General features: G+C 45.6%; 217 protein-coding genes, 1 pseudogene and 1 riboswitch (2 of these 219 only partly in view). Of the genes and pseudogenes, 173 read left to right on the forward strand and 45 right to left on the reverse strand.

Annotation, left to right across the window (positions count from 1 at the left end):
* The 12 genes from AC58QO_RS12980 to AC58QO_RS13035 all read left to right on the forward strand — a co-directional run.
* Nucleotides 1-257 carry the 3' end of a hypothetical protein gene (locus AC58QO_RS12980; RefSeq protein WP_497266003.1) on the forward strand. The gene continues 871 nt to the left of window position 1, outside the view, so 257 of the gene's 1,128 nt are visible here — the last part of the coding sequence; the start codon falls outside the window, past its left edge; it ends in the stop codon at nucleotides 255-257.
* 20 nt (nucleotides 258-277) lie between these two features.
* A complete protein-coding gene (gene wsfD, locus AC58QO_RS12985; protein WP_497266005.1) occupies nucleotides 278-1,786 on the forward strand; it encodes a glycan biosynthesis hexose transferase WsfD in 1,509 nt (502 codons plus the stop codon).
* Nucleotides 1,779-3,347: a hypothetical protein gene (locus AC58QO_RS12990; protein ID WP_497266007.1), complete on the forward strand. Its 1,569-nt coding sequence runs from the start codon at nucleotides 1,779-1,781 to the stop codon at nucleotides 3,345-3,347. The genes wsfD and AC58QO_RS12990 overlap by 8 nt, the downstream gene beginning before the upstream one ends.
* A complete protein-coding gene (locus AC58QO_RS12995; protein ID WP_497266008.1) occupies nucleotides 3,344-4,594 on the forward strand; it encodes a glycosyltransferase family 2 protein in 1,251 nt (416 codons plus the stop codon). The genes AC58QO_RS12990 and AC58QO_RS12995 overlap by 4 nt, the downstream gene beginning before the upstream one ends.
* 12 nt (nucleotides 4,595-4,606) lie before the next feature.
* The gene (locus AC58QO_RS13000) at nucleotides 4,607-6,700 is read left to right on the forward strand and encodes a cellulose biosynthesis cyclic di-GMP-binding regulatory protein BcsB (RefSeq protein ID WP_497266010.1); all 2,094 of its coding nucleotides are present in this window, start codon (nucleotides 4,607-4,609) and stop codon (nucleotides 6,698-6,700) included.
* Nucleotides 6,697-7,551: a diguanylate cyclase domain-containing protein gene (locus tag AC58QO_RS13005; RefSeq protein ID WP_497266012.1), complete on the forward strand. Its 855-nt coding sequence runs from the start codon at nucleotides 6,697-6,699 to the stop codon at nucleotides 7,549-7,551. The genes AC58QO_RS13000 and AC58QO_RS13005 overlap by 4 nt, the downstream gene beginning before the upstream one ends.
* A 186-nt stretch (nucleotides 7,552-7,737) precedes the next feature.
* On the forward strand, nucleotides 7,738-9,051 hold the full coding sequence (locus AC58QO_RS13010; RefSeq protein WP_497267474.1) for a spore germination protein: 1,314 nt from the start codon (nucleotides 7,738-7,740) through the stop codon (nucleotides 9,049-9,051).
* A gap of 1 nt (nucleotide 9,052) precedes the next feature.
* A complete protein-coding gene (locus AC58QO_RS13015; RefSeq protein ID WP_497266014.1) occupies nucleotides 9,053-10,150 on the forward strand; it encodes a GerAB/ArcD/ProY family transporter in 1,098 nt (365 codons plus the stop codon).
* Between the two features lies 1 nt (nucleotide 10,151).
* Nucleotides 10,152-11,198: a Ger(x)C family spore germination protein gene (locus AC58QO_RS13020; protein ID WP_497266016.1), complete on the forward strand. Its 1,047-nt coding sequence runs from the start codon at nucleotides 10,152-10,154 to the stop codon at nucleotides 11,196-11,198.
* A gap of 49 nt (nucleotides 11,199-11,247) precedes the next feature.
* Nucleotides 11,248-12,357, forward strand: a complete 1,110-nt coding sequence (locus AC58QO_RS13025) for an ABC transporter ATP-binding protein (RefSeq protein WP_497266018.1) — start codon at nucleotides 11,248-11,250, stop codon at nucleotides 12,355-12,357.
* Between the two features lie 13 nt (nucleotides 12,358-12,370).
* Nucleotides 12,371-13,930: a glycine betaine ABC transporter substrate-binding protein gene (locus AC58QO_RS13030; protein WP_497266020.1), complete on the forward strand. Its 1,560-nt coding sequence runs from the start codon at nucleotides 12,371-12,373 to the stop codon at nucleotides 13,928-13,930.
* A gap of 173 nt (nucleotides 13,931-14,103) precedes the next feature.
* Nucleotides 14,104-14,427 carry a DUF5713 family protein gene (locus AC58QO_RS13035; RefSeq protein WP_497266021.1) on the forward strand — a complete coding sequence of 108 codons (324 nt, stop codon included), beginning with the start codon at nucleotides 14,104-14,106 and terminating at the stop codon, nucleotides 14,425-14,427.
* A 97-nt stretch (nucleotides 14,428-14,524) separates the two neighbouring features.
* On the opposite strand, the gene corA is transcribed toward AC58QO_RS13035, so the two are convergent.
* A complete protein-coding gene (corA, locus tag AC58QO_RS13040) occupies nucleotides 14,525-15,475 on the reverse strand; it encodes a magnesium/cobalt transporter CorA (RefSeq protein ID WP_497266023.1) in 951 nt (316 codons plus the stop codon).
* A gap of 532 nt (nucleotides 15,476-16,007) precedes the next feature.
* A riboswitch (cyclic di-AMP (ydaO/yuaA leader) is annotated at nucleotides 16,008-16,177 on the forward strand.
* Between the two features lie 113 nt (nucleotides 16,178-16,290).
* Here corA and AC58QO_RS13045 point away from each other — a divergent pair.
* From AC58QO_RS13045 to AC58QO_RS13055, 3 genes are read left to right on the forward strand one after another with little or no spacing between them, the layout of a single operon-like run.
* Nucleotides 16,291-16,509 (forward strand): hypothetical protein, encoded by a 219-nt coding sequence (locus tag AC58QO_RS13045; protein WP_497266025.1) that lies wholly within the window; start codon nucleotides 16,291-16,293, stop codon nucleotides 16,507-16,509.
* A gap of 39 nt (nucleotides 16,510-16,548) precedes the next feature.
* Nucleotides 16,549-18,585: a potassium-transporting ATPase subunit KdpB gene (gene kdpB / locus AC58QO_RS13050; protein WP_497266027.1), complete on the forward strand. Its 2,037-nt coding sequence runs from the start codon at nucleotides 16,549-16,551 to the stop codon at nucleotides 18,583-18,585.
* A 16-nt stretch (nucleotides 18,586-18,601) separates the two neighbouring features.
* Nucleotides 18,602-20,884 carry a sensor domain-containing protein gene (locus AC58QO_RS13055; protein ID WP_497266029.1) on the forward strand — a complete coding sequence of 761 codons (2,283 nt, stop codon included), beginning with the start codon at nucleotides 18,602-18,604 and terminating at the stop codon, nucleotides 20,882-20,884.
* A 110-nt stretch (nucleotides 20,885-20,994) separates the two neighbouring features.
* On the opposite strand, the gene AC58QO_RS13060 is transcribed toward AC58QO_RS13055, so the two are convergent.
* A complete protein-coding gene (locus AC58QO_RS13060; protein WP_497266031.1) occupies nucleotides 20,995-21,831 on the reverse strand; it encodes a M15 family metallopeptidase in 837 nt (278 codons plus the stop codon).
* Between the two features lie 272 nt (nucleotides 21,832-22,103).
* Complete coding sequence (locus AC58QO_RS13065; protein ID WP_497266033.1) at nucleotides 22,104-22,553, reverse strand: MarR family winged helix-turn-helix transcriptional regulator; 450 nt, start codon at nucleotides 22,551-22,553, stop codon at nucleotides 22,104-22,106.
* A 280-nt stretch (nucleotides 22,554-22,833) separates the two neighbouring features.
* Here AC58QO_RS13065 and AC58QO_RS13070 point away from each other — a divergent pair, with 280 nt between their 5' ends.
* From AC58QO_RS13070 to AC58QO_RS13085, 4 genes are all read left to right on the forward strand, one after another.
* Nucleotides 22,834-23,388 (forward strand): NADPH-dependent FMN reductase, encoded by a 555-nt coding sequence (locus AC58QO_RS13070; RefSeq protein ID WP_497266035.1) that lies wholly within the window; start codon nucleotides 22,834-22,836, stop codon nucleotides 23,386-23,388.
* 209 nt (nucleotides 23,389-23,597) lie between these two features.
* Nucleotides 23,598-25,004, forward strand: coding sequence for an MFS transporter (locus AC58QO_RS13075; RefSeq protein ID WP_497267476.1), 1,407 nt, complete (start codon nucleotides 23,598-23,600; stop codon nucleotides 25,002-25,004).
* 58 nt (nucleotides 25,005-25,062) lie between these two features.
* Nucleotides 25,063-25,554, forward strand: a complete 492-nt coding sequence (locus AC58QO_RS13080) for a DinB family protein (protein WP_497266037.1) — start codon at nucleotides 25,063-25,065, stop codon at nucleotides 25,552-25,554.
* A gap of 141 nt (nucleotides 25,555-25,695) precedes the next feature.
* Nucleotides 25,696-26,067, forward strand: a complete 372-nt coding sequence (locus tag AC58QO_RS13085; protein ID WP_497266039.1) for a DoxX family protein — start codon at nucleotides 25,696-25,698, stop codon at nucleotides 26,065-26,067.
* A gap of 386 nt (nucleotides 26,068-26,453) precedes the next feature.
* Here AC58QO_RS13085 and AC58QO_RS13090 read toward each other — a convergent pair whose 3' ends face one another.
* Nucleotides 26,454-27,341: a TetR/AcrR family transcriptional regulator gene (locus tag AC58QO_RS13090; protein WP_497266040.1), complete on the reverse strand. Its 888-nt coding sequence runs from the start codon at nucleotides 27,339-27,341 to the stop codon at nucleotides 26,454-26,456.
* A 150-nt stretch (nucleotides 27,342-27,491) separates the two neighbouring features.
* Here AC58QO_RS13090 and AC58QO_RS13095 point away from each other — a divergent pair, with 150 nt between their 5' ends.
* Nucleotides 27,492-28,925, forward strand: a complete 1,434-nt coding sequence (locus AC58QO_RS13095; protein ID WP_497266041.1) for a DHA2 family efflux MFS transporter permease subunit — start codon at nucleotides 27,492-27,494, stop codon at nucleotides 28,923-28,925.
* Between the two features lie 106 nt (nucleotides 28,926-29,031).
* Nucleotides 29,032-29,892 (forward strand): SDR family oxidoreductase, encoded by an 861-nt coding sequence (locus tag AC58QO_RS13100; RefSeq protein WP_497266043.1) that lies wholly within the window; start codon nucleotides 29,032-29,034, stop codon nucleotides 29,890-29,892.
* A gap of 201 nt (nucleotides 29,893-30,093) precedes the next feature.
* Here the strand turns inward: AC58QO_RS13100 and AC58QO_RS13105 are convergent, their stop codons facing one another.
* The 7 genes from AC58QO_RS13105 to AC58QO_RS13135 all read right to left on the reverse strand — a co-directional run bounded on the left by AC58QO_RS13105 (nucleotide 30,094) and on the right by AC58QO_RS13135 (nucleotide 38,159).
* Complete coding sequence (locus tag AC58QO_RS13105) at nucleotides 30,094-30,930, reverse strand: enoyl-CoA hydratase/isomerase family protein (RefSeq protein WP_497266045.1); 837 nt, start codon at nucleotides 30,928-30,930, stop codon at nucleotides 30,094-30,096.
* 146 nt (nucleotides 30,931-31,076) lie between these two features.
* The gene (locus AC58QO_RS13110) at nucleotides 31,077-32,180 is read right to left on the reverse strand and encodes a GerAB/ArcD/ProY family transporter (RefSeq protein ID WP_497266047.1); all 1,104 of its coding nucleotides are present in this window, start codon (nucleotides 32,178-32,180) and stop codon (nucleotides 31,077-31,079) included.
* 17 nt (nucleotides 32,181-32,197) lie between these two features.
* Nucleotides 32,198-33,349 (reverse strand): Ger(x)C family spore germination protein, encoded by a 1,152-nt coding sequence (locus tag AC58QO_RS13115; RefSeq protein WP_497266049.1) that lies wholly within the window; start codon nucleotides 33,347-33,349, stop codon nucleotides 32,198-32,200.
* A 1-nt stretch (nucleotide 33,350) separates the two neighbouring features.
* Nucleotides 33,351-34,841 (reverse strand): spore germination protein, encoded by a 1,491-nt coding sequence (locus AC58QO_RS13120; RefSeq protein WP_497266050.1) that lies wholly within the window; start codon nucleotides 34,839-34,841, stop codon nucleotides 33,351-33,353.
* Nucleotides 34,842-35,166: 325 nt separating this feature from the next.
* On the reverse strand, nucleotides 35,167-36,342 hold the full coding sequence (locus tag AC58QO_RS13125; RefSeq protein WP_497266052.1) for an MFS transporter: 1,176 nt from the start codon (nucleotides 36,340-36,342) through the stop codon (nucleotides 35,167-35,169).
* Nucleotides 36,343-36,375: 33 nt separating this feature from the next.
* Nucleotides 36,376-37,209 (reverse strand): carbohydrate ABC transporter permease, encoded by an 834-nt coding sequence (locus tag AC58QO_RS13130; RefSeq protein WP_497266054.1) that lies wholly within the window; start codon nucleotides 37,207-37,209, stop codon nucleotides 36,376-36,378.
* The gene (locus AC58QO_RS13135; protein WP_497266056.1) at nucleotides 37,206-38,159 is read right to left on the reverse strand and encodes a carbohydrate ABC transporter permease; all 954 of its coding nucleotides are present in this window, start codon (nucleotides 38,157-38,159) and stop codon (nucleotides 37,206-37,208) included. The genes AC58QO_RS13130 and AC58QO_RS13135 overlap by 4 nt, the downstream gene beginning before the upstream one ends.
* A 296-nt stretch (nucleotides 38,160-38,455) precedes the next feature.
* On the opposite strand from AC58QO_RS13135, the gene AC58QO_RS13140 reads away from it, so the two are divergent.
* The 6 genes from AC58QO_RS13140 to AC58QO_RS13165 all read left to right on the forward strand — a co-directional run bounded on the left by AC58QO_RS13140 (nucleotide 38,456) and on the right by AC58QO_RS13165 (nucleotide 45,537).
* Complete coding sequence (locus AC58QO_RS13140; RefSeq protein ID WP_497266058.1) at nucleotides 38,456-39,496, forward strand: LacI family DNA-binding transcriptional regulator; 1,041 nt, start codon at nucleotides 38,456-38,458, stop codon at nucleotides 39,494-39,496.
* A gap of 164 nt (nucleotides 39,497-39,660) precedes the next feature.
* The gene (locus tag AC58QO_RS13145) at nucleotides 39,661-40,548 is read left to right on the forward strand and encodes a sugar phosphate isomerase/epimerase family protein (protein ID WP_497266060.1); all 888 of its coding nucleotides are present in this window, start codon (nucleotides 39,661-39,663) and stop codon (nucleotides 40,546-40,548) included.
* Nucleotides 40,549-40,596: 48 nt separating this feature from the next.
* Nucleotides 40,597-42,009 carry an ABC transporter substrate-binding protein gene (locus AC58QO_RS13150; protein ID WP_497266062.1) on the forward strand — a complete coding sequence of 471 codons (1,413 nt, stop codon included), beginning with the start codon at nucleotides 40,597-40,599 and terminating at the stop codon, nucleotides 42,007-42,009.
* 89 nt (nucleotides 42,010-42,098) lie between these two features.
* The gene (locus AC58QO_RS13155; protein WP_497266063.1) at nucleotides 42,099-43,514 is read left to right on the forward strand and encodes an MBL fold metallo-hydrolase; all 1,416 of its coding nucleotides are present in this window, start codon (nucleotides 42,099-42,101) and stop codon (nucleotides 43,512-43,514) included.
* Nucleotides 43,515-43,594: 80 nt separating this feature from the next.
* Nucleotides 43,595-44,176 (forward strand): histidine phosphatase family protein, encoded by a 582-nt coding sequence (locus AC58QO_RS13160; protein ID WP_497266065.1) that lies wholly within the window; start codon nucleotides 43,595-43,597, stop codon nucleotides 44,174-44,176.
* 122 nt (nucleotides 44,177-44,298) lie between these two features.
* On the forward strand, nucleotides 44,299-45,537 hold the full coding sequence (locus tag AC58QO_RS13165) for a ComEC/Rec2 family competence protein (protein ID WP_497266067.1): 1,239 nt from the start codon (nucleotides 44,299-44,301) through the stop codon (nucleotides 45,535-45,537).
* Between the two features lie 280 nt (nucleotides 45,538-45,817).
* On the opposite strand, the gene AC58QO_RS13170 is transcribed toward AC58QO_RS13165, so the two are convergent.
* Nucleotides 45,818-45,976 carry a DUF1540 domain-containing protein gene (locus AC58QO_RS13170; RefSeq protein WP_497266069.1) on the reverse strand — a complete coding sequence of 53 codons (159 nt, stop codon included), beginning with the start codon at nucleotides 45,974-45,976 and terminating at the stop codon, nucleotides 45,818-45,820.
* Nucleotides 45,977-46,171: 195 nt separating this feature from the next.
* Here AC58QO_RS13170 and AC58QO_RS13175 point away from each other — a divergent pair, with 195 nt between their 5' ends.
* Entirely contained in the window at nucleotides 46,172-46,390 is a 219-nt protein-coding gene (locus AC58QO_RS13175) for a hypothetical protein (RefSeq protein WP_497266071.1), read from the forward strand.
* Between the two features lie 184 nt (nucleotides 46,391-46,574).
* On the opposite strand, the gene AC58QO_RS13180 is transcribed toward AC58QO_RS13175, so the two are convergent.
* Nucleotides 46,575-48,497: a glycosyl hydrolase family 18 protein gene (locus AC58QO_RS13180; RefSeq protein WP_497266072.1), complete on the reverse strand. Its 1,923-nt coding sequence runs from the start codon at nucleotides 48,495-48,497 to the stop codon at nucleotides 46,575-46,577.
* A 176-nt stretch (nucleotides 48,498-48,673) separates the two neighbouring features.
* Between AC58QO_RS13180 and AC58QO_RS13185 the strand changes: the two genes are divergently transcribed.
* From AC58QO_RS13185 to AC58QO_RS13220, 8 genes are all read left to right on the forward strand, one after another.
* The gene (locus tag AC58QO_RS13185; protein WP_497266074.1) at nucleotides 48,674-49,207 is read left to right on the forward strand and encodes a DUF309 domain-containing protein; all 534 of its coding nucleotides are present in this window, start codon (nucleotides 48,674-48,676) and stop codon (nucleotides 49,205-49,207) included.
* On the forward strand, nucleotides 49,204-49,932 hold the full coding sequence (locus AC58QO_RS13190; RefSeq protein WP_497266076.1) for a response regulator transcription factor: 729 nt from the start codon (nucleotides 49,204-49,206) through the stop codon (nucleotides 49,930-49,932). Before AC58QO_RS13185 ends, AC58QO_RS13190 begins: the two co-directional genes overlap by 4 nt.
* The gene (locus AC58QO_RS13195) at nucleotides 49,925-51,376 is read left to right on the forward strand and encodes a sensor histidine kinase (RefSeq protein WP_497266077.1); all 1,452 of its coding nucleotides are present in this window, start codon (nucleotides 49,925-49,927) and stop codon (nucleotides 51,374-51,376) included. Before AC58QO_RS13190 ends, AC58QO_RS13195 begins: the two co-directional genes overlap by 8 nt.
* A gap of 98 nt (nucleotides 51,377-51,474) precedes the next feature.
* Nucleotides 51,475-52,083: a hypothetical protein gene (locus AC58QO_RS13200; RefSeq protein ID WP_497266079.1), complete on the forward strand. Its 609-nt coding sequence runs from the start codon at nucleotides 51,475-51,477 to the stop codon at nucleotides 52,081-52,083.
* A gap of 34 nt (nucleotides 52,084-52,117) precedes the next feature.
* Complete coding sequence (locus tag AC58QO_RS13205; RefSeq protein ID WP_497266081.1) at nucleotides 52,118-53,872, forward strand: efflux RND transporter periplasmic adaptor subunit; 1,755 nt, start codon at nucleotides 52,118-52,120, stop codon at nucleotides 53,870-53,872.
* 27 nt (nucleotides 53,873-53,899) lie between these two features.
* Nucleotides 53,900-54,619, forward strand: coding sequence for an ABC transporter ATP-binding protein (locus AC58QO_RS13210; protein ID WP_497266083.1), 720 nt, complete (start codon nucleotides 53,900-53,902; stop codon nucleotides 54,617-54,619).
* Nucleotides 54,616-55,794, forward strand: coding sequence for an ABC transporter permease (locus AC58QO_RS13215; protein WP_497266085.1), 1,179 nt, complete (start codon nucleotides 54,616-54,618; stop codon nucleotides 55,792-55,794). The genes AC58QO_RS13210 and AC58QO_RS13215 overlap by 4 nt, the downstream gene beginning before the upstream one ends.
* A 24-nt stretch (nucleotides 55,795-55,818) precedes the next feature.
* Entirely contained in the window at nucleotides 55,819-57,963 is a 2,145-nt protein-coding gene (locus AC58QO_RS13220; RefSeq protein WP_497266087.1) for a hypothetical protein, read from the forward strand.
* An 81-nt stretch (nucleotides 57,964-58,044) separates the two neighbouring features.
* Here the strand turns inward: AC58QO_RS13220 and AC58QO_RS13225 are convergent, their stop codons facing one another.
* Nucleotides 58,045-58,623, reverse strand: coding sequence for a beta-class carbonic anhydrase (locus AC58QO_RS13225; RefSeq protein WP_497266089.1), 579 nt, complete (start codon nucleotides 58,621-58,623; stop codon nucleotides 58,045-58,047).
* Between the two features lie 51 nt (nucleotides 58,624-58,674).
* Nucleotides 58,675-58,998, reverse strand: a complete 324-nt coding sequence (locus AC58QO_RS13230; protein WP_497266090.1) for an iron-sulfur cluster biosynthesis family protein — start codon at nucleotides 58,996-58,998, stop codon at nucleotides 58,675-58,677.
* Between the two features lie 135 nt (nucleotides 58,999-59,133).
* Between AC58QO_RS13230 and AC58QO_RS13235 the strand changes: the two genes are divergently transcribed.
* The 17 genes from AC58QO_RS13235 (at nucleotide 59,134) to AC58QO_RS13315 (ending at nucleotide 81,153) form a co-directional block, all read left to right on the forward strand.
* Nucleotides 59,134-60,654, forward strand: a complete 1,521-nt coding sequence (locus AC58QO_RS13235) for a carboxypeptidase M32 (protein ID WP_497266092.1) — start codon at nucleotides 59,134-59,136, stop codon at nucleotides 60,652-60,654.
* Nucleotides 60,655-61,437: 783 nt separating this feature from the next.
* On the forward strand, nucleotides 61,438-62,451 hold the full coding sequence (locus tag AC58QO_RS13240; RefSeq protein WP_497266093.1) for an ABC transporter substrate-binding protein: 1,014 nt from the start codon (nucleotides 61,438-61,440) through the stop codon (nucleotides 62,449-62,451).
* A gap of 51 nt (nucleotides 62,452-62,502) precedes the next feature.
* Nucleotides 62,503-63,276, forward strand: coding sequence for an ABC transporter ATP-binding protein (locus AC58QO_RS13245; RefSeq protein WP_497266095.1), 774 nt, complete (start codon nucleotides 62,503-62,505; stop codon nucleotides 63,274-63,276).
* Entirely contained in the window at nucleotides 63,269-64,111 is an 843-nt protein-coding gene (locus tag AC58QO_RS13250) for an ABC transporter permease (RefSeq protein WP_497266097.1), read from the forward strand. The genes AC58QO_RS13245 and AC58QO_RS13250 overlap by 8 nt, the downstream gene beginning before the upstream one ends.
* Before the next feature lie 84 nt (nucleotides 64,112-64,195).
* Nucleotides 64,196-65,155 (forward strand): aromatic acid exporter family protein, encoded by a 960-nt coding sequence (locus AC58QO_RS13255; protein ID WP_497266099.1) that lies wholly within the window; start codon nucleotides 64,196-64,198, stop codon nucleotides 65,153-65,155.
* A 114-nt stretch (nucleotides 65,156-65,269) separates the two neighbouring features.
* The gene (locus AC58QO_RS13260) at nucleotides 65,270-65,839 is read left to right on the forward strand and encodes an outer spore coat protein CotE (RefSeq protein WP_497266101.1); all 570 of its coding nucleotides are present in this window, start codon (nucleotides 65,270-65,272) and stop codon (nucleotides 65,837-65,839) included.
* Nucleotides 65,840-65,974: 135 nt separating this feature from the next.
* Nucleotides 65,975-67,444, forward strand: a complete 1,470-nt coding sequence (locus AC58QO_RS13265; RefSeq protein ID WP_497266103.1) for a putative amidoligase domain-containing protein — start codon at nucleotides 65,975-65,977, stop codon at nucleotides 67,442-67,444.
* 354 nt (nucleotides 67,445-67,798) lie between these two features.
* Entirely contained in the window at nucleotides 67,799-70,462 is a 2,664-nt protein-coding gene (mutS, locus tag AC58QO_RS13270; RefSeq protein ID WP_497266105.1) for a DNA mismatch repair protein MutS, read from the forward strand.
* Nucleotides 70,463-70,546: 84 nt separating this feature from the next.
* Nucleotides 70,547-71,986, forward strand: coding sequence for a S41 family peptidase (locus AC58QO_RS13275; RefSeq protein ID WP_497266107.1), 1,440 nt, complete (start codon nucleotides 70,547-70,549; stop codon nucleotides 71,984-71,986).
* A 4-nt stretch (nucleotides 71,987-71,990) separates the two neighbouring features.
* Nucleotides 71,991-74,081 carry a DNA mismatch repair endonuclease MutL gene (gene mutL, locus AC58QO_RS13280; protein ID WP_497266109.1) on the forward strand — a complete coding sequence of 697 codons (2,091 nt, stop codon included), beginning with the start codon at nucleotides 71,991-71,993 and terminating at the stop codon, nucleotides 74,079-74,081.
* A 4-nt stretch (nucleotides 74,082-74,085) separates the two neighbouring features.
* Nucleotides 74,086-74,862: a class I SAM-dependent methyltransferase gene (locus AC58QO_RS13285; protein WP_497266111.1), complete on the forward strand. Its 777-nt coding sequence runs from the start codon at nucleotides 74,086-74,088 to the stop codon at nucleotides 74,860-74,862.
* Entirely contained in the window at nucleotides 74,853-75,824 is a 972-nt protein-coding gene (miaA, locus tag AC58QO_RS13290; protein ID WP_497267478.1) for a tRNA (adenosine(37)-N6)-dimethylallyltransferase MiaA, read from the forward strand. The genes AC58QO_RS13285 and miaA overlap by 10 nt, the downstream gene beginning before the upstream one ends.
* A 66-nt stretch (nucleotides 75,825-75,890) precedes the next feature.
* Entirely contained in the window at nucleotides 75,891-76,130 is a 240-nt protein-coding gene (gene hfq / locus AC58QO_RS13295; RefSeq protein ID WP_497266113.1) for an RNA chaperone Hfq, read from the forward strand.
* A 147-nt stretch (nucleotides 76,131-76,277) separates the two neighbouring features.
* Nucleotides 76,278-78,830: a transglycosylase domain-containing protein gene (locus tag AC58QO_RS13300; protein ID WP_497266115.1), complete on the forward strand. Its 2,553-nt coding sequence runs from the start codon at nucleotides 76,278-76,280 to the stop codon at nucleotides 78,828-78,830.
* A gap of 163 nt (nucleotides 78,831-78,993) precedes the next feature.
* Nucleotides 78,994-79,734 (forward strand): peptidylprolyl isomerase, encoded by a 741-nt coding sequence (locus AC58QO_RS13305; RefSeq protein WP_497266117.1) that lies wholly within the window; start codon nucleotides 78,994-78,996, stop codon nucleotides 79,732-79,734.
* Between the two features lie 43 nt (nucleotides 79,735-79,777).
* Complete coding sequence (locus tag AC58QO_RS13310; protein ID WP_497266119.1) at nucleotides 79,778-80,437, forward strand: alpha/beta hydrolase; 660 nt, start codon at nucleotides 79,778-79,780, stop codon at nucleotides 80,435-80,437.
* A gap of 5 nt (nucleotides 80,438-80,442) precedes the next feature.
* Nucleotides 80,443-81,153, forward strand: a complete 711-nt coding sequence (locus tag AC58QO_RS13315) for a YdcF family protein (RefSeq protein ID WP_497266121.1) — start codon at nucleotides 80,443-80,445, stop codon at nucleotides 81,151-81,153.
* Nucleotides 81,154-81,380: 227 nt separating this feature from the next.
* On the opposite strand, the gene AC58QO_RS13320 is transcribed toward AC58QO_RS13315, so the two are convergent.
* Together AC58QO_RS13320 and AC58QO_RS13325 are read right to left on the reverse strand one after the other, a co-directional pair.
* Entirely contained in the window at nucleotides 81,381-82,247 is an 867-nt protein-coding gene (locus tag AC58QO_RS13320) for an SDR family oxidoreductase (protein WP_497266123.1), read from the reverse strand.
* A 35-nt stretch (nucleotides 82,248-82,282) separates the two neighbouring features.
* Nucleotides 82,283-83,089 carry a GNAT family N-acetyltransferase gene (locus AC58QO_RS13325; RefSeq protein ID WP_497266125.1) on the reverse strand — a complete coding sequence of 269 codons (807 nt, stop codon included), beginning with the start codon at nucleotides 83,087-83,089 and terminating at the stop codon, nucleotides 82,283-82,285.
* A 127-nt stretch (nucleotides 83,090-83,216) separates the two neighbouring features.
* Between AC58QO_RS13325 and AC58QO_RS13330 the strand changes: the two genes are divergently transcribed.
* From AC58QO_RS13330 to AC58QO_RS13365, 8 genes are all read left to right on the forward strand, one after another.
* Complete coding sequence (locus AC58QO_RS13330; RefSeq protein WP_497266127.1) at nucleotides 83,217-83,696, forward strand: GNAT family N-acetyltransferase; 480 nt, start codon at nucleotides 83,217-83,219, stop codon at nucleotides 83,694-83,696.
* Nucleotides 83,697-83,715: 19 nt separating this feature from the next.
* Nucleotides 83,716-84,720: a lipoate--protein ligase gene (gene lplA, locus AC58QO_RS13335; RefSeq protein WP_497266129.1), complete on the forward strand. Its 1,005-nt coding sequence runs from the start codon at nucleotides 83,716-83,718 to the stop codon at nucleotides 84,718-84,720.
* Between the two features lie 124 nt (nucleotides 84,721-84,844).
* Entirely contained in the window at nucleotides 84,845-85,819 is a 975-nt protein-coding gene (locus AC58QO_RS13340) for an AAA family ATPase (RefSeq protein ID WP_497266131.1), read from the forward strand.
* A gap of 237 nt (nucleotides 85,820-86,056) precedes the next feature.
* Entirely contained in the window at nucleotides 86,057-87,385 is a 1,329-nt protein-coding gene (gene hflX / locus AC58QO_RS13345; RefSeq protein ID WP_497266133.1) for a GTPase HflX, read from the forward strand.
* On the forward strand, nucleotides 87,366-88,637 hold the full coding sequence (locus tag AC58QO_RS13350) for a methionine gamma-lyase family protein (protein WP_497266135.1): 1,272 nt from the start codon (nucleotides 87,366-87,368) through the stop codon (nucleotides 88,635-88,637). Before hflX ends, AC58QO_RS13350 begins: the two co-directional genes overlap by 20 nt.
* A gap of 95 nt (nucleotides 88,638-88,732) precedes the next feature.
* Nucleotides 88,733-89,143, forward strand: coding sequence for a MerR family transcriptional regulator (locus AC58QO_RS13355; RefSeq protein WP_047676992.1), 411 nt, complete (start codon nucleotides 88,733-88,735; stop codon nucleotides 89,141-89,143).
* 55 nt (nucleotides 89,144-89,198) lie between these two features.
* Nucleotides 89,199-90,527 (forward strand): type I glutamate--ammonia ligase, encoded by a 1,329-nt coding sequence (gene glnA / locus AC58QO_RS13360; RefSeq protein WP_497267480.1) that lies wholly within the window; start codon nucleotides 89,199-89,201, stop codon nucleotides 90,525-90,527.
* A 198-nt stretch (nucleotides 90,528-90,725) separates the two neighbouring features.
* The gene (locus tag AC58QO_RS13365; RefSeq protein ID WP_497266136.1) at nucleotides 90,726-91,964 is read left to right on the forward strand and encodes an aminopeptidase; all 1,239 of its coding nucleotides are present in this window, start codon (nucleotides 90,726-90,728) and stop codon (nucleotides 91,962-91,964) included.
* A 395-nt stretch (nucleotides 91,965-92,359) separates the two neighbouring features.
* Here the strand turns inward: AC58QO_RS13365 and lexA are convergent, their stop codons facing one another.
* Entirely contained in the window at nucleotides 92,360-92,977 is a 618-nt protein-coding gene (lexA, locus tag AC58QO_RS13370; RefSeq protein WP_056620907.1) for a transcriptional repressor LexA, read from the reverse strand.
* Between the two features lie 144 nt (nucleotides 92,978-93,121).
* Here lexA and AC58QO_RS13375 point away from each other — a divergent pair, with 144 nt between their 5' ends.
* From AC58QO_RS13375 to AC58QO_RS13385, 3 genes are all read left to right on the forward strand, one after another.
* Nucleotides 93,122-93,523, forward strand: coding sequence for a LysM peptidoglycan-binding domain-containing protein (locus AC58QO_RS13375; RefSeq protein ID WP_497266138.1), 402 nt, complete (start codon nucleotides 93,122-93,124; stop codon nucleotides 93,521-93,523).
* Nucleotides 93,524-93,667: 144 nt separating this feature from the next.
* On the forward strand, nucleotides 93,668-93,853 hold the full coding sequence (locus AC58QO_RS13380; protein ID WP_497266140.1) for a DUF896 domain-containing protein: 186 nt from the start codon (nucleotides 93,668-93,670) through the stop codon (nucleotides 93,851-93,853).
* A gap of 39 nt (nucleotides 93,854-93,892) precedes the next feature.
* Complete coding sequence (locus AC58QO_RS13385) at nucleotides 93,893-94,684, forward strand: HAD family hydrolase (protein WP_497267482.1); 792 nt, start codon at nucleotides 93,893-93,895, stop codon at nucleotides 94,682-94,684.
* A gap of 84 nt (nucleotides 94,685-94,768) precedes the next feature.
* Here the strand turns inward: AC58QO_RS13385 and AC58QO_RS13390 are convergent, their stop codons facing one another.
* Nucleotides 94,769-95,308, reverse strand: a complete 540-nt coding sequence (locus tag AC58QO_RS13390) for a 1,2-dihydroxy-3-keto-5-methylthiopentene dioxygenase (protein WP_497266142.1) — start codon at nucleotides 95,306-95,308, stop codon at nucleotides 94,769-94,771.
* 217 nt (nucleotides 95,309-95,525) lie between these two features.
* Between AC58QO_RS13390 and metH the strand changes: the two genes are divergently transcribed.
* From metH to AC58QO_RS13420, 6 genes are all read left to right on the forward strand, one after another.
* Nucleotides 95,526-98,963: a methionine synthase gene (gene metH / locus AC58QO_RS13395; protein ID WP_497266144.1), complete on the forward strand. Its 3,438-nt coding sequence runs from the start codon at nucleotides 95,526-95,528 to the stop codon at nucleotides 98,961-98,963.
* Nucleotides 98,964-99,063: 100 nt separating this feature from the next.
* On the forward strand, nucleotides 99,064-99,993 hold the full coding sequence (gene rnz / locus AC58QO_RS13400; RefSeq protein WP_497266146.1) for a ribonuclease Z: 930 nt from the start codon (nucleotides 99,064-99,066) through the stop codon (nucleotides 99,991-99,993).
* Between the two features lie 306 nt (nucleotides 99,994-100,299).
* On the forward strand, nucleotides 100,300-103,545 hold the full coding sequence (locus AC58QO_RS13405) for an S-layer homology domain-containing protein (protein WP_497266148.1): 3,246 nt from the start codon (nucleotides 100,300-100,302) through the stop codon (nucleotides 103,543-103,545).
* A gap of 163 nt (nucleotides 103,546-103,708) precedes the next feature.
* On the forward strand, nucleotides 103,709-104,482 hold the full coding sequence (locus AC58QO_RS13410) for a GNAT family N-acetyltransferase (RefSeq protein ID WP_497266150.1): 774 nt from the start codon (nucleotides 103,709-103,711) through the stop codon (nucleotides 104,480-104,482).
* 17 nt (nucleotides 104,483-104,499) lie between these two features.
* Entirely contained in the window at nucleotides 104,500-105,408 is a 909-nt protein-coding gene (locus AC58QO_RS13415) for a lysophospholipid acyltransferase family protein (protein ID WP_497266152.1), read from the forward strand.
* A 33-nt stretch (nucleotides 105,409-105,441) separates the two neighbouring features.
* On the forward strand, nucleotides 105,442-106,437 hold the full coding sequence (locus tag AC58QO_RS13420) for a metal-dependent hydrolase (protein ID WP_497266154.1): 996 nt from the start codon (nucleotides 105,442-105,444) through the stop codon (nucleotides 106,435-106,437).
* 90 nt (nucleotides 106,438-106,527) lie between these two features.
* On the opposite strand, the gene AC58QO_RS13425 is transcribed toward AC58QO_RS13420, so the two are convergent.
* Complete coding sequence (locus AC58QO_RS13425; protein WP_497266156.1) at nucleotides 106,528-107,121, reverse strand: nitroreductase family protein; 594 nt, start codon at nucleotides 107,119-107,121, stop codon at nucleotides 106,528-106,530.
* A gap of 210 nt (nucleotides 107,122-107,331) precedes the next feature.
* Here AC58QO_RS13425 and AC58QO_RS13430 point away from each other — a divergent pair, with 210 nt between their 5' ends.
* From AC58QO_RS13430 to AC58QO_RS13550, 25 genes are all read left to right on the forward strand, one after another.
* Nucleotides 107,332-107,493 carry a hypothetical protein gene (locus AC58QO_RS13430; protein ID WP_497266158.1) on the forward strand — a complete coding sequence of 54 codons (162 nt, stop codon included), beginning with the start codon at nucleotides 107,332-107,334 and terminating at the stop codon, nucleotides 107,491-107,493.
* Between the two features lie 59 nt (nucleotides 107,494-107,552).
* Nucleotides 107,553-109,841, forward strand: a complete 2,289-nt coding sequence (locus tag AC58QO_RS13435) for a DEAD/DEAH box helicase (RefSeq protein ID WP_497266160.1) — start codon at nucleotides 107,553-107,555, stop codon at nucleotides 109,839-109,841.
* Entirely contained in the window at nucleotides 109,838-111,322 is a 1,485-nt protein-coding gene (locus tag AC58QO_RS13440) for a ribonuclease H-like domain-containing protein (RefSeq protein ID WP_497266162.1), read from the forward strand. Before AC58QO_RS13435 ends, AC58QO_RS13440 begins: the two co-directional genes overlap by 4 nt.
* A 102-nt stretch (nucleotides 111,323-111,424) precedes the next feature.
* On the forward strand, nucleotides 111,425-112,228 hold the full coding sequence (locus tag AC58QO_RS13445; protein WP_497266164.1) for an Fpg/Nei family DNA glycosylase: 804 nt from the start codon (nucleotides 111,425-111,427) through the stop codon (nucleotides 112,226-112,228).
* Between the two features lie 15 nt (nucleotides 112,229-112,243).
* Nucleotides 112,244-113,104, forward strand: coding sequence for a deoxyribonuclease IV (locus tag AC58QO_RS13450; protein WP_497266165.1), 861 nt, complete (start codon nucleotides 112,244-112,246; stop codon nucleotides 113,102-113,104).
* Nucleotides 113,082-113,435 carry a cyclic-phosphate processing receiver domain-containing protein gene (locus AC58QO_RS13455; RefSeq protein WP_497266167.1) on the forward strand — a complete coding sequence of 118 codons (354 nt, stop codon included), beginning with the start codon at nucleotides 113,082-113,084 and terminating at the stop codon, nucleotides 113,433-113,435. The genes AC58QO_RS13450 and AC58QO_RS13455 overlap by 23 nt, the downstream gene beginning before the upstream one ends.
* 19 nt (nucleotides 113,436-113,454) lie before the next feature.
* Nucleotides 113,455-114,228, forward strand: coding sequence for an ABC transporter ATP-binding protein (locus AC58QO_RS13460; RefSeq protein WP_497266169.1), 774 nt, complete (start codon nucleotides 113,455-113,457; stop codon nucleotides 114,226-114,228).
* Between the two features lie 54 nt (nucleotides 114,229-114,282).
* Entirely contained in the window at nucleotides 114,283-115,320 is a 1,038-nt protein-coding gene (locus AC58QO_RS13465; protein ID WP_497266171.1) for an SAM-dependent methyltransferase, read from the forward strand.
* Nucleotides 115,321-115,409: 89 nt separating this feature from the next.
* A complete protein-coding gene (locus AC58QO_RS13470) occupies nucleotides 115,410-117,053 on the forward strand; it encodes a serine/threonine protein kinase (protein WP_497266173.1) in 1,644 nt (547 codons plus the stop codon).
* A gap of 131 nt (nucleotides 117,054-117,184) precedes the next feature.
* Nucleotides 117,185-117,697, forward strand: coding sequence for an acyl-CoA thioesterase (locus tag AC58QO_RS13475; RefSeq protein WP_497266175.1), 513 nt, complete (start codon nucleotides 117,185-117,187; stop codon nucleotides 117,695-117,697).
* 264 nt (nucleotides 117,698-117,961) lie between these two features.
* Nucleotides 117,962-119,092, forward strand: coding sequence for a P-loop NTPase family protein (locus AC58QO_RS13480; RefSeq protein ID WP_497266177.1), 1,131 nt, complete (start codon nucleotides 117,962-117,964; stop codon nucleotides 119,090-119,092).
* The gene (locus AC58QO_RS13485) at nucleotides 119,073-120,335 is read left to right on the forward strand and encodes a TadA family conjugal transfer-associated ATPase (RefSeq protein ID WP_497266179.1); all 1,263 of its coding nucleotides are present in this window, start codon (nucleotides 119,073-119,075) and stop codon (nucleotides 120,333-120,335) included. The genes AC58QO_RS13480 and AC58QO_RS13485 overlap by 20 nt, the downstream gene beginning before the upstream one ends.
* Nucleotides 120,332-121,213, forward strand: a complete 882-nt coding sequence (locus AC58QO_RS13490; RefSeq protein ID WP_497266181.1) for a type II secretion system F family protein — start codon at nucleotides 120,332-120,334, stop codon at nucleotides 121,211-121,213. The genes AC58QO_RS13485 and AC58QO_RS13490 overlap by 4 nt, the downstream gene beginning before the upstream one ends.
* 7 nt (nucleotides 121,214-121,220) lie before the next feature.
* Nucleotides 121,221-122,084, forward strand: coding sequence for a type II secretion system F family protein (locus AC58QO_RS13495; RefSeq protein WP_497266183.1), 864 nt, complete (start codon nucleotides 121,221-121,223; stop codon nucleotides 122,082-122,084).
* Nucleotides 122,085-122,099: 15 nt separating this feature from the next.
* Complete coding sequence (locus AC58QO_RS13500; RefSeq protein WP_497266184.1) at nucleotides 122,100-122,327, forward strand: Flp1 family type IVb pilin; 228 nt, start codon at nucleotides 122,100-122,102, stop codon at nucleotides 122,325-122,327.
* Between the two features lie 94 nt (nucleotides 122,328-122,421).
* Nucleotides 122,422-123,321 (forward strand): TadE/TadG family type IV pilus assembly protein, encoded by a 900-nt coding sequence (locus tag AC58QO_RS13505; protein WP_497266186.1) that lies wholly within the window; start codon nucleotides 122,422-122,424, stop codon nucleotides 123,319-123,321.
* Nucleotides 123,322-123,335: 14 nt separating this feature from the next.
* The gene (locus tag AC58QO_RS13510; protein ID WP_497266188.1) at nucleotides 123,336-125,594 is read left to right on the forward strand and encodes a hypothetical protein; all 2,259 of its coding nucleotides are present in this window, start codon (nucleotides 123,336-123,338) and stop codon (nucleotides 125,592-125,594) included.
* Nucleotides 125,595-125,610: 16 nt separating this feature from the next.
* Complete coding sequence (locus tag AC58QO_RS13515; protein WP_497266190.1) at nucleotides 125,611-126,276, forward strand: TadE/TadG family type IV pilus assembly protein; 666 nt, start codon at nucleotides 125,611-125,613, stop codon at nucleotides 126,274-126,276.
* A complete protein-coding gene (locus tag AC58QO_RS13520) occupies nucleotides 126,261-126,812 on the forward strand; it encodes an A24 family peptidase (protein WP_497266192.1) in 552 nt (183 codons plus the stop codon). Before AC58QO_RS13515 ends, AC58QO_RS13520 begins: the two co-directional genes overlap by 16 nt.
* 14 nt (nucleotides 126,813-126,826) lie before the next feature.
* Nucleotides 126,827-128,311: a DUF6382 domain-containing protein gene (locus AC58QO_RS13525; RefSeq protein ID WP_497266194.1), complete on the forward strand. Its 1,485-nt coding sequence runs from the start codon at nucleotides 126,827-126,829 to the stop codon at nucleotides 128,309-128,311.
* A 105-nt stretch (nucleotides 128,312-128,416) separates the two neighbouring features.
* Nucleotides 128,417-129,973, forward strand: coding sequence for an ABC-F family ATP-binding cassette domain-containing protein (locus tag AC58QO_RS13530; RefSeq protein WP_056621022.1), 1,557 nt, complete (start codon nucleotides 128,417-128,419; stop codon nucleotides 129,971-129,973).
* A 41-nt stretch (nucleotides 129,974-130,014) separates the two neighbouring features.
* Nucleotides 130,015-130,305 carry a Dabb family protein gene (locus AC58QO_RS13535; RefSeq protein ID WP_497240083.1) on the forward strand — a complete coding sequence of 97 codons (291 nt, stop codon included), beginning with the start codon at nucleotides 130,015-130,017 and terminating at the stop codon, nucleotides 130,303-130,305.
* Between the two features lie 153 nt (nucleotides 130,306-130,458).
* Complete coding sequence (locus AC58QO_RS13540) at nucleotides 130,459-131,508, forward strand: M42 family metallopeptidase (protein ID WP_497266196.1); 1,050 nt, start codon at nucleotides 130,459-130,461, stop codon at nucleotides 131,506-131,508.
* Nucleotides 131,505-133,454, forward strand: a complete 1,950-nt coding sequence (locus tag AC58QO_RS13545) for an ABC-F family ATP-binding cassette domain-containing protein (protein WP_497266198.1) — start codon at nucleotides 131,505-131,507, stop codon at nucleotides 133,452-133,454. The genes AC58QO_RS13540 and AC58QO_RS13545 overlap by 4 nt, the downstream gene beginning before the upstream one ends.
* Nucleotides 133,455-133,676: 222 nt before the next feature.
* Complete coding sequence (locus AC58QO_RS13550) at nucleotides 133,677-135,290, forward strand: ABC-F family ATP-binding cassette domain-containing protein (protein WP_497266200.1); 1,614 nt, start codon at nucleotides 133,677-133,679, stop codon at nucleotides 135,288-135,290.
* A gap of 63 nt (nucleotides 135,291-135,353) precedes the next feature.
* Here the strand turns inward: AC58QO_RS13550 and AC58QO_RS13555 are convergent, their stop codons facing one another.
* Nucleotides 135,354-135,575 (reverse strand): hypothetical protein, encoded by a 222-nt coding sequence (locus AC58QO_RS13555; protein ID WP_497266202.1) that lies wholly within the window; start codon nucleotides 135,573-135,575, stop codon nucleotides 135,354-135,356.
* Nucleotides 135,576-135,648: 73 nt separating this feature from the next.
* Here AC58QO_RS13555 and AC58QO_RS13560 point away from each other — a divergent pair, with 73 nt between their 5' ends.
* The 3 genes from AC58QO_RS13560 to kapB are packed head-to-tail and all read left to right on the forward strand — an operon-like array spanning nucleotide 135,649 to nucleotide 136,898.
* Nucleotides 135,649-136,170 (forward strand): hypothetical protein, encoded by a 522-nt coding sequence (locus tag AC58QO_RS13560; protein WP_497266204.1) that lies wholly within the window; start codon nucleotides 135,649-135,651, stop codon nucleotides 136,168-136,170.
* Between the two features lie 3 nt (nucleotides 136,171-136,173).
* The gene (locus tag AC58QO_RS13565) at nucleotides 136,174-136,497 is read left to right on the forward strand and encodes a thioredoxin family protein (RefSeq protein WP_497266206.1); all 324 of its coding nucleotides are present in this window, start codon (nucleotides 136,174-136,176) and stop codon (nucleotides 136,495-136,497) included.
* Between the two features lie 14 nt (nucleotides 136,498-136,511).
* Nucleotides 136,512-136,898, forward strand: a complete 387-nt coding sequence (kapB, locus tag AC58QO_RS13570; protein ID WP_497266208.1) for a kinase-associated lipoprotein KapB — start codon at nucleotides 136,512-136,514, stop codon at nucleotides 136,896-136,898.
* On the opposite strand, the gene AC58QO_RS13575 is transcribed toward kapB, so the two are convergent.
* Nucleotides 136,895-137,116 carry a hypothetical protein gene (locus tag AC58QO_RS13575; RefSeq protein ID WP_497254660.1) on the reverse strand — a complete coding sequence of 74 codons (222 nt, stop codon included), beginning with the start codon at nucleotides 137,114-137,116 and terminating at the stop codon, nucleotides 136,895-136,897. The genes kapB and AC58QO_RS13575 overlap by 4 nt on opposite strands.
* Before the next feature lie 255 nt (nucleotides 137,117-137,371).
* Here AC58QO_RS13575 and AC58QO_RS13580 point away from each other — a divergent pair, with 255 nt between their 5' ends.
* The 12 genes from AC58QO_RS13580 (at nucleotide 137,372) to AC58QO_RS13635 (ending at nucleotide 147,802) form a co-directional block, all read left to right on the forward strand.
* Nucleotides 137,372-138,448, forward strand: coding sequence for a Gfo/Idh/MocA family protein (locus tag AC58QO_RS13580; RefSeq protein ID WP_497266210.1), 1,077 nt, complete (start codon nucleotides 137,372-137,374; stop codon nucleotides 138,446-138,448).
* Between the two features lie 16 nt (nucleotides 138,449-138,464).
* On the forward strand, nucleotides 138,465-139,100 hold the full coding sequence (locus AC58QO_RS13585) for a trimeric intracellular cation channel family protein (protein ID WP_497266212.1): 636 nt from the start codon (nucleotides 138,465-138,467) through the stop codon (nucleotides 139,098-139,100).
* A 47-nt stretch (nucleotides 139,101-139,147) separates the two neighbouring features.
* Nucleotides 139,148-139,627, forward strand: a complete 480-nt coding sequence (locus AC58QO_RS13590) for a hypothetical protein (protein ID WP_497266214.1) — start codon at nucleotides 139,148-139,150, stop codon at nucleotides 139,625-139,627.
* A 361-nt stretch (nucleotides 139,628-139,988) separates the two neighbouring features.
* Nucleotides 139,989-140,144, forward strand: a complete 156-nt coding sequence (locus tag AC58QO_RS13595) for a hypothetical protein (protein WP_497266216.1) — start codon at nucleotides 139,989-139,991, stop codon at nucleotides 140,142-140,144.
* A gap of 42 nt (nucleotides 140,145-140,186) precedes the next feature.
* A complete protein-coding gene (locus AC58QO_RS13600) occupies nucleotides 140,187-140,864 on the forward strand; it encodes a hypothetical protein (protein ID WP_497266218.1) in 678 nt (225 codons plus the stop codon).
* Nucleotides 140,865-140,914: 50 nt separating this feature from the next.
* A complete protein-coding gene (locus AC58QO_RS13605; protein WP_497266220.1) occupies nucleotides 140,915-141,073 on the forward strand; it encodes a hypothetical protein in 159 nt (52 codons plus the stop codon).
* 73 nt (nucleotides 141,074-141,146) lie between these two features.
* The gene (locus tag AC58QO_RS13610; RefSeq protein ID WP_497267484.1) at nucleotides 141,147-142,037 is read left to right on the forward strand and encodes an ATP-binding protein; all 891 of its coding nucleotides are present in this window, start codon (nucleotides 141,147-141,149) and stop codon (nucleotides 142,035-142,037) included.
* A gap of 28 nt (nucleotides 142,038-142,065) precedes the next feature.
* Nucleotides 142,066-143,970: a nitric oxide reductase activation protein NorD gene (locus tag AC58QO_RS13615; RefSeq protein WP_497266222.1), complete on the forward strand. Its 1,905-nt coding sequence runs from the start codon at nucleotides 142,066-142,068 to the stop codon at nucleotides 143,968-143,970.
* A gap of 327 nt (nucleotides 143,971-144,297) precedes the next feature.
* Nucleotides 144,298-145,476: a formate-dependent phosphoribosylglycinamide formyltransferase gene (gene purT, locus AC58QO_RS13620; protein ID WP_497266224.1), complete on the forward strand. Its 1,179-nt coding sequence runs from the start codon at nucleotides 144,298-144,300 to the stop codon at nucleotides 145,474-145,476.
* A 59-nt stretch (nucleotides 145,477-145,535) separates the two neighbouring features.
* The gene (locus tag AC58QO_RS13625) at nucleotides 145,536-146,009 is read left to right on the forward strand and encodes an acyl-CoA thioesterase (protein WP_497266225.1); all 474 of its coding nucleotides are present in this window, start codon (nucleotides 145,536-145,538) and stop codon (nucleotides 146,007-146,009) included.
* A 180-nt stretch (nucleotides 146,010-146,189) separates the two neighbouring features.
* On the forward strand, nucleotides 146,190-147,020 hold the full coding sequence (locus AC58QO_RS13630) for a VanW family protein (RefSeq protein ID WP_497266227.1): 831 nt from the start codon (nucleotides 146,190-146,192) through the stop codon (nucleotides 147,018-147,020).
* Nucleotides 147,017-147,802, forward strand: coding sequence for a DUF817 domain-containing protein (locus AC58QO_RS13635; protein ID WP_497266229.1), 786 nt, complete (start codon nucleotides 147,017-147,019; stop codon nucleotides 147,800-147,802). The genes AC58QO_RS13630 and AC58QO_RS13635 overlap by 4 nt, the downstream gene beginning before the upstream one ends.
* A 339-nt stretch (nucleotides 147,803-148,141) precedes the next feature.
* Here the strand turns inward: AC58QO_RS13635 and AC58QO_RS13640 are convergent, their stop codons facing one another.
* The 4 genes from AC58QO_RS13640 to cysT are packed head-to-tail and all read right to left on the reverse strand — an operon-like array spanning nucleotide 148,142 to nucleotide 151,999.
* The gene (locus AC58QO_RS13640; protein ID WP_497266231.1) at nucleotides 148,142-149,248 is read right to left on the reverse strand and encodes a sulfate ABC transporter substrate-binding protein; all 1,107 of its coding nucleotides are present in this window, start codon (nucleotides 149,246-149,248) and stop codon (nucleotides 148,142-148,144) included.
* Nucleotides 149,249-149,290: 42 nt separating this feature from the next.
* Complete coding sequence (locus AC58QO_RS13645; protein ID WP_497266233.1) at nucleotides 149,291-150,376, reverse strand: ABC transporter ATP-binding protein; 1,086 nt, start codon at nucleotides 150,374-150,376, stop codon at nucleotides 149,291-149,293.
* A complete protein-coding gene (locus AC58QO_RS13650) occupies nucleotides 150,366-151,196 on the reverse strand; it encodes a sulfate ABC transporter permease subunit (protein ID WP_497266235.1) in 831 nt (276 codons plus the stop codon). Before AC58QO_RS13650 ends, AC58QO_RS13645 begins: the two co-directional genes overlap by 11 nt.
* Nucleotides 151,193-151,999, reverse strand: coding sequence for a sulfate ABC transporter permease subunit CysT (cysT, locus tag AC58QO_RS13655; RefSeq protein WP_497266237.1), 807 nt, complete (start codon nucleotides 151,997-151,999; stop codon nucleotides 151,193-151,195). The genes AC58QO_RS13650 and cysT overlap by 4 nt, the downstream gene beginning before the upstream one ends.
* 522 nt (nucleotides 152,000-152,521) lie before the next feature.
* On the opposite strand from cysT, the gene AC58QO_RS13660 reads away from it, so the two are divergent.
* From AC58QO_RS13660 to AC58QO_RS13670, 3 genes are all read left to right on the forward strand, one after another.
* Complete coding sequence (locus tag AC58QO_RS13660) at nucleotides 152,522-153,352, forward strand: alpha/beta hydrolase family protein (RefSeq protein WP_497266239.1); 831 nt, start codon at nucleotides 152,522-152,524, stop codon at nucleotides 153,350-153,352.
* Nucleotides 153,353-153,372: 20 nt separating this feature from the next.
* A complete protein-coding gene (locus AC58QO_RS13665; protein ID WP_497266240.1) occupies nucleotides 153,373-153,588 on the forward strand; it encodes a YezD family protein in 216 nt (71 codons plus the stop codon).
* 115 nt (nucleotides 153,589-153,703) lie between these two features.
* A complete protein-coding gene (locus AC58QO_RS13670) occupies nucleotides 153,704-154,711 on the forward strand; it encodes an alpha/beta fold hydrolase (RefSeq protein ID WP_497266242.1) in 1,008 nt (335 codons plus the stop codon).
* A gap of 90 nt (nucleotides 154,712-154,801) precedes the next feature.
* Here the strand turns inward: AC58QO_RS13670 and AC58QO_RS13675 are convergent, their stop codons facing one another.
* From AC58QO_RS13675 to fadR, 4 genes are all read right to left on the reverse strand, one after another.
* On the reverse strand, nucleotides 154,802-155,224 hold the full coding sequence (locus tag AC58QO_RS13675) for an ester cyclase (RefSeq protein ID WP_497266244.1): 423 nt from the start codon (nucleotides 155,222-155,224) through the stop codon (nucleotides 154,802-154,804).
* Between the two features lie 397 nt (nucleotides 155,225-155,621).
* Nucleotides 155,622-156,605, reverse strand: a complete 984-nt coding sequence (locus tag AC58QO_RS13680; protein WP_497266246.1) for an electron transfer flavoprotein subunit alpha/FixB family protein — start codon at nucleotides 156,603-156,605, stop codon at nucleotides 155,622-155,624.
* Between the two features lie 35 nt (nucleotides 156,606-156,640).
* Nucleotides 156,641-157,405 carry an electron transfer flavoprotein subunit beta/FixA family protein gene (locus AC58QO_RS13685; RefSeq protein ID WP_497266248.1) on the reverse strand — a complete coding sequence of 255 codons (765 nt, stop codon included), beginning with the start codon at nucleotides 157,403-157,405 and terminating at the stop codon, nucleotides 156,641-156,643.
* 64 nt (nucleotides 157,406-157,469) lie between these two features.
* On the reverse strand, nucleotides 157,470-158,057 hold the full coding sequence (gene fadR, locus AC58QO_RS13690) for a fatty acid metabolism transcriptional regulator FadR (RefSeq protein WP_497266250.1): 588 nt from the start codon (nucleotides 158,055-158,057) through the stop codon (nucleotides 157,470-157,472).
* 360 nt (nucleotides 158,058-158,417) lie between these two features.
* Between fadR and AC58QO_RS13695 the strand changes: the two genes are divergently transcribed.
* From AC58QO_RS13695 to AC58QO_RS13740, 10 genes are all read left to right on the forward strand, one after another.
* Nucleotides 158,418-160,454: a (Fe-S)-binding protein gene (locus tag AC58QO_RS13695; protein WP_497266252.1), complete on the forward strand. Its 2,037-nt coding sequence runs from the start codon at nucleotides 158,418-158,420 to the stop codon at nucleotides 160,452-160,454.
* Between the two features lie 79 nt (nucleotides 160,455-160,533).
* Entirely contained in the window at nucleotides 160,534-162,927 is a 2,394-nt protein-coding gene (locus AC58QO_RS13700; protein ID WP_497266254.1) for a 3-hydroxyacyl-CoA dehydrogenase/enoyl-CoA hydratase family protein, read from the forward strand.
* 105 nt (nucleotides 162,928-163,032) lie between these two features.
* Nucleotides 163,033-164,220, forward strand: a complete 1,188-nt coding sequence (locus AC58QO_RS13705; protein ID WP_497266256.1) for an acetyl-CoA C-acyltransferase — start codon at nucleotides 163,033-163,035, stop codon at nucleotides 164,218-164,220.
* A gap of 83 nt (nucleotides 164,221-164,303) precedes the next feature.
* Nucleotides 164,304-166,076 (forward strand): acyl-CoA dehydrogenase FadE, encoded by a 1,773-nt coding sequence (locus AC58QO_RS13710; RefSeq protein WP_497266258.1) that lies wholly within the window; start codon nucleotides 164,304-164,306, stop codon nucleotides 166,074-166,076.
* A gap of 37 nt (nucleotides 166,077-166,113) precedes the next feature.
* On the forward strand, nucleotides 166,114-167,784 hold the full coding sequence (locus tag AC58QO_RS13715; RefSeq protein ID WP_497266260.1) for a long-chain-fatty-acid--CoA ligase: 1,671 nt from the start codon (nucleotides 166,114-166,116) through the stop codon (nucleotides 167,782-167,784).
* Between the two features lie 53 nt (nucleotides 167,785-167,837).
* Nucleotides 167,838-168,254, forward strand: coding sequence for a PaaI family thioesterase (locus AC58QO_RS13720; protein WP_497266262.1), 417 nt, complete (start codon nucleotides 167,838-167,840; stop codon nucleotides 168,252-168,254).
* A gap of 216 nt (nucleotides 168,255-168,470) precedes the next feature.
* Nucleotides 168,471-170,072: a PucR family transcriptional regulator gene (locus tag AC58QO_RS13725; protein ID WP_497266264.1), complete on the forward strand. Its 1,602-nt coding sequence runs from the start codon at nucleotides 168,471-168,473 to the stop codon at nucleotides 170,070-170,072.
* 410 nt (nucleotides 170,073-170,482) lie between these two features.
* A complete protein-coding gene (ytxJ, locus tag AC58QO_RS13730) occupies nucleotides 170,483-170,824 on the forward strand; it encodes a bacillithiol system redox-active protein YtxJ (RefSeq protein WP_497266266.1) in 342 nt (113 codons plus the stop codon).
* A 167-nt stretch (nucleotides 170,825-170,991) separates the two neighbouring features.
* Nucleotides 170,992-171,873: a DMT family transporter gene (locus tag AC58QO_RS13735; protein WP_497266268.1), complete on the forward strand. Its 882-nt coding sequence runs from the start codon at nucleotides 170,992-170,994 to the stop codon at nucleotides 171,871-171,873.
* Nucleotides 171,874-171,955: 82 nt separating this feature from the next.
* Nucleotides 171,956-173,272 carry an MDR family MFS transporter gene (locus AC58QO_RS13740; protein WP_497266270.1) on the forward strand — a complete coding sequence of 439 codons (1,317 nt, stop codon included), beginning with the start codon at nucleotides 171,956-171,958 and terminating at the stop codon, nucleotides 173,270-173,272.
* Here the strand turns inward: AC58QO_RS13740 and AC58QO_RS13745 are convergent.
* A complete protein-coding gene (locus AC58QO_RS13745) occupies nucleotides 173,206-174,369 on the reverse strand; it encodes a M20 family metallopeptidase (RefSeq protein WP_497266272.1) in 1,164 nt (387 codons plus the stop codon). The genes AC58QO_RS13740 and AC58QO_RS13745 overlap by 67 nt on opposite strands.
* Before the next feature lie 128 nt (nucleotides 174,370-174,497).
* Here AC58QO_RS13745 and AC58QO_RS13750 point away from each other — a divergent pair, with 128 nt between their 5' ends.
* Both AC58QO_RS13750 and AC58QO_RS13755 read left to right on the forward strand, forming a co-directional pair.
* Entirely contained in the window at nucleotides 174,498-174,806 is a 309-nt protein-coding gene (locus AC58QO_RS13750) for a hypothetical protein (RefSeq protein WP_497266274.1), read from the forward strand.
* A gap of 68 nt (nucleotides 174,807-174,874) precedes the next feature.
* Entirely contained in the window at nucleotides 174,875-175,528 is a 654-nt protein-coding gene (locus AC58QO_RS13755) for a GDSL-type esterase/lipase family protein (protein ID WP_497266276.1), read from the forward strand.
* Between the two features lie 7 nt (nucleotides 175,529-175,535).
* On the opposite strand, the gene trhA is transcribed toward AC58QO_RS13755, so the two are convergent.
* Entirely contained in the window at nucleotides 175,536-176,162 is a 627-nt protein-coding gene (gene trhA, locus AC58QO_RS13760) for a PAQR family membrane homeostasis protein TrhA (protein WP_497266278.1), read from the reverse strand.
* Between the two features lie 60 nt (nucleotides 176,163-176,222).
* On the opposite strand from trhA, the gene AC58QO_RS13765 reads away from it, so the two are divergent.
* From AC58QO_RS13765 to AC58QO_RS13775, 3 genes are all read left to right on the forward strand, one after another.
* Nucleotides 176,223-176,993, forward strand: a complete 771-nt coding sequence (locus tag AC58QO_RS13765) for an SDR family NAD(P)-dependent oxidoreductase (protein ID WP_497267486.1) — start codon at nucleotides 176,223-176,225, stop codon at nucleotides 176,991-176,993.
* A gap of 123 nt (nucleotides 176,994-177,116) precedes the next feature.
* Nucleotides 177,117-177,965 carry a DegV family protein gene (locus tag AC58QO_RS13770; protein ID WP_497266279.1) on the forward strand — a complete coding sequence of 283 codons (849 nt, stop codon included), beginning with the start codon at nucleotides 177,117-177,119 and terminating at the stop codon, nucleotides 177,963-177,965.
* 17 nt (nucleotides 177,966-177,982) lie between these two features.
* Nucleotides 177,983-178,825 (forward strand): DegV family protein, encoded by an 843-nt coding sequence (locus AC58QO_RS13775; protein ID WP_497266280.1) that lies wholly within the window; start codon nucleotides 177,983-177,985, stop codon nucleotides 178,823-178,825.
* A gap of 449 nt (nucleotides 178,826-179,274) precedes the next feature.
* Here AC58QO_RS13775 and AC58QO_RS13780 read toward each other — a convergent pair whose 3' ends face one another.
* Nucleotides 179,275-181,440: a HelD family protein gene (locus AC58QO_RS13780; RefSeq protein WP_497266282.1), complete on the reverse strand. Its 2,166-nt coding sequence runs from the start codon at nucleotides 181,438-181,440 to the stop codon at nucleotides 179,275-179,277.
* Nucleotides 181,441-181,625: 185 nt separating this feature from the next.
* Between AC58QO_RS13780 and AC58QO_RS13785 the strand changes: the two genes are divergently transcribed.
* The 6 genes from AC58QO_RS13785 (at nucleotide 181,626) to ung (ending at nucleotide 187,218) form a co-directional block, all read left to right on the forward strand.
* A complete protein-coding gene (locus AC58QO_RS13785) occupies nucleotides 181,626-182,105 on the forward strand; it encodes a glutathione peroxidase (protein WP_497266284.1) in 480 nt (159 codons plus the stop codon).
* Nucleotides 182,106-182,128: 23 nt separating this feature from the next.
* Nucleotides 182,129-182,812: a PIG-L deacetylase family protein gene (locus tag AC58QO_RS13790; RefSeq protein WP_497266286.1), complete on the forward strand. Its 684-nt coding sequence runs from the start codon at nucleotides 182,129-182,131 to the stop codon at nucleotides 182,810-182,812.
* Between the two features lie 27 nt (nucleotides 182,813-182,839).
* Nucleotides 182,840-183,376 carry an MOSC domain-containing protein gene (locus AC58QO_RS13795; protein WP_497266288.1) on the forward strand — a complete coding sequence of 179 codons (537 nt, stop codon included), beginning with the start codon at nucleotides 182,840-182,842 and terminating at the stop codon, nucleotides 183,374-183,376.
* 323 nt (nucleotides 183,377-183,699) lie between these two features.
* Nucleotides 183,700-184,026, forward strand: a complete 327-nt coding sequence (locus AC58QO_RS13800; RefSeq protein WP_497266290.1) for a DUF1904 family protein — start codon at nucleotides 183,700-183,702, stop codon at nucleotides 184,024-184,026.
* A 217-nt stretch (nucleotides 184,027-184,243) separates the two neighbouring features.
* The gene (locus AC58QO_RS13805) at nucleotides 184,244-186,502 is read left to right on the forward strand and encodes a type IA DNA topoisomerase (RefSeq protein WP_497266292.1); all 2,259 of its coding nucleotides are present in this window, start codon (nucleotides 184,244-184,246) and stop codon (nucleotides 186,500-186,502) included.
* Between the two features lie 20 nt (nucleotides 186,503-186,522).
* A complete protein-coding gene (gene ung, locus AC58QO_RS13810) occupies nucleotides 186,523-187,218 on the forward strand; it encodes a uracil-DNA glycosylase (protein WP_497266294.1) in 696 nt (231 codons plus the stop codon).
* Nucleotides 187,219-187,334: 116 nt separating this feature from the next.
* Here the strand turns inward: ung and AC58QO_RS13815 are convergent, their stop codons facing one another.
* Complete coding sequence (locus AC58QO_RS13815) at nucleotides 187,335-188,267, reverse strand: zinc dependent phospholipase C family protein (RefSeq protein ID WP_497266296.1); 933 nt, start codon at nucleotides 188,265-188,267, stop codon at nucleotides 187,335-187,337.
* A 195-nt stretch (nucleotides 188,268-188,462) separates the two neighbouring features.
* On the opposite strand from AC58QO_RS13815, the gene AC58QO_RS13820 reads away from it, so the two are divergent.
* On the forward strand, nucleotides 188,463-190,646 hold the full coding sequence (locus AC58QO_RS13820) for a PAS domain S-box protein (RefSeq protein ID WP_497266298.1): 2,184 nt from the start codon (nucleotides 188,463-188,465) through the stop codon (nucleotides 190,644-190,646).
* A 69-nt stretch (nucleotides 190,647-190,715) separates the two neighbouring features.
* On the opposite strand, the gene AC58QO_RS13825 is transcribed toward AC58QO_RS13820, so the two are convergent.
* Complete coding sequence (locus tag AC58QO_RS13825) at nucleotides 190,716-190,946, reverse strand: hypothetical protein (RefSeq protein WP_497266300.1); 231 nt, start codon at nucleotides 190,944-190,946, stop codon at nucleotides 190,716-190,718.
* 122 nt (nucleotides 190,947-191,068) lie between these two features.
* Here AC58QO_RS13825 and AC58QO_RS13830 point away from each other — a divergent pair.
* From AC58QO_RS13830 to AC58QO_RS13885, 12 genes and pseudogenes are all read left to right on the forward strand, one after another.
* Nucleotides 191,069-191,167: pseudogene (locus AC58QO_RS13830) on the forward strand (DUF3900 domain-containing protein); the annotation flags it as partial.
* 157 nt (nucleotides 191,168-191,324) lie between these two features.
* Nucleotides 191,325-191,981 carry a deoxynucleoside kinase gene (locus AC58QO_RS13835; protein WP_497266302.1) on the forward strand — a complete coding sequence of 219 codons (657 nt, stop codon included), beginning with the start codon at nucleotides 191,325-191,327 and terminating at the stop codon, nucleotides 191,979-191,981.
* A 121-nt stretch (nucleotides 191,982-192,102) separates the two neighbouring features.
* Entirely contained in the window at nucleotides 192,103-192,264 is a 162-nt protein-coding gene (locus tag AC58QO_RS13840) for a hypothetical protein (protein ID WP_497266304.1), read from the forward strand.
* 130 nt (nucleotides 192,265-192,394) lie between these two features.
* Nucleotides 192,395-193,084 (forward strand): copper homeostasis protein CutC, encoded by a 690-nt coding sequence (locus AC58QO_RS13845; RefSeq protein WP_497266305.1) that lies wholly within the window; start codon nucleotides 192,395-192,397, stop codon nucleotides 193,082-193,084.
* A gap of 23 nt (nucleotides 193,085-193,107) precedes the next feature.
* The gene (locus AC58QO_RS13850; protein ID WP_497266307.1) at nucleotides 193,108-194,082 is read left to right on the forward strand and encodes an NAD-dependent epimerase/dehydratase family protein; all 975 of its coding nucleotides are present in this window, start codon (nucleotides 193,108-193,110) and stop codon (nucleotides 194,080-194,082) included.
* 86 nt (nucleotides 194,083-194,168) lie between these two features.
* Nucleotides 194,169-194,477 (forward strand): DUF4870 domain-containing protein, encoded by a 309-nt coding sequence (locus AC58QO_RS13855; protein ID WP_497266309.1) that lies wholly within the window; start codon nucleotides 194,169-194,171, stop codon nucleotides 194,475-194,477.
* A gap of 357 nt (nucleotides 194,478-194,834) precedes the next feature.
* On the forward strand, nucleotides 194,835-195,095 hold the full coding sequence (locus tag AC58QO_RS13860; protein ID WP_497266311.1) for a hypothetical protein: 261 nt from the start codon (nucleotides 194,835-194,837) through the stop codon (nucleotides 195,093-195,095).
* A 230-nt stretch (nucleotides 195,096-195,325) separates the two neighbouring features.
* The gene (cyoA, locus tag AC58QO_RS13865; RefSeq protein WP_497266313.1) at nucleotides 195,326-196,288 is read left to right on the forward strand and encodes a ubiquinol oxidase subunit II; all 963 of its coding nucleotides are present in this window, start codon (nucleotides 195,326-195,328) and stop codon (nucleotides 196,286-196,288) included.
* 40 nt (nucleotides 196,289-196,328) lie between these two features.
* Nucleotides 196,329-198,296 carry a cbb3-type cytochrome c oxidase subunit I gene (locus AC58QO_RS13870; protein ID WP_497266315.1) on the forward strand — a complete coding sequence of 656 codons (1,968 nt, stop codon included), beginning with the start codon at nucleotides 196,329-196,331 and terminating at the stop codon, nucleotides 198,294-198,296.
* Entirely contained in the window at nucleotides 198,297-198,911 is a 615-nt protein-coding gene (gene cyoC / locus AC58QO_RS13875) for a cytochrome o ubiquinol oxidase subunit III (protein WP_497266317.1), read from the forward strand.
* On the forward strand, nucleotides 198,912-199,241 hold the full coding sequence (gene cyoD / locus AC58QO_RS13880; RefSeq protein WP_497266319.1) for a cytochrome o ubiquinol oxidase subunit IV: 330 nt from the start codon (nucleotides 198,912-198,914) through the stop codon (nucleotides 199,239-199,241). It begins immediately after the preceding gene.
* A gap of 205 nt (nucleotides 199,242-199,446) precedes the next feature.
* Nucleotides 199,447-200,928 (forward strand): L,D-transpeptidase family protein, encoded by a 1,482-nt coding sequence (locus tag AC58QO_RS13885; protein WP_497266321.1) that lies wholly within the window; start codon nucleotides 199,447-199,449, stop codon nucleotides 200,926-200,928.
* 80 nt (nucleotides 200,929-201,008) lie between these two features.
* Here AC58QO_RS13885 and AC58QO_RS13890 read toward each other — a convergent pair whose 3' ends face one another.
* A complete protein-coding gene (locus AC58QO_RS13890; RefSeq protein ID WP_497266323.1) occupies nucleotides 201,009-202,124 on the reverse strand; it encodes an aminopeptidase in 1,116 nt (371 codons plus the stop codon).
* A gap of 167 nt (nucleotides 202,125-202,291) precedes the next feature.
* Between AC58QO_RS13890 and AC58QO_RS13895 the strand changes: the two genes are divergently transcribed.
* A complete protein-coding gene (locus AC58QO_RS13895) occupies nucleotides 202,292-202,834 on the forward strand; it encodes a hypothetical protein (RefSeq protein ID WP_497266325.1) in 543 nt (180 codons plus the stop codon).
* The gene (locus AC58QO_RS13900) at nucleotides 202,824-203,981 is read left to right on the forward strand and encodes an MFS transporter (RefSeq protein WP_497266327.1); all 1,158 of its coding nucleotides are present in this window, start codon (nucleotides 202,824-202,826) and stop codon (nucleotides 203,979-203,981) included. Before AC58QO_RS13895 ends, AC58QO_RS13900 begins: the two co-directional genes overlap by 11 nt.
* Before the next feature lie 54 nt (nucleotides 203,982-204,035).
* Here AC58QO_RS13900 and udk read toward each other — a convergent pair whose 3' ends face one another.
* Together udk and AC58QO_RS13910 are read right to left on the reverse strand one after the other, a co-directional pair.
* Entirely contained in the window at nucleotides 204,036-204,671 is a 636-nt protein-coding gene (gene udk, locus AC58QO_RS13905; protein ID WP_497266329.1) for a uridine kinase, read from the reverse strand.
* Nucleotides 204,672-204,783: 112 nt separating this feature from the next.
* A complete protein-coding gene (locus AC58QO_RS13910; protein ID WP_497266331.1) occupies nucleotides 204,784-205,101 on the reverse strand; it encodes a hypothetical protein in 318 nt (105 codons plus the stop codon).
* A 322-nt stretch (nucleotides 205,102-205,423) separates the two neighbouring features.
* Between AC58QO_RS13910 and AC58QO_RS13915 the strand changes: the two genes are divergently transcribed.
* From AC58QO_RS13915 to AC58QO_RS13970, 12 genes are all read left to right on the forward strand, one after another.
* Entirely contained in the window at nucleotides 205,424-205,804 is a 381-nt protein-coding gene (locus AC58QO_RS13915; RefSeq protein ID WP_497266333.1) for a hypothetical protein, read from the forward strand.
* 8 nt (nucleotides 205,805-205,812) lie between these two features.
* Nucleotides 205,813-207,348 (forward strand): sensor histidine kinase, encoded by a 1,536-nt coding sequence (locus tag AC58QO_RS13920; RefSeq protein ID WP_497266335.1) that lies wholly within the window; start codon nucleotides 205,813-205,815, stop codon nucleotides 207,346-207,348.
* Nucleotides 207,345-208,910, forward strand: coding sequence for a DUF3369 domain-containing protein (locus AC58QO_RS13925; protein ID WP_497266337.1), 1,566 nt, complete (start codon nucleotides 207,345-207,347; stop codon nucleotides 208,908-208,910). Before AC58QO_RS13920 ends, AC58QO_RS13925 begins: the two co-directional genes overlap by 4 nt.
* Before the next feature lie 77 nt (nucleotides 208,911-208,987).
* Nucleotides 208,988-209,128 (forward strand): hypothetical protein, encoded by a 141-nt coding sequence (locus AC58QO_RS13930; RefSeq protein ID WP_164483575.1) that lies wholly within the window; start codon nucleotides 208,988-208,990, stop codon nucleotides 209,126-209,128.
* Between the two features lie 274 nt (nucleotides 209,129-209,402).
* The gene (locus AC58QO_RS13935; protein ID WP_497266339.1) at nucleotides 209,403-210,260 is read left to right on the forward strand and encodes a patatin-like phospholipase family protein; all 858 of its coding nucleotides are present in this window, start codon (nucleotides 209,403-209,405) and stop codon (nucleotides 210,258-210,260) included.
* Nucleotides 210,261-210,273: 13 nt separating this feature from the next.
* Nucleotides 210,274-210,681, forward strand: coding sequence for a VOC family protein (locus AC58QO_RS13940; protein ID WP_497266341.1), 408 nt, complete (start codon nucleotides 210,274-210,276; stop codon nucleotides 210,679-210,681).
* Nucleotides 210,682-210,944: 263 nt separating this feature from the next.
* Nucleotides 210,945-211,961: an ABC transporter substrate-binding protein gene (locus AC58QO_RS13945; RefSeq protein ID WP_497266343.1), complete on the forward strand. Its 1,017-nt coding sequence runs from the start codon at nucleotides 210,945-210,947 to the stop codon at nucleotides 211,959-211,961.
* Nucleotides 211,962-211,990: 29 nt separating this feature from the next.
* Nucleotides 211,991-212,281: a thiamine-binding protein gene (locus AC58QO_RS13950; protein ID WP_173109389.1), complete on the forward strand. Its 291-nt coding sequence runs from the start codon at nucleotides 211,991-211,993 to the stop codon at nucleotides 212,279-212,281.
* A complete protein-coding gene (locus AC58QO_RS13955; protein WP_497266346.1) occupies nucleotides 212,281-213,048 on the forward strand; it encodes an ABC transporter permease in 768 nt (255 codons plus the stop codon). The genes AC58QO_RS13950 and AC58QO_RS13955 overlap by 1 nt, the downstream gene beginning before the upstream one ends.
* A gap of 19 nt (nucleotides 213,049-213,067) precedes the next feature.
* Nucleotides 213,068-213,844 (forward strand): ABC transporter ATP-binding protein, encoded by a 777-nt coding sequence (locus AC58QO_RS13960; protein ID WP_497266348.1) that lies wholly within the window; start codon nucleotides 213,068-213,070, stop codon nucleotides 213,842-213,844.
* Complete coding sequence (locus AC58QO_RS13965; RefSeq protein WP_497266350.1) at nucleotides 213,828-214,619, forward strand: TatD family hydrolase; 792 nt, start codon at nucleotides 213,828-213,830, stop codon at nucleotides 214,617-214,619. Before AC58QO_RS13960 ends, AC58QO_RS13965 begins: the two co-directional genes overlap by 17 nt.
* 96 nt (nucleotides 214,620-214,715) lie before the next feature.
* On the forward strand, nucleotides 214,716-215,276 hold the full coding sequence (locus AC58QO_RS13970; RefSeq protein WP_497266352.1) for a DNA-3-methyladenine glycosylase I: 561 nt from the start codon (nucleotides 214,716-214,718) through the stop codon (nucleotides 215,274-215,276).
* A 65-nt stretch (nucleotides 215,277-215,341) separates the two neighbouring features.
* Here the strand turns inward: AC58QO_RS13970 and AC58QO_RS13975 are convergent, their stop codons facing one another.
* From AC58QO_RS13975 to AC58QO_RS13985, 3 genes are all read right to left on the reverse strand, one after another.
* Nucleotides 215,342-215,647, reverse strand: a complete 306-nt coding sequence (locus tag AC58QO_RS13975; RefSeq protein ID WP_497266354.1) for a hypothetical protein — start codon at nucleotides 215,645-215,647, stop codon at nucleotides 215,342-215,344.
* Between the two features lie 134 nt (nucleotides 215,648-215,781).
* Nucleotides 215,782-216,768, reverse strand: a complete 987-nt coding sequence (locus AC58QO_RS13980) for a YpdA family putative bacillithiol disulfide reductase (RefSeq protein WP_497266356.1) — start codon at nucleotides 216,766-216,768, stop codon at nucleotides 215,782-215,784.
* Nucleotides 216,769-216,930: 162 nt separating this feature from the next.
* The gene (locus tag AC58QO_RS13985) at nucleotides 216,931-217,107 is read right to left on the reverse strand and encodes a hypothetical protein (protein ID WP_497266358.1); all 177 of its coding nucleotides are present in this window, start codon (nucleotides 217,105-217,107) and stop codon (nucleotides 216,931-216,933) included.
* Nucleotides 217,108-217,277: 170 nt separating this feature from the next.
* Between AC58QO_RS13985 and AC58QO_RS13990 the strand changes: the two genes are divergently transcribed.
* Genes AC58QO_RS13990 through AC58QO_RS14000 form a run of 3 tightly spaced genes read left to right on the forward strand, consistent with a single transcriptional unit; the run spans nucleotide 217,278 to nucleotide 218,538 of the window.
* Nucleotides 217,278-217,586, forward strand: a complete 309-nt coding sequence (locus AC58QO_RS13990; protein ID WP_497266360.1) for a Dabb family protein — start codon at nucleotides 217,278-217,280, stop codon at nucleotides 217,584-217,586.
* 16 nt (nucleotides 217,587-217,602) lie between these two features.
* Nucleotides 217,603-217,857 (forward strand): DUF2164 domain-containing protein, encoded by a 255-nt coding sequence (locus AC58QO_RS13995; protein ID WP_497266362.1) that lies wholly within the window; start codon nucleotides 217,603-217,605, stop codon nucleotides 217,855-217,857.
* Nucleotides 217,858-217,884: 27 nt separating this feature from the next.
* The gene (locus AC58QO_RS14000) at nucleotides 217,885-218,538 is read left to right on the forward strand and encodes an NUDIX hydrolase (protein ID WP_497266364.1); all 654 of its coding nucleotides are present in this window, start codon (nucleotides 217,885-217,887) and stop codon (nucleotides 218,536-218,538) included.
* Between the two features lie 59 nt (nucleotides 218,539-218,597).
* Here AC58QO_RS14000 and AC58QO_RS14005 read toward each other — a convergent pair whose 3' ends face one another.
* The gene (locus AC58QO_RS14005) at nucleotides 218,598-218,762 is read right to left on the reverse strand and encodes a hypothetical protein (protein ID WP_497266366.1); all 165 of its coding nucleotides are present in this window, start codon (nucleotides 218,760-218,762) and stop codon (nucleotides 218,598-218,600) included.
* Nucleotides 218,763-218,776: 14 nt separating this feature from the next.
* On the reverse strand, nucleotides 218,777-219,031 hold the full coding sequence (locus AC58QO_RS14010; protein WP_310224083.1) for a YpbS family protein: 255 nt from the start codon (nucleotides 219,029-219,031) through the stop codon (nucleotides 218,777-218,779).
* Between the two features lie 162 nt (nucleotides 219,032-219,193).
* Here AC58QO_RS14010 and hrpB point away from each other — a divergent pair, with 162 nt between their 5' ends.
* From hrpB to AC58QO_RS14025, 3 genes are read left to right on the forward strand one after another with little or no spacing between them, the layout of a single operon-like run.
* On the forward strand, nucleotides 219,194-221,677 hold the full coding sequence (hrpB, locus tag AC58QO_RS14015; protein ID WP_497266368.1) for an ATP-dependent helicase HrpB: 2,484 nt from the start codon (nucleotides 219,194-219,196) through the stop codon (nucleotides 221,675-221,677).
* Between the two features lie 33 nt (nucleotides 221,678-221,710).
* Complete coding sequence (locus AC58QO_RS14020) at nucleotides 221,711-222,430, forward strand: lipase family protein (protein ID WP_497266370.1); 720 nt, start codon at nucleotides 221,711-221,713, stop codon at nucleotides 222,428-222,430.
* Nucleotides 222,423-222,686, forward strand: coding sequence for a hypothetical protein (locus tag AC58QO_RS14025; protein ID WP_497266372.1), 264 nt, complete (start codon nucleotides 222,423-222,425; stop codon nucleotides 222,684-222,686). The genes AC58QO_RS14020 and AC58QO_RS14025 overlap by 8 nt, the downstream gene beginning before the upstream one ends.
* 41 nt (nucleotides 222,687-222,727) lie before the next feature.
* Here AC58QO_RS14025 and AC58QO_RS14030 read toward each other — a convergent pair whose 3' ends face one another.
* Nucleotides 222,728-223,630: a LysR family transcriptional regulator gene (locus tag AC58QO_RS14030; protein ID WP_497266374.1), complete on the reverse strand. Its 903-nt coding sequence runs from the start codon at nucleotides 223,628-223,630 to the stop codon at nucleotides 222,728-222,730.
* Between the two features lie 161 nt (nucleotides 223,631-223,791).
* Here AC58QO_RS14030 and AC58QO_RS14035 point away from each other — a divergent pair, with 161 nt between their 5' ends.
* Genes AC58QO_RS14035 through AC58QO_RS14045 form a run of 3 tightly spaced genes read left to right on the forward strand, consistent with a single transcriptional unit; the run spans nucleotide 223,792 to nucleotide 225,825 of the window.
* Complete coding sequence (locus AC58QO_RS14035; protein ID WP_497266376.1) at nucleotides 223,792-224,541, forward strand: SDR family NAD(P)-dependent oxidoreductase; 750 nt, start codon at nucleotides 223,792-223,794, stop codon at nucleotides 224,539-224,541.
* Nucleotides 224,542-224,582: 41 nt separating this feature from the next.
* Nucleotides 224,583-225,335 carry an SDR family NAD(P)-dependent oxidoreductase gene (locus tag AC58QO_RS14040; RefSeq protein WP_497266378.1) on the forward strand — a complete coding sequence of 251 codons (753 nt, stop codon included), beginning with the start codon at nucleotides 224,583-224,585 and terminating at the stop codon, nucleotides 225,333-225,335.
* Nucleotides 225,310-225,825: a CBS domain-containing protein gene (locus tag AC58QO_RS14045; protein ID WP_497266380.1), complete on the forward strand. Its 516-nt coding sequence runs from the start codon at nucleotides 225,310-225,312 to the stop codon at nucleotides 225,823-225,825. Before AC58QO_RS14040 ends, AC58QO_RS14045 begins: the two co-directional genes overlap by 26 nt.
* Before the next feature lie 171 nt (nucleotides 225,826-225,996).
* On the opposite strand, the gene fabF is transcribed toward AC58QO_RS14045, so the two are convergent.
* The gene (gene fabF / locus AC58QO_RS14050) at nucleotides 225,997-227,232 is read right to left on the reverse strand and encodes a beta-ketoacyl-ACP synthase II (RefSeq protein WP_497266382.1); all 1,236 of its coding nucleotides are present in this window, start codon (nucleotides 227,230-227,232) and stop codon (nucleotides 225,997-225,999) included.
* Between the two features lie 112 nt (nucleotides 227,233-227,344).
* On the opposite strand from fabF, the gene AC58QO_RS14055 reads away from it, so the two are divergent.
* From AC58QO_RS14055 to AC58QO_RS14065, 3 genes are all read left to right on the forward strand, one after another.
* Nucleotides 227,345-228,187 carry a helix-turn-helix transcriptional regulator gene (locus AC58QO_RS14055; protein ID WP_497266384.1) on the forward strand — a complete coding sequence of 281 codons (843 nt, stop codon included), beginning with the start codon at nucleotides 227,345-227,347 and terminating at the stop codon, nucleotides 228,185-228,187.
* Between the two features lie 97 nt (nucleotides 228,188-228,284).
* Entirely contained in the window at nucleotides 228,285-229,388 is a 1,104-nt protein-coding gene (locus tag AC58QO_RS14060) for a GntR family transcriptional regulator (protein ID WP_497266386.1), read from the forward strand.
* 84 nt (nucleotides 229,389-229,472) lie between these two features.
* Nucleotides 229,473-230,686, forward strand: partial view of a ribulokinase gene (locus AC58QO_RS14065; protein ID WP_497266388.1) — the 5' portion only. It continues 469 nt past the right edge of the window; only the first 1,214 of its 1,683 coding nucleotides appear in the window; the start codon lies at nucleotides 229,473-229,475; its stop codon lies off the right edge, out of view.

Here is a 230,686-nt window from a genome sequence, read left to right on the forward strand (position 1 = left end):
CAGGGACCTTGTTCGGTCAATATGATAGAGCGGGTAAACCATTAAATGATGTCAGGTCAACAGCCATTTATGCCATTTCAGCCATGATCGGGTCGGTCATCAAGGATCAAGAGCTGTATACAGATAGCATGCTCAAAATGAACGAGTTTCAGATACATGATCCTCAGAGTCCTTTGAATGGCGGATTTGGGGATCTCAATGCGCAGCAGGCATATTCTTTTGATAATTTGATGGCTCTATTAGCTTACATGTACTGATCAGAAAGGAGTGCGATCACATGATGAACAGTCGAGTTGTGCAAATGATACTTCGTTATGTGTCTCCAGCTGCTTTCGCTGCCCTAGTTGTCTTCCTGATAACCGTGATCGCGCTGCTTACGCCTCCCTATATCGGAATGGCCGATAATGGCGATTACTTCCGTATATTGTACAGCAATGGCTTATATTTCAATGACCCGAATTATAACAATCACTATCTTGGCTATTTTGTGAAGGACTACGGTGTCTATCAATATTTTAATGAGAATGGTGCGACGCTATTTTCTTCACAATCCTTGTTTATTAAAGCTTCCCTCGCGTTTTATCTTCTTTTTCATAATTCTCACATTTTCGATATTCGTTTACAAGCGGGGATATACATTGTTTTATACACGGCAGCAGTATACTTACTAGTCGAGGCGCTCACTTGGAAAATGTCAAAGAAACGAGGATATCTTGTTGCAATCCTAGCCATTTTTGTTTTAGGGGATACAGGATATACCGCCTATTTCAATTCATTTTATAGTGAGAGTGTTGTACTCATTATGACGCTTTTCATGGTTGCCGCGGGCATCTTGATGTATCGGAAACGATATAATGATTATTTGATGCTTGCATTATTTGTGCTGAGCGCCATCTTTTTGACGACGAGTAAGCAACAAAACGCCCCTGTAGGTATGATTATTGCTTTGTTTGGTGTCTTTTTCATCTATATTCGAAAACAGAGGTCGTTTCGCGTTATTACCGCGACATTGCTAGTTGCCATATTTGGTATTGGGATCGGCAGCTATGTGCTTATTCCGCAGGAATTTGTCAATATCAATAAATATCATGCGATGACTCGCGGCGTCATAATGGGCGCAGTGAACCCGGAGAAGACCCTGGAGAGCTTTGGCATCGACAAGCAGTTTGCCGTTCTAGATGAGACATTATATTACAATCCCTACACGTCAGCAGCGGTGGACTCAGAGCTAATGCAGGACCAGTTTTACAGTAAATACAGTGTTGTATCCATTTTGGCCTATTATGCAGCTCATCCTGATCAAGCAGGCAAGATGCTCAATCTGGCTGCACAAGATGGCTTTACCATCAGACCGCATGCATTGGGCAATTACGAGGCATCGACGGGAAAACCATTTGGCTCGCAAACGATCTTTTTTTCAGGCTACAGTTTGCTGAAGGATAAGCTTGCTCCAAAAACATTTGGTTTTGTAGTCCTGTGGACACTGATTATTATTGGCTTATATATGCCTTCATTTGTTACTGCCATACGTACACAACAATGGCGGAATGCAGTCAGATTGCCGATGATCGTGATGATGATCGCGATTGGACTTTCTGGCATTTTCGTTTCCATTGTAGGCGCGGGGGATGCTGACCTTGCCAAGCATGAATTTCTATTTACGTTGGCCTTCGATCTCGTTTCTTTGATTACGATTGGTGATTTAGTAGCAAAGCGGTTGTGGATCCAAGAAGCAGATAGTGACCGAAAGTTAGCATCGGGGCTAGGAGGGGTTCAACATGTGTAGTCAGCGATGGATACGTACTAGCATCCTTCTCCTCTTGGGCTGCCTATTGCTCACGCAGCTGTCCCCCAGACCAGCTTCAGCTAGCCAAACAGAGAAGACGTCGGTTCTCCTCATGTATGATAGCTTAGCAATGGGCACACCAAAAGAGGGAAATATAGAGGCAATTCAGCGGTTACTTGCTTCTTTTGGCGTCCAAGTAACAATGACCTCTTTTGACAAGTATGTTAAGGGCAACATGCTTAAATACAATCATGTCATGACCCTTGTCAATATGGAAGATGTTATGCAAATACCAGAATCATTCAAGCAGGATACGAATGAGTACGATGGGGAATATATGCATATAGGGAATGGGCTTCCAGCGAATATTCGTCAGGCGATGAACATAGAAGATCAACTGCAAGATCAAGATACCATTCAACTTGAGATTGGACAGTTCAGCCAAAGATCGATAACCGCTAGCAGTATTACCTATATAACCAAATTCGCGGGGAAATCGTTTGGTCAAATTACCTCGGAAAAAAGGAGGACAAGTTCTCCTTATGGTGTTATTCAAGGTAAGTTTGCTTATATTCCATATATGGTGAAAGGGAACTTAAGCGAACACGCGGCTTCCTATGTGTTAAAAGATTGGCTGTCTATTCAGACACCTAGCCACAATTATGTATTGTTGAATGAGATTTATCCTTTCTCGGATCTCGATTTACTGAATGAGATGGCGGATCGCATGTATAGTGGAGGTATACCATTTATTGTGAGCGTGCAGCCGGTTCTGAACAATCTGGATTTTCCCGCGACGAAACGTTACCTGGAAGCACTTAAGCATGTACAGTCACGAAATGGTAGTCTGATTGTAAATGCGCCGGTAGTTAACTCGACGATTAGTCAAGACATCACGATATTAAAATCGCAAATGAGCACATTTCTAGATGCGCTGGCAGGGTATGGCATTGTGCCCATCGGAATCGGCACCGAGCTCTATTGGACATATGACCAGCACTATACTGGAAATGGTTTAACTTTCTTTGATTCAGGCATTTTATTCCCAAATAAACGGATTATGTATCGATCATTGACGCCGACATCAAGTGTTTTTGAATCTTCGACATATACCATACCTGCGGAGGAAATAAGTAAATACACAACTACGAAAAAAATGTTAGATCCCTTACCGATGAATACTGCGTTCGTCTATCCATTTCCTGAAGATCGTAAGGAGTTGGAAGCCACAATGGATGAGTTATTATCGAGCTGGACGACATTCGCAGATTACAAAAATGAAGAGCACACTGTTCGAACAGAAAGGAATGAATTGACGTCTAGAAGCGGTCATCTACAATTGAATGGACAAGCTATCTTTCTGAACAACAATATTGTAGAGATTGACGCTGATCACGCATACGTGCAAGAAGTTAAGAAAAGCTTTACAACGTTATTTTCCGTACAAAATAACATCTTTATTGTTCTTATTATAGGGACACTGCTAATTTTTATGGTATTCCTTATTATTGGGTATCGTATGTATAAACGAAAATTCATGCATCAAGGGAGATCCTTATGACAGTTGCAGATGTTTTGATGCTAATTTCCGTCTTTTGTATCTGGTCGCTTCTCTTGGTCAATGTAGTACTGATTGTTGCTGGTTACTTGTACTATATTCAAATTGAAAATAAAGCAGTTGCACCTCTGGAAGGTGAGTACCCGTTCGTCAGTATTATGGTGCCTGCCCACAATGAGGCAAAAGTCATCACAAAGACAGTCGAGTCCTTGCTGGCGTTGTCGTATCCTCATGATCGTTATGAGATTATCGTCATTAATGATAACTCCTCAGATAATAGCAGCGTTTTATTAGGGAATCTGCAACAGAAGTATCCTGAGCGCAACTTAATCATTTTGAATACGGATAACATTATAGGTGGAAAAGGGAAGTCCAATGCTTTGAATTTGGGGTTTAAGCTAAGCAAGGGTGAGCTTATTGCCATCTATGATGCAGACAATACGCCAGAGAAAACGGCACTGCTTTACCTTGTCTCGGAAATTACGCATGACGCGACCTTAGGGGCTGTCATAGGGAAATTTCGTACACGAAACCGAGATGCGAGCTTGTTGACACGTTTTATTAATATCGAAACCTTATCTTTTCAATGGATGGCGCAAGCAGGTAGATGGAAGCTATTCAAGCTCTGCACGATTCCCGGCACGAATTTCATCGTTCGTCGAAGTATTATCGAGCATATGGGTGGATGGGATGTAAAGGCGATAGCGGAGGATACAGAAATCAGTTTCCGGATCTATTTGATGGGATACAAGATTAAATTCCAACCCAAGTCCGTCACATGGGAGCAGGAACCTCAGACCGTGAAGGTATGGTTTAAGCAGCGAACCCGATGGGCAAAGGGAAATATATATGTCATCGTCAAAAATATCCCTTTACTATTTAATCGATCAGCACGCAACATCCATTTTGACATTTTCTATTATCTTTCCATTTATGTGCTTCTGCTCACTTCGTTAGTCATGTCTGATTTACTACTTGTCCTGCATGCTTTGGGATATGTACGAACAACCATCGCAAGCTTTAGTTCTTTCTTATGGGGATTAGCCATTATCTTATTCATTGTAGGTACGTTTATTACGCTAGTGACTGAAAAAGGGGAAATGAAACTTTCTAACGTATGGATTATTATGCTGATGTATGTGTCGTACTGTCAGATGTGGATGGTTGTAGCGGCCTATGGCATGTATGCATATTTAAAAGATTTGGTGTACAAGAGAGAAGCCAAATGGTATAAAACCGAAAGGTATTAGGTAGGAGAGATTATGATGAAGATACGATGGCTGTTGATTACGACCGTTTGTCTGCTTTCCTTGCTTACTTCTTATAGCTCTTCGGCTTGGGCTGAGGAGCTTTCTACATCAGGGAATAGACAAGTCCAAACTAATTTTGCGGATACGTCGTTAATTGGTGGCATAACCTATACACAACAATATTTCCAGGTCGAAAACTATTGGAATGTGGCAAGTGTCGAAGTTCATCTTGACTATGAGATTTCACGACTCCTCCAGAATGAGCGTTCAAGTATAACGCTGTCCATGAATGGTAAACCATTTCATTCGTTTCGCCCGGTCTTGCAAGAAACAAAGCAACAGCAGTTGACAGTCCTTGTTCCCGTGTCGTTTATTGTGAAGGGCGTGAATACGCTAACCGTCCAAGGACATTTCGAAACAACTTCACCTCTTGCCGTAATGGCATGTTTGCCGACAGATACGCGAGATAATTGGCTGCAAATCGCCAAAACCTCCCGTATTTCCGTTAATTACTCTAATGCTGCTATTCAAAAGAGTATCCGCGATTTTAATGAGCATTTTATCGGGTTGGATACAATCAAAGAGGGCCAGAATGCCATTGCCGTCACGGCAGGGGAAAACAATTTGGCTGTGCTTGAAGCGGCAACCTATGCGTTATCTGGATTTGCTAAGGCCAATCCCGTTTCAGACAAAGGGATACCGCTTGTAACTTACAACAGTGAGAACTTGAAAATGAAGCAGGCTATTATTCTCATTTCTTTATACAGCGATCTTCCTGAAGAGGTAAAGTCGGCCATACGTGCAGATGACCTTGAGAACAAAGCCTTGATTCAATTGGTCACCCTTGCAGGACGTCCAACACTCGTTGTCACCTCCTCCGACACAGCGCAACTAGTCAAAGCAGGACGGTTATTAGGTAATCAATCGTTGCTAAGTCAAATGGATTCAGAATTTAAAGAAGTGGATGTATCAACAGAGGTGGATACACCTACGGTAAGTGTAAGCCGAAATATGACGTTAACGGAAACAGGAGATAAGCTTGTTGGTGACCGTCATCGGGAAAAGGCTTACTTCATTTCCCTGCCTGGTAACCGGTCGATTGCGGATGCGAGTAAGCTGAGCATTAAGTATCGATATGCCAAAAATCTTGATTTCGATCGATCTATGGTCACTATTTTAATCAATGATACGCCAATCGGCAGCAAGAGACTGTCTACTGAGCTTGCTGATAACGATCATATTGATATTCCCATTCCTAAAACACTGAACATTAGCGGTAATTTCACCGTGAAAGTGGCATTCGACTTGGAACTTAAGAATGCAGGTTGTATAGAGAATCAGGAGCAAATGCCATGGGCGTTCATTGATAAGGACTCCATGATGCAGCTCAACACCAAAGATAGAGCGGACATGCTGTTTAATAATTACCCTTATCCATTTCTAAGAGATGGCAGTTACAATCAAGTGGCTGTCGTTCTACCCAAAGAGCACGATACATACGTATTTCAAACCATTTCGAATATTTTTAATCTACTAGGTCGATATGCACAGACCAATACGGGTGAAGTGCTTTTTTATCAAGACAATGTCGCGGCTTCACAGCTCAAAGGGCGAGAAATTATCGCTATCGGCAGTTATCAGAATAACCAAGTTATCCGTACTAATAACGACAAGCTGTATTTTCAATATAATAAGAGTGGTACAGGCTTCGTCTCCAATGAAAAGATGAGTATCGAGGCCAATTACGGCACTCGTATTGGAACGCTGCAATTAATCGATTCGCCTTATGCAAGCGGCTTTGGGCTTCTTGCAGTTACTGGGAGCAGCTCGGAGTACGCCTATCTTGCTTCGAAGCTCATCGGATCGGAAGGAACGTTGTGGAAGGTATTCGGTGATGGGGCAGTAGCGGATATCGACGGCAACATCCAAGCTTTCCGATTTAAAAAAGAAACGACGACAGAACCATCTACGGTGCTGAGCGATGTCATGGAACGCAAGGATGTTCTAGGATTTATGACCGCAGTCGTACTTGTTGCCCTATTGGTTCTTCTCTCGCTGATCCTACTGATTCGTAAGTACAGAAAGAAGCGGAGGGATCGCAGATGAGACGTTTACAAAGCAGTATGATTTCGGACGGCGCATTCATTTTGTTGATCGTTGTCTGTTTCATATGTATCGTATTTACGGCGGGTAATCCGAACCTCTATATTCAAAATATTATATTCCTGAATCTCGCCTTATTAATCGCGATTGTGACTTACTTTACAAATGTAACGACGGGATTAATATTGAACATCCTATTCATCTTTGGTTACGGTACCTTCACGCTTTACCAAACGGTGGTTGTGGGCGGAGTGATCGGTTCACAGAACTACTTCTGGCTCATCATGACCCCTTTATTTACAATCTCAACTTGGTTGCTCACCTACGGGACACGTCAACTTCAGCTGGACAATGATCAACTGCGGAAGGCCAACGAATCCCTAGCCACCGTAGATGCCAAAACGAGCTTGAAGAATACCTTCTCGTTCCAATCCGATGCGACCATCTTCATGGCGTTGTCTGTTCGCTATAACATTCCGTTAACCCTCATGGTTTTCAGTGTGAAATACTGGGATGAGATCCGACGCATTATTGGTGAAGAGCAGCTGATAGAAGCTGTACTTGATCTGTCCAAAATGAGTCAGACCAGCATCCGTACGAATGATTCGCTTTATTTGCTCAATAAGGAAAATCCAATGTGGGGAATGTTGTTGTTCACAGACCGACCGGGAGCTTCTATCGTCATTGATCGATTAAGAAATAGCGTCGAAGAGCGGAACAGGGATGAGTACAGGGAGAAATTCCGCGTAGAGCTTATCCTGAAAATGGGCGCTATCGAGTACGATGCGAAGCAGGTTCCGAATCCGTTGGAGTTTATAACGCTAGCGAAAAAGCAGTTGGAGTTTGATGTTTAGGTAGGGAAAAGAATATCCTAGCCATGAAAAAGGTACAGATCTCTCTTAGAGGGATCTGTACCTTTTTTTGATTGTTCCATTTTTTAAAGTAAATTGAAATGATTAACAAAACAGAAGGAAGCGAATACTACCTGAGATATGGTTTGAAACAATAGGAAGCGGGACGGAGGATACGCATTGTCAATTGTGGCCAGCCTGAAATATCATTTTGAACAAGACAAGGAATATATTTCTCGCAAACTATGGGTAGGCAATGATCCAATAACCCTTCTAGGATTAAGGACGCTTATTAGTTTCCCGAGATCTCTTACCATGGTGCGCGAACAGCTAGTAACGGTAGATGGTTTAGATCACACAGCTCAAGATAGGCTGAGAGGGCTTGGTCACGATGTATCCGATTGCACATTGGACGAGATCATCAGAGAAATATTAGATGGCATGCTCATTGCCATTCATGAGCCATCTGGCACTTATATTAGCATCATCCCGGTTACACAATCACTCAATCGTTCAGTAGCAGTACCTTTAACTGAAAATGTAGTTAGGGGGGCAAGCAGCGCTTTTAACGAGGATATTGAGATTAATGTCGGTTTGCTTAGAAAGCATCTGAATTCGAGAGAAATGCAGATTGCAACGTATACATTTGGGGAAGAATCCCAAAATTGCGTGGTTTTATCCTATATGAATTCGAAGATTCATCCTACACTTCTAAATTCTATCACCAAAGCGATTGAATCGAATTTGCATTTGGATGTTAGCAATGTCCAAGAACTATCGAAAATCTTTGGATTTTCAAACTTTACACTGGTAACCCGTTACAATACTACGGAACTGCCACAAAGCGCAGCACGAGCTTTGAAAAACGGTAAAGCCGTTCTTTTCATCGAGCGATTGCCTTTCGCATTGGTATTACCCAGTCTTGTTTCGGATTTGTTCGTGACAGCAGATGATGCCAATCACCCGCATGTGTTTGCTGCGGCCCTTAGTTTCATTCGTATTATAGGTGCGCTGATAACCCTAATTATACCTGGATTATATGTGGCATTAGTCTCCGTGAATCCGGATGTGTTGAGGTTTGAGTTGGCACACTCCATCGCGAAGAGTAGAATGGATGTTCCCTACCCAGCAATCGTAGAGACTTTATTGTTGTTGTTTGTCCTGGAATTGACATTAGAAGCCATCGTCCGACTTCCTCCGAGTATAGGACCTACAATAACTATGGTAGGGGGAATTGTACTAGGACAGGCCGTCGTATCGGCGAAATTAGTGAGTAGTTTACTCATCATTGTATTGGCTGCGACAACCATTTCAAGTGCGACTGTCGTCGGTTATCAAAATGCGCTCACGATACGATTATTTAAATATGTCTTATTGGTCCTTTCCGCAATCTTTGGCGTCCTTGGTCTTTTATTCGGGATCGTCCTTATCTGCTCCTATTTGGCAGGCGTCAAATCACTTGGAGTTCCGTATTTGCAATTGAAAAATCCAGAAGGTGAATGACATGATTAGAAACGTACAAGTTGCAGTCATCTACATCATAACCCATCTAGGGTTGATCTTCTTTATGTATCCGACGGATATCTTAGCGAGTACACGTGAAGCTTATTGGATACCTGTTGGCTTAGGTTATTTAATCCATATTATCGTCATTTTTACTTATCTGAAGGGGCTTAGTTATTTTGGGAATCAGAATGTCCTTCAAGTACTGATCAACAAGAATAAAGTAATTGTCTGGTTAACGTTACTTCCGGTTTTTCTTTACCTTTCTCTGATAATCGTAATTACGGTCAGGGCGTATGCTGAAATCATTTCGATTGTTTTTCTGGCTGACACCCCCATCTGGATTCTTATGTGTATGTTGCTAGGGATTCCCGTATTTATGGTTATCCATGGCGGAGTAAGAGCACTATTAAGAGTGGGACTTTTATTAGCTGTCCTATTTCTTCCTCCCATGCTTTTTGTCATGTTCGCAACTTCTCAAAGCTTCGATTTCAACTATGCACTCCCGCTGATCCCCAAGGATCGTTCCAGACTATTCTCATTTCTCACCGACTTTTCCTATTATAAAAGCTTGTTTGCATTCGCGGGAGGCTTTTTGTTTCTGGGCTTTATTCCGTCTTTTATCACGTATAAACCGAAAGCCATCTACATGAGCAGCATTATCCTCTTCATTTTTTTCCTGCTTTCGGTGTATATTCCTCTTCTGACATTAGGGGAAGAAACAGCCCGGCAGCTTGCATTCCCCTTTATTTTCACGATTGATACGATAGAAATCAACTGGCTCATGTTTGACCGGATTACGATTTTTTTTCTACTGAGTCAAATCGCGTTTATCCTTCTTTTTATCGCAATGACCCTATGGCAAATCGCATGCTTAATCCGGTGTCGAGTGAAAAAAATGAAAAATCAGTATCTTATTTCTGCCATTGCAGTTGTCGTGTTCCTGGTATGTTTATTCATCCCTGACTGGGGGCATGTTGATTTGCTGCTGCAGTGGAATTCATTTCTTCGGTTGTATGTTGCAATTGTTGTTCCGACTGTCATTTTCATAGCAGGGTATCAACATAAAAAACAAGTCAGAGAGAGTGGAATTGGATAATATGCTGAAATGGATGGTTGCAACACTCTTACTTTTTATTCTCAGCGGTTGTTGGGACAACAAAGATATTAATCATCGCTCTTTACCGATTGCTATGGGTGTTACTTACAATCAAGGGAAATATACGGTGTTTCTCGATATTCCAAAAGTTAGTGAAACAGATACGATACAGGTCGTTTCGGATAGCGGCAACACGATCAACGATATTATAGATCGAATTAGTATGAATATGGAGAGCGAAATCGATTTGCTCCATTTGAAAATCATTATTGTCGATAAAGAGTTTGCCAAACACGGGTTAAATGACGGTGTATCAAGTCTTATTCGTTCTAGGCATGTCTCCCCGAAAACACTATTCGTTATTTGTGATGAGTCTCCAGAAAGCTTTTTTCGAAAAATGGATAGAAATTCATATGATGGGACTTTGATTTACGACTTTTTTCAGCGAAATAGTGGGTTAAGTCCTGAGATTGCTTATACGCAAACATGGAAAATTTTTAGGAGCATCCATTCCTTTACCAACGATGTAGTCATACCCATTATTAAATCAGGAAGTTCAACGGTGATAGAAAGCACAGGCTCGGCCATTATGAAAAATGGCAAAATGGTGGGGCGGCTCGATAATGAAGAAACCTTACTAATCAATGTGTTTAATGGGAAGAAAACGCAGGGGAAAATCGAAGTGATGGGGAAGGGGACAATTCAAATTGTAAGTAATCATCTAATGCATAGGAGTTCCTTCGTAAACAATCAAGCCATATTGAAAAGTAAGCTAAGCTTGAAAGTAATCTTACTGGATACGAAAGGTAATCCTTCGCTAGATTCCATCAAAACAGATCTGAACAAGCTGGTTCTAGAACGATTCGAACATTTATTTGAAAAAATTAAGCTAGGTGAAGCAGATGTCCTTGGAGTAGGACAACATTTTCGGAATGAATTGACACGATCACAATTGGAAAGATGGCATAGCGAATATTTTAAAAATTTGGAAATCGATTTGCAAGTATCAACGACGATTCGAAATACGGGGAATTTGAAATCTACGTAAAAATAGTAGGAGCTCGCATATTTTATTCTGACTAAATTGAGGTGCCGTATTGATACAGTTCATAAATGTGACAAAGCAATACAGTGATGGATCGACTGCGCTTAAGGGAATCGATTTGGAGATCAAGGCGGGGGAACTCATTACCCTAATTGGGCCGAGCGGCTGCGGAAAGACAACAACGATGAAAATGATTAATCGTCTGGTTGAACCGACATCCGGTCAAATCCTGATCGAAGGGAAAGACATTTCCCTCATCAATCCAGTCGAATTGCGCAGAAATATCGGTTACGTCATTCAGCATATTGGTTTGTTCCCGCACATGACGATCAAAGAGAATGTAGCTGTCGTACCTAGACTAAAGGGAATTAGCAGAAGCTCTTATGAGCAGAGAATCGATGAGTTGATGGATATGGTGGGGCTCGACCCGAGCCAATACCGTGACCGTTACCCCGCGGAATTGAGCGGAGGTCAGCAACAGAGAATCGGAGTTATTCGTGCGCTTGCCGCGGAGCCATCGATCATTCTGATGGATGAGCCATTCAGTGCTCTAGATCCGATCAGTCGAGAGCAGTTGCAGGATGAATTAATACGATTACAAGAGGAAGTAAAGAAAACGATCGTCTTCGTTTCGCACGATATGGATGAAGCGTTAAAAATCGCAGATCGTATCGTGTTGATGAAAGGTGGGGAGATCTTGCAGGCAGATACTCCAGATCGCATCCTGCGCTACCCCAAAAACGATTTCGTCCGCACGTTTATCGGAGGCAACCGGTTAAACGAATCGGAGCATTTGACGGTGGATGATGTAATGGTTCACAATCCAGTGACAGTCTCGTTAACACGCGGTCTGGCTCACGGGGCGAAGATCATGAAGCAGTTCCGTGTAACCAGCTTGCTTGTTACGGATAAGAACCGTGTTCTGAAAGGCATTGTGACGAAAGAGATGCTGGAGGAGAAGTTCCGTCATGAAAATTTATCTCTACAGGATATAATGAAATCCGACATTCTGACCGTCCTCACCGGAACGGAAATTGTGGAAGCCGTAGAACTTATGAGAAAACATGGCTTGTATAGCCTGCCCGTGGTTCATTCGAACGGCTTATTGGCCGGACTTGTCACCAATTCAAGTCTAATTGATGCTCTGCTTAAGCAGATTTAACAGGGAGGTAGCCATGAATTTCTGGAATGTGATTCTGAGCCGGCAAGAGGATATTTTGCGTGCGACCATAGAACATATTCAGCTTTCGTTTATCGCTCTTCTGATCGCGATCGTAATTTCAATTCCTACAGGGCTCATTCTGACCCGTTTCCCTAGGCTGGCCGGCCCGGTAATCGGTGTAGCATCCTTGTTTCAGACAATCCCGAGCTTAGCCTTACTCGGATTTATGATTCCGATACTCGGGATTGGGATGTTTCCGGCCATCGTTGCCTTAACTGTTTATGCTCTTCTGCCCATTCTAAGAAACACTTATACAGGAATCATGAACGTGGAGAAACCCATCAAAGAAGCTGGGATCGGTATGGGCATGACGAGTTTGCAAGTGATGTTGAAAGTAGAGTTGCCGCTCGCTTTAAGCGTGATTATGGCGGGTATTCGCACGGCAACTGTTATGTTAATTGGTGTTGCTACGCTCGCTTCTCTTGTAGGAGCGGGTGGGCTGGGCGATTTAATTTTCCGGGGTATCTCAACCGTCAACACTGAATTGATTTTGGCAGGTACGATCCCATCGGCGTTATTAGCCCTTCTTTTCGACTACTTGTTAGGACTAATGGAGAGGGCAGTTACCCCAAAGGGCTTGCGGACTGGCAGCAAAAGAAATTCCAAGCTTGTTAAAGGATTGAAAATAGGAATAGTTTCGGCCCTGATTGTGGCTTTATTGGCAGGTATTGTGGCGAGGGGCAATCCATTCGGTTCAGACTCGATTGTAGTTGGTGGAAAGAATTTCACCGAGCAAGATATTTTGACGCATATGATGGCCTCTTTGATCGAAGCAAAAACAGACTTAAAGGTCGTTCGAAAACCTTTTCTCGGAGGATCCCAGGTTACCCATAATGCTCTGGTGAACGGAAATATTGATATTTACCCGGAATATACCGGAACAGGTTGGACATCCGTCCTAAAGGAGCCGCCGATCGGCGGAGATCCGGAGGAATTGTACCGAAGAGTGAAGGCTGCCTATGAGCAAAAATTCAATGTCACTTGGCTGAAGCCAATCGGCTTTAACAATACATATACACTGGCTATGAAAAGAGAGCACGCTGAGCAAGAGGGAATCGATACTTTTACGGATTTGGCACGGAAATCTCCTAATTTCGTACTTGGCGCTACGCATGAGTTCTTGGAGCGTCCGGATGGATACCGAGGTTTACAACAGGCCTATGGAATGAAGTTCAAGGAAGTGAAAGGACTGGATCCTGGGCTAACCTATAGCGCAGTTAAAGATGGAACGACGGATGCGAATGACGCCTTTTCCACAGACGGCCGTATTGAAGCCTTCGACCTCAAGGTAATCAAAGACGATAAGCAGTATTTTCCTCCCTACTACGCAGTGCCCATAGTCCGTATGGACACCCTCAAGTCACATCCCGAATTGGAGGAAGTGCTTAATCTGCTAGCAGGCAAAATCGATGATCGTGCGATGTCTGTGTTGAATGGCAAAGTGGATCTGGAAGGACAACAAGCACGTGTCGTTGCCGAGCAGTGGTTGAAGGATAAGGGGCTAATCAAGTAATACAGTAAACGGAAAACTCACTAAACATTAGCAAAGAAATGGAATCCTTTAGCGAGTATTTAAGTGAAAAGCGATTTCTTATAGAGGGAGTTTAATTCAATACTTACTACCATCTATCCTCGGATTGTGTTACTATAAGTCAACAAAACTGCATTTTTTTGGGAGAGTGCGAAATGGCAAAATTTAATGAAAAACTATATTTAGTTGATATGTATAATGACCCCTATTTCCCAAATTCTTTAGTAGACAAAGTCAAAGTACAATTGGTAGAAGTCGTTGAATATTTAGAAACGGGGAACCGTAGTATTAACGAAATCCAATTGAAATTTGATGATATGACAGATGCAATAAATGAGTTGCAAGCGGATTTTTATGAGGACGACAGCGAGATTGAGACGGCTGCAAGGGATTCTATAGGACAAACCGTTGAAGAAATTTTGAAACATTTTAATATTCGGTTAGACGCAGAAGAAGCCATTCGAAACAGAGATTGGTAAGCACAAACTATTCTTTTTTTATCTACTCAAACAAAAACGGGTACCCCTCTTTTATGGGAGTATCCGTTTTTGTATTACTGGGAAAATTCAGCTTTGTTTATTTAAACCATCCTTTGTTTCTAAACGACATAAACATGCCAATACCAATTCCGAACATGACCGCTAACGCGATAAAGTAACCCCATTGCCACTTCAACTCGGGCATGTAATCAAAGTTCATTCCGTAGATTCCGGCTATGAAAGTTAAAGGCATGAAGATCGTCGTGATGACTGTTAAAGTTTTCATGATCGTGTTCATTCTATTGGAATTAAGAGAAATGTAGCTGTCTCGTAAATCAGCTGTCATCTCTCTGTTAGAATCGATCATTTCAGATAGTTTCAACAAATGATCATACACGTCTGTATAGTAGTGTGACAGTTTATGAATACCCTGAATTCGTTCTGAATTTAGTATTCGATACAGAAGATCTCTCATTGGCACGACAGTTCTTCGCAGCTTTAAGAGCCTTGACCGTATTTCAAATATGTCTTCCATGAGTGCTTGGGTAGATTCAGAGCCAACGTTATTTTCGATTTCGTTTAATTGATCTTCGATTTGATAGACACTCGGAAAATACTGATCTACTAACTCGTCCATAACCACATAGCAAGCATACAGAGGACCTTTATCAACGCCTTTTTTCTGCAGGGCTATTCGACACCAGGCATCTTCGATCTCCTTTGAATATTTGGAATGAAAGGTAACGATGAAATTCTCTCCTAAAAATAAGTCCACTTCTTCAGCCGCAAGATTTTGTTGATTGATGGCATGCATTACGAAAAAGTGTACATCTTCATAGTGATCTAATTTAGGTCGTTGCAGATAATGAAAACAATCTTCAATTGCAAGTGGATGAAAGTTGAAATGTTCTTCTAATAAATTGGATTCTTCTTCACTTGGCTGGTTAAAATCAACCCAATACCATTTTATATTTGAACTCGAAAGCTGAGTTAGTTGAACATCTTTTAAAACTTCCAAATCGTTTGTTATAGCTAATGCACGAATCATTTTAATTGCACTCCTTAATGAAGTTGAACAATGATCTTCATGTTATTCTATCCAAGAAATCTTATCAGAACAACCATACATGTCATTCATGATTTTAAACGAAAAGTGGGTAGCCCTTACTTCGCAGTAGGGCTACCTTTTTCATTAAGATTTCCATCTGATGTTCTTCATACTCACGCTGCATAAATACATGAAAAGGGTATGTGTCCCGCGATTTGATGATACAAGCCTGGAGATGTGATAATTATAACTTTGAATCGTATAAAAATGGGCTAAATAATAGTTGCAGACTTATAAAAATTGAATAAAAAAGTAAATCATTATAATTTCTCAAAGTCGTTTGGTCATGACCTAATTACTGCGAAATGGCCAAAACGGAAGTATGCCGAAGCATTTCTATTGAAAATGCATGCGATTTCTAATTGGACGCGCTTTCATAAACACTAAATGTCACAAATTGCGAAATAAGTGTCTCAAGCGCATTTTACATTCAGTAGCAATCGGCGTAACATTCGTTTCAGCAACAATACATAGATGCAAAACGCTGAGTTCCCGCAAGGGAATCGGGGGAACCAACCGGAGCCGATCGGATATAGAATCGGTTTCTCGGGGTGAATCTAAAGCAAGCGCAGCTTGCCAAAGTAGGGCACTTCCAAGCCCGAATCCGACAGCTAACCTCGTAAGCGAATTGGGAGAGAACCACTTTCTTTTCGAGCTTTCCATAGCGCACATATGCGTTTTCTTTGAAGCCCGAGAGTAGAGATTCTCTGCTCTTTGGCTTTTTTTGTTGTTCCCAATTTGAGGAGAGTGAATCTATGATGTACCCCGAACCCCTGACGCTAGTAAGTGAATCAGATGAATGTACACAAACATGTAAATTTACCCGTATTGAATGTTTTCGATTTGATTGTGAATTATCCGATAAGCTGCAGCCAGGACATGGTAATGATTGTCATTGCGGATTATTGACGATTTCAACGAATCTTGGTACATGTGGTTTAGGGCAATTCGTGATTCCGCAATTATTTATTTGAGCATTCTGGGGCGTATATCTCTTTCTAGGGTGGTTTTTCATGAATCAAAGATGGAAGCAATCATTTCATTCCAAAGTGTTTATTAGAGCCCTGTTGGATAGCGTACTGAAATTAAATCCAAGATTAATGATAAGAAATCCAGTGCTTTTCGTGTTGGAAACGGCGACCTTTGTCATTGGTTTATTGCTGCTCTTTCCGCATTATTTTCATACCGAGACACAGATGACTTATAACCTCACTGTATTTTTCATTCTATTGTTTACGATATTATTTGCGAACTTGGCAGAAGCGTTAGCTGAAGGAAGAGGTAAGGCACACGCGGACAGCTTGATCAAAACCAGAAAGGAATTAAAGGCGAAGCTGTTATCGAAAGATGGCAGCATAAAGGTCGTTGCCGGAAATGAATTACGCAAAGGTGACCGTATATTGGTAGAAATGGGGGATTTGATTCCCGGCGATGGCAAAATAGTGGAAGGCATTGCAGCCATTGATGAGTCCTCCGTTAATGGAGAATCGGCTTTCGTCATTAAAGAGGCGAACAGTGATAACAACTCCGTCATTGGCGGAACCCTCGTAACCAGCGATTGGATTCAGGTTGAGATTACCGTTAACCCTGGGTATTCCTTTTTGGATCGGATGGTTCAAATGGTGGAAGGGGCAAGACGGCAGAAATCACCGAACGAAATCGCGCTGACGACCCTCCTTACAGTCTTAACCCTCATCTTTTTAATTGTCGTCGTAACGTTGTATCCATTGGCCAAATTTGCTGGCGTTCAATTGGAGGTGTCAACGTTAATTGTGCTGCTCGTGTGCTTAATACCCACGACGATTGGGGGACTTTTATCAGCCATAGGCATTTCAGGGATTGACCGCGTTACGAGAATTAACATTTTGGCGAAATCAGGGAAGGCTGTTGAGGCAGCTGGGGATATACATACAGTCATATTGGATAAAACAGGCACGATCACGTTCGGTAACCGAATGGCATCAGCATTCTATCCTGCAACGGGTGTATCCCAAGAGGAACTCATGGAAGCAGCCGTTCTCACTTCGTTGTTTGATGACACCCAGGAAGGGCGGTCCATCGTAGAACTCGCTAAGCAGAATCACATGACAAGTAATCTCAGAGCTTATCAAGGCGAAGTCATTACGTTTACAGCAGAAGAGCGGATGAGTGGGTTAAACCTGAATGGCTGCTTTTATCGAAAAGGGGCAGTTAGCGCCATCGGCAGTTATATCTCAGTGCGAGGCGGATCTATTCCTGAGGAGATGATGGAGAAAAGCGATTTTATTGCCAGAGAAGGGGGGACTCCCCTTGCTGTGAGCAAGGATAATCAGATTCTTGGGCTTATTTACTTGAAAGATACGATTAAGCCGGGAATACGAGAACGATTGGAATCTCTGCATCAAATGGGGATTAGAACCATTATGTGTACTGGAGATAACCCACTAACTGCCGCGACGATCGCGAATGAAGTTGGCGTGGATGCTTATTATGCAGAGAGTAAACCAGAGGATAAATTGCGGATTGTTCGTGCAGAGCAAAGCGAAGGTAAGCTCGTTGCTATGACGGGGGATGGGGTTAACGATGCTCCTGCATTAGCTCAGGCGGATGTGGGCATTGCCATGAGCAGCGGAACTTCAGTTGCTAAAGAAGCGGCCAATATGGTTGATTTTGATTCGGATCCCACGAAAATTCTGGATGTGATTTCAATTGGTAAGCAGCTGCTCATCACACGTGGGGCTGTTACAACGTTTAGCATTGCTAATGATTTCTCCAAATACTTTGCCATAATACCTGCGATGTTTGCGAGTAATCTACCAGAGCTACAGGTTTTTAATATTATGCAGTTACACTCTCCAACATCTGCCGTGCTTTCAGCATTGATTTTTAACGCGGTTATCATTCCGCTCTTGATACCTGTCGCATTAAAAGGAGTTACCTATAAGCCTATGAGCGCAAATCAATTGTTAAGCCGAAACTTAACGATATTCGGGTTAGGTGGTATTATTTTTCCGTTCATTGGGATTAAGGTCATTGATTGTTTGCTGCATATATTCACGGAACATCTATAGAACTGGGGTACATAGTATGGATAAGCTGCTAGACATTAGAAAAAAAACGGAAGGAAGAAAGATTTCATTTCGTATTGTTTCCATGTATGTAATACTCGCTTGTATGCTACAGTTAGCCTTCTTGCTTGGTGTTTCCTATCTGATAGTTAGCACGGTGATGATCTTGTCCGCTTGGATGCTCTATAAGATGATTCAACGAAATATAGAGAAAGTGAATCAGATGGAGGCGTCACAGTTAATGCGAGAGGAAGAGAAGATACGCTCAACCTTGGAAAGCATGCAAGATGGCTATTATGAAATAGATATGAACGGAAATTTTACTTATGGCAATCAGTCTTTGGTAGAGCTTCTCGGTAAAATAGATGAGAATGACTTGAAAGGCTGTCAGATTGCCGATTTCATGGGAACAGAGGACGCGAAAAAGCTGAAACAGACCTATCAATGGGCAGCGCATTCGGGCATAGCTGTCAATTGTGTCGAATGGGAGGTTATTCGGGAGGATGGCACACGCAAGCGTGTGGAGGGTTCTATCATGCTTATCCAAGATGAGAAGGGAGTAGATCCCGCGGGTTTCCGAGGTATCATTCGGGACATTACCGTCCGCAAAGACTCAGAGAGAATGCTGGAGGAGAGCAGATTTCGCTATAAATCTTTAGTGGATCATAATCCTGATCTGGTATGTTCATTTGATTTGGGAGGGCTTGTTACAGCGATAAATCCAGCAACAGAGCAAATTACTGGTTATTCAGCTAATCTAATCGTGGGCACGTCAGGAACCCATCTATTGAATGCTGCGCCAAGATCGACCTACTTAAAGTCGTTTATCCATGCGAAAAAAGGAAGATCCTCCTCCTTTGAGACATCAATCCGGCATAAACGCGGGCATCGCGTTGATCTGCAAATTCGGTTTGTACCGATCATCGTCGACAACATCGTGGTCGGTGTCTTTGCAATAGGTAAAGATATTACGGAACATAAACAAGCAGAGGAAACAATTAATCATATGGCTTATCATGATGCGCTGACTGATCTCCCAAATCGACGGTTGTTTAAGGATCATCTAAACAGAGGGTTGGAGCAGGCAGAACGGGGGGGACACAAGCTTGCAGTTTTATTTCTAGATCTGAACCGCTTTAAATATATCAATGACTCCTTGGGACATGCCTTTGGTGACATGCTGTTGCAGACGATCGCTCAACGACTTCTAACTTGTGTGGGACAGCAGGGGACGATAGCTCGAATGGGTGGGGATGAGTTTACGATCTTATTGCCTGTCCTCAAACAAGAGAGCTTTATTCTTCATATTGTAAAACAAATTATTGAGGTGATTAACCAGCCTATTCTCATTGAAGGTCATGAATGTTCGGTTACTACGAGTATTGGCATCAGTCTTTTCCCAAATGATGGTCAGGATGCCCAAACGCTAATGATGAATGCCGATGCAGCTATGTATAGGGCGAAGGAAAGCCATCGTAATCAATATGAGTTCTTCACACCGGTCATGAGTATGCAAGCTTCTGAACGGCTTATGATGGAGCAGGAACTACGTAAAGCCTCAGAACGCAATGAGTTACTCTTGATGTACCAGCCTCAGCTGCAGTTCGAGACAGGTCAGGTGACAGGTGTGGAGGCGCTTGTGAGATGGATGCATCCCAAACGGGGTCTCATATCACCGGCAGACTTCATTCCGCTAGCAGAGGAAACGGGCATCATCATCCCTCTAGGAGAATGGGTCCTACGAACGGCTTGCCTGCAAAATAAAGCATGGCAAATCGCAGGGTATTCGCCTATGAGGGTAGCAGTCAATCTGTCCGCCTATCAATTTAAACAATCGAATATCGTCCAGATTGTTGCTGATATCTTGAAGGAAACGGGACTTGATCCTGCCTACTTGGAGCTTGAAATCACAGAGAGTGTTGCTATGCAAAATGCGGATCAAGTGATCGGTACACTTGAAGAATTAAAGAGGCTTGGGATCCAAGTCTCCATTGATGATTTCGGTACCGGTTATTCTTCGCTAAGCTATCTCCGGAATTTTCCAATTGATCGCTTGAAAATCGACAGATCGTTTGTCAATGATATTACATCAGCGCAAGGAGAGTCTACGATCGCAGCATCAATCATTGCCATGGCTCAGAGTTTAAACTTAGAAGTCATCGCAGAGGGTGTTGAGACGGAAGAGCAATTCGAGTTTCTGAAGAATAAAGGATGCGATGAAATGCAAGGATATTACTTCAGCAAACCGCTTTACACAGATGATTTGACTGGGCGACTGGCTAGTACACTCAACGCGCGATAACCCACTTAAGAAAAAACAAGTCGCCTCCACTATGATGTGGAAGGCGACTTCAGCTTTTGATAAAGGCGGTTAACTGGTGTACACCAGTTTCGTAGAGAGGTTAGGTTAATTTATTTATTGACTGGCAACGTTTTTCCAAGGTACTCCTCTAGAGTGGTGCCCTGCTTTGCAATTTCATTTGCCATGTCTATCCCGACATATCGGATATGCCAAGGTTCATATTGATATCCCGTAATTACCTCTTTGCCCTTCGGATATCGGATAATAAATCCCCAATCCGCTGCGTGATTTTTGAGCCATTTTGCTTCCTGTGTCGCTGCAAAGCAATCGGCTGCCGCACAATTGCCCTCGTCGCCAGATACATCGATGGCAAGTCCTGTTTGATGCTCACTTTGGCCTGGCTTAGCACTATATTTGTTTGCTGCCTCTTCACCGTCCTTTTCCACGTAAGAGTTATATAGATACTTTTGAGTTTCAAATGAACGGTAAGCAGACACGCCTGCAAGCGGCAAACCATCTGCATGGGCAGCTTTGAAAAGTTTTTCAAGTGCTTCTGCAGCTTCTTTGCGCATGTATCGTTTTTCCGAGTGCTCGGGGAATATAAAGTCTACGTTGGGTTCAACTAGATCTTTAGGGACGTATGGATTCGGTAATGCAAATGATTTATTAACTAACACGGCAATGGCTGTTGGATTAGCTACTACTTGAACCGCCAACGGCTTTGGTTTTGGCTTAGGCTCAGGCGTTGGCTGTGGTATTGGCGAAGGAGTCGGTGTTGGCGTCGGGCTGGGCTCGGGCGTGGGCGTCGGCGTCGGTGTCGGTGTTACTATTGGGCTTGGCTCAGGAGAAGCTGCTTTGTCAGTACCTCTGGTGCGACAACCGGAAACAACAATCATAGTGATGATTACCATCACTGTCATTACTTTCATTTGATTACATGTTTTCATTACTTATACACTCCGTATGTTTGATAGCTATCTGAGAATAAACGATTACAACGAATGTCCTCACTGAATAATTTTTCCCAATGAACAACAAAAAAACCAGCTACTTGATTCGAAGTGGCTGAAAAAATAACGTTTTTTCCGTGAAGCGTAGATTAATAAATTTAATGATATAGCAATACAAAGAAAGACCGTTTAAAGCCATCTCAATGGCTAAAAACGGTCTTTTTTCATCTTATTTGTCATGATGAGGTATTGATCGGCTTAAGGATTTATCATTGTAATTTCTGTGACCCTATTCCTATTTTTTTCAATAACCCAATGAGTTGCTCTTTCTCTTCGTTGTTCAAAAAGGAATAATTTTGAGAGATCGTAGCCACATGTTTTGGAAAAATTTCATCAAATAGAGCCTTTCCTTGTCCGGTCAGTACGGCATCATTTGCTCTTCCATCTTGGGGGTTTGGCTGCCGCTCGACGAGTCCTTGTTTTACTAATTTGTTAACTACGAAGGTGATGCTCCCGCTCGGAATGGAAAATTTCTCGCTGATTTTTTGTAGGGGATGAGGACCTTTACTATAAAGCAATTCCAGAATCCTAAAGGTTTCAGGACTAAGATTGTGCTTTTCAATATCTTTCTCGATGTTGTTAGATACAGCTTGGAAAGCTCTTACAAAAATACGGAACAATCTTAAGTCCAATTCATTTTGTTCCTCTTTGAAATTCATAAAACCATCTCCTTATTAGGCCGTCCTTTGTAATCATGGATATTTGTATGCTAACAGTAGGATTAATTGGTGTCAATTTTTAGACTCGATTGACATACAGTTATTATAATTATATTATATAAATATCATAATTATAGAGTTTATTAGAATTTCTTTTATGGGAGAGGAGATTGAATACCACAGATTTTTTTATTCGGCTATTAAGTAGACGTCCAAATCAAAAAGCCTTGCTAGGAAGTGTGAATGCACCAATAAAATAAACACAAATGGAGGAATTACAATGTTAAAAATAGGAGTTATTCTTGGAAGTACACGCCCCGGACGCAACGGTGAAGCAGTAGCCCGCTGGGTGACCGATATTGCGAAGAAACGCAACGATGCTTATTTCGAGCTTGTGGATCTTGCCGATTACAATCTACCGTTGTTGGACGAACCGATCCCTGCATCAATGGGCCAATATAGCAAGCCGCATACAATTGCTTGGTCGCAGAAAATCAACTCCTTTGACGGCTTCGTATTCGTTACACCGGAGTATAATCATGCAACCTCCGGCGCTTTAAAGAATGCCATTGATTTTCTATTTAATGAATGGAAGGATAAAGCAGCAGGCTTTGTCGGTTATGGCGGCACCGGCGGCGCACGTGCAATCGAAAATCTCAGGCTCATCGTCGGAGAACTCCATATGGCAGATGTACGCGCACAAGTGGGGATTTCGCTTATCACAGATTTTGAAAACTTTAGCGTCTTCAAGCCTGCTCCTCATCAGGAGGCTGCAGTCAACGCGATGCTCGACCAAGTTATCGCTTGGAGCGGTGCATTGAAAACATTGCGTTGAATCGATGATGTTATGAGGGTAAATAAAGAATGACAAAAACGCATTCATTGATAACGAACGTCGGTGACGTTCCCACTGCCCGCAGGCATTACACGATGACCTCCATTTACGGCTCGGCGGGCTGGTTTCTTTAGTGATAGCGATGAAACCGCGGCAGCTGCATCGCAACAAAGCAAACGGGAAGAAAGGAAGCGTTAGAGTTGAATAGAGTGGAGAAAGTGGAGAGAGTAGACAGAGAGAACCATACAAGCCATGATGTATCAGAAGTCAGGAAAAGCATCCTGTGGATTTATTACGTCTTTTTTTTCTCCGTTCTGAATGAATCCGTCTTTAATGTATCTACACCTAATATCGCCAAACAGTTCACGTTAGACCCGTCCGATGTCAGTTGGGTCGTGACGATCTTTTTCATCGTCTTCGGCGTGGGGATGGTTGTGTTCGGAAAATTGTCCGATATCTTCAGCATTAGGAAACTGATTACGATCGGAATTGTCCTTTACAGCGCAGGGTCGGTTATCGGCTTTGCCCTTCAGGCGTGGTACCCCGCCGTCGTTGTGGCCAGGGCGATCCAAGGAGCAGGCTGTGCGGCGATCCCGTCGCTCGTCTTCGTGATCGTTGCCCGATATTTCTCGGCGGAAGAACGGGGCAAGATTTTCGGAATCATCACTTCGACCGGTTCTTTCGCGATCGGAATCGGGCCGGTACTTGGCGGTTTTATTGCTGGATCGTTCCAATGGGCTTATCTGTTTCTCATACCACTTCCCATCGTTGCAGCCATTCCTTTCTTCCTGAAATATTTTCCGAAAGAGGAGCGCAAAGCGGGCAGTTTGGACATCATTGGAGGGGTGCTGCTCAGCATTACAGTATCTACTCTGATCCTTTTTACCATTGAAGGGCATTGGCTTTACTTGGCTGGGACTTTGTTCGGACTATTCCTTTTCATTGTTCAAATCCGCCGGGCAAAAGAACCGTTTGTCGATCCTTCCTTGTTCGCGAACTCGCGATATCGGAACGGTCTCGTGATCGGTTTTCTCATTTTCGGATCCGTACTCTCAGTTTTGTTCGTCATCCCGATCATGCTTAATAAAACGTACGGTCTCGACGCAGATATCATCGGTTTTGTCTTGTTTCCTGGAGCTTTCAGCGCAATTCTTTTCGGCAAAGTTGCCGGTAATCTGACTGTCAAAAAAGGGAGCCACTTCGTTAATTATTTGGGACTATGTTTGCTCGCGGTCAGTTTTCTGCTGCAATCTTCCGTCATTGGGCTTTGGGTAGGGTACATTGGTGTCGCCCTCATCTTGATGTACATCGGATTCTCCTTCGTACAGACGGCGTTGGCGGAGAGCGTTACGAAAATTTTGCCCGTTCAACAAATCGGCGTCGGGATGGGTTTTTTTAATATGACATCAACCATTTCGGGGGCTGTCATCACGGCTCTTGTAGCCAAAATCCTGGAAGAAAAGCTGCTTGCATTTCCTCTGCATCCGCTCCTTACGGAATCAAGTTCTTACTTGTACGGCAATTTGCTTCTCATCCTTAGTTTCATTGTTGTGGCTAGCGCACTGTTATATCTCAACACATTCGGCAGAAAATCTCCGCAGCCTCACAACGATTGATCGAAACTATAGAGCGTAGATGTTCGCTTTTGATAAAAACAGTAAACAAAGGAGAATTATGATGAATAGCCAAAAATTATTAAATCAACTTGAAGTGATTCGAACGATAACGATTAAAACCATTGATTCCATTACAGATGAGATCGCGGATGAAATGCCGACAGGGTATAAAAACACCATCCGTTGGCATCTCGGACATATCGCTGCTTTTACCGATCTTTTTCTGAATAATTTTGTGGGTTTGTCCTTTTATTTGTCCGAAGAGCATTTAGCCATGTTCAAATCCGGGTCAAAACCTTCGGATTGGCAAGTGCAACCCCCAAGTTTGGAGCAGTTGGCATCCTTGCTAAAAGGGCAAATGGAGCATATTAAATCGCAACTCGGAACTCGGAATTTTGAAGAAAAAGCAAACAACTATTTGAGCTTGTTCGGCAATGAAATGGATTCTATCGGAGAAATTTTGAATTTTTGCCTTTATCATGAAGGGTTACATCAGGGGCATATAAAATGTCGTACTAATTCAAGTCCAATAAAAAGCGCATTAAAATAACTCGATGATTTACCATTGTAAGGTTCACATTAAATAGAAAAGGCCGTCCCGCAAATGAGGGAAGTGGAATTGATTGAATGAAATTAACCGTTTCTAAGTTTGTATGGAACAAAATAAAAGACACACAAGGAGTTATGTAATATGAAATGGATTCTACGAATTATTCAGGGATTGTTAGTTGTCGGTTTTATTATGTTTGGCATTATGAAAATATCAGGGAATGCACAACAAGTTGAACTGTTTACAGAAGACTTTGGCTATGCAAAAGGCTTAATGTATTTTGTTGGAGCCTGTGAAGTATTGGGTGCACTCGGATTAGCAGTCGGGTTTAAAAAGCCCAAATTCACTTTTCTTGCATCGTTAGGGCTCGTGTTACTGATGGCAGGCGCCGTGTTTTCCCATTTAAATGCAGGTCAAGGTATCTCAGATGCAGCAGCAGCAAGCATTCTTCTAATTTTGAGCTTATTGGTCTTGATTAGAAGTAGATCGACTATCAAATCAGCTGATAAATAGGTGTACTAAAGAACCTTCTCTGCGATCAGTTTTAGCGAAGGGTTGCAGACCTAGGAGAACTACCGATCTGCCCCAGCTATTGGAAATTACACCACCCATACAAAGAGGTCAACCAGTAAAATCTGGTTGACCTCATAATACGACGGAGAACTATAGCATAATAAGCAGAAGCAGATGCCGCGGCAGCTGCTTTTTGCTTTTATTCATGTTGAGTATTATACCAAATAGCAGTAATTAATAAGAAAGAAGAGTGTCATAATCTTTTGGCATATGCACTTCATTATTCCAAGCAATTGCAATATATCCAAAAATCAATCAATAAATCTATCAATTGATATTGAAAAAGGAAAATGCTATCCCTTGTATGGTATCAATTTAAGAAATATTTACTTATCCATATTGAAGCAGAGTTTTCTCAATTGTTCTATGACGCTTTTAAGCTCATTTTCTTTCTTCAAAAACTGAAGCATGGCAAGGATTAGTACCGATCGAGGCTGATCTCGCTCTACTTCTTCCTGGAGTATAACGAGCGCTTCATGCAGTTCTGTTTTGTGATGGTTTGTTATTGTCAATTCTTTTAGGGTAGAGAAAAGAAGTTCGAACAGCTTATATCTTTGTTCAACTACAGAAACAGAGTTGCCCTTATAAGCTGAATCTACATAATTATCCATTATCGTATTTTGTAAAATTGCTTTTGGTTTCTTATTCAGGACGCCGACAACGACCTCCTCCAAGAGCTCCACAATAAATAAAGAAACATCTTTTATATTTAACGGCCTGTTATCAAAAATTATTAAGAATAAATACTCTTTAACGATCCCATTGTAAATCGACACAAGGTCCCATATATTAAGTTCTATTTCTTTACCAAACCTACGAGTCAAGGCATCCTTATTCATATTTAATATATTAGCTCGTTGACTAAGCAGAATAGAGGCAATTTTTCCTTCACTCGCTTGCATTTCAAAAGTATTCTTCACTATAAAATTATTCTCAATAAAAAAATATAATTGACATTCGGTTTCACGAATGAAAATCTCTCTTAAGGTAAGTGCTGGGTCCGATCTAATCTCTTCCATTTTTTCGAAAAGGCTATTCTGTTTGGAGTGATGCACTTCTACGAATAAATCCTCTTTAGAAGGGAAAAATCTGTATAGCGATCCTTTTGCGATTTTGCAATCATCTGCGATATCCTGGATCGAGGTAGCAAGATAGCCTTTTTCCGAAAAAAAACGTTCAGCAGAATCCATGATATTTTGTTTGACTATACTCAATCTACTTCCTCTTTTCAAAAAAAAATTGACATTCTTCAAAAACTAGATACAATTAAGCACATGATGACTCATTGGTTTTTCCGGAAAACCACCGGTCACTGTATGTGATGTATGCTTAATCATCAAGCCATAGAAGAGAGGAACATTCATATGTCTACACAATCAGCTGAGAAAATAGCATCTTCACAAGAGTTTTCGGTAAAAACAATTATCGCTCCACTTCTTGCCGTAATGATTGGTATGATTATGGTTCTTCTAGACACTACAATTATGAATGTCGCTATCCCAAGTTTACAAAAATATTTTAACAGTTCATTAGAAACAATTCAATGGACCATCACCGGTTATACTCTTGCGCTAGCTACGATTATCCCTTTAGCTGGTTGGATGACAGATAAATTTGGAGCCAAGCGAATTTTCCTTATTACGATTACTCTGTTTACTATTGGTTCAGTCCTTTGCGCCTTCGCCCAAACTCCTGAACTGCTAATATTTTACCGTATCATACAAGGTCTTGGTGGTGGAATGGTAACACCCATTGGTATGGCAATGGCTTTTAAAATGGCCCCCCCCGATAAAAGAGGAGCCGTTATGGGGATGCTTGGTATACCTATGCTAATTGCCCCCGCTACTGGTCCTTTGCTTTCTGGATGGTTAATAGGAATAGCATCCTGGCATTGGATTTTCCTAATCAATTTACCTATTGGAATCGCTGCGGTGATCGTAGGTCTTAAACTTCTGCCCAATCAGCAGCGTGGTAAAGCACCTGCCCTCGATATTCTAGGAATGATTCTTGCCCCGATTGCCTTTTCCATGCTGACTTATGGAGTGAGTGAGGGGGGGAGAGGCTGGAGCTCTACTGGTGCATTAACGGGATTGATTATTGGGGGTGTCACACTTCTTCTATTCATTTTCGTAGAGTTGCGTCATAAACAACCACTGCTGGAGCTACGAGCATTTAAATCATCTGATTTTACTCGCGGTATTATTATAACTTGGGCTTTGCAAGCCTCCATGATTGGGACTATTCTCTTAAATCCCTTATTCCAACAAAGCGTATTAGGTCGAACACCCCTGGTAAGTGCGGCAATCTCCCTCCCCATTTCTTTCGGAGGTCTACTATTTACACCATTCGCGGGGAGATTATCTGATAAAATTGGCGCCCGGCCACTTGTGTTTAGCGGTTTGAGCCTTATGGCCATTGCTCTATTCTTACTTTCTGGTGTAAACATCAATACCGGAGTAGCTACGTTAATGATTCTACTTTTTATGGTGGGATGCGGGATGGCCTTATCCATGATGCCCTTAAATGCGCATGTTTTAAAGTCTGCTCCGCGTGAACTGGTAAGCCGAGTAACACCTTTAACATCAGCTTCTATACAAGTTGTGAATTCATTTGCCATTGCTGCTTTAACCGGACACTTATCTTCACGAATAAGTGATCGTATGGTAAATGCTGGTGAACATGCCGAAATTTTAAAAAACAAAGCTTTAGCTTTTGGTGACACGTTTTTAATTATAGCCTGCATTGCCACGGCTGGTGCGATTTTAAGTTTAATTCTTCGTAAGCCCCACATCAAATAAGGAGAAGAATTGGCAGCAGCATAAGGTAAGAGCGATTATTTATTATAAATTTTGAAAGTTTGATCATTATTAAAGTGAAATTACCAATGAGAGGGAGATATTTAATATGAACGCAGCTATTTTAGTAATTGGAGCTACAGGAACAATAGGCAAAGAATTGGTGAAACTTCTGGCGAAGAACGGTCATAAAACACGTGTTACCGTTCGTCCGACAAGCAACACAATCGAACTGCAAGCATTGGGAGTCGAATTAGTTCAAGCTGATTTAAACGATGTCGACTCACTAGTAAGAGCTATGAACGGCATCCAAAAAGTATTTTTTGCAACACCACTTGTTCCGAATATGGTAGAACTTTCTTCTTCGATTATACGTGCAGCTAAAAAAGCCGGTGTGAAGCACTTTGTTAAGTTATCGGGTGGAGGGGCTGAATTGGATACATTGGCCAAGTGGCATAATACAGTAGAAAAAGAAATGGAACAATCCGGTATAGCTTATACGTTCTTGCGGCCTAATACTTTTATGCAAAACTTAGTCAAATTCAACTCGCATACCATTCGTGATCACGGAGCCTTCTATGCGCCTCATGGCGATGGAAAAGCGGCTTACATTGATTCCCGCGACATAGCCCTGGTCGCTTATAGGGTCTTAACGGAAGAAGGCCACGAGAACAAAGCATACTACTTGTCGGGGCCAGAAGCGCTATCCAGTGCCGAAATAGCGGATATTCTTTCTTCAGTAACCGGTAATGCAATTAAGTTCGTAGATGTACCAGTTGAAGCTGCTCGTGCTTCTATGCTAAAAACAGGCATGCCTGCTGAAATCGTCGAAGGCTTGTTAGAACATTATCAAATTATGAAATTAGGACACACCGCAAAAGTTTCCAGTACGGTAGAAGAAATAACAGGACAAAAAGCAACCTCTTTTGAGACTTTTGCTCAAGAAAATAAGGAAGCATTTATTGGTTAATTATATAGTTTAAAGTATAAAGGGCTGTCTAAAATAAATCGTTACCCGACCACAATAAGGTCGGGTCTTTTAATGTTATTAAGTAAAAGCGTATACAACTAAAAGGAAAGTTAGAACCTGCCTAAGGTGCTCGGTGAATTATGTACGTATAGTCCGCTTCAATCGCCGATTGAAGGAAGAAAAAGAATCGAACTATTGGCTTTACCCCTTATTGAAGTCTATTTCGCCAAGAACTTTACCGTAATTGAGTTCGAGATCGCTGTATGTGCCGTGGCCATGTTTAGTGAGGATAGGAATACGTTTTGGAGGACCTTCCCAGTTGTAGGCACTGAAAAAGATTTTCATCGATTCATCAAGCTCCTGCGCAGTCGGCAAATCGTGACGAATATTCACAAGATGCTTGATTTCGGTAATAGCTCGTTTATCAAAGGAAGCCACACGTTGTGCGAATCGTTCTACGAAATTTTCAAACTCGGCATCTGGGATCGCACGGTTTACCCAACCGTAACGCTCGGCCGTGGCAGCATCGTAATCGTCAGCGCTAAGCGCGATTTCCAGTGCGCGAGCTCGGCCAACGACTCTTGGGAGTTGTTCTAGGCCGCCACCGCCAGGGAACAGTCCGAGTCCGATTTCAAATTGACTTAGAATTGCTTTTTCCAAGCTGGCGAAACGAATATCTGTCGCAAGAATGAATTCCGATCCGATACCGCGTGCTCGCCCACGGATGGCGGAAATTGTCACAACAGGGAGTTTTGACAGTTGAGAAGCAAAATGAGCCCACGGCAGCATCCCGTCTGGACGAGGGGTCAGCAGGTTTTTCGTTCCTGCAGCCGGGGTGAAGTGTGCAATAAAGAACTCTGGATTTGCGCTGTCAAAAACGATGACTTTAAGCTCTTGATCAGCCTCAGCCAGTTCCAAAAGCTTCATATACTCAGGGATTGTGTTATCATCAATCATATTTAGAGGCGGATTGTTAAAAGTAACTCTCCAATAGTTAGCGTTTTTACGTTCGATCGTTAGCTGCGTTAATTCGGACATCGTTCATACACTCCTAATGAATTTTTGATTAAGGTAAACTTGGATGAGGCGAAGGAAGGATTGAATCGCAACTAACTTTCCCTGAGACGATAGATGGTATTCTAAATTCTATAGATAGCTGTAAAAAGTAAAAGCAAAAGCCCTCGTCAAGGGGCTTTTGGCTGTTCGGATCGGCTCATCCTATTTCGGGTGCTGCCGATCATCCACAGCAGTAGTGGGATACCGATTAGGAAAATCGGGAAGGCGACATCTTTCCAGATGTGGGGGAATGTCACTTGGGATTCGTCTACGTTTCGCGGGTACAGGGCGACGGCGAAGACGAGAATGCCGATGATCCAAAGCATGTTCCGCCAATTTCGGACATGAAACAATTGAGCCGTTCCGTAGCTCGTCATGAATATGTATAGGCATACTTTGATGAAAATACTGAAGCTCGTACCGACGACCAGCAAAATATCGAGGTTTTGAATAAATTCCATGAAGGAAATGTATTGACTGACGGTATATACGGGGTATTGCAGTTTGGCAGGAACGGTGTTGCCCAGCATCATCAACACGTCGGCGACGCCGTTCAAAAGGATGAACCCGGCGATTCCAACCCCCCACAAAGCGGAGGATACCGCCTTCCTTTTATCCGCAAGAAAGGCGACCAACATCACGATCAAAACCGATTCGCTCATGAAAGAAGCCGCCGGTAAGCTCCCTTTTAATACCTGCATCCAGCCTGCGGTGGGCATGAGCGGAAGCAGACGCTCTGGGTGCAAATCTTTAATACTTAGGAACCTAAACAATAGGATATTAAAGACGATAATAGGTCCGATGACTTCGCTGCAACGTCCGACGATATGGATGCCTCCGTGTACCGCGTATATAATGACTAACAATATGAACAGGACGATAACCCATAATGGAGTCGCCGAGAACAAGGCTAAATGAACGAAATCCGCATATTGGCGCAGGATGATGCCAGCTACGGTAATCCACAGAAGCAGGTACGCGAAGATGATCGTCTTGCCCACCCATTTGCCTAAAATTTTCGGGACGTATTCGATGAACGTTTCCTCTGGATAGAGAAGGCTTAGCTTGGTCGCGATATAGGTAACCAGTATGGACACCACACTAGCCAAGAGCAATGCCATCGGTGCGCCTTGTTTGGCTTCTTTGAACGTCGGGCCGATCGTTAACATTAAAGTCATACCAATCTCCATCGAAAACAACAGCCAAAACAATTGATATTTCGTCAGCTTCATTTCAAGCTCCTTACGATTTATTCTTTGTGGGGAGTCTGCCCATGGAGTCCAATTCTTTTGATCTTCACGCGCGAACGAATGGTAATTTTTGCATCGGAAAATGCTTGCTCCCATCGGGAACTCAAATCTACCCACTCTCCGGGATGCTGTCGACTAATCGTTTGTCCGAAATGGAACACATCGACTTTGAACTGCTTTTGCGCTCTTTGAATCACATTCAAAGTGGCTGTCTCGACATGACGGTTCAACTCAGCTTCATATTTTCGCAGATGAGCGATATTTCGAGGATCTAATGTCGTATTGCTCTCCAGAACGCTGGCATTGCCTTTCAATTCGACGTCAATTTCCACTCGGCCGCCTGCGACTTTGGTCCGCACCTTGCATCCTGGTTGTTTGATAGTAACGCTGTACGCTCCTTTTCCGTTCGACATGGACGTCGTGATCTGTAAGGTTTCCGTTTCACCAATTACCCATAACCGATAAGCGGATTCCAACCGATCGTAATAGCCGGCCAATTGCTGTTTACGGTTAAGAATCGCGCGACCGTAAATATGAAACGTTTTTTTTTGGAGTTTCGCATCATATTGGATTTCAACGGCAGGAAGTGTTGAACCGCTTCCTTCAACGTTTTGCTCGACTAATAATTCCAATAACGAATTGCCGGTTTGCTTGCCAATAATTCGCCTTAATTTTGAAAGGGCAATAACGGGCATATTCTCGAGCGGATAGGACATTTGCATAAACTCGAGGGCGGTCCCCCCTTTTACGACCCAAATATCCGATTTGAGCCGGCTGTCGGGATCACGGGTCGTCGAGTCTATCAGGTTCGAGATGCCGGCCTTCGCCATCACTTCTCCTAAGTAGATGTTATGGCGATGCCCACGGGTTATTCTTCGCGACAACTTGATCTGCAAGTCTAAGAGGCAGTCAGACACAGTCTTTCCGACCCCCGTCTCGATAAAGTATGTTTGTTTCTCTTTGCCGCCGGCTTCTCCGGATTTCGTCGGAATCATGAATTGTCCGATTAGCAATGATTTTCCGTCCTCGAGCCAATCGACACCGGAACCCAACTCGAATGCTCGGTCGTTCAATTCGCGGCGATCCCAGCATCCGGTTAACAGTAGCAGGATAATGATGGCCGCCAGCAAGCCAGGTCGTTTGCTTCGCATATTACCTCCGTGTAGGCCTTCTGAGAATCGAGAATTTAAATGAAATCATTTTCCGCCATGGAGCGCGAATGAGAACGTCCTTGATTTGGTCCGGTTGAAAAGGAGCGATAGGAGTTAAATAAGGGACACCGAACGACTCCAACTTGGCCATGTGAATCAAGATGAGAATCGCCCCCATGGCGATTCCGAACAAGCCAAGCGCTCCCGAAATAAGAAGAAGCGGAAACCGAAGAATGCGGAAGGCGATGCTCATGTTGTAACGGGGGATGGCAAAGGACGCGATCCCGGTTATCGAGACGATAATGACCATCGGCGCTGACACGATTCCTGCCTGGACCGCGGCCTCCCCGATGACCAGGGCGCCGACGATGCTTACGGCGGAGCCGACGGCTTTCGGCAGGCGTACTCCCGCTTCTCGCAAGCCTTCGAACATAAATTCCATCAAAAGGGCTTCGATGACGCCTGGGAACGGAACGCCTTCGCGAGCCGACGTGATGCTCAGTAAAAAGTTCGTCGGAAGCAGCTGCGGATGGAAAGTTGTAATCGCTACATAAGTGGAAGGCAGGAACAAGGACATGGAGAACAGAATAAACCGGGTCCATTTAACCAGTGTGGCATATAGAAACCGCTCGTAATAATCCTCGACGGCTTGAAATGCCGTCCAGAACGTCATCGGAACGAGCAGGGCTTGAGGCGAGCCGTCAGTCAAAATCGCGACCTTCCCTTCCATCAGGTTGGCCGCCACGATATCGGGGCGCTCGGTATTCATGACTTGAGGGAAAGGGCTGAATGATTTGTCTTCAATGAACTCTTCGATATATCCGGAATCAAGCACGATATCCATGTGAATGCCGGACATTCGTTGTTTGACGAGTTCGACTAAGTCCGAACGCGCTTGTCCCTCCACGTAAGCGATGACGACTTTCGTCTTGGAAAACGTACCGAGAACAACAGGTTCAAGCTTTAGTTTTGGCGTTTGAATTCTTCGGCGAATGAGACTCGTATTGGTTTGAAGCGTCTCGGTAAAGCTCTCTCTGGGCCCACGAATGGCCGCCTCGGAGGCCGGCTCTTCGACTCCCCGGTGTTCCCAGCCGGACGTTTCCAAAAGAATCGCTTCCGGTTCACCATCGACGAAGACAGCAAGGAATGCTCCCAAGATTGATTCGGTGATTTCCTGCAACCGGCTTGCGTTTCGGATTGGCCGCACGACCGCAAAATGCTCTTTCAAGATCGGATAGTCGACCGTTTCTTTGTCTCCCGCGCCTGTTTTCTCCACTAGCCATGATTGAAACAACGGCGATTTGAATACGTTCTTATCGATCATTCCGTCGACATAGACCATGAGAATTGCACATTCATCCGACAAATCGACCCGTTGAAAGACGATGTCGAAACAATGCTCGAATATTTGCCGAAGCAACACTTCATTCTCGGCCAAGTCGGCGCTGATCGTTTCCCGGGGATAGGAAACGGGACTCCGCGAGGATATCAAGATCATTCATCTCCCGTACTTTTTCCTATATTATCCTTTGGATGCCTCATTTTTATGCAAGAAGAGAGAAATACGGAAATGTCAAACCTTTAAGTACAAGAATGCATTCGTGGGATTCGTACAGATTCGTCCTGAGCATAGAAATGGAAGCGTATTTGTAATCCCCTCCGGTGCTTACTCTAGTACACAAAAAAAGTACCCACAGTCTGAACACTTTTTCAAAGTGACCAAACTATGGGTACCAGTGCACATTTAAAGCAAGTCCTTTTTGTGTTTGACTATTCGACTCGTTACGGGTTCATGGAAGTACTGTTAAGTAAATTCACTACGGCTGTCTCTCGAACATCTCAGTGCTCTTATCCGAGAAATACGGGACCATTAAAGCGCAGACGAGCGCTAGCAAAATTAATGCAATAAACGTTGCTCCATTAATCTCCTTTACCGATAAGGCCAATATAAGCAAGAGTATTTTTGAAGCATTCAAAAAGCATTCTCGCCATAAAAAAATATGAGCTTGTTGAATGGCTGTTTGCTTAGTAATAATTCTGAATTGTCTAGTGTTCCAAACCGTCCCAAAATAAAACATACCGATGGTTGTTAAAATATTTGAAATGATAAGCAGAGGTGCCTTAGGTAACAATGGCAGAAGAATACCAACCGAAACAAAAATCGTACCGATGACGAGCCAAGTCCCCTCACGGACCTTCATACGCTTATACAAGAACATAGCCCCCATAGCGAAGCAGGCATTTAATACATTCAGTATCGCGATGACCAATTTGTCTTCTGATACGGTAAACGTAAACACTAACGCAAACAATACTTGAAACTGTAAAAATATGCCTGTTGCCATAAAGGACGGAACCATCCATCGCAGAGCATTGCTGGAGAACACTAGCCGAAATTGAATGCCGCGGAATAGTCGTTCCGATTCGCCGGCGAGGGTAATGGAAGGAATATGGTATGAAACTGTCAGTAGTAAAGCGACAAACAACATCAATAATAGAAAGGAGCCAGAGTAACCAATCCATTTGATAATAAGAGCAAAGGCTATCGGATTAACGATTGAGACGATCTGGTTGATAATATTGGCTATCGAGAAATATTGCTCGAAATCCTTCCCTTTCCCATACACGCTCAATGTAATGTTCTGCGTTACGGCATATAATCCCCACATGATTCCGATTGGAATGGCGATAATAGTGATCCATAGGAGTCGGTTATCCAGTTCCAGTATCGATAAAAGCAGGAAAACTATTGCTCCGCAGAACGCATTTATTCGAATCAATACACGGGTCGTGAAGCTGGTGAGCAATCTGTAACCACCCGCAAACCCAAATGTCCAAGTGATGAACATGATAAGATTGAACCACACCACTTCGGAGATACTGTTATTCTTTTCCCATATAAATAAATTGACGAAAATACCAATGTAGTTAAAAATAACGATCGATACTGCATTCATGAGCAGTAATCGCTTCATTTGACCGCTTATAAGCATCTCTTTCAGCCGCCTTCTAGAAGTTAATGCTTATTACCCCTTCACAGCCCCATTGAAAATTCCGCCCACCAAATTTCGCTGAAACAAGATGAAAAACAAAATGGATGGAATCATGATAACCGCAATCCCGGCAAATACAAGGGTATCATTCGATGATCCCTCATGGGAGGTCAGCAGCGTGATGCCTACTTGTACAGTGCGCATTTCCGCCTTGGTAGTAACGAGCAACGGCCATAAGTAAGTGTTCCATACGCCGACGAACGATGACAAGCCAAGCGAAGTTATAATTGGTAAGGAAACGGGGATGCAGATCCTGGCATAGAACCAGAAGTCGCCGCAGCCATCCAGGAACGCGGCTTCCCGCAACGTGCCCGACACCGTTTTGAAGTATTGCCGAAACATGAATACCTGAGTGGCGGATACGAAGAACACAATCATAATGCCAAGGTAGCTGTTTAACAGATGCAGTTTGCTGACAGTAATGAAGTTAGAGATCAGCAAGGCTTCCGACGGGGTCATCATTGTGCCAAGAATAAAGAAAAATAAGAAATTGCTTCCTGGAAACTTTAAAAAGGCAAAGGCGTAGGCAGCCAAGCTGGATAGGATGATTCGTACGACTGTAACGACAAGCGCTATGAAGAATGAATTCCACATGAAGCGCAAAATTTGGGTTTTGAACAAAACGGTCCGGAAATTGTCCAAATATGCAAAGCTATGTGGCAAGATCGAAGGTGGAAACGTGCCGAACTCGCTTTGGGTTTTGAATCCGGCCATGATTGCGTAAAATATTGGAAATGCTACGATTAAACCGAGCATCAGTTTGAGGAAAGCTGTTATGTACGATTTCAAATTTCGACTGTACGTCATTCGTACACCACCCCTTTTTTCTCATACAGAAAGTTGATCAACAGGAAGATAAACGTGAGGATAAAGGCACAAATACTTGCTGTGCTTGCGAGTGAGTAATTAATGCTTCGAAACCCGGATGTGTAAATATAATAAATTAGAGTCGACGTAGCGCCAAGCGGACCACCCTTCGTTAAGATCATAACAGGGGCGACCATGGTTAACCCGACAATGATCTGCGTACATATAACAAAGAATAAGGTAGGCGATATCAGAGGAAACGTAATACGGAACGTTTTCTTCCAATAACTGGCGCCGTCCATTTCGGCCGATTCCAACAAATCCTGCGGAACATTGCGCACCGCAGCCAGCATAAGAAGGAAGTCGAACCCTATGTGGGTCCAGACCATCGGGATTACAAGGGAAGGGAGCGCCCATATCTGGTCGTGCAGCCAATTTATATCTGTTGTATTCTGCATGAAGCCGAGTAGGTTTAGCAAGTAATTCAAGAGTCCGGTACGACTAAAAAATTGTTCGAATATTAAACAAGTCACCGCCATGGAAACACCCATTGGAATGCTATACAGCAGCTGATTGGTTCTCGCAAACAGACTCTTCGGAGCTGCAATTAGTGCTAGCAGCAATGGACAGATAATGGCAAGCGGAACATACATAGCCGTAAACTTTAACGTAACAAGCAGCGCGTTTACAAAATCCTGCCTCCCGAACAGGTTCATATAATTATCCAATCCGACGAACCTAATTATTTTGCCTTGTGCATTGACACTGGATAAGCTGTAGATGAAGGTGCGCAAGAATGGAAAGTAGTCGAATACGAGGATAAACGGGATGATTGGCAGGATGAACAAATAGGCCTTCAACATATCTTTTCTGCGCTTGCTCTTTCTAGTAACCGTGTGGGACAATGATGGAATACTACTGCTAATTGGTGAAGACACAAATTTGGCCATGAGACGAGAACCCTCCGAACATTTTTAATAGGCAATCAAAGGCCAACCAAATTTGGAACGTTCCAAAATCAGTTTGCAGCCATCCGATTTTCAACCAATTTGACATTTAAACCAATGATGGACCAATAAACAAAGCAGCCTGGCAACACTAGATTATATTACATCACACTAAAAAAAGTTGTCAATTGGACGGGCGAGATTTAACATGGAGTTGACCCTCAGTTAACAATTCGCATGAGTGGGTAGTATATATTGTAAATAGTTCTTAATAGCTGGATATTGGATGGGAGACTTTTATGGGTGTCACGATTATGGATATAGCCATGGAGGCTGGTGTGTCCAAAAGCACAGTTTCATTGGTCATTAACGGGAGTAATCTAGTTAAACTGGAAACTAGATACAAGGTACTGCAAGCCATCCACAAACTAGGCTATGTACCTAATATGGTTGCGAGGGCACTGACTACAAGCAAAAAAGGGACATTCGGGTTGATCTTTGTAACGTCCGGTGAGGAAAACTTGTCATACGGATTCGATTCGATTCCCGAAACATTGCTTTTCGATGTCAGCTACGGCATTAATGAAGGATTGAAAAATACGGATTACACATTACTTACAGAACGTTTCTCCATGCGTGACAAGCTGCCAAACATTGTCAAGAACAAGCGTGTAGACGGGGTATTTATCATTGGGGGCTTGTTCGACAGTCAATTTATTGAGAGTCTCCGAAATGAAAATATTTACGTCGTCATTATCGGCCGTACTTATGAGGGAGTCGATTCCGTATCCGTCAATGCGTACCAGGTTGGTTATCTTGCCGCCAAGCATTTGCTGGAAAACGGACACGACAATATCGCTTTTGTGAATGGACCTCGAGATAATGTGAATTCCATAGAAAAACTGGCGGGCTTTACGACAGCCTTTAATCAGGACAGCCATCCGGGAGAGAAAAAAATGCATGTTATCCATACTGCATATACGGGCAAGGGCGGCTACGAAGCGATGAGTGAGTTGTGGGAGAAGGGAATTAGGCCTGATGCGGCTTTTGGCGGAAGCGATGGGATCACGATGGGAATTATTCGATATCTGTACAAGCAAGGCGTGCGAATACCTGAAGATATCTCCGTTATGGGTTACGAAGAATCGATCATTAGTGCGCATTCACCATTGGCGTTAACCATCATCGACGGACATAAAAGGCAACTGGGTGAAGCGGCATGCCTTGCAATGCTGAATCGTATGCATAACAAGAATGCCCAAGAAGTTTCTTTAAAGCTGGAACCCACATTAATTGAGCGCAATTCGGTAAGGGATTTACATATTCACCGCCAAATGTAATTTTTTGGCGGTGAAATTCACAATTTATTTACTTCCAGTTAACGAAAATTGGTTTATTCAAAGCAAGCAATAATGATAAGTTGGATAAGAGAGAACGGAAATAAACATCTATCAGAAAAATTTCAACCGTTCCAAAAATAAAAAATGAGTTAGGAGGTCTGACTATGCGCTTGGCAACAATGACAAGTTTGTTTAGAGAACGACGAGAAGAAGACAGGCACATCGGATATGAGGAGTCCATCCAAAGATGTAAAAATGCCGGTTTCTCCGTACTGGACCTCAACATGTGCGCGATGATTCACAATAAAACCGAACTGAACGGTCCGGATTGGGAAGTTGCGCTTTACCGAATTAAAGAAGCAGCTGAGAAGGCAGGTGTTGAATTTTGCCAGTCGCATCCGCCCTACTTGCCTGGGAGCAAGCTATACCCTGCTGGTTCGGAAGAGGAAGCATTCTTTAACGAGATTACCCGCCGTTCTTTAATTGCAAGCAGCGTTCTGGGTGTGAAGGCGGCCGTCTTTCATCCCTTAACGGAAATGAACTTGTATGAGAATAGCATGGAAGCTAATCTCCGGCTGAACCATCAAGTTTATGACCCCATTATGGAGCAAGCTGCGAATTTGAATGTCAATTTGGCATTTGAAAACATGTTCGACGCCAATGGTCATCGGCGTTTTGGAGCTACTGCCGAAGAGTTGATCGAATTGGCGGACTCCTACAACGATCCTCGAGTCGGCGTATGTTGGGATATCGGACACGCTAACAGAGTATATTCAAGTCAGCTTCGCCCGATTCGATTGTTAGGCAAGCGGATTATTGCGTTGCATGTTGATGACAACCAGGGTCTGGCGGATGATCATTTACTTCCTTTCCTCGGGAATATCGACTGGGAATCCATTATGCCGCTATGGAACGAAATTGGGTACAAGGGCGATTTCGTCTACGAGATTAAGATTAATAACGCTATGCCGGAGAAATTGAAGGACTTGACAGCCGGCTTCTCTTATCAGGTCGGACAATATTTACTATCGTTGGCGAACAGCAGCTCCTAAGCGCATTAAGGAGCTAAAAAGAAAACAAATAGGAGTGGAGATCGAATCATGTATAACAAGTTGAGAATTTTATTAATGTTAATCTTATGCTTCTCCGTTATTACAGCATGCTCTACCAAGCAGGAACAAGAATCTACGTCGGGGTCGGGTGCTCTGTCCCAAGAAAGCTTGTTGCCGAGCGCTCCTGTTAATGTTGTTTTTTGGCACTCTATGACGGGTGCAGCCGCGACGAATATTGAAAGCACGGCCAAAGCCTATAATGAAACGGTCGGCAAGGAGAAGGGCATCACGATTACTCCAGTTTTTCAGGGTACCTATGACGAAGCATCAACCAAGCTGGCGGCTGTTCTTCGATCGGGTTCGCAGGAAGAATTACCGGATATTATGCAGCTCAGCTCTAAAGGGATTTTCGATGTGAAGGATTCCAAATATATCGTTCCTGTCCAGAACTTTATCGACCGGGATAAGTCCGGATTGAATGCAAGCGATTTGAACCCGAATGCGTTGCAATACGCTAAGTACAATGACAAAATGCTCGGATTGCCATTCTCGAATTCATCCATCATGTTGTACTATAACAAGAATCATTTCCGCAGCGCAGGACTGGATCCGGAGAATCCACCGAAAACACTGGCGGAGCTGGCAAAAACGGTAGAGGCACTTACCGTGAAAAACGGGGACAAAATCGAGCGCTACGGTATTAGTGCACAACTGCGCTTTTTCTTGCTCGGGACGTGGATTCCAATGCAGGGAGAGAATAAATATATTTTTGACAAGGAAGAAGGGCGCACAGGTACGCCTACCGCAATGACGATGACAAGCGACGGCACGTTGAAAACATTGTTGACCGAATGGCAGAAGGTGCTCTCTACCGGAGGTGCAGAATTTACGGATGCGGCGCCTACGAAAGGATTTCAATCCGGGTTGTATTCCATGATTCCGGCATCTACGGCGTCGATGGGTGGATTTAAGAAGGATATTATCGACGCAGGCTTGTTTGACGTAGGGGTTGCAGAATTGCCGCGCGTTAACGGGGCGAGCACAAGCGGTACCGGTATCGGCGGCTCTGCTGTCTATCTTTTTGACCGGGCTAATAAAGATAGCTTACTGGGAGCATGGGATTACTTGAAATACTTAGCAACCCCAGAGGTGTCAGCGAAATGGTTTATGAACACAGGCTATTATCCGATGAATACCAAAGCTATGGAGTTAACTGAAACGAAGGAATTTTTGGTGAAAAATCCGCAGTTCAATATCATCAAGAAGATTAGCGATAATTCTAAAAATTACAAGAAATATTTGGAGCCATGGATTCCTTCCTTTACGGACGTAGATCGCATCGTGCAGGATGAAATTATTCGCTTCAGCAAAGGCAGTCAAGATGTAGACAAGACGATTGTAAATATTGATACCAAATCCAAACAGATGCTTAATGACTGGCGGCAAGCGAATCCGCAGTAGATGTATGAGAATGTCCGGCACCGAATTATGCAAAGGGTTGGTTCTTTACTTATCTGGCGTTCAATGAGTCTCAATGGGAGTCGAGCATTATGCACAAAGGGCAATTAACTTTTTTTGGCGGGGTAGGTGAATCGGGAGGCGTACAGGTTCTTTACGGAAAAGGTGAACAGGCTGTTTTCTTCGACTTCGGTGTCGAGCACAGCAGCCTGCTGTTCCCCAAACAGCTGACGCTGTACGAGCCGGTAGGAGCAACGCCCGGCCGAGAGCTGCGACAGTTCTTGCTTGGCGGAATGACCGCCCCTCTACTTGAGCTGTACGACCCGAAACATATCAAGAAACTGGATATGGCGATGGTACGTCGTTCTTGGGGAGACAGTGATTTTCCTCATTACGAAGGGATCAGTTTGTTTATCGGACATATGCATACGGATCATATGGCCGTTCTTCCTTATGCCAACCCGGATATTCCCATCTACATAAATCACGACGCTCATTCCCTGTACCGCGGAATGGTTGCGGGGGGCCATTCTCCGGATACTGCGGCACGTATTACGGTGTGCGACGATCTGAGCGTTGTTGATTTCGGCGAATTTACGATGCAGATTGTCGAGATGGACCATAATGCTACTGGGGCGGCGGGTATTATTATAGATGGCGGCGACCACAAAATCGCTTATACGGGAGATTGGCGGACTCAAGGCAAGCATCCGGAGCGGATCGACCGGTTCATCGAGCTTTGCCGTGATAAGCGGATCGACCTGTTAATTACGGAAGGAACGCGTCTTACTGCGGACCAGTCTGCTGTGCTGTCCAACCAAATGACGGAAGTCGAGCTGTTGTCCCGTTATGCCGATATTGTGGATGAAGCGGGAGGACTTATTTACCTGCAAATGTCGCCACGGGATCTGGAGCGAATGGCCGACATGATTGCCATAGCAGTAGAGAAAGGGCGGAAAGTTGTCATGGAGGCTTCCCATGCCCTCATCTGGCATAGGGCAAATCGAGAGTGTCTGCGCATTCTGGAAGGGCATCTCGCGCTTGGCGCGGATATTCAAGTCCTCGACGCGACAATAACGGACAGGATGCAGGTACCTTACAAGACGATTTCCTTGGAGAAAATGGCCGAGCGGAAAAACCAATATGTCTACTTTTATAAATTTCCCGATCTTGCCCATATGATTGAACTGGAAACACTTGGCGATTTACAGGGGCTTTCGCATTTCATTCAATCCGATTATAGCGTTAAGCTCGATCATGCTGATGTGGCGAAATATTTGAAAACTTTCGGAATTACCGGCCATTCGTTGTGCAACGGGGGGCACGCGCATCCAGAAGCTATCGCCGATATGATCGAGCGTGTAGCTCCTAAAACGGTTATTACACTGCACAGCCGCCATCCAAGGTCGCAAAATACGAGAGGAATTAACGCGTATTTTCCGCAAAAGGGAGAGACGGTGACAGTGGCTTCGATCCTTGCTTCCGCCCTCAGCGCCGATAACCGATAATTGAACCGTCTCAGCCCTAGCAAACTTGCTTTACCGAAGTACATATAAGGAAATAAAGACATCTGAGGGAGCAGAAGACGATGACCACGATTACTTTCGTCAGACACGGCATGACCGATCACAATTTGGAGAAGAGAGCACAGGGCCATACGCAGAATCCGTTGAATGAAACGGGGAGAGCGCAAGCGGCGTTAGTTGCCAAACGGCTCTCCGAAGAGCAGTGGGACGTCTTCATCTCAAGTGATTTAAGAAGAGCCCGAGAAACAGCAGAAATTATTTCTGCCGCAATCGGCAAGCCGGTTGACTTATTCGATGTCCGGCTGCGTGAAATGGATAGAGGAAAAATCGCCGACACGATTGAAGAGGAGCGGGTTGCTCGATGGGGAGAGAACTGGAACGAGCTCGATATGGGCCAGGAAACCCATGAGTCAATGCGTGCGCGCGGAATCGACTTTGTTCGGGATATCGCTTCGCGGTATCCTGGTCGGAGGGTGCTTGTCGTCACTCACGGTTATTTCCTTGGACAAACCTTTAAGGAATTAATGAAAGACGAGTCAACTGGTAACGAATTGCGCAATACGTCCGTCACTACGATCCTGAATAGCGGCGAGAAGTCGGAGTATTTGCTGTATGATTGTGTCAGACACTTGTCTGAGAATTAATACCGACACACGATTAAAAGAGTCGGTTATCGGGTGAAGTGATGGCCGGCTCTTTTTGCATCCGGGAAGCATACATTCAGCTTAATTTTTCGAATTCATCTCATATAGAGGAGAGTATTATTATGAAAACAAAATTGAGAATGAAAATTGCAGCGGTTGTCCTATTGTGTATGAGTTTGCTTATGTTAAATGTAACATCATTTGCAGCTGCTCCTGCTGAAGCTGGTGTTTATTTTATCAACCTTGGTGAAAAAGGAAATGCTACTCTGATTAAAACAATTAGTGGTACTACGGCAAGCTATGGATTGGTTGACACGGGAACGAGTGGAGATTACACAACTTATGTTGCGCCATACTTAACCTCAGTACTTGGATCGACAAAATTGTCTTTTATCGCCTTCTCACATATGCATGGGGATCATGCAGGTGGTGCCGAAGCTGCAATCGCTAGTTTTGGGGATGCCAACACGACACTCTATCTAAAAGACGTAGCAGATGCCGCTTCAAATTATTCCGGTGAAGCCAGTATTGCCAACAGAGCTAATACGATCATAGCTGCAGCGAAAGCTAAAAACATGCCGATCGGTAAAATAAAGCCTTATGAAGCCTTCGACAATGATGTTGGATCCTTATCGGAGCTTAGAGGTTTATCCGCTAACAAATTCAAGGCGAAAATTGAGAAGTTTACTAAAAATGCACAAGGCAGCTATGTCTCCGTTGGCTTATTTGATACGATTACATTTGGTAAATTTACAATGACATGGTTTAATGGAAACGACTGGAATCACGAGTCTATAATAGAACAATTGTCATCCAATAAATGGGATGAAAACTTGAACGCAGCAACTTTGTTGTTAAAGTGCACAACAAGTACTGGAACAAATTTCAGAACTTACTTGGGTGCTGACGTAGGCGAGAATAGTAATCAAAATTATTCTTACGAAGTTGGGAAAAAAATAGAAGAAATCGTAGGAAATATAAGCGTTTATCAGGTTGCGCATCATGGTTTCTATTTTAGTCTCATGCCGGACTCAATCGCTAGCACCCTCAATCCTAAGTATGCGATTGTTACTAATAGCTATAATGACATAGTGAATGCTTATTATGATAACCATCATATAACGAACCCGACTTCTGCAGATTTGACAGACGCTACCAGCACGCTGAAGGAAACTTTGAATAGTACCGTTCTGCAGAAAATGTACTTTTTAAGTGGAAAAGGCGGCGGAACTGATAATAGGATCATTGATGCCCTGAAAGCAAATAATTATGCACTGCTTAACTGGACCGGATCAACAATCAAATCAGGAAATGTAAATGTTGAATTTGGCGGTACGGATCTCACAATAACACAACCGTAGAATCATTGGTAAATTGACTACTGCCGCTTGGTGGTTGGTAGGGGTAAGGCGTATGTGTGCCAGAACTTCGCTTGCCAAGTGCTGACGCAAGATATCAAGGACCTAGAGGACCCCGAAAACCGCGAAGAACTTTAAAATCTCGAAAATCTCTTTCAACAACACTGATAATAATTATCATTATTGGTTACAATAGACGTAGAAACGTAAAAAGAGGCCAAGAAGGCCTCTTTTCAACTCACGTTCTAATCACATCTGGATCTTGATTCGTGCCAAAGCTGAATTAAACTTTGGATTCGAATGTTTTACAATCGGTCTCTTCTGAATTACGAGCTTGATTACTACCGTGGTGGCTCACGATCGCAATCGAGCTAGCGTTGCATTTGTTGCCGTTGGCCCAGTATTTGCAGGAATTTACTTCACACATAACATCTTTTGCCATGTCCTTTTCACCTCCCCTACCTCATAGGGTGGGCGAAAGGGACCTCTTTTTATACATGGAGCTAAAAATACTTATTCAAATCCCTTTTTGAGTCAAATGAGATTGAGGTTGAAATGAAAACGAACTAGGAACAAGTGTAACCGTGTCGAGAATATACTTGAAGTAGCATATCAAAGACTTCAAGGGGATGAAGATATGGCCGAGAAAAAAGAGCTTCAAACCTGTGTCAGATGCAAGTACGTTGCGGAGAAAGAAGACAGATACTGCATACGTTGTGGGGCGCCGCTCAAGAATAAATGTACGAAAGAGAAATCCCTGATGCATAAGGGTTGTAATAAGGTCAATAAAGCAGATGCGAAGTACTGCGCGGATTGCGGGACGGAGACGACGTTTAACCAATGGGGATTCTTATAATCATTTTTTAAACAAAAACACCTGAGAAAAGGAGCTCTCCTAACTCAGGTGTTTGTTGTACATATCACAGAAATATTTATTTATTGCACATACCACAGAAGACGTTTTCTGTTGCACATACCTCAGAAGCCTTTATTTATTGCACATACCTCAGGTTTACTACAAACTTGAACTACCAATCACCCTACTTCTTCTGAAGCACAGCCTGCCACAAATCAGCTGAATCATACCCTAAACGCCAAGCCGCGACGCCAGTGATGTCATATTTCTTCGCGAGGTCCATACGAGCTGTGACGGAATCTTGATTCTCCACCCAAAGCACATAAGTGAATCCATTCTCTTTGTACTCGAGTTTATATTGACCAAACTCTTTGTCCCACGTTTGCGTGGTCGATTTGGAAGCCATTAAAGCAGGAATGTCTTTCATGAGCACGGTGCGGTTACCGACTAATGCGCCTTTCGCATCCAGCTGCCATTCACGTACATAGTAAGGGATGCCTAGAATGATTTTGTCCCGCGGAATCCCATAAGAAAGGAACTCTTGAATACCCCCATCAGCCCACGGAATACCTGCAACTGAGCCAGGCGACGTGCTTCCGCGCCAGTATTGATCGTATGCCATGATCACGATGTAATCGACAATTGCGCCAAGCTTTTCATGGTCAAAAGCAGAAAGATGATTCCATTTCACGCTGCCGCGCGGCAAGTCAATGGAAATAATTAATCCGTTGGCATGCGCGGAGGCTGTTAATTTTGATACAAATGCTGTAAATGCATTACGATCCGAACCTGCTAAGCTTTCGAAATCCACATTGATCCCTGGAACGCCAAGCTGCACGGAGCGGCCCACCAAAGCCGTAATAAACTTATCCTGTGCGGAACTGTCTGCAAGAAACTGTGTTGTTAAGGAGGAGCTGAATTGATTGCTAACTAAGGGATAAACGGTGTATCCGTTTTTTTGCAGCCATTTGACGGTGTCAGCATTGGACGTATCCTTCAGGTTACCCGCAGCATCTGCCAATTCGAAATAAGAAGGTGAATCCACGTCTAGACCAATCGTATTCGTTACATGTGCTTTAATCGTTTCCGCGCCTGAACTGCCGTTCCAGCCCCACACTTGCAGCTTTTTGAAATTATCCCATAGCATACGGCGCTCTAAAGTTTGAATAGATGCATTGCTATATTGTTTACCATAAGATAAGGCTTCAGGTAAGGTTTTGAACTCGCCAATGAGGTTGGAGCTTTGAAACACTTGATAGGACGCATAGTTGTTCCAAATTTTACGACCTTCCCGGATAATTGAGCTATGTCCCCATAGCTTTGCATAACTAATGGCGTCGTCTAAGGAAGTAAATTCCTGGAGGAAGGCGTCATTTTGAAACACTTTATAACCTTTAAGATTGCTGTAAACGGTTTTTTTGGAGTTAATATTGACGACCGTGGAATTTCCCCACTTGAGGGCCTCATGGATGGCATCTTCTAAGGAAGCAAATCCCCAATTCGGAGCTGTATATGTTCCTTGATACACGTTGTATTGAACGCTGCCAGCGCTGTTTGCAGCCTTCTCAGCTTGGGGGAGGTTATCCCAAACCCACCCATTCGAGTTCAAATCGATAATATGAGCGCTGCCCCATTTCTTAGCTTCGGCGATCGCCTCTGTTAGACTCGTAAACTTCCAAGAATCTAGTGTAATTTCATTTTGATAGACTTGGAAACGGGCATAATTGTTCCAAACCCATCCCGTGGATTGCAAATCACGCACGCTTGCATTCGTCCATTTTTTAGCCTCGGAGATGGCCTCATTCAAGGTGGCGAATTGCCATTCAGGCAACGTTACATCCTGTTGATACACCTGGTAACGAGGGAGATTGCTCCACACCCAAGTACGTGTGCCGATTTCTTCGACGTGGCTGTTCGAGAACCATTTCGCATAGGCTTCGGCCCCAGAGTAGGTTGCAAATTCCATGAGCACCTGGTTGTACTGATAGACACGGTATTTCGTCGTTTTATCTGTGCTTGTTCCAGTGTTGCTTGCTGCGAGAACAGTGGAAGGCACAGTCATTGAAAGAATTAAGGTGCCCGTGAGTAACCATTTACCAATTTTCATTCATTCCGCCTCTTTCTACTAAGCTACTCTATTGGACGTATGAAATGGTAGATTGGTTGCGGTTTCGTTCTGATGGAAGTTCATGGATAAATGGTGAAGTTGGACGATGTCCCGACTTTTTAGTAACATGAGAGAGAATGGTTTACCGTGATGAACTTAAGGTGAGGGGAATTTATATGACGCAATATCCAGAGGCATACACCGATTATTTATGTTATTTTCACGGAGAGCGGGATTATTTCGAATGTCATGAAGTTATGGAAGAATATTGGAAAGAAAATCCCAAAGATCCAGCAAGGCTAACTTACGTTGGGCTTATCCAAATTGCGGTCGGGATGTACCATAGTCGAAGAGGGAATTACGTTGGGGCTGTGAAAATGCTGCAAAGTGCAGCAAAGAACCTGCAAGCTGAGGATGTGCGAACGTTGGGCTTGGATGACATTGAACTGCAAGCCAGAATTGAGCAAGTTTGGCAGGCGATCGTGCGGGATGACTATCAGTTTGAGGATATGAATTTACCAATTGCTGATCCCGAGCTGCTGCACTTGTGCCTTGAATTATGCGGGCAAAAAGGGTGGAGCTGGCAAGCCCCAAGTCGGATGTCAGATGAAATGATTGTTCATAAGCATACGCGGAGAGATCGGTCGGAGGTTATTGAAGAGAGAGCTCGCCAACAAATCATTCGGAAGGAATTAGGTGGCATGGAATGAGTTCAGAAGGCAAAATTCTAGTCGTTGAAGATGAACCCAATATTTCTGAGGTTGTTAGGTTGTACTTGGAGCATTCGAAGTTCGAAGCGATTCAGTTGTTTCGCGGCGGAGATGTCCTCAAAACGATCATGAGTGAAAGGCCTAATCTGGTGCTGCTTGACATTATGCTTCCGGATGTTTCCGGCTATGAGTTATGTGAGCAAATTCGCAAAATGGATGCACCGCATCATCACACTCCGATAATTTTCCTTACTGCGAAAGGCGAGTCCCTGGACAAGCTCAGAGGATTTAATTTGGGTGTCGACGATTATTTAGTCAAGCCATTCGATCCGAATGAGCTCATTGCGCGTATTAAGGCTGTACTTCGTAGGACTTTACAAATGCCTGCCGATATGTCACAGCCGCAAAGCTCGCCACGCAAATGGTTGGAAATTGGCAATATTATGATCGACTTAGAGCAATATCGCGTAACGGTTGGAGGCTGTCGGATTGAGCTGACCCCGAAGGAAATCGAGCTGTTGTTTTTCTTAATGAGTAATCCAGGACGTGTCTTTACGCGTGAGGATTTGCTTGGGTATGTGTGGAATTTTGATTTTTCCGGGGGGACTCGGACGGTTGATGCTCATGTGAAAAACCTGAGAAAGAAGCTAGGTCAGCATGAGACCTGGAACATTCAAACCCTCTGGGGCATTGGATATTCGTTCGAGGTCGTTCAGCATGCTTAAGCGTTGGAAATCGGGGAGATACAATAGCTTATATATTAAAATTTTCCTCTCCTTCCTCGCGACTTGTGTGTTGTTCTTTATTGGTTTATTCGTTTTTTGGAATTATTACTTCACAGATCTTTTTTATAAAGATAAAATCGAGCTTTTGGAAAAACGGAATACAGAAGTTATCCGATTGTTAAACTCGGTTCAGGATGGCACGATTTCCATTCGTGAGTTGAAATATACGGTTCGCATTCTCGCCAGAAGTATTAACGGACAAGTCTGGGTCGTAGATGAGAAAGGGAATATCACCAACGGTTCTTCAGACGGTGAGGGAAGAGCGATCCCTAAGCAGATGGATGCCTTATTTATTGATGGCTTGCATGGTCATTCAGGGCATACCATGATTAGCTTGGACACCCAAGACGGGAGCAGAACTTTATTTGCTTACTATGCTCCCTATCAATTAAACGATCAGCCCGTGGTCATTATTCTTCATTTCCCAGCAGGTGATATTCGAGAAGTTATTTCAGCCGTGCGGTTGAACATATTGTTGCCGCTTCTTTTTTCACTCATTGCGGTCGGCTTTATTCTGTTCATCGTTTCCCGTAAACTCGCAGGTCCGCTTCAGCAGATGAATCGTGCCGCATTAGAGTTGGCTCATGGTGATTTCAAGACACGAGTTCCCGTCACCTCACAGGATGAAGTTGGACAGCTTGCTAAGAGCTTTAACTTTATGGTGGAGAAATTGGAGGAGTGGGAGGAAACGCGGCAAGAATTTCTCGCCAATGTCTCTCATGAGCTTAGATCGCCGCTCACAACGTTGAGAGGATTCATCGTTGCGATGAATGATCACATTATCCCGCAGGAGAAGTACCCGCATTATTTACACATTTGTGATCAAGAAGTGCAGCGGTTGCAACGTCTGGTAACAGATCTTTTGGATCTTGCGCAAATTCAAAATGGGGCAGATGTCTTCCGATTACGTCCTGTTGATATGGTCGAGTTAGTGGAAGACTCGCTTGAGCTTCTAAAGCCCGCCATTGCGGAGAAACTCATTTCGTTGCATCTTATTCTGCCTGAGGAGAGTGGGGAAGGCAGCCAGGTGCAGTTAGATCCGGATCGCTTCGCTCAAATCATCCATAATTTAATGTATAATTCATTGAAATTCACCCCTGAGGGGGGAATGTTAACCGTTGCTGTGGAAGAGCACGAGAAGGAAGTCCATTTGTATATTCGAGACACGGGGTCTGGAATGAGTGCTGCGGAATTATCGCGGATATGGGATCGCTTTTATAAGGCGGATGAAGCTAGAACGTCCAAATCGGACGGTATTTCGGGAACGGGACTAGGACTAACCATCGTCAAGCATCTGGTCACGGGAATGAATGGCGTCATTACTGCCCGCTCTCGGATCGGGGAAGGCACGGAGTTTCGGATCGTATTCCCAAGAAATTTTTGAATTGTTCACAATTTCGTCACATTATTATCATACTTCATACACATTTTTCGCCTATCCTGTTGCTGATGGATAGGTTTTTTTGTGGAGGTGTATGTAAGTTGAGCCGTACACGCAATGGCTTGCTGTGTGTAATCCTCACGACCTTCTTGATAGTCGGTTGTACTAGTCAGGGAACCGGACAAGCTGGGCCCTCTATTACTGTGATCCCGTCTATGTCTGCTGCTGTTCCAGTCACGCAAGAGCTTCCAACGGCTGACGATGTACAGAATGTGAGTGAACGGCAGCTGGTTATGCTATTCCAAGGGTTGATTGTGATGGATCGCCAACCTTTACTAGCATTGACTGCTGAACAAGCTCATGCTATTTTGCCCATTGTACGCAAAAGTGAAGAAGAAGGAAGCATCGACGAATCCGAACGAAGAGCAGTCATCCATGTGTTAACGATTGACCAGAAAGCTTATCTGGATGAACAATCGAAGCAATTGAAGATGCGCATAGCTGAACGAATGAACACTCATAAGGAAGCGTTGTCGGCAGCGGAGAGGGAGCGGTATGTAAACGCTTTCGAAAGAAGGCGGAAGGTTGAACATCAAGTTGAAGCTGGTGTCTTAGGGCATGTGAACAGCGATGCATCATCTCCGGATTCACGTGGATTGGGGATTAGCGTTGAGCAGCAATTAATTGAATTATTGGTCTCGAAGTCGTAGGACAGTGTACAAATGCTAAGGGGGAAGTATCAGAATGAAATTTTTTCGCAGTAAATGGTTCATCGTGATTGTGGCAATATGCGTTTGTGCTGGTGGTTCCTATGCTTATTTAGCAAAAGGCAAGAAGACTAAGACAGCAGAGGCGAAAGAAGTAACGGTTGATGTGAAAAAAGGGAACATCCGATCCTCAGTATCGGGTACAGCCCAGTTTGAGCCCAAGGATACACAAACGATTTCATCAACGGAAAATGCTAGCATCAAATCGATTAACCTGACACGTAATCAAGCGGTTAAAGCGGGAGATGTTCTGATTGAGTTGACAAGCTCAAACTTGGAAAACGATCTGCAAGATGCCAAAGTGACCTATGAGCAACTGGAGAAAGATTTGAACACGAAGCAACAACAAAAAGGAATCATGGGCGTTAATGCGCCAATCAGCGGGAAATTAACGTATGCCAATATTGATGTCGGCGCTACGATTAATAAAGCAACGAAAATCGCCACGATAGGCGATGCGAGTACGCTAACAGTTACCCTGCCATTCTTGGTGGAGGATGCTGCGCAATTACATAAAGGTGATACCGTAGACTTAACGGTAGATGGCTTCATGATCACCAAAACAGGAACGATTAATGCTATTTCCAAAGACCCGAAATCGGATGGTAAAGGCGGCAAGCTATTCGATATCGATATTCAAATTAAGAATGACAATTCCATGGATGCAGGTTTGAACGTAATGGGATCTGCGACCATAGGCGGACGTACGGTTGATTCGCAAGGGAAAGCAGCGCTTCAGTACGTGCAGGTTGCTACAATACTTGCAGGAACGACGGGCAGTATCTCTACAATGCTTTTCAAAACAGGTGTAATTGTACATAAAGGTGATCTGCTGGCCTCCTTCATAAATGACACCTTAGACGATGATATAACTACGGCGCAAGCTGCACTTGATCGTCAGAAGTTGAAAGTTGATGCGGCACAAGATCGCGTGAACGCACTGAAAATTCTTGCTCCATTTGACGGTGTATTCTCAACAGATTTCGTAAATAAAAAAGTAGATATTCTTAGCAATTTCCGACCGGGTACAAGGGTTTCAAGCGGTACTCAATTTGGTACTGTGGCAAGCTTTGCCAAAATGCAGCTTCCGGTTCAAGTGGATGAGCTTGATTTACCGAATATTAAAGTTGGGATGAAAGCGGAGATTAAGGTTGATTCCTTCCCAGGACGCACCTTCCCGGCAGAAGTGACACAAGTATCTACAGTTGGTACAACAACGAACGGTGTAACTTTCTATGATGTAATCCTGGCTACAGAGAATAAAGACAATTTGTTGAAATATGGCATGACGGCAACAGGCGAAATTTTGATTCAAGATAAGAAAGATGTCCTTTATATCCCGCCTGAAGCACTTCAACTGCAACGTGGTAAACGAGTTGTAACGGTGAAGAAAGCGGATGGAACATCAGAACCAGAACATGAAGTGAAAATTGGTATTCGTTCTACAACGCAAATTGAGATCACGGAAGGTCTTAAAGAAGGCGATAAAGTCGTATTGCCTGCTGCTGTGAGAAGACAGCAAAATTTAAGTCAAGACGAGATTAATCGCTTAAGACAGCAATTCCAGCAAGGCGGCGGTGCCGGTGGAGCAGGTGGCTTTGGCGGTGGCGGTGCTGGCTTCCAGCAAGGCGGAGCAGGTGGTGCTGGCGGAGCAGCCGGTGGTGGTAATGCCGGAGGCGGTAATGTACAGCGTACCACAGGTGGCGGTAATGCCGGTGGCGGTAACAGATAATGCTGCCCTGAAAGGAGCTATTGCAGGATGAATATCATTGAACTGAAAGATATTACGAAAACCTATAGGCGCGGTGAGGAAGATCTTCCCATTCTGCGAAACATATCGTTAACTGTTGCCGATGGTGATTTCGTTGCCATTATCGGCCCCAGCGGATCAGGGAAATCAACTTTAATGAACACGATCGGCTTGTTGGATGTACCGACCTCAGGCAGCTACACACTGGACGGCGTAGTAACGGAGCGCATGAGTGATAACGAGCTGGCCGAGCTTAGAAATCAGAAGATCGGCTTTATTTTCCAGCAATTTAATCTGCTTCCACGCTTAACGGCGATGGAAAACGTGGAGCTTCCGATGATCTACGCAGGCATTTCGAAGAAAGAGCGCAAGGAACGAGCGAATGCCATGTTGAAAATGCTCGGGATGGGCGAACGTGGTCATCATCGGCCAAGTGAGCTGTCAGGCGGTCAGCAGCAGCGGGTAGCGATCGCGCGTGCACTCGCGATTTCGCCATCGCTGATTTTGGCAGATGAGCCGACAGGTGCCTTGGATTCGCGGACAGGTGAGGAAGTGCTGGAGCTTATCCTGCAGCTTAATGCGCAAGGCAACACCATTGTCCTCATCACGCATGACCATCATATTGCGGACAATGCGAAGCGGGTCGTTGCACTTCGAGATGGTGTCATTGTGGATGATTATCGAAATGACACGAAGAAGAGCCCGTTGCAGCAAGAGGTGAGCGTATGAAGGTAAGTGAACTGATCCGGATGTCGCTTCGGACGATTATTTCAAGTCCTTTGCGTACATTTCTGACCATGCTAGGCGTCATTATTGGCGTAAGCTCTGTCGTAACACTCGTTTCCATCGGGCAAGGAACTTCGGAAGCTATTGCGAAGCAATATGAGAACATGGGAACGAATTTGCTCGTCGTCACTGCTACGGGTAACGGACGTGCAACGCAGTTAAGCTATGATGATCTTATGAATTTCGAGAATTTTCCGGAATTCAAATCGATTGCCCCGACAATGTCGAAGAACGGCTCCAATATCAAATATGATCGTACTCAGGAAAAATATAATGTGTTAGGAACGAATGACCGTTATTTCGACATTATCAAAGCAAAAATTGACAAAGGTCGGAATCTGTCGCCAACTGATCTCGAGTTTCGTTCAAATGTCGCTATTTTGGGCAGCGAAGTGACGAAAAAATTCTTTGGTACGCTGAACCCGGTCGGCGAAAACATCAATATTGATGGGGTTGTTTTCAATGTCATTGGAACGCTCAAAGAAAAGGGTTCAAATATTGGTGGTGCTTCTGTAGATAGCTCCGTTATCGTGCCGTTAGAATCTGCTAGGCGTCAATTCAAGCTGGGGCAAATTCGAACAACCTACGTAGAAGCTCCTACGAAAGACGATATTTATACCGCTCAAGAGACCATGAAACAGTACTTGACCTATAAGTTCAAAAGCGAAACCGGCTTTGTTTTAACGAATCAGGACGAGCTATTGAAAGCACGGACTGAAGCAACCAATACACTTACGAATCAATTAGTGGCGGTTGCCTTGATTTCCCTGCTCGTCGGGGGAATTGGGATCATGAATATTATGCTAGTTACGGTTAGTGAACGTACACGAGAGATCGGGATTCGCAAATCGATTGGCGCTAAGCGTCGAAATATTTTGCTTCAATTCCTCGTGGAAGCGGTCGTAATCAGCGGCATGGGTGGTCTAATTGGGCTGCTAATCGGCATTGGATTCTCATATGCCTTGCCATATTTTAGCCCGAAGCAGTCAACCAGTCTTTCATTTGATGTAGGCCTTTATTCCTTCTTATTCTCTGTATTAGTCGGTGTGGTTTTCGGCTTATATCCGGCTAACAAAGCATCCAAGCTGCGTCCGATTGACGCATTACGTTCTGACTAAATCTAACTACAAGGAGGACTCCCTGTGAATCAACAACGTAAGATGAAACGTCTGCTCAGCCGTACGGCTCTTATGCTAACCGCTGCTAGCTTCCTAACACTTCCTCTGGCAACTTCAGCTTTCGCTGGCAAGGAAGGCGTATTTCTCAGTGATTCCGTCTACTTTACTTTGGACAAAGTGTCGTTATCGGTAGGAGCCGAGGATGGCTCGCTTCGTTTCTCACTAGGATTGAATAACAATAGTAATTCTGTAGTGGACTTCAATAACTATGGCGTTAAAGTCATCGATACGAATGGCATTACCTATACAGCGAAGCTCAATGAGAAAGTCGTTGCACGCGTGAAGGCAGGAGAGACGGGAACATTTAAGTTTACGTCAGAAATTCCAAGCAATCTTAAACCGGCTGATCTGAAGGTTGATATTTTCCAATGGAATTATAACTCGACTTCAGACATAGGAGCACTTTCCGTTGAATCTGCCATGGTTGAAGCAGGTCAAGCGCTGGAGCAGCAAGCTGTTATTAATTTAAAAGAGATTGACACCACATTGGCTGAAGAGGTCTTAGTAACCGCGAAACTAGGACAAAGTTATAAAGTCTATAAAGATGGCGTGTGGATGGTGTACACGGATCTTACCTTGGCTAATGAAAGCAGCTCCAGTGTAAAGCTTCCAGAGGCCTTAGAGCTCAATTTCCAAGACAGTAAAGGGCTGACGTATAGCGCACAGTTTGTTACAAGTGTAGGCGCATTGCTTCCTGAGCAGCCTGTGACAGTGAAACTACAGGCTGCTGTGCCCGCTTCGCTGGATACGAATAAATTGTCCTTGTTATTCTCACCTAAGGGCAAGGTAAAAACGACGGTACTCGGCACTTTGAATGCAGCGAAAACCTTCGCAGTAGGCCGAATAACCGACAAAGTGGCTTACCCGAATACAGAAGCCAACGAAGATCTGAATGGTCTCGTTATTTCGACTTCATGGGCATCGGCCACCCAACAATCGGATGGACTTCACGTTCAAGCGAATGTGACCTTGACGAACGATAGTGAAGGAATTGTAACGATTCCTAACTTGACTGCGGAGTTTCAAGCGAGTCGTGGCAATGTTGGCGTGACATCAAGTGACAATACAGTGCGAACTGCGTATTTATCACCAAATGAGTCAACAACATTCCGTTACCAAGGTGTAGTGCCTGCTTCTCTTAGCGCAGAAGCCTTGCAGCTTGTCGTGTTGGAGAAACAAGCTTCCGCTGCTTCCACAACACCACAAACAGGTGCTGGTGGTACGGGGAACGCTGGTAACACGGGTAACACGGATAGTTCGAAACAAGCCGTATCCCTGCCAGTTGCCATTACATCGCTTGCTGGGGCCGAAGTTGCTGGTGAGTCCAGCTCCTATGCTGCTGCGCAAGATTATAAGATCGGCGATTCCTTTAAATTAACATCAACGAATAACTTCGATTCCAACATGGATATGTCGCTCGTTGAGTTGGGGATGAGTGTAAACACAGACTTTGGTTATAAGACAGTCGTTGGAAAATATAAATTAACAAATAAAGGAACGTCGACATTGACACTTCCGGATTTCCAAACTGATTTAACGAACGAAGATGGCTATACGTATGCAGGTGTTCGTCAAACCAATGCGGCAAAAAGTATCGCGCCTAACACTAGTTATGTCCTTAGCTACTCGTACATGGTACCTGATAGCGAGGATGCGGATAAGCTTGCGCTGAATCTGTACGATACGAATCGTTTGGCTGTTGGCTCTTACAAAGCGGAAGTGTTGCCTGTTCCAAAAACGGGTCCAATTTCGGTATATCCATTTACGATTAATTTTGATGATTATTCGCTAAGCACTACGTATAATAAAGATTCCTCGTATGCATACCGTTTGCGTTTAGACCTGGATGTACAGCGCCAAGCACAAGTGATCACGGATGCGAATTTCTCCACGCTCGTGTTTGAAGTAGTGGATTCAGAAGGACGCTTATTGAGTTCCAAATCAATGACCTTTACTGGTCAGCAAAGAATTTTGTCAGGCGTTCAATTCCTTGAATTTACAAACATAAGATCGGAACAAATTACTTCAGGCTCGTATTTCAACATTTATGAAGTTGTTTCCACACCAAATGGAGACGCGAAACGATTAATCAAAACGATTAATCCTTAATCGGTAAAATGAAAAAAAGAGTAGGTCCAGTAAGTAACTGGATCTACTCTTTTTTATTCTTGCTATTACCCAAACGCTGCGCTATAGCAGCTCAGGAGATGGTGGATATGCCGCATCTACGAGATCTAATCGACCTGTTTCCGGGTCAATGATCAGACCGTGAACGGGTAAGTTTTTGGGAAGTAAAGGATGATTTCGAATAATATTAACGCTTTTCTCAATACCCTCACGCACATGATTGAAACCCGTCAGCCAACGCTTTAGGTCGATACCTGCATGTCCCAATGTTTCAATGACATCGTCGGAAATGCCTCTGGCCTTCGCATTGGCAATGACGACTTCCGAGTTAAGTCCTGTCATACCGCAATCATAGTGCCCAATAACGAAAACTTCGTCAGCATCCAGCTGATAAACTGCGACAATAATACTGCGCATAAGACTGCCGAAGGGGTGAGAGACGATGGCACCGGCATTTTTTAAAATTTTGGCATCCCCGTTATGAAGATTCATGGCCTTAGGCAGCAATTCAACTAAGCGTGTATCCATACACGTGACGACAACCATTCGTTTGTCTGGAAATTTTGTGGTCAGAAACTCTTGATATTGCTTCGTTTCTACGAAATCCTTGTTGTAGCTTAAGATCTCATTAATTAAAGACATGGTATTCCCTCCAGGTAAGTTGATGTGCTGCATGTCTATGTTTGTGCAGCTTTATCGTTTATCGACTAAGCTCATTCCTGCATTGTAAATTTGATTATTACTCTTCAGTATATAGGATTTATTTCCCTCATGGAAGTCGATTTTCATGTTCTCTTCGAAAAAGATCTCATCCTTTGCTTTATAAATCAAAGGAAAAGTGTCTGTTACAGCAGTAACATCCCCGGCATTTGCCGTAGTAACCAACCACAGGGTAGGCACACCATTCACGGAGCAACCGCAGCCCTCAGTATCAAAAACGAGCTTCAATAAGGTGTTGCTTTGTTCCATATAGGGTGCTAATCGGTGTTTAGCTGTATCGGTATATGTAATGTTCAAATGGGTCATCTCCCTCTCCTAGTTGCACAAAAACAGCCTGTCATCGCAAGGCTTGTTCTTATTCTACCATAAATTTGATTCTATCCCTCGTTGGAAGTATGATAAATATTGAAACATTTGGGAGGAGATGAGCACATGAGTGTTGGTGTTGTTAATGCCAAGTTGGAATCGTTCAAAGCTTATGTTCGTAAAATGAAGCAGTACGAAGAGGCAATCTCTCTGATTTATTGGGACATGCGGACGGGTGCTCCGAAAAAAGGAATCGAGACGCGTTCTGAGGTTGTCGGTGAACTCTCCACCGAGGTATTTCGGATGTCCACGTCAGATGAGATGGGCGGCTATGTCGATTTTTTCATGCAGCCAGCCGAGCTGGAGCAATTAGATCCTATTTCCCGTAAAATGGTGCAGGAATGCAAAAAGGAATACGATCGCAGCAAAAAAATTCCCGCTGAGAAATATCAAGCTTATGTCGTATTAACATCGCAAGCTGAATCTGCTTGGGAAGGCGCAAAGCATAATTCGGATTGGGCATCTTTTCAGCCATATTTGGAGAAAATCGTGGCGGCAACGCAGGAGTTTATTGAACTGTGGGGCTATGAAGGGCATAAATATAACACCTTGCTGGATATGTATGAGCCAGGGATGACAGTTGATAAGCTGGATGAGGTATTCGGTACCTTGCGTGAAAAAGCAGTTCCACTGCTTGGGCGGATCGCGGCTTCAGCGAATCAGCCGAATCGTACATTTTTAGACCAACAATTTGATATTGGCAAGCAGAAGCAATTCTCGCTTTCCATTTTGAAACAAATGCAATACGACTTTGAAGCAGGCCGCTTGGATGAAACCGTGCATCCTTTTGCTACGGCACTGAACCCAGGAGATGTGCGTATTACGACGCGTTATTTGCCGAATGACATTACCTCGGCTTTGTTCGGAACCATTCATGAGGGTGGGCATGCGCTGTATGAGCAAAACATTTCCACTGATCTTGTTGGAACCAATCTATGCTCAGGTACTTCCATGGGGATTCACGAGTCACAGTCCCGCTTCTGGGAAAATGTCATTGGCCGCAGCAAACAATTCTGGGACCGTTACTACAGCGAGCTTCAGTCGACATTCAGCGGGCAAATTGATGATGTCAGTGTAGATGATTTCTACCGTGCCATTAACCATATTGAGCCGTCGTTGATCCGTATTGAAGCGGATGAGCTTACGTACAACTTACATATCATGATTCGCTACGAGCTCGAAAAAGGCTTATTCAGCGGCACAATTGCTGTAGCGGATTTACCTGCGGCGTGGAATGCCAAATACGAGGAGTATTTGGGTGTTACGCCACCGAATGACGGCGAAGGCGTCCTGCAGGATGTGCACTGGTCCGGCGGCGCATTCGGTTATTTCCCATCATACGCGCTTGGGAACATGTACGCGGCGCAATTCACGAACACGTTGCGCAAAGAGCTGCCTAACTTTGACAGCCTAATTGCCGAAGGCAACTTAGCACCGATCAAAGAGTGGCTGACGGAGAAGGTGTACCAGCACGGTAAATTACTGACACCGAACGAAATCATTCAGCAAGTCACTGGCGAGCCGTTAAATCCGGAATATCTCGTGGCTTATCTGGAAGAGAAGTATTCGGAAGTGTATGGGATTTAGTCGGTATTTGTGAGTGAAACAGCTTTCTACGACGAATTGTTTCGTCGTGGGGGCTGTTTTTTCGTTTTGCAACTTATCTGTCAGCTCCTAAACTGCCATTCTCGCGACGAAATTACTTGACTCGCAACAAATTAGCTACCCTTCTGCGTGAAATGTATAAGTCTCACACCCAATTCGCTATCTACCTCATCACCCTCAACCACCCAGCCAAGCACCAATAAACTATCCCACACTCAACCGTGCCAGCCAATCACCAACAAACTATTCCCACTCAATTGTCCAGCCAAGCACCAACAAACTATCCTACCCTCAACCGACTAGCCTAACGCCAACAAACTATTCCCCCTCAATCGTCCAGCTCTGCTTCAACAGTTCCCCCCAACCTCCGCGTCAAAGTTGCAAATAGGCATCTTTTAACAGCACATTTCGTCCATTTAAGTAAAATTGATGCAAAAAGGCACTCTTTTTCGTGATTTCATTCCATTTTGAGCGAATTATTGAAAAATAGTTGCACTTTCGCACTTATTTTTCATTTGCTACTTCATTGCATCAAAAGGTTGCACATTTGCATTTTGCACATAGTAAGCCGACAATTCGCACTGCAATCACCTCGAAAGCCGAGCTACTAAACCAACCTTTAGTTGTGATCGAACACAAACACAGGAGCTTCTTCGTCATTAATCCCAAATTTTATCAGCTTCAATAGCTTTTCTGGAAGAACCGTTAACCGACGTCTGGGCTCTTGCATACGATACATTACAATTTGAATCGGAGGGACGTCCTATGAACAATCGAAAAAGATGGGGATTCACACTGTCCGTTGTTCTGCTCTTAAGCTTAATCGCTTCTGCGTGCGGAACGAAAACGGAAGAAACAACAAAGGTGCGCATTGGTGAGGTGACGCGTTCCTTGTTCTATGCGCCGCAATATGTGGCGTTATCGCAGGGGTTTTTCAAGGATGAGGGGCTCGACGTGGAGCTGACAACAACGCCAGGCGGCGACAAAACGATGACCGCGCTGCTCTCGAATGCCATTGATGTCGCACTAGTAGGATCGGAAACATCCATCTACGTTTCTCAGCAAGGCTCGGATGATCCCGTGATCAACTTTGCGCAGCTAACGCAAACAGATGGAACTTTCCTAGTTGCTCGTACCAAGGTGGATAAGTTGGATTGGAATGCCCTCAAAGGGAAAGTCTTCCTCGGGCAGCGTAAAGGCGGCATGCCGCAAATGGCAGGCGAGTTCACGCTGAAGAAGCACAACATCGACCCGCAGAAGGATTTGCAGCTGATCCAAAACATTGATTTTGCCAACATTGTTTCGGCGTATGCTTCAGGAACAGGGGAATATGTGCAGCTTTTCGAGCCGCAAGCGTCGATCATTGAGAAAGAGGGCAAAGGGTATGTGCTTGCATCTTTCGGTGTAGAGAGCGGACATCTGCCGTATACCGTGTTTATGTCGAAGCAAAGCTTCATCAAAGCGAACCCAGGCACAGTTCAGAAGTTTACGAATGCGATTCAACGAGCACAGCTGTGGGTTGCCGCGAAAAGCGTAGATGAGATAACGGAAGCGGTCTTGCCTTATTTTAAAGATATCGATGTCGCAATTGTGAAAAATGTCGTGAAACGGTATAAGGATCAAGGCTCCTTCGCCACGGATGGCATTGTGGATGAACAAGAATGGAATAATCTGCTCGATGTCATGACATCAGCTGGTGAACTGAAAGAGAAAGTCGCTTGGAGCAAGTTAGTGAATAATTCATTTGCGGAAAAAGCCAAATCAACTGTGAAGAAATAAGAACAGCCAATAGGAGTCATTGTAGATGTTGACAAGAGGAGGCTAGGCGCCATGGACACAGCTGTGCAGGTTGAAGATGTCACACAGGTTTACGTAACAGAGGAGCGAGCCACGCTCGCCCTTCAAGGAATTTCGTTCGACATTGCGAAAGGCGAATTCGTCAGTCTGATTGGTCCTAGCGGTTGTGGCAAAACAACGCTCTTATCGATCATCGCGGGACTCCTCCCACCTACGTCTGGGCAGATCATAGTGGCAGGCAATCACGTGCAGGGGCCATCGGCTAAAGTAGGTTACATGCTGCAGCAGGACTACTTATTTCCTTGGCGAACGATTGAAGCTAATGCTTGTATGGGCTTGGAAATCGCCGGCACGCTGACGAAAGAGAAGAAGCAGGGGGCGCTTCACTTATTGGAAGAGATGGGTCTGCTGGCCTTCAAAGATTACTACCCCGCACAGCTGTCAGGCGGGATGCGGCAGCGAGTGGCACTCGTCCGAACCTTGGCGACAGAACCGGAGCTTCTGCTGTTAGATGAACCCTTCTCGGCACTGGACTACCAAACGAAGCTGCAACTCGAAGATTTGGTTGTAGAGACGCTGCGCGCAAAGAAGAAAACAGCGATTTTGGTCACGCACGATATTTCAGAAGCGATAGCGATGAGTGACCGCATTATCGTGCTGGCACCGAATCCAGGGCGAATTCGCAGGTCTTTCCTGATGCCAGAGGCGATACGGGCAGCCGTACCTTTTGAAGCGAGAGAATTGACTGAATTTCATATACTTTTTCGGCAAATTTGGCAGGAGTTCGGAGGTGTGCAGCATGGGTAATGAGAGTGAGCAGCGCCGCCTAATTGACCAGCCGAATGAAGAGTTAAAGCAGGAAGTACATCAACGTTTTATAAAAGCAATGAAAAGAGAAACAAAGTGGGTCCGACTTCTTCAGCTCGCCATCTTGCTCCTATTTTTATCCCTATGGGAACTCGCGTCACGTTTGAAATGGATCGATGTGCTGCTTTTTAGTTATCCAACCAAGGTATTCCATCTACTGTGGGAGAAGCTGCTTGACGGGACACTTCTTCCTCATGTAGCTGTGACAGTAGAAGAGACGATCATTGGATTTTTCCTGGGGACGATTTTTGGAACGGCATTAGCGGTGGTCATTTGGTGGTCGCCATTTCTGTCGCGGGTGCTGGATCCTTACATTGTGGTGTTGAATAGTATGCCGAAGGTAGCGCTGGGACCTTTATTTATCGTAGGCTTTGGGCCTGGCTTGCTTTCGATTATCGCAACAACACTTTCGATTACAGTCATTATTACGACACTTGTCGTCTATGGGAGCTTCAAGGAAGTGGATCATAACTACGTCAAGGTCGTGAAGCTTTTTGGCGGCAATCAGCGAAAAGTTTTTCTCAAAGCGATACTGCCTGCTTCTTTTCCAACCATCGTTTCTACGCTAAAAGTAAATGTAGGTTTGGCTTGGATCGGCGTCATCGTCGGCGAATTTCTAGTGTCCCAGAAGGGGCTGGGATACTTAATTATATATGGCTTTCAAGTTTTCAACTTCACCTTGGTCATATCTACCCTTTTCGTTATAGCCTTAGTCGCCACGGTGATGTACCAGCTTGTAGCCAACCTAGAGAAGAAACTAACGAAGCATCGGTAGAAGTAGAAGATAAAGGCTTGCCACCACTCCATGGAAAATGAAATAATGAGCCCATAGAAAAACCTGTAAAGAGGTGAAAACACTATGGGCTTTCGTGTGCTCAAAACAGCCGTGGCCGTCATAATCGCGATGTATTTGGCGTATATATTAGGGGTTCATACGCCTGGCGCAGCGGGGCTTCTTGCAATTCTGGGCATAGAAGTGACGAAGAAGAAAGGTATCCAAAGTGCCCTTCACCGCATCGCGGCTTCGATTCTGGCACTACTCATCGGTTCGGCCTTATTTAATCTGCTCGGTTTTCATATTTGGGTCGTGAGTTTGTTTATTCTTATCGTGTTTCCAGTTCTAGTTCGACTGCGGATTACCGAGGGGGCTGTCACAGGTGCCGTCGTGATGCTGCATCTTTTTGCCTATGAATCAGCAGACTGGGCATCTGTGCTCAATGAGTTAATTTTGTTGGTTATTGGATTAGGTTCCGCAACAATGATCAATATTGCTTATATGCCGAAGGCAGAGAGCGCCTTAACCGCGCATAAGCAAACAATTGAAGGCTTATTTTCCGACATTTTTGTCAACATTGCGAAGCATCTTCGGGATAATACCGTGGTATGGGATGGCAAGGAGCTGCTGGAAGTCAGCGAGGTTATTGAACGCGGAGCGAGTTTGGCGAAACGTTCGATGGATAATACATTACTTTTTGGCGGGGATTCCTATTGGCGTGTGTATTTCTACATGAGAGGCGAGCAGCTGGAATCGATTCACCGAATGATTGATCTTGTCGCGCAGGTGTACCAAACCTTACCGCAAGGAGAATGGGTCGCTGCGATCTTCGAAGATATTAGCCAAACTGTGAAGGAAGACTATTATACAGGGGAAGCAGAGAAAGAATTACAAGAGCTGAACGCCCGTTACAAGGAAATGCCTTTGCCGGGAAGTCGAGAAGAATTCGAAGTCAGATCAGCGATTTTACAGCTAAACAGGGAATTAATGCACTACTTATCTATTGCCAAAAAGCAAAAAAAACACCGTCCGGAAGCGGGTTGACTCTGACAGATATAAGTATTTTTGAATCTCAAAAATAATATAAAATAATTGTCACTCTAGACTACTGTCCTGCATACACTTGTAATGAATGATTGTATGGAGGAGGTTGAAAGGATGTCATTAGATAAAGATTTGCAATGCAGAGAGATCATTACAAAGGCTGTCTGCGGTAAAGGTCGCAAATTTTCTCATGTAAGTCATACCGTGACTCCGCCTTATTCTCCAACCAGTATTTTGGGCGCTTGGATTATTAATAACCAATTCGAGGCTGTCCATTCATCTGGAGAGGGCGTAGAGGTAGTTGGTACTTACGATATCAACATCTGGTATTCTTACGATCGTAACACCAAAACAGACGTAGCAAAAGAAACCGTATCGTATGTAGAAATCGTAGGACTAAGCTACTTGGACAAAAAACATAAGTCGACGACAGCCGAAGTATCAGCTGTCGCAACGCAAGAGCCGAACTGTGTGGAGGCCAGCATCTCTTCAAGCGGCGACAGCGTAGTCATTCGGGTGGAACGCGAGTTTCAAGTTGAGCTCATTGCCGAAACGAAAGTCTGTGTAGTCGTTTGCACCAACGGCTGCAATGACTTCGACGACAAGCACATGGATTTCGATGACAGTGGCGATGGTGATTTTGAGGATCTGGACGCCGATCTGCTCGAGGATGAACTGGATTAGGGGATCTTATACGCCATTATATGCGGGCTAAAGAGGTTCGGCAGAGGGCATTTGCCCTCTTTTTTGTTGTATTCGCACATTTGGGCATTTGCGTAGGTATGGCACCAGAAGAAGTACATATGAGGGGGTGTTAGCTTGGAAACCTTCTTGCTGCACGCACAGGAGAAAGATGCACTTGAGCTCGCAGAACGCATCCGCATTCCGAGTGGGAGTAGGCTTCCCGAGAATTGGCAGGGTCGGATGATTATTCATTGGGGAGCGGCGCATGATGAATACCCGCACCAACCTGCTCTGCAGCCCATTAAAGCGATCATGCGCGCACAGAATCGACGTAAGCGGGATGACCTGCTGCAGCTTCACGGGATGAAAACGATGGCCTCACAGGCCGCCACAGCACGTGGGAAAAGGGACCCAGAACCTTTTACCCATAAATATAAAGTCGCTGTCTTTCATCTTCAAACACTTCTTATTTATGAGAAAAAGGAGACGCTCCTGCTTTCGGAGAAGTCCTTACAGCATCAAAGACAATTGGGTACGAATGCTGCCTACATAGAAGTTGTTCCAGCTCAGATCAACTTTCACGCGCGCAGAGCGAGCCGTGAGTCAGTCAAAGCGATCTACGCCCTTGGCTTAGACTATGGCCTCGTCACCATAGGGATCACGCCAAGCGGGCACACGCTTGTGCTGGATGTCGATCCCGTTCCGAAGCTGAACGGGAGACTAGTACAGCTCTTCGCACAGGCGATTGATCAGTATGATCAATCACTCGCGAAAGAGCTGGATCGGAAAGAACGCGCAATGCTCGGCTGCGATCCTGAGTTCCTGCTCGTGAACCCGCAGGGCAAGGTCGTCTTCGCCGACCGCTTCCTAACCCGAGATGGCGCCGTAGGCTGCGACGCCATCGTGTTAAGCGGGCATCGCGTGATTCTGCCGCTGGCTGAGCTGCGCCCGCAGCCCAACGTGGATCCGCTGCAGCTCATGAAGAACGTGCGTGCAACCATGGGGCTTGCCGCCCGGAAAATCAACGATGAAAGCCTCGCCTGGCTTTCGGGCGGGATGCCCGTGCGGGGTTACCCGCTAGGCGGTCATCTTCATTTTAGCCGCTGCTGGATGAATGGGCATCTGCTGCGCGCACTGGATAATTACCTTGCGTTGCCGCTAATTCTGATTGAAGACGAATCGACACGTGGTCGTCGTCCGCGATATGGGTATCTTGGCGACTTCCGCAAGAAGTCTCATGGGGGCTTTGAGTACCGTACGCTGCCGAGTTGGTTAGCCTCTCCGGTCTTAACCCGAGGCGTCTTCGCACTGGCTTCTCTGATTGTTAATAATTACTGGCGCTTGCCGCGGAAGCCTCTGCAAGAACCAGATATCCAAGCTGCGTATTACAGGGGCGATAAGCGGAGGCTGCAAGATGAGGTAGGGAAGCTTTGGAAGGAATTAGAGCAGCTCAAGGGTTATGAGGTCTATGCAGGCTTGCTGGAAGGTCTTCGTTTACAGATCACCTCTATGGCTTCGTGGGATGAAATGGCGGACATTCGGTTCGCTTGGAAAATTGCACCCGGGGTGCGTAAAGAAGCTTTTGAGGAAGGAATCATGTTATAATAGATTATCTATCGGATCATAGGTTCATAGAAGTCTTAGCAGAATTCAAGGCGGTTGTCTAAGAAGATAAAAGCATAGGCTGTACACGAATTTCGTAGTTCATCTAGTTGTTCTGCTTTCTGGAGGTTACTCACCTGCAGGGAGCAGAATGACTTCAACTATTCTGTGTATGGATGAAAATAAGAATGATAGTTTCAGAGAGTTCTTTTGACCACATTTGAAAGTATAAGTTTTCGGTTCCCGAAAACGTCTTGCTAATTGGCGATAAAAACAACATTTAAAACGCGGTCGTACATCCTCGATGGACTTCGATAGAAGTTTTTCTCAATATGGAATAGGTTGGAGGAACACAAGTTGGCTACATATACGCCGATGATTCAGCAGTACTTAGCCGTGAAGGCGCAGGTCCCAGATGCTTTTTTATTTTTTCGTTTAGGTGATTTTTATGAAATGTTTTTTGAAGATGCGATTAATGCGTCACGTGAATTAGAGATTACGTTAACAGGCCGTGAAGGTGGCGGCGAAGAGAAAATCCCGATGTGCGGCGTCCCTCATCATGCGGCTGATAATTATATGTCCCGTTTAATTGAGAAAGGCTACAAAGTCGCTATATGTGAACAGGTGGAAGATCCCGCTGAGGCCAAAGGCGTTGTACGCCGTGAGATTGTCCGGATCGTCACACCAGGTACCGTGATGGATAGCAAACTCCTTGGAGAATCCGTCAATAACTACATCGTATCTTTGGTAAACCAAGAAGATGGCTATGCGTTTACAGCCTGCGATATCTCAACAGGGGAACTATATACAACGCAATTACCCCCTTCTTGGGAGCTCGTGGTAGACGAGTTGAATGTGTATAACCCTTCGGAAATTGTAACCAATCAAGCTATGTTGACTACGATTCGTGAGTCTGGTGCGGCGTGGGGCCGAAATATGGTGCTAACGGAGTGGACGCATGCGGATGAGGCTCTACTTGATGAGCATTTTGCAGAAGATGCCGCGTTGTCGGCTTTATCCAGCATCACTCGTCAAGGCGTAGCCTTGCTGCTTGCTTATCTGAAAGAAACGCAAAAAAGAGCGCTCACGCACGTGAAGCACATTCGTATCTATGAGCCAGATCAATTCATGACGATGGATCCGTTCACTCGCAGGAATTTAGAGCTCGTCGAAACGGTTCGTGAACGTGCCAAAAAAGGATCGTTATTGTGGCTTTTGGACAAAACGGTTACCGCCATGGGCGCCCGTATGCTGCGACGTTGGATCGAGAAGCCACTGATGAACGTGGCTCGTATCGATGAAAGATTAGAGGCTGTCAATCTTCTCTACAATCAATTGATTGTGCGTGAAGATGTGAAGCAAGCGCTGAAGGAAGTTTATGATTTGGAGCGGTTGGTCGCTCGAATCTCATATGGCAATGCAAATGCGCGCGATATGATCGCGTTGAAGCATTCTCTGCAGCAAGTTCCGATGCTCCAGCAGCTTTGTGCCACATCGGGTTCCGAGACGCTGCGGAAGCTCGTTGACAACATGGACGTCTGTGATGACGTCATGTCTTGGATTGCTAATGCGATTGAGGACGAGCCTCCCGTATCGATTCGTGACGGGGGAATGATCCGAGAAGGCTATCAGCCTTATTTAGATCAGCTTCGTGAAGCTAGCAAGAACGGGAAGCAATGGATTGCCGAGCTGGAGCGTCAAGAACGTGAAGCAACGGGCATTAAGTCACTCAAAATCGGCTACAACAAAGTGTTCGGTTACTTTATCGAGGTAACGAAGGCCAACATGTCTGCGCTGCAGGAAGGGCGCTACGAGCGTAAACAGACGCTCGCGAATGCTGAGCGTTATGTGACGCCAGAGCTCAAAGAGAAAGAAGCGCTTATTCTGGAAGCGCAGGATAAAATGATCGATCTGGAGTATGAGCTGTTCACGGAGCTTCGCGACCGGATTTCGAAGCATATCTCCAGATTGCAGAAGCTGGCGGAGGTCATTGCCACCGCCGATGTATATCAATCGCTAGCTACTGTCAGCGCGGCGCATCACTTCCGCAAGCCGGAGATCGGCGAAGGCTTCGATCTTGAAATCATAGACGGCCGACACCCAGTGGTGGAGGCTGTCATCCAAGACGGCTCGTTCATCGCGAACGGGACGAGCCTGCTCCAAGAGCAGGGCCGCATCCTGCTCATTACCGGGCCGAATATGGCCGGTAAGAGTACGTATATGCGGCAAGTGGCCGTGATCTGCCTCATGGCGCAGATCGGCTGCTTCGTGCCTGCGAGCTCCGCGCGCATCCCGGTCACGGACCGGATCTTCACGCGGATCGGCGCTGCCGATGATCTCATCGGCGGGCAGAGTACGTTCATGGTCGAAATGATGGACATCCAGGTCATGACGGAGAAGGCGACAAGTCGAAGCCTTGTCATCATTGATGAGCTGGGCCGCGGCACCTCGACAGGCGAAGGCATGGCGATCGCACAGGCCGTCATTGAATTCCTGCACGATCGGATTGGCTGCAAGACACTTGTGTCGACGCATTTCCATGAGCTCGCACATCTAGAAGAGAGCCTAGTGCATCTGCGCAATCACTGCATGGCCGTGAAAGAAAGCGGCAGGCAGGTTACCTTCCTGCGCAAGCTCATCCCTGGGGCAGCAAGCACGAGTTACGGCATCTACTGTGCCGAAATCGCCGGGCTGCCCGACGCGATCATTCAGCGCTCCTATGCGCTGCTGAATGGCTTTGAAGAGCGTGCGGCGTCGGCGGTACCCGCACCGCAAGCCCACAAGACCACGACGGAATCCGTGGTCGCAGAGACTGCGGCTGCTATGGAATCAGTGGCAGCAGCGCCGATTCGACAACTGTCCCTCTTCGAGGAGGACAGTCCAGCCGAAGTAGCCGTCAAGAAGAAGCATGACGGCAAATCTCAACTGGTGCTCGACCAGTTGAAGGGCATTGATCTCATCAATATGACGCCATTGCAGGCGCTCAATTTAGTGTATGAATGGAAGCAAAAACTACAGTAATCCAAGTGATGCCAGCATCCTTAATGTCTCGCAAGCAGCAACTTCTTACTAACGAATAGATCTCAATTGAACGGAGATATGCCCATGAAAGGCTCACCACTTAGCAAGAAAACGTTGAAAGCTACTTTAGCGCTAGCATCCGCACTAGCTGTTGTTATGCCTGTAAATGCTATGGCACAAGAGGATACACAAACGATATTAGTGAGAAAAACACTTGCCCAAACCCATGTGAGCGGCGTTACCGAGGAATCGCTTGCAAACCAAAGTATCGAGCAGATGATTAAAGGGTTGAAGGATCCTTATACGGTTCTTTTCACGGAGCAGGATTACGGGCAATTTTCGAATACGCTTGAAAATAGCTTTGAAGGCATTGGCTGTGTGATTGGGCTCGATGACAAGGGTGTGTATGTGTCGAAAACAATCCCAGGTTCGCCAGCAGAAGCTGCTGGGCTGCAGCCTGATGATTATATAAGAGCGGTGGATGGCGTTCCTGCCTCTACCACGTCAATAGACGCGGTTCGGAATAAAATTATTGGTGTCGCAGGGACCAAAGTAAAGGTTACGGTACTGCGCGGGGATAAAGAAATAACGTTCGAACTTACTCGCCAAGCTGTTAATTCGCCAGAAGTGTACAGCAAAAGCTTTACAAATGGCGTTGGTTATGTGCAAATTACGGACTTTTCAGATGAAGCGGATGAAGAATTTGACAAACAACTAAGTGCGCTTCAAGCCAAAGGGCTAAAGTCGTTAATCCTAGATGTTCGTGACAATCCCGGGGGTTATCTAGAAACGGCGCGTAACATTGCTAAGCATTTTGTCAAAGATGGCATCCTCATTCATACACAGGACCGTGATGGTGTGGATGATCCCGTGGTTATTCAAGAGGGGAACCCGCTTGGTATTCCTGTTTATATTTTAGCGAATGAGAATAGTGCAAGTGCTTCAGAGGTGCTCTCGGGTGCCTTGCAAGACTATGGCGTTGCCAAAGTGATCGGCATGCAAACCTATGGAAAAGGAAGTGTTCAGCAGATCTTCCAGCTTCCAGATCTCAGTGTATTGAAGGTCACAGTTGAAGAATACTTAACACCAAAAATGCGAAAAGTGAACAAAGTTGGCATTACACCAGACTTACAGGTTGATGGCGTATCGGCACAGCTCATTACAGCACTTCACGAAACAGGTATTTCAGATATCAATGTGAGCTTCACGAAACACGGTGTCACGTTTAATGGCGTTGATGTTGGCAACAGCTTTGGCAGCTTCCAGGAAAATGGCAAGTTCTTTGCTTCAGCACGAGGACTAGCCGCTCTGATCGGGGCCAAGATTACTTGGAATAATGCAAATCGGACCGTTGACATCACAGATGGCAAGGGAACGCATGCGTTTCCGATTGAAACGGATAAGCTGATTATTGAAAACGGCACGAGTTACGTAAATGTCGATCTATTTGATGATTATTTTCCACAGCTGAAGGTTAATCAGCAAGGGGAGAATGTTTCTATACAGGCTGTAAAGGAGAATTAAGTCGATGGGTAAAATTCAGCTCTTAAGCGAGCATATTGCGAACCAAATTGCAGCAGGTGAAGTGGTAGAGCGGCCTTCATCGGTCGTGAAAGAGCTGGTTGAAAACTCGGTTGACGCGGGGAGTACCCGTGTTGATGTCACGATTGAAGAGGGTGGCTTGGCCTTAATTCGAGTGTCCGATAATGGCTCGGGTATGGCGCTGGAGGACTGTGAATTAGCTTTTCAGCGACATGCTACGAGTAAAATAGCAACGAGCAAGGATCTGTTTTCGATCCGCACGCTGGGCTTCCGAGGCGAGGCCTTGCCGAGTATCGCGTCTGTTTCTAGACTCGAGTGTGTAACTAGTGCGAGTAATGACGGGCTGGGGCGGAAAATCACCATCGAGGGCGGCACGATTCGCGCTGTGGAAGAAACAGCCGCATCGCGGGGTACCGAAGTGACGGTGCGGGATTTATTTTACAATACACCAGCTAGGCTGAAATATATGAAAACGATCCAGACGGAGCTTGGGCACATTTCGGATTATTTGTATCGACTTTCGCTCGCTCATCCTGGCATTGCTTTCACCTTAAAACATAACGGGAATGTGCTGCTCCAAACGTTAGGGAACGGGGATCTGCTTCAAGTCATTGCCGGCATCTACGGCACCGCGATTGCCAAGCAAATGCTTCCAATCCAAGTGGAAAGCTTGGATTATTCGATCTCGGGCTTCGTCGCCAAGCCCGAAATGACTCGCGCGAATCGCGGCGGCATCTCGACCATTGTGAATGGTCGGTATGTGCGCAACTTCGCGCTGAATCAAGCGCTGCTGCAGGGGTATCATACCCTGCTGCCGATCAACCGCTTCCCGGTGGCGGCGCTGCACATCGGGATGGACCCTGCACTTGTGGATGTCAACGTGCATCCATCCAAGCTTGAAGTCCGCTTCAGTAAGGAAGCGGAGCTAACGGCGTTGATCGAAGCTGAGGTGAAGCGGCTATTCGGGAGACAAGTTCTGATTCCTACGGGTGTCAAGGCGGCGGCGGTGCCAAAAGGCGCTTACGTGCAAGAGCAATTGGAGCTCACACGTACCGTGGAGCCTCCCAAAGAAAAGCGCAGCCCATCGTCCATGGAGTTGGATGCGGAGTTTTTTAAGGATCATCAGGATTCAGAGGATACGAATAAGAGTTTGAATACCAATGTGTTGAAAGAGCTAAGTCCTGTGCAGCAACCTGACAACCAGTGGATGACGCCGCAAGTGAAGGAAAGCACGCCAGCCTATCGTCAGGAGTTAACTTCTGCCACTGCCTCACCTATTCAACAGCAGGCGCCATCTATGCCATTTTCTAGCAGCAGTTCGTCCAAGGACTTTAGCTATGCTTCAAAAAGGACGCCAACATCCAATCAGGGCTACACACCAGCAGCTGATGCTTCTTATAGAAACACTTCGATTGGGCAGCAACGTCGAACGAATGAGGCTTTCATGGACTTGATGCCTTCGGCTGAGGATAATGATGCGCCTAAGCTTCCAACATTTCCGAAATTGGATCCGATTGGGCAAATGCATGGCACCTATTTGATCGCACAGAATGAAACTGGTTTGTACCTCATTGATCAACATGCGGCACATGAACGCATTAATTATGAATATTTTTATGAGCGTTTTGGCAATCCTGCTGAGGCGAGCCAAGAATTACTTGTCCCGATTACGTTGGAATTTACGCCTTCGGAAGCTAGTGTTATTTCGGATAAACTTGCTTTATTTGAACAAGCAGGTGTGTATATGGAAGCCTTTGGCGGGAATACATTCCTTGTTCGTGCACATCCGCATTGGTTTCCAGCAGGGGAAGAGAAGTCCATCGTCGAAGAAATGTGCGAGCTTATCATCACGGATCGCAAAGCGCTCGATATTGCCAAGCTGCGAGAGAAGGCGGCGATCATGTGCTCTTGTAAAGCGTCAATTAAGGCGAATCAGGGGCTGAGCATCCTGGAGATGGAGACGTTAATTGACCGACTCGCAGGCTGTAGAAATCCGTATACATGTCCACATGGCCGACCGATCGTGGTCAGCTTTACGACCTATGAGTTAGAAAAAATGTTTAAGCGAGTGATGTAACCCTGTGTTAGTGACAACTTCGTATAGTCCGTCCACCGAATTAGTGGCGGAGGCCGCACGCTTATCAGCTTTATACGGTGGCCGAATTGTACCCCGTAAGAAGTATTCTTTGGAACTTCTTAGGAGAAATTATAAGGATAATTCTGTTCTGCTTGTGACAAGAGAAGAGATCAGGTACTATGAAGAGGATCAACCTGCAGCTTTTTTCCATCCAAGCATGTCTCTCGTTCGTGTCAAACGGATGCAGCGAGGGGAGTCTGATTTACTCATTGAGGCATCTGGGGCAACATACGGAGACATTGTCGTAGATTGCACAGCAGGTCTAGCCTCGGATGCAATTGTCTTCTCCTATGCCGTAGGCTCTGAAGGACATGTCACAGCTTTGGAGAGTGCAGAGATCCCTGCGATGCTGATCCAAGAAGGTTTAGTGCAGTATGAGTCAGAAATACCGGAGCTAAACGCAGCGATGAGACGCATTGAGGTTAGGCGAACACATCACCTTTCCTATTTACAGCAGTTAGACTCGCAGAGTGTAGATGTGGTGTATTTTGATCCCATGTTTCGCAGTCCGATTGAGGAGTCGCATGCGATTTCACCTCTTCGGCATCGTGCGAACGATGAAGCTGTCAGTTTGGCTTCCATCGCAGAAGCAAGACGCGTTGCGCGCAAAAGTATTGTGCTCAAGGAAAGCAGAGACAGCGCTGAGTTTGCCCGGCTCGGGTTCGAGCATGTATTACGATCAACAACGAAAACAACGTATGGAGTGATTCGATTGTGTTAGCCCCATCAGCCAAGCCGAAATTACTCGTGCTACTTGGTCCCACCGCAGTTGGCAAGACCAAGCTCAGCTTGGAAATTGCGCAGCGTTTCAATTGCGAAATTATTTCCGGTGATTCTATGCAGGTTTACCGTGGCATGGACATTGGTACCGCTAAAGCGAGCGAGGCGGAGCAACGGTTAATCCCGCATCATTTGATTGACATTCATGAGCCATCGTATCCGTTTTCTGCAGCAGAGTTTCAAGAGCGTGTAAAGGCGTTAATTCACGACATTCATTCGCGTGGCAAGCTCCCTTTTATCGTAGGCGGTACAGGGCTGTATATTGAATCTGTCTGTTACGATTATCAATTTACGGATGTCAGCATGGATGAAGCGTTCCGGCAGGCGCAAGAAGAATTTGCAAATACGCATGGGGAAGAAGCCTTGCATGGCAAACTGCGTGAGATTGATCCTGCGAGCGCTGACCGATTGCATGCGAACGACCGTAGACGTGTGATTCGTGCGCTCGAGATTTTCCATATATCTGGAGAAACGATGACTGCACACTTAGCCTCCCAGAAAAAAGAATCTCCCTACGAACTATGTATTATTGGGCTCACGATGGATAGAGCGCTGCTTTATCAGCGGATTGAAGAGCGCATCGATGCAATGATTCAGGAGGGTTTGGTGGAAGAGGTACAGGCGCTTCTGGATGCAGGCACACCGAAATCAGCGATTTCAATGCAAGCCCTTGGTTACAAAGAGATTGTCAGTTATTTGGAGCATGAGCTTAGCTTCGAGGCGGCGGTGACTCTACTTAAGCGGGATACACGCCGATTTGCGAAGCGTCAATTGTCCTGGTTTCGGCATATGAAGGACATTGATTGGGTTGATGTTACAGATACAGCAAATTTTTCTGCCCATTTCGAAATGATTAGTGATATACTAGCAGGAAAGTTTGTACATAAAATAGAATATAATTAACAAATATCACCATTAGAAAATAGCGCCGTCTGGCGAAAGTTTCATTCCATTAAGGGGGACATACTGATGAACCGAACCATTAATATCCAGGACAATTTTCTAAATCAGCTGCGAAAAGAAAGCATTCCCGTAACCGTTTATTTAACTAATGGGTTTCAAATTAGAGGACTTATTCGTGCATTTGACAACTTCACTATTATCATTGACAGTGAAGGCCGTCAGCAAATGGTGTACAAGCATGCCATTTCTACTTTCACACCACAGCGTGCTGTTTCACTAATGGCGGCTGCTGAAGGCACGGAATAATCCGTATATCGTGTCATTTTGCAACTTTTTAATGGACTGAAACGTCTAACCGAATAGAAACTTTTGGGAGCAACCTTGAATAAAGGTTGTTCTTTTGTTGGTTTCTTTTTCTACCTAGAGACACGAAACGTAAGGGAGTTGGTGAATATGGATAAACCTACTAGAAATCCATCCACGCCGCAAACCAAGCCAAGGGAGTCCAAACAGAGTAATCATAAAGGCTCCAAGAAGAAACGCTTCAATGCACGAAAGCTTATTATGGGCTCCATCATTGCTGCCATTATAGCAGTCATCTGTGCGATGGGAATTTATATTATTGTCATCATGAGCGGCTTTAAAATTTTGGATGCCAATATTGATAAAATCGTTAGCACGACAGAGTCCACCCTTATTTATGCACAAGAGGAAGGTAAAGATAAGGATGGGAAGGACAAACCGGCCACCGAGATCTCGAAAATATATCGAGGCGAAAACCGGGAAAGTGTCAACATCAAAGACGTTCCAGAGCGTTTAAAACAAGCATTCATCGCCACGGAAGATCGTCGCTTCAATGAACATTCTGGTGTTGATTTGAGAGCAATCGGTCGTGCGCTTGTCACGGATATCATCCACATGAGTGCTGTAGAAGGTGGAAGTACAATCACGCAGCAGCTTGCCAAAAACGTATTCTTAAGCTCTGAGAAGACGGCTTTCCGAAAAGGTACGGAGATGTCGATCGCGTTTGCGCTCGATGAGCGGTTTACGAAGGATGAAATTCTGGAGAAATATCTGAATCGTATTTTCTTCGGAAGTAACGCATACGGCATTAAGGCCGCTGCCAAGGTTTACTTTGGCAAATCGAATTTGAACGATTTGGAAGTATGGGAAATGGCGACACTTGCCGCTTTACCCAAAGCACCTTCCCGATACTCGCCATTAACGCATCCTGATTTATCAAAAGAACGGCGAGCAGTTGTTCTTAGACTAATGACGGACCAGGGCTACATTACGGAGGCTGAGCGCGCCAAAGCCGCTGCTGTTGATTATGCAGCGCCTGCTACGGCAAGCTCAGGTACGAAGGAGTATGCTTCTTTCGTAGACTATGTAGTGGACGAAGCGGAAGATATGTATGGCATTGAAGAAGATGAGCTGTTGACCAAAGGTTACCGAATTTACACGACAATGAATATCAAAGCTCAGAAAGCCATTGAGCAAACGTATGCCGATCCGAGTTTCTTCCAAAAGGACGCATCAGATGGTCAGAAAATTCAGAGCGCCACGGTTATTTTGGATAATAAAACAGGTGGTATCATGGGATTAATCGGCGGCAGGGATTATAAAACCAAAGGTTTCAGTCGCGTATATGCCAAAAGACAGCCAGGCTCGTCATTTAAACCGATAGCCGTGTATGGTCCTGCTTTGGAGAGTGGGAATTATTCGCCATATTCGATTTTAGATGATACCCAGACGTCATTCGGTTCGTATTCACCGCAAAACTATGATCGCCAGACACATGGGCAAGTGACGATGTTCGAAGCAGTCAAGAAATCATACAACTTGGCTCCTGTCTGGTTATTAAGTAAAATGGGTGTTGGGACAGGGACTGCATTTGCTAATAAGCTAGGTACCACCTTAAATCCTCAGAAGGATCAGAATTTAGCAATTGCGTTAGGCGGTCTTACTGACGGTGTATCACCATTGCAAATGGCTAGAGCCTATACAGCTTTTGCTAATCAAGGCGCGCAAAATAAAACGCATGCGATTCTGCGCATTACAGACGCGCAAGGCAAGGAAATTGCGGCGTATAAGCCGGAGAAAAAGCAAGTTATCCAGCCATCCACAGCCTACTATATGACACTGTTGCTTCAGGGTGTTGTTGAGACTGGCGGTACGGGTGTGAAAGCGAAGTTCAATCGTCCGGTTGCAGGGAAAACAGGTTCAACGGGACTTGATATCAAGGGTATTGAACAGTACGATCGAGATGTATGGTTCGTTGGCTATACGCCTGAATGGACTGCAGCGGTGTGGCAAGGCTTCGATAAGGTCGATTCCAAACACTATGTGACAGTCGGAAGCGGAAGCACAGCGACACTATTCAAGACAATCATGTCGAAGTCTTTGGAAGGCAAGCCGATTACGAACTTTGTTAAGCCAGCGAATGTGTCGGATTTGAAGGAGCCACCAAGTGGAATCTCAGATGTAACAGCCACTTATGTCCCTGAGTCAAAACGAGTTAAAATTGCATGGACCTCTCTCGGAGAGAAAGTAAGTTACGAAGTGTACCGCAAAGGCGCGACTGAGGCTGAAGCGAAAATGATTGTTCAAACACCTAAAGCACTCGTCGAGGACACGACGATAAATAGCGGAGAAACGTATCAATATTACGTGGTACCGCTTGAGACGGATTCGAATACACCGGGTGCGAAGTCGAACGTTGTTACAGTCGAAATTCCGAAGGATGATTCGCTTCCTAATGGTGGAATTCCATCGCCAACACCTTCGATTTCACCGTCACCATCACCAGGTAGTGGGGCATCGCCATCCCCTTCACCGAGTGGAAAGCCTAGTCCATCGCCATCCCCAGGGGCAACGATTAAACCTGGCAATGGAACGGAAACGGGGCCTAGCCCAAGTCCGAGCCCATCCATTATCCCTAAGCCTAGTCCTACACCGTCGCCGGTAATTAAGCCGATTGACGACAAGCCGAAGATCGGCTTGTAAGGCGGCTGTGCGAGCTTTTAAGGCCCGTAATGGGCCTTAGGGCTTCGGCCGGCCGGAGCTGGACAAGCCATAACGCCCAAAAAGGGCGTTAAAGTCTCACTTTCTCGCTAAAAGGCACCTACCTGCTCGCTTCTTAAACAAATTCAAACTGGAGGACCCTACAATGAACCTAGCCACCAAATCAATGAAGTCCAAAATGCTGCTCACCGCTTCCTTGCTTACATTAACGCTTATCGCATCCGCATGCGGGAATAAGCCAACAGAAACGACTGGCGGCACGGCAACCCCAAGTACTGCAACTAAATCACCAACAGCTGCAGCAACCGCGTCACCGGCTGCATCGACATCGGCAGCAGCAGGCAAACAGTGGAGCAAGGCTCCTGACATGATTATTGACACGAACAAAACGTATCAGGCTGAGGTAACCACGTCCAAAGGAACGTTCACCATTGATCTGTACGCTAAGGAAGCGCCGAAGACTGTAAACAACTTCGTCTTCTTATCCAAAGAAGGCTTCTATAACAACGTGACGTTTCATCGTATTATCAAAACCTTCATGATTCAAACAGGTGATCCCCAAGGAACAGGAAGAGGGGGTCCAGGTTATAAGTTTGCAGATGAGCTGAAGACCACTCACACTTACGAACCAGGTACTGTGGCTATGGCTAATTCAGGCCCTAACACGAATGGCAGCCAATTTTTCATTTGTTCAGGTGCGGATTGCGCGTCATTGAACAAGATGCCTAATTACTCTATTTTCGGAAAAGTAACAGCTGAAGGTATGGCTACTATCGCAAAAATCGCGGAGACACCGGTGGAAAGAGATCCAAATGGTGGAGATTCCTCCCCAAGTAAGCCAAAAGAAAAGGTAACCATTAACACCATTTCCATCAAAGAAAAATAAACTAACATAAAGAACGCTTTCATGCTGGATAGGAGTGGATCTCATGAAACAACCGTGCCTATTGTTCCATGGATTTACAGGTGGACCTTATGAAGTTGAGCCGTTAGCTCGTCATTTACGTGAGCATGGTCACTTATGTGAGGTTCCGATCCTTCCATGGAATGGAGAAAGCCGACATCAGCTACACGCTTCACGATGGGAAGATTGGGTGCAGGCAGCGGAATGGCATGCGGCGAGGATGACAGATACGCATGGCTCCTTTGATATGGTTGGGTTTTCAATGGGAGGTCTACTTGCAGCTTATTTATCTGTTCGCTACCCAGTTCGGAGACTTATCCTGTTAAATACGGCTGTCATTTATGTTAGCCCTGGGAGGCTTCTGAACGTTCTCCGTGATGAATGGAAGTATCAACGTAAAATCAGTCTAATCAAAGGGAAATCAACGCCACTTGTTGCCACTTGGCAATTTACGAGGCTTGTCCGACATCTGAAGCCGGAACTGAGCCAAGTGAATAAGCCTACGCTAATCGCGCAGTCGGAGAGAGATCAAGTCATTCATCCCCAAAGTGCGAGGTACATTTATAGCAAGCTAAGAGGTCAACGAGAACTGCATTGGCACGCCAAATCGGATCATTTAATATGTTTGAGCGAGGATGCGCCAGTCCTATTTCGGCAAGTTAGCGCATTTTTGGATAAGGAGTAGGAAGGATGACGGCAAAGCCTAGCATGAACAAGAAAAATCGCGCCATCTCACCCGCGCCACCTAAGCGGAAAACCTACTCATCTAAAGGTAAAGCACCATCCAAGTTCTATCGTTTCTTCGTGAGGACGTTTCAATTCATTTTGATTTCCTTTACACTGTTGGTTGCTTGGATTGTTTTTATCCAATGGAAGGTGCAGGTGGGGCCTCAACATACCTTGCCGAAGCAAGTAGATGTAGGGATTGTTCTAGGGGCCTCTCTACGCAATGACATTCCTAGTCCTGGTCTGCAAGAACGGCTGGACTTAGCCGTGGATTTGTACAAGCAGGGGCGTTTTAAGCAGCTCATTGTGACTGGCGGATTGGACCATAATGGCTCCAAGCTAACGGAAGCAGAGGGGATGAGGGACTATTTGGTGAAACAAGGACTGCCAAAGACAAGCATTCTCCTTGAGCCCAAGGCGACGAGCACCTATGAGAATCTACTTTTCAGTAAGCAAATTATGGATGAGAAGTCGCTTGACAGCACGATTATCATCACCCATAAGTTTCATGGCTCCCGTTCATTAGATATTGCAGAAACACTTGGTTTCAATGATCCGCTGGTTTCATCCACAAAGTCACAGGTGCTTTTCATGCCTTATCATGAAACGAGAGAAACATTGGCGTACACGAATTGGTACTTGACCAAACTGCAATTAAAGCTCGGGCTGAAATGAGAAAACCTCTATCGAGGCCATTCAACGAAGTGCGACGCTATTCTACCCCACAAAGTGAAGATACGCTTTGAAGCATATACCGATTACTTTGCGGGGACCCCGAGAGAGGAAGGTTTTATCGCCAAATAGTAAGACGTTTTCGGAAACCGAAAACTTATACTTCCTATTGTGGAAAAAAAGCATGACAGAGAAGCGGGAGATCCGCTGTCTGTCATGCTTTTTCTCATCTAGCCATTCACGATGGCGCCGCCGTTGATATGTAGAATTTGCCCAGCCATATAGGAAGAGTCATCGCTGGCTAAGAACACATAGCTGGGAGCCAACTCACTTGGCTGTCCTGCACGTTTCATCGGCGTCGTTGAGCCGAATACCTCAACTTCCTGTGCAGTAAACGTGGACGGAATCAGTGGCGTCCAGATGGGCCCGGGAGCGACACCATTCACGCGAATGCCTTTGGCGTTCAGTTGCAGGGAGAGCGAGCGAGTGAAAGTGACAATCGCACCTTTTGTAGATGAATAATCAATTAATTGCTCGTGACCGTGATACGCGGTGATCGATGCGGTATTAATGATCGCACTTCCAGACTTTAAGTGGGGAAGGGCGGCTTGCGTCATGTAGAAGTAAGAGAAAATATTCGTTCGGAACGTTCGCTCAAGCTGCGCTGATGTTATGTCTGTTATGCTTTTCTGGGGATGCTGTTCAGCAGCATTATTGACAAGAATGTCGAGTTTTCCGAACTCTTTAATGACTTGCGAGATAATTTGCTTGCAGAAGCTCTCATCCCCAATGTCGCCGGCAACCTGTAAACACTTGCGGCCTGCTTGCTCCACATGACGTTTGGTCTCTGCGGCGTCCTTATCTTCATTCAGGTAGACGATAATCACATCGGCTCCTTCTTTGGCGTAAGCGACGGCTACGGCGCGGCCGATGCCGCTATCACCTCCCGTGATAATGGCAACTTTATCTTTTAGCTTACCAGCAGGCTTATAGCTTGCTTTCTCAAATTCGGGAAGTGGATTCATCTCTGATTCAATGCCGGGTTGATGGTTCTGATGCTGTGGCGGAAAAACGGGTTTCTCCTTCGTGGTAGTCATGCAATCGGCTCCTTTCATCCTAAGAAAATACTTTGTTAGGATGATACAAGTGGAGCCAAATCATACTTCACACGGTAATGATAGCCATATTTCATTTGATAGCCGAGCTTCTCGTACATTGAGACTGCGGGAACGTTACTTGCGATTACTTGCAAATATTGCTTGGTTGCGCCTTGTGTAATACTCCACGCGGTTAATGCATGAAGAATAGCATATCCATAACCTTTACCGCGTTGCTCCTCGTGAACGATGACATTGACGAACCCGGCCCATTCTCCTTCAACGATCGCTGTGCCAAGTGCAACAATTTGTCCTTGATCTTTTAATGAGATGAATGCTTTCGGTGCGGGCATCCGTTCACTTAAACCTTGATAGAAACTCCGACGTTCTTCTGGATACTGTTCAAGGAAGAGGAACGCATCTAGCCACTCCTTCGTTAAGGTTTGTGAAATCTCAATGTCGAGTGAATTCGCCGCAGAGTATCGGTTCTGTTTTCGTTCTAGAGAGTGAGCAGCGACCTGTTGACAATCCGCCGTCATCATATAGCAAGGGATATCGATTTCATATCCTTGCGCTTGTAGGAGGTTATCCAAATGTTCGGGAGAGGCATGACTAATATGAAAAATAGCAGGTAACCCATGACTATGGTAAAATTGTTCAACACGCGATAGCCAATGTTCATCATCTGGGTAAGCGCCGATGGCGAGTACGCTGTTTGCTCGTTTGGTGACTCCATTTGAAGCTCTAATGAGCCAGGAGTCAACCATTGAAGAGGTTTCTGATGGCCAAGTATTTGCTGCTATGCGATCTAGTAATTCGAAAAAATCACGCTCTGTTTGCATAAAAAAGATGCCTCCATCCCTTTAAAGTATTACATAAATATACATTTTAATGTATAAAAATTCAATCATTCATCTTGTGAAAATTGTGATTATTTTCAAACATTTGATTATTTGGAGGTTATCTACGTTGGAATTTCGCTTGCGATCGGCCACTTTGGAAGACTATGAAGCTGTGAATACCATCATTCGCGAAGGTCAGGAAGAGCATGCGGAGGCACTGCCAGATCGATTTGCTCGATTAGATCATGTTGTGGCGATGGGCTGGTATCGAAGCTTCTCTGCGAAGTCAGACAAAGAGATCATCGTGGCAGAGCTTGGGTCTAAGGTCGTCGGAGTGGCCATGCTGGAAATGAAGCAAAGTCCAAATTATGAAGCGTTGGTGCCTCGCACATATGCGTATTTGAATGAGTTAGCGGTGGCCTCTTCACATCAGCGGCAAGGGATTGGCACGAAGCTGTATGAAGCAGCTGTCCAATGGGCGCGGGACCGCGATGCCGCATCATTAGAACTAAATGTTTGGGAATTTAATGAGCGTGCGCTGCGCTTTTATGCGTCTATCGGCATGCTAACCTTAAATCGAACCCTGACGACACAAATAAAGAAATAGAAACAAAGGAGAATCATCGATGCTTTTTATAGATAATGAAGGAATTACCGATCCAAGGATCAATCTGGCCATTGAAGAATATGCCTTACGACAGCTACCGGCTGGAGAGAGTTATTTGCTTTTTTATATCAACGAACCCTCCATTATCATTGGCAAAAATCAAAATACGCTGGAAGAAATTAATCCTGAATATGTGAAAGCGAATAACCTGCATGTCGTCAGGCGTTTGTCTGGCGGAGGCGCGGTGTATCATGATCTGGGGAACCTGAATTTCAGTTTCATCACACGAGATGACGGCAATTCCTTTCATAATTTTCAAAAGTTTACTGCCCCCGTTGTCGAGGCCCTGCATGCACTTGGCATTCATGCTGAATTGACAGGCCGCAATGATATTCAAGTTGGTGAACGTAAAATTTCAGGTAACGCTCAATTTGCAACGAAGGGACGCATGTTCAGTCATGGAACGCTCTTATTCAATTCAGAAATTGAGAACGTCGTATCGGCGCTGCGTGTTGATCCGGACAAAATCCAATCCAAAGGAATTAAATCGATTCGCAGCCGAGTGGCTAACATTGCTGAATTTCTTAAAGAGCCTCTTACAATGGAGGAATTCCGTGTTAAGCTGCTCCTTTCTATCTTTGGCGTAAACGAAGTGGCCAATGTTCCTACGTATCAGCTCACAGAGGAAGATTGGACACAGATACATCAGATATCGGAGGAGCGGTATCAGAACTGGGATTGGAATTATGGCAAATCACCGAAGAGCACCGTTCAGCATGCGAAAAGAATCGAAGGTGTTGGAAGAATTGATGTTCGCTTATCCATTGAAGAAGGTCATCTACAGCATGTCAAAATCTATGGTGATTTCTTCGGCGCACACGATGTGGCAGAGCTTGAGGAGAAGTTGCTGGGTACCCGGTATGAGGAGTCAGCTCTTCGTGAACGATTGACAAATGTGGAGTTGAAGCGCTACTTCGGTGCTTTGGATGAGGAGACATTCGTATCCTTACTGATGTTGACGTAATCTCACATCGAACAAATTATCAGCTTATTCGGTTAACTATGACGGCTGCGGTCTAAAATGGGTTTCACAAGCGTAGGATGGTGGATACGCACTAATAAACCATCATCTAAACGAGGTGATCCTCATGAGTGGTAGAAGCTTGCCATCCAGACAAATCAACATCGTTCTACGGCAGCCGGAACCTGGCAGTCAGCGGCGTACGGTTGAGGGCACAGTGGGGCAAAGCACTTCACCCCTTGCTGACGCCGAGCCCTTGATCTCTGGTAAAAGGACGCCAATGGAAGGTCCGCTATCGGATATTTTCAAAGAGCTGAATCAACTCATAGGCTTAGAAAATGTCAAAGAGCTGGTGCATGAAATTTATGCGCTCCTCCAGATTTCCCAATTTCGTGCTGAAGCTGGACTTTTGAGCAATGCTCATGTGTACCATATGATTTTCAAAGGCAGCCCTGGGACAGGGAAAACGACCGTTGCGAGACTGCTAGGACGGATGTTTCATGCGATGGGCGTGCTGAGTAAGGGGCATTTCATCGAGGTAGAGCGTGCAGACCTTGTGGGAGAATACATCGGGCACACCGCACTGAAAACACGTGAATTAATGAAAAAAGCGATGGGCGGCATCCTATTTATTGATGAGGCATATAGCTTGGCAAGAGGTGGAGAAAAGGATTTTGGGAAGGAATCCATTGATGCTCTGGTTAAGGGAATGGAAGATAAGAAAAATGAGTTTATCCTTATTCTAGCGGGTTATAGTGAAGAAATGGAGCAATTTCTAGCTACAAATCCAGGACTGCCATCCCGTTTTCCGATTCAAATTGAGTTTGAGGATTATCCCATTGATCAATTGATCCAAATTACAGAGCTGATGGCAAAGGAGCGGGAGTATGTGCTGCTGCCACAAACGCTAGCGAAGCTAAAGCAGCATCTATCTGAGGAAAAAGCGATGACCTGGCGTGCTTTTAGTAATGCGCGATATGTGAGGAACATTTTGGAAAAAGCGATGCGGCATCAAGCCGTACGATTGTTAAGTCAATATGTGAATGCACCCTCCAAAATTGAATTGATGTCGATTCGCCCTGAAGATGTGAAATTTAAATGACAGCTAATAAAACCATTTAACCTGCTCAGGTTGATGGTTTTTTGCTTTTTATAGAGTGATTCGTCCTCAGATGTATCGATAAAATGAAGGCAAGGTGAAGCAAGTCCGTTATAATCGAATTTTCCTGTGTATCAAATTGACTTTCCTAATCATTTCCTCCACAATGATGAAGGAATAGGCCAATTGGGCCTTATTTCAGTCATTATAAGCATGATGCGGGAAGTAAAGGAGACCACAATGAAAACAACTTCACATATGGTTGAAAAAGATATCGATGACAGAGCGGTGCTCGTCAGTCTAATTACACAGAAGCAGAAGAAAAATGAGCTTCTAGCGGAGTATTCGTTGCAAGAGCTAGTGAAACTGGCAGAAACAGCAGGCGTCCAGGTGCTGGAGACGATGACACAGAACAAAGAAGCCAAGGATACTAAGTGGTTTATTGGTAAAGGGAAAGTGGAAGAATTAAAGCTTATGCTAGAAGAGCTTGGCGGGAACACAGCCATCTTCGACCAGGAGCTGTCAGGTGCACAGGTTCGTAATTTGGAAGCAGCGCTCGATGTGAAAATTATTGATCGGACGCAGCTCATTCTGGATATTTTCGCTCAGCGTGCCAAAACACGTGAAGGGATTATTCAGGTTGAATTAGCGCAGCTAAGCTACTTGCTTCCAAGGCTGTCGGGCCAAGGCAAAAACCTGTCTCGTCTTGGTGGCGGGATTGGGACAAGAGGACCCGGGGAATCGAAGCTGGAAACAGATCGCCGGCATATCCGCGGGCGTATTGATGAATTGAAGGCGCAGCTGGAAGAAGTTGTGCGTCACCGCACGCTGCATCGGGAACGTCGTAAGAAAAGTGGCGTATTCCAAGTCGCGTTAGTGGGGTATACCAATGCAGGGAAGTCTACGTTATTGAAACAATTAACACAGGCGGATGTCTATATTGAGAATCAATTGTTCGCAACCTTAGATCCGACGTCACGGACAATGGTATTGCCAAGCGGCAAAGAGATTGTACTTACGGATACGGTTGGTTTTATTCAAAATCTCCCCCATGATCTAGTCGCATCGTTCCGCGCTACGTTGGAAGAGGCGAATGAGGCCGATTTAATTCTCCATGTGGTGGATAGCTCAACAGATATGCGGAACGAGCAGATGCGTGTCGTACAAGAAGTATTAGAAGAGCTTGGTGCACATCACAAAGAACAAATTACCATTTTTAATAAAATTGATCTCTGTCCGCAAGCGGAGCGGGAAATGCTTTCAACGGAAGGCGAATTCATGAAAATGAGTGCTTACACGCCTGAAGATCTGGAACGACTTTGTAACACCATTGAGGATAAGTTGATGGGGGATAGCAAGGAATTCCGTATTCCAGCTAATAAAGGTGATATCATCGCCCTCATGTATCGCATAGGCGAGGTGCTTGAGACCGATGTGGATGGGGAAGACATGGTGTTCAAGGTTCGTGTGAACAAGGATGATTATGTAAAGCAGGCGTATTTACTGGTTGATTACGATCAATCGGTGGCACAAACCGAGCAGGATGAGAATGAGGGAGAGAGCAACTAAGATGCATTTCGGGGAAAAGGTTATTGCGAGAATGGAAAGAGCTGAGCAACGCGTAGAGAGCGCTTTTCGTCAAATCGAGAAAACCATTGATCTTAACCAATGGAAGGTGATTCGTGCCTTCCAGGCACATAAAGTAAGTGATTATCATTTTGCGTCTTCAACGGGTTATGGCTACAATGATCGAGGCAGAGAAGTGCTAGATCTTGTCTATGCCGATGCGATGGGAGCAGAAGCAGCGCTAGTACGCCCGCATTTTGTATCGGGAACACATACCATCGGTACCGCTTTGTTTGGTGTTCTGCGCCCAGGCGAACATCTACTTTACATCACGGGTAAGCCCTATGATACGTTGCACAAAGTCATTGGCAAGCCTGGCGATGGCACAGGCTCCTTACAGGACTTCGGCATCGGTTACAGCGAGGTCGACCTTCTCGAGGATGGGTCGCCGGATTGGCCTGCGATCCAAGCGGCCATTCAGCCGAACACAAAGGTGATCGGCATCCAGCGTTCACGCGGCTACTCGTGGCGGCCGTCGTTCACGATCGCGCAAATCGGCGAAATGGTCCGATTTGTGAAAGAGATCAACCCAGAGCTCATTGTCTTCGTGGACAATTGCTATGGTGAATTCACTGAGCCGCAGGAGCCGACGCAAGTTGGCGTCGATCTGATGGCCGGCTCGTTGATCAAGAACCCCGGCGGCGGTATCGCCCCTTCGGGCGGCTATATCGCCGGGCGACGCGACCTCGTGGAGCTCGCCGCGTACAGACTGACCGCCCCCGGCATTGGGGGCGAGGTCGGGGCCATGCTCGGCGCGACGCGAGCCATGTTTCAAGGGCTATTCCTTGCCCCGCATTTGGTGGGGCAAGCGGTCAAGGGCTCGGTCTTCGCAGCAGCGATATTCGAAGACCTCGGCTTTGTCAGCTCACCGCGCTGGGACGCGCAGCGGACGGACTTGATCCAAGCGATCCGCTTCACGTCGGCGGAGCATTTGATTACGTTCGTGCAGGGCATCCAGAAGGCTTCTGCAGTGGATTCGCATGTCGTTCCAGAGCCTTGGGACATGCCGGGCTACGAGCATCCCGTCATTATGGCGGCGGGAACGTTCATTCAAGGCGGCAGCTTGGAGCTGTCTGCCGATGCTCCGATTCGCGAACCTTTTATCGCGTACATGCAGGGCGGCTTGACCTACTCACATTGCAAGTTAGGTGTACTGACGGCAATCCAACATATGGAAGACAAGGGATTACTGTGAAAATTTAAACTGTGAACAAACCTCACACTCCTTGACACGTTTTTGTTAGGAAGGTACAATAAGGGAGAGGTACTTACTGACCAGGAGTGATTAGCATGAGTGATGAGATACGTAGAAATATGGCGTTATTCCCCATCGGAATCGTCATGAAGCTGACTGATTTAACTGCAAGACAAATTCGCTACTATGAGCAACACGAACTGATTATCCCGGCACGAACTGCTGGAAATCAACGGCTCTATTCGTTTAATGACGTGGAACGTCTTCTTGAAATTAAAGATTTGATTGAAAAAGGCGTGAACATTGCCGGTATCAAGCAGGTTCTTATCCCTGTGGATAAGGATTCTGAGGATGCAACGATCCTTAACGAGCACACCGAAGTGAAGCGTAAAGAATTAACCGACTCTCAATTGCACAAAATGCTGAAGCAGCAATTGATTGGTGGCGGAAAACGTCCGGATCAGGTTTCTTTGATCCAAGGACAGTTATCTAGATTTTATAAATAATAGGTTTGTCTAATTGCTTAACATTTGAGAGGAGAATGCACGCGTGAGCTATAACATCAACTATTCCAAAGAAGATATTCTTCGCATCGCTAAAGCAGAAAACGTTCGCTTCATCCGTTTGCAATTCACAGACTTGATGGGAAGTATTAAGAACGTAGAAATTCCTCTAAGCCAGCTTGAGAAAGCGCTTGATAACAAAATGATGTTTGATGGATCTTCCATCGAAGGTTATGTCCGTATTGAAGAGTCGGATATGTACTTATATCCGGATTTAGATACATGGGTTATTTTCCCATGGGTAACTGAAAGTAAAGTTGCTCGTTTAATCTGCGACATTTATATGCCAGATGGCACGCCATTCCCTGGGGATCCGCGCGCTATTTTGAAAAATGCGTTGAAGCAAGCTGAGGAAATGGGTTACTCGGCAATGAACGTTGGACCAGAACCTGAATTCTTCTTGTTCAAAACAGATGACAAAGGCAATCCAACAACTGAATTGAATGACCAAGGTGGTTACTTCGATTTGGCGCCAATGGATCTTGGTGAGAACTGCCGTCGTGATATCGTATTGACACTGGAAGAAATGGGCTTTGAAATTGAAGCTTCTCACCATGAAGTAGCGCCTGGACAGCACGAAATCGACTTCAAATACGCAGATGCGATTAAAGCAGCTGACCAAATTCAAACATTCAAGCTTGTTGTCAAAACAGTAGCTAGACAGCATGGCTTGCACGCAACGTTTATGCCGAAGCCACTATTCGGAATGAACGGATCTGGTATGCACTGTCACCAATCCTTGTTCAAGGGTGAGACGAATGCGTTCTATGATGAGAGCGACAAATTAGGCTTGAGCACAGTAGCAAGACAATATATGGCTGGTGTACTTCGTCATGCGCGTTCTTTTGCAGCGATTACGAACCCAACAGTTAACTCTTACAAACGTCTAGTACCTGGTTATGAAGCGCCTTGCTATGTAGCATGGTCCGCTAGTAACCGCAGCCCTATGATTCGGATTCCAGCTTCCCGCGGTCTTAGCACACGTGTTGAAGTTCGTAACCCGGATCCAGCGGCGAATCCTTACTTGGCATTGGCAGTTATGCTAGCAGCTGGTTTGGATGGCATTAAGAACAAAATGCAGCTTCCTCCGCCAACAGATCGCAACATTTATGTAATGACGGAAGAAGAGCGTGAAGCCGAAGGCATTCCTAGCTTGCCGCTGAACTTGAAGCAAGCGTTGGACGAGCTGCTTCGTGATGATGTGATTTGCGATACACTCGGTGAGCATGCCCTTGCACATTTTTATGAGTTGAAAGAAATTGAGTGGGACATGTATCGTACTCAGGTTCACCAATGGGAAAGAGATCAGTATCTGTCTCTCTACTAAAATTATCGAAACCCTGAAACCCTTGACGCTCATCGCGTTGAGGGTTTTTCTTTTCTTGGACAAGCCTATCATTGCCAATCCCTAATGGGGTACGTTATCATAGAGATGGGTTTTATTTGACAACTAGATACATAAGGCCTGTCAGTCTCGCATAACAGAGTTGATGGGTTTTTTAACGCGAAGGAGACTAATTGAACAATGGACAATTTCAATCGTAATTTAGAAAAGTATGCAGAGTTAGTGATTCGAATCGGGGTTAACTTGAATAAAGGCCAAGATTTGTTGGTCGAAGCTCCCATAGAAACACTTGATTTAACGAGACTGATCGTTCAAAAAGCTTATGAGGCTGGCGCGAATTTTGTCCATGTGCATTGGCAGGATGATGTCGTTACTCGCAGTAAATTCGATTATGCACAAGACGATTCGATGGACTATTACCCTGAGTGGTATACGACGATGCTCGAACGGTTTGTTGAGAACGGTGGAGCCTTATTGAACATTAAGGTGCCGAATCCGAATCTGTATGATGGTATTGATGCTAGTCTGATTTCTAGAGCTTCCAAAGCCGCTTCGACTGCTAGGGCCAAGTATCAGCACTATGTGCGAACAGGTGAGTTTAGCTGGTGTTTAATCAAAGCACCTACTGAAGCTTGGGCTTCAATTGTGTATGCAGATCTGCCAGAAGAGCAGCGAATTCCTGCGATGTGGGATGCGATTTTCAAAATCAACCGTGTGTATGAAGAGAATCCTGTTGCGGCTTGGCAGTCACACTTGGATACGTTGAAGGCTACGCATAGCTTGTTGAATGACAAAAGCTATAAAGCGCTGCGGTATCGGGCTACGGGTACGGATTTGCGTGTTGAGCTGCCAGAAGGACATATTTGGCTAGGTGGGGATAATGAGAACGCCCAAGGCATCCGATATGTGGCGAATATGCCGACGGAAGAAGTGTTTACTATACCCAACCGGACAGGTGTTAGTGGTACCGTGGCGAGTACGATGCCTTTGAATATTAATGGCGCGTTGGTGGATCGGTTTACATTTACTTTCGATGCTGGAAAGGTAGTGGACTTCAAGGCTGAAGTTGGGCATGACCATTTGGCACGTTTACTGGATATGGATGAAGGGGCGCGCTATTTGGGTGAGGTTGCACTTGTGCCGTTTGATTCTCCGATTTCCAATTTAAATCGTATTTTCTACAATACAGGCATTGATGAGAATGCTTCCTGTCACTTGGCTTTGGGCAGCTGTTATCCAATTAATTTGAAGGATGGTACCAAGTTGTCCAACGAGGAATTGAAAGCTCGCGGAGGGAATACATCGTTGATACATGTGGACTTCATGATTGGGTCTGCGGAGCTTGAAATCGATGGGGAATTAGCGGATGGTACGATCGAACCGATCTTCCGTGCGGGGAACTGGGTGTTAACGTTTTAGATTGTGATTGAAATGTAAATGTTTGGAGTCACAAGTTGACGAAACCACGCATTCAGTTCAAAAATGCAAAAATACAACCTTTTTAACGAACATACGTTGGCTATTCGAAATGTGTGCAAATACGCAACTTTTTTTGGGGGTTTCGTCGGATTGGTGCCTCATCGGTCCTAAAGGGTGCTTTTTTGCACTTATTTAATCATTCTGAGGCGTTTTCCCCCGAAAATAAGTGTATTTTTGCATCTTTGTCCTTTTGCACCTTAGTCAAACCCGTAACCAACTACGAGATAAAAAACGAGGAGCTACGCGGCTTATCCCGCTTAGCTCCTCGTTTTTTATTGCTTTTGTAGGCGTAATGCGGGGGAAGGTACACCCACATTTGTTCGCCTACATCGATTCTACATATCCCGGAACAAGCCGATAACGCGTCCAAGGATCGTCACGTTCTTCAATAGAATGGGTTGAAGTGCGGAGTTCTCCGGTTGAAGGCGAATATGATCCTTCTCCTTGTAGAAACGCTTGACAGTAGCTTCATCATCTTCGGTCATCGCGACAACGATATCGCCGTTATTCGCCGTTTGCTGTTGTTTCACAATGACATAGTCACCATTGTGAATCCCAGCTTCAATCATACTGTCCCCCATAATACTTAGCATGAACACGTTGTTGTCGCCAACCATGCTTGAAGGGAGTGGGAAATAATCTTCGATATTCTCAGTGGCTGTAATAGGAACACCAGCCGTTACTTTACCAACGAGGGGAACACGAGCGACGGAGACTGCGAATTGGGATTCGGCACCATCTAGTCCAAGAATTTCGATTGCACGTGGTTTAGTAGGATCTCGACGAATCATGCCCTTTTTCTCAAGACGCTCCAAATGCCCATGTACGGTTGAACTCGAAGCTAGTCCAACAGCTTCGCCGATTTCTCTTACGGAAGGCGGGTAGCCCTTATCTTTCACTTCGTTCTTAATGAATTCCATTATTGCTTGTTGACGCTGCGAAATTTTACTCATAAGTTATCACTCCAATACTGGGAATCATTACCCAAAGTATAACATAGAACCCGAGTTCGTACAAACATAAGTTCGAAAAACGGTTGACTCAAACATGTGTTCGTGTTATTCTAATATCAGAACAAATGTTTGGGGGATGATTTTATGTATATGGCTTATTCACAATCGAACGCAACAACAACACTTCAAGGTACTGCTCACACATCCAGAGGGATGACGAATAAACGGAGTTATACGAAACTACTACTTCGTTTCTTGTTGATCGCAGTTATACTTGGCACAGTGTTTTCATTTGGTGCGATTGTACAAGCCTATGCAGGTGATGGGACCGTTTCAGTAGCTACACCTAGCGCTTCTGTTCAACCATCGGTGAAAGTTATCCAGCACGAGAAGATTGTTATCCAAAGCGGGGACACGCTATGGGAAATTGCAGATGCTCACAAAAAGAAGGGTGAGAACACACGTTCTTACGTCGAGAAATTGAAATCAATTAATCATTTATCGAGCAGTTCTTTGCAAGAAGGGCAAGTTCTATTACTTCCTTAATGAACGAATTCTAAGTTACTTATATAGATGTAAGTTCGAGACATAGCCGCCCGTTGCTATGTCTCTTTGCGTTGTATCCTTGACAATCACAATCGGTGATGGCAAAGTAGTACTCATATTAAAATTTTGACTGGGAGGATTACTATGAGTGACAGCATGGATAAGACGATTGAACGTATCAATGAACTAGCTCGAAAGGCGAAGACGGTTGGCCTTACAGACGCTGAGTTAGAGGAACGTAACGAACTAAGAAAGATCTATATAAATGCCTTTAGAGGTAATCTGAAGGTCCAACTAGATTCCATTAAGTTTACTGACGAAGAGAATTAAGCTTACACATAGATACTACATTCAAAGGGGAAATGAATGATGACGTTGAAAGCTGTGCTTTTTGATTTGGATGATACGCTATTATGGGATGATCGTAGTGTGGAGGAAGCCTTTGCTGCAACTTGTGCCGAAGCGGCGAAGCATGTTCGTGTTAACCCAGAGGAATTAGAAGCATCTGTTCGTAAAGAAGCAAGAAGTTTATATGAATCCTTTGAAACATTTCCATTCACCAAAATGATCGGGATCAACCCGTTCGAGGGTCTATGGGCAAATTTCACACAGGGCGAAGATGAAAACTTCCGTAAACTAGAGAAGCTTGCACCAGGTTATCGCACAGAATCATGGACGAGAGGGCTTGCAGCTCTTGGGATTGAAAATCGTGAGCTTGGGTACAAGCTAGGTGAATTGTTTGCTGCGGAACGCCGCAGCCGTCCTTATGTTTATGAAGAAACGTTTCGTGTATTGGATGCTTTGAAAGGCAATTACAAGCTTCTTCTATTAACCAACGGTTCTCCGGATCTTCAAAAAGAGAAATTGGCAGGTGTTCCTGCGATTGCTCCATATTTTGATCACATCGTGATTTCGGGTGAATTTGGACAAGGGAAACCAGCTGCAGCTATTTTCAATTATGCACTAGGGTTGCTTGAGATCGAAGCCGAGGAAGGCATTATGATTGGGGACAAGCTGACGACGGATATTTTGGGGTCGGGAAGCATTGGTATGCGTAACATTTGGATTAATCATCACGGACTTCAAAGCGGCGACGAGATCGTACCTGCTTATGAAGTAAGCCGACTTCAAGATATTTTGCCGATTATTTCAAACGGTTAAGTTGGAGAGTAATAAGAAAGCCCAACAGCGATTCAAGACTTAATGGTCTTGAAGTGCTGTTGGGCTATTTTTGCGGTATTGAAATTATGCTTTAGTAAATTGTGGATCATCAACATTGTAAGCAACCCAGCCATCTTTTTCGATGAAAAGGCGAACAGCAACAATTTCACGGTTTTCCATCAAAGTGAAGAAATGATTCGTGTTCTCAGGTACGGAGATCACATCACCTGGCTCAAGTTCAACGTCGAAATAGCCATGTTCTTCGGATTTGATAATGAAAATCCCTTTACCAGAAACGATAGCGCGGATTTCATCTTCGGTGTGCGTGTGCACTTGTTCGAACTTTTTGAGAAGTTCTTCAATATTGGGAGTTACATCAGAAAGGGAGATAACATCCCAAATTTCGTAACCGCGTCTTGCAGCTAGATCTTTGATTTCAGCTTCATAAGTGGAAATGATTTCTGCTTTCTCATCATCGCTTAGGATAAATTTCTCGCGAAGCGCGACAGGCAGCTTGTTAGCGTCCCAGTGCTCATAGACAACTTCTTGACTATCCAAGAAGGCTTTAACTTGCACTTCGCCTTCGATACGTTCATTGGTATTTCTAATTCTAATTTGTGCCACGTAACATCCCTCTTTCATAAATAAATATAACCATATTATAGAGGATATCCAGCTCACTGTCGATGGAAGGATATAAGTTTTTCCGATAAAACCTATAGGAATTAATCATAATTCAAAATCTTTTCATAGAAGCCGGATTCTGTTACACTAAAACTTAACATAATTTGTCGTTTTTTTTCTCATTTCGGTTTAGGAAAAGTTGAAAGGGAGTCTTGCCATGAAGAAACCACCGATTCAAGAACAGCTTAAGAAGAAGATTATGATCCTAGATGGTGCCATGGGTACGATGATTCAGCAAGAAAATTTGACCGCTGAGGATTTCGGTAGTGATGACCTAGACGGTTGTAATGAAATTCTATGTGTTACGCGCCCAGATGTTATTCAAAAAATTCATGAAGCTTATTTCGCCGCTGGCGCTGATATGATAGAAACGAATACGTTCGGAACGACGAGTGTCGTTTTGGCGGAGTATGACTTACAAGACCGTCATCGGGAGTTAAATATCGCTGCTGCTAAATTGGCGATTGCTGCCGCTGAGAAATATTCGACGCCAGAATGGCCGCGTTATGTAGTGGGCGCTATGGGACCAACGACCAAAACCTTGTCTGTGACAGGTGGCGTGACGTTTGAGCAACTGGAAGAAAGTTACTATCAACAGGCGCTTGCTCTTGTTGAAGCGGGCGTAGACGCGATGCTGCTGGAGACTTCCCAAGATACACTGAATGTGAAAGCAGGGAGTATTGGGATTCGCAGAGCTTTTGAAACGTTAGGCGTAGAGCTTCCGATAATGATTTCCGGTACGATTGAGCCGATGGGCACAACGCTAGCTGGGCAAAATATTGAATCCTTCTATATTTCCCTAGAGCATTTGAAGCCGATCTCGATGGGCTTGAACTGTGCGACGGGACCTGAATTTATGCGTGATCACATTCGTACGCTTTCCGGTATTGCGGACACAGCGATCAGTTGTTATCCCAATGCAGGCTTGCCGGATGAGAATGGCCACTACCATGAATCGCCGGAATCCTTGGCGAAGAAGATGGCTGGCTTTGCTGAGCAAGGCTGGATCAATATTGCCGGCGGCTGCTGCGGCACGACGCCTGATCACATTCGTGCAATGGCAGAGACACTTGCAAATTATAAGCCGAGAAGTGCTTACGGAACACATCCACCAGCGATTTCTGGTATCGAAACGGTATATATCGAGCCTGAAAACCGTCCCATCATGGTTGGTGAGCGGACGAATATTTCTGGATCCAGAAAGTTTAAGCGTCTAATCAAAGAAGGTAAGTTTGAAGAGGGCTCTGAAATCGCTCGTAATCAAGTGAAGAATGGCGCTCATGTGATCGACATTAACCTACAGGATACAGATATTGATGAAGCGTATGCGGTAGAGGAATTCATGCAAGAGGTTGTGAAAAAGGTCAAAGTTCCGTTGATGATTGACTCGACCTATGATCACATTATCGAACTTGGACTTAAGTATTCACAAGGGAAAGCGATCATCAACTCGATTAACTTAGAAGATGGTGAGACGAAATTCGCAGGCATTTTACCTCTCATTCATCGCTATGGGGCATCGGTCGTTTGTATTCTCATTGATGAGCGTGGGCAAGCGGTATCGCGTCAAGCGAAAATCGAAGTAGCAACACGTTCGTATGAACTTCTTACTGAGAAGTACGGCATGAATCCAGAGGATATCATTTTTGATCCGAATATGTTCCCGGTTGGCTCAGGAGATCCTCAGTACATTGGTTCCGCTGTGGAAACAATTGAAGGGATTAAGTTGATTAAAGAGAAGTATCCGCTCGCGAAAACAATTCTCGGACTAAGCAACATTTCATTCGGTTTGCCGGATGCGGGTCGTGAAGTTCTAAACTCGGTCTACTTGTACCACTGTACGAAAGCAGGACTTGATTATGCGATCGTAAATACGGAGAAACTAGAACGGTATGCGTCGATTCCAGAAACAGAGCGTCAGCTGGCAGAGGAGCTCATTTATAATACGAATGATGAGACCTTGGCGAAGTTCGTTGCCCATTTCCGTGAGAAGAAGGTCGAAAAGAAGGAGAAGATTTCGAATCTATCTCTGGAAGAAAGACTTGGCTCTTATGTTGTTGAGGGTACGAAAGAAGGCTTAATACCGGATTTGGAGATTGCTCTTCAAACTTATTCCCCGTTAGAGGTCATCAATGGGCCGCTTATGAAGGGAATGGAGGAAGTTGGGCGTCTGTTCAATGGCAACGAACTTATCGTGGCTGAAGTGCTTCAAAGCGCGGAGGTCATGAAAGCGTCCGTTAATTATTTGGAGCCGTTTATGGAGAAATCCGAGACCGCGGTGAAGGGTAAAATTATTTTGGCAACGGTCAAAGGAGATGTTCACGATATTGGTAAAAATCTCGTGGAAATTATCCTTTCCAATAACGGGTACAAGATTGTCAATCTAGGGATTAAAGTACCGCCTGAACAGATCATTGAAGCTTACCGCAGAGAGCAAGCGGATGCGATCGGGTTGTCTGGGTTGCTAGTGAAATCAGCCCAACAGATGGTTATTACGGCGCAGGATTTACGCACAGCAGGCGTAGATGTACCGATTATGGTTGGTGGTGCTGCACTTACGCGTAAATTCACCAAAACGCGGATTCAACCGGAGTATGAGGGCGTTGTTCTCTATGCGAAAGATGCGATGGATGGGCTTGATATCGCCAATAAACTGAGCGATCCTGAGCAGCGCAAGCGGTTGATTCAAGAGCTTCGTGAGAGCTTAGAGTCTGATGTCATGGATACGGGTAAAAAAGAAGAGAAGATGCCGCAGCTTACACGTGTGAGTTCTTCCGCTGTTTCCAAGGATCTGCCAGTGCAGGTGCCGCAGGATACAGATCGTCATATCTTACGTGACTATCCGATTAGCCATTTGATGCCGTATGTGAACATGCAGATGCTGCTAGGACATCACCTTGGATTGAAAGGTAAAGTCGAGCAGCTGCTAAGCGATAAGGATACCAAAGCGCTTCAGTTGAAAGACACGGTCGACTCGATCCTACACGCAGCGCAGCATAACGGCATTATTAAAGCTCATGGCATGTATCGCTTCTTCCCAGCGCAATCGAACGGGAATGATGTGATTGTGTATGATCCTTCGGATACTAGCAAAGTACTCGAGACGTTTACATTCCCTCGTCAAGACAAAGAGCCATACCTCTGTTTGGCCGATTATTTAAAATCCGTCGAAAGCGGCGAAATGGATTATGTTGGTTTCTTACTCGTGACAGCAGGTCATGACATTAATGAATTGGCCAAGGAATGGCGCGACAAAGGGGATTATTTGAAATCCCATGCGCTGCAAGCGACAGCACTGGAAGTCGCGGAAGGCTTTGCTGAGCGCGTGCATCACATCATGCGTGATGTCATTGGCATTGCGGATCGTGTGGACATGACGATGCAAGAACGATTTGGGGCCAAATATATCGGACAACGTTTCTCGTTCGGCTACCCGGCATGTCCAAATCTGGATGATCAAGCGAAGCTGTTTAATTTGCTGAAGCCAGAGGATATCGGCGTTGAATTGACTGAGTCATTCATGATGGAGCCGGAAGCTTCCGTATCCGCTATTGTATTTGCTCATAAAGAAGCACGTTATTTTAACGTAGGTTAAACATACGAGAGCGAGGCAGCCAGTGTGAACAATTATGTTCAGCGGCATCCTCGCTTTCCGTTTTGCCGATGTGATATTGAGATAGAATGGAGTTTGGCTTGTGGACTTGTACTTTTTGGGAACGGGGGCTGGCATGCCCTCCAAGCAGCGAAATGTAACTTCAATTGCTTTGAATTTATTGGACGAACGGGGAACCTACTGGCTGGTTGATTGTGGTGAAGGCACGCAGCATCAGATTTTGAATTCGCCAGTGAAACTAGGGCGAACGGAGAAAATTTTCGTCACACATTTGCATGGCGATCATCTGTATGGACTTCCTGGTTTGTTGACTAGCCGCTCCTATTTGGGTGGGGATACACCATTGACTTTGTATGGTCCGCGTGGACTGAAGCAATTTGTTGATACTGCACTTGAGGTCAGCGGAGCTCATCTGAGCTATACACTGCACCTTGTTGAACTAGATGAAGAGGGCATTATTTTCGAGGATGAAAGCTTTCTTGTGGAAACAGCCCGCTTAGAACATCGCATTGAATGTTTTGGTTTTCGCATTGTGGAGAAGGATCAACCTGGCAAGCTTCTGAATGAAAAGCTGAAGGAGCTAGGTATACCAGCGGGGCCAATCTATGGTCAATTAAAGCAGGGGCAATCGGTTCAGCTCGAGGACGGCCGGATCATTCATGGGCAAGATTTCTTAGGCGCTCCTGTTCCAGGGCGTGTGGTAGTCATTCTAGGGGACACACGTTACTGTGAGGGAGCCAAAAAGTTAGCCCGCGGCGCGGATGTTCTCGTACACGAAGCGACGTTCGCGATGGATAAACAGGAGCTTGCGTATGCATTTGATCACGCGACTTCAACCGATGCGGCAAGGACTGCACAGGAGGCAGGTGCGAATGCCTTGATCATGACGCATCTTAGCTCCCGGTATCAGGGCGAGAGTGTCAATGAACTGCTTCACGAAGCGCAGCAAATACACGCCAACAGTCACTTGGCGAGGGATTTCTGGGGCTTTGAAGTACCACGCAAAGTGTAAGAAAAATAAGCTTTTTCCTCTAGTAACATAGCGGGAAAAGCTTATTTTTACATTTCAACGTCAATTTCCAGCATTCACCTCATACACTAAACCAAACCAATGGAATTCGAGGTGAAAGTATGGAAATTACACTTGGTGAAGTGCTGCTTTCTATCTTTATATCCTCGATCTTTTTCATTATGATTAAGGAAATCAGGAAGTCTTACAAAGATTCAGAATAGTTAGAAAGTTAATGCGGAAGCCCTATACGGAATGCTAGGGCTTCTGATAAAATAGTTGTAAACGCTTTATAAAATGGGGGTGGACATGACGTATTCGGTTTACAGAGCGACTGTATACCAGATCTCCGTTTTCATTTTTATTTGTGCTATATTTGGAATTTTATGTTTATCAAAGGATGCGTATGCCTCTGAAATACCAGTTTCACAAGGCAAATCTGCAGTGGCATCATCTGTTACAGGAGCTACATATAGCGCAAGTCAAGCGGTAGATGGATTTATTTATACGAAATGGGCAGCAAGCAATTTACAGCTTCCGCAATGGTTAACGGTGGACCTTGCGCAGAATGTGCATGTTGCTCGCGTTGAAACGGTGTTTGAACATGTGAATAGTTCCTATGCGTACAAGATCGAATCCTCCATTGATGGTATCAACTGGACTATTTTTGCGGATCGCTCCGCGAATTCAACAATTAACTTTCCCTATTATTCGGATAGCGGCGATGTTCTCGCAAGATTCGTCCGCTTACAAGTGCTGGGCGTAGGGTCACCTGGTGATTTAGCCAGTGTGTATGATTTTCGGGTCTATTCAACGAATGAACCTCTTTCCTTGCTATCACAAAATAAGACAACGGCAGCTTTTAGCAGTTTTTCTGGCACTTGGGGCTCTGATAAGGCAGTGGATGGTCAATTATTATCCAGTTGGGCACCAAGCAGTACTTCATTACCACAATGGCTAGTGGTGGATCTCGGTCAGCTGCGCAATGTGCAGCGGTTTGAGACGACCTATACCAATCAGCAAGATGTGTATGGGTACAAAATTGATTTTTCCGTCGATGGTCTTACCTGGTATACCTTTACGGATCGTACAGTGAATACCCAGCGGGGTGAGCCTCGTTATGTGGATGAAGGGAATGTTACGGCACGGTATTTCCGACTGACGACGACAAGTGCAGCTTCAGGCGGATACGCAAGTGTTGCAGAATTTCAAATTTATGGACCAGATAACGGCTCGAGTAACCCACTGACACTAACGCGTATTTATTTAAATGAGGAGAGTTATCGTTTACAACCAAGTGAAACTATAACTAGTTATTTGACAGGTGTTTATGCGAATGGGAGCAGCAATAGTATTCAATCAGGCGCCTCCTATAGAATCGCAAATACCGCTGTAGCAACAGTAAATGCGAATGGTGTTATTACGGGAGTTGCTGCTGGGACAACAACGTTAACGGTAACCTTCAATGGTCAAACAACATCAGCTGACATTATCGTGTCTCCAACTTTGGTGAATGTTAATCGTATTGCATTCGATTCCTATTCGTATACAATCCAAATCGGTGCCACTCGGATTCCCTCTGTGATTGCGTATAAGAATGATAGCACTACCCAAACGCTGACAACTAGCTTGACGTATGTGAGCTCGAATCCAGCGGTGGCAAGTGTCAACTCAAGTGGAGTGGTCACAGGTATCTCGGCAGGTGTATCGACGATCACTGCTTATTATGGCAATTTCACAGCTTCGGCGAGTGTTCAAGTAACATCTACAGTTAGTCGGATCGAACCAGATGAGAGTCCATTATTGTTAGACGTCAACGCGACACACTATCTTGTCATTCGTGCTTATGATAATCAGAATAATTCATCTGATGTAACGTCAAGTACGACCTTCCTAAGTTCAAATTCATCCGTTGTCTCAATTAGCAGCAGTGGTTATATCACAGGCGTGAGTGCAGGGAGTGCTATGATCACGGCGACATATAGCGGTATCTCTACAACGGTGTATGTCACAGTAGCTCTCAAAGATATCTTAGCTCCAACCTGGAATTATGGTTCAAGTGTATCTGTAACACCGGTTTCGGGTTCGTCATTAACGTTAACTTGGTCGGCAGCAACGGATAATGTTGGGGTTACTTCCTATCGGATATATAAGGATTCAGAACTTCTAACGTCTGTAAGTGGTAGTGAGCTTTCCACGCAATTATCAGGATTAACGACGGGTACGAGCATGAGTTTTAAAATAGAAGCGGGAGATTATGCGAACAATTGGTCTTCTACGGGACCAACAACGACTTACACGCTCGCTGGGGGCTTGAAGCTGTCCAGTGCTTCTGCACTCCTTCTGACGAGTGAGCGAGTGCGTGAAGCCGGACCTGACGGCAGTATGCTTTCAAGAATCCATGTCGATGAGGGTGAGTTACGGGAGGCTTTCACTGCTATAAATAATGGTTCGGCGTCATTATTGTCCATGCAGATTCAGGATGACAATGATACGACAGTCGTTGAATTTCCAGCTAGTTTGATCAATGAATTGCTAGAAGTCGGTACGAAGGGAAGTCTCCAACTGGATTTGGCGTCGATTCAGGTTACAATTCCGTTGCTTCTATTCAAAAATCATGTAGCTGAAGCTGAAGCAACGAATGGGCTATTTGCTGTGAAAATTCGGCATGAAGCAGGTCAGCTTGCGGAAACTTTAACGGGTATTGCGGCCACTGAACAAGCAAGCCTGCTGCTCACCAACCCTGTAGAGTTTGAAATCCAAGCAGGCAGCAATCCGATTCGGTATTATGAAAACTTGCAGGTGGAGAGATCCATTGCTCTTCCAGGTACTTCATACACACCCAATGTGACCGCTGTTCGATTAGATCCAGATGCTGGAAAGATCTCCTTTGTACCTTCACTGCTGATAAATGGTGATAACGGTTGGAGAATGGTGATAAAAGATCGGTATGGCGGTTTATACACCATCATTCAGAAAGCTAGGCATTTTGAAGATATGGGAACGCACTGGGCGAAAGAGGATGTAGAGAAGCTTGCCTCCAAAAGTATCATTACGGGGGTTGATGAGCAGAACTTCTCACCAGAGAAGGAGGTTTCGCGTGCTGAGTTTGCCACCTTGCTGATTCGTGCTCTTGGCATGCGAGAGAGCGAATCTGATATGGGCGACTCTGGATTTAAGGATATCCATGCGACAGACTGGTATGCTCAAATGGTGATCACAGCGGCTAAAGCTGGCTTAATCGAGGGCTATGAAGACGGGACCTTCCGGCCTTTGCAGCAGGTAACGCGTGAGCAGATGGCCGCCATGATCAACCGAACAATTCAAATCACAGGCAGCCCGCAAGAAAGCTATGCACAGGATTCCATTCTTAAGCCATTTAGCGATCAACATGCGATCGACAACTGGGCAAGAGATGCGATGGCGTTTACCCTGCAAAAAGGGTTGATTCAAGGTGTAACCGAGACACGGCTTAACCCCAATGCCTTCGCAACGCGTGCACAAGCAGCAGTCATGTTGAAACGGTTATTAATTTATTTGGAATATATGAATTAACGAGTTCAAGGAACACGAATCGCCAGTAGGCGATCGTGTTCTTTTTTTCATTTTCAAGACGAATATCACGATGCTTACAAATTCTTCACAACACGCAAATCAGCAGAAAATAAAGCTCTGTTAATCTGGAATTGTAAACTCTAGTTGAAGGGCGTGAGGAAGAATGAATGGAGTACCTCTGTTAACGGCGCCACAACCTGCAAAGCTGATGATGAAGCTTGCAAATCGTGCTGAAGAAATTGAGCAAGCGATGCAACTGCGATACCAGATTTTCGTAGAAGAAGAGAAAAATTTACGTTTGATGAATGAACAAAGGCTTGAAAGCGATGTATATGATTCGTATTGTGATCATTTGATTGTCAAAGATCTCGAAACGGATCAAGTCATCGGGACTTATCGACTTCTTCCTGGGGACCGCGCATGCGAGGGAATTGGTTTCTATTCGGAAACCGAATTTGATTTAAGTGCTATCTCTGAATTGAAACGACAATCCTTGGAATTGGGACGCAGCTGCATTGCACCTGCTTATCGTGGCGGTAGGGCGATTCAAATGCTGTGGGAAGGGATTGCTGAGTATATTAGCGGGCGCAGTTTCACGCATTTAATCGGATGTGCCAGTGTTCATATGACAAATATAGCGGAATTAAATGAGATGTATTCGATGTTGCGGCAGAAGCAGGTGTTGACTGACCGTTATGGGATCAAGCCGCTGGATACACATCGAATTCCAGGACTTGCTCAAATTGAACTCGCGGGTTCGGAGAAGGAAATGTTTCGCAAGCTGCCACCATTGATGAAAGGCTATCAGTGGTTAGGGGCTGAAATTGGCGGAGATCCCGCCTATGACGAGCTGTTTGAGACAGTGGACTTTTTCATCATATTACAAAAAGATAAAGTGGCGCGTCGATACAAACGTCATTTTCTTGATGCGGAGTGAAATGAGGTGGCATTGCCTTGTATGAATGGATAGCTAAGCTAACCTCAGGTGAAGGAAAAGAAAGTCAATTGGAGCGAATCCTACCCATTTTCCCATTGTGGATGATGTCGTTCCTTTGTTGGGGCATAGCATCTATTTGGTATTTAGCTTCCCGGAACGGGTTTCTAAAGAGCGTGAGACATAATCTGATAGATGTCTTAGGACCTATGTCTAAACGAAGGGTAAGATCACTTACAAGGCAATATGTACGGAATGTTGTATTCTCACTGTTCGAAATTTGTTTTCAAAATAAGCGATTGAGTAAGCTGGAGTTCGAGTTACAAGGCGAGGAACATTTACGGGCCGCGAAGCAGTTGGCGAATGGGAAAGGGTTTATTATCTATACGCCTCATGTGGGCAACTTTTTTAACTATTATTGGTATTTCACCAAAAAGTTCGATTGCCTCACGGTAGCTTCTGCAGGAAGTCCTGAGCTCAGACCTTTATATTTAAAATTTGCCGCATTGGGGTGTAAAGGGTTAGATTATGATACCGTTCCAGCCTTAGAATTGTATCGAACCTTGAAAAGGCATGTGCAATCTGGAGGCGTTGTTTTCCTGCTTGGTGATTTCTGGCGACCTTCATTTCCATTATCGAAGTTATTCGGCAGAGTCACTCGTACTCCGGAAGGTACCGCCATGCTGGCGCTTGAGCAACAAGTTCCAATCGTACCGTTTTATGGGTTTCGTTCACGCGGCTTCAAACATCGGTTAGTGGTTGGTGAACCTCTTATGCTGCACAATCTAGAAGCAAGTTCAGTGCGCGCGGCTAGGGCAGATGCCAACCTGATACTGAACAGCTTTGTGGAGCGGGTGATTCGCGAGCAGCCTGCTTCTTGGTTTTATTGGTTTAACGTTCATGAACGTTGGGAAAACGTGCAGCAGTAAAACTAAAAGTCATAAGGACGGGGGAATCGATAAATGGATTCAGGAAGCCACTTATTGTTTGGGGTTAGCCTCGCAGGATTAGCTTGTTTGGAAACGGTTGTTACGCAACAGCCAGCACTGAGTCATGCCATTCTCGTTGGAACACTGGTGGGTTCCTATGCGCCAGATCTGGATACGATTACACGCTTACGTGGATATGCTAGTTATGTCCGGATTCATCGGGGAGTGACGCATTCTCTACCAGCGCTGCTTCTTTGGCCGCTTATAATAAGTTTGCCGGTTGCAGCGATTTTTGGTGTTTGGGGTCACTTCATTAGCCTGTTCCTGTGGACGTTTCTTGCTGTTGTCTGCCACGTGGGTCTTGATGCGCTGAATGTATATGGTGTGCAATGTTTACGGCCTTTTACGAACAAATGGGTGCATTTGGATACTCTATGTCTCTATGATCCATTCTTGTTTGTGCTTCATGCCGGAGGTGCACTCCTCTGGTTCGTGGTATGGCGAGGGGAGACAGGGAGTCACATTGGGGAAATGTTTGCCTTGCTGTTCGCGGCAACTCTAATCTATATTGGCATCCAATTCTCGCACCGTAACAACCTCATTAAACTTGTGAGAAATGAGTTAAAGCTTACATCAGGCGAATGTCATCTCGTGCCGAGTTTAAGCTGGTTTTATTGGCAGTTTATCTTCAGAAGTGAAACTAGTTTCTACCTGGGTGAAATTCGTCACGGTCAAGTGAAAGTTCTAGAGCAGTACAGCAGGAATGATTATAATCAACGAGGTACCAATCCCATTGTGAAGGCATCCATGGGAACCGATGGTGTTCGTGCATTCTTGCATTTTGCGCAGCACATTTATGTGAGTTGGAAAGAGAAGAATGGCGGCTATGAGGTGCAGTGGCGCGATATGCGCTTCTGGCACAAACGCAAGATGAGTTTCGGTGTGGATGTGCATCTTGATCAGGACATGAATGTGATAAGTGATCGGATTGGTTTGGACAAAAAAGCATGGGATCCGCCTTTTGTATAGTGGATGATTTCGCTTTACAAATGACAAAAAACACCTCAGTCTACTTGGTTTTCAAGTGCTGAAGTGTTCTTTTGTTTAAAAATAGGACAATTATTCGAATTGCCCTGGGTAAATAAACTCGCTAACTTCGCGTCTTCCAGACGGGACTTCTCGTTCTTGCAGATTTTCGGGAAGGGCGTTAGCGGGGCCGCGGTACCCGATGGCAACAACGGCATGAAGCTCATAGTCAGCAGGAATCTGGAGCGCTTCGCGAGCTTTGTCGCGATCAAAACCGCCCATCGCGTGTGTGATTAACCCTTGATTATTGGCTTCAAGTGCTAAATAACCCCATGCAGCTCCTGCATCGAAAGCATGACTTGGATTTGGTGCACCTTTTGGTGTTTGGGTATGTGAAAAAACGAGTGTAAGCACAGGGGCCTTTTCACACCATACCAGATTAGATGGATTAATAAATGTATAGAATTTAGCCAACTGCTCCGGTGTGCGGGCAACAATAAAGCGCCAAGGCTGAATATTGCTTCCTGAGGGTGCCCATCGTGCCGCTTCAAACAAGCTTAGAAGCACTTCCTCAACCACTTCTTGATCCGAGAAGGAACGAGGGGACCAGCGCTCAAGAAACTGCGGATTGATTTCATGATCAGGTTGGCGATGTGCTTCAATTTCATGTGGTAATGATGTGGACATTAATAATTCCTCCTTTTTATTATTTCATCCTAATTTTACCTTATTACAAGCCGGTTTACGAATTTCCTTAGATTTTTGTAGAATTGTATGGGTTTGGCGCAAATTGGCAAAGCTAGTTGTTATGAAAATGATGGACTAGGAAGGGTGCGAGGAGCCGTGAATTTCACGAGTCATGATGTCATTATCATTGAAAGAGCTTTAAGAACTGCCATGAAACATGATAGAGAAGAGCACCGTTCTAGAGACTATCAAGAAGTGTTATTTAAAATGCAAGCAAGTGCTAACCAAGCGCTGTCGGTCTCAGCTCAGATAACGAGCGATGATCATGATGGCATTCGATACGATTATGATGATTCAGCCGATTTAATGTAGACATACGAACGTATATTCTGTAAAATGGAAGAAACGAAATGGGTAAGGAGATTCGGTTTATGAATCCTTTCACAGGTAAGGTTTCTTCAATGATAGAGATGATTGACGGGCTGCGTAATTCGCCTGAAATCATGGAACAAGTTACTTATTGGCACACGATACCCCCACGGGATCCCAAGCTGGCTGATTTTCCAGAAGGATTGCATGAGGGTATTTGTGCTGCACTACAACATAAAAATATTGGGCAGTTATATACACATCAAGCAGAATCGTTTCGCCAAGTTACGTCAGGGAACCACGTTGTAACCGTTACTCCTACGGCATCAGGGAAGACCCTTTGCTACAATCTACCGGTTGTACAGAAAATTCTAGAAAACGATGCATCACGAGCGCTCTATTTATTTCCTACCAAAGCGTTGGCACAAGATCAAGTGGCTGAGCTTCAGGAAATGATTGCGTTTATGGATGTTGATATTAAAACGCATACGTATGACGGTGACACGCCGCCAACAGTCCGCCAAGCCATACGCAATGCGGGACATATTGTCGTTACCAATCCCGACATGCTCCATTCTGCAATCCTGCCCCATCACACCAAATGGGTGAAACTGTTCGAGAATTTGAACTATATCGTGATTGATGAAGTACATTCCTATCGGGGTGTATTTGGCAGTCATGTGGCTAATGTGATTCGCCGATTGAAGCGAATTTGTCGCTTCTATGGCTCTAATCCGCAATTTATTTGTGCCTCAGCAACCATTGATAACCCGAAGGAACACGCTGAACGATTGATCGGTGAAACCGTAAAGCTGATTGACAATAATGGTGCGCCGGCAGGCGAGAAGCACTTTGTATTTTATAATCCGCCAGTTATTAATCAGCAGCTGGGGATTCGTAAAAGCTCCGTCTTGGAGACGCGTAAGCTAGCAGGCAAGCTGCTGCGGAGCGGGATCCAGACGATTGTTTTTGCACGGAGCCGCGTGCGCGTGGAGATCTTGCTGACCTATCTGCAGGAGCTCGTGAGTCACGAGCTGGGCAGCAAATCAATCCGCGGCTATCGCGGCGGGTATCTCCCGAAGCTGCGCAGGGAGATTGAACGAGGCTTACGCAGCGGCGAAATCCGCGGCGTTGTAAGCACGAACGCGCTGGAGCTGGGCATTGACATTGGCCAGCTGCAAGCGTGCGTGCTCAATGGCTATCCAGGCACGATAGCCAGCACTTGGCAGCAGTCCGGACGTGCCGGACGGCGGCAGGAGACCTCGCTGACGATACTCGTCGCGAGCAGTAATCCGCTGGATCAATATTTGATCCAGAATCCGCGGTATTTCTTCGAGCGTCCGCCGGAGCAGGCGCGTATTCATCCTGATAATCTGATCATTCTCGTCGATCATGTGAAGTGTGCGGCTTATGAGCTGCCTTTTGAAGCGAAGGAGAAGTTCGGTGAGGAGTCGCTCACCGATGTTCTAGAGTATTTGACCGAGGAGCAAGTGCTCCATCAGGTCAATGATCGTTGGTACTGGATGGAGCAATCGTTCCCAGCCCATAACATATCTTTGCGCTCTGCGGCGCAAGAGAATTTTGTCATCATTGATATGACGAATGGACATCGTGTTATCGGGGAATGTGATCGTTTTAGCGCACCAACGCTGATTCACGAAGAGGCTATCTATATTCATGAAGGCATTCAATTCCAAGTGGAAAAGTTGGATTATGAAGAGAAGAAAGCATTCGTGAGACAAGTGAATGTCGATTATTTCACAGATGCGAGCATGGCTGTACAACTTAAAGTACTGCATGTGAATCGGGAGGGGCGGGTTGGCGGTCTTCTGCGTCAGCTTGGCGAGGTAACTGTGAACGCGCAGCCTACGATTTTCAAGAAAATCCGTCTGCGCACGCATGAGAATATCGGCTCTGGTCCGATAAGACTGCCCGAAGAGGAGCTGCATACGAGCTCCTATTGGTTTACCTTCGACGAGGCGATGGCGGCAGGACGTTCGGCCAATGACATGCAGCATGCGCTGCTGGGCATTGCCAATGTCCTGGCGCATCTGGCGCCGCTGTATTTGATGTGCGACCCGATGGATATTCGGGTCGTGCCGCAAGTGAAGGCGGTGCACAGCAAGCTGCCGACGGTGTTTTTCTACGACCGCTACCCGGGCGGCGTAGGTCTTAGTGATCGGCTGTACGAGGTCCACGGACAGCTGATGGATCAGGCGCGCAGCCTGATCAGGAGCTGCGGCTGCATCAGCGGCTGCCCGGCCTGTGTTGGGCCGATCGAAGAGGTCGGCCTGCTCGGCAAGAAGCTCGCGCTGGAGCTGCTCGCAGAGCTTGAAGGCGGTGCCCAATGAGCGGGCTCCGCGAAAGGCTCGGCCGCCTGCGGGGACCCGCGGCGGCTGGGGCAACACCGCCGCCCCCGCCAGAGGCAGGGGGCGAGTGGGCGCAGCTCGGCGCCCATATTGCGACGAGCCCCGCGGGCTCGTTCGTCATGCGGCGCCGCGAGTACGGCGCAGACAGCGTGCACGGCAAGTATCGGCTGCGTGAGCTCGCCGATGTTGCGCCGCAGCTGTCATGCTTTCACGAGCAGGACGCCGTCGTCCGGCTCGAAGAGCTGCTCTTCTTCGATACCGAGACCACCGGACTCGGCGTCGGTGCAGGCAACGTGCCGTTCATGGTCGGCATCGGCTACTATACAGGGGAGCTGTTCACCGTTGAACAGCTCCTGATTCGCAACCCAGCAGAGGAGCATGCGATGCTGCTGTACCTGCAAGAACGGTTAGGACGATATACGCATATCGTCTCCTATAACGGTCGCACGTTTGATTGGCCGATTCTCAAAAATCGCTTCGTCCTGAATCGTCTCAACTTAGACGATTCAGAGCTGCTGCAGCTTGATCTTCTGTATCCTTCACGAAGTTTGTGGCGCAACACGCTGCCTTCTTGTCGGTTGAGCAAGGTGGAGGAGAGTCGGCTTGGGTTTGAGCGGGTTGATGACGTGCCGGGATCGATGGCACCTGCACTTTACTTTCAATATTTGGCGGAGAAAGATCCGGCTGTCCTGCAAGGTGTATTTATTCATAATGAACATGATATCGTGACATTGGCTGCCCTAACGATCCATTTTGGCAAATTGCTGCGACCAGAAGTGGAGCTTATAACGAATATCGACTCAAATACTGTTATGGTGATGGATTCTGATCTAGTCTCACAATCTGACCCAGCATCTAATCCGGAGCTAGCTACCGATTCTGATATCGACTTTGATCTCCTCGACCCCGAGGAACTTTTTCGCACAGGACTGTGGCTTGATAAAATGGGGAGAACTTCCAAATCGGAGCGATATTTCAATGAGCTATACACAAAGCTTCTGAATAGCGCTTCTGCTACCCAGTCGTCTGAACAAGAAAATGCGCATCTTCAATTGGCTGGATACTATAAGAAAACTGGGCAATATACCCGAGCAATCGAGTTGTGGAAGCAGGCTATTTTACTCAAACCTTCAAGTATATCCTTGCAGTTAGAGCCATATTTGGAGCTTGCGATGTACTTTGAGCACCGAGAAAAGGACTTGGAGCAAGCGGTCTTCTATGCAGAAGAAGCGTGGGCAAGGCTATGGCGGCGACGTGCGCTTCATCGCGGTGATCGCAAAATCAGCGAGATTGAGGAAGCATGGGAGAAGCGGATAGCTCGATTGAAGCAGAAAATGCGAAAAAAGGAGAACAATTCGATTATTCAACACGGTTCTCATGCCGTATCTTCTAACACGATTATTCGTAAAAAACGAAACCCGAAGGCACCAAAGCCAGCTTACGTCAGTGAGGGCTTAATTTAGCACTTTATATGTCGTATTTCATCTGTGTAACCTTCATTTACGTGTTTACGCAATCCGCCATTTGGTTATACAAGGTATAAAAATGGCAAGGAGGCGATTCTCGTGCCTGAGCTTCCAGAAATGGAAACATATCGTCAGCAATTGGCACGATTGGTCATCGGCGTACCGATTACGGGAGTCGATGTAACACGTCCGAAATCCTTAAATGTAGACCCCGAAGAATTTGCAGGAAAGCTTATCGGTAACCGTTTTGTCCGGATCGAGCGAAGAGCCAAGCACTTATTGTTTCATTTGGCCTCTGGTGAGATACTGCTGTTGCATCTCATGCTAGGCGGTTGGATGTTCGTTGGAACGCAAGAGGAGAAGCCAGATCGAACCGTTCAAGTGGAAATCCACCTGGGTTCACGAAGTCTTTCTTTTATTGGGCTGCGATTAGGCTATTTGCATATGCATACTTCGGAGGAGATTTCTGCCCTTTTGAAAAAGCTAGGGCCAGAGCCACTCGATATCAACATAGCGCAGTTCCGAAACGTCTTACGGCACAAAAGGGGTAATCTCAAAGTTACACTTGTCGATCAAACCTTTCTTTCAGGCATAGGGAATTGTTATTCAGATGAGATATGCTTTGAAGCGGGCATTCTCCCGCAACGCAAGATTCCTTCGCTTACCGAATTGGAGCAATCCCAGTTCTATCAAGCCATGCAATCCCTGCTTCGGGAAGCCATTCAAGTCGGTGGCTACATGGAGGAGCCCTTATTCGTGGGGGATCGGCTTACCGGACAATATAATACGAGATGCCGAGTGTATGATCGCAAAGATGAGCCATGTCTGCGCTGTGGACATCCCATCATTCAAATCGAAATTTCAAGTCGAAAGTGCTTTTATTGTGCCCATTGCCAAAAGTGAAAGGTCGGATGGAACATGTTTATCGGTGCCCATGTAAGTACGCGTGGTGGTTATCTGAATGCAGCCAAAACTGCCCTTTCCTTGCATGCAAATGCGTTTCAATATTTTCCGATGAATCCTCGGAGTTTGGCGATGAAAACTGTTAATCATAAAGACACGAGTGCCTGTGCGCAATTGTGCAAGGAGCACGGAATTCTTTCGATTGGACATGCACCTTATGCGCTGAATCCCGCTGTGGATGAGCCTGAACGTGAAATCATGGTTAACTTACTGAAAAATGGGATGGACATTACTAATGCCTGCGGTTCTGTTGGACTTGTGGTGCATTTTGGCAAATATACAGGAAAAGACCCGTTACAAGGCTACAAAAATATAATACAATGTTTGAATAGCGCTACGGAGGGTTATACGGGAGCTTCTTTCATTTTGCTTGAAAATCAAGCCGGTGAAGGGTCACAACTAGGGTTGACCATGGAAGAAATGGCACAGGTTCGCAAGCTTTGCGATTCACCTGAGAAAATTGGTTTTTGTCTAGATACGTGTCATGCCTTTGCAAGCAGGCTATGGCAAGGCTCAGATTGGGAAGAGCTGGAGTCGAAAGGAACACAGCTAGATTATCTGCCTCATTTGAAGGCTGTTCACCTGAATGATTCCGTGTATCCTTTCGGATCACAACGCGATCGGCATGCCAACATTGGTGCGGGACATATCGGCATTGCGAATTTCCAACGTCTTTTAGAATCTCCCTTTTTACGGGACATACCTATTGTTCTTGAGACAGGAACTGGGCTCGATGGCACACATCGGGAAGAGATTGCGCTCGTAAAATCGTTGCTGGAAAGGAAATGTGAGGATGATTCATGTATACTTAGATGATTCGCGTCCTTGTCCTCAAGGATTTGTCCTAGCCAAAGATGCTAAAGAATGTATCACCTTGCTTGAGGATTGTGAGATTGATATCTTATCTCTAGATCATGATCTGGGTTGGATGTCGAAACAAACAGGCATGGATGTTGTCATTTGGTTGATTCAGCAGCGTAAATTTCCAAGATCGATTTATATTCATACCTCCAGTCCTTCTGCATGCACACAGATGTATCAGATGCTTTATGCTGCCAAGCCTGAGAGCATGGAGCTTTATGCGCATCGTATGCCTGATGAAGTCTTGCTGGGGGTTGCACAAGGAACCTATCCAAGTAAACCGTAATGTGAAAGGAAACGAACTCATGATCCATTTATCCGGTATTCATTTTATACGGGGAGAACGCCATATTTTAAACGATGTGAATGTACATATCGAATCCGGTGAACACTGGGTATTGTTGGGCCGTAACGGCTCCGGCAAAACGACTCTGCTAGAAATGATGAATGGCTATGAATTTCCGAGCCGTGGTACAGTTGATGTACTTGGTAATCGGTATGGTCAATGTGATGTAAGGGAAGTACGGAAGGAAATTGGATACATTTCCCAATCATTATTTGAGAAATTGAATTTAAGCGATCCTGTGCTTGAAGTTGTGGCAACAGGTGAATATGCTTACCTTCGATTTTATCAAGAGATTCCACAGGAAGTGAAAGACCGGGCACTCGAAATGCTAGGACGTGTGCGAATTCCTCATCTGGCCGACCAACATTTGGGAAGTCTTTCACAAGGCGAGCGGAAGAAGGTCATGCTTGCACGATCCTTAATGAGTAAGCCATCGATCCTCGTTATGGACGAGCCTGCGGCTGGCCTGGATTTATTCGAGCGTGAGCGTTTTTTATCCGATGTTAATGATCTCAGTAAGCAAGATGTTACTGTTGTTTATGTCACTCATCACATCGAAGAGATAATGCCTTTATTTACGCATGTCGCTATTATTGAGCAAGGAGAATTGATTGCCTCAGGACGCAAAGAAGAAGTGCTGACACCAGAGAACATTCATAAAGCCTTTGGCATTCATGTTTCCTTAGAATGGTTCCAAGATCGGCCATGGATCAAGGTTATTGAAGACAACTAGGAGTACTTAGTTCGTTAGCTAAAAATGAACGTAGATTACTTAAAGGATGCGGCTATGACACAATTAACGACCTTTATTGGAACCGCGAATCACGGGTTCGCACAATATGCGCAAGATGAAATACGTAAGCTATTTCCACTCACGAAATTTACATTATTAGTGCCGACAGAAGTGTTTTATTTCCAAACTCCTGATGAAACGGCAGATGTGATTTCGACGATGCAAGAGAATGAACCGATCTTTCTTCGACATGTTCAACCTGTTCATCAGGAATGGGAGCTTACTCGTACAGATGCTGATATTGCGCATTTAACGGCTTGGCTTCGTGAAGCTTATGCTGCAGGTTTATTTACTTTTGGTGAGAAAATGGCTACGCAAATTCGTAAAGAAGAGCGTGCAGATGTCCCTTATGCACCTTTCTCCATTAAAGCCGCCATTGATGAAATCCTCGTTGCAGAATGCGGTGCTGAGCCAGTTGTTCGTTATGCGGATCACATCATTTCGGTGTACATTAGCGCCAAGAAGCTATACGTCGGAATATCGAAACCACAAGACAATTTATCCGATTGGTCTGGCGGGGCGATTCGCTTTATGAAGGAAGAGGATCAAATTTCTCGTGCCAAGTTCAAGCTTTTGGAAGCAGAGCAGCGTTTCGGGATTGATTTTAGTGTTGCTCGCAAAGCGATTGATATTGGGGCTGCACCAGGTGGATGGACGTCCTTGCTGCTTGAGCGCGGATTGAAAGTAACAGCCATTGATCCAGCAGCATTGAATCCTCGACTACTAGGCAATCCATTGCTAACATTCTTGAAGAAAAATGCTGGTGATGTGAAGCTGCGTGAAAACGAGTTTGATTTACTTGTCTGCGATATGAGCTGGGACCCGCGTCAGATGGGACGCCTCGTGGCGGATTTGCTTTTCTCCTTGCAAAGCGGTGGGACTGCCATCATCACGGTAAAGCTTATGCATAAGAAGCCGTTTCAAACGGTTCGTGATATCCTGCGGATTTTCGAGGATTCGCTCTTCCTATTGAAAGCGAAGCAGTTATTTCACAATCGGGAAGAACTTACGTTATATTTGCAAAAAATATAAAGTGTGTAAAAAAATCTAGATTTCCGAAAGAACCTCCCTTATAATCAAGAGCATTATGACTTGGATATATGAGGGGGTTTTTTACTATTTTGAATCAACAACCAACTTGGCAAGGATCCATAGTAGGAGGGAGATACCAACTCATTTCTATGCTAGGACAAGGCGGCATGAGTCAGGTATATCTCGCGGAAGATCAGAAGATTAAGGGGAAGCGATGGGCTGTGAAAGAATGTTTGTGCACAGCTTCCGACAAGGTATCTTTCATGGAGGAAGCGGAAATGCTCGCCAAGCTTGCGCACGCGCAGCTTCCACAATTGGTTGATTATTTTATAAGCGATGATGGTAAAGGCTACCTGGTTATGGACTATATCGAGGGGCCAACGCTTCAGGATTTATTCGAAAATAATCATCACGAGATGCCACTTCTACAAATTGTTCAAATTGCTTTTCAATTACTCGATATATTCCACTACTTACACACGTTTCAACCTCGACCGATCATATACCGCGATCTTAAGCCTTCCAACGTTATGCTCAACCAACATAATCAGGTCCGATTAATTGATTTCGGTGTAGCAAGGCAATTCAAGCAAGGACAAGCATCTGATACGATGCAAATGGGTACCATTGGATTCGCTGCTCCTGAACAATATCTCGGGCTGCAAACGGATGCTCGCACAGACCTTTACACGTTGGGCGCGATGCTCTATTACTTATTATCCGGCGGTCACTATGCGTACAGTAAGGCCAAGCCATTGGAACTGCGAAAGGAAAGGATACCGGAAGTCTTACGTACCACCGTTCATTTTCTCCTGCAGGATCAACCTCAGAACCGCTGCCAAACCGCAATGGAAGTGAAGCTGAGACTTCGTTCCATCTTCCCCGAAGCTAATCTGGTACTTACAGATGCAAATCCTCAATCCAAATCACGCCCAGCTCAAATGAAAGATAAGTTAATTGTGATTGGCGGGTTATTCGCAGGTGTAGGTGCGACTTTCACGGCAATCACACTAGCGAGAATCCTTCACGCGCTCCAAATCCCTAACGCGCTGGTCGAGCAGCCGACGATCGAACCCGATTTATATATGCTGCTTTACGGTGATCGAAACGCGCCGAACCCCTACATTTTTCCCTCGGATCACATTCGTGACTCAACTTCAACTCACACAACACCATGGAACAATGGTTTTACAACTTGGGTTCCCATTCACCCAGATGGATTTCAAGGTATTTGGCAAGCTTCCCATGCTTTTAAACTTCTACACATGATGAAAAAGCCGATAGTCTTATGGGACGTATCGACGCAGTGGGAGCACCCTTCGGTGCAAGAGCTTTGTTTTAGTGCGGATGACATCATCGTTATGGTGGATAGCTCGCCAGGGAAGTGTGATCGCCCCAGCTCGCGTAAGCTTATTGGGCAGTTCGAATCCTACCGGTTGCGAGGTAAAAAGGTTCATTACATCGCTAATGGCACATTACCCGCGAATTTTCAAAGGGAATGGCAGGACTCGCTTCCATTTAAGCCGCTGTGTACGTTGCCACATATTCCAAGATCAGAAGTCATGCAAGCCGTTTGGAAGGGAGATTGCATCCAAGATCAACCTCAATACTTGAACGTTTTTTATGAAGCGCTGAAACCATTCCTCCGTGAAATACTCCCCCATGAAAGCATCAACCAACTCTCCGGCCGTCCTAGAAAGTCAATATTTGCCCATTTTATAAAGCGAGGTTAATATTTTTATTTAATGGAAAAACCGTTCAGGCTAGTAAGGTAGCGATAAAAGGGATATCCTATAACCAAATGTAACCAAAAGTATGGTATGATGAGTCATATTTTGTATGAGGAAACGAGGGGGAAACAGCCATGGAGCAGCGATACGCAAGAGAATCCAGATGTTTCAAAACATCGCGTATTTTTCCAACTGATGTGAACAATCATAATACGCTTTTTGGTGGAAAGCTGATGTCCTATATCGATGATATTGCTTCGATTGCGGCACATAAGCATTGTCGACGGTCGGTCGTTACGGCATCTACGGATTCGGTTGACTTTTTGTACCCGATTCACACGTCGGATTCCGTATGTTTGGAGTCATTCGTTACTTGGACTGGCAAAAGCTCGATGGAGGTATTCGTCAAGGTTGTCACCGAGGATTTGAAGTCAGGCGCAAGGAAAATTGCAGCCACCTCATTCCTAACTTTTGTTGCGTTGGACGAAAATAAGGTACCGGTAGAGGTGCCGGATGTAATTCCGGAAACAGAAGAAGAAATGAAGCTCCACGAATCCGCGCCGCATCGTGCGGAGATGAGGCGTCTTCGACGAGTGGAAAGTAAGAAGCTGGCTAGCTTTTTAACGATGATGTATCCTTGGGAATAAAATCATTGATTTATTAGGGAAATGTGATACAATTTGGGTAATTGAAAATCGGACAAGCGGAAGCACCGCTGATGATTGAGAAGTTTTCTCTTTCGTCAGTGCGTGCTTTTTTGCTGTTCTGAAGTAGACAGGAGGGAAATATGAGAGCTGAAACAACTACACGTATAGCGATTGTACTTGCTGTCATGAGCTGTGTACTCATTGGAAGCGGTGTTTATGCGAAATTCGCGGGGTAGATTCAAGAACGAAGGAGGAGAAGTCGGAATGAGTAAACTTCAACTGTATGTCTTAGATGATGACATGGCCTATGCCGAGCGATTAGCTGTATTTATTAGGGCAACGGAGTTCGCTGAACGCGTGCAAGTGAAGCTCTTCTCACAAGTTGAGCTCCTGCTGCAGGTGTTGGAAGAACCCGAAATCAAAGGAGTTCTATTGATATCTGAAGCGTATTATCCAGTGTTGCAGCATCATCGTACATCGCTATTCAAAATGTTTTTGAGTCAGAATATTTCAAACACCGATGCCCCTGATACGGTTCTTCCGTTTGTATTCCGTTTTCAACCATTGCACCAGCTCCTCGCCCGAATTCAAGCTCTGTATTCGGAGTGCATGCCAAAAGATCATCGGTCCATTCATTCCCAGCGCACACGCGTCATATCTGTCTACAGCAGCAGTGGAAGCATCGGGAAATCGATAACCGCCGTTCATATGGCGAAACAGCTGGCATTCCGTGGTGAACGTGTCTTGTATCTGAGCTTGGAGACCGTGAGTGCAGCTTCTCAGTGGTTGCAAGGTCAATCAGGGCGATTATCTCAACTCCTCTATTATTTGAAAAGTTCACCGGAGTCTCTGGGGCCAAAGCTGGTACTTTTAAAATCACATGATTCGATTCGCAAGTTCGATTACCTGACACCTCACGAACAAATGAGAGAGATGCAAGAGATGAGTGGTGACCATGTCAAACAACTCATTTCGTCCATAGTTGGCTTATCGGCCTACGATACACTCATCGTTGATCTTGAAGCGTCGGTACATCCAAGAATAGTAAGAAGCTTAGAACTTAGCGATACGATCATTTGGCTGATTCGAGATGATTGGAACGATGCTTTCAAAACAAAGTCATTGTATAAACAAATGAGCGCATTCTCTCACATTCATTTTGTCATGACGAGTTATAGAGGCAGTCAAAACAACGCTTTCGAATTCCTAGGTAAAAATATGACGTACAAGCTTCCTTATATTCCTGAATGGAAGGGGATGAGTTCTGCAGAACAGGTCTGGCAATCGGATATATTTTCTGAGCAAGTGTATGACATGTTGAAAGCTGTCTTCAATCTGAATGTGGAAATTCCCAAAGAAGGAGCTGCTGCTTACTTTGAATCAAGAGCTGTTTAATCAATTAAAGAAGGAGATAAAGGAGAATCTCGACCTCTCGCATGAGGTTAGTGACGCTCAATTAATGGGGCATATCGAAGATACGATCTTTCGAGCTGCAAGTGCTCATAGCTGGACTTCGAGTGAAATGCATGCTGGTGTCAAGCGAATATTTGCCAGCTTTCGAGGATTAGACATTCTACAACCGCTCATCGATGACCCCACAGTGACAGAGATTATGGTGAATGGTCACACCTGTATTTTCTTTGAACGTAGGGGCTTAGTTGAACGCTACCCATATGAGTTGGAAAGTGCTGAGAAGCTGGAAGATCTTATCCAAATGATTGTCTCCAAAGTAAACCGAATCGTGAATCAAGCCACACCTATTGTGGATGCACGATTGAAAGATGGTTCCCGTGTAAATATCGTTCTTCCACCTGCTTCTCTTAGCGGTCCAACGCTAACCATTCGTAAATTTCCAGCCAAACCAATGGATATGTCCGATTTGATTCGACTTGAAAGCATTTCCGAGGAAGCTGCGGAAGTGCTGAGGCTGATGGTAGAAGCGGGATTTAATTTGTTCGTTGGTGGCGGAACGGGGTCAGGGAAGACAACGTTCCTGGGCGCATTGAGTGCTTGGATTCCAGTACATGAACGCGTGATTACGATTGAAGACTCTGCAGAGCTGCAGATCCAAGCTGTTCCAAATCTAGTCCGAATGGAAACGAGAAATGCAAATACAGAAGGGAAGGGAGCTATCACCATGCGAGAGTTGATCCGATCTTCTCTGCGGATGCGCCCTAATCGCATTATTGTCGGTGAGGTACGAGGTGCTGAGGCGTTGGATATGCTGGCTGCTATGAATACTGGACATGACGGAAGCTTAAGCACGGGGCATGCGAACACCTCGCTGGATATGCTTAGTAGGCTGGAGACGATGGTCCTAAGTGCAGCTCCTCTGCCCATTGAAGTCATACGTAAACAAATCGCTTCTGCTTTAGATGTGATTGTTCATGTATCTCGAATGAGAGATCGCTCACGAAAGGTGACAGAGATCCATCAAGTTGTTGGTTTAAAGGATGGAGAAGTTCAGTTGCAGCCGCTTTTTCTATTCGAAGAGAGCGGGGAGGCACCAGATGGTAGAATCCTTGGAGCACTCCGTTACACGGGGCAAACTCTTGCGAATATGCATAAGCTTCAAATGGCGGGCAAGCAGCTTCCTGCCTGGTTTTCAGGGAGTAAAGCTGGATGTGTGGTGACATGATGGTATGGTTGCTGCTGCTTCTGATAGGTGGTGGAAGTTGGATCATTTTGTTATCTCTTGAACGCCGCAAATCCCTTTCAAAACCACTTGAAAAAGCCCCTAAACACAAATCTACAGATACCCTTCCTGTTGTTTCCTACATCGATTACAACCAGTATCAATTATCCGCCAAAGAGAGAACAACTGCGATTCTAATGCTTGCTTTTCCGGCAATCCTCATCGGTTATATTTTCTATCAAAATGTCATCCTCGCCACTGCACTTGCATCGACGGGCTTTTTGTTTCCTCGCTTTCGTCGGCAGCAACTGATCCAAAAACGCAAAAATATGCTATTTGTGCAGTTTAAACAAGCACTTAGTTGTCTATCCTCCTCCATGACAGTGGGAAAATCCATTGAATCTGCATTCCGAGAGGCATGGGAAGATTTGAAGCTGCTGTATCCTGATCCTGCCTGCCTAATCGTCGTTGAATTCGGAATGATTTGTCGTAAGGTTGAGAATGGCGAACCGATTGAGACAGCGCTTAAACAATTTGCAGACCGAAGCCATTTAGAAGATATTCAGTGCTTCACAGACGTCTTTCTAACCTGTAAACGCACGGGTGGTAACCTAGTGGAGGTTATGAAACGAACAGCAACGGTTATTGCGGAGAAGCTAGAGATAACGCAGGAAATTTCGGTCATGATTGCACAAAAGCGTTTTGAATCGAGAGTGCTTGTTGTTGCTCCCATTTGTATTGTTGCAGTTTTGGCATTTTCTTCACCAGATTATATGGTTCCACTTTACAGTGGCAGCGGAATTCTGATCATGACCATGTGCTTGCTGTTACTAGGTGCTTGCTATGTACTTACTCAAAAAATTATGAATATCAAGGTGTAGCATGTGGATGTGGTTATTCGCTTTGACGCAAGTTGTCTTTATTATTGCAATTCTAATGCGCGGACGAAGAAAATACGGGGCACAACTTCAGGTGCACATGTATCCATTTCGATTGAAGGTACTCTTACCATACAGCTACTACCTTATTGATAGGCTTCAATTTTTGGAACGTTTTCCTGATTTTACGTCAAAAATCCATCATAAATGCCTGACATTGTATGGTAGAAGCTTGTCCTCGCAAGGCAGCAAGTGGTTCATGGCAGAGCTTATATCTGCTGGTACTTTGTGCTTATTCATAGTTACGCTTCTTGCCATTCTTGCTGGTGAAGACAGCTCTTTATTAGTCTTTGGTGTGGTTGCAGCAATCGGAACACCGATGGTGATGGTCCGTGATTTAGATACCAAAATTCGGAGAAAGCAACAACGGATGATACTAGAGCTGCCTGAGTTTTTGAGCACTATCGTGCTCTTAGTGAATGCTGGCGAGACCGTTAACCGTGCGTGGATTCGATGTGTTCAGTCTAAGCCGCATATGACGGATTCTCCATTATTTAAAGAGTTGCTTCAAGCTGTGCATGAGCTGGAAATGAATATCTCCTTCACGAAGGTTTTAGAGGATTTTAGTAAGCGATGCGCGTTACATGAAGTGTCTTTATTTACATCAACGCTTGGATTGAACTATAAAAGAGGCGGTAATGATTTTGTCGTCGCCCTGCAGGCGCTCTCACTGGAACTTTGGCAGCGGAGGAAAAGTGTTTCGCGAACCCTAGGGGAGGAAGCATCATCCAAGCTCGTTTTTCCAATGGTGTTAATTTTTGTTGTGGTGATGGTGATTGTCGCCGCACCCGCGTTACTCATGATGAACCAATAAGAAAGGGATGTTGACATGAAGACGATGATCGAAGGCTTTAAACGGGTGTGGCAAGAGGAAGATGGGCTAGGTACATTAGAAATTTTATTGATTGTAGCGGTGCTTGTTGCGATTGCGATTATTTTTAGAAAGTGGATCGTTTCCTGGTTCCAGAAACTCATCGGCGATGCAAACACTGATCTGAAGGATAATAGCGCGGTTGCACCTTGTGCGCCTAGTCCGACCACGAGCTGTGCGCCATAGCAGGCTCAAGCGTTTCACTAAAAATGAGCAGGGTACGTTCACTTTAGAAGCCTCACTCGTATTTCCAATAATTTTAATTTGTACGGTGACGTTGTTGTTCGTTGGGATGTATGCCTACCAGCATGTATATCTCCAGCAGCTAGCGCGATCTGTTGCAGAAAAGCTAGCTTTTACTTGGAATAACAGCCATAAGGATTTGACAACAGGCAGTTTTGATCCGCGGGAAAGCGACAGTTTGTACTGGCGACTGACGCAGGACAATGTGAGCGACTTGTTTGGTTTGCTACAGGGAAATGGCGGTACAAGCATCACAATCCCTACGAATCAGGATAATGGTTTGGTAGAGAAAAAGCTAGCAAAAGCCGCAGGTTTACTCCCAAAAGGAGTCACTGGAAAAGCAACATATACGAACTATTTACTGGATCATCAAGTTGAAGTTACTGTTAACAAGTCATTTCTCACACCTTCGATCCTGCGGAAATGGATGCATTCGGCTCAATTGGAAGGAACAGCTGTTGCCCATATTGTTGATTCGATAGAGCTAATCCGAACCACAGATCTGACGCGGACCTATCTGCCAACATTAATTGGAAGGATCTCACCCGAGAAAGCAAAGGCAGCACTTGTAGATCCTGTGAAGAGTGATTTGTCTGGACCTAGTGTCACTATCCAATCCGAACGTCAGGCATCATCTTATTTACGATCATTGGTGGGAGGCACGGAGGTAGTGAGAACTACTGCGTCTGGTAAAAGTAGAAAAATTGATGCATTTGACGCGCGTGGGATAGGGCATCAAGCCTTTTATAGTTTGACCGAGGCTCAGCTGCGGGCTGAACAGCTCCCCAAGGACATCGAGCTGCTCCAGCAGGATCCGACTGTAAAGGGAATTGTTTGGCACTTTTTTAAGAAGGATGCAAGCGGCAAAGGGATGCCTACGGATGTTTTTCGTAAGGAACTCGAACGTAAAGGGATCGTGGTCGTTATTCACAATTAGAAAGAGGGGAGCCTTTGAGGAGATTCTTATTTGCAGAGAACGGCGCGGTATCCGTTTATTTGATACTCATTATCGTGCCGATATTCTTATTTCAAGCGGTGCTTATCGATTTTGCCCGAATCAAAGCAGCGGAGAGAGAAACAGAATCAGCGATTCAAGCAGCTGCACGATCCGTGATGTCCTCCTTCAATAGTGAGCTGCAGCAGAGAGGACTTTATGGCATGGGCCTCTCTCAGGAGGACTCAGAACAACTTCTTAGCGATGTCTTCGCCAAAAACTTATCCAGTGGCATCTCATCAAATGCCTTTCATTTTATCAATACCAAAGCTGTAGACGGAGCTGTACGTGTTACACCCGTGTATTCACTGGCTAGTCATGTCATTTTTGAAGGTCAGCTAATCCAAGATATGAAAATTAAAGCACCCATTGAATACTCGCTCGAAATCGCTGATAAATTTCAGAAGAGCGGGGTCCGAGAGCCGTTTCAGATGGGGTCGCAATTTGCTAAAGATGCCGCTGAATTAGAAAAGCTAATCGAACAGCGCGAATCCGCGCTTGACGAAGCATGGCAGAGCATGGAGACGCTCTATGCCAAAACATCCACATTTCATCTTTACTATGGAACAAGAATCGCGGAATTAGATGATTTAGCAGCGCGCATTGGTATTCATACCGTTGATGAAGTACGTATTGAAATCAGTCAAGTTCAAGCTGAACTGCAGTCTCTAACGAATACCATAAGGAATATGGATCTTTCCTTGGTTTCTTTGGCACAAGCAGGTCCTGAGGCCGCCACCAGTATGCAAGCCATTATTGCTAGCAAACAAACTATTGAGTTGCAGGCCAGTACCCTTTCTCAGAAGCTGAATGAGCTGGAAGCTTTAGTTCAGCAAATCTTGAAGTATACAGCACTTGTCATTAGCACAAAGCTAGAAGTTGCTGCCAATGAACGTGATGTTAAACAGATACAACAGGAGATTGAACCTGCCATACGGCTAGCCAAGCAAAAAAATGATGAGATACGATCAAAGTTATCAGGAGTTTCGAGTTCCCCAACACAAGGTGCTCAAAACCCACATGAGGTATTTCAACATGTTTCACTTATTGGGGATGATTATTTCTATAGTTATCAAACATCCATCGCACGAATTGCTGCGTTATTTTCAGCTTTCCAGTCATCTGTCGAGCAAGTCATCTTGTATACTTCGGAAAATACGAGTGTGGTCAATCAAGCCAATGACAACTATTGGACAGCTTCCAATGATTTTCACACTAAACAGAGCCCTTTTGAGCAATCTAGAATGGAAAAGAACGATAGATCTACGACAAATAAACAGACTCAAAAGAATAAAATCCAATCTATTTTGGACCAAGCGAAGCAAGCCATTGGCGGTTGCAGTCTTACCAATTCGCAATCCGGTGATGATGCCCCTTACAACAGACTCCAAGGCGAGTCGGGCTTATATCAAAAATATCGACAAGCGAACATGCAAGATACGATGATTGGGAATGAAGCTATGTATGACCTTGATAAATCGGAACCTGTTAGTCTAAGAGCAATGGACATACTGGGTGCAATAAACCAAGCAGCCGAAGTGCTGCGTGATGAGCTTTACGTGAATGAGTACGCGCTAACGAAGTTTAATTATCGTACTTACGGGTTAGAGAAAGACCTGAATGGTCAGTCCAAATTGTCTAACGAACTCATAGACCCAGGTACTCATATGTTAGCTACCCAAGAGGTGGAATATCTCTTATACGGGTTTTCCTCATGTGCCGCTAACCTATCTGCTGCCTATGCCGAAATGTTTTCTTTACGACTAGCGATCCGCACCGTTGAAGCCTTATTAGATCCGGAAAAGGAACTGCTTAACATCGGGTCGCCATTGCTTGTGTTATTGGCTGCTGCAGCACAAGGTGCTGCTGAGGCGTTGGTCGATATGAACGCTTTGGTAAAAGGAGATGCGGTTGAATTATCGTCCAAGCTTTCCGTGGCAGCGCTTAAGTTGACTTACAAAGACTATTTACGGGTTTTTCTGATGCTGCATAGCAACAATGCTAAGCTGCTGGCGAGAATACAAGCACTCCTTGAACTAGAAACTGGCAAAGATTTGATTCAACAAACTTCTTACATACAAACGAATGCCACAAGTGAAATGAGGCTTTGGTTTATTCCGCAAATAATGAAACTGTTGGATGGAACAGGTCTTTTGGGTTGTAAAGTAGTCAGAGATCAATGTCAAATGAGTCGAACAGCTGTCGTATCGTATTAAGGAAGGAGGCAAGGAGTTGCTTCGCAAATTGAGCAAAGGGCAAGATGGCGGCATCGTGTTGGAAGCATCGCTCATTTTGCCTATATTTCTAGCGTTTGTGGTGGGTCTAGTGCTTTTCATTCAAATTGCCATTGTTGAAATGGCGATGCAATCAGGTGTATCCGAGGCGGCGAAGTCAATCGCAGGACAACTATACCCTGTACGAATTCTGGTTCAAGAAGCACGCTCGAAATATGATCAAAGCCGCACCGCGGACATACTAAATACAGCTGTGGATCAAGTTCAATCTGCTCGCAATCATGTGACGAGTGCAGAGGATTTTGCCGATGAGTACGCAGCCTACATCCCAGATTCGTTACTGGAGCTTGTACGTTGGGAAAAAGAGAAGCGAGAACTTGGAGAGGGAATGGCGCAAGATGAGCTGAATGGACTCTATGAATCACAGGTAAAACCGCGATTGCTAGCTGCGTTTACACCACTTGTTTATGTTTTTTGTGATGCAGCGGTCATCGATAAGAAGCACTTTAAAGTCATTTCTGTGGCGCTACCGAGTATGGAACCAAGCGGTGAGGCTTACTTTGGGATTGAAGTGCAGTTGACCTATAAGCTCCCTCTACCTTTTATGAGCCAAACAATTGATGTGAAAAAGAGGGCCTATGAGCGGGCTTGGGTTGGGGCTTAACGAATGGGAGGAATAACAATATTTTATTGATACATGGTGTGTTTATTCTGTTTATCTCGATTGCCTTTATTAGTGATGTTCGTCATGCCAAGCTGCCAAATAAGTTGACGATGTGTGGAACTATTCTAGGAATAATGTTCCACACATGGACACAGGGCTGGACCGGACTGCTGTTTTCGCTCTGTGGAGCACTTACAGGTTTTCTCGTCCTACTCGTTTTGTATGTACTAGGTGCTTTGGGAGCTGGAGATGTCAAACTTTTTGCAGCAATTGGCGCAATCATGGGCGTTGCTTTTGTTTTACAAACACTCGTATATGCCGTTTTATGTGCAGGACTCATCGGACTTTTCCTATTACTTATTCAAAAACAAATTAGCGCTACTAGTCATAAGCTTATGAGCTGGCTGATCTCGATTGTTGTCCACAACAAAATCGAAACCTTACGTGAGATCAAGCATCAGAAAAACATTAAATTTCCCTTTATGTATGCCGTTTTTCCTGCGGTGGCTATCACATGTTATTATTCTTTGCTTTGAGATGAGGTGGTTTTATGACACAAGAAGTATTCGGACTTCGATATGAGTTTGTTTTTCAACATGGCCACTTGATGGAGTTGTACAAGGAAGGCGGATTAACAGTTAGTGATCTTTCCTCCTTGCAAGTACGCATGCTAGAAGCGAATCAAATTCCGAGACTGCTGCCGCTCGACATACATGAGGTCGATTCTCGACTTCGCTTGCAGTATAAATTGTCTTCCAAACGTATGCTGTCACATGTTCTGAAAGTGGAAACGTTCTCGATCCAGCAGCTTGCCAAGTTAATGTATGCCATTCTATGTACACTTGAAGAAAGCAAAAATTACATGCTTTACGAGATGAATTTCGTGCTGAAAGATAATTTTATTTTCGTTGGACAGGATTGGGCGGATATCTATCTGACATATGTACCTTTAGATATACAGCATGTAAGTGATGATATTTATCTAGCGATAGATGCTCTTCTGGCCAAGCTTCATTTACATGTGTCAGAAGAGGATCAGGATCAACTGAATACCTGGACTTCAGCTCATTTGGCTAACAAAAGCTTGCTTGGATATAAGGAAGCGTTATTAAAATTAATGGACGAGCCAATTTCGGTGCGAAATTCAACGCCTAATGAGCCCACTGCACCCAATGAAATTTTATTACCTGAGCAAGGGTTGCCCAAAGCACATTGGAAAAGAGAAGAGAATATACGAATAGAAACTAGCCTTCCCAAATGGAGTGAATCTGATCAGAAGAAATTCATGGATCATGATATTCAAACGCCATCAGGATCCTATTCCATTAGCGTATTCCCGATATCATTTATTCCCCTAAATCAGCGAGCACGATGGATAATAATAGCTATAATATTTATCATCGCTGCCTTTCTCTGGCAACTTTACTTTACGTCGCCTTCAACAAGTTCACTTCAGCTTATAGCTGGTATCACGCTGCTAATGGGAGATGTGGGCTTTGTTTTGCTCTGTCTGGGCCTCCCACAGCTGCGAAGGGCAATGAATAACAAGATACCTTCTTTTACTGAGCACACTCCTCCTTCGGGAAACGCTGCTTCCCTTGATTCCTCAACAATCGCGTCTCCAATCGATATGCAGCACTATTATCGCAACCTGTCGATGCATACGACCCAACTCCAACCTACACAATCAAATGCCACAGTGTTTCTAGGGAATTCTCCAACTCAAAAACCGCTCGGACCTCGATTGGAATTTCTAGTGAAAGATGAAAGTCAAACCGTTCCCATCAACAGTGAAGTTTTTACAATTGGGAGGGGAGATCCAAGCAGCAAGATCGACTATGTGATGGATATCGTGGGTGTTTCCAGAATCCATGCGGAAATTGTACAAACGAGCAACGGCTTTCAGCTGCGAGATACAGGCTCAACCAACGGAACCTATTTGAATGATCTCCTTCTGGTAACTTATCAGGCTTATCCGTTAAAAGATGGGGACATAGTGCGAATTATTCGACAGGAACTGACTTTTCGGCTCTAATACAAATAGTTCTACTTCCTGTCTGCCGTGAGCAGTGGTATAATAAGAAGTCACGAGTAAAATATGTGATTATCTTAGAACTAGACAGGGGTTTGGTTTTACAAAATGAGTCTTTTAACAATTGAAGATTTAAGCCACAGCTTTGGCGATCGTACATTGTTCAAAAATGTATCTTTCCGCTTACTTGCTGGTGAACGCGTTGGTATCGTTGGAGCGAATGGCGTGGGGAAATCCACGTTGATGAATATATTAACAGGCAAGCTTTTGAAGGATACAGGAAAAGTAGAATGGACACCGAGAGTCCATTATGGCTATTTGGATCAGCACTCCGTGTTGGCCGCGGGCAGGACGATTCGCGATATTTTGCGTGATGCGTTCTTGCCGTTGTATGAAGAAGAGAAAAGAATGATGGCCATTACCGACAAAATGGGTGATGCCACGCCAGAGGAGCTTGAAGTGCTTCTCGAGGAAATGGGTGAAATTCAAGAGCGTTTGGAAATCGGTGATTTCTATCTGCTTGATGTCAAAATCGAAGAGATGGGAAATGGTCTCGGACTTAATGCCATTGGTTTAGATCGTGATGTCACTTCTCTTAGTGGTGGACAGCGCACGAAGGTTCTTCTAGCTAAGCTTCTACTAGAAAAGCCAACTGTACTTTTGCTTGATGAGCCTACCAACTACTTGGATGTGGAACACATCGAATGGTTGAAAATGTACTTGAAAGATTACCCTTATGCCTTCATGCTAATTTCACATGATACGGAATTTATGAATGAAGTTGTAAATGTTGTTTATCATTTGGAGTTCTCCAAATTGACGCGTTACACAGCGAATTACGAGAAATTCCTTGATATGGCTGAAATGAACAAAGCGCAGCACATTGATGCTTATGAGAAGCAACAAGAGTATATCAAGAAACAGGAAGATTTCATCGCGCGCAACAAAGCACGAGCGTCAACGTCAACTCGTGCGAAGAGCCGGGAGAAGCAGTTGGATCGCATTGACCGCATCGAGCGTCCAGAAACGGCTATGAAGCCTACTTTCGTATTCAAAGAATCGCGTTCAAGTGGTAGAATCGTATTTGAAGCAGAAAATTTGGAAATTGGCTATGATCGCGCCTTGCTTCCTAGGATGAATGTGACGATTGAACGCGGCGAGAAAATTGCAATCGTCGGCTGCAATGGGGTCGGTAAATCCACCCTGTTAAAGACGATTCTTGGGAAAATCGAGCCTTTCAGCGGCAAAACGTATCGCGGCGATTATTTGAGTCCTGCGTACTTTGAGCAAGAGGTCAAAGCGCCAAGCATGACACCGATTGATGATGTATGGAATTCATTCTCTTCCATGACTCAGAATGAAGTACGAGGAGCGCTTGCGCGAGTTGGTCTCAAAAATGAGCACATTACTCGTGCCATGAGCATGTTAAGCGGTGGTGAGCAAGCGAAGGTTCGTCTGTGCAAGCTGCTCATGCAAGAAAGCAACTGGTTGCTATTCGATGAGCCTACGAACCATTTGGACGTCGTAGCCAAAGAAGAACTTCAACGCGCTTTGAAAGAGTATAAGGGTACCGTACTTCTCGTCTGCCATGAACCTGAGTTCTATGAAGGTTGGGTTACACGTGTTTGGGACGTTGAAGAATGGTCAGCTAAAGTAACGAATTAATCAATTAAACAAATCAATTAATCAAATCGGAGGAGATCACGATGTTAACGCACGTAGTGTTTTTTAAGCTCAAAGATCGCAGTCCTGAAGCTGTGGAAGTAACCAAAGCCGTTCTTACGAATATGGAAGGTAAAATCCCGGTTTTACGGCACATTGAGGTTGGGACTGACATTCTACATTTAGAGCGTTCTTACGATATCGCACTCATCACGAAATTTGATTCGCTAGACGATTTGAAAGTTTACGATACACATCCTGTGCATGAAGAAGTTAAAGCTCATATGAAAACAGTTCTTGATGGAACGTCCATCTGTGTTGATTTTGTAAGCTAACTCATGTTTGAAAAACATAGAAGAACAGTGTAGTATCCTTAGAAGAGGCTCGTTCTTGACGTTGTCAGGCACTAGCAAATGTTCTGAGGCTGCACTGTTTTTTGTGTGTTTAGCGCATTACCTACTTACATAAGACATGGGGGAGGAATCCAATTGAAGTCCAAATTAAATAGAGCTTATATGACAGAAGTTCTTGAAATGCTGCTGCGGACTCCTAGTCCAACAGGGTACACACATCACATTATGCAAAAAGTAGAGCTAGAAGTGAGTAAGCTTGGCTTCGAGCTTTCTTATACGAATAAAGGCTGCGGCATCGTTACCGTTCCTGGTACAAGCTCTGATCGCGTAATTGGCATCTCTGCACACGTGGATACGCTGGGCGCCATGGTGCGTTCTATCAAGGAAAATGGTACGCTGAAAATCACATCACTCGGCGGATTCATGATGGGTGCGATCGAGAATGAGTACGTGCAAATTCATACACGTGATGAGCGTGTGTATGATGGTACGATTCTTACGTCTAGACCATCCGTTCATGTGTATGAGGACGCGAGAGAGTATAAGCGCGATGAAGCGAATATGGAAGTACGTATAGATGAGCTTGTTAGCTCCAAAAAAGATGTGCAAGCACTTGGCATCCGAGTTGGCGACTATATCTCGTTCGATCCGCGTGTGCAGGTGAAAGAAAATGGCTATGTGAAATCCCGCCATTTGGATGATAAAGCAAGTGTGGCTTCCTTGTTTGGTCTGCTTAAATTGATGAAAGAACAAGGAATTCAGCCGTTTTACACGATCAAGCTGTTCTTCTCCAACTATGAAGAGGTGGGTCATGGCTCCGCATTTATTCCTGAAGATATAACGGACTTTATCGCCGTAGATATGGGAGCACTTGGCGATGATCTTAGCGGAAGCGAGCGTGACGTTTCGATCTGTGCCAAGGATTCGTCAGGTCCTTACGATTATGCGATGACTTCGAAAATGATCGAGCATGCCGAGAAGTTGGAAATCGGTTATGCCGTTGATATTTACCCGCGCTATGGCTCAGACGCTTCGGCAGCACTTAGAGGCGGCCGCGACATTCGTGCTGCGCTCATTGGGCCTGGTGTTCATGCGTCACATAGCATGGAGCGTACGCATATGGATGCTGTAGTGAATACAGCGGCCCTTCTTGCCGCGTACATCATGGAGCCGGTGCAAGGATGAATATTCTAAGCGCGGTCGATATAACCAAAACCTATGGCGACAAGGTGCTCTTCGATGATATCTCGTTCACCCTGAACGAGAAGCAGCGCATCGGCCTCATCGGCGTGAACGGCACAGGCAAGTCCACGCTTCTGAAGATGCTCGCGGGTCTGGAAACACCGGATCGCGGCAAGCTCGTGCACGCGAACCATTTCCGCGTGGAATACTTGCCGCAGAACCCGGAGTTCGATCCGAACTCCACGGTGCTCGAGCAAGTATTCCACGGCGATTCGCCGCTCATGAAGACGCTGCGCGACTATGAGCTGGCCCTCGCTGAGTTGGAGCTAGACGCCTCCAACGAGAAGAAACAAGCGCGCCTGTTCAATGCTCAGGCGCGCATGGATGAGAAAGGTGCCTGGGAAGCCAGCACCTTGGCCAAAACCGTGCTGATGAAGCTCGGCATCAGCGAGTTCGACAAACCCGTCGGCCTGCTGTCCGGCGGTCAGCGCAAACGCGTCGCCATGGCGCGCGTGCTCATTCAACCCGCCGATCTGCTCATCCTCGATGAGCCGACGAACCATATTGATAACGAGACGGCCATCTGGCTCGAGGAGTTCCTCAGCAAATGGCGCGGAGCCTTGCTGCTCGTTACCCATGACCGGTACTTCCTAGAGCGGGTCACCACCCGCATTCTAGAGCTGGACCGGGGCAAGATCTACAGCTATGAGGGGAACTACGAGTGGTTCCTCGAGAAGAAGGCGGAGCGGATGGATTCCGAAGCCGCTAGTGAAGACAAGCGGCAGAATCTCCTCCGCCGCGAGCTGGCATGGCTCCGTCGCGGCGCGAAGGCGCGCACAACGAAACAGAAGGCGCGCATCAACCGCGCCGAGGAACTTCGGGACCGCCAAGTGGGCGGTCCCGCTGACAAGCTCGACATGGCGCTGGCTGGCAGCCGCCTTGGCAAAAAGGTGATGGAGTTAGACACCATCACCAAGGCCTTCCCGGGCGGAAAGCCGCTCCTCAGCGGCTTCAGCTATATCGTGATGCCGAAGGATCGTCTCGGCATCATCGGTCCGAACGGCAGCGGCAAGTCGACGCTGCTCAACATGCTTGCCGGGCGCATCCAGCCCGACAGCGGTACGATCGAGACCGGCACAACGGTGAAATTGGCCTACTATACACAAGAGAACGTCGCAATGGATGAGAAAATGCGCGTGATCGAATATATCAAGGAAGCCGCAGAGCAGATCCGCACGTCGGATGGTGAAACCATTTCGGCCGCACAGATGCTAGAGCGCTTCTTATTCTCTCCGAACCTGCAATGGTCGCCAATCGGCAAGCTTTCAGGCGGAGAGCGCCGCAGACTTTATTTGTTACGCACCCTAATGGGTGAACCGAATGTTTTGCTTCTCGATGAGCCAACCAATGATTTGGACATCCAAACTTTGACGATTCTGGAAGATTATCTAGATCAATTCTCAGGCGCTGTTATCACGGTTTCCCATGATCGATACTTTTTAGATCGGACAGTTTCCCATTTATTTGCTTTCGATGGTGAGGGCGGAATCGAGCCGTTCATCGGGACGTATTCGGATTATTTGGATGATAAGCGTGAACAAGAAGAGGCTGAGCAAGCGAGGAAAGAAATCGTTCGCCAAGCGAGCTCGAAAGCGGTTAGCAGCGCACCTGCTTCAAACCCTTCAAACGCAGCCACAGCAACGAGTCGTCCGAAGAAGCTTTCTTTTAAAGAACAGAAGGAATGGGACGAAATTGAGAACACAATAGCTACCCTAGAGGACAAAGTCGATAGCTTAAAAAAGCAAATCGAAGCCTCTGGCAGTAACTTTGATCTCGCTCGCGACCTGTATGAACAAGAGCAACAAACCACTGCGGAGCTCGAGGCTGCTATGGAAAGATGGACTTATTTATCAGAGTTAGTAGAACAAATAGAACAAAATAAGTTATGATAGTAGAGGTAGTTCAAAAAGTCGTCTTTTGATCACGAAGCAAGCCAAGAAGTCTAATCGACATCGAATCTTGTGTTCACCTTTGAAGTACGGTGCTCATGTAGGTTTGCCTACATTCCGCTCCTCCTTCTTCAGGTTCTCACAACCTTCTCGGTGCTGAAAAGCCGACTGTTTTGAACATTAATTATAAGAAAATACAATAAAGGCAGGTATATAGACCCCATGATTAATGTAAATAACGTGACGCTTCGATACGGCAAGAGAGCCCTATTCGAAGACGCCAATATTAAATTCACACCAGGCAATTGCTACGGCTTAATCGGAGCGAACGGTGCAGGTAAATCCACTTTCCTTAAAATTCTTTCTGGGGAGATCGAGCCGAACACAGGTGAAGTCAGCATTACGCCAGGCGAGCGTATGGCTGTCCTTAAGCAAAACCATTACGAGTTTGATGAAATCGAAGTTTTGAAAACCGTGGTTATGGGTCACTCCCGCTTGTACAAAATCATGGAAGAGAAGGATGCTTTGTATGCCAAAGCGGATTTCTCCGAAGAAGATGGCATGAGAGCGGCTGAGCTTGAAGGTGAATTCCAGGATCTTGACGGCTGGCAAGCAGAATCCGACGCAGCAGAGCTATTAATCGGTCTTGGGATCCCAACATCCTTGCATGATACGAAAATGAAGGATCTTGACGGTAACGAAAAAGTTCGCGTGCTCTTGGCACAAGCGCTATTCGGTAACCCGAACATCCTGTTACTCGATGAGCCTACCAACCATTTGAACTTGGAGTCAATTAAATGGCTAGAGCACTTCTTGTCCCGTTTCGAAGGCACTGTTATCGTTGTATCACATGACCGTCACTTCTTGAACCAAGTATGTACCCATATCGCCGATATCGACTTTGGTAAAATCCAAATGTACGTTGGTAACTACGACTGGTGGTACGAGTCCAGCCAACTAGCGCTTCGTTTGGCACGTGATGCTAACAAGAAAACCGAAGAGAAACGCAAAGAGTTGGAAGCCTTCATCGCGCGCTTTAGTGCGAATGCGTCCAAATCCAAGCAAGCGACTTCCCGTAAAAAGCAATTGGAAAAGCTTACGCTTGAAGATATTCGTCCATCCAGCCGTAAATATCCGTTCATTCATTTCAAAGGTGAGCGTGAAGCTGGTAAGCAATTGCTTGCAGTTGAAGGTATCTCCAAAACGATTGATGGCGTTAAAGTACTGAACAATGTGACATTCACCCTGAACAAAGGGGATAAAGTTGCTTTCGTAGGACCAGACGGGATTGCGAAAACGACGCTATTCAAAATTTTGATGGGCGAAATGGAAGCAGACAGCGGCACGTTCACATGGGGTGTAACGACATCACAGGCGTATTTCCCAAAAGACAGCCAAGATTACTTCAATTCCGAATTAACTCTGGTGGATTGGCTGCGTCAATACTCCAAAGATCCGGATGAATCATTCCTTCGCGGATTCCTAGGACGCATGTTGTTCTCTGGTGAAGAAGCGCTCAAAAAAGCGAATGTCCTTTCCGGGGGAGAAAAAGTACGCTGTATGTTCTCCAAAATGATGTTGAGTGGAGCGAACGTGCTTATTCTTGATGAGCCAACGAACCACTTGGATTTGGAATCCATTACAGCGCTAAACAATGGCCTTGTTGATTCTGACTGCACGATGTTATTCGTTTCTCATGACCATCAGTTTATTCAAACGATTGCGAATCGCGTCATGGAGTTGACACCGAAAGGTATGATCGACAAAATGCTAACGTACGATGAGTACTTGGAAAGCGAAGATGTGAAGAAACAACGCGAAATTCAATACGCTTAATTGTAAAAGAAAAAGCGCCCTGAAGATTTCTCTCAGGGCGCTTTTACCTACACAAAGTGTTGTTTAGCTGCCGCCAGTGCGACGGCGTTGATTATTTACTTTTTTGGTCATTTGGCTTTTCGCTGTTTGATTGCTATTACCAGCTGCTTTGGGATTGGCACGTGCTGCGGCTTGATCCGCTTGTTTCTGAGCTAGCTTTGCTTTAATGGCGTCGGCTAAGCTTACTTTTTTGACACCTTGTGGCTCGACCTGGTCGGCCTGCTGAGCTTGAGGCTTGTCTGACATAAGAACACCTTCTTTACGTGGTATATCCATAGTATAATCGAATCAAAGAAAAGATGAAAGAAGGTGTGTGGGGATGTTTGATCCGACGATCTATGACAATATCAAAGTTGTGCTCGAAGGAGCCGTCTACGATTTAGATTTGGAAGGTAAAATCATCATAACACGAAGAGAAGATTTGATTGATTTGTCGTCGATGTCTCGCACATTTGCAATTGAATTCGCTAGACAAGTGGGGCTGCCTAATAAAGCAGAAATTTATTTACATGTACACTTGAGTGATTTGGCTGCTGAGATACTTGAAAATCCAACAGCTAAGCCCGGCTGCACACTGCTAATAAAGCTTCATACGCATGTGAGCGATCCTGAATTAGATTGTCCAATGATCGGAGCACAATTGAACGCGATTTGGGAGCTGCGTCCGCGAATTACCCAGCAAATTTCATATCTATATGGGGAACAACCAGAGGAGTATCGCAATCTGATTACATTATCCTTTGGTCGTAAAATTGATGAGAGCCACCTCGATGACTTTACGGATCTGATCGACTATGCCTTCGAAAGCTTGACCTGGCTGGATGAAAGAGGGGCATTGTGAATCATGCGGGAATTATCTCAACAAGAGCTGCTAGACAAGGTTGGTCAACCTAACGAAGGAGCCTTCGCTGTCTTCATGTACACACCACTCTGTGGCACTTGCAAGGTAACCGAACGGATGCTGGATATCATTCTGACGATGAAGCCTAGTCTTCCGCTTGTGAAATGCAATATTAATTTTCTGCCGCAAGTCAGCCAAGAATGGCAGATCGCCAGCGTCCCTTGTGTTGTCATAATTGAACCAGGGAAAGAGAAACAAATGATATATCGGATGCAATCCGTGGATGAACTGTATCGTAAACTAATACCATTAGTAGGACAAGAATAGGAGCTGTGGACAGTATGAATTTTCAAATCGGAGACCACGTGATCGCTGAGTACAAAACAGGGGTTTATTTCGGTGAGGTTGTTGAATTAACATCTAGCATGAAGGCGGCTGTTCGCATTCTTGCGGTGAAGGAGCACCCAACACAAGGAGATTTACATAATCCGATGGATCCAAGCGTAGCTTTTTTTCATCAAAGAAGGGCATTATCCCATCAAGAGATTGCGTTAATGCCGATTGCAACGATTCGTCCTTATGCGGGTGAGGTGCCAGATTACCAAGTGTCTCTGAAGAGAGCGCTATTGGCTCAAATCGATAAACTGTCGGACATGGAAGCATGGGCCCGACGCTCTCTGCAGGAGCTTGATCAGCTGAATAAAGAATATTTTCCACCGTCCAATTAGGAAACTTCTAAGTACAACTTGGTGCCATCATTGTATTTGAAGATTGCCACATCACCAATGATCTCGATCATCGAGATCATTTTTAATTTTCTGCGGAATTCAAAATGCAACTCGTATTCCTTCAATTTACTCGAAAGTAACTCCATCTGGGAACGTTTATGAGTAAAATTCATCACAGGGATCGATTTATTCTTAAAGCGGATTGTGTTTGCTTGCATATTCAAGCCCTCCTTTACACAGATACTACTGCTTTTTCACTTCTTTACACTATTTAGGATACATTTCAAATGTTAAATATGTTCGAGTCCAACTATTAAAAAAGTTTTAGCATTTTATTATATGTGAATAATAGCGCTACAGGGCTAGTTCCGCTAAGATAAATTTTCGAGGGGCAGATTCGTGGTTGCGGGGAGAGTTAACCCCATTTATAATAGATAAGATTGTATTCTAACAGGTTCTGGAGGGTCAAAGAAATGACAGCAGCAAAACCAACTCGCATAGGAATTATTGGCGCCGGTAACATTGGAAATGTACATATGGAGACTTTCAAAACCATACCAGGCGCACAGCTCGCAGGTGTGACGGATGTATACTTGCCGCTTGCCGAAACAAGAGCGAAAGAACATAACATTGAGCAGGTATATGCAAATTCAGATAAATTGTTAGCTGATCCTTCCATTGATGCAGTCGTCATCGCGGTTTCGAATGAGTGGCATGCCCCGATTGCCGTACAAGCCTTGGAAGCAGGCAAGCATGTGATGCTTGAAAAGCCGATGGCAATTGACCTAGCTTCCGCTCGTCAAATTGTTGAAGCAGAGCGCAAAGCAGGTAAGATTCTCATGATTCCGCACCAAATGCGTTGGGAAGCAGCGTCGATTGCCGTGAAGGAACAGGTGGAGAAAGGTGCACTTGGTCATATTTATCATGCAAAAGCTAGCTATTTGCGACGTAAAGGCATTCCAGGCTGGGGAACATGGTTTACGCAAATGGAAAAATCAGGCGGCGGACCGCTAATCGATCTTGGTGTACATATGTTAGATTTGACTCTGTATTTGATGGGGAATCCAAAGCCTGTTTCGGTATATGGATCCACTTACGCGGAGTTTGGGCCGCGGAAACAAGGTATTGGCACTTGGGGAGCACCGAATTGGCAAGGTAAATTTGATGTAGAGGATTTAGCAACGGCGTTGATCAAGTTTGAAAATGGGGCAACACTTTCCTTGGATGTCAGCTGGGCTGGTTTATTGGAGACAGATAATTTGCCAGTTGTTCAGCTGCTTGGAACGGAAGGCGGCGCTTATGTGAAAGGCGCGAAAGGAAAACTTTTTGCAGAGAAATTCGATCGAATTGTAGAAACGGAGCTTTCCGCTCCAGCTGCGAATGACGATCCACGCGCACGCATGGTACAGCATTTCTTATCCAGTATCGCAAGCGGCTCTCAGCCAATTACTTCAGTCATGACGGGCTACACGAATAATTTGATCCTAGATGCGATTTACCGTTCGTCGCAAACAGGCGATGAAGTGAAATTGAACTGGGACATCGAGTAGACAGGGGCTGCAAGAAGTGAATTGGGAGTTATTTAGTATCATCGGAACGATCGCCTTCGCTGTAAGTGGTGCGATCGTGGCGATGGAAGAGGAATATGATATTCTAGGTGTCTATGTACTTGGTCTTGTTACGGCGTTTGGCGGTGGGATCATCCGCAACATGCTCATCGGGAAACCGGTTGTGCTGCTATGGGAGCAAGGGATGTATTTTCAGATCGCGTTGTTTGCCATGACGGTTGTGTTCTTTATGCCAGTAAAATATATTCGATTATGGAAAACGTGGGAAGCCTTCTTTGATGCGATAGGCCTAGCAGCATTCGCTATCCAAGGGGCGTTATATGCAACGAATATGGGCCATCCGTTAAGCGCGATCATTGTCGCGGCTGTACTCACAGGTATTGGCGGGGGGATGGTCCGCGATGTGCTGGCGGGTCGGAAGCCGCTGGTGCTCAAGGATGAAATCTATGCCGTTTGGGGTATGCTGGCAGGAGCACTGGTCGGACTTGGCTGGTCACAGGGTACGTGGCAGTTAGCGATCTTATTTTGCTTAATCATTATCCTCAGAATGTTCTCAGTCAATTACAAATGGAAACTGCCGAAACGATCCTTGCGTGATTCTATGGTAGAATCCACAAGAAGATCAGATTCCTAACCCATACAGGATGCAAGATTTCGGCTTGGAGAAAGGAGGAGAGTCATTTGGAAGCATCTTTAACACAGCAACAGAAAATTTCAGCAGAAACGATTGCTGCACGTATTATTTCCGTCAAGGAACTTCTGCAAACGGAGTTAGATCTGTACGAGGTATCTAAGGATTCAGAAACAGGCGAGCATTATCTGCACTATGCCTATATGCATCGTGATTTCTCGAATACCGGAGAGCCAGAATCCTTTCACTATTTAATGCCAATTGAGAATGATGATGTGCTCGGCATGATTTTTGGTGAGCAAGGATATGCCTATCCGGAGCATTGGAAGTCTGCATTTTTACGAAACGGTCCAGAAGGTTTCTACATCTGGTTTGACCCTTCTCATGAAGCTGAGCAGAATGAGGATGAGGCGATTGCAGCCGATCTGATGCAAAAGCTTAGAGATTTTCATGCTCAAGGTAACGTTGATCCTGAAACAGTGCGTAAGCTTTTAGAAGAAATAGATGAGACACGGAAGAAAAACGAATAGCACGTATGGAAGAACGACACCCACTCCACAGAAACTGCGATTGTGCAGCTTTTGTGGAGTTTTTTATTTTCCTATTAATGCTTTCGTCCTCGTAGGACGGCGTAGTTATTAATTTGGGGTTTGGTGTAAGCGAGGCTTACCTTTGCTTAATACTGGAGTTAGTCGACGAAACCGACTAATTCATCTCCAGAAGCGACTGAGGGATTGGAATTAGTCAGATAAGACGCGTTAAAGAGAAAGAAATACTAGGACTTCGTAAGGCGTATTTCTAAATCTTTATCTTTTAATTTAGTAAAAATAAGGGAATTGGACCATATTAACACTAGTGTCAAATGGTGATCAGAAAGGGGGACACGTTTATATGGAAATGGCATCGTATCATTTTGCGAATTTAGGGATACATGAGGAGTTAATGAAAGATCTTCGCAATCTGGAAACCCGCATGAAAGAGGAATTAGGGTACGAAATTGCGCTAATTGCGTATACAAAGGAAGCAGATGGCCTCGAAAGCAAGTAAATAAGTAAGTCATACATACAGAGATATATAGGGGGAATGACGATGAAAGCTGTGAAAATGTCAGTCATCATGACGGCTGCATTCGTCGGCTTGACAGGATGTTCAGCCACACATACGAACCAATTAGAAAAAGCATCAATTTCCATTCAAAGTGTTGGGTTATCCGATTCGAATAGCACTACTTTGAAAAATGTTATGCAAGAAGCTGGCAATGTGACTCAGTTCGAACAATCAAAGAATGAACAAATGCAAGTTGATGATGAGCTTCTACATCGGAATACGTATCTATCTATGAACCGTGAAGTGGCAGATCAGTTGATGCAGGAGGCACATCTCGGCGGGGCATCCGTAGCATTGACGGATACAAATATCTATGTTGCTGTAAATATGGGAGAGCTCCAAGAGAAGGGGACGAATGATCGCGCAAAGCAGCTGAGCAAATACAATGATCCAGCGACGGAAGCGGGCTTGTTCGGTTCGGGCGCTGGTGCTCAGATGGATTGGGTGACTGCTAAACCAATACCTGCACAGAATATTAACACCATTCGAAATGTGCTTACGCGCATTTATCCGGATTCGCATATTTATATTTCGGCTAATACACTCTTCGTGAATCGAATGATGTATTATGACATGCAGCAGCGTAAAAATAAACGCATGGATACGTATTTGCATGAGTTTAATACCATGGTGCAATATACGTTTAATAGCCGCAAATGAGTAATAAGTACAAGGTTCGCGCCTACTGCAGCTCAAGAGTATGTGAGTATGTGTACAAAGAAGATGTGATGGTTGCCATTAATTATGAAACCGCCTATAGCTTGGCGCAGCTTTACAACGAATTTCCAACTAAACCGAGCTGCCCTTCCTGTGGAGAAGTCATGGCTTTCTACGCTCACTCGGTCATTGAGGAGCCTTGGTTAACGTGAGAAGCTTGACAATTCGCGCATTCCTGATAATAGTTAGAGAATAATGCAATCAGGAAGGATCAACAACGCGATGATGACGAATGTATTCCAAATAGAGGCTCTACCCATAGAAGTTCGTAAAAGTTTGGACGAGCATAGACAGAAAGTACATACAGCTGAAGACCGCAACTTGATTGGTGTCGCTGCGTATGAAGCACCCGCCGAGGAGCTTCTCACGGATGCGATCCTTTCACTTTTTTTAGGCAAAAATGTGCTGCTGAAGGGGCCAACAGGCTCTGGCAAGACGAAGCTGGCTGAGCATGTTTCGGCCGTTTTTAACCAACCCATGCATAGTGTCAATTGTTCCACGGACTTGGATGCGGAGGCCTTACTTGGCTTTAAAACATTATCCCATGACGAGCAGGGACGTAGTCAGATTGTATTCATCCCTGGTCCCATAATGAAAGCTATGACCAAAGGGCATTTGCTCTATATTGACGAAATCAACATGGCTAAGCCAGAAACACTCCCGCTAATAAATGGCGTTCTCGATCACCGCAGATCAATAACAAACCCTTTTACGGGAGAGGTCATTACGGCGCATCCGAATTTTAGAGTTGTAGCAGCGATTAATGAAGGGTATATAGGTACGGTACCATTAAATGAGGCCCTCAAAAATCGGTTTATCACGATAGATGTGCCGTATTTGCAGGGCGAGTTATTGTTTCAGTTGCTAAAAAGTCGATCCGTCTTGCGTGATGAGAAGTTGATGCGCACGTTTGTCCAGCTCTCCGCTGATTTGCTTTCCCTCATTGAGATGGGGCAGCTGCCTGATGAAGCGGGATCTATTAGAGCACTGCTAGATGCTTGTGATTTGGCGGCTTATATACCCCCAATGCGTGCAGTTACGCGTGCAATTGCCGATAAGCTAGAGGATGAAAGGGAACGTGCAGCTGTCATAAATACGGCTGAAACGTTACTGTAAAGCAATGTTTGTAGGAAGCCTTAGCCGATTGGATGATAAAATCGATGCGATGCTGCACATGCAGCTGGTAGATTTGGCTCGTTTATTTACGAAGCGAGGCAAGCTTGAAGTAGAAGCTGCGTTTCACGCGCATTATGATGAAGCCGCCTCTCACATGACAGTGAGTCAGTTTTGGTGGGATTATCCGTTGGCCGATAAAACCGCTGGAATGAAAAGCGATGTTTATCTGCGTTGTCTTGGCAGTGCATGGTTTACAGGCAGCGAAGCTGTGAACGCATATCTTCAATACAGTTCGAATACGAAGTTCCCTAAGCTGGCGAATAGCTTATTCGCGCTTTGTGAAGATATGCGTTTAGAGCGGATTTGTCGTAGCCAACGTCCGGGAACAGGAGCGGTGTTTGCACACCGGCATCGCATCTTAGGTGGCTATTTTCAACATAAGCTCAGAACGCATTTAAGCAAAAGTGAGTTAGCGGACGCTGTGCTGTTATTGGTGTATGGCTGGTTTACTGGAAGGTCGTGGCAGAGGGAGCCGTTTACTTCTGCGCTTGGGACTGAGTTATCTAGTTGTTTGGTAGGGCTATATGAAGTGCTTGAGCAGGTGGAGGAAGCGACGCATACGGCTGAGGTTGCGCGTTTATGTGAACAAATGAGTGAAGTATTGGCAGGTGGGCTGGAACGCGATGCTGTCGCTGCGTATTTCTGGATGCAGCAAGGAAGCGGCATCGCGGAACCCTTGCCTGCGGATTACAAAGGCGAGCTGAAGCGAGCGAAGCGGCTCGCCAATGATGATGTGCTCTCCGAGCAAGAGGGGGAGCGTCAATTGCCCGGCCAAGAGCGGCTGCCGACTTGGCATCGTGAGAGCAGCGACCGCAGCCCAGGGCTGCTGCGGTTCGAGCTGGAGCGCGGCTCACGCACCGCCGCGCAGGGCTCTGCGCCCCGTGAGGGCGATGCCGCCGACCAGGCGCTCGCCATCACCCAGGGGCGCTCGCAGCGCGCCCAGCGCACCGGCGCCGCCGCTGAGCGGCGCCAAGGGGCTTCCGTGCCCGCTGCCGCGGGGCACGGGGAGGGCGAGGTCGCCGCGTATGCGACGGCGACCTGGCTCTTGCCTGAACGTCCTACTGCTGCGCAGGAGGACGGGTTCAGGCGCCTGAGCGAGCGCGCAGCGCCGCTCGCGAAGCCCTTGCAGCGTGCGATACGGCGCACGCTGGAGCAGAAGCGGATCGCCCCGCGCGGCGATCGCCTATTCGGGCGGCTCGACAAGCGGCTTACACGAGCCGTCACGCAAGAGCTGCCGCGCCTCTTCTATAAGAAGCGCGCGCCGGTCCCCCAGCTCGACGCAGCGTTCGCGCTGCTCGTCGATTGCTCAGCGTCCATGTATGACAAAATGGACGAAACCAAGCTCGGTCTCGTGTTATTCCACGAGACGCTCCGAAACCTGCGAATCCCCCACGAAATCGTGGGCTTCTGGGAAGACGCAGACCGCGTGACAGAGCAGGAGGCACCGAACCTGTTTCAGGTTGCGGTGGACTTCGGCTCCTGCCTCGCTGCCTCGAGCGGAGCGGCTCTGATGCAGCTGGAGCCGCAGCAGGACAATCGCGATGGCTTCGCTATTCGCGAGATGACGAAACGGCTGCTGCGGCGCACAGAGCGGCAGCGCATCCTCCTCGTGTTCTCGGATGGGGAGCCTTCGGCAGCCAACTACAACGATCTCGGCATCCTAGATACGCATGAAGCTGTCTTGCAAGCAAGACGCATGGGCATTGAGGTGATCAGTGTTTTTCTTGCAAACGGCACTGTACACGAAACTCAGCGGAATGCGATGCGAAATATGTATGGGCGAAGCAGCATTGTTGTACCCAACGTCGAGGAGCTGCATGAACAGCTCGTGCCGATTCTACGCAAGCTCTTGCTGAAATCGATTCTTACTTGATCTTTTCACTCCCAGTTATAAACTACATTAACTCCAGTTATTTTAAGGGATTTTTCGGTTTTTCTCCTTAAAACCTGATAATAACTGGAGAAATCCATTATCCCTAAATTCTAGCCGAACTAAGCCACATTCAAAGTGTCGCCTAGTGTAACTTCCAGCAGCTCAACTTGAAGTTCTCATCTATCTTTTACCCTCAAAATCCAGTACAATAGATCAGGGTCATTCTAGGTAAATTTCGCCAAACTCCGACAAAAGAATCGGATGCAACACATACGCAATAACTGATATCAATTGAACTCATTATTCCATTAGGGGGCATATCATCTCATGTACGGAGCACCATTATCAAACAAAGCTAAGAAAATTATGCTGCTAGGCTCAGGAGAGCTTGGCAAAGAAGTTATTATTGAAGCACAGCGTCTTGGCATTGAGACGATTGCGGTAGATCGTTATGCGAACGCACCTGCTATGCAGGTTGCCCATCGCAGTCACGTTATTTCGATGCTGGATGGCGAGCAGTTGCGTGCGATTATCGAACAAGAGCGCCCAGATCTCATCGTGCCCGAAATTGAAGCAATCGCGACATCTGTTCTTGTCGAGCTAGAGAAAGAGGGTTACCGTGTCATCCCAACGGCGACGGCATCACGTCTCACAATGGATCGCGAAGGAATTCGTCGACTGGCTTCCGAAACATTAGGTTTGCGCACAGCACAATATGAATTTGCTAACAGTCTAGAAGAATTGCACGCTGCTGTGGCGAAGATCGGTACACCTTGTGTGATCAAGCCAATCATGAGTTCTTCTGGTAAAGGGCAAAGTGTTTGCCGCACACCTGAGGGTGTAGAAGCATCGTGGAACATCGCAATGGAGGGTGGACGTGCAAAGAACGCTCGTGTTATCGTCGAAGAATTCATCCGTTTTGATTCGGAAATTACGTTGTTGACCGTCCGTTCGGTATCAGGTACAACCTATTGTGAGCCAATCGGTCACATCCAAAAAGACGGCGACTACATCGAATCCTGGCAGCCACACCAAATGTCTGAGCAGCAAATTATCGACGCACAGCATATGGCCAAAACAATCACGGATGCGCTTGGTGGCTATGGACTCTATGGTGTTGAATTATTTTTAACAGCAAATGGCGTATATTTCAGCGAAGTTTCACCGCGTCCGCATGACACGGGAATGGTTACAATGGCTACTCAGGATCTTAGTGAGTTTGCGCTGCATGCAAGAGCGATCCTTGGTTTCCCAATTACAGGCGTTCGTTTGTTAACGCCTGGCGCGAGCTACACGCTGAAAGCAGATCGCGAGCAAGTTGAATACACCATTAGCGGTATTGATGAGGCGTTATCCGTTCCGAATACGCAAGTGCGTGTATTTGGCAAGCCAGAAACCAAAGTAGGCCGCCGCATGGCAGTGGCCCTGAGTTCTGGGGAAACGGTGGAAGAAGCGCGCAGTCTAGCGAAAGAAGCGGCTAGTAAGCTCACTTTGAATTACAACTAAACTGTATGACTGCAGTACCATGTACCACGTCTGAGGTCATCATCCGGAGGCAATGCACTATGGAAGCAAAAGCAGCAAGACTGTCTCGAACTGTGTTGACAGAAATTATTTTGCCGGCGGACACGAACTACCATAATACGGTGTTTGGCGGTCGTGTTATGCAATATATAGATAAGGTTGCAACCATTGCATCAATGCGTCATTGTCGCAAAAGTGTTGTAACTGCATCGAGTGACAGCTTGGATTTCTTCGCTCCGGTCAAGCTTGGTGAAGCGATTCAATTGGAAGGCTTTGTGACATGGACGCATCGCAGTTCGATGGAGGTTTATGTGAAAATTGAGTCGGAGAACCTATTAACCGGCGAAAAGAAGCACACAGCCACCTCGTTCCTTACATTTGTAGCCTTGGATGAGAATGGACAACCCTGCCCTGTTCCAGGCATCATTGCTGAGACGGAAGAAGAGAAGCGTCTGTTCGAAACAGCAGAAGCGCGTTTTACAGCGAGAAAGCTTCGCAAAGAAGCACGTCTATAAGCATACGGTTCGCATACGATAGATAGCAGTTCCCTTATGGGAGCTGCTTTTTTACTTTGGCATGGTAAGGCATCACATGAGAAAACTTTATCCATCCCACAACTTTTTCACTAGGTAGGCAGTCAAATGAAGTGAGGAATACATGCCTCCATTTCATTTTCGCAGATAAGGATGTAAGCAATGGAACTTATGGATATTAAACAACGAATAGGCAAGCGATTTCCTTTCTTATATGGACTACGCGTCAAGCAGCTCATGTTAAAAAGACGTATCATCAATCTAAACCCCGCAATTCAATATGCGATTAGTAGAAATTCCCGAAAATTTCCTTATGCGGTGAAGAAGCACAAATCCATACTGCGGCGGGTACTCGGAAATACGGATCCTATTTTGCAAGAAAATAAGATTGTGAATTTAAAAATCGCATTAAAGCATGTGGATGGGATTGTGATACATCCTGGTGAAACGTTTTCCTTTTGGAAGCTAATCGGTGTGACAAGCAAAGAAAAGGGCTATATCGAGGGTCTCATGCTATCGCATGGCGAAGTTCGTGTAGGTACTGGAGGAGGTTTGTGTCAGTTAGCGAATATGCTATATTGGCTCGCATTACATACGCCGCTAGCGATCAAAGAAAGACATCATCACAGTTTCGATCTTTTCCCGGACGATCGCAGAGTAATCCCCTTTGGTACGGGAACGAGCGTGTTTTATAACTACGTAGATTTGCAATTTTATAATCCAACCGCGAATCAGTTTCAATTTCATCTGGAGGTCACGGAAGAGTATTTGGAAGGCTCGATCAGCTGCGATACGGAATTGCCTTATGATTATAGGGTGAAAGAGAAGAATCATTCCTTTTATCAACGAGCTGACAAGTGGTACAGAGGTAACGAAATTTGGCGTCAAAAGGTAAACAGACACGATGACTCAATCGTCGATGAAGAGCTGGTTAACGTGAATCATGCAGAGGTCAAGTATATGAAATCTAACGGAACTCAGGAGAACCAATGAAGAGAGACCATGTGAAGGATTTTCTCATTTTCGGGTGGAAACAAGCGCTTTGCTGCATTTTTCCTGTTATTATCTTTTTGACATTGGCTGTGTCCAAAGCAGTACCGCTGCCATTCATCCATCGCTATGATTTCATTTTACTTGTGTGTATTCTTGCGCAGCTTGTTTTGGTGTTGACGAAGCTAGAGAGTGTGGATGAGCTCAAGGTTATCACGGTATTTCATATTATTGGACTTGGGCTGGAGTTGTATAAAGTGCACATGGGTTCGTGGTCCTATCCGGAGGAAGGCTTGACGAAAATAGCTGGAGTTCCGCTGTATAGCGGCTTTATGTATGCCAGTGTCTCAAGTTACGTGTGCCAGGCGTGGAAACGATTCAATTTGCATTTGATCCATTGGCCAAGAACTTCTGTTGCGGTCCTGATGTCGATAGGTATTTATGCCAATTTTTTTACCCATCACTTTATGGTTGATATTAGGTGGATTCTCATTGCCCTGATTGTGATTCTGTTTTACAAATCGCATATCCGGTTCACGGTCACGAACAAGACCTATCAAATGCACACGATACTTTCCTTTATGTTAGTTGCCTTCTTTATTTGGCTGGCTGAAAATATTTCGACCTTTCTTGGCGCTTGGCGCTATCCGGATCAAGAAATATCTTGGCGGATTGTGCATTGGGGTAAAATTAGTTCCTGGTTTCTGTTGGTGATCATCACCATCATCATCGTAGGGGAATTGAAGCGGATCAAATATCCGGAGCAGGTCGAGGGGAGGAAATAAATGGCTAAGCCAACCGCCAGCTACCTCTCCATCTGCTGAGAAATGCAAAAGTGCAACTATTCTCTATCAAATAGACGATTTCAGCTAAAATTGATGCTAAAAGGCATCAATTTCTGTATGTTCAGCTCTGTTTAGACCTTTTCGACCGCAAAAGATGCCTTTTTGCATTTATTTAAAATGATTGAGTGAATTCTCCTGAAATGGATGCTCTTTTGCATTTTTGCCACCTGTGAACCGAACATAAGTGCCGATATTGTAAAATAGAGGAGAGATTACCTCGCCTCACATTACGAAAACCCCAGAGCCTACAGGCTCTGGGGTTTCTTCGTCCACAGTTCTTTACTTAGCTCCGCCTTCGGCAAGGATCTTTTCCCAAATTGCACCTTTACCGTAAAGCTCTTTGTTCACTTTATCCCAACCACCTAGATATTCGATATTGAATAGGCCTGGAGGTGTTGTGTAGTTTTTTTCATATTGCTTAGCGACTTCAGGAAGTACGGAGCGGAAGCCTTTGTCAGCAAATACTTTCTGAGCATCAGCAGAGAAAAGGTAGTTATAGAACGCTTGAACAGCTTCGCGATTACCATGCTTATCTACGTATTTATCAATAATAGCAACAGGATTCTCAATGGAAGTCGTGTATTGTGGAATTACTTCAACATATTTCTTACCGGATTGAATACGAGCAACAAGTTCGTTCTCGTAAGTGATGATCGCATCGCCTACACCTTTATCAAAAGTTGTAAGGGAATCGGCGCCGCTCTTATCGAGGACTTTAATGTTTTTGTAAATTTTAGCTACGAGATCTTTGGCTGCGGCGGGATCTTGTTTACCAGCGGCTTCGGAAATTTTGAGACCAGCACCATAGATCGCATTGATATCCCATTTCGCGCCACCAGATGTGCTTGGGTTCGGGATGAGCACTTCAACACCTGGCTTCGTCAGATCAGACCAATCCTTAATACCTTTTGGATTTCCTTCACGTACACCAATAGCGGCGATAGAAGTTGTTACGAAACCTTTTTGTGGAGTGTTTTTCCAGTCATGTGTGATTAGACCTTTTTCCACGATTTTTTGAATATCGCCTTCGAGAGAGAGAGGAGCGATATCCGCTTCGAAGCCTTGAATAATAGCAGTAGCCTGCGATCCGGAAGCCACATAGGATTCTTGGAATTCAACCGTTGTACCGGTTTTCTTTTTATAGTCTTCTTTAAATTTAGGTAGAATGACATCAAAGGAATCTTTCAAAATCGAGTAAGCACCGATGGTAATCGTAACTTTACCGCCTTCGGCTTTCGGTGTTGTAGTTGCAGCAGCTGTTGCTGCCGCGGTTGGTGCACTTGTACTAGCCGTTTTCGTCGTCGTGCCAGATCCGCAAGCTGTAAGGGCAATACTTGCTGTGAATAAGGCTGCAGTAACGAGGCCAAGCGTTTTAAAATTTTTCATGGTTAACAACTCCCCTTCTTTTCTAAAGCTTATTTTGGAAAATCATATGAAGACAGGCTGTGGATCTTGTTTCGCCTGATTATCAATCCAGGTTGTACCGGCTTGGGTAAATAGCGAGATCTGGTGGATTAAGATGTTGACTTCATCGCCAACTTGATAAATGCGCTCTTTCACAGGTTGATAAGCAAATAGTTTGAATTGCCCCGTATCCATTTCTAGATACCACGAATCCCCGCGGAAGTGAACATGGGTTACTTTGCCTTTTTCACCGGCTGTAGCCAAATGACTGACGTTGTGCGGACGAACTTCGATATTCTCAGGTCGTATGAGCACATTCACATCTGGAAGCCATTTGCCATCTTGTTGAAGATCTACAAGGGTGGGGAATCCAACAAGCGGCGTGTAAGAAGAAAGAACGTTGGACTCACCAATGAAGGACGCTGCGAAAGAGGAGGCAGGCTTCGTGTAAATTTCCCAAGGGCTTCCTTGCTGTTCGATTTTCCCGCCTTGCACCAAAATGATTTCATCGGCAACCTCGATCGCCTCATCCTGATCATGGGTAACGAAAAGGGTCGTTACTTTGAATTCACTGATGAGATTTCGCAGCCAGACGCGCAGCTCTTTACGAATTTTGGCATCGATCGCGGCAAAAGGTTCGTCGAGTAGAAGTAGCCGCGGCTCAGGTGCTAGTGCTCTGGCAAAGGCAACCCGCTGGCGTTGTCCGCCAGATAGCTGATGCGGATATTTCCGCTCATGGCCAGCGAGACCCATCAGGTTCAGTAGATACGAAACACGATCCTGAATCTCTGCCTTCGACTTCTTGAGCACCTTCAACCCGTAAGCAACGTTGTCAAACACCGTCATATGCTTGAAAAGGGCATAGCTCTGAAAAACGAAGCCAATACCTCTTTCCTGAACAGGTAGGTGTGTGGCCAGCTTGCCATCGAAATAAATGTCGCCGCCAGTCGGGGTTTCGAGGCCTGAAAGCATCCTAAGAATGGAGGTTTTGCCACCACCGCTGGGTCCAATCAATCCGACAAGATGCCCTTCTTGTATTTTGAAATTGACGTCTTTGATCGCATGAAATTCACCGTAATGTTTATTTAGGTTGGTTACTTCAATGTGCATGTGGGGATCCTCCTCCATGGTTTTTCGTTGCTTCGCTTCTTCGTTTCAACCACTCTAGCACTAATAAAATCGTGACGGATATGAGTCCTAATACGAAGGCTACGCTATTGGCAGCTACGAGCTGGAATTGTTCAGCGTCTTGATAGACAAGCGTTGTAGCAGTTTGGGTTTGATTAATGATGTTGCCTGACACGACTAGAATGGAACCAAATTCACCGAGCGACCGAGCGATTGTCAAAATCAAGCCATACACGACGCCCCAACGAATACTCGGCCATGTCACCTGGAAGAATGTACGCAAGGGTCCTGCACCTAAGGTTGCGGATGCTTCTTCGGATTGAGTTCCGATCTCTTCTAGTAAGGGAACTACTTCACGTACCATAAGAGGGAAAGTGATGAACATGGTCGCTATGACCATCCCCGGAATCGCATAAACAATTTTCATGTTATGGTCTTCAAGGAACGTGCCTAGTGCCGTATTTGGACCGAAAATAAGGATAACCATTAAGCCAACGATGATCGGTGATACGGCAAAAGGTAGATCAATCAAAGCGTTAATTATTGGCTTTAACCAACGTGAAATCCAAGAGCCTCTTACAATTTCTAAAGAAATATAAATACCGATAATGGCATTAAGCACGGTAACGATGGTGACGATAATAAGCGAGATTTTCATTGCATGCAGGGCTTCTGGACGCACAAGCGCATCTAGAAAGGCGCGAGGCCCTTCTTCAAACGCTCCAAAAGTAATTCCCAAGAAAGGCAATATAATTAGTAGGATTATTACCAAAAAAGAAATGCCGATCAATATTCTTCTCATGCTAGCCGCCCCTTTCCTCGTGTCCATAGATGGATAAACCATAATATCAGGACGGAGAGTGTCAGGAGGACAAGTGAGATGGCTGCTGCACCTTCTGGATTGTAGTTCTGTGTTTCACCATATATATAGACCGAGGCTACCATCGTTTTCCCAGGTAAGTTACCCGAGATCAGGGAAATGGCACCAAACTCAGCGAGTGAGCGGGAGAAAGCGAGCATACTGCCTGCAATCGTGCCAGGTAAAAGTGCTGGAAGCACGATCCGGTAGAAGGTATAGAACCTATTCGCCCCAAGCGTAAAGCTTGCTTGTTCTTCAGCGGGATCGATCTGCTCCAAAAGGGGTTGAACGGTTCGAACGACGAATGGAAAGGTGACGAAGACGAGACCGATTACAATCGCAGTTTGATTATACAGAAGCTTAATTCCAACTGAGTCAAGAAACGATCCTAGTGGACTTTGTGGTCCTAGTAGGGTGAGAAACATTAAGCCTGCAACGGAGGTGGGAAGTGAGAATGGGAGATCTACCATGCTGTTAAGAATACTCTGCCCACGAAACCGATATCTGACGAGGACGTATGCGATGATCGTTCCTACCACTGCTTGAATTACCGTTGCAATAATGCTTAACTTGACTGTTAATACAATTGACTTCCATGCTAAAGGTCCTGTGACTTCTTTCCAAAATGGCTCCCAGCCTAACGAAAATCCTTTGAAGTAAATGGAGGCTATGGGGATAAGAAGAAACACAATTAAGTAGCCTATAAGCACGGATCGAACCGTCGCTTTAAAAACCTTGTTACGCATGGAACACCACCTATTCTCATAAAGCATACCAACTTACTTGGTTTAATTAAAATGACTATAACAGCGACAGGATTATTCTGTCAATATGTATTTCATGAAATTATGCGAGGTGTTAGGTTTTTCTTTTTACATATAATCGTAGATAAACAAATTTAGGAAAAAACCGTTGACGTTGACTAATCACGGTGATAACATGAGTTTCAAATCTAATACCAAGTAAACAAGTGTGGATTAAATGAGTTGAATTATTGGTCGACCGGTTAACTGGAGACTCCCATTCATTCCTCGGTAATAAGCGAGAATGGAGGGAGTCTTTATGTTTGAAGCGATGACTTCATAAGAAGAGAGGGGGGCTTACATTCTTAGCTATGATGCCACTCCATCCAATTTTACGTAAAAATGATTGGATAATTAAGTAAAAGGAGCATTGACACCTCTCATTTCACATGCTAGTATGGATTTATATTCTAATTCCGAGTAAATGCATAAGAATAATATGAGTAATGAAAGGGAGTTACCAGCATGGAGCATGCCATCACGATTCAAAGCGACAATGTCGAATTAGCCGCAACGTTACATTACCCTACACATCAACCCTCAGCGGTTCAAGCCGATTGTCAGCGTTGGCCCTTAATCATCATTTGTCACGGATTTATTGGGAGTCGAATCGGGGTTGACCGGCTTTTTGTAAAGGCAGCTCGTTCTTTCAGTGCACAAGGTTATTTTGTACTTCGTTTTGACTATGGTGGCTGTGGTGAAAGTACGGGAGATTATGGTGCAGGCGGGCTAGATGTACTTATCGAACAGACGCGCCGGGTCATTGATTATGGGGTTTCTATTGATTGTGTGGATCTAAGTAGAGTTATCCTACTTGGTCATAGTTTAGGTGGAGCGGCGGCAGTCCTAACTGCAGCGAAAGATCATCGAGTGAAAACACTCGTTTTATGGTCAGCGGTTGCACATCCACACAATGATATTGTACGAATCGTCGGCAAAAACGAATACGAGAAGCTGCCTCAGGGCGGTTCGATCGATCATCATGGATATAAACTAACAAGTCGATTCTTCGATTCTTTATCTCAACATCAACCGTTTGAGCAATTACGTAAATTTACTGGTGACGTTTTTGTCGTTCATGGGACTGCTGACGAAATCATACCTGTGGATTATGCGCCATTATATCAGAAGATGTTCTGGCTTCGCAAAGAAGGTCAATGTGATCTGGAACTCGTATATCAAGCAAATCATACGTATTCGACGACACCATCAACGACAGAATTGCTGGAGAAAACGGGGAATTGGCTGAATTATATGTATAAACGAAACAATGAATGGAATGATTGGACAATTTAATTGGACTGGGAGGCATGACGATGGCAAAACCACTGGAACTAGATGAAGTTTGGATAGAGCGGATTAGACAAATTTTAGACGGATTAGAGTATGGATCCGTTCAAATCGTTGTCCACGATGGCAAGATTACGCAGATTGATAAAACGGAGAGAAAAAGATTTGAGACAAACGCGATCCCGCAAGCGCAAGCCACTTTGCAAGCCGTGAAATCAACAAAACAAAAAAGTAAAGCTTAACTTAATTGCTGCACTTATAAGTCGGCCCCCATTCCTCGGAATAGGGGCTGTTTTCATGCGTAAGAAGACGTGTATACTATAGAGTAATAATAGCGTCGCTTGGAAGGAGAATCTTATGCGTAAAGGGCACTTTATTTGGGAAGATGCGCAGGGAATCAATCACTTTGTGTACGAGTGGCTTCCTTCGGAAGAAGTGGAAGTGAAGGGGCTTGTGCAAATTGCCCACGGAATGGCAGAAACGGCTGCCAGATATGAGCGTTTAGCAGCAGTATTAACGAAGAACGGGTATGCGGTGTATGCAAATGATCATTTGGGACATGGCCAAACCGCAGGTTCATTGGACGCTGTAGGTAAGTTTGGCAAGGATAGCTTTCATGCCATGGCTGATGCCATGGGGCAGATCACGTTGCAAATTCGTAAGCGATATGAAGATAAAGCGGTAGAAAATATGCAAGATAACAAGCAAGAGGGAACGCTAAATAACAAGCGTGCTAGTCTGCCATTGTTTATGCTGGGGCATAGTATGGGGTCATTTTTAACACAGTACTATATGGTAAATCATTTGGAGCGTTATCCTAGCGATGTTCAGGGTATTCTGTTGTCAGGATCGAATGGGAAAGAAGGCGCAGCATTAAATGTCGGGATTGCGATTGCAACGTTGGAAGCCGCTTTACGGGGGGATCATTTCCGGAGCTTGATGCTGACTGCGCTTTCTTTTGGAAGCTTTAACACCAAATTCAAACCCAATCGCACGGCCTTTGATTGGTTGAGTCGTGATGAACAAGAGGTTGATGCTTATATGAAGGATCCTTATTGCGGGGGCGTTTTTACATCCGGGTATTTTAGAGATTTCTTCAAGGGCCTGAAAGAAATTCATCAACCCCAGCACCTCAATCGCATTCGTAAGGAAATTCCGATCTATATTTTTTCGGGCGAGGAAGATCCGGTGGGGGGACAAGGTAAAGGTGTACGCAAACTAATTAAGGCATATGAGAAGCTTGGCATACAGGACATCAGCTACAAGCTGTACCCTGGCGGCAGGCATGAGATGCTGAATGAGATTAACCGGGATGAGGTTATGGGGGATATTGCTGCGCGGCTGGATAGTTGGATCGGGCGATAGAAGCAGGTAACGATTAAAAAGCTATGGGTGAAAAAGCTGTTCCGATAGGCCGTAAAAAGGCTGGTTCGGAACAGCTTTTTTTGAACGAAACTAAGCGTTTCGTTCAAGCTGAACACGAATCCCTTCGCGATCGATCTGAATCCAGTATTCGACGATTCGTTCATTCTCTACGCGATAAACGGCGCTTGCGATTTCAATAATGGTTTGGCCCGTTGGCGGGTAGCCATCGACGTCACCGATATGCGTGCCAGTCTGCTTCCATCGCACATAGACACGATCCTCTTGAGCGAGGAGCTCCTGAACCTCTAATTGAAATGAGCCGTAAGCGGCAAGCATTTCCCGCACATGGTCCGCGTAGTTTGCAGGTGTACGGTGAACGGTGGTCTCATTTTCTGCTGTCATTTGATGGGCTAGAACTTGTTCAGCCATGTAGTCATGTGCGGCATCTGGCTGCTGACCAGAACGGACGAGCTGGAAAAACTGTTGGATGACTTCTTTTGGTGATAATGGCATGAGTGCAGCTCCTTACTTGGAAGTGAATAGGTAGGATGAGTATACGGGATGGTTGGAGTAAGTTCAAGAGTGTATGGGATAAGCGTCCAATCATTCTGCTTTCCATTCTACCTAACCTGCATGCCGATAAAGCATTAGTCCAAAAATGCCAACTTAAATGATGAATATCGACCTTAACTTTATCTTTAAGTCGATATCGCCGAACTATTGGGGCAAGTTTGTATGGTTGAAGCTGATTTGATGTATTTTAGTGGGTGAAATCTGACTACTGGTGCTAAACACTTGTTTTGGTCGGAATTAGGCAGGTAAATTCGGACTACTACCTGACGGATCACGTCATACTCAAAAATCCCGCCCCCTTCGCTTCGCGCAAAGGGGGCGGGATCCAGCAGCTGATCTACGCCAGCAGCTTCTTAAACTCCTCGGTCAGCAGCGGCACGACCTCGAACAGATCGCCGACGATGCCGTAGTCGGCGACTTTAAAGATCGGCGCCTCCGCATCCTTGTTGATGGCGATGATGACGCGCGAAGAGCTCATCCCCGCCAAATGTTGAATGGCGCCGCTAATGCCGCACGCGATGTAAATTTCCGGCGTCACGACCTTGCCGGTCTGGCCGATCTGCATCGCGTACTCGCAGTACCCCGCGTCGCAGGCTCCGCGGGAAGCCCCAACCGCGCCGCCTAAGACGGCAGCCAGCTCTTCGAGCGGCTGGAACCCATCGGCGCTGCGTACGCCCCGTCCGCCGGAGACCACGATCTTGGCTTCAGCCAAGTCGATGGCGCCGGACGTTTTTTTCACGACCTCCCGGATGATGCTGCGCAGGGAGGGAGCGGGATAGGCAACATCGATGATCGCAGCTTGACGCGAAGCGTCAGGCTCGAGTGCCGCGATGTTGTTCGGTCTTACCGTGACGACCCATGGCGCGGCAGGGTCGGTAAACGCTTTCTTCTCGATCGCTTTGCCAGCGTAAAGCGGTCGCGTGAACAACACGTTATCGCCGCTGCGCTCGATGGCGGTAACGTCAGAGATCTGTCCTGCGGCGAGCGAAGCCGCAGCCAACGGTGCAAGGTCTCGGCCCATAGCCGTGTGGCCGAAGAATAGCGCATTTGGCCCTGCAACAGCAGTTACGGCCAGCAGTGCACTTAGATAAGCCTCCGAGCTGTAGCTCTCCAGCTGTTGATCTTCAACAACATAGACGGTATCTGCGCCATATGCGGCAAGTTCACTGGCCAACGCTTTCGTGCCAGCGCCGCCGATCAACACGGCAGCTAGCGTATCACCATCGGCAGCAGAAAGCTGCGCCGAACGTAAGGCTTCAAAGGATACTTGACGAAGCTTGCCACTGCGAGCTTCTGCAACTACAAGAAATTGTTTAGCCATCGTTATAGCCTCCCTAATCACGTTGTGGGGTAAAGTTAGATCACTTTGGATTCATTACGCAGTGCTTGAACGAGTTCGGTCACTTGGTGGGCTAGCTCGCCTTTGAGAATGCGGCCCGATTTGCGCTCTGGCGGCAAAGAAAGGGCAAGCCGAGTTGTTTTGGCAAGAATGGCATCAGCGCCAGGAATATCATCGAGAGTTAAGTGCTGAAATGGTTTTTTCTTCGCTTTCATGATACCAGGAAGTGAGGGATATCTAGGTTCATTTAAACCTTGTTGAGCGGTGAAAAGGGCAGGAAGGGGAACCTCAATCACTTCGATATCCCCTTCGGCGTCGCGATGAACAACCGCTTTTTCACCTGTAATGTCTAGTTTTGTAATCGAAGCAACATGCGGTAAACCGAGTAAAGCTGCTAGACGTATAGCAACTTGACCTGCGCCGTTATCAACGGAGAAATTACCACCAAGTAATAAGTCAATAGATTGATCTCGCAAATACGCTGCTAATATTTCGGCAATTTCGAACTCATCCCCTAAAATCCGGTCATCCGTGATCAATATGGCTTCATCTGCCCCCATGGCAAGTGCTGTCCGGAGTGCTTCTGACGTGCGATCAGGTCCAATCGAAACAAGCGTCACTTTACCACCATGCTCATCGCGCAGCTGAATGGCTTGCTCAACCGCATACTCGTCGTATGGATTTATGACGAATTTCACGCCATCCTCTTGAACGACACCATGCTGTAGGACGATTTTCTCCTCCGTATCAAACGTTTGCTTCAATAATACAAAAATGTCCATGTCCAAGCTCCCTCCTGAATATACATGAAATAAGAACTTTAAATGGTAGTCTTTGAAGCCAAATTTACGACTCAATGCCTCTGATGAAAAAATCAAGCGTAGGCCCAACCTGTGCGGTTAAGGAATATTTCTGACCAGAAATCAGCCAAGAGGTCACGACTTCATCCATGCCTCCAAAAATAAGAAGTCTCACCAACTTCACATCCAGATCGGAACGGAAGCTGCCGTCATGCTTTCCTTTTTCTAATATATTTTCGATGAGGATAATATATCTCTTAAGGGCAAGACCAATCTCTTTGCGAAGCTCCAAATCACTTTGGCGAAGCTCAATTTGCGTAAGGTAGGCCATATGAATGTTATTTTCCAGCTCGCTAAAATGAATTTCACAGATTTTACGCAACGCATCCTTAGCGCTCGTGCTTTCACGGACGGCAAGGTTGAACTTCTCAACGAGCTCGCCTAATTTCTCTTGAAAAAGACTAGTTAAGATATCCTCCTTCTTCTTGAAGTAGAGATAAATGGTGCCATCCGCAACGCCGGCCTCTTTGGCAATACGAGAAACTTGGGATTTATGGAACCCATTTTCTGCAAATACCTTCATCGCGCCTTCGAGAATCGCATAATATTTGTCTGGTTTTTTGCCACTTGTCAAGGAGATCACCTCGGTGTTAGAATACAGATATTGGTGAATGAATACTCATTCATTTTTGTAATTTCATCATAAAATACGCAGTACGCCTTGTCAACGACTTATTCCGCTTAAACAGCAAGTAGGGAGGTTTGTCGGCTTACTCTTCACAATGAAGCATGTTTCTACTCTTATTCAAAATAAACGGCTACGCCGTCCTTCAAGGACGGGAGCGTTTATGGAGAAATATAAGCAATGTATAAAGTGAAACTTTTACTGTCTTATATTATAAAAAGGGACTAATGAAATTTGCTTTTTTGCGATTCATGAATGTAAGCGCTAACAAAAAACGTGTTAAACAAATTTAATAAAGGAGGGTCCTCCATGACCGGTACACTGATTCAGTTTCTCCTTTTTCTGGCGGTTACGGGTTTGGCGCTCTATGGGTTCGGCCGGGTTGTGTATCACCGATATTTATATATCCAATTGGGGAAATCGGTGGATCTGAAGAAGGAAGCCAGCTTAAGGCTCAAGGGATTTGCGGTTCAAGTGTTTGGCCAGACGAAGTTATTGAAGGATAAAAAGAGCGGCATTATGCATATCGTGATCTTTTATGGCTTCATAATTCTACAGCTAGGTGCCTTGGACCTTATTTTAAAAGGATTAATTGACCGAGGGTTACCTATTCCGGGTTACGCGTATTTCACCCTCATGCAGGAAGTGACGGTCGGGTTGATCGTGCTGGCCATGGGCTACGCGACCTATCGACGTTACATCGAAAAGCTTAAACGCCTTAAGCGAGGCTGGAAGCCAAGTATTGTTGTGTTTTTTATCATGTTTCTCATGCTGTCAGTTGTCATAAGCGGTGGCTTTGAACGCGTGCGTGAAGGTATCCCGGCTTCAGGCTTCGCACCGCTAACATCGGCTTGGGCGGCAATGTTCGATGGGATGTCCACTTCAGCGGCAACGGTTGGCTTTTATGCTGGTTGGTGGATGCATCTGCTGATTTTGCTGGCTTTCCTCATTTATGTGCCGCAGTCCAAGCATTTTCACATCATTACCGCTCCGATCAACATTTTGTTGCGACGGACGGAGCCGACAGGCAAGCTGGCATCATTGAACTTGGAAGATGAAGATGCGGAAGAATTCGGCGTCGGGAAGATTGAGGATTTTACGCAAAAGCAGATGCTGGATTTCTACTCATGTGTAGAATGTGGACGCTGTACGAGCGTATGTCCCGCAAATACGACAGGCAAGCTGCTGTCACCTATGCATCTCATTACGAAGCTGCGCGATCATTTGACGGAAAAAGGTGCAGCCATCACCTCAAAGTCTCCGTGGGTACCAGCTGTGGTGTTCGCGCCAGAATCGCAGGGGAACCCGCTGGAGGTTGACCTTATCGGCGGTGTGATCACCGAGGAAGAGCTGTGGGCTTGTACAACCTGCCGCAATTGTGAGGATCAATGTCCTGTTGCGAATGAGCATGTGGATAAAATCATTGATATGCGCAGGCACTTGGTGCTGACGCAAGGCAGTATGCCGCATGATGGTCAACGTGCGCTTCAAAACATCGAGAGACAAGGGAATCCGTGGGGAATCTCCCGCAATGATCGTGTGAAATGGGTCAAAGAGGTTGACCCTGAAGATGCGCTTGAAGTACGAACCGTGAAGGAGAATCCAACTTTCGAGTACCTGTTCTTCTTAGGCTCGATGGGAGCTTACGATAATCGCAGTCGCAAAATTACTCATGCATTCGTGAAATTAATGAAGGAGGCTGGTATCTCTTTTGCCATATTAGGAAATGAGGAGAAAAATTCCGGCGATACACCCCGTCGAATGGGGAATGAATTCCTGTTCCAGCAGCTGTGTGCGGACAATATCGCTACTTTTCAAAAGTACAAGGTCAAGAAAATCGTAACAACATGCCCGCATACGTACCACACGTTCAAAAATGAATATCCCGAATTTGGCTTAACGGCCGAGGTATTTCATCATACAGAACTGTTGGATCTATGGGTCAAAGAAGGGCGCTTGACTCCGCAATATGAGGTCAATGAGCGTATTACTTATCATGATTCGTGTTACTTAGGCCGCTATAACGAGGTGTATGAGGAGCCACGTAACGTGTTAAGGGCGATTCCAGGCGTGGAACTTGTGGAACAAGCGCGTTCGCGTGAGAACAGCATGTGCTGTGGAGCGGGCGGAGGCATGATGTGGATGGAGGAAACAGCGGGTACCCGTGTGAATGTGGCGCGTACGGAGCAGCTTCTGAGTGTCAAGCCTACGGTGATCTCCTCGGCGTGTCCCTATTGTTTGACGATGGTGGAGGATGGCACGAAGCTGAAAGAAGTAGAGGAACAGGTCAAAGCGCGAGATATCGCAGAAATACTTGCACAATCGGTATTTGGACTTATTGAATAAAGGGTATAGCGAACAGCGAAAAACTTAAGCAAATCTTACGAAGTTAGTTTTCTATCGAAAACTTTAAGGAGATGATCTCATGACAACTATTCGTACGACAGCGGTAATCGGCTCGGGTGTAATGGGTTCCGGGATTGCTGCACATTTGGCCAATGTAGGTATTCCCGTCTTATTACTGGATCGTGTGCCAGAGCAGCTAACGCCACAAGAGGAAGCAACAGGTCTTACGCTTGATCATCCTAAAGTGCGGAATCGCTTTGCTGTAAGTGCTTTGGAGAAGCTTGCGAAAACCAACCCTGCACCTCTGTATAGCGAAGCTTTTGCCTCGCGCATCACACCAGGGAATATCGAAGACGATTGGGCGAAGCTGAGCCAAGTGGATTGGATTGTCGAAGTCATTATCGAAAATTTGCAGGCCAAACAAGATCTTATCGCTCGGATTGAAAAGGTGTGGAAGCCAGGGACGATCGTTTCCTCGAATACATCGGGGATCTCGATAAATGCTATGGTCGCAAATGCCGGACCTGAATTTAAGAAGAATTTTCTTGGGACTCATTTCTTTAATCCACCGCGCTATATGAAATTATTGGAAATTATTCCGAATGAGCAGACGGATCCAGCCATCATCACCTTCATGAGTGATTTTTGTGAGAAAAAGCTTGGGAAAGGCGTTGTGCAAGCGAAAGATACACCTAATTTTATAAGTAATCGAATTGGTACTTACGGTTTGCTGATTACTCTGCGAGAAATGCTGACCAAAGGCTATACGGTTGAAGAGGTAGATGCAGTTACAGGGCCTGCCATGGGGCGGCCGAAAAGTGCAACATTCCGCACACTGGATCTCGTTGGTCTAGATACATTTGTACATGTGGCGAACAATGTGTTTGATCTTGTGACGGATCCAGTTGAGAAGGATGTCTTCGATACGCCTGATATTTTGAAACAGATGGTAGCCAAAGGCTGGATTGGCGAGAAGCAGGGCCAAGGCTTTTATAAGAAAGTGAAGACAGCGGATAGCAAGGAAATTCAAGCATTGAATTTAGAGACTATGGAGTACTCGGCAAGTCGTAAAATCAGCTCGGGTTCGTTGGAGGCTGCCAAGCAGGCGAAGGGAACTGTTGGGAAGCTGAAGGCCTTGCTGGGTGCGAAGGATCGGTACTCGGAGCTGGCGTGGAACATTTTGAAGCCGGTTCTGCTGTATGCAGCAGAAAAACGGGATGAAATCGCGGATAACATTGTGGACATCGATAATGCGCTCAAATGGGGTTTTAATTGGGATTTGGGACCCTTCGAGACGTGGGATGCGATAGGACTGAAACGTTCTGTGGAACGCATGGAGGCTGAAGGAAGTAAAGTGCCTGAATGGGTAAAAGCGTGGATTGCAGCCGGGCATGACAGCTTTTATGAGCGCATGGAAGGGCGAACCTTTGCCATCTTAAATCAGGAGCTTCTCGAGGTGGAGTCAAGACCAGAAATCATCTTGCTAGCGGCGCTCAAACAACAAAATAAGGTCATCCGTTCAAACAGCGGAGCAAGTCTAATTGATATTGGCGACGGCGTGGCTTGCTTAGAATTTAATTCACCAAACAATGCCATTGGCGCGGATATTCTTACGATGATTCAGCAAAGTGTGGATGAAGTGCGTAGCAACTATCGCGGGTTGGTCGTAGCCAATGAGGGGAAAAACTTTTGCGTTGGCGCCAATCTGATGCTGCTGTTGATGGAAGCGCAGGACGGCGAGTGGGATGAAGTGGATGGCATCATTCGGTTGTTCCAGAACGCGATGCTTAAGCTGAAAAGGCTGGATAAACCGGTGGTCGCTGCTCCTCATAAAATGACGCTTGGCGGTGGCGTGGAGGCGTGTATGCCAGCGGATCAGACGATTTTCTCGGCGGAAACGTACTATGGACTCGTTGAGACAGGCGTTGGGCTTATTCCTGCCGGTGGCGGCTGCAAAGAGTTAGCGCTGCTTGCAAGTCAGCAGGTGAGAGATCCGGAGGTTGATCTACAGCCGTGGATCAATGCAGCGTTTGAGACAGTGGCCATGGCGAAGGTGTCTACGAGTGGGCACGATACGAAACGTCTCGGCTATATGCGAGCGCAAGATTCCGTTGTGGTTAATCCGGATCATCGGATTTATGAGGCGAAGCAAGCGGTGCTTCGGATGGATGCGGCTGGCTATACACCGCCAGCGCAAGAGAAAATCCGTGTCGTAGGCGAGAACGGGAAAGCGGTTATGCAGGTCGGTGCGTATTCGATGCTTAAGGGCGGGTATATCAGTGCGCATGACCAGTTGATTGCGAATAAGCTCGCACATGTGTTGGCTGGAGGCAATGTACCTGCTGGGACGTTAGTGTCGGAGCAATATATGCTGGATTTGGAGCGCGAGGCGTTTTTGAGCTTATGTGGTGAATTAAAGACACAGCAGCGGATGCAGTATATGCTTTCGAAGGGTAAGGCTTTGAGGAATTAGGGGATCTGAGCCCGAGATGCGGAACCAGGTTCCGCAACTAGCAGCAATCAAGTGGAAAAACAACGAATGGGATTTATACCCAATTACTCGAATGAGGTGAGTTCGATGAAGGAAGCCGTCATTGTATCCATAACACGCACCGCCGTTGGGCGCGCGAAAAAAGGCAGTTTCGCGCAAACGCGCGCGGAAGATCTAGGCAAAGCCGTACTCGAAGAAGCCGTACGGCGCGTACCTGGGCTCGACAAAGCTGATGTCGAGGACATCATAATCGGGTGCGCGATGCCCGAAGGTGAGCAAGGGCTGAACTTCGCCCGCACGATGTCGCTGTATGCGGGCTTTCCCGTGACCGTGCCGGCGATCACGGTCAATCGCTTCTGTTCCTCCGGCTTGCAAGCCATCGCCTATGCGGCGGAGCGCATCATGCTCGGCCACGCCGAGGTGGTCATCGCCGGAGGCGTTGAGAGCATGAGCCACGTCCCGATGACGGGCTTCAAGCTCTCGCCGCATCCGCGGCTGGTCGAGACCATGCCCGAGGTGTACATGGGCATGGGGCATACGGCCGAAGCCGTCGCAACGCGCTTCGGCATCTCGCGCGAAGCGCAGGATGGCTTCGCGACGCGCAGCCATCAGAAGGCAGCGGCGGCCATCGCAGCGGGCCGCTTCACGGACGAGATCGTGCCGGTGAGCACGAGCGTGAAAGGCGTAGACGAACGCGGCAAAGCGTTCGAGCGCAAGTTCGTGTTTGCCACGGATGAGGGTGTTCGTCCCGAGACATCCGTGGAGACCTTAGGCAAGCTGAAGCCTGCGTTCAGCTTGGGGGGTTCTGTGACGGCGGGGAACGCGTCACAGACGTCGGACGGCGCAGCGGCGGCCGTGCTGATGAGCCGCGAGCGCGCAGAAGCGCTTGGGCTGAAGCCGATGGCGACGTTCTTGTCTTTCGCGCTTTCCGGTGTGGAGCCGGAAATTATGGGGGTCGGCCCCGTCAAAGCGATTCCGAAGGCGCTGAAGATGGCAGGTATTTCCCAAGATCAAGTCGATCTCTTTGAGATTAATGAAGCCTTTGCTTCGCAGTGCGTTCATATCGTACGCGAGCTTGGGATAGATGAAGAGAAAGTCAATGTAAACGGTGGAGCGATTGCCTTAGGTCATCCACTTGGCTGCACAGGGGCTAAGCTTTCGACGAGCTTAATCTATGAGCTGCAGCGCCGAGGCGGCGGATATGGTGTTGTCTCGATGTGTATTGGCGGCGGCATGGGAGCAGCTGGCGTGTTCCAAGTACATGCAGCTGAATAAAGCGGAACTCAGATACTCTAGTAATCATCTCGTGAAGCATTCATTTTCATTATCTGCATCCACATTTAAAGGAGAGTTGACTCATGACGAACAAAGTCGTTGGCGGAAGCTTTGTTATATCGGATCTTGATTTTCAATCTATTGTAACACCAGAGGATTTCACGGAAGAGCATCGCATGATTGCCGAAACAACACGTGACTATGTAAATGGGGAAGTTATGCCAAATGATGAGCATCTAGAGAAGCTGGATTATGATTTGACGGTAAAACTTATGCGCAGCGCCGGTGACCTCGGGTTGTTAGGGGCAGATGTGCCTGAGATGTATGGCGGACTCGGCTTGGATAAAGTCAGTTCAACGATCATTAGCGAAAATTTAGCGCGTGCTTCCTCCTTTGCATTATCGATTGGCGCGCATGTCGGGATCGGAACGCTGCCTATTGTTTTCTTCGGAACGCAGGCCCAGAAGAAGAAATATTTGCCTGACTTGGCGACGGGCGCTAAGATTGCTGCCTACTGCTTAACCGAGCCGACTTCGGGATCTGATGCGCTAGGTGCGAAAACAACGGCTCGACTGTCTGATGACGGGAAGCACTACATTTTAAACGGCTCCAAGCTATATATCACTAATGCTGGTTTCGCTGATATTTTTATTGTATACGCCAAGATCAATGGCACGGATTTCACAGCGTTCATCGTAGAAAAAGGAGACCCTGGCTTTACGATGGGACCCGAAGAAAAGAAGATGGGGATCAAAGGCTCTTCGACACGACCGCTCTTTTTCGAAGATGTGAAAGTTCCCGTAGAAAACCTGCTCGGAGAAATCGGGAAAGGTCATCTGATTGCATTTAACATTTTGAACATCGGACGTTATAAATTAGCTGTTGGCTGTTTAGGTGCTTCCAAAGAAACCATTGAGCTTGCAGTGAAATATGCGAATACCCGCCAGCAATTCCAGACGCCGATCTCGAGATTCCCACTTATTGGTAAAAAGCTGGCAGAAATGAATATCCAAACGTACATTCTTGAAAGTATGGTATACCGAACCACGGGCCTATTTGATCAAATTCTGAAGGATATTGATCTTTCTAGTCCAGACGCAGGTAAAATTTCCGCTAAAGGAATTTCCGAATATGCTTTGGAATGCTCCATTAATAAAGTATTTGCCTCAGAGGTTCTGGACTTTGTTGCGGACGAAGGACTGCAAATTCACGGCGGCTATGGCTTTATTCAAGAATATAAAGTCGAGCGTATTTATCGCGACTCCCGGATTAATCGTATTTTCGAAGGAACGAATGAAATTAATCGTCTGCTCATCCCAGGTACGCTGGTGAAGAAGGCGATGAAGGGTGAGCTGCCTTTGCTGCAAAAAGCACAAGAGCTGCAAGGCGAATTGCTGTCTTACATGCCGGGTCAAACGTTTGAAGGCACGTTGGCGGAAGAGGCACATCTGGTGGCAATGGCGAAAAAGGTATTTCTCATGGTAGGCGGGCTTGCGGTTCAGAAATATGGCATGGCTCTAGAGAAGAATCAGGAGGTTTTGAGCTGTCTAGCGGATATTATGATTCAAATCTTTGCAGCGGAGAGCGGGCTGTTACGGACCCAAAAGCTGATTCACAAGCAAGGCGAAACGAAGGCAACAAACGCGATTCAGCTCACTACTGTATTTGTGCATGAAGCTTTTGACAAAATTGAGGCATATGCGAAAGAAGCGCTCAGTACGATGGAAGAAGGAGATGTGCTTCGGACTCAACTATCTATACTCAAAAAGCTGTCTAGACGCAGCAGTGTCAATACGGTGGGGTTGAAGCGTGACATCGCCGCACGTGTAATTCAGGGTGAGAAATTCATCGGATGAGTCGAGGGTGAAAGTAACCTGAAGGGGATGATTTTGTATGAGGGAGGAAAAGCCTTGGTTGCGTCATTATCCATCGGAAGTGGCGCCGACTTACGAGTACCCGAAACATAATCTAGCACGGTTGTTGGTTGATTCGGCAAATCAATTTCCCGAACGGTCTGCCTTGTATTTCTTGGGTAAAAAACTTTCGTATCGTGAATTGCTTCATGCATCTTATCAATTTGCACATGTGTTGACAGATCTGGGGGTACGTCCAGGGGAAAAGGTATCGATCATGCTGCCGAATTGTCCTTCGGCTATCATTGCTTATTTTGGTACCTTAATGATGGGTGGAATTGTCGTTATGACGAATCCGCTTTATGTGGAGAGAGAGCTGATTCATCAGCTCTCTGATTCGGAAGCAACGGTGATTGTGACGTTGGATCTGCTCTTTGATCGTGTACAAAAGGCAAAAGCAAGGACATTTGTACGCCATGTCATCGTGACGTCGATTAAGGATTATTTACCGTTTCCGAAGAATTTGTTATATCCGATTAAAATGAAAAAAGATGGCGCCAAGCTGGATGTAACCTATGGTGATGGTGTGTATGCTTTCAAGAAATTACTGCGAGCAGCTTCCGCTGCGCCGATTTGTGTAGACGTCAATGCTGATGAAGATATTGCATTGCTTCAATACACAGGTGGAACAACAGGGCTATCCAAAGGTGTGATGCTGACGCACACCAATTTAATCGCAAATACGTATCAGACGAGTCATTGGTGCTATCAAGTTGAACCTGGCGGCGATCGTTTCTTAGGCGCCATACCATGCTTCCATGTCTTTGGGTTGACGGTTCTGCTGAATCAAGCCATGTATCGAGCGGGAATGCTCATCTTAATTCCAAAGTTTGATATTGATATGATTTTGGACACGATTCATAAATTAAAGCCTACGATTTTCCCAGGTGCACCTACCATGTATGTAGCGCTAATCAATCATAAACGGGTGAAGGAAGTTGATATTTCCTCAATCAAAATTTGTGTAAGCGGTTCAGCGCCACTGCCTTTGGAGGTTCAAGAGCGATTTGAAGCTTTAACCGGTGGTAGATTAATTGAAGGTTATGGATTGACAGAGGCTTCTCCCGTCGCGCATTCCAATCCAATTTGGGGATTCCGCAAAATAGGTTCAATTGGCGTTCCTTTCCCGGATACGGACACGAAAGTGGTGGATTCTGCCTCTGGTGAAGAAATGCCGATGGGTGAAATCGGTGAAATTATTATAAAAGGGCCGCAAATCATGAAGGGCTACTGGAAGCGTGAGCAAGAAACGGCGATGACGATCAAGGATGGCTGGCTATATACCGGGGATATGGGACGCATGGATGAGGATGGCTTTTTCTCCATTGTGGACCGGAAGAAGGATTTAATTATTGCAGGCGGCTTTAATATTTATCCTCGTGATATTGAGGAAGTTCTTTTCGAGCATCCTGCGATCCTCGAGGCGGCTGTAGCTGGCGTTCCTGATGAATACCGTGGGGAAACTGTGAAAGCTTTTATCGTGTTGAAAGAAGGTATGACACTAACGGAGAAGGAGTTAGATGTCTGGTGCAGAGAACGATTGGCAGCTTATAAAGTACCTCGCAAGGTTGAATTCAGGCAATCTCTTCCGAAGACGATGATTGGAAAGGTGCTAAGACGTCAATTACTAGAGGAAGAAGTGAAGCAGTAATATGCGGTACTATCATGCGTAAGGGCAGCCCTTACAGAGAAGGAGGGAGTCCAATGGATGATGGAAATGATCGTATCATAAGGAGATTGCAGCAGCTCGCAGCAGCAGCGGAGTCCACCTTCTGGGGCTATCTGGGTTGTGAGTTCGTTAGCTTGAAGGACGGGATCATCACGATTGCCTTGGAGGCTAATTCTCATCATTTGAATCCGATTGGGATGGTTCATGGCGGCGTAACGTCCTCTTTGTTGGATACAGCGATGGGGATCATTGCGATGATTGCTCGGCCGGATGAGAAGGTAGTTACGACCAATCTGAATGTGCATTTTGTGTCTCCCCTCTATGCAGGAAGACTGCTTGTGAAAGCGGAGCTTGTCCATCAATCACGTAAAATGATTACGGCGCAAGGTCGTGTAGAGGACAGTGAAGGTAATCTGGGAACGATGGGGACAGGATCGTTTCGTGTGATTTAGACGAATGCTTCGATGTAAAGGGCCTTCATGACCACGAGGAAAGTGGCTGTGAGGGTTCTTTTCTGCACTTAATGTCATATAATATTACATCAAATTGAAATATTTCATGAAAATTTCATAAATTCGTATTTAATGTCATGTTTTATGACGTAAACACATTGACTGATTACATAAGGTCATCCTATAATCGATTAAAAGGCATAGGGGGGGAGCACGATGCATCTTACCATTCGTGAAGCGTTGGCGATTTATCCGTTAACTGAAGCAAAATTGGTCGCCGGGAAACAAGGGGAATCCCGTATCGTTAAATCGGTTAATGTCATGGACGCACCAGATATTGCAGATTGGACGAAATCAGGTGAAATGCTGTTCACTACGGCATTCGCGATGAAAGACAGCCCGCAAGAAACCGTGAACCTCCTGCGCAAATTAAATGACCGCGGAGCCGCAGGTTTAGGGATTAAGCTCGGGAGATTTTGGACGGAGCTGCCGCAAATTGTGATGGATGAAGCGGATCGCTTACATTTTCCAATTATCGAAATGCCATTTCAATTTACATTTTCAGATCAAATGAATGCACTCTTTAATGCGGAGTACCGCCGGAATACTGAATTGCTGCAAACAGTTCTTGAAAAGCAAAAGAAGCTGATGCAATTTGGCCTGAAGCAAGATAACATGCAATCGATGTTTCAACTCGTAAGTGAGATTCTCGGGTATCCCATGGCGGTCGTCGGAGCAAGAGGTCAAATTCTATATAATACAAGTACATGGAGTTCGGAGCAGTTAGCTCAGAATTGGCCGAAAAAACGGAAATCAGGCTGGGTGTACGCAGGGAAGGATCGCGCGTATCGCGTTGGATTACAGCAACAGGATGATGAGCCGCTAGGCCATTTATTAATCATTCCGGATGTCGTGCTGCTGGCAACTGTCGAGGAAGGTTTATTCCAGCAAGCTGCTGATATCCTAACCTTTCATATGAGTTATACGTTTCGATCCCATGTGGAGGCTTCAGCAGAGCGGGATTTGCAGAATAACCTGATCCGCTATTTGGATAAAGGTACATCCCTTGAGGAGTTTATGGAGCAGGCAGAAGCCAGAGGCTTATTCATCTTCACAGGTGCGTACCAATGTGTCATCGGTAGGAGCAGGAAAGAGTCTTTGATTGCGGAAGTTACGCAAGATAGGCTCAAGGAATTAAAGCAATATATGGAGTCTCATTCGAAATCAAGCAATCTGCGCGGGCATCATTTCATTCTGAAGGATCACATGTTCTCGATCTATTCAACGACACAAGCGGATGGATTTCCAGAAGAGGAGCTGTCGCAGCTGTTAAGTAAATATGATGGGGACGCTGCGCATGCATCCGGTGGAGATGGCATGGTGTTCTATACCTCAGCGGTGAAGGTGAAGCCAACAGCGCTTCGCGAAGCGTACTTGGAATGCGGCGAGACGGGGAGGATGGCGGAAAAGCTTTGTTTGCCAGACCGCGTGCTTCATTATGAAACGATCGAATTCGCTCATCTCTTTCAACATTTGTCTGGGTCGATGATGGAGGATTATTGTGCCAAGGTTTTACGACCTCTCTTAGAGAAAGATCCTGAATACTCGCAAGAGATGATCCGTACACTTGAAGTTTTTATTCGCAACGATGGCCAAGTCAGTGAGGCGGCTAAGCAATTATTCATTCATCGGAATACAGTTACGTATCGGTTGGAGAAAATTAGTGATCTTCTGCAAGTTGATTTCAAAAAAGTAAATGATCTATTGAAGCTGAAGGCTGTCTTCTTATTCCGTCAGTTCTTGCATGTGAGATCATAGGTGATCAGAAACCCGAAGCTGCTGAGGAGGCGCTTTGGGTTTTTTGGTTTGGGTAAGCTCTTCGCCGGAATTGGCGTGTAGTCCGAAGTCGCCGAACTAAAACCAATTTTCCTCTAAGAAAAGACCAAATAGTCCTATTCTGCCGAATTATTTGCCCGTTTCCTTTGGTTGGGCGCTGTTTGAGGAGATTTAGTAAGGCAGAATCTGACTATTCCCCGATTGTAGTATGGAATCCTCGAATTAGCTTGGCAAAATCGGATTAACAGAGATTCCAGCAAGTGAAGAAGTGAGCAACTGTGGATGCCGGTGGAGTATTGCAAACCATATGTTATTGAAAGCGGGTAAGTTGCATAAGCGAAGTTGTTACATTATAATTTTGAGGAGAGAGTAGAAAAAAGGAGATGTGAAACATGTCTGCATGGAAAGAGCTAACGACGTTAACGGAATGGCAGGAAGTGCTTGAACGTTCCACCGAAAAGCCTGCTGTCGTTCTGAAGCACAGTACAACTTGTCCAGTAAGTGCGAGCGCACTTGATGAATACGAACAATATTTGTCTGGTACACACAATGAGGCAGTTGATTATTTCTTGGTGAAAGTCATTGAGTCACGCCCAGTTTCGAATCAAATTGCCGAGGACCTTGGCATTAAGCATGCTTCTCCGCAAATTCTTTATTTCAAAAATAAAGAATCCATCTGGAATACATCGCACTGGTCTGTAACGAACAAACATATGTCCGCGGTATTGGACTAATTCTTGCAACACATACAACTCTTCGTTTTGTCTACGTGATGTAGGTGAAACGAAGGGTTTTTTATTTTATCTATCAACGGTCAAAAAAGATTGGCAAGCCTAACATCCTCCTATATACTTATCTGACGACAACTAGAAGGAGACTTTCAACTAAGGAGTTACTTATTATGAACGCTATGAATAAAACGAAAATACCGATCCCGATCTTCCTTTTAATCGGCATTATTGCGATTTCTTTTTCCTCTATTTTTGTAAAATGGTCGGACGCATCAGCTGCTGTAATCGCCATGTATAGGCTGTTTATGACGAATGTTCTCATGCTGCCCTTTCTATGGAATTATCGCAACGAGTTTAAGAGAATTAAATTGAGAGATTGGCTTCGCACGGCGATGTCTGGGATTGCGCTAGGTTTGCATTTCTTATTTTGGATGGATTCATTACGTTATACAACTGTAGCGAGCTCAACTGCGATTCTAACTCTTGAGCCGATCTTCGTGCTTGTTGGCGCGTTCTTGCTGCATGGTGTTCGAACAAGCCGTACCGCATTGATTGCGATGTGTATCGCGATTGTGGGAGCCATTTGCATCGGATGGGGCGATTTTCAATTTTCTGGAGAAGCACTTAAAGGGGATGTATTGTCTTTCGTGGGGACGATCGCTGTTGCTCTACATATGTTGCTTGGCAAAAGCTTGCGCGAGCGCATTTCAGCTTATGTATACAGCTTTCTCGTTTTCTTATTCGCGGGGCTGACGCTTGCAGTTACCAATGTGTACGCTGGTGAATCGTTCACGGGCTATCCACTGAAGGAATGGGGGATTTTCTTCCTACTAGCCTTTGTCTCCACGATATTCGGTCACTATGTATTCAACTGGCTGCTGAAATACATGAAGGCATCTTCCGTATCTATGACCGTGCTTGGAGAGCCGCTTGGAGCTTCCATTTTAGCCTATTTCTTGCTTGGCGAAACGATTACGACCATACAGCTGTTGGCGGGTTGTCTGCTGTTGATTGGTGTAGCGATGTTCTTGCGAAGTAATGAGAAACATTAATGGTTTCTCACTGGATTTAATTGAACGAAGGTAAATAATGCGAGGCTGCGGTACAATTTTTAAGATGGAGGCAGGAGACAGCATGAGATTTCGAGATTTTCATCGTAATGTCAAATTAAGAATTGGCTTATCCTTCTTATCGGGCACAGCCAATAATATGGTGCTTCCGTTTATGTCGATTTATTTTTCGGGAAAATTAGGGGATACGCTGGCTGGATTGGTTGTTATTCTGGGCATTCTGGCCGGTGTCGTGGCAGGAATCATCGGCGGGTACTACTCCGATCGATTTGGCCGGAAGAAGCTCATGCTCGCCGCAGAAGTCGGCTGGATGCTCTGCTTTATGCTAATGGCAGCAGCGAATTCGCCTTGGTTCGAGTCAGCGGGGATTACCTTCATTCTGATGATTGTTGTCAGCATTTTCTGGGGGATCCACGGACCTGCGAATGAAGCTATGCTTTTGGATGCTACTCTGCCTGCGGAACGTAAATTCATGTATGCCATTATGTACTGGATGAATAATTTATCCTTTGCAATCGCGGGTCTTGCGGGAGCATTTTTATTTAAATCGTATTTGTTTGAATTGTTTATTGCCTTATCTGTGATCGGATTGATTACCGGAATCATTACATATGTCTATATTCAGGATGATTATAAGCCGCAAGCAACTGTGGGAGGCGGAAAAACTAGAAAGAATAGCCCTTCGATTTGGTCCAATTACCGCATGGTACTGCGAGATAAGACCTTTCTGATTTTCACAATCGCTTCTTTATTGCTTGTTTCGGTGGAGTTTCATTTGGGCAACTATGTGGCTGTTCGGTTGGGGAAAGAGATGGTCGATACGCCATTCCTGCCATGGATAACGGATGCTTGGCGGATTGATGGCTTCAAGATGCTAGGGTTCATGCGTACGGAGAATACCGTGCTCGTGGTTGTGCTCTCGGTATTTATGGGGGTTCTGATGCGTAAGTTTCCTGATCGGAAAGTGCTCTTTATCGGATATGCCTGTTATATCGCAGGCTATAGTTATTTGGCTTACAGTAATCAACCTGGATTACTCTTGCTATCGATGCTAATTGCAACGGTTGGGGAACTGATGTATGTCCCGATCAAGCAAGCCTACCTCGGCAATCTGGCACCCGACCATGCACGCAGCTCCTATATGGCCTTATATGGCATGGTATATAGAGGAGCTACGTTCTTAGGCGGGCTGGGTGTTATCCTTGGCGGCGTGCTGTCGTCATGGCTGATGGCTTCATTGATCGCACTCAGCGGTGTGATTGGGATGACGATGTTCTATACGATCCTTGCACAGCTGGAAGAACGGAAAAACGGTCATTTTGCAGCTGCGAATTCTTCTTTTATGGAAGCTAATAAGGCTGGTTTAGAAAGTACTTCATAAGCGGTGAAGGCTAGCGCCTTAGCCGTGAACAGCATGCTGTCTAGTGCAGGCTCGGTCATCGCGAGATCACGGAATTCCTTCGTATGAAGCAAATGTCTCTCATTGACTACCTTCACGAAAGGGTGAATGGTCGGGCATTGTGTCGAGACATTGCCGAGATCCAGGGAACCGTGGTCTTTGCCGATTTCGATTTCCTTCGGATCGATACCTAGCTCAAATAATTGATCTGTGAACACATGGGATAAGGCTTCATTCGTGCGAAGCTCATCGTAGGAATACTCGTAGAACGATGTTTTCAGCGTACAGCCCGTTTGCATCGCTGCTCCTTCTGCGCAGTGAAGGACTTTTTGTACGAGCTCATTCGTGTAAGTGCGCGTAGCTGAGCGGACATAAAATTGGGCAACCGCGTAATCTGGAATGATGTTGGGCGCTTTACCTCCTTCGCTGATGATGCCGTGAATGCGGGCATCGGTCTTGAGCTGCTGGCGAAGCGCATTGATGCTGTTGAATAGCTGCAGCACGGCGTCGAGCGCATTGATGCCTTCGTACGGTTGGGCCGCGGCATGCGCGGAGCGGCCGAAGAACTCATACTGGATGGCATCCATGGCCAACGATTCGCCTGATTTTTCATAGGCATAATAAGGGTGTGCCATGAGTGCGATATCGACGTCTTGGAAGAGCCCCGCCGCAGCCATAGGAACTTTGGCGCCCTTGGTTTCTTCAGCAGGTGTGCCGTAGACACGTATACTGCCACCGGTCTCTGCTAAGGCCGCTTTAAGGCCGATTGCAGCCCCGATACTCATCATGCAGATGAGATGATGACCGCAGGCATGCCCTAGCTCAGGGAGCGCATCGTACTCCGCCATGAACGCTACGACGGGACCTGGTTTGCCAGAGTCGTAAGTCGCGATGAAAGCGGTAGGGATGTCTAGGACACCGCGTTCGATCGTGAAGCCATGAAACGTTAATTCTTCCGTTAGTCGAGCAAAAGCAAGGAATTCTTCATGACCTAGCTCGGGGTTTGCCCCGATATAGCGGGAGATATCCTTGAAGCGTGCGGCATTGCTTTCTATGGTTTGAGCGATGGTTGATTTCATGGATGATTGCTCCTTTGTTGAATGGTTCTTATGTCCATTGTAGTATAAAGAAGCAAGAACTACCAAATGCAAAGATGCAGTGCTTAAACATGATCATTCGAGTACATGAGAAAGTGGAGGGAACTACCATGATGAAATATGGGGCAGAGCATGAGGAACATCTGTTTAGCTTATGTTTTGTTGAAGAGGAAAGTCGCGGTCAATGGCGGGACATTTTCTTAGGCATCGAATTGTCAGAAGGGGAGGAGCTTCCAGAAGGCTTATCCGATCCTTCTATTCTTGTTATTTGCAATATGGACCGGGAGATTGTGCAAATTGTTCTGCACGATGAAGGCTGTGATAGTGAATTCCAATTCACGTATGCGGAGAAAGCGCAAATCGAAGCGTATGTCAATCAGCTTGAAAGCGTCAAAAAAACGACGAATGATCCCCTATAGGTATCCCTTCCCAAACTGGGCGGTGGCGCATATAGTAATATACGTCATGCTTTGGGGAGAGGATAGCGATGGAAAAAAGAATTCAATATTTGGCGTTAGGTGATTCTTTAACCGTTGGTTATGGTGCTGAGGAAGGTCAAGGCTTCGTTTCGTTGTATCGCCATAGGTTGGAATGTCTGCTGAATGTACCTGTTTCCTTGCGTCATGCTGGCACCAATGGTGCTACGACCGCACAATTGCTGGAGACGATTGAGTCTGATCCACAGCTGCAGAAGGATATTCAAGAAGCGACGCTTATCACCATTACGGCAGGCGGAAATGATCTCATTCAAGCGGCGATTCCTTTCTTTTATGACGGCGACAATACGGTGCTCAAAACGGCGTTACAAACGTATGAGGCTAACTATCGTAAACTCATCGGGCAAATTGAAAAGCTGCGGCAAGGCGTACAAACTCCGTATTTATTGGCCTTAATTGGTTTATATAATCCATTACCGCAAATACCGGATGCTGCCTATTGGGTACAGCGTTTTAATTTATTTCTGCGTAAATTAGAGCAGCCACATATTCAAGTTGTTCAGGTGTACGACGCGTTTGTAGGTCAAGCGGCACGATTCCTATCTGAGGATGCCATTCACCCTAATGAATTAGGCTATGAAAAGGTGGCAAATCAATTAGAGGTAGCCCTATCCTTGCAGCAATTGCAGCAGTTGTTTCTATAATATGAAACTATCTCACATACCCGAAAACGGAAATGAAATGACAGGCGCTGCCGGCCAGCACGAATAGGTGCCATATGGCATGGTGATAGGGGATGCGCCTCCATACATAGAATATCGATCCAAGTGTGTAGAAGAGGCCGCCTACAACTAACCAGAGGATGCCGCCAAACGGCAACTGCACGTAGAGTGGCTTAAACGCGATAACGATTAACCAGCCCATCACGATATAGCATAAAGTTGAAACTAGAATAAATCTCTTTACATAAAATAATTTCAAAACAATGCCGATGAGGGCTAATCCCCATATAACACCGAAGAATGACCATCCTAATGTTCCTCGTAACGTAACGAGTAGGTAGGGCGTGTAGCTCCCAGCGATTAACACATAAATGGCGGAGTGATCGAGGACTTCAAAAACATCTTTTGCTTTCGTGTGCGTAACGCTGTGCAACAGTGTGGAACATGTATATAAGATAACAAGTGCTGTTCCAAAAATGCTGAAGCTCACGATATGCCAAACATTCCCTTGCGTGCAAGCTTGTACAATAAGCAGTACAAGTGCTGCGATGCTTAAAACGACGCCAATACCGTGGGTGAGCGCATTAGCTCGCTCTTCTTTTATGGAATATTGCATATGAATCCCTTCTTTCTTAGACAGAATGGAGAATCCCTCTATAGATTGGACGATGAAACGATGTATTTACCTTCATTTCAACTAAATAATAAAGTCGCGTTAGTGACTGGAGCTGGGCGAGGCATTGGACGAGCACTTGCAATTGGCCTAGCAGAAGCTGGGGCTGATGTCGCTATCTTTGCTCGTACGGCATCAGATTTAGAAGAGGTGGCGAAAGAAATTCGCGCATTAGGCAGACAAGCCTATCCATTTACCGTGGATGTGACGAATCGTGAACAAATTGAAGATGCCGTAGCGGCAATCATCAGGCAGACAGATCGCATTGATATTCTCATTAATAATGCTGGCATGAACATCCGTAGTCAAGCTTTGGCAGTCACGGATGAAGAGTGGGATACGATCATGCAGACGAACTTGAAATCTGCGTTCTTGTGCTCACAGATTGTCGGTCGCCATATGCAGCAGCGTGAATCTGGGCGAATCATTAACATTGCGTCTGTTGCCGGGCAAGTAGCGCTCCGAACAGGCGTAGTGTATGCCGCGACGAAGGCCGCTATGATCCAAATGACCAAGGTGCTTGCGCTGGAATGGGGGAAATATGGCATTCTGGTTAATGGCATCGGACCTTGGTATTTCAAAACGCCGCTGACAGAGAAGATTCTAAGTCAACCGGCTTATTTAGCCGAGATTATTGCACGTACGCCGCTTCGTCGCGTTGGTGAGTTAGAAGAGCTAGTTGGACCTGCCGTTTTCTTGGCTTCCGATGCAGCTAACTATATCACGGGACAGACGCTTTTCGTGGATGGCGGCATGACAATATATGGATTTTAGCGAAATTTGTCTAAAAATGTAGGATTGAGCTTTCTGTATAGTTCTATTATACTATTCACAAACATGGACAATTGATAGTTGGTCTCATTTTAGAGGTAACATGTAGATAAGGTGGTAGATCGGATGTCTCGTGTTCGTATTTTTACAGATAGCACAAGTGATTTGAATGAAGAACTTCTGCAACAATACCAAATTGAGGTTGTTCCGTTATATGTCATTTTTGAGGAACAAACGTTTCAGGATTCCGTTACTATAAATGCCAATCAGCTGTTTGAAATGGTTGCGCAAACAGGCAAGCTTCCCAAGACTGCTGCGCCTTCGCCAAGTGATTTTGAGCGAGCTTTTGCACCAATTATCGAGGCAGGAGAGGATATTATTTATATTGGCCTTTCTTCTGCGTTGTCTTCAACGATTCAGAATGCAATGATTGCAGCTGATAGTTTTCCCGATGGTAGAATTAGGGTCATCGATTCTCGAAACCTATCAACGGGGATTGGCGTACTAGTAATCAAGGCAGCGCAAGCTGCATTGGAAGGTCGAAGCTCATCGGAGATCCAAACGATCGTTGAATCTTACTTAGGTAAAGTAGAAGTCTCTTTCATTATCGATACCTTAGAATATTTACATAAAGGCGGCAGATGTTCGAGCGTCCAGGCTTTTATTGGCAGTCTTTTGAAAATTAGACCCATTGTCCAAGTTATTGATGGTTCTATGCAATTAACGGACAAAGTGAGAGGTAAACGAGAGAAAGCACTGAATCAGCTTTTGGAAAATGCACTGGCTTTTAAAGATGACATGGATACGGATTTCATGTTTATCACACATGCGCAGGCGCATGAAGAAGCTGCTTATGTTAAACAACAATTTGAATTGCATACCCATGTGAAAAACGTATTTTTGACGGAAACCGGTTGCGTCGTTTCGAGCCACTGCGGACCACATACGGTAGGTATTGTTTTCGCCAAAAAATAAGAAATGAGTGGACACCCATGACGACAATCAAGATTATCACGGACAGCAGCTGCGATCTCCCTAGAAGTACTGTGGATGAAATAGGAGTAGGGATCGTTCCCTTATCTGTACAATTTGGCGAGGAATGCATGCCGACAGATATGGATCTTGCCGATTTCTATGCAAGAATGAAGCGGGAGAGCGCGTTGCCGAAGACCTCAAGTCCTTCGCCTGGACATTTCCTAAGTGAGTATCAAAAGGCGGGTCCGGATCAGGATATTCTCGTGATTTGTCTCTCATCGGCGTTAAGCTCAACGTACCACCACGCGGTTATGGCGAAAGAGATGCTGCTTGAAGATGGTTTTACAGGCCGAATTGAGGTCATTGATTCCAAAACAACCTCATTAGGATTAGGGGTTCATGTGTTTCGTGCGGCTCAAATGGTGGCGAATGGTATGCGCTATGAAGAATTGGTAGCTTCGATGCAGGAAGCAGTATCGAGCTCAGGAACGTTCTTTTTCCTAGACACCTTGGAAAATGTCATTAAAGGCGGTAGGCTCGACAGAGTGCGTGGCGCTGTGGCTTCTGTTTTGAATATCAAGCTGCTCATGAAAGCTAGCGAAGAAGGCGCGATTGAAGTCGTCGAGAAAATTCGCGGCACGCAGCAAGCCTTGAAGCGTCTTATCTCGTTTCTCGGTGATAAAGAGCATGATTACGAGAAAGATGTTATTGCGATTGCGCACAGCAACTGTGAAGCCAGGGCTCGTGAATTCATGGTACAGCTGCTGGAAAAGCATCCATTTCGCAACGTGCTGTTCTCCAATATGGGGACAGTGATTGGCACCTATGCAGGCGAAGGCGGCGTATTGGTCGCTTACTAAGGGAAGATTAGAGACACTTACTTCCCGCTAATCCATGGAAAAGACCGCTCTCTCCATATTGGAGAGAGCGGTCTTTGTTCACATATCAGGATTAATAAGTTTTTGGTGCAAACGAGCTTACCATTATTTATGTTCGGTCCACAGGTAGCAAAAATGCAAAAGAGCATCCTTTTCAGGGGAATTCACTTCACCGTTTTATAAAAATGAAAAAAGGCATCTTTTTAGGTCGGATATGTCTAAACAGGGCTGAAAACTCCCAAAATTGATGCCTATTTGCATCAATTTTAGCTGAAATCGTGTATTTAATAGAGAAAAGTTGCACTTTTGCATTTCTCAGCAGATAGAGAGTATCCGCAATTCTACCCCACAAGGTGAAGAGAAACTTCGCTGTTAATTCCGTACAATGAGTGATAACTGGTTGGTCGCTCATCCTCGAAGGACATCCGATGTTAAAGCGGAAACTCAGTCGTTGTAATCTCCGGATCATCCGTAGAGACGAGCGGCGACATCTCCCCGGTTACGAGCAACCAAAGCTCATGCAGGGCACGTGTGCAGCCCACATAGAGCAGCTTCGCATCCATAAGGGTCGTTTCATAGTGTTCTGCAGTCACATCCATCAGAATGACGGCATCGAATTCTAAGCCTTTGGTTAAATACACAGGCAGCACAGAAATTCCGCCGCGATAGACACGTTGCTTCGCTGTAATCAGATTCGTCTCGATCCCGACGATAGTTAAGGCCTCTTGCAGCTCTTGCGCTTGCTTCTCGGTACGTGCAACGACCGCGATGGTACTGGAGGTTCCCGATTGTAAGCTTGCGATCGCCTTCTGCAGAAGCGGCAGTCGCTCCTTCAGTGACACTGTCATCAGTACGCGAACTTTGTTCCCGCTGCGGAAGACAGGGACGGCAAGCAAGGGGTTGCTAACGCCGCGCTGGAGCACCAGATTGGCAAACTGGATGATTTCCATCGTGGAACGATAGCTCCGCTCCAGCTCGAAATAGCCGTTGTCCTCTTCTTGGAACAGACTGGAAAATTCCTTCCAATCCTGGATGCCTTGATACGCATGAATTCCTTGCGAAAGATCGCCTAGAATCGTGAAAGAGCTATTACGCGTATACGCATCTAACACTGCCACTTGGAATGGCGAGAAGTCCTGCGCCTCATCGATGACAACATGATCGAATAAGCGATCCGACGAAATGCCATGAAGTCGTGTATGGATGTAAAGAAGTGGTGCTAGATCTTCAAGCTGCACTTCCTTCTTTTTGAAAAGCTTTGCAGAGGCGGTCACGATCGATTCAGGCAACTGTTGAAGCAGCTCTGCTGGCAGGCTGTCGGGTCGACCTTTGTCCGTGAACAGCATTTTATAGAAGCTGAATGCTGTATACTCAGGCCAAGCAGTCAGGTAGGTCCGCAGCTTTTGGGCTGATTTCTTTTTCAGTTCTTTCTTCAGACTTTGCTCCCAAACCTTCTCGAGCTGGATCTCCATCCAACGCTTGATTCGCGCAACGACGCGCTCGCGACGCTTCGCCATGGGGTAATGCTTGTTCTCGACGAAGAACCATTCGCGAATGGTGGCGATGGGCAGCTTGACGCCATCCCAAGGCGAGAAGTCCGCAGTAGGAACGTAGGTCTCTTCTAGACGGTTCAGACAGTCGTCCAAGTAGTGTTTGAAGGCAATGGCTCCCTTGAACCGCCCTGGCGCATGATCGTCAACCGGCGGCCGCTTGCTCCCGAGGGCAAACCAACGCTGCAGCGTGACCTCTTGATCTGCGATTTGCACCTCATGGTCGAGTACATCAATTGCCCAGTCCGTGAAGGTGCTCTGTTGAATGTTGCCGACACCGAGCTCAGGCAATACGCCTGAGATATAGTCCAAGAACATCGAGTTGGGCGCGAAAATAATCATGCGTTCCGCCCGAACCTGTTCGCGGTATTGATAAAGTAGGAAAGCGAGTCTGTGCAAGGCTACGGTTGTTTTACCGCTGCCTGCGACCCCTTGAATAATGAGTGCAGTGTTCTTGGCGGCACGGATAATCCGATCTTGCTCCGCTTGAATCGTGGAGACGATATCGCGCAGCTTGTTATCTTTATTTTCGCCCAATCGGTAGAGCAAGAACTCATCCCCGACTGAGAGGGAGTCTTCATTTCGGTCGTATGTATCTACAACACGCTGGAGAATTTGCTTGCGCACAACTAGATTTCGCTTCAAATAGACTAAGCCGTTGATGAGACCGTCCGGGGATTCATAGGATGCTGCGTCCAAGCCGCCTGTGAAGGAATAAAATAGGCTTGCAACCGGAGCGCGCCAATCAATGACCAGAAGTTTGCCGGTTCGCTCGTCTTCCACACCGGCTTTGCCAATGTAGAGCGGTGCAGGTGAACCAGTTCCCGTTTCTTCGAAGTCAAGGCGGCCGAAATACGGTTCGTCAATTGCTTTGGTTAAGTTGTGTCTGCCGTTCTCACGCAAAACTTCAAGAGCTTGCTCGGTTAAATCAGGACCGTAATAAACCGGAGTTGCTCGTAGCCGCTCCAGCTGTTTATCGATTTCCTTATTCGTTTGTTCGAGCCGATGAAGTTCTTCTTGATAGGCACTTTGAGTCTTTGTGTCCAAGATCAGTTACCTCCTAAGATCAGATGTTGTCTATTGAATTATCATAAACAGGTAAACACTATAACACACCTGACTGGAGATAGAAAGCGATTCTGGAAAATGATTGCTTTACCATTTGGGCTTCTGTGGAAAGGAATGGTATACTCAGAAGGTATGCATTTTATTTAATGGAGGCGAAGGGATTCATGTCAATTTATGATATCGAGGTCAAAACGATTACAGGAGAAACACAAACACTTTCAACATATAAAGGGAAGGCACTTCTCATTGTGAATGTTGCAAGTGCTTGCGGACTTACTCCGCACTATAAAGGTCTTCAAGAGCTGTATGAGCAGTACCAAGAGAAAGGTTTGGTTGTACTCGGTTTTCCATGTAATCAATTCGCGGGTCAAGAGCCCGGTACGAATGAAGAGATTCAAGCGTTTTGCGAGCTTAACTACAAGGTAACATTCCCGTTATTTGATAAAATTGATGTCAAAGGTGAGCACGCTCATCCGCTGTATACGTACCTGCTTAGCCATACGCCTGAGCCTTATGCTACCAACGACATTGAATGGAATTTCGTGAAATTCTTAGTTGATGCGAACGGAAACGTGGTTAAACAATACGGTGCACGTACAGAGCCAGCGGAAATTGCGACGGATATTGAAGCTGTTTTAGCTTAATTAATAAGAGAGGTGGACGAGCAATGGGGTCTCGAAACGGGTTTGTATATGCCCATCCTGATGATGAAACGTTCTTAAGCGGATGCCTCATTCGCCGTCTTGCTGATCAAGGCGAACCGCCAGTTCTGCTGTTAGCCACGCGTGGCGATGCGGGTAGACAAGGGTTAGAACGTGCAACGAATCGCGAAGAGTTGGCTGAATTAAGAGAGCAAGAAATGAATGTCGCTGCCGAAATTCTGGGGATATCTACGGTTGAACATTTGAAATATCCTGATGGTCGGCTAGACGAAGTTGACTTTCAGACGTTAGTTGACGGGGTGGTTTCCTTTATTCAAAGGTATGAAATCGAGCATGTGTTTACGTTCGCGGAAGATGGAGGCAATGGTCATCGGGACCATATCGCGATTTCCAAAGCAACAACAGCAGCTGTACATAGTGGAGCTTGTCCGAGTGTCAGGAAGCTGTATTATGCGGTATCACCATTATTGCGTGCTCAAGGTCATCAACCATCAATCATCGTGGATACAGAAGCGATGTGGCACATCAAGGCCGCAGCACTTAAAGCGCATCACACGCAGCATGTCACGATCGGGAGATACTTTGGGAACTTGATTGATTTTCCAGAAGAGAGACGCTGGGAAGCTTTTGTGCTGGGTTGGCAGGATGGCGTACTTTGGCCGCTGGCGCAGTCTGCTGAGCGAGTGTAAGCATTAAATGAAAGGCGGGGAATAGTAATGCCCATTCAAGCACGCGTTGAAGCGATCCTCATTGCAGATGATCCAACGACATTTGTGACAAGAGAGCTTGAACAAGTCGAGCTGCGTTTCGGCGGGATAGAGGGAGATCGCCATTTCGGTATTTTTGCCAAAGCCGATGTGCGTCAACCGATGTATAAGCGCGGTCAGGAGATTATGAATCGACGACAGCTCAGTATTGTTTCTGTAGAAGAGCTGAAGGGGATTGCCGAGCGTATTGGTGTGGATGAAATTAAGCCGGAGTGGTTAGGCGCGAACATTGTTGTTAGCGGTGTCCCAGAGTTAACCAAACTCCCAATGGGCATACGGATGATGCTCCCGAGTGGTGGCGGTTTAGTATGTGAAGGCGAGAATGAGCCCTGCTCTGGTCCAGGTCGTATAATTGCAACCCATTATAATGAGCCGATTTTAACCAAGTTATTTGTGCAAAAAGCACAGCAAGCAAGAGGGATTGTTGCCTACGTCGAACATCCCGGTGAGCTCAAGGTTGGCGATGTGGTAGAAATTCAAAATTAATTTCGTCATGTACCCCCTGAAACCGAGTGGTCTTTACGAATGTGCTTAGATAGTAGGTCATTCATCGTTTCTAGGGGAGTGTCGGGATGTCTCTTTGCAATTGTGATAAATGTGGGCGCGTATTTCTCACGAAATGGGAAACGAGATGTACAAGCTGTTCACAGCTAGTTCTGAGCGATTCGCATAAAGTGAAAGATTTTGTTCGAGCACACCCACGTGCGACGCTTATTGAAATTTACCATAAAACAGGGGTTTCCCTGCAAACTATAAAAGAGTTAATGAGAGCTTAACCGCTGCACCTGCACGAAAGGAAGCTTATCTGTATGCCGCATATGATTGTTAGAGGTATAAGTGTCCCACACATCCAATCCATCAGTACAGCACTTATTACCGAATTAGCTGAGGTTTGTTCTTGTGGTACGGACAATTTCATGTTGGAGTGTCTTCCGACCGTCTCCATCTTTCAAGGGGAGATTTGTGAGACGTATCCATTTATTGAGGTAGGCTGGTTCGAGCGAGGGCCGGACATTCGCGATGCCTACGCCCAAGTACTGACCAAGCATATCTTGTCACTCGGCATACCTGAAGTGGAGATTGCTTTCAAGGTATACCGGGAAGATAGTTATTATTGGAATGGAAAGCTGGTCTGATGAGCTGGACATTTCTGTGGGTATTTATGTAGTGATTTCAGTTAAACCTTCAATGCCACTTTACGTGGTGTTGGAGGTTTTTTGGGCTTTTTTTTAAGTCAAAAGTCGTATTTCACGGGTTCTATATTGCAGGCTCTTATAAAGTGGGATACACTGAATCGACAGAATCTGATTTCCATCGCTGTTGGGGGAATCACATGTTAGGAGCGATTTGCGGTTGAAGACATTAATTATTGCGGAAAAACCCGACATGGGGCGAAACATAGCTGCCGCAATAGAGCCAAAAGCCAAAAATATGAGGTCTCATCTGGAAGGTGAGCAATATATCATCACATGGGCAATCGGACATTTGATTGAGCTGGCTGAACCTGATCACTATGATGAAAAATATAAAAAGTGGAATATCAATCATCTGCCGATCATTCCCTCCGAGTTTAAATTGATTCCAAACCCGCGTACCTATGATCAACTCAAGGTGATTGCGGAGCTTGCAAAGAAATGTGATCACTTGGTCAATGCCTGCGATGCGGGGCGGGAAGGGCAGCACATTTTCTCCCTTATTCAACGTCATCTTGGTCTAAATCAGCCTGTTAAGCGGCTGTGGATCTCCGATTTAACATCTGAAACGATTCGTAATGGCTTCGCAACCTTAAAGGATGGCGCAGAGTACGAGAATCTAACGCGTGCTGCGCGCTCTCGCAGTGAAGCCGATTGGTTAATCGGGATGAATGGTTCACGCGCGTTTACGACGAAGCATAATGTGTTGCTGTCTGTGGGGCGCGTTCAAACGCCGGTGCTTGCGCTTATTTATGATCGACAGAAGCAAATTGAGGCTTTCTCCTCGCTTAAATTTTATGAGCTGGAGGGTCATTTCGCGCAAGGTGACACCCCATACAGAGGGATGTGGCAGGGCGAGCGATTTACGGATGGCGAGAAGGCTGCAGCGCTTGCTGCGAAAGTGAAAGGGAAGCCAGCCCGGATCCAATCTTACGAGGTGAAGGAAACGAAAGAATTCCCATTCAAATTGTATGATTTGACTTTGCTGCAGCGCGAGGCGAACGGGAAATATGCATTTTCAGCCAAGAAGACACTGGATACTGCACAAGCTCTGTATGAGAAGCACAAAGTCATTTCATACCCAAGAACGAACTCCAATTATGTGACCGAGCAAAATATTCCGGACATGCACAAGGCGTTAAATGCCTTGCAAGGAACGGCTTATCATGAACTCGTGCAAGGCGCCAATCGCAATCTGGTACATGTGAATAATAAATTCATTTGTAATCCAACCAAGGTAGAGGATCACCATGCGATCTTGCCTACCAATAAGAAGGCATCCGGATTAAGCCCGGACGAGCAGAAATTGTACGATCTCATCGTTAGGAGATTTCTATCCCAATTTTACCCGCCTGCGGCTTATAAAGTTCATACGGTTATGACGGAAGTGGAACAAGAGCTTTTTAAAACAACCGTGAAAGAACTGCTATCCTTAGGCTGGAAGGTTATTTACGCTGATCAGAAGAAGGAAAAGGCGAAGGCGACGAAAGGGAAAGAAAAGGAAGACACTGATGACGAGGAAGAAGTCGAAGTCAACGAGCCCTTCTCCATTGATGCCAATGGGGATGTGCTCTGTACGGATGCACTTGTAAAAGAAAAAGATACGCAGCCGCCTAAGCATTTTAATGAAGGCACCTTGCTGAAAGCCATGGAGAGCGCAGGGAAGCAGATTGAAGATGAAGAGCTGCGCGATGCGATGAAAGACTCCGGTTTAGGTACACCAGCGACGCGAGCCGCAACGATCGAACGTTTGAAAAAGGTCGGATACATCGACATGCAAGGGAAGAAAATCATTTTGACACAGAAGGGCAGAATGGTTGTTGAATTAATTCGCGGAGCCGGGATCGAGCTGTTGACATCACCGGAGATGACCGGACAATGGGAGCGCAGATTGAACGAGATTTCGCGTGGTACGGCCTCTGATGAGCAGTTTATGCATAATGTGAAAAGATTCGCGACCCTGATCGTCGATAAGGTGCGCAAGCAAGCCAGAGCTTCGAAAACAGATTTCGAAGGTGAGAACGCGCCGGAAACGAGCGGTAAACGAGGCTCCGCTTCAGCGAAGACGACTTCGCGCGGGGACGGCGCTGCGAAAGCTCCAGCAAAGAAGAAGGCTCCAGCTGCTGCGAAACCGACAGGTGACGGAACGAGCACATTCATCGCGACCTGCCCGCGACCTGGCTGCGGAGGCTCTCTCTTCATGGGGCGTAAAGGCTATGGCTGCTCGCATTACAAGGAAGGCTGTGGCTTCGTTATCTGGAAGGAAAGCTTCGGACGAAGCTTAACGGATACGCAGGTGCAGGCACTCGTTCAAAAAGGGAAAACGACAAAGCTGAAGCTGGTCTTAGCTGACGGAATCGAAACGGACGGGAAGATTGTGCTGATGGATGTCGCTACAGGTGCACTAGGCACCGAATGAGCGGATGGGGGAACAAGCAAGTGAAGTCATTAACGAACGATTGGTTGACTGTTTTGGCAGATGAATTTCAAGCTCCGTACTTTAAGGAATTACAACAGTTTCTTCAGGAGGAACTTACGCAGCATACGATTTATCCGCCAGAGGATGAGGTGTTTAGCGCCTTGGAATTGACTTCATTCGGGAATACGAAGGTTGTTATTCTTGGACAAGACCCCTATCATGGAAGCGGGCAAGCGCATGGACTCAGTTTCTCTGTGAAGCCAGGTATGGCGATCCCTCCTTCCTTAAGGAATATGTATAAAGAGCTGGAGTCCGATATCGGCTGTGCCATACCTGATCATGGGTATTTGAAAGCTTGGGCAGAACAAGGAGTTCTATTGTTAAATACGGTGTTAACTGTTCGTGAGGCGTTACCTTATTCCCATAAGGGAAAAGGGTGGGAAAGGTTCACGGATCGGATCATTCAAGCGCTAAATGCGCGTGAGGAGCCTGTTATCTTCCTGCTATGGGGGAGTCATGCACAATCGAAAACGACATTCATCGACACAGAGAGACATGTCATCCTTACTTCGGCCCATCCAAGCCCTCTTTCGGCGTATCGCGGATTTTTCGGTAGTAAGCCGTTTTCTCAAGTCAATGCTGCCTTGAATCGACTTAAAAAGACTGAAATCGACTGGAATCTCCCTAATCATACAAAAAGCAAAAACCATGAATGACAACATTCATGGTTTTTTTCATATGCATAGACCGAAATCAGATCTTCGAAACGAATACTATGATTAAGGTGTATTAGAAATGACGCTCAGGTAAGGATAGTCATGCTTCTTTTTCCTTATAAAATGGGCTGAACATAGGTAATAGGTAACGCTAGTTCACAGTTTTTCCCGGTTTCATAGGAGCGGTTGCCGAGTACTTCGCGGAATGCTTCATAATCAGCTTCTGAACCTCTCTGTAAGACTTGAATAGCGGCTTGAAGCACAACGATCGCATCCTTCATGGCCATGTCCAGCAACTCCCATACACTAGAGGTGTAGGTTTCATTAAGATCAGTCGGACAGTTCCAAGTCGTCTTGGCTTCATTAAAATAATCGAGCGGAGCCGGATGCTTCGTAAAAACCAAAGGCGTTATTTGACCAAGTGTCAAAATACGTTTGAGTCCACTTGGATCATGAAACAACCGTTGGGCACGGATCATGTCATAGTAGGCATCATCCCAATCGGAGTCGCGCATCTGCGAGGCTATTTCGGGATAATAAATCGCTGCTGCAGCGGAAAGAGCGGGAACGATGCCAATGGGGAACTTTTCACCAACATAAATTTCTTTCCACACCGGTGTTTCCCACGTTTGAATATCTCGCTCATGCTTGGCATAGATGGTATCCATGATGATTTCAAAGCGTTGGTGGTCCCATTTCTTGAAACCTGATTTATAGAATACATAGGGATGTAAATTACGATCTAGAATATGGTGTGTCAAAAATCCAAGTACGTAGAGAACGGCTGGATTATATAAGCCTCTTCCTTGGACCTGACGGACAAGCTCAAGTAAAAAGGGACCGCAGGCTTCCTTGTGCATGAGGCTTCCGAGTTCATTTAAGGTTTTTTCTTTTTTCCAAGGTAGAAAGTTATGATAGAAAAGAAAATCGGGTCCCTGACAGCCGAGTGAAAATATATTTCGCTGCTGTTTATCGTTCAGGACCGAGGTATGGCCCAGTTCGTTCATGACTTTTTGACCGAAAATAAAATGAGTCCAAATATTTGGCAAGGGAGCATTCCTCCTAAAGCATAAATTGAAGAATAATGAACCATTCCATTCTATCATACCTGAGGAAATACAAGGGCACATTTCGTGAACTAATTCCTGCAGTTTGCCAGAAAGGGCAGGATTTCTACCGGAATTGTCGAATTTATCTAACGTTGATTATTACTATCCAAGCTTGTGTCATGGGGGAACATATATATGAAAAAGCAATCGAAAATGGAGCCTTCGTTCGATGCGATTTTTGACTTTACAACAATGGGAATGGCTCTGATTTCGATCGAAGGTCAATGGCTGAGAATGAATCGCAGCTTAAGCGGCATTCTTGGGTATACGGAGCAAGAGCTTCTAACTACACATATAAAGGACGTATTTGAACCGCATCAAGATCGTCTTATAGACACCATTATGGAGAAATTGATAGATGGGGAGCTTCCAGCTATACAAGTTAATATCCGGATGCGACATAAGGATTTAACATTTAAGAACGTGGACTGGTTAATGTCCATACTGCGAGATTCAGACAACGAACCCCAAGCTTTCGTTGTTCAAGTAAAGGATCTTTCCCAGCAATCGGAAATGGAACGAAAGCTAGCGGAGAGTGAGCAGCGCTACAAGTCTTTAATTGAACACAACCCTGCTGGTATTTTGACATGTGACACGCAAGGTCGGATTCAATTTCTCAATCCAGCCATGGAACGGATTCTGGGCTTTTCTGAAAATGAGTTGGCTTGCCAATTCATCCATCATTTATTTCAACAAGACGACAAAGACGCGATTACTGCGGCAGACATACTTTCGCGATCGGATAACTACATGTTAGTGTTTCGTCATAAAAATGGGGAAAGAATTGAATTAGGTGTAAAAAATGTACCTATTATTGTCAATGATCGTTTAGATGGCGTGTATCTGATCGCGAAGGATATTACCCAATTTCTAAAAGATCGGGAATCGTTAAGGATAGCGCAGCAGGACCTTCATGATACGGTGAGAAGACAACAAGGGATGACATTGAAGTTCAGAGAAATAGAAGGGCAATTCATCCACACGCTGTGTGACGGTGAGCTGCTGTATCGTTTAGGCTTTAAGCCAGCGCATATTCTGGGGAATGGGCTTCATGACATTTGGCCGGCATCTTTGGCGAATTTGATGGAAGTGTATTACCATCGTGCATGGAACGGGGAAGAAAATGTGATGTTCGAGGCTACCTTCCGCGGCATTACTTATTTGACTTCCCTGAGGCCAATTCTAGAAAATGATCGCATGATAGAAGTGATTGGTTCGTGCGTCGATATTACCGAGCGCAAAAGGATGGAGACGGAGCTTCGAGAGACCAAGGAGCTGCTTGAATCCGTAATAAACAATACTTCGGATGCGATTAGTGTCCTTGATTTGAATGAGAAAGTCATCTCAGTTAATGCTGCGCATGAACATATTTTTGGCTGGAGTCAAGAGGAGTTAAGGGATCAGATTTTGCCGATTTACCCGGATCATATGAAAAATGAACGCAAAGAGATCTATGAGCAGCTCAGGTTAGGGAAGCAAATATCGGGTAAAGAATCGGTTCGCCTCCGAAAAGATGGTCAATTGATTCATGTTAGTATTACGAAGACACCGATTAAGAATGAAAAAGGTGAGATTTTCGGATTCGCAGGTATCACGCGAGATATCACGGAGCGTAAGCAAACGGAAGAGCTGCTTCGCAAGTCAGACAAGCTATCTGTCGCGGGTCAGCTCGCGGCGGGACTCGCCCATGAAATCCGCAATCCCTTAACCTCGCTTCGCGGGTTCTTACAATTGCTCCAGCATGATCTCAAAGGCAAGAAGCATTATTTTGACATCATGCTATCCGAGCTGGATCGAATCAATTTCATAGTAAGTGAATTCCTTGTTATCGCTAAACCAGAAGCCATTACCTATAAGAAAAGCGATTTAGGTGCGATTTTACAATCGGTCATTGCGCTGTTGGATACGCAAGCGGTACTGTGTAACGTACAACTCCTATTGGAAGTCCAGTCAGATATCCCCGAAATCATTTGCTCTGAAATGCATTTGAAGCAATTATTCATCAATTTGATCAAAAATGCGATGGAGGCAATTCCGAAAGACGGGCAGATCAAACTGATCGTTTCGTTACATGGGGATGATCTGATTCGAGTTCGGACGCAAGATAATGGATGTGGCATACCAGAGGATCGATTAAAACAGCTAGGGGAGCCTTTCTATACGACGAAGGAAAAGGGGACTGGATTAGGATTAATGATGTGCTTCAAAATTGTGGAAGCGCACAAAGGAACCATGAACATCGAAAGTCAAGTGGGGTATGGTACGACCATCGATGTGTTCTTGCCTACTTGTACCGATGAGGATAAACTTCTCGCTTGAGTAATACACGAATGAATACTGAAAAACCGCCGCCCTCAGGAACCGGGAAACGGCGGTTTTCTCGTTTTATTAGTAAGCAATACTAAATTCGGATGTTTCTCTTGAAAACCAAGTCGAAACAGTTGCGTTATTTTCATTATAAATTTGGACATGATCTGGCGTGTATTTGACGATAATCCCAGTAGTTACTTGGTAATAGACGCCTAGTTGATCGAGTGACCATACATATACAGGCGTTTTCGTGAGGGCTGCCGCAAATAGTTCTGAATCTGTATCAAGTAGCTTCGTTCCGTAAATCATCGATACACCTCTGTCTTATGGATAGTATTGTAAGGCACTTATTAATAGAGACAGTATGGCAATAGAAATCGTCACACTGTGATATTAATTTTTTTTTTGTGGCAATGGCTTCATTTCGTTTTTCACATACCCTCTATTTTGAGGATTTCCTAAAATTTGTAGAATATAAGCAGTCGATGCCAGAAATTTTGCATAGCCAAGTTCTCGGTCTCGTTCAGCAGCAGAGCTAGAGCGGGGTTATGAGCATAACCCTGAGGAAGACTAACGATAAAGGAAAAAAAAGAGGGTTCCCACATGTTTGAATTCCTTGTATAATAGGAAAGCTTTGCTGAATTGACAGTAGGTAAATTATGATTGGGTAGAAGGAGAAAGGGGTCAATGGCAGTGATTGTGGTTGGGGGAATGATCGGTCTTGGTAAGACATCTGTATCCACTTTGCTTGGACGAGAACTAAATTCGAGTGTTTTCTATGAGAGTGTTGATGATAATCCAATTTTGCCGCTTTTTTACACAGCATCACCGGAAGAAATCGAAAAACACCGGTATCCGTTTCTATTGCAGTTGCACTTTTTAAATACGAGATTTAAGGCCATTAAACAGGCATTAGTACATAATCGCAATGTACTGGATAGAAGTATTTATGAGGATTGGTACTTTGCGAAGGTGAACCGTGAACTAGGACGAATTTCACAATTGGAATTTGATGTGTATGAAGGCTTAGCTGACAATATGATGTCCGAGCTGGCAGAGCTTCCTAAGAAAGCGCCAGATCTTATGGTCTATTTAAAAGCTTCCTTCGAAACGGTAATGCATCGCATCGGTCTTCGCGGCCGCAGCTTCGAGCAGGATCAATCGTTGGTTGATTATTATCGTCAACTGTGGACTGGCTATGATGATTGGGTTATGAATCACTATCATGCTTCAGAAGTTTTAATCGTTGATATGGATCGTGTCGATGTCGTTAATCGTTCGTCAGATGCTGCAAAGTTAGTTGAGGATGTTCGAGCGAAGCTATCTGAATTGGTGATTGTTTAATTGCATTAGGCGAAACTTGTCGAAATGTCGAAAGACCCCCTCAAAACTGAGGGGGTCTTTCGAATGATATAGTAGAAAGTTAAATGACATGTTGTATTCGTAATCCAAGAAAGAGAAGGTGATGAAATTGTTGTTTATCGTATGTTACAAAGGCAAGCCTATGAGTGCACCATTGCCGAAATTAGCAGCAACAGAGAAAATGTTGAAGCTTAGTCGATCATTTGCCAATCTTGAGCTCGTCGAAGTGCAGCAACAACAATGGCAGACAGCTTCGAATATCTAGGACCCTATACTTAATCATATTGGATACATAACTCCTTAATCCTTATGGATGAATGGAGTTTTTTGTGTTGTCCAATTTATGATAGAGTAAGAGAGAAATCTTGTGCTTAGAAGGGGTGGTTGTTCGAACCATGTTATTAGAAGTAATCGCGACTACACTGCAGGATGCTATGCGTGCTGAAGCAGGCGGTGCAGATCGGATAGAACTTGTTGCCGATTTGCGGCAGGGTGGATTAACGCCTGAGATAGAGCTTGTAAAACAGATAAGTGAATCCGTTAGTCTGCCTGTTCATGTCATGATTCGGCCCCATGCCCGCTCGTTTCATATGTCGGATGATGATATTGCATGTATGATCCAATCGATCCAAAGGGCTGAACAAGCAGGCGCGAGTGCGCTTGTCTTAGGCGTACTTACGCCAGCTAATGAAATCGATCATCGAACGCTGGACGTTCTTTTGGCTGCTACAGCATTACCCGTCACCTTTCATCGGGCTTTTGATGAGATATCGCAGCAAGCGGCAGCCTTGCAACAGCTCCTTAATTATAAACAGATTCATTCCGTGCTTACCTCGGGAGGGGCCGCGAGCGTACTTCAAGCTATTGAGCAGATTCGCGTGCTTGTAGCATTAAGCCGCGGCAGCCAATTACATATTTTGCCCGGCGGTGGATTGACGTTGGAGAGCTTAGCAGCATTTGTCCAATCTACAGGTGTTCAAAGTGTACATCTGGGCACTGCGGTAAGAGAGAATAGCAGTGTGGATGGAGCTGTTGAGGAAGAGAAAGTAAGGAAAGCAAGAGCAATTCTTGATGGGATTGTCTAATTAAGTCTTACAGGAGGTCATCCATGAACATTTTAATTCTTGGCGGTACCAAATTTCTAGGAAGAGCCCTAACGGAAGCAGCGCTGTCGAAGGGTCACGAAGTGACCTTGTTTCATCGTGGACATTACGATGCTCAAGCATTCCCACAGGTTCGACACATTCTGGGAGACCGGAATACCGATATTGCTAAACTCAAAGAGGGTAAGTGGGATGCGGTCATTGATACGAGTGGCTATCAGCCAGAGGCTGTTGCGACTTCGACGGAAATCCTAAAGCAATGTGCGAAGCACTACACGTTTATTTCCACTGTTTCTGCGTATGCGGACTTAAAGCAGCTGCATCTGGATGAATCTGCAACTGTGTTGCGAGTCGAAGATGCAGAAGATCCTGGGCAACGGTATGGGGCGCTTAAAGCAGAGTGTGAAAAGGTTGTCCAACAGGCATTTCCACAAGGAGCACTTATCATTCGTCCGGGACTAATCATAGGACCATATGACGCTTCTGACCGTTTCACGTACTGGCCAGCACGCTTGCAGCGAGGTGGGAATGTGCTAGTTCCGCTGCCGAAAGAACGCAGACTGCAATTCATTGATGTACGTGATCTCGCAGCATGGACATTGGATTTAATTGAACAAGGCGTAACGGGTACCATTCATGCCAGTGGAAGTGAGTATTCAATGGAAGAAGTTGTACAAGCTTGTATGTCCAGCTCCATAGAAACGACACTAACATGGGTGCCGGAATCATTCTTGGTCGAACAAGAAGTAGGCCCGTGGATGGAGCTGCCTCTTTGGCTGCCTAGCGACAGCTTGATTGGAATGCTGCAGCTTAACAACTCGAAAGCGTTCCAAGCCGGCTTAACAACAAGGCCGCTCGCAGAAACGGCAAGAGATACACTAGCGTGGGACCAAAGTCGTGACCCGGCGATTGCACGACTTGCTGGACTGAAGCCAGAGCGTGAGGAGCAACTATTACGGGATTGGAATGGACAAAAATAATTTGAGTTTTGTCCATACGCGGGCGAATAGCTGCAGGAATCTGAATATAATGGAAGAGTAAACTCTGAGAAAAAGAGGTGCTGTCTATGTACGATTCCACGGATATTCAAAGTAACAAGGGGATGGCTATTCTTGCGTACATTTTGTTCTTTGTCCCGTTAATCGCGGCGAAAGACTCCAAGTATGCTTGGTACCATGCCAATCAAGGACTTACTTTATTTCTAGCTTGGGTTATCGTTAACGTCGTACTCGGCATTATTCCGTTCATTGGCTGGTTCTTACAACCGATAGCTAACTTGGCTTTGGTCATTTTGGCCGTGTTAGGAATTGTTGCGGCCGCCCAAGGTCAAGTCAAACCGCTTCCGTTTATCGGCAGCTACACACTTCTGAAGTAGAACGTACATAATAGCAAGGGCTGACTATCGGTAGGTGAACTACCGTTAGTCAGCCCTTATTTGTTTGTTACCCAGGAGGGCACTTCAATCGCATGTTCATCGACGAACAAAGTGGGGGAATGACGCTGACTCTACCCGTGAGGGGAACTGATAATTCTAGAGAATATAGTCCATTTGAAATATGGATGCGAAACCCTCCGAATTGGAATGATAAGTGTACATCGGCAAGGAATGATACTACCCAGTGCATATTTGTCCAAATTTTGATCATCGTGTGAATAAAATATGAACAAAACCAGCTTTTTGTGTTATACTAGTTATAAAGCACTTACATTTAAGTCAGGAGTTGTGATGACAATGTCAAATAGAGCTGTATCCGCAAATCCAGTTGAGCGCGTTGAACGAGATGTGATGCCATTAGTGAAATTGATGACTTTTGCTGCTTGGGCGTTGCTTGCTATAGGTTTAGTTCTTAGCTTAGTTAGTTTAGAAAGCTTCAGTGATCGCAATACAACATTGATGGTGGGTATTGGTTTTATGGTGGGTAGTGTCTTCATTTATGTGATGCGGACAGCGATTCATTTGGTTCATTCTAGAAATGTTTCCAAAAGTGAATGAGAACGAGGGTTCGAAGGAATACTATGCAAGCCTTTCAAGTTTAATACTTGAAAGGCTTTTTGCTGTTCATATTTTTCCAGCAGAGTCAACAAACGTTCTGTGACATTTGTTTTACATTCCTACGTCGAACCTTTGACGTATTTGTTAAGTTGAGTTTGTTGATGATGTACTTTGCCCTACAAGATGATATGTTGATTACAGACAGGATTTGTTGATTGGGAGGTTAAAGGATGAAGAAGAGAAAGCTTATACAAGCAGGGATGCTCTTCATGATGGTCGCCATCATCGCAGTACTATCAGGCTGCAGCGATCAAGCTATGGTTTTGGACCCCAAAGGACCCGTAGGTGCGGAGCAAAGAGATTTAATAGTTATTGCGACTGTGTTATGTGGGATTATTCTTGTGCCCGTTCTTGCCCTCACGGCATGGATCGTATGGCGGTATCGCGATTCCAAAGGAAATAAAGCATCATACAAACCAAATTGGTCTCACAGCACTTCACTTGAGATTGTCTGGTGGGCTGTACCAATTATTATTATTGTCATGTTAGCTGTCGTTACCTTGAAATACACGTACGCTTTAGAACCTTCTAAGCCTTTGAAGTCGGACAAAGCTCCGATCACCATTCAAGTGACATCGCTCGACTGGAAATGGCTGTTTATGTATCCAGAGCAAGGGGTTGCAACCGTGAATTATTTGCAAATTCCTGAAGATACACCGATCAAGTTCGAGCTTACATCAGATGCACCGATGAATTCCTTCTGGATTCCACAGCTTGGCGGGCAAATTTATACTATGTCAGGTATGGCGATGACGCTCTACTTACAAGCGGATGAGATCGGACATTATTTCGGTACTGGAGCGAATTTCAGTGGGGAGCATTTCGCTGACATGACGTTTGACGTGAATGCGACATCGCGAGAGGACTTCGATGCGTTTATTGCGAAGACCAAGAAAGTACCTACGAAATTAACCAAGGAAGGCTATGATGAATTAGCGATGCCAGGTAAATCTGGTGTGAAATATTTCTCATCGATTCCAGAGGGGCTTTTCGGACAAATCGTGACGAAATATACGAATGGACAACCCGTCCATAACGGCCATGGGGCTAGTCATGAGGGTAAGGATACTAAGAAAGACAATGCCATGGACCATTCCCAAATGGATCATAGTCAAATGAATATGTCGAAGTAGATGATCATAGATCAAAGTTTCTTGAAAGGGAGATCTGCTCATGTGGGATAAAATAAAAGATTTTTCATCCGAGTTTTTCGTAACGGGCGATCCAATGATTCTGGGGGCCCAGGTTAGTATCGGGCTTTCGTTAGTAGCCATGGTATTCGTTCTTACTTTCTTCAGAAAATGGGGCTGGCTTTGGCGTGAATGGTTGACCAGTGTCGATCATAAGCGAATTGGCATCATGTACATCATTTGTTCGATTCTGATGCTATTCCGCGGCGGGGTAGATGCGCTTATGATGCGCTTACAGCTCGCCATTCCAGACAGTCAGTTCCTGCAGCCGGAACATTATAATCAAGTTTTCACAACGCATGGCGTTATCATGATTTTGTTCATGGCGATGCCGCTGATGTTCGGCTTGTTCAATATTGTTGTTCCTTTGCAAATCGGAGCGCGCGATGTCGCGTATCCGTTCTTAAATTCACTGAGCTTCTGGATGTTCTTCTGGGGAGCTATGCTATTCAACGTGTCCTTCGTTATTGGTGGTTCACCAGATGCGGGTTGGTTAAGCTATCCGCCGCTGTCTGAAATGTCGCATAGCCCAGGTGTGGGTCAGAACTTCTATATTTGGGGCATTCAAATTTCAGGTATCGGGAGTTTAGCAACGGGGATTAACTTTATCGTAACTATTTTGAAAATGCGTACGCCAGGCATGAAATTGATGAAAATGCCGATGTTTACATGGTCCGTATTTTCAAGCTGTATCATGATTATTTTCGCTTTTCCAATCTTAACCGTTACACTAGCCTTGCTATTCCTAGACCGCTTCCTGGGTGCGCATTTCTTCACATTGGACGGCGGCGGGAATCCAATGATGTACATCAACTTAATTTGGATGTGGGGTCACCCTGAGGTTTACATTGTCGTCATTCCAGCCTTCGGTATTTTCTCCGAAATCGTCTCAACCTTCTCGAAAAAGAAACTATTCGGTTATAAATCGATGGTGTTCGCGATGCTGATCATTAGCTTATTATCCTTCTTCACATGGGCGCATCACTTCTTCACGATGGGTTCAGGCGCAGATGTGAATGCCTTCTTCGCGATAAGTACAATGTTAATTGCGATACCAACCGGGGCAAAAGTATTTAACTGGCTCTTCACAATGTTCAGGGGTAAAATTCGCTTCACGACACCGATGCTGTGGACGATTGCATTTATTCCATGTTTCGTTGTCGGGGGGATGACAGGGGTTCTGTTATCCGTTGCTCCAGCTGATTTCCAGTTCCATAATAGTTACTTCTTGATTGCACATTTCCATCAAGTACTTATTGGCGGTGTAGCGTTTGGTTATTTCGCTGGTCTCTACTACTGGTGGCCGAAAATGTTCGGCTTTAAGCTCAATGAGCATTTGGGTAAATGGGCGTTCTGGGTTTGGAACATCGGTTTCTATGTATGTTTTATGCCGCAGTATTTCCTAGGTTTAGATGGGATGACACGTCGGACTTACACGTATGGCTGGGATATGGGCTGGGGGCCGCTCAATATGGTTTCCACAGTCGGTGGTTTCTTGATGGGACTTGGGTTTATATTCCAAGTATGGCAAATCGCGCATTCAATTAAGTTCAGAGAACAAGATGTTACTGGCGATCCATGGGATGCACGTACGTTGGAGTGGTCGATTCCTTCGCCGGCTCCGCTCTACAACTTTGCCGTGCTGCCTAAGGCTGATGTCGCTGATGCGTGGTGGGAAGAGAAGCAAGGTACGGTTACAAAACAACCAACGCCAACAACCTATGAACCCATTCATATGCCTAAGAACTCGTCAATTCCGTTTATCATTTCGGCTTTCTGGTTCTTCGCAGGCTTCGGATTCGTCTGGGATTGGATGTGGCTAACGATTCCATCCTTAATAGGTGTTGCCATCTGTATGATTGCTCGTTCCTTCAGCTATGATACGGATTACTATATTCCAGCGGATGAAGTGAAAGCGACGGAAGACGCGTGGAAAGGAGTGAAGGGGTAAATGGCACACACAGCTGCACACAGTGATCACCACCATGAACACGATCATGAACATGATCACGAATCGCTCAAAACGTTTGGATTTTGGATATTTCTAATCACAGACGTTATCTTATTCGGTTCTTTATTTGCCACATATATGGTCCTTCACCAAAATACGAATGGAGGACCCACACCCGAAGAGTTATTCAAGATGCCAGGTATCATAGCGGAGACCTTCATCTTGCTTACGAGCAGCTTCACTAGCGGGTTGGCTGTACTTGGCATGCACAAAGGGAATTTGAAGCAGCTGATCGGTTGGTTGATCGTGACTGTGATTCTAGGTGCATCATTCGTAGGTTTAGAACTCGCGGAATTCATTAATATGGTTAATCATGAAGGAGCAACGATCAGCACCAGCGCCTTCTTATCTGCCTTCTTCACGTTGGTAGGAACGCATGGTTTGCACGTCTCTGTTGGTTTAATCTGGATGATTGGTTTGATCTTTCAATTGAAACGCCGCGGTATCACAACGGTAACGAAACGTAAAGTGGCTATCATTTCACTGTACTGGCATTTCCTGGATGTAGTTTGGATCTTCGTATTTACAGTCGTCTATCTCATGGGGGTGATGTAAGTGAGCCAACCGCATACAGAAGCACATCACAATCATGAGTCTCATGGATCATTGAAATCGTATATTATCGGTTTTGCACTGTCGATCATTTTGACGATCATTCCACTTGTCGTCGTGATGAACCACATGCTGAACAAAACCGGGACATTAATCTTAATTTTACTCATGGCAGTTCTGCAATTCGGTGTGCAATTGTTCTTCTTCATGCATGTCAAAGAGGGCGAGAATGCACGATGGAACATCATGGCACTGCTCTTCGGCCTTGTTATATTAGTAACCATCGTAGGGGGTTCGATCTGGATTATGACATATAATACAGTGGCTCATTAAATCTTTAATGTAATTAATGAAAAGACGTTTTCGACCAAGAATGAATTGGTTGAGGGCGTCTTTTTTGCTCATTGGTGTTCATCGATCGTTCGGATACAAAAAGGGTTGTCTTTCCATTTATAGCGTGATACATTATGTATCAGAGATACTAACTGTATCATTCAACCAGTGAGACAAGCTAAATTTATGAACGGAGAGGAGCCAAATGATCCGACGAAACCAACGTTTCCGTAACCAACTCGATGATCACCTCGTCCATTTGCACAAGAATTTGTTCATTAGTCATGCTGATCCGCTCTATCATGAGAAGGTGATTCGATATTTGGATGCGAATTCGCCGGAAGCGCACTTTAATTTGGGGCAGAAATTTCGCGAGAAGGGGAATTGGAACCGAGCCCGTTTCCACTACAAGGAAGTGCTCAAGACTTATCCCTCGCCTTTCTATTCTGCTGCGAATCGTGCAATTCACATGCTGGATCAACAACAAGCTGCTCACGTTGCGCATCTAGAACAGACGTTGCCAGAGAAGCGAAAGCCATTATTACCTCCATTTATGAAAACGCTGTTGATCGTATTGCTGATACTCAATGTCCTGTTGGTTTTGTTCTTTGTGGGCGATCATTCGATCTCTCGGACGATATCCAAAATGAAAATTTGGGGAGTAGGCACTCAGGTCACCTATGAAACGGTGGACAAGCCCTTTATCCTTTACCTACCGCCTGATACGGCACGTTCCGACATCGAAAAGAAGCTTCATGCGCAAGCCTTGGTTCTAGCCAAAGAAATACCGAATGCGAATATTATGATTTATGGGATTGTGTCTGAAGATAATAAGGAAAAAGGGACAACCATGCTGCTGACCAATGAGGACGATATTAAGCGTGCTTTTGTCGTCGCTTCTTATCAACCAGAAGCTGATGCCCTCGTTCACATCCGATTTTTGAACGCAGAATTTGAAGAGCACCAACCGCTTAGCGCGATTGGTGCTAATTTAGTTCGAACTGCTCTGGAATCGTTTAAGAAGGATACAGGACATGCCCCTCCTCAAATAGATCAATTGCTGCAGGATTATCCGAGTAATTATTTGAGCTTCATCCCAACCGAAGCTGGGTCAGGCTCCAACACGATTGCAGAAGTCTACAATGGAGCTGGGGGATGGGTGTACGATCCCACAGCGCCTGATATCGCGCACATGTTCTATGCGAATACTTCTGGAGGAGCTGGAATTCCCTATGACCCCATCCATCTCGAGGTCGATAAAGGTAAGTATCGCTTGAAGCTCGTCAGCGGCCCGTATTTGCTATGGGAGAAAGATGTCGGACTCGGTTCGGCTGGGAGCACGCCAGAAGGCGAATTCCGGGTCGTAGACCGCGTACAACAGCCCAAGGGGAAGACAAATCAGAGCTATGGTGAGGCAGGCCTAGGACTAGGCGCAATCGCTTTACACGGGACATACGATGAGAGTTCCATCGGAGGAAATAAGTCATTGGGCTGTATTCGGCTAACCAATGCTGACATACAGCAAGTATTTCCTTTCGTTCCCAAAGGAGCAGAGGTACGAATTCTTTCCGTGGATCATACCGCTAAGCCATTAGGTCAGGTGAATCACACCTCAAGCCTCATCCCGGCAAGTTTGCCTAAGCATTCGGAAACCGCGGAACAGGTCGTTTTCCATTGGTTAGGCTAAAAAAGCAGCTGAAGCTTACCGAGAGAGTCTTCTCGTAAGTCTCAACTGCTTTTTATGTTTACGCTTTTGCCAATCGTTAACTACATTAAGTTCTCTGGATTCAGCTTCTCCAGCTCAGGAATGACGAAGCGGCCGTCCTTGCGAATGAGCACATCGTCGAAGTAAATTTCGCCGCCGCCATATTCAGGTCGTTGAATCAGGACCATATCCCAGTGAACGGAAGAACGATTGGTGTTATCCGCAGTTTCGTAGGCTTGACCAGGTGTAAAATGGATGCTGCCGTCAATTTTCTCATCAAACAAAATATCCTTCATCGGATGTTGAATGTAAGGGTTCACGCCAATCGCGAATTCGCCGATGAAGCGAGCGCCATCATCTGTATCCAGGATCTCGTTCAGCTTCTTGGTATCGTTGCTGGTCGCGTTAATAATGCGGCCGTTTTCGAAGGTTAACACAATGTTCTCGAAGGATGTGCCTGAATAGATGGTTGGCGTATTATAACTAATAACGCCATTCACAGAATCTTTCACAGGCGCAGTGTACACCTCGCCATCCGGGATGTTGCGACGTCCGGAACAAGGAACAGCTCCAATCCCTTTGATCGAGAAGCTGAGGTCCGTATTTTTGGCTACTAAACGTACGCGATCTGTGCGATTCATGAGGTCGACAAGGGATTCCATCGCCTTCGCCATTTTGCTGTAATCCAGGTTACATACATTAAAGTAGAAGTCCTCAAAGGCTTCTGTGCTTTTACCAGCCAGCTGCGCCATCGAAGGGTTCGGGTAGCGCATTACGACCCATTTGGTATTATTAATGCGCTCGTCGAAGATAGGACGCTGGAAGTACTTCAGGAATAATTTCATTTGCTCATCAGGCACATCGGATGATTCTGTAATGTTATCTCCGCTGCGAACAGCCACGTAAGCATCCATTTGTTTCATCCGAGCAAGCTCAATGTCAGACCAGGCACTGAATTGTGCTTGTGTGCCTTTCATTTGCAGGCTCCGCGTGATGGCAGGATCGCGCAATTCGATGAAAGGGTTACCCCCAGCGGCATACACTTCCTCAATTAAACATTTTGCCAACTCAGGATCTTTAACGCCAATCATTTCAATCAATATGTTCTCACCGGGCTGAAGACTCACGGAATATCGAATTATGTTTCGGGCAAAAGTTTGTAGTCTTGGATCTCTCATTCTGTAGGTCTCCCTTAATAAAAAATAGTTACTCCCAAATTATAGCGCAACGCGTTCACGTTATCCAATCGAGTCAATGGCTTCATGGAGATGGAAGGGGTATACTACTCATAGGAGTAAGAAATTTCAATATTTCAACTTAGTAATAACAACTAGAGGAGGTCGCTATGGCAAGAGATCAAATTAAGGTGCCTTTCGGGTATGAACCCCCAGCAGAAACACAGAAGGGAACCGTCTTGGTATTCGAAACGTTCGAAGACTGGACAGAGAATGAGATGCGCAGTTTTATTGCTTGGGCAGAGGAACGGAAATTCGTGCGAGTCATCTTTTATCCACAGCACGAGGAAACGCTTCGCAGGATGGATATTCGAGCGGAAATGCCTTATTATGCCCGTGTGAAGCATCTTGAACAGCTTCTGGAGGATGTAGAGACATCCCTTCAAGTAGAAGTGGATAAATGGGAAGGTAAGCGTAAGAAATACACGCCTTTAGATACGTCATTAAGCTTTCTGGCAGAGAAATCCCCCGGCCCTCACTTTATTTGCATGAGTGATCGTTATGCAAACCTATTCATTACATACCCATCCTTCAAGGAATGGATTAAAAAAGCAAGACTCGTCATATTTACGCATTTCCGTGTTCCCCTTCATGGCAAGCTAAATGAATATGCCGAGAGATGGGAAACGGTGGATTTCGGGAATGGTTCTTAAATTATTGCGCTCCAATTATCAATTAACGACATTAATAATGGTCATCATCGTGGCGGGAATGAGTCAAGGCATGCTCTTACCGCTGCTCACAATCTTGTTGGATCGATCAGGTGTTTCAACGGATACCAACGGGTTAAACGCGGCTGCACTTTATATTGGTATTTTCGGAACGATGTTCTTCATCGAGAGGCCCGTAAGAAGATATGGCTATAAACCGGTCATTATGATTGGGATGAGCTTAATTATTATCGCCAACTGCTTATTCCCAGTGTGGCAGCAGGTTGGCTTTTGGTTTGTGCTGAGACTGCTAGTGGGGATTGGCGATAGCGCCTTGCATTTTGCCACTCAGCTCTGGATCGTAGCCTCCAGTCCGAAGGAGAAGAGAGGACGGAATATCTCCCTCTACGGGATGGCGTATGGCGTTGGGTTTAGTTTGGGGCCATTGGGGATTACTTTGCTAAAAGCAGGGATTTGGATGCCATTTATGGTGACAAGCTGCTTCTTTCTATTGATTCTATTGCTTCTTACGAAGCTGAAGAACGAGAAGCCCGAGCGAGCCGAGCGAGCGGAAGCTGCACATAAACGGGTATCGACCGTTATTTCGCTAGCGTGGTTTCCGCTTATCACATCGTTGCTCTTTGGCTACATGGAAGCTGCGATGAACAGCAACTTTCCTCTTTATGGTCTTCGAATCGGTATTTCGGAGTCGACAATCGGCTTACTGCTCCCCGTAACGGGGATCGGAGGGCTCATAATGCAGCTTCCACTTGGAGTATGGAGTGATCGCGTAGGTCGAAAGCCAATCCTGATGGGGACAGCCATTGTAGGAGCTCTCGCATTCAGTTGTGTGCCCTTCGTAGGCACAAACCTATGGGGACTTGCGCTTTGTTTAGGCGTAGCGGGCGGCATGGTAGGCTCTTTCTTCTCGTTGGGCCTCGCGTATGCGGCGGATATTCTACCGCGTCATTTGCTGCCAACAGCTAATATTATTGCCTCGATCCAATATAGTGTAGGGAGTATTATCGGCCCCTTAGTTGGAGGGGTGGCTCTTCACTATTTAAGTGTGGTCAGCATTTTCTACTTTCTTGGCCTTGTCTACCTGTTGTTTGGGCTTTCAGGGTTCATCTTCAGAGCTCGCACAGCATGAAAAGAGCCACTTTCCTTGTTTAAAGGGAAGGTGGCTCTTCTCAATTTACCTATCCTAGCCGATTTCATAATTGGCCGCTTGATCCGTCATATAACGTTCTGTCAAAATCGTAAGCAGTGAGATACCGATTTGATTTTCTCCGCCCTCAGGAATGATGATGTCCGCATATTTCTTGGAGGGTTCGATGAACGCATCATGCATCGGCTTAACCGTCGTCAAATATTGATCGAAAACCGATTGCAAGGACCTGCCGCGTTCATTAATATCACGTGATAGACGACGGAGGACACGGACATCTGGATCCGTATCAACGAAAACTTTGATGTTCAATGCGCCGCGCAGCTCTTCATCTGTTAAAACGTGGATACCTTCAAGGAGCACAATGGGTTTAACATCAACGCGAATCGTTTCTTGCGAGCGTGCATGCGTGGTGAAATCGTAAACAGGAATGTCTACGGGCTGCCCATTTTTCAACATTTGCAAATGCTGAAGGAGCAATTTATTTTCAAATGCACGAGGATGATCATAATTAATACGTTCCCGCTCTTCGAAAGTTAGACCACTATGATGAAGATAATAATTATCTTGTGAAATTAAGGTCACATTCGTGGATCCGAGCTTTGTAATGATTGATCTAGCTACTGTTGTTTTACCTGAACCGGTACCACCGGCAATTCCAATCACGAGCATGTATGTAGTGCCTCCCCAAATAACTTGAAAACCTTCCTACGTAGTTTAACATAATGTGTGCATAAAAAGAAAAAGCGATCGAATATCGATCACTTTTGGGAGAGATAAGCTGTTATCGAATCTGCTTAGGCGTATGAAACTTCTCTTGATTGGCCTCGATATCCTGAGCGGCTTGGTTTAATTGCTCGAAGGTTTGCTTGATTTGCTGGCCGAACTGTTCATTTGCAAACTCGGCTAGTTGTCTTTGTGCTTGACTAACCTGCTGGTCTGCTTGAACAAGTGCGGCTTGTGCCGATTGGATGGCATGAGGATTAGCTTCCGTTATGGCGACTTGCAACTCATGCTGGGCGGCTTGTGCTTGAAGAATGGCATGATCAGCGGCGTCAATGGCATGCTGAACCGGTTGTTGATGCTGATTCGTTCCTGTCATGGGGGGAGGCCTCCTATGGGTTCATAATAAATAGGGAGAAGCTATGAAAACCGACTTTACTACATTGCGCCAAAACTGGGGAAATCATTCCGTTTCGGGAAATGAAATTATTTCCTGGGTAAGCGCAAAATGTGAGCGTTATCATGAAGATTCGACAACAATTGTCAGACAATTTTGAATAAAGTAACTATTCGGTGGAGCACTTGCATTCTGACACTTGTTTCCAAAATAAAAGTGGACAAATTCCTTGATTATTCTTAAGCTAGAGAGGATAGTTTTTTTGGCATGATTAGACAAAAAACATCTTCACGGAGGATGCATAATGAATAAGTTCAAAGGTTTTTATTTACTAACAGCATTAACAATCGTTATTTCAGGTTGCGGTACAGCTAAGACGACCACGTCCAAAACAACTTCTTATACACCAACTTTAGAAGTCACAACGACTGTGAAAGACGATACGGTGACCATTGATCTGACAACAGATCTCAAAATATCCAAGGAGCATTACGATCAACAACGTGTTCAAGGCGAAGGCCATGTTCATATGTCGTTGGACAAAGGTGAGAAGATTGTTGTTACAACTAAGCAAAAGGTATTGGATCATTTGAGCAAAGGGACGCATGAAGTGAAAGTCTCTCTACATAATAATGACCACACGCCATACGATGTTAGCAAAACAGTTACGTTTGATGTGAAGTAGGAGTGACCATGCCACTTCTTCAAAAGAAGCTCAGCTTGCAAAGACGCATTGTGTTACTCGTTACCATTGTTACGGTCGGAATGATTTCGACAATGATGGTGTTCGATACGATCAGTCTCAATCAATCGATTCGTGAAGCCTATGTGAGTCAAATAAGCGGCATGACAATTGCCATTAACGGGCGCTACGAAGAGTCAAGATCCATCTCAGATATTCAACAGATCTTTGATTACATTCAATATAAGAATAATCGTGTTCTGGATATGAAGCTGTATGACAAACAAGGGAAAGTGCTAGCGGCTTCGAATCGGAAGGAAATAGGAACGATACTTAACCCAACTAACCTTGTGATACCGAAGCAAGACAACACCATTGTTGACCGCATCCCCATGGCGGAGACTGACAAGCCAATCGTTCGATTGACTGCACCCCTGCAAGAAGATGGCGCTGTTGTTGGTGCTGTTGAGGTTATTTTTGACTCTTCAGAGGAAGAACTGCTGCTTAAACAAAGAACTAAGCTTATTGTGATTGTTGGTCTCAGCATTGCCATCATCTTATCCACGTTATTATGGCTCATTCTTCGAATTATTGTCATCCGTCCATTAAGCAAGTTGCGAGAAGCCGCTGTTATCGTAAAACAGGGCGGGGATTTGCCAAAGCTGCAATTCAAAGCGTCGCCAGAAATTGACGAGGTTTCGGAAGCCTTCAATGATATGGTTAGAAATTTGGATGAACGTTATCAGGAACTTGGGCAGGCATTGAATACCTTGCAAGTTACACAAAATCAGCTGGTTCATTCCGAGAAAATGGGTGCATTAGGCAATTTAGTTGCCGGCGTGTCGCATGAAATCAACACGCCCATTGGGATTGGTGTAACCGCAATTACCTATCTTGATCAGAAAACGAAACAGTTTCAATCTTTATATGAGTCAGGGAAAATGAAGAAGTCGGATTTGGAGCAATTTCTATCTATTACTCACGAGACGAATGCCATGGTTCATTCGAATTTGGAGCGCGCTTCCTCGTTGGTAAGGAGCTTCAAACAGATTTCCGTAGATCAAAGTGTAGAAATGAAGCGTACTTTTCTTTTGAAAGAATATGTCGAAGGTATTATTGCAAGCTTGAAGCCTGCACTAAAGAAAACACAGATTCACTTAGACGTATTCTGCGATGAGCATCTTCAGTTATATACATACCCAGGGGCATTGTCTCAAATCATTACGAATTTAGTGATGAACTCATTGAATCATGCTTATAAGGTTGAAGATGAAGGCAACTTATGTATCCGTGTTATTGATCATCCCGATCATATCCAGCTTGCTTATTCCGATGATGGCAAAGGGATGACGGAAGATGTGTTGGACCGAATTTTTGATCCGTTCTTCACCACTAGCCGCGGACAAGGCGGGACAGGTTTAGGGATGAATATCGTGTATAACCTCGTAAAAGAATCCTTAAATGGCACGATTCAATGTTCCAGTGTAATAGGACAAGGCAGCTTATTTATGATAACAATCCCCAAAGAGGAGGAAGCTGAGCTATGACGAAGGAAGTGGAGTCTATCGATGAGGATGAGCTTCTTTTTGCTGCAGAGGAAGACGATGAAGTTACGAGCCAAAGGTCAATGGAACCAGATCCATGGATCGTTCTTATTGTAGATGACGAGAAACAAATCCATCAAGTGACGAAAATGGTCCTTCAGGATTTCGAATTTGCTGGAAGGAAGTTGGAGTTTCATAGCGCATTCTCAGCGTTGGAAGCTAAGCAGCTATTGAGAGAGCAACCGCAAACAGCACTTGTTCTATTAGATGTTGTTATGGAATACGAAGATGCTGGCTTGCAAATCGTTAAATTTATTCGTGAAGAATTAAATAATCAAGCTGTACGCATTATTTTGCGCACGGGCCAGCCGGGACAAGCGCCTGAGCGAACGGTCATCATGGATTATGACATTAATGATTATAAGGAAAAGACGGAGCTGACATCGCAGAAGCTATTCACTACCGTAGTCACAGCACTGCGATCCTTTCGAGATATCAAAACGATTGAAAAAAGCAGAATCGGCTTAGAAGAAATTATTAAGTCGTCAGCGACTTTATTTGAATTGCAGTCGATGAAGAAATTTGCATCAGGTGTTTTGACCCAAATGACCTCCATCGTAAACTTACATAAGAACGCTATTCATTGCAGCTTCGCCGTGACCAAGGGTGTCGAGGATATTTATATTCTTGCGGCAAGCGGAGATTATGCAGCTAATCAAGATGCGAGAGCGCGTGATGTAGTTCCTGAGGATGTACTCGTGGAAATTGAACTTGCGTTTCAGACACGTAAAAGCAGCTTTTCAGCAGATCGTTTCGTCATCTATTTCCAGAGCAAAATGGGAATGGAGAACGTGATCTTCATGAATGGGTTCAATGCCCTTAGCGAATGGGAGCACTACCTCGTAGATATTTATTGCGCGAATGTGTCGGTTGCATTCGAAAATATTTATTTGAATAATGAGCTCGAAAGCACGCAGCAGGAAATCATTTATACCATGGGAGAGATCACAGAGACTCGTTCACAAGAGACAGGAAATCATGTGAAAAGAGTAGCTGAATATTCACGGTTGTTAGCTTTGAAGTATGGCTTGACGGAGCAGGAAGCTGAAATTATTCGGCTAGCCACGCCTATGCATGATGTAGGTAAGGTTGGGATACCTGATGCGATCTTGAATAAACCCGGCCCTCTGACCACCGAAGAATTCGAAATCATGAAAACTCATTCTAAATTAGGCTATGAAATGCTTAAACATTCGAATAAGAAAGTGCTGCACGCCGCGGCGATTATTGCCCATCAGCATCATGAACGATTTGATGGTACAGGTTATCCACAAGGGCTTAGTGGGGACAATATTCACCTGTATGGCCGAATAACAGCCTTAGCAGACGTATTTGATGCCCTCTGCAGCGATCGTGTTTATAAGAAGGCGTGGGAATTAGAGCGTGTGCTAGATTTATTGAAATCTGAAAGCGGTAAACATTTTGACCCCGTCATTGTAGATCTCTTCCTAAGCAATTTGGATGAATTTATGGTCATCAAAGAATTGTATAAAGAAAATCGTTAATCACCTTAAGGATTTCTGATGGCATAAGATCAGGATCACCTTCTCATACTACGGTTGAGATGATGGAGGTGAAAGCAATGCCAAAAGTTAATCGACCTGATAAAAAAAATAATCAACAAAATGCCGCTCACTTCACCGAAGAAGCGCAGACCCTTAAGAAACAAAAAGCGGACGATTTCCCGCCAAGCCTTAATAACATTAGTAAAAACAAATCTTAGTTCATCCACAGGCTTACAAACCCCTGTTCTTTTTCTGGAACAGGGGTTTTTGTCAATTCTAGGTAAGTTACCGGCAGCTGAGATTGAAAAGTTGACGTACACGTTAAATTTCGGCAAAAATACGGTTGAACTGGGATTTCCCTTAATTAGTCTTAGAAAGTAGGATGAAATCTTCGTCTTTGTCTCATTTTCGAAGAAAGAAGCCCGTTTCTTTTAATTTACAATTCCTGTATGCTAGAAAGGGGCTTGAGACAGACAGAAAGAAGGTGTCACCATGGAAGGAATTGGACTCGTACTGGAAGGCGGAGGTATGCGAGGCGTATACACCGCGGGAGTCTTGGAATACTTTATGGAACAGGATTTATATTTCCCCTATGTGGTGGGTGTTTCAGCGGGGGCATGCAATGCCGTTTCATATATATCTAAACAACCTGGGCGGAATAAAAAAGTAACAATCGGCTATATCGCGGATCACCGTTATTTAAGCTATCGTAATTTATTGCGCAGCAAAAGTATATTTGGTATGGACTTTATTTTTAATGAACTGCCGAACCGGCTAGTGCCATTTGACTATGACACGTTCTATGCCTCTTCCCAGCAATTTGCAATTGGTACAACAGATGCACATACAGGGGAGCCGATTTACTTCACGAAGCATGAACTGCAGCAACAAACCATGCCGATTGTTCAAGCTTCGAGCTCATTGCCATTTGTTGCTACGCCGATTCATTATGAGGGTAGAACCTTATTTGATGGCGGATTGGTTGATCCGATCCCTGTTCAGAAATCCGTCGCTGACGGCAATAAAAAGCATATTATTGTATTGACGAAGGAGCTTGGTTACCGCAAACGACCCTTAAACAAAACGCAGCGTTGGTTGGCAAAGAGCTTTTATCCGAAATATAATGGCTTAGTGGATGTGCTTGCCAATCGCAGTGAGATTTACAATAACACCTTACAAACAATTGAACGCATGGAAGCAGAGGGAAGTGCGATCATTATCCGACCATCAACCAAAGTGGAAGTTGGAAGGATGGAGAAAGATCCGCGCAAGCTGGAGAAATTGCATGACCTTGGGTATGAGGATGCGAAGAGGCTTGGAGCGCAGTTAAAAGATTGGTTAATCCACTAGGAGGTTGAAAGTAGTGAGCGAAGGGAAGCAAAAAGTTAAGCCATTTTTGATGTTTGAGGGTAAGGCTGAGGAAGCAATGAATTTCTATACCTCGCTATTTGATCAATCTGAGATCGTTAGTATTCAGCGCTATGGTCCCGAAGGACCTGGACCTGAAGGAAGTGTTGTGAAAGCGACCTTCTCTATTCATGGGCAACAAATTATGTGTAGTGACAGTCCAGTAAAGCACGCTTTTACCTTTACACCTTCGATATCCTTGTTTGTGACTTGCGATACAGTGGAGGAAATTGAGCGCGTATTTGAAACGCTATCACAAGATGGCAAAGTCTATATGGGCTTAGATGCATACCCTTTTAGTGAAAGATTCGGTTGGGTAGGCGATCGTTTCGGTGTAACTTGGCAGTTGAGTCTTGTTAGATAGGTTTGCAATTTGTCGAAACATGCGGTATCGTAGAAGTTAACCAAATAAGAACCCACGGGAGCTTGAGAAGTCAGGCTGAGATTGTGACCGTCTTTGTCACTAACCGTTTATCTGATCTGGGTAATGCCAGCGTAGAGATCTCATATAAATGCACATCCAACGATATTCTCGTTTGGACATATCATTTTCTACACATGGCGCTCCCGGATAACGGGGGCTTTTTCTTATGGGTACATAGAGAAAAGAGGAGAGGGAAACAAGGTATGAAATGGAACAAAATAGCACCACTTGTATTTGTCAGCTTTACAGTATTTATGGCGGGCTGCGGCAGCGATGACGCGAAGTCTGTTCAACCAACGAACGGAGCCAAAAAGCTAACCGACGTGAAGGTTGTCCTAGACTGGACGCCAAATACGAACCATACGGGGCTGTATGTCGCGAAGGATCAAGGTTTTTTTGAGCAAGAGGGTTTAAACGTTCAGATTATTGCGCCAGGTGAAGGCGGAGCAGATACGATGATCGCTTCTGGTGCAGCAGAGTTTGGTGTGAGCTATCAAGAAAGCATTACGCAAGGCCGAATTCAAGGTGTGCCGTTAGTCTCGATTGCAGCAGTTATTCAACATAATACATCTGGCTTTGCTTCACCCATTGCCAAGAACATTAATACACCTAAGGATTTCGAGAATAAATCCTACGGCGGCTGGGGAGCTCCTTCTGAAAGTGCCATGATTGATTCGTTGATGCAATCCGAGAAAGCAGATCCAAAGAAAGTGAAAATGGTCAATATCGGCGATGCAGACTACTTCACAGCGGTCAAACGCGATATCGATTTCGCTTGGATTTACTACGCTTGGACAGGTGTCGATGCAGAACTTCGCGGTGAGCCGCTCAACATGATTTATTTAAACAAGTATTCGGATAAACTGGATTATTATACACCGGTTCTGGCGACAAATGAGAAGATGATCTCATCGAAGCCAGAAATCGTTAAAGCTTTCGTAGCTGCGGCGGCGAAAGGCTATCAATTCGCGATCTCGAAGCCTGAAGATGCGGCTAATATTCTGATTAAAGCTGTCCCTGATCTGGATCCTAAGCTGGTCGTTGCCAGTCAAAAATGGCTAAGCCCACGCTACCAAGACGACGCAGTACGTTGGGGTGAGCAGAAGAAATCCGTGTGGGAAAATTATGCGACATGGATGCTGGACCACAAGCTGTTGGAGAAAAAGCTGGATGTAGATGCGGCATTTACGAATACATTTTTACCTGAAAGTAAGAAATAATTCCATATCCGAAGAGGAGAATTCCAATAATGGCTAATGCACTTGTCAGTATTCAAATTATTCCCAAAACTGTGAATGGCGAAGATGTAATCCCCTATGTAGACCGAGCAATCGAAGTGATCGCGAAGTCTGGAGTTAAATATTTCGTATCGCCTCTGGAGACGACAATGGAAGGCGAGTTGGATCAGCTCTTATTGATTATCCAAGATATGAATACTGCGATGATTGAGATGGGCAGCCCGAACGTCATTTCTCAAGTGAAAATTTACTTCAATCCGTCCGGAGCCTCGATGGACAAGTTGACGGAGAAATACAGATAATGAACATCCATCGCTGGATCAAAGCAGGATGGCCGCCACTCGTGGTAGTCATCCTTCTGTTGTTTATTTGGCAGCTTGCTGTCACGTGGGGAGGAACTGCCGATTGGCTGCTTCCGAGTCCACTCAAAATATGGCGGGACGGTACGACAGATATGCCGCGTGTGTGGATGCATACTTGGGCAACAGTCCGTTTAATGTGCATTGGTTTTAGTGTGGGAGCCGTTGGCGGTGTTCTCGTTGCCAGTGTATTGCATAGACTCCCGTTCGTTAAAGCGGGCTTCTATCCACTGCTCATCCTGTCTCAAAATATCCCTGTCATCGCGCTAGGTCCGTTGTTAATTATTTTATTTGGTTTTGGCCTTTTACCTAAAATGATATTGATTTCACTTGTCTGTTTCTTTCCTGTGACGATGTCAACGCTAGATGGCTTTATGCAGACTGATCGCAGCATGTACAACTACATGCAAATGATTGGTGCTTCGAAACGCCAAATCTTCTATAAATTAGAGCTGCCACACGCGCTGCCATTCCTGTTTACAGGACTCAAAATATCAGCTACTTACAGTGTCATGGGTGCTGTCATCGCTGAATGGTTAGGCGGAAATGTGGGGCTCGGCTATTATATGATTTTACAAAAATCAGCCTTCCGAGCAGATCGTGAATTCGTCGCCATCGGGATCATCGTGATCCTGAGCTTACTCTTTTTCTGGTTAATTGCAGGGATAGAGAAGCTGGTCATCCGTTGGAACGTCAAACGTTCTTCGTAGGAGAGGGGGAGCTGTGTTCATGAGTAAATTAAAACTTGCAGGGATTGGGCACGTTTTCCCGAGCAAAAAAGGGCAGGTATCCGTGCTTGCCGATATCCATCTGCATGTCGAGCAAGGGGAGTTCGTATCTATCATTGGACCCTCAGGCAGTGGCAAAAGTACCTTATTTCATATTATTGGCGGACTCGTACAGCCGACTTCTGGAGAAGTTTGGCTAGATGGCGAGAAGGTGACAGGGAAAAAGGGGTTAATTTCTTACATGCCGCAGCAGCCGGCCTTATTCCCCTGGCGCTCCATTGAGGAAAATGTGGCGCTTGGGCAGGAGGTGGCAGGGGAGTCGCGCAGTTCGGCGATAGCCAAAGCCAGAGAATGGCTGCCCAAAGTCGGCTTAAGTGGTTATGAACGAGAGCTCCCTCATGTGCTTTCAGGAGGGATGCAGCAGCGGGTTTCATTTCTGCGAGCGTTGTTAAGCCCGCAGGAGCTCATGTGCTTAGACGAGCCATTTGGCTCTTTAGATGCATTAACACGGCAGGATATGCAAGCGTGGTTACTTAACATTTGGGAGCAAAATAAACGCTCTATTCTATTTGTAACGCATAGTATTGAGGAAGCGCTCTTTCTTTCGGACCGCATCTATGTGCTTTCGAATAAGCCTGCTAGTGTTTTGGAAGAGTTGAAGGTTCCATTTGCAAGACCACGCCAGGAAGCTGTTCTGCAGGAACCGGCGTTTCTAGCACTTAGGCAGCATATCCAAGGACTTCTGCGACGGGAGAAAACAAATGATGCTAGCCATTGATGCACACATTCATCTCGATATGTATTCGGAAGAGTCAGCACAGTCGATCCTAGAGGATTTGGAAGCGTCTCAGGTACAGGCATTGATCGCGGTGTCCAGACATCTTGAGTCTTGTAAGGACACGAAGCGATTGCAGTTACTGGCGCCAAACCGAGTCTTTGCGGCTTACGGGTTTCATCCAGAGCAGGAACTTCCAACAGAAGAACAGATGGAGGCATTAATCAGCTGGATGAGTGAACATGCAAGCGAAATGGTCGCAGTTGGCGAAATTGGACTGCCATATTACACACGACTAGAAACGGAAGCAGTGGGGCAGGTGTTCAACTTAACGCCTTACATTCATCTGCTGGAGAGATTCTTAGAGCTAGCTGCTGAATGGGGTAAGCCCGTTGTACTTCATGCGGTGTATGAGGATGCCGGTATCGTATGTGACCTGCTAGCGAAATATGAGATCAAGCAAGCGCATTTTCACTGGTTCAAGGGTTCGGACGAAACAGTCGAACGTATGATAAACGCTGGTTATTTTATATCGATCACGCCAGATGTCTGCTATGAGGATGAAATAAGAGCGCTTGTTCGTAAATATCCCTTAGCACTCATGATGGTTGAAACAGATGGTCCTTGGCCGTTTGAGGGGCCCTTCGCAGGTGAAGAAACGCATCCTCGCATGATCCATGCCGTTGTTGAGCAAATTGCCGAGTTGAAAGGCTTGTCCTCAGAGGAAACGGCTTCCATCTTACTGACTAACACCCGCAGCTTTTATCAGTTGTCATAACCATGACTTCGCTAAATCCAACTGGACAAGTGTTCGTCATCGCTTTATAATGAAATAGAACGCATGTTCGATATTTGGGTGAGGTGGAAGAATAACATGACAAACCGTTGCGGTTGGGTGAATGAAGACCCTTTATATCAAGATTACCATGACCATGAATGGGGCGTTCCCGTACATGATGATCGCGTCTTGTTTGAGATGCTGAATTTGGAAGGCGCTCAAGCGGGTTTAAGCTGGTATACAATTCTGAAGAAGCGGGACAACTATCGGGAAGCGTTCGATGGCTTTGATCCGCACATTATCGTGAATTATGATGAGGCGAAGCTGCAGGATTTGCTCCAAAATCCCGGCATCGTGCGCAATCGCTTGAAAATTGCTTCCGTTGTCCAGAACGCGAAGGCCTTTCTTAAGGTTCAACAAGAGTTTGGTACGTTCGACGCGTACATCTGGAGCTTCGTAGGTGGAGAACCGATCAAGAATCAGTGGGAAGACAGTCGTCAACTGCCTGCCAAAACAGACATCTCAGATCGCATGAGCAAGGATTTAAAGAAGCGCGGATTCAAATTTGTTGGGTCAACGATTTGTTATGCCTATATGCAAGCAGTAGGTATGGTGAATGATCACACGCAAACATGTTTCCGTTATCAGAACGAATAGCGTGCAGGAAAACATAAGGCCATCTGATGGGACAAATTGTCCGAGTCAGATGGCCTTATTGTGCTTCAATTGGCATGTTGGAGTTGCTTTTCAATTAAATTGGCTTTGATCATATAAATCCGTTTGCGGATGTAGAAATCATAGACAGCACCCGTAAGTTCTTTGGGTTTAATGCGGTTGTTCGTGTCGTTATCTATGATTGTAACCGACCCATCATCATAAAACTTGAACGTGTAGTCGGCATAATAGGAGTGAGCTTCATCAAGCAAGGCATCGATCTGTTCAGGAAGAAGATGGTCAGTGTCACACAATGCCTTCTGGTACCAATAATCTCTCTCGATAAAACGGAAATTGTGACTGGGGTTCATCATGTTAACGACCTCCTCATCTAATTGGAACATTTGTTCTTGTTTTCATTATAGCAAACAAGTGTTCGTAATGGAAGAGGAATCTTTGAAAAAAGGAAATATTTTCATAGAATTAACATGAAAAAAACCACCAATCGCTAAGATTGATGGTTTTGGGTGGAAATAATGTGTTTGGTAATGGAAAGACCGTGCAAACGGCCTGTTTCAATGAAGATTTCGTTCGCATCATATTTGGATGAAGCGACGACGCCTGCGACATATAAGCCCGGAATGTTCGTTTCCATCGTCTCGGGATTGACCAAAGGCGCGTTCGTTTCCTCGTGAAACTGAACGCCAATATCCGTTAGCAGCTGCCGGTCCGGACGGAAGCCGGTTAGGGCAAGCACAAAGTCATTTGGTAAAGTGACGTGTTCGCTTCCTTTTCGCACAAATAAAGTGTGTTCGTCAATTTGTTCTACCTGTGAGTCAAACCACATCTGGATGCGCCCTTTGCTCACCATGCTTTCGAATAGCGGACGGACCCAAGGTTTAATATTAGCGGAGAAATCTTTCCCTCGATACACGACGGTCACATCTGCACCAACCCGGAGTAAATCCATGGCAGCGTCCACAGCAGAATTATTGCCGCCAATGATCGCGACTTTGGCTCCAGCATAGGGATGAGCTTCCTTGTAATAATGGGTCGTTTTCGGAAGTTCCTCACCGGGTATACCGAGCATGTTCGGATGATCGAAGTAGCCCGTAGCGACAATCACTTTAAGCGTATCGTAAGTGGCTTTGTTCCCAAATTGATCGGAAGTGTGAACTTTGAACCCGGTTTCTACTTGCTCAATGAGAACGGCTTCCTCATAAGAACGGATCCGCAGCTGCTCTCTGCGAGCAACTTCACGATAGTAAACCAATGCCTCTTGCCGATAGGGTTTATCGTGTGGGGTCGTAAAGGAGTAACCGCCAATCTCAAGCAGCTCGGGCGTACTGAAAAATTGCAAATACGTAGGATATAAATAAATAGCATTGACGATACAGCTTTTCTCTATGAGTAAAGGTGTTAGACCTGCACGCTCCAAGGCAACGGCAGCCGATAACCCGCAAGGTCCTGCACCAATAACGATCACTTGTTCCAAAGTAACAACCTCCTCTAATCCAGCTTCTTTAGTCTATAGTAGCGTACGTGGTAGGAGATGCCAAGTTCGATTGTCTCTGAAAATAAGACGAATTAACGAAAATAGAGCAGCCGTCTGCTCCTAGGAAGGAACGAGACGACTGCTCTATATTAATGAAGCTGATTATTTTTGGTTCAACTGCTTCTCTTCATTTTCTTCACTAATATCGTCTTTGGCAAGATTAATGGTAGACGTGCTTGGCGCATTTTCTAACGTATCATTAACGAAAGCCATATCTTGATTCTCTGCATTCATATTCGTCGTTCCTGTATAGTTGCCTTCATGTTTCTTGTTTTCCATAGGAGCACTTCCTTTTCAGTTGATTTACAGTACCTGTATAATGTGCACAACATGGAAGGGGTTTATTCCCTTTTCAGGCATGGAAAGGTAGTGGAGTGAGTCAATATAGTGCCAAACTACAAAATCCGCTATAATAAGCGAAGATGTAAAATGAAGGAGAGATGATACGGATGACTGCGACAAGTATTAAACATATGGTTGTTTTCAAGCTGCATGCAGGCAAGGGGAACGCTAACGCGGAGCAATTCTTAAGGATTAGTGCAGAGGAACTGACAACAATACCTGGTGTTGAGCAATTTGAAATACTCCGTCAAGTGAGTCCGAAAGCGGACTATGACTACGGTTTTTCGATGGTTTTTACGAATCAAGCTGCGTATGAGGCTTATAATAATCATCCTGTGCATACCCAATATGTGGCAGAACGTTGGTTGAAAGAAGTTAGCTCCTTCCAAGAAATCGATTTTCAAGTATTCGTGTAAGAGGAGTGCGTACGAGATGAAGGTTTTAAAATTACCCAAGGACGAAAAAGACGCGCTTATCAGCGATCTGCAGGAGCATTTGGATGTGGAGCTGGGTGTAACAGTGGGTCAAATTGCAGCAGAGCAATTGATTGACTACATGCTTCAGCAGCTAACAGCACCTATTTATAACCAAGCTATCGAGGACGCACTCAAGGGCGTGAGGGATCGAATGAACGTACTGGAAGAGGATCTCTACGCTTTGAAGGTTACGAAGCTTACACGTAGATAGCACCAATAGACAAGAGTTGTATGCAGATTGGAGTGGGAAGAAGCAGTGAAGAAGTCAGAAGAGCTTTTTGATGTGTTTGATGCGAAAAGGAATTGGCTCGGCGTGGCGCCTCGCTCCGAAGTTCATGCCAAGGGGCTATGGCATCAGACCTTTCAATGCTGGATTATCAGCATGGAGGAGAAAGTGCCGAAGCTTCTGCTTCAGTTAAGGCATCCCGACAAGGACTTGTTCCCAGATTTGCTGGATATCTCTTGTGCAGGACATCTTGCTGCTGGCGAAACCATAGAAGAGGGGACGCGGGAGCTTGAGGAAGAGCTGGGCGTAATCGTTAAGTTCGATGACTTAATCTCCTGCGGCGTATTTGCCGAGGAGGATTTGATATCGGACAAGCTCATCGATCGAGAATTCTGTCATGTATTCATCTATCGCTGCGATCAAGCGTTGAAGAGCTACGTGCTTCAGCCAGATGAGGTTAGCGGGCTATTTGCGGTGACGGTGTCCGATTTCAAACAACTCATTAGGGGTGAGCGCTTGGAAATTAAGGCAAGTGGTTTCAAAATGGGGATGAACGGCGAATTCGAAAATATAGAATGGCCGATTTCGATGAAGGCATTGGTACCGCATCCTCCGGCTTATTTCGAACTTCTTTTTCAAAAGATTGAGGAGCAAGATTGGAAATGAGCAAAATGGAAAAGAACCGACTCAGCTGATCTGATCGGTTCTCGGAGTGCGAGGCTCTTCTAGACGAAGTAAGTACTCGCAATGTAGTAATAAGCGATGTAGCACACAATGGAAAGCCCGATGCAGGTGATTCCCCATGCAATTTTGCGCTTAAACAAGAGCAAGAATCCCGCACTGAAGGCGGATCCCATGATAAGCATTGAAATAAAAGTTAGTACACCCATGAAAATGTATCTCCTTACCCTTTGTTTACGTAATCACGAACCATATCCTCGGTTACAAGGGAACGGAGAGGAGAGATACCTTTTTGGGCATGGGCGATAATTTGGGCCGTTATGGCGTTGATCGAATCAACGTTAAAAGGCAGCCCGCGTTTGCACAAATCGACAGCCGCGTCTATAGCGTGCTCCCGCTGTGCATCAAGCTCAGCAAATCGAACGAGATGCAGATGCTGTGCATTCGAATGTTTGGAAATCGCTTCATGTACATTCATGTTAAAGTTCTCCTTTAGTGACTAGATTGTCTTCTAGTATACACGATTGAAATGCGAAGGAACAGGTTTTCAAGGAGAAAACAGATGAACAAATGGTGATCTTTCATTCATTGCAGGAATATTTAATATCGTTAATTAGATTGCAAGCTCGGAGTGAACCTCATGAATGTGTTACCGATTACGGCAGTTCTACCACAGCTAATAGATACATTGCAAGCGCATAGCTGTGCCATCGTTGTTGCGCAGCCTGGTGCGGGCAAAACGACGCAGGTTCCATTGGCGCTTTTGAATGTCTCGTGGCTGCACGACCAAAAGATTCTCATGCTGGAACCTAGAAGATTGGCTGCTCGCGCAGCGGCTCGATACATGTCGAGGCTGCTCGGTGAGGAAGTCGGTCAAACGATTGGCTACCGAGTAAAAAATGATACACGGGTTGGTCCCAACACCCGCATTGAGGTCATCACAGAAGGAGTCCTAACGCGGATGCTGCAGCAGGATCCTGCCTTGGATGGGGTGGGCATTGTTATATTTGATGAATTTCATGAACGCAGCTTGCATGCAGACATCGGTCTTGCCTTGTGTCGTCAATCACAAACGCTGCTTCGTGATGATTTGAAAATACTGTTAATGTCCGCTACCTTGGAAGCCAAAGAGATTTCTGCATTATTAGATGGTGCGCCAATTATTGAGAGTGAAGGTCGAACTTTTCCCGTTGAGACTCATTATCTACAACAAAAAGTTGCAGGGAGAATAGAGAATGCGGTTGTAGCTAGTGTTGGGCAGGCACTGCGCGATCATGAAGGGAGCCTGCTCGTCTTCCTTCCAGGAGCAGCAGAAATCCATCGCGTTGCGAATGGACTTGCGGCATTGCGATTAGGACCGACAGTGGAGATCGCTCCCCTGTATGCGAATCTCACAATAGAAGCACAAGACCAAGCGCTATCGGCTGTCCGTTCGCCCGGCCATCGCAAAGTCGTGCTGGCCACATCCATCGCGGAGACCAGTTTGACGGTCGAAGGGATCACGGTCGTGATCGACAGCGGCCTCATGCGTGTGCCGCGCTTCTCGCCCCGCACCGGCATGACCCGTCTGACGACGGTGCCGGTGTCCGTCGCCTCTGCGGACCAACGCAGAGGCCGGGCAGGGCGTCTCGGTCCAGGCGTGTGCTACCGCCTATGGACCGAGACCGAGCATCGGCAGCTCCCGACGAGCTCTACGCCCGAGATCCGCGAAGCTGATCTCGCCCCGCTAGCGCTGGAGCTTGCCGCCTGGGGCGCGCCAGACCCCGCTGCGCTGGTCTGGCTAGACCCACCGCCTGCTGCTGCGTATCAACAGGCGCGGGAACTGCTCGTGCAGCTCGGCGCGCTGCACGACAATGGCCTAACGCCGCACGGCAAGCGTGTCGCGGCGTTAGGCCTGCACCCGCGGCTTGCGCACATGGTGCTGCAAGCCATCCCGCTTGAGCTCGGCGCGCTGGCGTGCGAGCTCGCGGTCATGCTGAGCGAGCGCGATTTCATGCGCGCAGCTAGTAGGGATGCGGATGTGCGCAGCCGCATCGAAGTGCTCTGGCGCGCTCTGCGAGGCGAAGCGCGCGAAGGGGTGGACCTTGGCCTTTGCCAACGCATCGCGGCGGAGGCCAAGGTTTTGATGCAGTCGCTCGGCATTCGGCAGAGCGTGGGCAATGCGGCAGCGAGCGGGCTGCTGCTCGCCTTCGCCTTCCCCGACCGCGTCGCGCAGCGAAGGTCGGCGGGGCGGTTTACGCTCGCGAACGGCCGCGGGGCCATGCTGCCGGAGCTGCAGCCGCTCTCGAACGAGCGGTATATCGTCGCAGCGGAGCTGGACGACAGCGGCATCGAGAGCCGGATTTATCTCGCTGCACCTCTGGAGGAAGAGCAGCTGTTCACCGCTTTTGAAGAGCACATCCGGAAGGAACAGGTTGTAGAATGGGATGGAGCGGTGGGTTCTGTAAGAGCGAGAGAAAGATGGCTGCTAGGTGCGCTTATACTCAAAGATAAACCACTCCAGGAGCCTAATCCTGATTTGGTCTTGCAAGCTTTACTTGCAGGGATTCGATCAGAATCCTTGGATGTGCTGCCTTGGACACGATCAGCGCGCCAGCTTCAGGAACGAAGCATCTTTTTACACCGTTTTACAGAAAATTGGCCTGATCTTCGCGAAGAAACATTACTGGCAACCCTTGAAGATTGGGCTGGCCCGCATCTGTATGGAATAAAAAATAAAGGTTCTTTGAGCCGCCTTAACTTGACAAGCCTATTAGAGGAAATGCTAACATGGGAACAGCGTCGTTCGTTAGATGAGTGGGCGCCTACGCACATTCAAGTGCCAAGTGGGTCACGAATTCCCATTGACTATAGCAATATGGAGGCACCGACGTTATCCGTACGCTTGCAAGAGATGTTTGGATTAGCAGATACCCCGCGAATAGCCAAAGGAAGGGTGCCAGTCACCTTACACTTGCTATCTCCCGCACATCGGCCGATGCAGGTGACGAAGGATTTGGCGAGCTTTTGGCGAGAGGCTTACTTCGAGGTGAAAAAAGATCTCAAAGGCCGCTACCCCAAGCACTACTGGCCTGATGATCCCATGGCGGCGATTCCGACGAACCGAGCGAAGCCAAGAAACTGAACCATTTTATCCGAGAAAGGAACGGAGCAAGTCATGACTATTCACGCTGATACCGCGGACATCGTTATTTATATTTCAGCTGGATTTGCAACCGCGTCTAATTTCCTGGATGATTTCGCAGCTAAGCTTGCTTCGCGATATGAGCAGGTTGGCAAGCGTGTACGTGTTCATGTTTATTTTCCATATGGCGACTGGGATCGCTCGAAGCGAGGTCAGTTGCAGGAAATCATACGTGATATGTGGCATAATGCTCATCGGAAGAAATCGGTTCATGGTGGTAAAAGCTTGTTCCAATTCGTATCATCTACTATGAAACAGGGGGAAAAGCTGCTTTTCATCGGGCATAGCGCTGGTGCTGTAGCTTCTATTTTGGCAGCAAAAGAGCTTGAACGTCACGGCTGCGACATTCTTGGCGTGATCCAAATTGGATCCCCAAGGTGCGCGATTCCGGCATCATTAAAACACAAAGTGTTGTACGTACATGCTGCGAATCCACAGAATCAGTCCCGTGATCCAATTCCTCGGCTTGGGACATGGGGCGGGTGGAGCCGAACACGTTTAGGAGTCCACGGCTGGAACCGTGTAAAACATGCGCCGATTCACCAGCTCTTGCTCCCGATCATCGGGAGTCACGCTGATTATTTCAGAGATCACAATCCCTACATATGGCAAAATGCAACGAATTTACAAACAACCATGAACGCAATCTGGACATGGCTGCAAACAATAGAGAAGGATGTTGAACATGATTGAAATTTTAAAAACGAGTATGGAACACAGCAAGGAAGATGGCTACCTCGGCCATGTTGAATTCAAAGTCGAAGGCCATGAGCATCCATATGAAATCACACTTCAAAGCACCAAAGGCAAAAACGACTGGAGCTATGCCCTTCACTTCTTGCGTGAATCCGGTAAAGAAGAAGATATCGAGGCGGTCGAGGAACTACTTGAGGAAGATGAGTGGTTTGATCTGTTAGTAAATGCGGCGCGAGAAGCGTTAGCGAAGTAAATATCAGTCATCGCCGCGCTGGTAAGCGCGGCTTTTTGTCGTTATCGTTTAATTTGAAATTGCTGTAAAAATCGTTGAATAAATAGGTTGGATACTTGCGCATTTTTATCCAAACCTGAACGTACCCATCCTAATTGAATCGGCACTTGCTCCACATCTTCAATCTCGAGCATAACCAGATTTCCACTCAAGGCATAGGGGCTATCAAAAAATGAAAAATCATATCCAATGGTTGCTGCTAGGTTTTCTTTCAAAGCCGTAGCTATCGCATTTGGATTATTGCTCCTAAATAAAATCGGAAGTGCACCATGATGTTCAGAAAAGTCATGCAGAAAATCATGAAGATAGGCTTCCTCGTACAAAGCGAAAGAGCATTTCTGCATGTCAGTGGGCGATATTTTCTTTTTAGCGGCGAGTGGGGAGTTCTTCCAAACCCCGACAACGATTTTCCCCTTCCAAATACAATCAAAACTCAATCCAGCCTCAATTGTCGACTCACCTCTTAGCCCGACCAATCCTAAATCAACGTTGTTTTGTCTAATTTCTTGCAGAATAATATCGGAAGAGCCCTCAATAATGCGGAAAGACACATCGGGGTAATCATTTTTAAAGCTAGAAACAGTTCTCACAAGTGAGCTCATTACCCCTGGTAGAGACGCTACTCGCAATTCTACTTGCATCATTTGCGATAGTCTTAATACTCTTTCCTTCATTTCCTGCAGTTTAGTTACGACTTCTAAAGCAGTTTGAATGATGCTCATGCCCTCTTTCGTAGGCATAACACCCGAACGTGACCGATTAAAAATCGGAAGTCCAAGCTCCGATTCCAAACTAGCAATCGACTGACTAACGGCAGATTGTGTTACGTTTAGATTGCTCGCAGCCATCGTAAGTGATTTCGTTTTAGCGACTTCAATAATGTAGTGCATCTGTTCTAGTTTCATAAATTCGCTCCTTTATATCATTAGTATAACTAATCATAAAGTAAATAACATTAATTTTATTTATTTTAATGCGTAAGTTATACTAGTTTTGCAGCGCATGTATGACTCTCAATGTCATATATGTTGGCTTGCTACATGATTACTAAAAGGAGATTTGAATCATGAGACTACTAGGGAAAACAGCAATCGTGACAGGTGGAGCAGGTGGAATTGGCAAGGCAACCGTCAAGAAGTTTTTAGAACAAGGCGCAAAAGTCGTCTTTACCGATATCAATGAACAACTCGGCAATCAGACGTTAGATGAATTCAAAGCGATTTCTGAAGAGGTTGTTTTTATAAAGCACGATGTTCAAAAGGAAGCGGACTGGCGTTTAGTCGTTAACACAACAATTGAAAAATTCGGAACTGTTGATATTTTGTTCAATAATGCCGGCATTTATAGCACGAAACCTGTTACTGACTATGCGGTAGAGGAATGGCAAGCCGTACTAGGAATTAACGTCATCGGCGTGTTTTTAGGTATGAAGCATGTGGTGCCCACGATGGTTGCGCAAAAGAGTGGCTCGATTATCAACACGTCATCGGTTGCAGGTATAAAAGGCAGTGCGGATACTACGCTATATGGTGCAAGTAAAGGTGCCGTTCGAATTATGTCAAAGGATTTGGCAAAAGAAGTAGCGGCACACCAAGTACGCGTCAACTCCATTCATCCAGGAGTGATTCAAACGCAAATGGGCGATGCGGTTGCATCTGGGAAGCAAGTTACAACCACGCAATTAGCTGCTGGAATTCCGCTGAATAGAGTAGGAACACCTGAAGAAGTTGCTAATTTGGTTGTGTTTCTCGCTGCAGACGAATCCAGCTTTATTACAGGTACTGAGATGGTTGTTGATGGCGGTATGACCGCTTAATTAAGGTGAATTCAAAGTTTAATGAGACGGAGGAAAAAACAATGAGATTCGATAATAGAGTTGCCATTATTACTGGCGGCGGCAGCGGGATTGGCAGAGAAACTTGCCTGAAATTTGCACAAGAGGGTGCCAAAGTAGTGGTAGCCGACTACAACGAAACAACAGGTTTAGAAACGGTTGAGATGATTAAGGCGTTTGGCGCACAAGCATCCTTTAAAAAGGCTGATGTTGGCGAATTTGAACAAGTTGAAGCTCTGGTTGATATTGCTGTAACCACGTATGGAAGACTTGATGTGATGTTCAATAACGCAGGGATTGGAGCTGCTGCGCCACTTTTGCAGCACACGCCAGACTTGTATCATAAAGTAACTCGAATCAACCAAGACGGGGTTTATTATGGGATTTTGGCTGCAGGTCGGAAAATGCAAGAACTTGGTCATGGAGGTACCATTATCAACATGGCATCGGTTATGGGATTTCTAGCGACGACAAATGGTTTTGGGTATAACGTTGCCAAAGCAGCCGTTGTTATGATGTCCCAAGTTGCCGCGCTCGAGTTAGCTCCTTACAATATTCGTGTTGTTGGCGTTGCTCCTGGGTTTGTCCACACGAATATTGTTAAAGGGTTAAAGGATAGAGGCATGGAAGATCCGATCGCACAAAAGCATATGCATGGTGAATTTTTGAATCCAGACCAAATCGCCGATACCGTATTATTCCTCGCGTCCGATGCGGCAAGCGGGATCAATGGAAGTACCATAAAAGTAGATGACGGGTATGCTTCTTTCAAATAGACTCGTAAATTGTGGGGACATAGAAACAGCAGCAATTAATATTATGACTCACCCTGTTTATAAGTTAAAAGAAAATGATTCTGTCGGAGATGCCATTGACAAGCTAATCAAATATCGAATTAGTTCGTTGCCAATCGTTAACGACTATAATGAAATGATTGGTTTTATAAGTGATGGAGATATTCTTAGAATGATTGGCAAACATCAGCTAAAAGTGATTGACAATGGATTTTATATGATCAATTTTTTTGAAAATTGCGATCCCTTCGAATCTCGTTGTGATCACATCAGACATATGAACATCATGAAAATTGCAAAGCGTAAAGTGATCAGGGTGCAGTCGGATACTAGCATGGAGGAAGTCTCTGCAATCCTGGCTCATAAGCAGATAAAGAAAGTACCTGTTGAACGTAATGGAGTCCTTGTTGGCATCATTAGTCGTGCTGATCTTATACGTCACATTTATAAAGAGAAACTTGAAATAGGTTAGTACAACGACAAAAAACGTGCTTATTAGCACGTTTTTTGTTCGTCTAGGATTTCAACCTGCACGCTACGGGGGAGGGGCTATTTTGATTGATACTATTTGTTAGAATCATTTTACAACTGACATTATTTGATTTTTGTCACCGGTCTATTTACGTGGTTCGTATATTGCCCCTCACCCAAACCGCTTCAAAATCAAAACCGCATTATGCCCGCCAAACCCAAACGAGCTGGACAACCCATACTGTAACTCCGCACGCCTCGCCACATGCGGGACGTAATCCAGATCACATTGCGGATCTGGATTGTCCAAATTGATGGTCGGAGGGATGAGTCCGTCCTGCAATGTCTTAATCAGCGCGACGGCTTCGACACCGCCGGCGGCGCCTAGCATATGGCCGATCATCGACTTGTTCGCGCTGATCGGCACATCGTACGCGCCGCGGCCAAGTAGACGCTTGATCGCCAGCGTCTCGGAGAGATCACCCGCGACGGTGCTGGTCGCGTGCGCGTTGATCGTGCTGATCTCCGACGCGTCGATCCCCGCATCGGCCAGCGCTTCGCGCATGGCTCGGTAGGCCCCCGAGCCTTCAGGATCGGTCGCCACGATGTGGTAGGCGTCCGAGGTCGATCCATAGCCGACGATCTCGGCATGGATGCGAGCCCCGCGTCGCTCCGCATGCTCGAGCGACTCCAAGACAAGCACGCCGGCGCCTTCGGCGGCGACGAATCCATCGCGCTGCGCGTCGAACGGGCGGCTCGCCTGCTCCGGCGCATCACAGCGCGTCGACAACGCGGTTGCATTGCCGAAGCCCGCGAGCGCGAGGTCGGTGACCGTCGCTTCGGCGCCGCCGGCAATAACGGCATCTGCGCCTCCGCGCTGGATGAGCTTGAAAGCCTCGCCTATCGCGTTATTGCCCGTTGCGCAAGCCGTTACGGGAGCCAACGAGGGCCCCTTTGCACCGTAAAGGATGCTTACCTGTGCGGCCGCCATGTTGGCAATCATCATTGGGACAACCGTTGGACTGACGCGGCTTGGCCCTCTGGACAGCAGAGATCGGTAGTTGTCCAAGATCGTCTGAATGCCGCCAATACCAGAGCCGATATAGACGCCAACGCGCTCTTCGTTGGAGGCATCGATCACTAGCCCAGCGTCATCAATGGCTTGTTTGGCTGCGGCAACTGCGAATTGACAGTACCGATCCATGCGGCGTACCTCGCGCCGACCAACGGCTGCCTCCGCATCAAAATCCCGAACAACACCTGCAAAGTTCGTTTTGTAATCCGATGTGTCGAAATGCTCTATTTTAGTAATCCCAGATTGCCCCTTCGTCAAACTTCCCCAGAATGTATCTACATTGTTTCCTATTGGTGTAATGACTCCCATACCCGTAATAACCACACGTTTCATTGCGTCGTCCTCCTTTTATTACTTAGAATGTCATACTACGTATCCTATTACAAGTTACCGTTTATACTGGTATAATGGCTTCTATGATACTAGGCTGAGGAGGAATCTTGGCATGAACACGAAGGAGAGACTTCAGGAATTATCCAACTTCCTTATGGCACATCGTTCGCGCATCCAGCCGCATGAAGTAGGATTATTAGGCGGAAGCAGGCGTCGCACGCCGGGTTTGCGACGAGAGGAAGTCGCCACGATAGCTGGCGTAAGTACGACTTGGTACACCTGGCTGGAACAGGGACGTGATATCAAAATGTCCGTACAAGTGCTGGATCGAATTGCAATGGCGTTACAGCTAAATGAGGACGAACGGCAATATTTATTTATGTTAGCTTTAGAGCAGCCAGCACCAACGACCTTTGTTGATCAAATAACGACGATAAGTCCGGCGTTGAACCGAATTTTGACGGAGCTTCATGATTGTCCGACGATCGTGTCCGATCGCAGATGCCATATCGTTGGCTGGAACCAAGCGGCTGCGGCTGTTTTTCTTGACTTTGCTAAGCTGCCAGAAGGGGAGCGGAATATGATCTGGCTGGTTTTTACCCGCAAAGAATTGAAAGCACTGGCCGTCAACTGGAGTGACTTTGCAAAAGGCTTCTTATCGATGTTTCGTTCCTATTATGGACAATACGTGGGAGATAACTGGTATAGCGCATTTATTGAAGAAATGAGTGAGCGGAGTAAGGATTTTCGTGCCTTTTGGAATGAGAGTGATGTCAGCACCGCGCCTGAAGTTTTCTTGGAATTTCGACATGCCAAGGTGGGGAAAATGCTGTTCGATCTAACAACCCTGCAGGTGCAAGGGCGGACGGATCTGAGATGCAGTGTGTATACCCCGTCCATTGGATCTGATACCGATACGAAAATTAGACTATTGATGAGCAAAATCGGCGAATAGATGACATTTTTACCTGAAACGTCATTTCATCAAAATATGTACATACAAGTTAACCAAATGGTATAATACGTTCACAATCAAAGCCTTGAGGTGAAGCATGAAAGAAAAGCAATTACCGAAATATCTACAGTTAAAACAGGAAATCTTATCCTGGTTACATACAGGGAGACTCAAGCCCAATGATCAAATGCCTTCTGAGAATGAAATTGCCGAGCAGTTTCTGATGAGTCGTCAGACGGTGCGTCAAACGTTTGGTGAATTAGAGAAGGAAGGCTGGCTCTACCGCATGCAAGGCAAAGGGACTTTCGTCTCCACGCCGCAAACTCAAAAATCACGCGATGTACAAACCATCGGCATCCTGACGACTTATATTTCGGACTATATTTTTCCGCATATTGTTAGGGGAGCGGAGGCGACATTACGCGCAAGAGGCTATAGACTGCTGCTTTCTTCAACGGATAACGACAAAGTGAAAGAGCGGGAAAGCTTAGATATGATGATGAGCCAACCGCTGAGTGGACTTATTATAGAACCGACGAAAAGCGCTGAGGGCAACCCGAATCTTAGCTACTACTTGTCGTTGGACTATCAGCATATTCCGTATCTCATGATTAACGAGCGGTACCCGGAAATGAACTGTCCTTCGCTCATCGTGGATGATGAAGAAGGCGGATTTAAGGCCGCGCAGCATCTAATAGAGCTAGGGCACCGGCGGTTAGCTGGCTTCTTCAAAACGGATGATCTACAAGGTGTGAATCGGTTAAAAGGCTTTATTCGTGCGCATCATCACTACCAGATCCCGCTGCTTCCGGAATTTGTGATTCATTATACCACGGAGGAGAAACGATCCAAGCCGTATGCAAGTGCGATTGCTATGCTTGAGCATGATGCTGTGCAGGATCGCCCAACAGCCTTCGTATGCTACAATGATGAGCTAGCGATTCATCTGCTTGAAGCTGTACGTACAATTGGCTTTCAGGTGCCACAAGATGTCTCATTAATCGGTTTTGACGATTCTAATCTAGCTACGGCAACTGAGGTGAAATTGACCTCGCTTTCACATCCTAAGACGGAGCTTGGAAGTGACGCGGCAGGCATTTTAATTGATATGATTGAGAATAAACGTGCTAATGGAAGTGAAACAGGGAAGGTGTACAAGCCAGAATTAGTCATCCGTGAATCAACAATTCGCATCTCGTAATTCGAAAAATAGGGGTAGTCAACTTGTACGTACAAGTGATATACTATAAGCAAGAATCATGCTCACTAATTAAGGAGGCTCTCGATGTCGAAGAAATATGCGATTGGTGTTGACTATGGTACGGAATCAGGTCGTGCGGTTCTGGTTGATTTGAGTGATGGCACAGAGGTTGCTGATCACGTAACTCCTTATCCGCACAACGTAATTGATGAGAAATTGCCGGTATCCGGCGTGAAGCTAGAATACGATTGGGCCTTGCAGCATCCACAGGATTACATCGATGTACTAACACAATCTGTTCCTGCAGTTGTACGTGCATCTGGGGTAGATCCGGCTGATATCATCGGCTTAGGAATTGATTTCACAGCATGCACAATGCTTCCTATTGATAAAGAAGGTCAACCGCTTTGCTTCCAGCCCGCGCTTTCCGCAAATCCGCATAGCTGGGTAAAGCTGTGGAAGCACCATGCCGCACAGGATGAAGCGAATTTGATCAATGAGATTGCGGCGAGCAGAGGGGAAGCTTTCTTACCGCGTTACGGCGGCAAAATTTCTTCCGAATGGATGATCGCGAAGATTTGGCAGATTTTGAACGAAGCGCCTGATATTTATGAGCAAGCCGATCGTTTCTTAGAAGCGACAGACTGGGTTGTCTCTCAAATGACAGGTCAATCTGAGATCGTGCGCAACAGCTGTACGGCGGGTTACAAATCCATTTGGCACAAGCAAGATGGCTATCCAAGCCAAGATTTCTTTAAAGCGTTGGATCCTCGTCTTGTAGATGTCACAGAAACAAAGCTTCGCGGTGATGTTGTTGCCTTAGGTACGAAAGCTGGAGAGTTAACCGCTGCAATGGCAGAGCGCATGGGGCTAGTAGCTGGCACAGCGATTGTTGTTGGAAACGTAGATGCGCATGCTGCAGTACCGGGTGTTGGTGTGGTAACACCCGGCAAGCTAGTGATGGCGATGGGAACGTCCATTTGTCACATGCTGCTTGGCACAGAGGAGAAAGAAGTAGAAGGCATGTGCGGCGTCGTAGAAGATGGCATTATTCCAGGCTATTTAGGCTATGAAGCTGGCCAATCGGCGGTTGGTGATATTTTCGCATGGTATGTGGAGCAAGGGGTTCCTGCTTATGTAGAAAAGGCTGCGGCAGAAGAAGGCGTAAATGTACATGAATGGTTGGAACGCCGTGCATCCGCTTACAAACCAGGCGAAACAGGCTTGCTCGCATTGGATTGGTGGAACGGCAACCGCTCAGTACTTGTAGATACAGAGTTGAATGGACTTATCTTAGG

The organism is Paenibacillus sp. J31R30, assembly GCF_059692115.1.

Coding starts and splice junctions, on each gene's coding strand:
- wsfD (WP_497266005.1), top strand. CDS start 278: ATGATGAACAGTCGAGTTGTGCAAATGATACTTCGTTATGTGTCTCCA.
- AC58QO_RS12990 (WP_497266007.1), top strand. CDS start 1,779: ATGTGTAGTCAGCGATGGATACGTACTAGCATCCTTCTCCTCTTGGGC.
- AC58QO_RS12995 (WP_497266008.1), top strand. CDS start 3,344: ATGACAGTTGCAGATGTTTTGATGCTAATTTCCGTCTTTTGTATCTGG.
- AC58QO_RS13000 (WP_497266010.1), top strand. CDS start 4,607: ATGATGAAGATACGATGGCTGTTGATTACGACCGTTTGTCTGCTTTCC.
- AC58QO_RS13005 (WP_497266012.1), top strand. CDS start 6,697: ATGAGACGTTTACAAAGCAGTATGATTTCGGACGGCGCATTCATTTTG.
- AC58QO_RS13015 (WP_497266014.1), top strand. CDS start 9,053: ATGATTAGAAACGTACAAGTTGCAGTCATCTACATCATAACCCATCTA.
- AC58QO_RS13020 (WP_497266016.1), top strand. CDS start 10,152: ATGCTGAAATGGATGGTTGCAACACTCTTACTTTTTATTCTCAGCGGT.
- AC58QO_RS13030 (WP_497266020.1), top strand. CDS start 12,371: ATGAATTTCTGGAATGTGATTCTGAGCCGGCAAGAGGATATTTTGCGT.
- AC58QO_RS13035 (WP_497266021.1), top strand. CDS start 14,104: ATGGCAAAATTTAATGAAAAACTATATTTAGTTGATATGTATAATGAC.
- corA (WP_497266023.1), bottom strand. CDS start 15,475: ATGATTCGTGCATTAGCTATAACAAACGATTTGGAAGTTTTAAAAGAT.
- AC58QO_RS13045 (WP_497266025.1), top strand. CDS start 16,291: ATGATGTACCCCGAACCCCTGACGCTAGTAAGTGAATCAGATGAATGT.
- kdpB (WP_497266027.1), top strand. CDS start 16,549: ATGAATCAAAGATGGAAGCAATCATTTCATTCCAAAGTGTTTATTAGA.
- AC58QO_RS13055 (WP_497266029.1), top strand. CDS start 18,602: ATGGATAAGCTGCTAGACATTAGAAAAAAAACGGAAGGAAGAAAGATT.
- AC58QO_RS13060 (WP_497266031.1), bottom strand. CDS start 21,831: ATGAAAACATGTAATCAAATGAAAGTAATGACAGTGATGGTAATCATC.
- AC58QO_RS13065 (WP_497266033.1), bottom strand. CDS start 22,553: ATGAATTTCAAAGAGGAACAAAATGAATTGGACTTAAGATTGTTCCGT.
- AC58QO_RS13070 (WP_497266035.1), top strand. CDS start 22,834: ATGTTAAAAATAGGAGTTATTCTTGGAAGTACACGCCCCGGACGCAAC.
- AC58QO_RS13080 (WP_497266037.1), top strand. CDS start 25,063: ATGATGAATAGCCAAAAATTATTAAATCAACTTGAAGTGATTCGAACG.
- AC58QO_RS13085 (WP_497266039.1), top strand. CDS start 25,696: ATGAAATGGATTCTACGAATTATTCAGGGATTGTTAGTTGTCGGTTTT.
- AC58QO_RS13095 (WP_497266041.1), top strand. CDS start 27,492: ATGTCTACACAATCAGCTGAGAAAATAGCATCTTCACAAGAGTTTTCG.
- AC58QO_RS13100 (WP_497266043.1), top strand. CDS start 29,032: ATGAACGCAGCTATTTTAGTAATTGGAGCTACAGGAACAATAGGCAAA.
- AC58QO_RS13105 (WP_497266045.1), bottom strand. CDS start 30,930: ATGTCCGAATTAACGCAGCTAACGATCGAACGTAAAAACGCTAACTAT.
- AC58QO_RS13110 (WP_497266047.1), bottom strand. CDS start 32,180: ATGAAGCTGACGAAATATCAATTGTTTTGGCTGTTGTTTTCGATGGAG.
- AC58QO_RS13115 (WP_497266049.1), bottom strand. CDS start 33,349: ATGCGAAGCAAACGACCTGGCTTGCTGGCGGCCATCATTATCCTGCTA.
- AC58QO_RS13125 (WP_497266052.1), bottom strand. CDS start 36,342: ATGCTTATAAGCGGTCAAATGAAGCGATTACTGCTCATGAATGCAGTA.
- AC58QO_RS13130 (WP_497266054.1), bottom strand. CDS start 37,209: ATGACGTACAGTCGAAATTTGAAATCGTACATAACAGCTTTCCTCAAA.
- AC58QO_RS13135 (WP_497266056.1), bottom strand. CDS start 38,159: ATGGCCAAATTTGTGTCTTCACCAATTAGCAGTAGTATTCCATCATTG.
- AC58QO_RS13140 (WP_497266058.1), top strand. CDS start 38,456: ATGGGTGTCACGATTATGGATATAGCCATGGAGGCTGGTGTGTCCAAA.
- AC58QO_RS13145 (WP_497266060.1), top strand. CDS start 39,661: ATGCGCTTGGCAACAATGACAAGTTTGTTTAGAGAACGACGAGAAGAA.
- AC58QO_RS13150 (WP_497266062.1), top strand. CDS start 40,597: ATGTATAACAAGTTGAGAATTTTATTAATGTTAATCTTATGCTTCTCC.
- AC58QO_RS13155 (WP_497266063.1), top strand. CDS start 42,099: ATGCACAAAGGGCAATTAACTTTTTTTGGCGGGGTAGGTGAATCGGGA.
- AC58QO_RS13160 (WP_497266065.1), top strand. CDS start 43,595: ATGACCACGATTACTTTCGTCAGACACGGCATGACCGATCACAATTTG.
- AC58QO_RS13165 (WP_497266067.1), top strand. CDS start 44,299: ATGAAAACAAAATTGAGAATGAAAATTGCAGCGGTTGTCCTATTGTGT.
- AC58QO_RS13170 (WP_497266069.1), bottom strand. CDS start 45,976: ATGGCAAAAGATGTTATGTGTGAAGTAAATTCCTGCAAATACTGGGCC.
- AC58QO_RS13175 (WP_497266071.1), top strand. CDS start 46,172: ATGGCCGAGAAAAAAGAGCTTCAAACCTGTGTCAGATGCAAGTACGTT.
- AC58QO_RS13180 (WP_497266072.1), bottom strand. CDS start 48,497: ATGAAAATTGGTAAATGGTTACTCACGGGCACCTTAATTCTTTCAATG.
- AC58QO_RS13185 (WP_497266074.1), top strand. CDS start 48,674: ATGACGCAATATCCAGAGGCATACACCGATTATTTATGTTATTTTCAC.
- AC58QO_RS13190 (WP_497266076.1), top strand. CDS start 49,204: ATGAGTTCAGAAGGCAAAATTCTAGTCGTTGAAGATGAACCCAATATT.
- AC58QO_RS13195 (WP_497266077.1), top strand. CDS start 49,925: ATGCTTAAGCGTTGGAAATCGGGGAGATACAATAGCTTATATATTAAA.
- AC58QO_RS13205 (WP_497266081.1), top strand. CDS start 52,118: ATGAAATTTTTTCGCAGTAAATGGTTCATCGTGATTGTGGCAATATGC.
- AC58QO_RS13210 (WP_497266083.1), top strand. CDS start 53,900: ATGAATATCATTGAACTGAAAGATATTACGAAAACCTATAGGCGCGGT.
- AC58QO_RS13215 (WP_497266085.1), top strand. CDS start 54,616: ATGAAGGTAAGTGAACTGATCCGGATGTCGCTTCGGACGATTATTTCA.
- AC58QO_RS13225 (WP_497266089.1), bottom strand. CDS start 58,623: ATGTCTTTAATTAATGAGATCTTAAGCTACAACAAGGATTTCGTAGAA.
- AC58QO_RS13235 (WP_497266092.1), top strand. CDS start 59,134: ATGAGTGTTGGTGTTGTTAATGCCAAGTTGGAATCGTTCAAAGCTTAT.
- AC58QO_RS13240 (WP_497266093.1), top strand. CDS start 61,438: ATGAACAATCGAAAAAGATGGGGATTCACACTGTCCGTTGTTCTGCTC.
- AC58QO_RS13245 (WP_497266095.1), top strand. CDS start 62,503: ATGGACACAGCTGTGCAGGTTGAAGATGTCACACAGGTTTACGTAACA.
- AC58QO_RS13250 (WP_497266097.1), top strand. CDS start 63,269: ATGGGTAATGAGAGTGAGCAGCGCCGCCTAATTGACCAGCCGAATGAA.
- AC58QO_RS13255 (WP_497266099.1), top strand. CDS start 64,196: ATGGGCTTTCGTGTGCTCAAAACAGCCGTGGCCGTCATAATCGCGATG.
- AC58QO_RS13260 (WP_497266101.1), top strand. CDS start 65,270: ATGTCATTAGATAAAGATTTGCAATGCAGAGAGATCATTACAAAGGCT.
- AC58QO_RS13275 (WP_497266107.1), top strand. CDS start 70,547: ATGAAAGGCTCACCACTTAGCAAGAAAACGTTGAAAGCTACTTTAGCG.
- mutL (WP_497266109.1), top strand. CDS start 71,991: ATGGGTAAAATTCAGCTCTTAAGCGAGCATATTGCGAACCAAATTGCA.
- hfq (WP_497266113.1), top strand. CDS start 75,891: ATGAACCGAACCATTAATATCCAGGACAATTTTCTAAATCAGCTGCGA.
- AC58QO_RS13300 (WP_497266115.1), top strand. CDS start 76,278: ATGGATAAACCTACTAGAAATCCATCCACGCCGCAAACCAAGCCAAGG.
- AC58QO_RS13305 (WP_497266117.1), top strand. CDS start 78,994: ATGAACCTAGCCACCAAATCAATGAAGTCCAAAATGCTGCTCACCGCT.
- AC58QO_RS13310 (WP_497266119.1), top strand. CDS start 79,778: ATGAAACAACCGTGCCTATTGTTCCATGGATTTACAGGTGGACCTTAT.
- AC58QO_RS13315 (WP_497266121.1), top strand. CDS start 80,443: ATGACGGCAAAGCCTAGCATGAACAAGAAAAATCGCGCCATCTCACCC.
- AC58QO_RS13320 (WP_497266123.1), bottom strand. CDS start 82,247: ATGACTACCACGAAGGAGAAACCCGTTTTTCCGCCACAGCATCAGAAC.
- AC58QO_RS13325 (WP_497266125.1), bottom strand. CDS start 83,089: ATGCAAACAGAGCGTGATTTTTTCGAATTACTAGATCGCATAGCAGCA.
- lplA (WP_497266129.1), top strand. CDS start 83,716: ATGCTTTTTATAGATAATGAAGGAATTACCGATCCAAGGATCAATCTG.
- AC58QO_RS13340 (WP_497266131.1), top strand. CDS start 84,845: ATGAGTGGTAGAAGCTTGCCATCCAGACAAATCAACATCGTTCTACGG.
- hflX (WP_497266133.1), top strand. CDS start 86,057: ATGAAAACAACTTCACATATGGTTGAAAAAGATATCGATGACAGAGCG.
- AC58QO_RS13350 (WP_497266135.1), top strand. CDS start 87,366: ATGAGGGAGAGAGCAACTAAGATGCATTTCGGGGAAAAGGTTATTGCG.
- AC58QO_RS13355 (WP_047676992.1), top strand. CDS start 88,733: ATGAGTGATGAGATACGTAGAAATATGGCGTTATTCCCCATCGGAATC.
- AC58QO_RS13365 (WP_497266136.1), top strand. CDS start 90,726: ATGGACAATTTCAATCGTAATTTAGAAAAGTATGCAGAGTTAGTGATT.
- lexA (WP_056620907.1), bottom strand. CDS start 92,977: ATGAGTAAAATTTCGCAGCGTCAACAAGCAATAATGGAATTCATTAAG.
- AC58QO_RS13375 (WP_497266138.1), top strand. CDS start 93,122: ATGTATATGGCTTATTCACAATCGAACGCAACAACAACACTTCAAGGT.
- AC58QO_RS13380 (WP_497266140.1), top strand. CDS start 93,668: ATGAGTGACAGCATGGATAAGACGATTGAACGTATCAATGAACTAGCT.
- AC58QO_RS13385 (WP_497267482.1), top strand. CDS start 93,893: ATGACGTTGAAAGCTGTGCTTTTTGATTTGGATGATACGCTATTATGG.
- metH (WP_497266144.1), top strand. CDS start 95,526: ATGAAGAAACCACCGATTCAAGAACAGCTTAAGAAGAAGATTATGATC.
- AC58QO_RS13405 (WP_497266148.1), top strand. CDS start 100,300: ATGACGTATTCGGTTTACAGAGCGACTGTATACCAGATCTCCGTTTTC.
- AC58QO_RS13410 (WP_497266150.1), top strand. CDS start 103,709: ATGAATGGAGTACCTCTGTTAACGGCGCCACAACCTGCAAAGCTGATG.
- AC58QO_RS13420 (WP_497266154.1), top strand. CDS start 105,442: ATGGATTCAGGAAGCCACTTATTGTTTGGGGTTAGCCTCGCAGGATTA.
- AC58QO_RS13425 (WP_497266156.1), bottom strand. CDS start 107,121: ATGTCCACATCATTACCACATGAAATTGAAGCACATCGCCAACCTGAT.
- AC58QO_RS13430 (WP_497266158.1), top strand. CDS start 107,332: ATGAAACATGATAGAGAAGAGCACCGTTCTAGAGACTATCAAGAAGTG.
- AC58QO_RS13435 (WP_497266160.1), top strand. CDS start 107,553: ATGAATCCTTTCACAGGTAAGGTTTCTTCAATGATAGAGATGATTGAC.
- AC58QO_RS13440 (WP_497266162.1), top strand. CDS start 109,838: ATGAGCGGGCTCCGCGAAAGGCTCGGCCGCCTGCGGGGACCCGCGGCG.
- AC58QO_RS13450 (WP_497266165.1), top strand. CDS start 112,244: ATGTTTATCGGTGCCCATGTAAGTACGCGTGGTGGTTATCTGAATGCA.
- AC58QO_RS13455 (WP_497266167.1), top strand. CDS start 113,082: ATGATTCATGTATACTTAGATGATTCGCGTCCTTGTCCTCAAGGATTT.
- AC58QO_RS13460 (WP_497266169.1), top strand. CDS start 113,455: ATGATCCATTTATCCGGTATTCATTTTATACGGGGAGAACGCCATATT.
- AC58QO_RS13465 (WP_497266171.1), top strand. CDS start 114,283: ATGACACAATTAACGACCTTTATTGGAACCGCGAATCACGGGTTCGCA.
- AC58QO_RS13475 (WP_497266175.1), top strand. CDS start 117,185: ATGGAGCAGCGATACGCAAGAGAATCCAGATGTTTCAAAACATCGCGT.
- AC58QO_RS13480 (WP_497266177.1), top strand. CDS start 117,962: ATGAGTAAACTTCAACTGTATGTCTTAGATGATGACATGGCCTATGCC.
- AC58QO_RS13490 (WP_497266181.1), top strand. CDS start 120,332: ATGATGGTATGGTTGCTGCTGCTTCTGATAGGTGGTGGAAGTTGGATC.
- AC58QO_RS13495 (WP_497266183.1), top strand. CDS start 121,221: ATGTGGTTATTCGCTTTGACGCAAGTTGTCTTTATTATTGCAATTCTA.
- AC58QO_RS13500 (WP_497266184.1), top strand. CDS start 122,100: ATGAAGACGATGATCGAAGGCTTTAAACGGGTGTGGCAAGAGGAAGAT.
- AC58QO_RS13525 (WP_497266194.1), top strand. CDS start 126,827: ATGACACAAGAAGTATTCGGACTTCGATATGAGTTTGTTTTTCAACAT.
- AC58QO_RS13530 (WP_056621022.1), top strand. CDS start 128,417: ATGAGTCTTTTAACAATTGAAGATTTAAGCCACAGCTTTGGCGATCGT.
- AC58QO_RS13535 (WP_497240083.1), top strand. CDS start 130,015: ATGTTAACGCACGTAGTGTTTTTTAAGCTCAAAGATCGCAGTCCTGAA.
- AC58QO_RS13545 (WP_497266198.1), top strand. CDS start 131,505: ATGAATATTCTAAGCGCGGTCGATATAACCAAAACCTATGGCGACAAG.
- AC58QO_RS13550 (WP_497266200.1), top strand. CDS start 133,677: ATGATTAATGTAAATAACGTGACGCTTCGATACGGCAAGAGAGCCCTA.
- AC58QO_RS13555 (WP_497266202.1), bottom strand. CDS start 135,575: ATGTCAGACAAGCCTCAAGCTCAGCAGGCCGACCAGGTCGAGCCACAA.
- AC58QO_RS13560 (WP_497266204.1), top strand. CDS start 135,649: ATGTTTGATCCGACGATCTATGACAATATCAAAGTTGTGCTCGAAGGA.
- AC58QO_RS13565 (WP_497266206.1), top strand. CDS start 136,174: ATGCGGGAATTATCTCAACAAGAGCTGCTAGACAAGGTTGGTCAACCT.
- kapB (WP_497266208.1), top strand. CDS start 136,512: ATGAATTTTCAAATCGGAGACCACGTGATCGCTGAGTACAAAACAGGG.
- AC58QO_RS13575 (WP_497254660.1), bottom strand. CDS start 137,116: ATGCAAGCAAACACAATCCGCTTTAAGAATAAATCGATCCCTGTGATG.
- AC58QO_RS13580 (WP_497266210.1), top strand. CDS start 137,372: ATGACAGCAGCAAAACCAACTCGCATAGGAATTATTGGCGCCGGTAAC.
- AC58QO_RS13595 (WP_497266216.1), top strand. CDS start 139,989: ATGGAAATGGCATCGTATCATTTTGCGAATTTAGGGATACATGAGGAG.
- AC58QO_RS13600 (WP_497266218.1), top strand. CDS start 140,187: ATGAAAGCTGTGAAAATGTCAGTCATCATGACGGCTGCATTCGTCGGC.
- AC58QO_RS13610 (WP_497267484.1), top strand. CDS start 141,147: ATGACGAATGTATTCCAAATAGAGGCTCTACCCATAGAAGTTCGTAAA.
- purT (WP_497266224.1), top strand. CDS start 144,298: ATGTACGGAGCACCATTATCAAACAAAGCTAAGAAAATTATGCTGCTA.
- AC58QO_RS13625 (WP_497266225.1), top strand. CDS start 145,536: ATGGAAGCAAAAGCAGCAAGACTGTCTCGAACTGTGTTGACAGAAATT.
- AC58QO_RS13630 (WP_497266227.1), top strand. CDS start 146,190: ATGGAACTTATGGATATTAAACAACGAATAGGCAAGCGATTTCCTTTC.
- AC58QO_RS13635 (WP_497266229.1), top strand. CDS start 147,017: ATGAAGAGAGACCATGTGAAGGATTTTCTCATTTTCGGGTGGAAACAA.
- AC58QO_RS13640 (WP_497266231.1), bottom strand. CDS start 149,248: ATGAAAAATTTTAAAACGCTTGGCCTCGTTACTGCAGCCTTATTCACA.
- AC58QO_RS13645 (WP_497266233.1), bottom strand. CDS start 150,376: ATGCACATTGAAGTAACCAACCTAAATAAACATTACGGTGAATTTCAT.
- AC58QO_RS13650 (WP_497266235.1), bottom strand. CDS start 151,196: ATGAGAAGAATATTGATCGGCATTTCTTTTTTGGTAATAATCCTACTA.
- cysT (WP_497266237.1), bottom strand. CDS start 151,999: ATGCGTAACAAGGTTTTTAAAGCGACGGTTCGATCCGTGCTTATAGGC.
- AC58QO_RS13660 (WP_497266239.1), top strand. CDS start 152,522: ATGGAGCATGCCATCACGATTCAAAGCGACAATGTCGAATTAGCCGCA.
- AC58QO_RS13665 (WP_497266240.1), top strand. CDS start 153,373: ATGGCAAAACCACTGGAACTAGATGAAGTTTGGATAGAGCGGATTAGA.
- AC58QO_RS13670 (WP_497266242.1), top strand. CDS start 153,704: ATGCGTAAAGGGCACTTTATTTGGGAAGATGCGCAGGGAATCAATCAC.
- AC58QO_RS13675 (WP_497266244.1), bottom strand. CDS start 155,224: ATGCCATTATCACCAAAAGAAGTCATCCAACAGTTTTTCCAGCTCGTC.
- AC58QO_RS13680 (WP_497266246.1), bottom strand. CDS start 156,605: ATGGCTAAACAATTTCTTGTAGTTGCAGAAGCTCGCAGTGGCAAGCTT.
- AC58QO_RS13685 (WP_497266248.1), bottom strand. CDS start 157,405: ATGGACATTTTTGTATTATTGAAGCAAACGTTTGATACGGAGGAGAAA.
- AC58QO_RS13695 (WP_497266252.1), top strand. CDS start 158,418: ATGACCGGTACACTGATTCAGTTTCTCCTTTTTCTGGCGGTTACGGGT.
- AC58QO_RS13700 (WP_497266254.1), top strand. CDS start 160,534: ATGACAACTATTCGTACGACAGCGGTAATCGGCTCGGGTGTAATGGGT.
- AC58QO_RS13705 (WP_497266256.1), top strand. CDS start 163,033: ATGAAGGAAGCCGTCATTGTATCCATAACACGCACCGCCGTTGGGCGC.
- AC58QO_RS13710 (WP_497266258.1), top strand. CDS start 164,304: ATGACGAACAAAGTCGTTGGCGGAAGCTTTGTTATATCGGATCTTGAT.
- AC58QO_RS13715 (WP_497266260.1), top strand. CDS start 166,114: ATGAGGGAGGAAAAGCCTTGGTTGCGTCATTATCCATCGGAAGTGGCG.
- AC58QO_RS13720 (WP_497266262.1), top strand. CDS start 167,838: ATGGATGATGGAAATGATCGTATCATAAGGAGATTGCAGCAGCTCGCA.
- AC58QO_RS13725 (WP_497266264.1), top strand. CDS start 168,471: ATGCATCTTACCATTCGTGAAGCGTTGGCGATTTATCCGTTAACTGAA.
- ytxJ (WP_497266266.1), top strand. CDS start 170,483: ATGTCTGCATGGAAAGAGCTAACGACGTTAACGGAATGGCAGGAAGTG.
- AC58QO_RS13735 (WP_497266268.1), top strand. CDS start 170,992: ATGAACGCTATGAATAAAACGAAAATACCGATCCCGATCTTCCTTTTA.
- AC58QO_RS13740 (WP_497266270.1), top strand. CDS start 171,956: ATGAGATTTCGAGATTTTCATCGTAATGTCAAATTAAGAATTGGCTTA.
- AC58QO_RS13745 (WP_497266272.1), bottom strand. CDS start 174,369: ATGAAATCAACCATCGCTCAAACCATAGAAAGCAATGCCGCACGCTTC.
- AC58QO_RS13750 (WP_497266274.1), top strand. CDS start 174,498: ATGATGAAATATGGGGCAGAGCATGAGGAACATCTGTTTAGCTTATGT.
- AC58QO_RS13755 (WP_497266276.1), top strand. CDS start 174,875: ATGGAAAAAAGAATTCAATATTTGGCGTTAGGTGATTCTTTAACCGTT.
- trhA (WP_497266278.1), bottom strand. CDS start 176,162: ATGCAATATTCCATAAAAGAAGAGCGAGCTAATGCGCTCACCCACGGT.
- AC58QO_RS13765 (WP_497267486.1), top strand. CDS start 176,223: ATGTATTTACCTTCATTTCAACTAAATAATAAAGTCGCGTTAGTGACT.
- AC58QO_RS13770 (WP_497266279.1), top strand. CDS start 177,117: ATGTCTCGTGTTCGTATTTTTACAGATAGCACAAGTGATTTGAATGAA.
- AC58QO_RS13775 (WP_497266280.1), top strand. CDS start 177,983: ATGACGACAATCAAGATTATCACGGACAGCAGCTGCGATCTCCCTAGA.
- AC58QO_RS13785 (WP_497266284.1), top strand. CDS start 181,626: ATGTCAATTTATGATATCGAGGTCAAAACGATTACAGGAGAAACACAA.
- AC58QO_RS13790 (WP_497266286.1), top strand. CDS start 182,129: ATGGGGTCTCGAAACGGGTTTGTATATGCCCATCCTGATGATGAAACG.
- AC58QO_RS13795 (WP_497266288.1), top strand. CDS start 182,840: ATGCCCATTCAAGCACGCGTTGAAGCGATCCTCATTGCAGATGATCCA.
- AC58QO_RS13800 (WP_497266290.1), top strand. CDS start 183,700: ATGCCGCATATGATTGTTAGAGGTATAAGTGTCCCACACATCCAATCC.
- AC58QO_RS13820 (WP_497266298.1), top strand. CDS start 188,463: ATGAAAAAGCAATCGAAAATGGAGCCTTCGTTCGATGCGATTTTTGAC.
- AC58QO_RS13825 (WP_497266300.1), bottom strand. CDS start 190,946: ATGATTTACGGAACGAAGCTACTTGATACAGATTCAGAACTATTTGCG.
- AC58QO_RS13835 (WP_497266302.1), top strand. CDS start 191,325: ATGGCAGTGATTGTGGTTGGGGGAATGATCGGTCTTGGTAAGACATCT.
- AC58QO_RS13840 (WP_497266304.1), top strand. CDS start 192,103: ATGAAATTGTTGTTTATCGTATGTTACAAAGGCAAGCCTATGAGTGCA.
- AC58QO_RS13845 (WP_497266305.1), top strand. CDS start 192,395: ATGTTATTAGAAGTAATCGCGACTACACTGCAGGATGCTATGCGTGCT.
- AC58QO_RS13850 (WP_497266307.1), top strand. CDS start 193,108: ATGAACATTTTAATTCTTGGCGGTACCAAATTTCTAGGAAGAGCCCTA.
- AC58QO_RS13855 (WP_497266309.1), top strand. CDS start 194,169: ATGTACGATTCCACGGATATTCAAAGTAACAAGGGGATGGCTATTCTT.
- AC58QO_RS13860 (WP_497266311.1), top strand. CDS start 194,835: ATGTCAAATAGAGCTGTATCCGCAAATCCAGTTGAGCGCGTTGAACGA.
- cyoA (WP_497266313.1), top strand. CDS start 195,326: ATGAAGAAGAGAAAGCTTATACAAGCAGGGATGCTCTTCATGATGGTC.
- AC58QO_RS13870 (WP_497266315.1), top strand. CDS start 196,329: ATGTGGGATAAAATAAAAGATTTTTCATCCGAGTTTTTCGTAACGGGC.
- cyoC (WP_497266317.1), top strand. CDS start 198,297: ATGGCACACACAGCTGCACACAGTGATCACCACCATGAACACGATCAT.
- AC58QO_RS13885 (WP_497266321.1), top strand. CDS start 199,447: ATGATCCGACGAAACCAACGTTTCCGTAACCAACTCGATGATCACCTC.
- AC58QO_RS13890 (WP_497266323.1), bottom strand. CDS start 202,124: ATGAGAGATCCAAGACTACAAACTTTTGCCCGAAACATAATTCGATAT.
- AC58QO_RS13895 (WP_497266325.1), top strand. CDS start 202,292: ATGGCAAGAGATCAAATTAAGGTGCCTTTCGGGTATGAACCCCCAGCA.
- AC58QO_RS13900 (WP_497266327.1), top strand. CDS start 202,824: ATGGTTCTTAAATTATTGCGCTCCAATTATCAATTAACGACATTAATA.
- udk (WP_497266329.1), bottom strand. CDS start 204,671: ATGCTCGTGATTGGAATTGCCGGTGGTACCGGTTCAGGTAAAACAACA.
- AC58QO_RS13910 (WP_497266331.1), bottom strand. CDS start 205,101: ATGACAGGAACGAATCAGCATCAACAACCGGTTCAGCATGCCATTGAC.
- AC58QO_RS13915 (WP_497266333.1), top strand. CDS start 205,424: ATGAATAAGTTCAAAGGTTTTTATTTACTAACAGCATTAACAATCGTT.
- AC58QO_RS13920 (WP_497266335.1), top strand. CDS start 205,813: ATGCCACTTCTTCAAAAGAAGCTCAGCTTGCAAAGACGCATTGTGTTA.
- AC58QO_RS13925 (WP_497266337.1), top strand. CDS start 207,345: ATGACGAAGGAAGTGGAGTCTATCGATGAGGATGAGCTTCTTTTTGCT.
- AC58QO_RS13930 (WP_164483575.1), top strand. CDS start 208,988: ATGCCAAAAGTTAATCGACCTGATAAAAAAAATAATCAACAAAATGCC.
- AC58QO_RS13935 (WP_497266339.1), top strand. CDS start 209,403: ATGGAAGGAATTGGACTCGTACTGGAAGGCGGAGGTATGCGAGGCGTA.
- AC58QO_RS13945 (WP_497266343.1), top strand. CDS start 210,945: ATGAAATGGAACAAAATAGCACCACTTGTATTTGTCAGCTTTACAGTA.
- AC58QO_RS13950 (WP_173109389.1), top strand. CDS start 211,991: ATGGCTAATGCACTTGTCAGTATTCAAATTATTCCCAAAACTGTGAAT.
- AC58QO_RS13955 (WP_497266346.1), top strand. CDS start 212,281: ATGAACATCCATCGCTGGATCAAAGCAGGATGGCCGCCACTCGTGGTA.
- AC58QO_RS13960 (WP_497266348.1), top strand. CDS start 213,068: ATGAGTAAATTAAAACTTGCAGGGATTGGGCACGTTTTCCCGAGCAAA.
- AC58QO_RS13965 (WP_497266350.1), top strand. CDS start 213,828: ATGATGCTAGCCATTGATGCACACATTCATCTCGATATGTATTCGGAA.
- AC58QO_RS13970 (WP_497266352.1), top strand. CDS start 214,716: ATGACAAACCGTTGCGGTTGGGTGAATGAAGACCCTTTATATCAAGAT.
- AC58QO_RS13975 (WP_497266354.1), bottom strand. CDS start 215,647: ATGATGAACCCCAGTCACAATTTCCGTTTTATCGAGAGAGATTATTGG.
- AC58QO_RS13985 (WP_497266358.1), bottom strand. CDS start 217,107: ATGGAAAACAAGAAACATGAAGGCAACTATACAGGAACGACGAATATG.
- AC58QO_RS13990 (WP_497266360.1), top strand. CDS start 217,278: ATGACTGCGACAAGTATTAAACATATGGTTGTTTTCAAGCTGCATGCA.
- AC58QO_RS13995 (WP_497266362.1), top strand. CDS start 217,603: ATGAAGGTTTTAAAATTACCCAAGGACGAAAAAGACGCGCTTATCAGC.
- AC58QO_RS14005 (WP_497266366.1), bottom strand. CDS start 218,762: ATGGGTGTACTAACTTTTATTTCAATGCTTATCATGGGATCCGCCTTC.
- AC58QO_RS14010 (WP_310224083.1), bottom strand. CDS start 219,031: ATGAATGTACATGAAGCGATTTCCAAACATTCGAATGCACAGCATCTG.
- hrpB (WP_497266368.1), top strand. CDS start 219,194: ATGAATGTGTTACCGATTACGGCAGTTCTACCACAGCTAATAGATACA.
- AC58QO_RS14020 (WP_497266370.1), top strand. CDS start 221,711: ATGACTATTCACGCTGATACCGCGGACATCGTTATTTATATTTCAGCT.
- AC58QO_RS14025 (WP_497266372.1), top strand. CDS start 222,423: ATGATTGAAATTTTAAAAACGAGTATGGAACACAGCAAGGAAGATGGC.
- AC58QO_RS14030 (WP_497266374.1), bottom strand. CDS start 223,630: ATGAAACTAGAACAGATGCACTACATTATTGAAGTCGCTAAAACGAAA.
- AC58QO_RS14035 (WP_497266376.1), top strand. CDS start 223,792: ATGAGACTACTAGGGAAAACAGCAATCGTGACAGGTGGAGCAGGTGGA.
- AC58QO_RS14040 (WP_497266378.1), top strand. CDS start 224,583: ATGAGATTCGATAATAGAGTTGCCATTATTACTGGCGGCGGCAGCGGG.
- AC58QO_RS14045 (WP_497266380.1), top strand. CDS start 225,310: ATGACGGGTATGCTTCTTTCAAATAGACTCGTAAATTGTGGGGACATA.
- fabF (WP_497266382.1), bottom strand. CDS start 227,232: ATGAAACGTGTGGTTATTACGGGTATGGGAGTCATTACACCAATAGGA.
- AC58QO_RS14055 (WP_497266384.1), top strand. CDS start 227,345: ATGAACACGAAGGAGAGACTTCAGGAATTATCCAACTTCCTTATGGCA.
- AC58QO_RS14060 (WP_497266386.1), top strand. CDS start 228,285: ATGAAAGAAAAGCAATTACCGAAATATCTACAGTTAAAACAGGAAATC.